At 43.5% G+C, this 172,719-nt stretch carries 142 protein-coding genes and 2 riboswitches (1 of these 144 running past the window's edge); of the genes, 102 read left to right on the top strand and 40 right to left on the bottom strand.

Translation table 11 applies throughout. The annotated features are described in order from the left end of the window. Positions 1-207, top strand: a 207-nt coding sequence (locus AC3WJJ_RS22725; protein ID WP_492544035.1) for a hypothetical protein, incomplete at its 5' end; no start/stop codon positions are given. 127 nt (positions 208-334) lie between these two features. Here AC3WJJ_RS22725 and AC3WJJ_RS22720 read toward each other — a convergent pair. Together AC3WJJ_RS22720 and AC3WJJ_RS22715 are read right to left on the bottom strand one after the other, a co-directional pair. After that, a complete protein-coding gene (locus AC3WJJ_RS22720; protein ID WP_492544033.1) occupies positions 335-1,243 on the bottom strand; it encodes a methyl-accepting chemotaxis protein in 909 nt (302 codons plus the stop codon). A gap of 284 nt (positions 1,244-1,527) precedes the next feature. Continuing rightward, a complete protein-coding gene (locus tag AC3WJJ_RS22715; RefSeq protein WP_492544031.1) occupies positions 1,528-2,916 on the bottom strand; it encodes a sulfatase family protein in 1,389 nt (462 codons plus the stop codon). A gap of 148 nt (positions 2,917-3,064) precedes the next feature. On the opposite strand from AC3WJJ_RS22715, the gene AC3WJJ_RS22710 reads away from it, so the two are divergent. The 9 genes from AC3WJJ_RS22710 (at position 3,065) to AC3WJJ_RS22670 (ending at position 15,795) form a co-directional block, all read left to right on the top strand. Next, positions 3,065-3,946 (top strand): helix-turn-helix domain-containing protein, encoded by an 882-nt coding sequence (locus AC3WJJ_RS22710; RefSeq protein WP_492544029.1) that lies wholly within the window; start codon positions 3,065-3,067, stop codon positions 3,944-3,946. Positions 3,947-3,952: 6 nt separating this feature from the next. Next, positions 3,953-5,746 carry a sensor histidine kinase gene (locus tag AC3WJJ_RS22705; RefSeq protein ID WP_492544027.1) on the top strand — a complete coding sequence of 598 codons (1,794 nt, stop codon included), beginning with the start codon at positions 3,953-3,955 and terminating at the stop codon, positions 5,744-5,746. Positions 5,747-5,757: 11 nt separating this feature from the next. Further along, a complete protein-coding gene (locus tag AC3WJJ_RS22700; RefSeq protein ID WP_492544025.1) occupies positions 5,758-7,362 on the top strand; it encodes a response regulator in 1,605 nt (534 codons plus the stop codon). 282 nt (positions 7,363-7,644) lie between these two features. Continuing rightward, on the top strand, positions 7,645-9,003 hold the full coding sequence (locus AC3WJJ_RS22695; protein ID WP_492544023.1) for an ABC transporter substrate-binding protein: 1,359 nt from the start codon (positions 7,645-7,647) through the stop codon (positions 9,001-9,003). Between the two features lie 73 nt (positions 9,004-9,076). Further along, positions 9,077-10,006 carry a carbohydrate ABC transporter permease gene (locus tag AC3WJJ_RS22690; protein ID WP_492544021.1) on the top strand — a complete coding sequence of 310 codons (930 nt, stop codon included), beginning with the start codon at positions 9,077-9,079 and terminating at the stop codon, positions 10,004-10,006. Then, positions 9,991-10,812: a carbohydrate ABC transporter permease gene (locus AC3WJJ_RS22685; protein WP_492544019.1), complete on the top strand. Its 822-nt coding sequence runs from the start codon at positions 9,991-9,993 to the stop codon at positions 10,810-10,812. Before AC3WJJ_RS22690 ends, AC3WJJ_RS22685 begins: the two co-directional genes overlap by 16 nt. A gap of 186 nt (positions 10,813-10,998) precedes the next feature. Beyond that, entirely contained in the window at positions 10,999-11,967 is a 969-nt protein-coding gene (locus tag AC3WJJ_RS22680; protein WP_492544017.1) for a peptidyl-prolyl cis-trans isomerase, read from the top strand. After that, positions 11,957-13,903 carry a carbohydrate binding domain-containing protein gene (locus AC3WJJ_RS22675; protein ID WP_492544015.1) on the top strand — a complete coding sequence of 649 codons (1,947 nt, stop codon included), beginning with the start codon at positions 11,957-11,959 and terminating at the stop codon, positions 13,901-13,903. Before AC3WJJ_RS22680 ends, AC3WJJ_RS22675 begins: the two co-directional genes overlap by 11 nt. 230 nt (positions 13,904-14,133) lie before the next feature. Next, on the top strand, positions 14,134-15,795 hold the full coding sequence (locus tag AC3WJJ_RS22670; protein WP_492544013.1) for a type 2 periplasmic-binding domain-containing protein: 1,662 nt from the start codon (positions 14,134-14,136) through the stop codon (positions 15,793-15,795). 53 nt (positions 15,796-15,848) lie between these two features. Here the strand turns inward: AC3WJJ_RS22670 and AC3WJJ_RS22665 are convergent, their stop codons facing one another. Both AC3WJJ_RS22665 and AC3WJJ_RS22660 read right to left on the bottom strand, forming a co-directional pair. Beyond that, entirely contained in the window at positions 15,849-17,486 is a 1,638-nt protein-coding gene (locus AC3WJJ_RS22665; RefSeq protein WP_492544011.1) for a response regulator transcription factor, read from the bottom strand. Continuing rightward, positions 17,483-19,228, bottom strand: a complete 1,746-nt coding sequence (locus tag AC3WJJ_RS22660; protein WP_492544009.1) for a sensor histidine kinase — start codon at positions 19,226-19,228, stop codon at positions 17,483-17,485. Before AC3WJJ_RS22660 ends, AC3WJJ_RS22665 begins: the two co-directional genes overlap by 4 nt. A 156-nt stretch (positions 19,229-19,384) precedes the next feature. Between AC3WJJ_RS22660 and AC3WJJ_RS22655 the strand changes: the two genes are divergently transcribed. From AC3WJJ_RS22655 to AC3WJJ_RS22635, 5 genes are all read left to right on the top strand, one after another. Further along, on the top strand, positions 19,385-20,359 hold the full coding sequence (locus tag AC3WJJ_RS22655; protein ID WP_492544007.1) for an ABC transporter permease: 975 nt from the start codon (positions 19,385-19,387) through the stop codon (positions 20,357-20,359). Between the two features lie 17 nt (positions 20,360-20,376). Further along, the gene (locus tag AC3WJJ_RS22650; protein ID WP_492544005.1) at positions 20,377-21,255 is read left to right on the top strand and encodes a carbohydrate ABC transporter permease; all 879 of its coding nucleotides are present in this window, start codon (positions 20,377-20,379) and stop codon (positions 21,253-21,255) included. 14 nt (positions 21,256-21,269) lie between these two features. Further along, on the top strand, positions 21,270-23,237 hold the full coding sequence (locus AC3WJJ_RS22645; RefSeq protein ID WP_492544003.1) for a beta-galactosidase: 1,968 nt from the start codon (positions 21,270-21,272) through the stop codon (positions 23,235-23,237). A gap of 197 nt (positions 23,238-23,434) precedes the next feature. Further along, positions 23,435-24,172, top strand: coding sequence for a tRNA pseudouridine(38-40) synthase TruA (gene truA / locus AC3WJJ_RS22640; protein ID WP_492544001.1), 738 nt, complete (start codon positions 23,435-23,437; stop codon positions 24,170-24,172). Positions 24,173-24,371: 199 nt separating this feature from the next. Further along, a complete protein-coding gene (locus AC3WJJ_RS22635) occupies positions 24,372-24,578 on the top strand; it encodes a hypothetical protein (RefSeq protein WP_492543999.1) in 207 nt (68 codons plus the stop codon). 2 nt (positions 24,579-24,580) lie between these two features. Here the strand turns inward: AC3WJJ_RS22635 and AC3WJJ_RS22630 are convergent, their stop codons facing one another. The 5 genes from AC3WJJ_RS22630 to AC3WJJ_RS22610 form a co-directional block, all read right to left on the bottom strand. Then, positions 24,581-26,137 (bottom strand): response regulator transcription factor, encoded by a 1,557-nt coding sequence (locus AC3WJJ_RS22630; protein WP_492543997.1) that lies wholly within the window; start codon positions 26,135-26,137, stop codon positions 24,581-24,583. Continuing rightward, positions 26,134-27,810 (bottom strand): sensor histidine kinase, encoded by a 1,677-nt coding sequence (locus AC3WJJ_RS22625; protein WP_492543995.1) that lies wholly within the window; start codon positions 27,808-27,810, stop codon positions 26,134-26,136. The genes AC3WJJ_RS22630 and AC3WJJ_RS22625 overlap by 4 nt, the downstream gene beginning before the upstream one ends. Positions 27,811-27,999: 189 nt before the next feature. Beyond that, a complete protein-coding gene (locus AC3WJJ_RS22620; RefSeq protein WP_422659907.1) occupies positions 28,000-28,887 on the bottom strand; it encodes a carbohydrate ABC transporter permease in 888 nt (295 codons plus the stop codon). Between the two features lie 18 nt (positions 28,888-28,905). Next, complete coding sequence (locus AC3WJJ_RS22615) at positions 28,906-29,844, bottom strand: ABC transporter permease (RefSeq protein ID WP_422659908.1); 939 nt, start codon at positions 29,842-29,844, stop codon at positions 28,906-28,908. A 40-nt stretch (positions 29,845-29,884) separates the two neighbouring features. After that, the gene (locus tag AC3WJJ_RS22610) at positions 29,885-31,408 is read right to left on the bottom strand and encodes an ABC transporter substrate-binding protein (protein WP_492543992.1); all 1,524 of its coding nucleotides are present in this window, start codon (positions 31,406-31,408) and stop codon (positions 29,885-29,887) included. A gap of 206 nt (positions 31,409-31,614) precedes the next feature. Here AC3WJJ_RS22610 and AC3WJJ_RS22605 point away from each other — a divergent pair, with 206 nt between their 5' ends. Next, positions 31,615-32,370: a sugar phosphate isomerase/epimerase family protein gene (locus AC3WJJ_RS22605; RefSeq protein ID WP_492543990.1), complete on the top strand. Its 756-nt coding sequence runs from the start codon at positions 31,615-31,617 to the stop codon at positions 32,368-32,370. 55 nt (positions 32,371-32,425) lie between these two features. Here AC3WJJ_RS22605 and AC3WJJ_RS22600 read toward each other — a convergent pair whose 3' ends face one another. After that, positions 32,426-33,271, bottom strand: a complete 846-nt coding sequence (locus AC3WJJ_RS22600) for a LysR family transcriptional regulator (RefSeq protein ID WP_492543988.1) — start codon at positions 33,269-33,271, stop codon at positions 32,426-32,428. A gap of 128 nt (positions 33,272-33,399) precedes the next feature. Between AC3WJJ_RS22600 and AC3WJJ_RS22595 the strand changes: the two genes are divergently transcribed. Beyond that, the gene (locus AC3WJJ_RS22595; RefSeq protein WP_492543986.1) at positions 33,400-34,140 is read left to right on the top strand and encodes an SDR family NAD(P)-dependent oxidoreductase; all 741 of its coding nucleotides are present in this window, start codon (positions 33,400-33,402) and stop codon (positions 34,138-34,140) included. 61 nt (positions 34,141-34,201) lie between these two features. Here AC3WJJ_RS22595 and AC3WJJ_RS22590 read toward each other — a convergent pair whose 3' ends face one another. Together AC3WJJ_RS22590 and AC3WJJ_RS22585 are read right to left on the bottom strand one after the other, a co-directional pair. Next, on the bottom strand, positions 34,202-35,020 hold the full coding sequence (locus AC3WJJ_RS22590; protein ID WP_492543984.1) for a WYL domain-containing protein: 819 nt from the start codon (positions 35,018-35,020) through the stop codon (positions 34,202-34,204). After that, the gene (locus tag AC3WJJ_RS22585) at positions 35,007-36,317 is read right to left on the bottom strand and encodes a helix-turn-helix transcriptional regulator (protein ID WP_492543982.1); all 1,311 of its coding nucleotides are present in this window, start codon (positions 36,315-36,317) and stop codon (positions 35,007-35,009) included. Before AC3WJJ_RS22585 ends, AC3WJJ_RS22590 begins: the two co-directional genes overlap by 14 nt. Before the next feature lie 199 nt (positions 36,318-36,516). On the opposite strand from AC3WJJ_RS22585, the gene AC3WJJ_RS22580 reads away from it, so the two are divergent. The 3 genes from AC3WJJ_RS22580 to AC3WJJ_RS22570 all read left to right on the top strand — a co-directional run bounded on the left by AC3WJJ_RS22580 (position 36,517) and on the right by AC3WJJ_RS22570 (position 40,271). Continuing rightward, entirely contained in the window at positions 36,517-37,308 is a 792-nt protein-coding gene (locus AC3WJJ_RS22580; RefSeq protein ID WP_492544062.1) for a nucleotidyltransferase domain-containing protein, read from the top strand. A 27-nt stretch (positions 37,309-37,335) separates the two neighbouring features. After that, positions 37,336-38,562: an RtcB family protein gene (locus AC3WJJ_RS22575; RefSeq protein ID WP_492543980.1), complete on the top strand. Its 1,227-nt coding sequence runs from the start codon at positions 37,336-37,338 to the stop codon at positions 38,560-38,562. A 218-nt stretch (positions 38,563-38,780) separates the two neighbouring features. Beyond that, entirely contained in the window at positions 38,781-40,271 is a 1,491-nt protein-coding gene (locus AC3WJJ_RS22570; RefSeq protein WP_492543978.1) for a glycoside hydrolase family 5 protein, read from the top strand. A 90-nt stretch (positions 40,272-40,361) separates the two neighbouring features. On the opposite strand, the gene AC3WJJ_RS22565 is transcribed toward AC3WJJ_RS22570, so the two are convergent. Then, positions 40,362-41,342, bottom strand: coding sequence for an Ldh family oxidoreductase (locus AC3WJJ_RS22565; protein WP_492543976.1), 981 nt, complete (start codon positions 41,340-41,342; stop codon positions 40,362-40,364). 361 nt (positions 41,343-41,703) lie between these two features. Here AC3WJJ_RS22565 and AC3WJJ_RS22560 point away from each other — a divergent pair, with 361 nt between their 5' ends. The 5 genes from AC3WJJ_RS22560 (at position 41,704) to AC3WJJ_RS22540 (ending at position 51,340) form a co-directional block, all read left to right on the top strand. Further along, positions 41,704-44,688 (top strand): sialidase domain-containing protein, encoded by a 2,985-nt coding sequence (locus AC3WJJ_RS22560; RefSeq protein WP_492543973.1) that lies wholly within the window; start codon positions 41,704-41,706, stop codon positions 44,686-44,688. A 30-nt stretch (positions 44,689-44,718) separates the two neighbouring features. Beyond that, entirely contained in the window at positions 44,719-47,883 is a 3,165-nt protein-coding gene (locus tag AC3WJJ_RS22555) for a GDSL-type esterase/lipase family protein (RefSeq protein WP_492543971.1), read from the top strand. Positions 47,884-48,085: 202 nt separating this feature from the next. Then, entirely contained in the window at positions 48,086-48,406 is a 321-nt protein-coding gene (locus AC3WJJ_RS22550) for a hypothetical protein (protein ID WP_492543969.1), read from the top strand. A gap of 235 nt (positions 48,407-48,641) precedes the next feature. Then, positions 48,642-50,036 (top strand): DEAD/DEAH box helicase, encoded by a 1,395-nt coding sequence (locus tag AC3WJJ_RS22545; RefSeq protein WP_492543967.1) that lies wholly within the window; start codon positions 48,642-48,644, stop codon positions 50,034-50,036. A gap of 185 nt (positions 50,037-50,221) precedes the next feature. Then, positions 50,222-51,340: an SGNH/GDSL hydrolase family protein gene (locus tag AC3WJJ_RS22540; protein WP_492543965.1), complete on the top strand. Its 1,119-nt coding sequence runs from the start codon at positions 50,222-50,224 to the stop codon at positions 51,338-51,340. A 66-nt stretch (positions 51,341-51,406) separates the two neighbouring features. Here AC3WJJ_RS22540 and AC3WJJ_RS22535 read toward each other — a convergent pair whose 3' ends face one another. Both AC3WJJ_RS22535 and AC3WJJ_RS22530 read right to left on the bottom strand, forming a co-directional pair. Continuing rightward, a complete protein-coding gene (locus tag AC3WJJ_RS22535; RefSeq protein ID WP_492543963.1) occupies positions 51,407-52,384 on the bottom strand; it encodes an aldo/keto reductase in 978 nt (325 codons plus the stop codon). A 179-nt stretch (positions 52,385-52,563) separates the two neighbouring features. Next, positions 52,564-54,282: a DUF4127 family protein gene (locus AC3WJJ_RS22530; RefSeq protein WP_492543961.1), complete on the bottom strand. Its 1,719-nt coding sequence runs from the start codon at positions 54,280-54,282 to the stop codon at positions 52,564-52,566. Between the two features lie 330 nt (positions 54,283-54,612). Between AC3WJJ_RS22530 and AC3WJJ_RS22525 the strand changes: the two genes are divergently transcribed. From AC3WJJ_RS22525 to thiE, 6 genes are all read left to right on the top strand, one after another. Next, a complete protein-coding gene (locus AC3WJJ_RS22525; RefSeq protein WP_492543959.1) occupies positions 54,613-54,969 on the top strand; it encodes a sigma factor-like helix-turn-helix DNA-binding protein in 357 nt (118 codons plus the stop codon). Then, a complete protein-coding gene (locus tag AC3WJJ_RS22520) occupies positions 54,921-55,139 on the top strand; it encodes a helix-turn-helix domain-containing protein (RefSeq protein WP_492543957.1) in 219 nt (72 codons plus the stop codon). Before AC3WJJ_RS22525 ends, AC3WJJ_RS22520 begins: the two co-directional genes overlap by 49 nt. Before the next feature lie 63 nt (positions 55,140-55,202). Continuing rightward, positions 55,203-55,306, top strand: a riboswitch (TPP riboswitch). 140 nt (positions 55,307-55,446) lie between these two features. After that, positions 55,447-56,142 carry a thiaminase II gene (tenA, locus tag AC3WJJ_RS22515; protein WP_492543955.1) on the top strand — a complete coding sequence of 232 codons (696 nt, stop codon included), beginning with the start codon at positions 55,447-55,449 and terminating at the stop codon, positions 56,140-56,142. 43 nt (positions 56,143-56,185) lie between these two features. Next, the gene (gene thiM, locus AC3WJJ_RS22510; protein ID WP_492543953.1) at positions 56,186-57,022 is read left to right on the top strand and encodes a hydroxyethylthiazole kinase; all 837 of its coding nucleotides are present in this window, start codon (positions 56,186-56,188) and stop codon (positions 57,020-57,022) included. Beyond that, a complete protein-coding gene (gene thiD, locus AC3WJJ_RS22505; RefSeq protein ID WP_492543951.1) occupies positions 57,019-57,846 on the top strand; it encodes a bifunctional hydroxymethylpyrimidine kinase/phosphomethylpyrimidine kinase in 828 nt (275 codons plus the stop codon). Before thiM ends, thiD begins: the two co-directional genes overlap by 4 nt. Next, entirely contained in the window at positions 57,843-58,511 is a 669-nt protein-coding gene (thiE, locus tag AC3WJJ_RS22500) for a thiamine phosphate synthase (RefSeq protein ID WP_492543949.1), read from the top strand. The genes thiD and thiE overlap by 4 nt, the downstream gene beginning before the upstream one ends. Positions 58,512-58,613: 102 nt before the next feature. On the opposite strand, the gene AC3WJJ_RS22495 is transcribed toward thiE, so the two are convergent. Continuing rightward, positions 58,614-59,063 (bottom strand): hypothetical protein, encoded by a 450-nt coding sequence (locus AC3WJJ_RS22495; protein ID WP_492543947.1) that lies wholly within the window; start codon positions 59,061-59,063, stop codon positions 58,614-58,616. Positions 59,064-59,159: 96 nt separating this feature from the next. Here AC3WJJ_RS22495 and AC3WJJ_RS22490 point away from each other — a divergent pair, with 96 nt between their 5' ends. From AC3WJJ_RS22490 to AC3WJJ_RS22475, 4 genes are all read left to right on the top strand, one after another. Beyond that, positions 59,160-60,611, top strand: a complete 1,452-nt coding sequence (locus AC3WJJ_RS22490; protein ID WP_492543945.1) for a DASH family cryptochrome — start codon at positions 59,160-59,162, stop codon at positions 60,609-60,611. Between the two features lie 138 nt (positions 60,612-60,749). Next, complete coding sequence (locus tag AC3WJJ_RS22485) at positions 60,750-62,114, top strand: helix-turn-helix domain-containing protein (RefSeq protein WP_492543943.1); 1,365 nt, start codon at positions 60,750-60,752, stop codon at positions 62,112-62,114. Continuing rightward, on the top strand, positions 62,111-62,242 hold the full coding sequence (locus tag AC3WJJ_RS22480; RefSeq protein ID WP_492543941.1) for a hypothetical protein: 132 nt from the start codon (positions 62,111-62,113) through the stop codon (positions 62,240-62,242). The genes AC3WJJ_RS22485 and AC3WJJ_RS22480 overlap by 4 nt, the downstream gene beginning before the upstream one ends. Positions 62,243-62,424: 182 nt before the next feature. Next, entirely contained in the window at positions 62,425-62,670 is a 246-nt protein-coding gene (locus AC3WJJ_RS22475) for a Spo0E family sporulation regulatory protein-aspartic acid phosphatase (RefSeq protein WP_422659931.1), read from the top strand. Between the two features lie 163 nt (positions 62,671-62,833). Here the strand turns inward: AC3WJJ_RS22475 and AC3WJJ_RS22470 are convergent, their stop codons facing one another. Together AC3WJJ_RS22470 and AC3WJJ_RS22465 are read right to left on the bottom strand one after the other, a co-directional pair. Continuing rightward, entirely contained in the window at positions 62,834-63,112 is a 279-nt protein-coding gene (locus AC3WJJ_RS22470; protein WP_492543939.1) for a hypothetical protein, read from the bottom strand. A 181-nt stretch (positions 63,113-63,293) separates the two neighbouring features. Beyond that, a complete protein-coding gene (locus AC3WJJ_RS22465) occupies positions 63,294-64,094 on the bottom strand; it encodes a protein-glutamine gamma-glutamyltransferase (RefSeq protein ID WP_492543937.1) in 801 nt (266 codons plus the stop codon). Between the two features lie 162 nt (positions 64,095-64,256). Here AC3WJJ_RS22465 and AC3WJJ_RS22460 point away from each other — a divergent pair, with 162 nt between their 5' ends. The 5 genes from AC3WJJ_RS22460 to AC3WJJ_RS22440 all read left to right on the top strand — a co-directional run bounded on the left by AC3WJJ_RS22460 (position 64,257) and on the right by AC3WJJ_RS22440 (position 66,439). After that, the gene (locus AC3WJJ_RS22460; RefSeq protein WP_492543935.1) at positions 64,257-64,610 is read left to right on the top strand and encodes a hypothetical protein; all 354 of its coding nucleotides are present in this window, start codon (positions 64,257-64,259) and stop codon (positions 64,608-64,610) included. A 210-nt stretch (positions 64,611-64,820) separates the two neighbouring features. Beyond that, on the top strand, positions 64,821-65,288 hold the full coding sequence (locus AC3WJJ_RS22455; protein WP_492543933.1) for a HEAT repeat domain-containing protein: 468 nt from the start codon (positions 64,821-64,823) through the stop codon (positions 65,286-65,288). Between the two features lie 19 nt (positions 65,289-65,307). Then, on the top strand, positions 65,308-65,487 hold the full coding sequence (locus AC3WJJ_RS22450; RefSeq protein ID WP_492543931.1) for a DUF3934 family protein: 180 nt from the start codon (positions 65,308-65,310) through the stop codon (positions 65,485-65,487). 133 nt (positions 65,488-65,620) lie between these two features. Next, positions 65,621-65,908 (top strand): hypothetical protein, encoded by a 288-nt coding sequence (locus tag AC3WJJ_RS22445; RefSeq protein WP_422661379.1) that lies wholly within the window; start codon positions 65,621-65,623, stop codon positions 65,906-65,908. A 93-nt stretch (positions 65,909-66,001) separates the two neighbouring features. After that, positions 66,002-66,439, top strand: coding sequence for a GNAT family N-acetyltransferase (locus AC3WJJ_RS22440; protein WP_492543929.1), 438 nt, complete (start codon positions 66,002-66,004; stop codon positions 66,437-66,439). Positions 66,440-66,608: 169 nt separating this feature from the next. Here AC3WJJ_RS22440 and AC3WJJ_RS22435 read toward each other — a convergent pair whose 3' ends face one another. The 3 genes from AC3WJJ_RS22435 to AC3WJJ_RS22425 all read right to left on the bottom strand — a co-directional run bounded on the left by AC3WJJ_RS22435 (position 66,609) and on the right by AC3WJJ_RS22425 (position 69,345). After that, complete coding sequence (locus tag AC3WJJ_RS22435) at positions 66,609-67,823, bottom strand: Bcr/CflA family multidrug efflux MFS transporter (protein ID WP_492544060.1); 1,215 nt, start codon at positions 67,821-67,823, stop codon at positions 66,609-66,611. 266 nt (positions 67,824-68,089) lie between these two features. Next, positions 68,090-68,845, bottom strand: coding sequence for a YheC/YheD family protein (locus AC3WJJ_RS22430; protein ID WP_492543927.1), 756 nt, complete (start codon positions 68,843-68,845; stop codon positions 68,090-68,092). Between the two features lie 107 nt (positions 68,846-68,952). Continuing rightward, complete coding sequence (locus tag AC3WJJ_RS22425) at positions 68,953-69,345, bottom strand: hypothetical protein (RefSeq protein WP_492543925.1); 393 nt, start codon at positions 69,343-69,345, stop codon at positions 68,953-68,955. 199 nt (positions 69,346-69,544) lie between these two features. Here AC3WJJ_RS22425 and AC3WJJ_RS22420 point away from each other — a divergent pair, with 199 nt between their 5' ends. The 8 genes from AC3WJJ_RS22420 (at position 69,545) to htpG (ending at position 79,435) form a co-directional block, all read left to right on the top strand. Further along, positions 69,545-70,897, top strand: coding sequence for an MATE family efflux transporter (locus AC3WJJ_RS22420; RefSeq protein ID WP_492543923.1), 1,353 nt, complete (start codon positions 69,545-69,547; stop codon positions 70,895-70,897). Between the two features lie 274 nt (positions 70,898-71,171). Beyond that, positions 71,172-72,206: a BMP family protein gene (locus tag AC3WJJ_RS22415; protein WP_492543921.1), complete on the top strand. Its 1,035-nt coding sequence runs from the start codon at positions 71,172-71,174 to the stop codon at positions 72,204-72,206. 74 nt (positions 72,207-72,280) lie between these two features. Beyond that, on the top strand, positions 72,281-73,774 hold the full coding sequence (locus tag AC3WJJ_RS22410; RefSeq protein WP_492543919.1) for an ABC transporter ATP-binding protein: 1,494 nt from the start codon (positions 72,281-72,283) through the stop codon (positions 73,772-73,774). After that, a complete protein-coding gene (locus AC3WJJ_RS22405; RefSeq protein ID WP_492543917.1) occupies positions 73,774-74,823 on the top strand; it encodes an ABC transporter permease in 1,050 nt (349 codons plus the stop codon). The genes AC3WJJ_RS22410 and AC3WJJ_RS22405 overlap by 1 nt, the downstream gene beginning before the upstream one ends. After that, on the top strand, positions 74,824-75,747 hold the full coding sequence (locus tag AC3WJJ_RS22400; protein ID WP_422659944.1) for an ABC transporter permease: 924 nt from the start codon (positions 74,824-74,826) through the stop codon (positions 75,745-75,747). A 24-nt stretch (positions 75,748-75,771) separates the two neighbouring features. Then, positions 75,772-76,446: a sulfite oxidase-like oxidoreductase gene (locus AC3WJJ_RS22395; protein WP_492543914.1), complete on the top strand. Its 675-nt coding sequence runs from the start codon at positions 75,772-75,774 to the stop codon at positions 76,444-76,446. 1 nt (position 76,447) lies between these two features. Further along, positions 76,448-77,173 carry a nucleoside phosphorylase gene (locus tag AC3WJJ_RS22390; protein ID WP_422659946.1) on the top strand — a complete coding sequence of 242 codons (726 nt, stop codon included), beginning with the start codon at positions 76,448-76,450 and terminating at the stop codon, positions 77,171-77,173. 381 nt (positions 77,174-77,554) lie between these two features. Beyond that, a complete protein-coding gene (gene htpG / locus AC3WJJ_RS22385; protein ID WP_492543912.1) occupies positions 77,555-79,435 on the top strand; it encodes a molecular chaperone HtpG in 1,881 nt (626 codons plus the stop codon). A 92-nt stretch (positions 79,436-79,527) separates the two neighbouring features. Here the strand turns inward: htpG and AC3WJJ_RS22380 are convergent, their stop codons facing one another. Further along, positions 79,528-80,148, bottom strand: coding sequence for a DUF3298 and DUF4163 domain-containing protein (locus tag AC3WJJ_RS22380; RefSeq protein ID WP_492543910.1), 621 nt, complete (start codon positions 80,146-80,148; stop codon positions 79,528-79,530). 156 nt (positions 80,149-80,304) lie between these two features. Between AC3WJJ_RS22380 and AC3WJJ_RS22375 the strand changes: the two genes are divergently transcribed. After that, positions 80,305-81,798 (top strand): arylsulfatase, encoded by a 1,494-nt coding sequence (locus AC3WJJ_RS22375; protein ID WP_492543908.1) that lies wholly within the window; start codon positions 80,305-80,307, stop codon positions 81,796-81,798. Between the two features lie 76 nt (positions 81,799-81,874). Then, positions 81,875-82,771 (top strand): putative RNA methyltransferase, encoded by an 897-nt coding sequence (locus AC3WJJ_RS22370; RefSeq protein WP_492543906.1) that lies wholly within the window; start codon positions 81,875-81,877, stop codon positions 82,769-82,771. A 150-nt stretch (positions 82,772-82,921) separates the two neighbouring features. Here the strand turns inward: AC3WJJ_RS22370 and AC3WJJ_RS22365 are convergent, their stop codons facing one another. Beyond that, the gene (locus tag AC3WJJ_RS22365) at positions 82,922-83,869 is read right to left on the bottom strand and encodes a helix-turn-helix transcriptional regulator (RefSeq protein WP_492543904.1); all 948 of its coding nucleotides are present in this window, start codon (positions 83,867-83,869) and stop codon (positions 82,922-82,924) included. Between the two features lie 145 nt (positions 83,870-84,014). Between AC3WJJ_RS22365 and AC3WJJ_RS22360 the strand changes: the two genes are divergently transcribed. The 8 genes from AC3WJJ_RS22360 (at position 84,015) to AC3WJJ_RS22325 (ending at position 89,181) form a co-directional block, all read left to right on the top strand. Beyond that, positions 84,015-84,500: a DinB family protein gene (locus AC3WJJ_RS22360; protein ID WP_492543902.1), complete on the top strand. Its 486-nt coding sequence runs from the start codon at positions 84,015-84,017 to the stop codon at positions 84,498-84,500. Positions 84,501-84,514: 14 nt separating this feature from the next. Beyond that, the gene (locus AC3WJJ_RS22355; protein WP_492543900.1) at positions 84,515-84,874 is read left to right on the top strand and encodes a hypothetical protein; all 360 of its coding nucleotides are present in this window, start codon (positions 84,515-84,517) and stop codon (positions 84,872-84,874) included. A 37-nt stretch (positions 84,875-84,911) separates the two neighbouring features. Next, complete coding sequence (locus tag AC3WJJ_RS22350; protein ID WP_492543898.1) at positions 84,912-85,601, top strand: methyltransferase domain-containing protein; 690 nt, start codon at positions 84,912-84,914, stop codon at positions 85,599-85,601. A gap of 117 nt (positions 85,602-85,718) precedes the next feature. Then, entirely contained in the window at positions 85,719-86,228 is a 510-nt protein-coding gene (locus tag AC3WJJ_RS22345) for a DUF1572 family protein (protein WP_492543896.1), read from the top strand. Between the two features lie 293 nt (positions 86,229-86,521). Beyond that, positions 86,522-86,863 (top strand): GNAT family N-acetyltransferase, encoded by a 342-nt coding sequence (locus tag AC3WJJ_RS22340; RefSeq protein ID WP_492543894.1) that lies wholly within the window; start codon positions 86,522-86,524, stop codon positions 86,861-86,863. Positions 86,864-87,196: 333 nt separating this feature from the next. Continuing rightward, a complete protein-coding gene (locus tag AC3WJJ_RS22335) occupies positions 87,197-88,132 on the top strand; it encodes a S66 peptidase family protein (protein ID WP_492543892.1) in 936 nt (311 codons plus the stop codon). 107 nt (positions 88,133-88,239) lie between these two features. Then, a complete protein-coding gene (locus AC3WJJ_RS22330) occupies positions 88,240-88,497 on the top strand; it encodes a HEAT repeat domain-containing protein (RefSeq protein ID WP_492543890.1) in 258 nt (85 codons plus the stop codon). A gap of 114 nt (positions 88,498-88,611) precedes the next feature. Beyond that, positions 88,612-89,181 carry a hypothetical protein gene (locus AC3WJJ_RS22325; protein WP_492543888.1) on the top strand — a complete coding sequence of 190 codons (570 nt, stop codon included), beginning with the start codon at positions 88,612-88,614 and terminating at the stop codon, positions 89,179-89,181. A 151-nt stretch (positions 89,182-89,332) separates the two neighbouring features. Here AC3WJJ_RS22325 and AC3WJJ_RS22320 read toward each other — a convergent pair whose 3' ends face one another. Beyond that, positions 89,333-90,520: a peptidase M56 gene (locus AC3WJJ_RS22320; protein ID WP_492543886.1), complete on the bottom strand. Its 1,188-nt coding sequence runs from the start codon at positions 90,518-90,520 to the stop codon at positions 89,333-89,335. A gap of 440 nt (positions 90,521-90,960) precedes the next feature. Between AC3WJJ_RS22320 and AC3WJJ_RS22315 the strand changes: the two genes are divergently transcribed. From AC3WJJ_RS22315 to AC3WJJ_RS22305, 3 genes are all read left to right on the top strand, one after another. Further along, positions 90,961-91,296: a hypothetical protein gene (locus tag AC3WJJ_RS22315; RefSeq protein ID WP_492543884.1), complete on the top strand. Its 336-nt coding sequence runs from the start codon at positions 90,961-90,963 to the stop codon at positions 91,294-91,296. A gap of 62 nt (positions 91,297-91,358) precedes the next feature. Next, positions 91,359-91,847, top strand: coding sequence for a YfbM family protein (locus tag AC3WJJ_RS22310; RefSeq protein ID WP_492543882.1), 489 nt, complete (start codon positions 91,359-91,361; stop codon positions 91,845-91,847). Positions 91,848-91,992: 145 nt separating this feature from the next. Continuing rightward, a complete protein-coding gene (locus AC3WJJ_RS22305) occupies positions 91,993-92,217 on the top strand; it encodes a DUF3953 domain-containing protein (RefSeq protein ID WP_492544058.1) in 225 nt (74 codons plus the stop codon). A 92-nt stretch (positions 92,218-92,309) separates the two neighbouring features. On the opposite strand, the gene AC3WJJ_RS22300 is transcribed toward AC3WJJ_RS22305, so the two are convergent. Next, positions 92,310-94,103 (bottom strand): cache domain-containing sensor histidine kinase, encoded by a 1,794-nt coding sequence (locus tag AC3WJJ_RS22300; protein WP_492543880.1) that lies wholly within the window; start codon positions 94,101-94,103, stop codon positions 92,310-92,312. Then, entirely contained in the window at positions 94,100-95,533 is a 1,434-nt protein-coding gene (locus AC3WJJ_RS22295) for a response regulator transcription factor (protein WP_492543878.1), read from the bottom strand. Before AC3WJJ_RS22295 ends, AC3WJJ_RS22300 begins: the two co-directional genes overlap by 4 nt. 326 nt (positions 95,534-95,859) lie before the next feature. Between AC3WJJ_RS22295 and AC3WJJ_RS22290 the strand changes: the two genes are divergently transcribed. The 7 genes from AC3WJJ_RS22290 (at position 95,860) to AC3WJJ_RS22260 (ending at position 106,061) form a co-directional block, all read left to right on the top strand. Further along, positions 95,860-96,807 carry an ABC transporter permease gene (locus AC3WJJ_RS22290; protein ID WP_492543876.1) on the top strand — a complete coding sequence of 316 codons (948 nt, stop codon included), beginning with the start codon at positions 95,860-95,862 and terminating at the stop codon, positions 96,805-96,807. Positions 96,808-96,830: 23 nt separating this feature from the next. Further along, a complete protein-coding gene (locus AC3WJJ_RS22285; RefSeq protein WP_492543874.1) occupies positions 96,831-97,724 on the top strand; it encodes a carbohydrate ABC transporter permease in 894 nt (297 codons plus the stop codon). Positions 97,725-97,772: 48 nt separating this feature from the next. Further along, positions 97,773-99,404: an extracellular solute-binding protein gene (locus AC3WJJ_RS22280; protein WP_492543872.1), complete on the top strand. Its 1,632-nt coding sequence runs from the start codon at positions 97,773-97,775 to the stop codon at positions 99,402-99,404. A 136-nt stretch (positions 99,405-99,540) separates the two neighbouring features. Next, the gene (locus tag AC3WJJ_RS22275; protein WP_492543870.1) at positions 99,541-101,550 is read left to right on the top strand and encodes a galactose-binding domain-containing protein; all 2,010 of its coding nucleotides are present in this window, start codon (positions 99,541-99,543) and stop codon (positions 101,548-101,550) included. 18 nt (positions 101,551-101,568) lie between these two features. Beyond that, complete coding sequence (locus tag AC3WJJ_RS22270) at positions 101,569-102,633, top strand: peptidylprolyl isomerase (protein ID WP_492543867.1); 1,065 nt, start codon at positions 101,569-101,571, stop codon at positions 102,631-102,633. Positions 102,634-102,946: 313 nt separating this feature from the next. Beyond that, positions 102,947-105,502: a beta-mannosidase gene (locus tag AC3WJJ_RS22265; protein ID WP_492543865.1), complete on the top strand. Its 2,556-nt coding sequence runs from the start codon at positions 102,947-102,949 to the stop codon at positions 105,500-105,502. Positions 105,503-105,617: 115 nt separating this feature from the next. After that, entirely contained in the window at positions 105,618-106,061 is a 444-nt protein-coding gene (locus AC3WJJ_RS22260; RefSeq protein ID WP_492543863.1) for an OsmC family protein, read from the top strand. A gap of 96 nt (positions 106,062-106,157) precedes the next feature. Here AC3WJJ_RS22260 and AC3WJJ_RS22255 read toward each other — a convergent pair whose 3' ends face one another. Genes AC3WJJ_RS22255 through AC3WJJ_RS22245 form a run of 3 tightly spaced genes read right to left on the bottom strand, consistent with a single transcriptional unit; the run spans position 106,158 to position 111,003 of the window. Then, complete coding sequence (locus AC3WJJ_RS22255; protein WP_492543861.1) at positions 106,158-107,981, bottom strand: ABC transporter substrate-binding protein; 1,824 nt, start codon at positions 107,979-107,981, stop codon at positions 106,158-106,160. 57 nt (positions 107,982-108,038) lie between these two features. Further along, complete coding sequence (locus AC3WJJ_RS22250) at positions 108,039-109,547, bottom strand: ABC transporter permease (RefSeq protein WP_492543859.1); 1,509 nt, start codon at positions 109,545-109,547, stop codon at positions 108,039-108,041. A gap of 13 nt (positions 109,548-109,560) precedes the next feature. Continuing rightward, complete coding sequence (locus tag AC3WJJ_RS22245) at positions 109,561-111,003, bottom strand: ABC transporter permease (protein ID WP_492543857.1); 1,443 nt, start codon at positions 111,001-111,003, stop codon at positions 109,561-109,563. Between the two features lie 144 nt (positions 111,004-111,147). Between AC3WJJ_RS22245 and AC3WJJ_RS22240 the strand changes: the two genes are divergently transcribed. The 17 genes from AC3WJJ_RS22240 (at position 111,148) to AC3WJJ_RS22160 (ending at position 131,099) form a co-directional block, all read left to right on the top strand. Beyond that, positions 111,148-112,896, top strand: coding sequence for an ABC transporter ATP-binding protein (locus AC3WJJ_RS22240; protein WP_492543855.1), 1,749 nt, complete (start codon positions 111,148-111,150; stop codon positions 112,894-112,896). A gap of 219 nt (positions 112,897-113,115) precedes the next feature. Further along, positions 113,116-113,751, top strand: a complete 636-nt coding sequence (locus AC3WJJ_RS22235; protein WP_492543853.1) for an SGNH/GDSL hydrolase family protein — start codon at positions 113,116-113,118, stop codon at positions 113,749-113,751. Positions 113,752-113,932: 181 nt separating this feature from the next. Continuing rightward, the gene (locus AC3WJJ_RS22230) at positions 113,933-115,039 is read left to right on the top strand and encodes a sugar ABC transporter substrate-binding protein (RefSeq protein WP_492543851.1); all 1,107 of its coding nucleotides are present in this window, start codon (positions 113,933-113,935) and stop codon (positions 115,037-115,039) included. Between the two features lie 134 nt (positions 115,040-115,173). Then, entirely contained in the window at positions 115,174-116,664 is a 1,491-nt protein-coding gene (locus AC3WJJ_RS22225; RefSeq protein WP_492544056.1) for a sugar ABC transporter ATP-binding protein, read from the top strand. After that, entirely contained in the window at positions 116,661-117,653 is a 993-nt protein-coding gene (locus AC3WJJ_RS22220) for an ABC transporter permease (RefSeq protein WP_492543849.1), read from the top strand. The genes AC3WJJ_RS22225 and AC3WJJ_RS22220 overlap by 4 nt, the downstream gene beginning before the upstream one ends. Before the next feature lie 245 nt (positions 117,654-117,898). Next, positions 117,899-118,354: an acyl-CoA thioesterase gene (locus AC3WJJ_RS22215; protein WP_492543847.1), complete on the top strand. Its 456-nt coding sequence runs from the start codon at positions 117,899-117,901 to the stop codon at positions 118,352-118,354. 49 nt (positions 118,355-118,403) lie between these two features. Next, positions 118,404-119,399, top strand: a complete 996-nt coding sequence (locus tag AC3WJJ_RS22210) for a Gfo/Idh/MocA family protein (RefSeq protein WP_422661383.1) — start codon at positions 118,404-118,406, stop codon at positions 119,397-119,399. Between the two features lie 260 nt (positions 119,400-119,659). Then, positions 119,660-120,736 carry a Delta(5) desaturase DesA gene (desA, locus tag AC3WJJ_RS22205; protein WP_422659998.1) on the top strand — a complete coding sequence of 359 codons (1,077 nt, stop codon included), beginning with the start codon at positions 119,660-119,662 and terminating at the stop codon, positions 120,734-120,736. Positions 120,737-120,799: 63 nt separating this feature from the next. Then, the gene (locus AC3WJJ_RS22200; protein ID WP_492543844.1) at positions 120,800-121,936 is read left to right on the top strand and encodes a sensor histidine kinase; all 1,137 of its coding nucleotides are present in this window, start codon (positions 120,800-120,802) and stop codon (positions 121,934-121,936) included. Continuing rightward, positions 121,933-122,532 (top strand): response regulator, encoded by a 600-nt coding sequence (locus AC3WJJ_RS22195; protein ID WP_492543842.1) that lies wholly within the window; start codon positions 121,933-121,935, stop codon positions 122,530-122,532. The genes AC3WJJ_RS22200 and AC3WJJ_RS22195 overlap by 4 nt, the downstream gene beginning before the upstream one ends. Before the next feature lie 327 nt (positions 122,533-122,859). After that, on the top strand, positions 122,860-124,077 hold the full coding sequence (locus AC3WJJ_RS22190) for a cation:proton antiporter (RefSeq protein ID WP_492543840.1): 1,218 nt from the start codon (positions 122,860-122,862) through the stop codon (positions 124,075-124,077). A gap of 92 nt (positions 124,078-124,169) precedes the next feature. Next, positions 124,170-124,658 (top strand): cation:proton antiporter regulatory subunit, encoded by a 489-nt coding sequence (locus AC3WJJ_RS22185; protein ID WP_422660002.1) that lies wholly within the window; start codon positions 124,170-124,172, stop codon positions 124,656-124,658. A 252-nt stretch (positions 124,659-124,910) separates the two neighbouring features. After that, on the top strand, positions 124,911-126,101 hold the full coding sequence (locus tag AC3WJJ_RS22180; RefSeq protein WP_492543837.1) for an acyltransferase: 1,191 nt from the start codon (positions 124,911-124,913) through the stop codon (positions 126,099-126,101). A 33-nt stretch (positions 126,102-126,134) separates the two neighbouring features. Further along, positions 126,135-126,827, top strand: coding sequence for a response regulator transcription factor (locus AC3WJJ_RS22175; protein ID WP_492543835.1), 693 nt, complete (start codon positions 126,135-126,137; stop codon positions 126,825-126,827). 24 nt (positions 126,828-126,851) lie between these two features. Next, positions 126,852-128,075, top strand: coding sequence for a sensor histidine kinase (locus AC3WJJ_RS22170; protein ID WP_492543833.1), 1,224 nt, complete (start codon positions 126,852-126,854; stop codon positions 128,073-128,075). 41 nt (positions 128,076-128,116) lie between these two features. Beyond that, complete coding sequence (locus AC3WJJ_RS22165) at positions 128,117-128,713, top strand: stalk domain-containing protein (RefSeq protein WP_492543831.1); 597 nt, start codon at positions 128,117-128,119, stop codon at positions 128,711-128,713. Between the two features lie 115 nt (positions 128,714-128,828). Further along, positions 128,829-131,099 carry an outer membrane protein assembly factor BamB family protein gene (locus AC3WJJ_RS22160; RefSeq protein ID WP_492543829.1) on the top strand — a complete coding sequence of 757 codons (2,271 nt, stop codon included), beginning with the start codon at positions 128,829-128,831 and terminating at the stop codon, positions 131,097-131,099. 70 nt (positions 131,100-131,169) lie between these two features. Here AC3WJJ_RS22160 and chrA read toward each other — a convergent pair whose 3' ends face one another. Continuing rightward, positions 131,170-131,709 (bottom strand): chromate efflux transporter ChrA, encoded by a 540-nt coding sequence (gene chrA, locus AC3WJJ_RS22155; RefSeq protein WP_422660008.1) that lies wholly within the window; start codon positions 131,707-131,709, stop codon positions 131,170-131,172. Further along, a complete protein-coding gene (gene chrB / locus AC3WJJ_RS22150; protein WP_422660009.1) occupies positions 131,709-132,302 on the bottom strand; it encodes a chromate efflux transporter ChrB in 594 nt (197 codons plus the stop codon). The genes chrA and chrB overlap by 1 nt, the downstream gene beginning before the upstream one ends. 367 nt (positions 132,303-132,669) lie before the next feature. On the opposite strand from chrB, the gene AC3WJJ_RS22145 reads away from it, so the two are divergent. Further along, positions 132,670-136,407, top strand: coding sequence for a family 10 glycosylhydrolase (locus AC3WJJ_RS22145; protein ID WP_492543826.1), 3,738 nt, complete (start codon positions 132,670-132,672; stop codon positions 136,405-136,407). A gap of 213 nt (positions 136,408-136,620) precedes the next feature. Next, the gene (locus AC3WJJ_RS22140; protein ID WP_492543824.1) at positions 136,621-137,262 is read left to right on the top strand and encodes a TVP38/TMEM64 family protein; all 642 of its coding nucleotides are present in this window, start codon (positions 136,621-136,623) and stop codon (positions 137,260-137,262) included. A 71-nt stretch (positions 137,263-137,333) separates the two neighbouring features. Here the strand turns inward: AC3WJJ_RS22140 and AC3WJJ_RS22135 are convergent, their stop codons facing one another. Further along, positions 137,334-139,019, bottom strand: a complete 1,686-nt coding sequence (locus AC3WJJ_RS22135; RefSeq protein WP_492543822.1) for a PH domain-containing protein — start codon at positions 139,017-139,019, stop codon at positions 137,334-137,336. After that, the gene (locus AC3WJJ_RS22130) at positions 139,012-139,497 is read right to left on the bottom strand and encodes a PH domain-containing protein (RefSeq protein ID WP_492543820.1); all 486 of its coding nucleotides are present in this window, start codon (positions 139,495-139,497) and stop codon (positions 139,012-139,014) included. Before AC3WJJ_RS22130 ends, AC3WJJ_RS22135 begins: the two co-directional genes overlap by 8 nt. Before the next feature lie 180 nt (positions 139,498-139,677). On the opposite strand from AC3WJJ_RS22130, the gene AC3WJJ_RS22125 reads away from it, so the two are divergent. Together AC3WJJ_RS22125 and AC3WJJ_RS22120 are read left to right on the top strand one after the other, a co-directional pair. Then, positions 139,678-140,619: a helix-turn-helix transcriptional regulator gene (locus AC3WJJ_RS22125; RefSeq protein ID WP_492543818.1), complete on the top strand. Its 942-nt coding sequence runs from the start codon at positions 139,678-139,680 to the stop codon at positions 140,617-140,619. 65 nt (positions 140,620-140,684) lie between these two features. Beyond that, entirely contained in the window at positions 140,685-141,167 is a 483-nt protein-coding gene (locus AC3WJJ_RS22120) for a GyrI-like domain-containing protein (RefSeq protein WP_492543816.1), read from the top strand. Positions 141,168-141,241: 74 nt separating this feature from the next. On the opposite strand, the gene AC3WJJ_RS22115 is transcribed toward AC3WJJ_RS22120, so the two are convergent. After that, a complete protein-coding gene (locus AC3WJJ_RS22115; RefSeq protein ID WP_492543814.1) occupies positions 141,242-142,147 on the bottom strand; it encodes a TIGR01777 family oxidoreductase in 906 nt (301 codons plus the stop codon). A 427-nt stretch (positions 142,148-142,574) separates the two neighbouring features. On the opposite strand from AC3WJJ_RS22115, the gene AC3WJJ_RS22110 reads away from it, so the two are divergent. Beyond that, on the top strand, positions 142,575-148,736 hold the full coding sequence (locus tag AC3WJJ_RS22110; protein WP_492543812.1) for a phosphodiester glycosidase family protein: 6,162 nt from the start codon (positions 142,575-142,577) through the stop codon (positions 148,734-148,736). A gap of 91 nt (positions 148,737-148,827) precedes the next feature. Here the strand turns inward: AC3WJJ_RS22110 and AC3WJJ_RS22105 are convergent, their stop codons facing one another. Beyond that, the gene (locus AC3WJJ_RS22105) at positions 148,828-152,685 is read right to left on the bottom strand and encodes a stalk domain-containing protein (protein ID WP_492543810.1); all 3,858 of its coding nucleotides are present in this window, start codon (positions 152,683-152,685) and stop codon (positions 148,828-148,830) included. A 242-nt stretch (positions 152,686-152,927) separates the two neighbouring features. On the opposite strand from AC3WJJ_RS22105, the gene AC3WJJ_RS22100 reads away from it, so the two are divergent. After that, complete coding sequence (locus AC3WJJ_RS22100) at positions 152,928-153,518, top strand: YdeI/OmpD-associated family protein (RefSeq protein ID WP_492543808.1); 591 nt, start codon at positions 152,928-152,930, stop codon at positions 153,516-153,518. Between the two features lie 118 nt (positions 153,519-153,636). Next, a complete protein-coding gene (locus tag AC3WJJ_RS22095; protein WP_422660020.1) occupies positions 153,637-153,963 on the top strand; it encodes a thioredoxin family protein in 327 nt (108 codons plus the stop codon). Positions 153,964-154,102: 139 nt separating this feature from the next. Here AC3WJJ_RS22095 and AC3WJJ_RS22090 read toward each other — a convergent pair whose 3' ends face one another. Further along, positions 154,103-154,675, bottom strand: a complete 573-nt coding sequence (locus AC3WJJ_RS22090) for a DUF4352 domain-containing protein (RefSeq protein ID WP_492543806.1) — start codon at positions 154,673-154,675, stop codon at positions 154,103-154,105. A 159-nt stretch (positions 154,676-154,834) separates the two neighbouring features. On the opposite strand from AC3WJJ_RS22090, the gene AC3WJJ_RS22085 reads away from it, so the two are divergent. Next, positions 154,835-155,410, top strand: coding sequence for a CPBP family intramembrane glutamic endopeptidase (locus AC3WJJ_RS22085; RefSeq protein ID WP_492543804.1), 576 nt, complete (start codon positions 154,835-154,837; stop codon positions 155,408-155,410). Positions 155,411-155,573: 163 nt separating this feature from the next. Here the strand turns inward: AC3WJJ_RS22085 and AC3WJJ_RS22080 are convergent, their stop codons facing one another. Together AC3WJJ_RS22080 and AC3WJJ_RS22075 are read right to left on the bottom strand one after the other, a co-directional pair. Beyond that, positions 155,574-157,205 carry an MDR family MFS transporter gene (locus tag AC3WJJ_RS22080; RefSeq protein WP_492543802.1) on the bottom strand — a complete coding sequence of 544 codons (1,632 nt, stop codon included), beginning with the start codon at positions 157,203-157,205 and terminating at the stop codon, positions 155,574-155,576. After that, the gene (locus AC3WJJ_RS22075) at positions 157,205-157,651 is read right to left on the bottom strand and encodes a MarR family winged helix-turn-helix transcriptional regulator (protein WP_492543800.1); all 447 of its coding nucleotides are present in this window, start codon (positions 157,649-157,651) and stop codon (positions 157,205-157,207) included. Before AC3WJJ_RS22075 ends, AC3WJJ_RS22080 begins: the two co-directional genes overlap by 1 nt. A 261-nt stretch (positions 157,652-157,912) precedes the next feature. Between AC3WJJ_RS22075 and AC3WJJ_RS22070 the strand changes: the two genes are divergently transcribed. The 7 genes from AC3WJJ_RS22070 to AC3WJJ_RS22040 all read left to right on the top strand — a co-directional run bounded on the left by AC3WJJ_RS22070 (position 157,913) and on the right by AC3WJJ_RS22040 (position 168,405). Next, positions 157,913-160,153: a helix-turn-helix domain-containing protein gene (locus tag AC3WJJ_RS22070; protein ID WP_492543798.1), complete on the top strand. Its 2,241-nt coding sequence runs from the start codon at positions 157,913-157,915 to the stop codon at positions 160,151-160,153. A gap of 270 nt (positions 160,154-160,423) precedes the next feature. Next, positions 160,424-161,350, top strand: a complete 927-nt coding sequence (locus AC3WJJ_RS22065) for an ABC transporter permease (RefSeq protein WP_422661384.1) — start codon at positions 160,424-160,426, stop codon at positions 161,348-161,350. A gap of 6 nt (positions 161,351-161,356) precedes the next feature. Further along, complete coding sequence (locus AC3WJJ_RS22060; protein WP_492543796.1) at positions 161,357-162,256, top strand: carbohydrate ABC transporter permease; 900 nt, start codon at positions 161,357-161,359, stop codon at positions 162,254-162,256. Positions 162,257-162,379: 123 nt separating this feature from the next. Beyond that, positions 162,380-163,981, top strand: a complete 1,602-nt coding sequence (locus AC3WJJ_RS22055) for an ABC transporter substrate-binding protein (RefSeq protein ID WP_492544053.1) — start codon at positions 162,380-162,382, stop codon at positions 163,979-163,981. 43 nt (positions 163,982-164,024) lie between these two features. Further along, positions 164,025-165,440: an alpha-L-fucosidase gene (locus AC3WJJ_RS22050; RefSeq protein ID WP_492543794.1), complete on the top strand. Its 1,416-nt coding sequence runs from the start codon at positions 164,025-164,027 to the stop codon at positions 165,438-165,440. A gap of 315 nt (positions 165,441-165,755) precedes the next feature. After that, positions 165,756-165,915, top strand: a riboswitch (FMN riboswitch). Positions 165,916-166,044: 129 nt separating this feature from the next. Continuing rightward, on the top strand, positions 166,045-167,028 hold the full coding sequence (locus AC3WJJ_RS22045) for a DMT family transporter (RefSeq protein ID WP_492543792.1): 984 nt from the start codon (positions 166,045-166,047) through the stop codon (positions 167,026-167,028). A gap of 171 nt (positions 167,029-167,199) precedes the next feature. Next, positions 167,200-168,405 carry a GGDEF domain-containing protein gene (locus AC3WJJ_RS22040; protein WP_492543790.1) on the top strand — a complete coding sequence of 402 codons (1,206 nt, stop codon included), beginning with the start codon at positions 167,200-167,202 and terminating at the stop codon, positions 168,403-168,405. A gap of 421 nt (positions 168,406-168,826) precedes the next feature. Here the strand turns inward: AC3WJJ_RS22040 and AC3WJJ_RS22035 are convergent, their stop codons facing one another. Then, positions 168,827-169,120, bottom strand: a complete 294-nt coding sequence (locus tag AC3WJJ_RS22035; RefSeq protein WP_492543788.1) for a hypothetical protein — start codon at positions 169,118-169,120, stop codon at positions 168,827-168,829. A 167-nt stretch (positions 169,121-169,287) separates the two neighbouring features. After that, positions 169,288-169,833, bottom strand: a complete 546-nt coding sequence (locus tag AC3WJJ_RS22030; protein ID WP_492543786.1) for a YobA family protein — start codon at positions 169,831-169,833, stop codon at positions 169,288-169,290. Positions 169,834-170,066: 233 nt separating this feature from the next. Between AC3WJJ_RS22030 and AC3WJJ_RS22025 the strand changes: the two genes are divergently transcribed. Together AC3WJJ_RS22025 and AC3WJJ_RS22020 are read left to right on the top strand one after the other, a co-directional pair. Continuing rightward, positions 170,067-171,425: an FAD-dependent oxidoreductase gene (locus tag AC3WJJ_RS22025; protein WP_492543784.1), complete on the top strand. Its 1,359-nt coding sequence runs from the start codon at positions 170,067-170,069 to the stop codon at positions 171,423-171,425. 36 nt (positions 171,426-171,461) lie between these two features. After that, positions 171,462-172,719, top strand: the 5' portion of a protein-coding gene (locus AC3WJJ_RS22020) for a citrate transporter (RefSeq protein ID WP_492543782.1). 35 nt of this gene lie beyond the right edge of the window; only the first 1,258 of its 1,293 coding nucleotides appear in the window; the start codon lies at positions 171,462-171,464; the stop codon falls past the right edge of the window.

Below are 172,719 nucleotides of genomic sequence, written 5' to 3'. Positions count from 1 at the left end.
CTGGAATCGATTCGGGATGGAAATACCAGCAATCCTCATCTCCAGTACATTAATGCACCGCTCATGAATCAATGGAATTTAGAAGGATTTAATTCAATAGCGTATGACAGCTACGGGAATTCATTTTCCTTAAGAGACGGAGACATCGTGTTCTATCATGCAGATCGATCAAGCCGAGATGACTTTAGTGCGCAAGTTCCTCATTAATCTAGCGGATTGCAAAAATACAACCCCCTCCAAATGGAGGGGGTTGTATTTTATAGTCTGAGGGCTCTCTACTCCTCGAAATTTAGTATTCTGACCCAAATACAAGCGCTATTTATCGGACAGCTATTTATACCATCTGACTCAAAATCTTAGCCTGAACATCTAGTTTGCTAACAGCCTCTCCAATTCCTGCAAACTCAGCGACGGCTTGCTGTATTTGAGCTTGACTGCTCGCAATAGCTTCCTGAGAAGTTGTCGTTCCCTCACTGACTCGACCCACGTACTTGGAAATTCCCTCAACCGTCTCTTGAATCTCCTGAGCCGCCTCTTGTACACTTTTGGCTAACTTTCGCACTTCGGTTGCTACCACATTAAATCCACGTCCATGTTCTCCAGCATGAGCCGCTTCTATTGCCGCATTCAAAGCAAGTAGATTCGTCTGGGATGCGAAATCTCGAATCATCTTCACGATTCGGTGAACGGCAATCGTCTGCTGCTGTAAGTCATGAAGATCATTCAGGTTATTCTCGTTACCATTCATGAGCAAATCTATGGTTGTGGCTACTTGTTGGTTACGGGTAATGCCTTCCTCCGTACGTAAGAGTAAATCCTCGGCCATGCTTTTTAATTCTTCTATGACTTGGGTTGTACTGGTCTCTCGCTTGGTGATATCTGTTGCTACCTTAAGTACAGCAATCACTTGTCCATCTTCATCACGAATCGGCATGTATGTAGCTTCTAGACTTATAAGCAGTCCGTTTTTAGTGACACGCGTGATTTTCTCTTGAAATTTTTTGCCTTGTCTGAGACTTTCCCAAAGCTCCGTATATTCCGAACTGTTCATAAAGTCCGGTGTGCAGAATTGTCTATGATGTATTCCCGGTAACTCCGATGTTGAATAGCCCATCACTTGAGCAAAATTATCGTTTGCCCATAATACTTCTCCCTGCAGATTAAATTCAATCATAGCAAGTGACTGCTCTAGTGCGGCGAGTACGGATTGTTCATTTAGCACTTGTGTAGAGTACGTTCCCAAGAACATAGCTCCCTTCCCTAAAGCCAAAATAGAAAACAAATGAAGATATTTTAAAAATAAGACTTTTTTACTATTCACAGCAGGTAAGATTATACTATATATGCAATTTTGACGAAAGAGAAAGAAGCAACAATTTTGTGCGAAATAGTGTGCATTATTTGTGAAGTATTTGAGAATTTCAGCTGTGTGAACAACATGAAAAATCCCCTTCGTGTAAACGTTAGTGGCTGGATACACTCGTTTACACGAAGGGGATCTGGTTCAATATCTGATTAAACTATCGTTCAACTATTCATGGATGATGATTCGGGCTGTAACTTTAATCTTAGTTCCTCGATCGACACTCTTCGCTGTCCCGCAGCTCTTGGTTCTGCAGAATGAATGATCGGGGCTTCTTCGCCAGCTTCTATCATTCGAATGATGAGTCTATTTTTTAAATCATCGGCAACAGTCCGGTAAGATTCGATCCCTGTGAGGTTGGTTAGTTCATAAGGATCTGCTTCCAAATCATATAACAAAGCTTCTACATATTCCTTTGAGCCGGGCACATCCCATCCGCTGAGATCAGGCGCAGTTACAGCATATTTCCAGCGTTTGGTTCGAATGGCTCTGCCCACTTGAGATTCACTGATCTGAATAAAGGCTTCGTCCTGCCAATCCGAGTTATCTCTTCGAACAAGCGGCATGATCGAGTGACCTTGCATCTGTGAAGGGACATCGATACCTGCAGCAGCCAATAAAGTTGGAGGGAAGTCAATTAGACTTACCATTTCACGGATTTGCCCGCCTTGCATGAATCCAGGTCCATATAACGCGGCTGGCACCCGGATTGAACTATCGTGTGCAGAGCGCTTATATTCTCCGTTTCGAGTCTTGAAATGATTCCCGTGGTCTGATGTGAAGAGAATAATTGTATTATCCGATAACTTCAAACTTTTTAAGGCATCTAATAGTCGTCCTAAGGCTTCGTCCAGGCGTTTCACCATTCCGTAATAGCCGCCTAGATGCTGTGGAGAGGATCCACCGAGCGCCTTTAAATCCGGTGGAGTCCAGCGATCCGTGTAAAGATCCTCGTAGCCGTCAGGAGCCGGATAATTATCCGTATGGTTCTGATGGTGAGGCTCCAGATACGATAAGAACAAGAAGAAAGGCTGATCCTGATGGCCATCTATATAGCGAATTGCCGCATCCGTCTGTGCATCTACGCGGTATCCAGGTAGCTTTACTTCGTTACAATCATTATCGTACAGTACCGTGCTGTAGGCATCCGAAGATAGCTCTAACAGATTTGCCGCGAGCCAGTAATCATAACCACCACGTTCTTCTACTGGTACGGGCTCCTGTTCTGCTAAGTGCCACTTGCCGATATATCCTGTATCGTATCCAGCGTCCTTAAAGTAATGGGCCATCGTGCGACTGTCTTCTGGAAGGGGAATCCCGTTCCGATAGCAGCCGGTAGCTGTTGCATACATGCCCGTTTGAAGACAGGAGCGTGCGGGGCCACATACGGGCTGACAGGTAAAGGTGTTATACAGATGCGTTCCTTCTCGGGCAATACGGTCAAAATGTGGTGTTAATCCTAAAGGGTTTCCGTGAACCCCTGTCGTATCCATGCGCTGCTGATCGGTGAAAAAAACAATGACATTTGGTTTTTCTTGATTGTGATGAGACATGTCTTCACTCCCTATGTATATTAAATTTCGAAGACTTTTAATGATCTTTTATATAATATAAAGAAATGTAAGTGCTTTTTTTAGTAATGAATCACAGATAAAATGTAAAAAAACGAAGATCATAGCTAACGGAAGGTGACTGGAGTCTATGAGTGATTACCAGATTTATCGTGCGGCAACTGGAGATTCTGATATATCATTACATTTTGTATTTGACTGGCATAGAGACGAGTCATGGAATTTCAACGAATATTGTATTCCCGTAACGACGATCTGGTATGTCCTTGCAGGGAGTCGAAAAGTATTTCTATCAGGAGAAGAGTATCTCGTGGAACCTGGTAATATTGTAATCCTGCCCTCGAATGAGAAAGTGACAACTCAACATATTGATGAAGAGCAAGGTTCCATCCGATATTTATCTATGGGTATCCAATCGATCATTGGAGGGGTAGAATGCCACCAGTTGTTCGGTATTCCTGCTGTCTTCTCCGTATCAGAAAGTCCCAAGGCAGGTGAGTTTAAGACCACTTGGCTCGAATTGGTTCAACAATTCTACCGTTTAGGTGAACAGGGACTTGAATTATCGGCCAGTAACACGGAGCTTGCGCTTTCTACTGAAGCGAAGACGAAGCAGTGGGTAGCTTTAATGATTCATCTCGCTCAGCCATTCATGAAGACACCGACACCGGTCTCGGACAAACGAGTACGAGAAGTTTGTACTTATATCCGAGAGCACTACGAAAGCTCATTAAGCTCAGAGGAGATAGCATCTGCTGTCTGTTTAAGTGAAGGGCACATGAGGGCCTTATTTCGCCGCTATATGCGCATGTCACCCCATCAGTATCTCTTGGAGGTTCGGATGGAAAAGGCGAAGGAGCTTCTGGGGACATCGATGCTTGCTCTTAATGAAATTGCAGAACGGGTGGGATTCGAGGATGTTAGCTATTTCATTCATACGTTCCGTAAGCGAGAGGGCATGACACCGGCCGTTTATCGAAGATTACTTTATCCTTGGAGAGAGAAGGGCTAGTGCTCAATGATCAAGAAGAGTATAAAAAATAAAATCGTATTATCATTCCTATTGGTTTTGATTCTTCCAACAACCATCATAAGCATTATGTCATACCGGATTTCTGTCAATTTGCTAGAGGAAAAGGTCAGTGATTCCTTCTTATCCAATCTGACCTTCATCGGTGACAATATCGAAAAGGAGCTTGAACAATGGGAGCAAATCTCTAAATTCATTAATGTGAACCCCGTAATTCGAAATGTCCTGATGACTTCCTATGATAATGATCTTGATTTCTACTATGATATGAAACGTGTAGAGCAGCAGCTCGATACATACTCCATTAATACAAATATATTCGCTTATGTTTCTTCACTTGTCGTAATCGGTAATAATGGCCGAAATCTTCTATACGGTGAGGATGCGACAAGCTTGGATATCGATCGGATTAAAGAGCAGCAATGGTTCAGTGAAGTGAACAGTCTGAATGGACAGGTGATGTGGCTTGGTATTCATAAGAATATTGCTAACTACAGGACTCAAAATGAAAGCGTTGTCGCGCTAGGTCGAGCGATTGTAGGGGAGAAGAACAATAAGACACTTGGAACTTTGTATTTAACATTTAAAGAATCTTATTTTACTGGACTGCTCAAGAATATCGAATTGTTGGACGGTGGCAGGCTGTACATTGTGGATAATCGAGATCATATTGTATTTGATTCCGAGACACTGCTGTTAAATGAGTCGTTTGGCGGAATGGATGAGATTAGAGCTCAGGAGGACAAAGGGTACTTCCTTACGGAGGGAACGAACCAAGAGCAGCTTCTGCTTGCACATGTTCCGATCACAAAATATGACTGGCGAGTGGTTGAAACGGTTCCTTATGCTTCTTTAACCAAAGGAACGGATGGGATTTTCCGCAATACCATTGGTGTTTTTCTGATCTCATTTATTTTAACATCAGTAATCTGGTTCTTTGTATCCTCCCATATTGTACGTCCTATACGGACGCTAACGAATTCGATGAAGAAGGTACAAGAAGGGGATTTGACGGTCCGGGTAGATATTGAGCGGCCTGACGAGGTAGGTGTCATGAACAAACACTTTAATTTCATGATTAAGCGAATTCAGGAATTGTTTCAATCCAATTTGGAGGAACAGGAGAAGAAGAAGAATGCGGAGTATAAAGCGCTTCAGGCGCAGATTAATCCTCACTTCTTGTACAATACGCTCAATACGATAAGATGGATGGCCATCATACAAAAGTCTGACAATATAAGAGATGTGGTCGAGGTGCTAGGTAGACTGCTGAAGAATACGATCAAACATGATGGGCCTTTTGTTACGGTAGAAGAGGAATTATCCAACCTGCGAGATTATGTATATATCCAAAAAATACGGTATAACCATAACTTCGAAGTAACCTATGATGTTGATCCTGAAGTCTTATCCATGCCCTGTGTGAAGTTCATTTTACAGCCTCTAGTTGAGAATGCGATATTTCATGGCATTGAACCGAGGGAAGAATCAGGCGGAGAGATTAAAGTTTCGATGAAGTGTCATGAGGATCAGCTCTTTATCCGGGTGTGGGATAACGGAGTGGGGATGTCGAATGAAGAACGGGAGGAACTCATAAGTCGCGTGAGCAATCCTGCACAACATGGCGGCATTGGCGTGTCCAATGTGATGGAAAGATTGAAGTTAACGTATGGTGAAGATAGTGCTTTTTATATCAGGAGCGAGAAAAATGAATTTACGGAGATCGAGATGATCATACCGGCTGCTACTTCGAATGTAGAGTCTGCATCTAAGATCGGGTGAGGGGGAGAGCCATGTACAAGGTAATGATCGTGGATGATGAGATGCTGGCTAGAGTAGGCATAAAATCGCTTATTCGCTGGGAAGAGAACGGATTTACGATAGCCGGTGAGGCTGAGAATGGAAGAAAAGCTTATGAATGGTTAATGGATAACCCAGTAGATATTGTGATTACAGATATAAAAATGCCGATCATGAATGGAATTGAGTTAATCTCGAAGGTACGGGAATATCATCCTGAAATCAAATTTTTAGTTCTCAGCTCCTTTGATGATTTTGAATATGTTCGAGAAGCTTTGAAGAATGGGGCCGAAGACTATTTTATCAAATTGCAGATGAATCCTGAGGAGCTTCTAGGTCAGTTGAAGAAAATAGCAGAGAAGCTGGATCTTGAACAAGATCAGAAGAAGTTAGAAGCGGGGCACGGCCGAATAAGAGCCAAGGAACTTAGCCTTTTGAGAGAGAATTTCTTCAAAGACCTCGTATATGGCTGGATTCATACGGAATCGGAATATATTCAGAGAATGAGAGAAGCAGAGCTTACGCTACCGGATGGATTCAAGGTCTCGCTCATGTTCCAGACCGACGGGATGGAAATTTACGAGAGATACGGGGAAGATGAGATTCATCTTCTGAACTATGCAATTCTTAATATTTTGAATGAGATTTCATCCGATCATAAATATGGATTTCCGTTGTCCATTCATCCTAAAGAGTTCCTGTTATTATACTTTGCTCCCCCGAGTATGGAAGCTGAGGAAGTACTTGAACAGGCGTATCATTTGGCTGCTACGATTAAAGAAGCTTTGAAAAAATACCTGAACTTCTCTGTATGTATAGCCATCAGCGAGCCAGTGACCGCATTTCATGAGATCAAATTAAGTTATAGACAGGCTCTTGAGGCGCTCAACTTCCGTTATTCCTATGCCGGAGGCACGACTATTGTATATCGAGAGATTAAATCTTTAAGTGGCACGTTAGAGTCAGCAGACATAGCCAAAGAAATACGGAACCTTGAACTTTCTCTGGATCGACGTGAAGATAACAACGTTCTCAAATCTATTGAAAATATAAAGCAGTTATTAAGCCATCTGAATGGCCTTTCTCTAAATAGCCTCAAGGTGTACTGTGCCCCGATTCCTTTTCTGCTGGCTTCCAGATGGGGAGAGGATGCTTCTGTATGGATGGACGGACATCTAAAGCGGATGGAGAACTGGCGTGTGAAGACCGATATTATTAAGTGGCTTGAAACCATTCAGGAGGAGTGGAATGAAGGAACAGGAACCTCTTCAGATAATTCACGCACGATTCATTCAGCGATGAGATTCATCCAGAAGAATTATTCGAATAGTGTCACACTTGAATCCGTAGCGGAGTATTTGAATCTGTCACCGTCCTATTTGAGCAACCTGTTCAAGAAAGAAACCGGACAAAATTTCATAGATTATCTAACCCAGATTCGTATCGAACAATCAAAGATTCTACTGCGAACAACGGAATTAAAGATATATGAGGTGGGTCACCGGGTGGGATATGAGAATGAGCATTATTTTAGCAGGGTCTTCAAAAAGGTTGTAGGATGCTCGCCTATTCATTATAAATCAGATACTTCGTTATAAAAGAGCCGGGCTTGGCTTGGGCGAATGATATATGTGCACCCCCTAGAATGACATCGGGAGCTTTTAGGGAATCCCGATGTCATTCTAGGGGGCATTTTTATTGTTCAAGCAATTAAGTGCATGATTTCATTAAAAAGTGCATCTTCTTGCAGACGTAGGAACCAATAAAGAAATCCGAAGTCCAAATAAAAGATATCAGATCATTAACATGTGCATGTAAACGAAAGATAAGCAGATCTATAATTTGGGAAGAGTCCTATTATGACATACGGAGGGGTTATTGTGGCACAAAAGACAAAGAGACATACGAGTATTCTTCTACTCGCATTCATGCTGCTCATGACAGCTTGTGGAAACGCTTCAGAATCACCGTCAGGTTCAGCGGATACAACATCTGAAGATGGAAACGCAGCGAAGAAGGACAGAGTTGTTACGGTGTATGAGGATGCCAAGCGAGCGGAAAGTGAAGAGATTAAGAAGAAAAATGCAGATTTCACAGCAGAAACAGGCATTAAGATCGAGATGAATGTTGTTCCGGGTGATGGAATCGAGGTCTATAAAAAAATTGATGTCGATATGATTTCTGGTGAAAAGACAGACGTTATCCGTCTCTCCAATCCGATTCTTATCGATAAGTATGGATCGAATGGATGGTTATATCCTTTGGATGAATTTATGACCAAAGAAAGCTATGACGCCGCTAAGGTCTATGGCGATTATCTACCTAAATTCGTAGATGGCAAAACCTATGTATTCCCGGACCAAGCGGGAAAATGGGCTGTGTATTACAACAAGAAAATTTTTGATGAAGCAGGCGTGCCTTACCCATCCGGGGATTGGACGTGGGACGAATATATCGATACTGCCAAAAAATTAACCAATCCGGAAAAAGGAATCTACGGTTCCTACATGCTGGATTACGACAACTACATGTACATGCTGGCAAGACAGTATAACGTCAGTGGTTATAAGGAAGATGGAACTTCGAACTATGATGATCCTGCATTCAAGAATGCGCTCCAGTTCTTTGGAGATCTAGGAACGGTTCATAAAATTCAGCCAAGCTGGCTTGAGTTTAAATCTAAGAAGCTGTCATGGGACGGTTTCATGTCCGGTGATTATGGTATGCACTTTATCGGAACATGGTACACGAACCAGTTCAAAGATAAAACAACCTATCCGAGAGATTGGGAAGTGGGGATCACCCAAATTCCAGTACCTGCAGATGGTAACGGCAGTAACAACTTTGGTATTGTAGCGGGTTATGGCATTAACAAGAATGCTGAGCATCCGGAAGAAGCATATACCTATGTGAAGTGGATGGCTGAGAACAGTTATAAATATAACGGTAATCTGCCAGCTCGTTCTGATTTGAGCGATGATGATATTAAACAATTGTTCCAAAAGACTTCCGATGATCTGAATGGTGAGATTACAGTGGAAGAATTAGATAAAGCACTTGTTTCGAACAACCTTGGGTTTGTGGATGAGAAGATTACGGGTCCTGGTTCGACAGAGTACAGTAATATTATCCTCCAAGAAGCTGAACTGTATCTGGTCGGGCAAAAATCATTAGAGGATACGGTAAAGTCGATTAAAACACGCGCTGACCAAGCGATCAAGGATGCCGGCGGAGAGTAGCAAGCATAATTGAGAAGGATTCCTTTGGTCAACAGCCACGGGAGTCCTTCATTCTTCCTAAGGAGCCATTCATATGAAAAGTAACGTTAAGACAGACAAGCCTAGTATTTTCTACAGAATCTCTCAGTTAGGGTATCGCGAGAAAGGAACAGCGCTAATCTTCGTTCTTCCTTTTATTATTGGATTTATTATATTTAATGTGATTCCTATGGTATATTCCGTCGTCATCAGTCTGATGGACTTCAACACCTTTAAACCACTGAGCATGATTAAATTTATTGGTATCGATAACTACACGAGGCTGTTCAACGATCCGATTGCTCTAAATGCATTTGTAAAGAGCTTTATCTATACCGTGTTCTATGTCCCAGGGCTTATCATTCTATCTTTTGTGATGGCAACACTATTGAATAAGACATTTGCTTTGCGTGGGCTTACTCGGACATTGATTCTGATGCCATACGTAGCGAATGTTGTGGCTGTATCTATTGTATGGTCGATTCTGTTAGATCCATTCGGAGGGCCTATTAATCAGATTATTGAAAAGCTAGGTGGTACTCCACCGATGTGGCTCAGTGGTGTCAAGACAGCTCTCCCAACCATTGCGGGTATCAATGTATGGCAAAGCCTTGCCTTCCAGACAATTGTCTTTCTAGCCGCTCTGCAAGGTGTTAACAAAGAACTATACGAGGCAGCGGATATAGATGGTGCTAGCCGGTTTAGAAGACTCTGGTCCATTACGCTTCCTGCCATTTCACCTACAACCTTCTTCCTGGTCATTACGAGCATTATTGGTTCCTTTCAAAACTATGCGTCTGTCCGTATGCTGACGAACGGAGGTCCGGGCACTTCCTCACGGGTTATCTCGCTGAACATTTATGAAGAAGCCTTTACCTTGAACCATTACAGTTATGCATCCGCGCAAGCGATGATCCTATTCGCCATTGTGCTTGTCATCACGATTATTCAATGGAAAGGACAGAAGCGATGGGTACATTATTAAGAAAAAGTTTATATAACCTATTCATGCTGATTATTGGCATCATTATGGTTGTCCCTTTTGTATTTATGATCTCAGCTTCATTAAAAGCACCGGCGGATGTGTTTGTGAACCCGATGCAGATTATACCGGATAAGATATTCACCTTGAATTATGAAACGATATTCAATCACAAGTATTACTTTCAGTGGTATTGGAATTCATTCAGTACCGTTGTGTTAACCGTTATTTTTAGAGGGTTCTTCGTAACGATGGCTGCTTATGCTTTTGCTAGACTTTCATTTCCCGGTAAGAATATTCTGTTCTTGTTCCTTTTAAGTGCGATGATGATTCCACATGATACGACGATCGTGGCCAAATTCATGCTGTACAAGTACATGGGGCTTATAAATACACACTGGGTTATTATTCTTCCAGCGGCATTTGATGTGTTTTTCATCTTCCTGCTTCGTCAATTTTTCATGGGGATTCCTAAAGATCTTACCGAATCATCACTGATTGATGGTGCATCACATTTCGGCATCTATTTCAAAATCATCCTGCCGCTTGCGGTGCCTGCGTTAATTACGATGGGACTCTTTACGTTTATCTGGACTTGGAACGATTTCATTACACCGTTTATATTTATCAATGATATTGATAAGCAGCTAGTTACGGTAGGTTTGGAATATTTCCAGCTGGAGGCAGGTAAGAACTACGCATTACAGATGGCTGGAGCGTGTCTGATCGTTGTTGTTCCAATCATTATATTCGCTGTTCTACAGAAGTACTTTGTTCAAGGTATAGCCATGTCAGGCATAAAGGGTTAATGGTTCCATACCCAATAGGGATTCTTGATAACTGCTTTCTAAGCACAGTTCAAGAGTCCCTTGTTCATAAAAAAGTTAACAATGAGGCTTGTATCTTAAGATTCGGGCATGTTCCCAAGTTACGTAATGGGATACTCTGAAATAGTCAAAATGTAAGCGCTTAACTTAAATTTTGAGGTGATGTCCATGAAGAAAATTATATTGCTACTAGGTTCCGTCACATTTCTTGGAATGATCCTATTATTTCTATGGAGTACGCCAGATAAGACGGAAGTAGCCCAAATGAAGTCTCAGGATGAACCAGCTACTCTGAATCGTATTCCTGTGGCGAAAGAGGAAATGCACCTAATCATGCAGTTATCTGGAAGGGCTCCAGCGGGAGAAACTGATTTTGAGCATAACAAAGAGGCAATGGATCGTTTGCTTGAGGTTAAGGTAGCACAGCAGCTTGCTGTGAAATATGGCATTTTGAAGGATAGCTCATTTTCAGCGTTTCTAGAGGAGTTTGACTTAGAGAACCAGAGAAGAGCGAAGGCCCTTACGAACAAGGAAGTCATCTATGGCCCAAGGCAATACTCGCAGCTAACTTATTATGATTACCGTCACGCGAATATGATCAATTCTCTCAAAAGCAAATGGTCCGAGCAAGAATTGGACATCAGCGATGACAAGCTCATGGATTATTATGAACAGAACCGCGATAGATTCGGTAAAAAGCACGATACGATTAAGCTTTATAAAATCATACAGCCAAAGGGAATATCGGGAGCTGAGCAAAGGATACACCAGATCGAGCAGGGATTAAAGGCAGGACAAGATTTTATGAAGCTCTATCATCAGTTGGAAGAAGAGGGATTCACAGAGATCGAAACGATCAATGAGGAGAATTACAGAGAAGTATCTAAGTATCGTAGTGGCTTCTATCACCTTGTAACCAATCTATCGCCAGGCGAAGTAAGTGAGGTTCTAGAGGATGAGAAGCAATATTTCGTGGTCATGATTGCGGATAAGCACGCAGAGGGATTCAAGAACTTTGAGGAGATTCGGGAGGAGGTGATTCGGCACTATACCGATGATTACTTTCAATCTTTTCTAAAGCAGCAGATGGCATTGTCAGAAGTGAAGATTAAAGGAGTGAATGTTAATGATAACTAAGTTTATGCGAAGCTTCGGGATGACCGTAATTGTATTTATCGTGGGGGCTGTGTTCTACGCCGCTGCAGTATCAGCCGCTACATATTATGTGGATTCCGCAGATGGTAATGACTCTAATACGGGTACAGGGACAAGCGCAGCGTGGAAAACACTCGATAAAGTAAATGCGGTAACCTTTCAGCCAGGGGACCAAATACTTCTGAAGCGTGGTGGCAGCTGGACCGGAACGCTATGGCCCAAAGGCAGTGGAACGAGTAGTGCTCCAATTGTCATCGATCAATACGGAACGGGAAATTCACCACTTATTAACGGTAACGGGAATGAGGCAGCCGTATACTTATATAATCAGCAATACTGGGAAATTAAGAATCTAGAAATTACGAACAGTAATGGTTCGAGCTCGCGCCGTAACGGTATTTATATCGTAAATCAGGATGCGGGAACACTAAATCATATCCATCTTATTGGCAATAACGTACACGATGTATTCGGCAATAACGTTAAAGATGGCAACGGAAGTTCAGGAATTAAGGTGCGTACCATTGCAGGCTCCGTGAAGTCGAACTATCAGGATATCCTGATTGATGGCAATACCGTTGGACCTCGGGTAGACCGGACAGGGATCGATATAAATTCCGATTACTGGTGCAGAACAGGCAGTGGCTGCGCGGGAACGAACAACTGGTATCCTAGTACGAATGTGAAGATATCGAACAATTATGTCACAGACGTAGGTGGAGATGGCATCGTACCGATGGCAACCCAAGGGGCTGTTGTCGAATATAACACCGTCAATGGTTTTAACATGAGATCAGGGACTGTGAACGCAGGTATCTGGGCATGGAATGCAGACAATACGATCATTCAATATAACGAGGCTTTCAATGGAAATACAACACAGGACGGTCAAGGATTCGATATTGATTATGGTCAGACCGGCACGATTGTTCAATACAATTACAGCCACGATAATGACGGCGGATTTATCCTGATCTGCCAGCCAGGTGGTGCGACGAATGATGGCGGTATTGTAAGATACAACATCAGCCAAAATGATAAAGCCCGGGTATTTCAGTTGGCAGGACCTACAACGAATACACAGGTATACAACAACACGATCTATCTACCAACGGGTAGCTCGACAATGCCAATCTATGTGAATAGCTGGGGCGGATATACCAAGTCGATATCTTTTACGAATAACATATGGATGCTTCAAGGTGCTGGCAGCTGGCAAGGGCTGTCTAACATCGCTAATCTTCAGTTCGATCACAACACCATTTACGGAGTTCACACGACGGGCGAACCATCCGATGCAAACAAATTGACAAGCAATCCTATGCTTGCTAGTGCAGGTAGCGGCAGCATTGGCAGATCCTCCGTTGATGGTTATAAGCTGGTGACGGGATCTCCGGCAATCGGTTCAGGAAAAGTCATTTCGAATAACGGAGGTAAAGATTACTGGGGTAACGCAGTTTCCTCTTCCTCAGCTCCGAACCGAGGTGCCTATAATGGACCGGGCGTTACGGCCCCTTCGAATCTGATGATTAATGGTGGGTTTGAATCTGGAGTTCTGATGCCATGGAGTAATTGGAACACTGCCAGTGTAGTGAGTGGTAATGCTAGAAGTGGATCCTACGCTGTTCAGTTGGCCGGAGGACCTGGATCTGCGGAGCAAATCGTAAACTTGGAACCGAATACGACTTACACGCTCACCGGTTATGCGAAGACAACGAATAGCAGTCAACCTGTTCGTATTGGTGTGAAGAACTATGGAGGTGCAGAGAAGTATTCGGTCATCACAACCACGGATTATTCCGAAGGTAGTCTTACATTTACAACTGGTGCAAGCAATACGACCGCAACGGTCTATGTTTACAAACCTTCAGGTAGTGCTAATGCCTATGGGGATGATATGACACTGACTAAGAATTAGATGAAGGTGGTTGGCTTTTCCTGATCATCAGAAGCAGGCTAGACCTTGGGGGAAATCCCTAACGTGCCTGCTTCTTTCCTTTTATTTTGTGATTTACTTTTGTGCACGAGAGAGCTGCTCAACTAGTTCTTTTTCATTCATAGATGTTGATTATCGGGCATATACGCTCTAACCTACCGAACAATATACTAAAGATATCGAAAGGCTATAACTTGAGGGGGGAAGAATAAGTGAAGATTAGAAAGAAATTAAAAGGGTCATTATTACTATTGCTTATGGTTAGCTTTATTGCAGGTTGTTCAGGAGGGAACAAGGCAGATGGTGGTGCTGATCAAGGGACGGCTGCCGGAGAGCAGGTAGAGACAGGACCGGTTACCATTACAACAGCTAGACCTGTAGGCAGTGACGTAATCTTTGTAAATGGAGAAGATATTACGAACAATGTCCATAATAAATGGGCAAAGGAGAAGCTGGGAATTGATTTCAAAGATATATGGACGACGGCAGACAATAATGCTTACCATACAAAGTTAAGGCTTGCTCTTTCAACTGGAGAAGATCTGCCAGACCTATTCATCGTTCAGGATCGCTCACTCGTAGCTGATTTTATCGCATCCGGTAAAGTGATGGAAATATCAGAAGCATTTGATCAATATGCATCCGAACGTCTAAAGAAGTTATACACTGAATTCGAACAGTCTCTGAATCAGCTAAAGACAGAGGATGGCTTGTACGGTGTGCCTATCTTCTCAGCGGGGGATGGAACGAACCCCGTATTATGGGTTAGACAAGATTGGCTTGATGCCCTGAATCTTGAGGCACCAAAGACGATTGAGGAATTTGAGAAGGTCATGGATGCCTTTACAAATGGTGATCCGGACAAGAATGGTAAGAAGGATACGATTGGGTTTTCATTTTCCGCTCGTGAGGGATTCTCCAACTGGATGTCCGATACAAGCTTTATATTCGGCGCATATACAGGCAATTCCATACCTAATACATGGGCTGAAATCGATGGGAAGTTAAAGTTCGGTTCTGTTCTTCCTGAGATGAAGCAAGGTCTTGGCAAGCTGAAAGAATGGGCGCAGAAAGGTTATATCGATCCGGAGGCTCCCATTCTTGATCCGATTAAAGCTACAGAAAGTTTCATTCAGGGCAGATCCGGCATGATCGCTGCACCAAGCTGGGCAGAAGGCTGGCCTTTAGCCGATCTATATGGTACGAATCCAGATGCTAAGATTAATGTATATGCTCTGCCAACAGGACCAGACGGACAATCAGCTAGATTTATGAATACGCTTAATGAGAACAGAGTCATGCTGTTCAACAAGGATTTCAAACATATGGATCGTTTCTTTGAATATTTCGATAAAATTTATGATTATGCATATGAGACAGGCGATTTTAAATACGGATTCTTTGAAGGCTACGATTATGCATTAGTGGACGGACAACCTGTTTATGAGGGTAAGAAGTTCCCAACGCCAGTAGAAAGTAAAGGTACGCCGAGTAAATACACCTTGTTCTGGAACGCGCCACAGATTCCGTTAAAGGATTCTCAAACAGCGTACGACCTCTTCAATGGTAAAGAACCAACCACTGAGGGTGAAAAAAGGGCTATGACGCAAAATGAAGTTACCATGAAGGCAGGCGCGATAAACTACGAATTAAAGGCATCCAACACACCGGATAAATTCCTAGGAGCACCGACCAAGACCATGCGTAGCAAAGGTGGAAGTTTAGACAAGATGCTTCTGGAAACTTATGCGAAGATTATCTTTACAGATGAGCCTCTCGACAGCTTTGATAAACTCGTAACGGATTGGTATGCAAAAGGTGGACAGGAGATTGAGAACGAAGTCAACGAATGGTATCAAAGTGTAAGTAAATAATCGAAATCCCCCTTCGTATGTCTATGAAAGACTTTGAAGGGGGATTTTTGTGATTACTTATTGTCAGGTGAAACTTCCATAAGCTGCTTATCTCTGAATTCTTGGGGAGTAAGTAGATACTGTTCTTTGAACAGACTGATAAAGTATTGAGGTTTATGATAGCCAATCTCTTTGGATATTTCGAATATTTTCTTGTTGGTTTGCGTTAAGAGGTATACGGCCTTCTCAAGACGGATCTTGGTAATATAAGCAGACAACGTCATCCCCATCTCTTTCTTATACAGCCTAGACAGGTACACAGGGTGTAGATAAATATGATCTGCGATGGTCTTTAAGGTGACGTCTTCGTTCAGATGCTGCTCAATGAAACGATGAACTTGCATGATGATATGGGAATGTTTTTTCGAGTTAGGCTCATCAAAGCTCTTCTTGAATTGTTCGATTAAGGATAATACCCAGTTCTTCAATTGAGAAGCGGTCTTGAAATAATAACCGTTTCGGAGGTATTCCGGCTGATCAACGAGATCCATTAATCGCAGACCTTGCTTATGAGAGATATAAGAAAGAGCGCTACATAAGTAATAATACAATTCTAATAAATGGTCCTGCGTTCGGTAGATATCCGATTCCAGTTCCTGAAAGATAAAATTCAGTCTGTCCCTAGCCTCATCCCATTGCCCGGACTCCATTAGATTCTGAATAGATGGGGGTTGATAGAGACGACTAAGGGGTCTGTATTCTGCACCTTTAATAGAATTGTCCATGTACTGCAGTTCAGCGGTATGACTTCCGATATGTTTCCAGAAGTATCGTAAAGCCTGGTGATATTCCTGATCTAATGGTTTAGGGAATTGAAAGGATTGACTAATGAGCAGGGATACAGACCGATTGAGATATAGCTTAATCTGCTGCTGCAGGGTTAGTAATTTGTCACGGAACTGATCTTCGTTCACCCAGTAACTCTCTTCAAGAAGGATAATCGTGTAATCATGGGGATCTCTACAGCTCCAAAAGCTTGGCTCTGTAAGTCCAGTATTGAATATCTCTTCTGCTATATTCGCTAGAGAATATGACAATAACTGAGTGTCTTCGATGGAGTCCGAAGTAGCCGAATCTTTAGCCTCCAATCGAAGAATCGCTAATCTCACGTGAGAGTTAGAAAGCTCCTTCATGTGAAGCGCGGCCATTCGGTCGGATACAGAGCCAACGGTGTAACGGCTACCCAGAAGAAGGTCAAGAAGCAGCTTCTCTTTTGCTGACTGCATATCGGTCTTATTCTGTTGCTGTGCCTCTTCTTGAACGAGATCCGTACTTTGTGGGCGTTGCCGCCCTTTAAGTGCCTTGTCGATACACTCGTTTATTTCTTCAGGAGAGGCGGGTTTAAGCAGATAGTCAAATGCACCGTGACTTAGTGCCTGCTTGGCATAGTCAAATTCGGCATAACCGGATAAGAGAATAACGATGATATTGGGTGTTTGAGAGCGGACCTGTGCCAGTAGCTCAAGGCCACTCTTTTCGGGCATACGAATATCCGTAATGATGATATCTATTGCATGTTCTCCAACATAAATTAATGCTTCGTCCACGGAGTTAGCACAGTATATTTGCTGAATGTCGAAGCGATCAATTTCAATATGATCGCTCAGGTAGTCTAATACAAATGCCTCATCATCCACAATTAACATATTCATGGTAAGTGTCTATCCTCCTTGGATGTCCAGTGCACAGTAACCTTCAAGCCGCCAAGTTCAGATCGCTCTATCTGAACACCTGAAGTATTGCCGTAGCGATGTTGCAGTCTCTGATGAATATTCCAAAGACCAAATCCCGATCCATTTCCACTACTGTTCTGTTTGTTAGTAATTTTTGTTGAGAGTTGCTTCATTTCCTCTGGCTGCAGGCCATATCCGTCATCTTCAACTGTGAAACAGTACATGTCGTCCACGACTTGTCCGCATATTCGAATCTGCCCAGCCCCGATCTTGCTATCGATTCCGTGAACAATACTATTCTCAACAATGGGTTGCAGAAATAGTGGGGGAACCAATAATGGTTTCATGGATTCTTCGATATCCATGGTATAGATGATTTTTGGATTTCGGAGACTTTGAACAGATAAATAGCTCTTAATCCATTTGAGCTCTTCTTCCAGTGAGATTTCATGCTGAACATTATTTTTCGTAATAAATCGGTAATATTCAGCTAGATTCTTAGCCATTTGTATAACAGCATCCGGATCTTTCTTAGCCATACTTACAATGTAGAAGAGACAGTTGTACAGAAAGTGTGGATTAATCTGGGATTGCAGCTGCTTGTATACCGCTTCACGGGATAGAAGCTTCTCTTCGTACACGTCTTCGATCAAGGTCTGAATTCGGTCTGCCATCTCGTTAAATCGTTCGAATAAGTAATCATACTCATTGTTTAGTTTGAGGTGGACTCGGCTTTCATAGGCCCCTTGTCCGAGGGCCTCAATCTTTCGAATGAGGTAGCTGAAAGGTTTCATGATATTGCGATAGAGCATAAGAAGCATTAACACACCCGATACACAAAGGAATGCAAGACTGAACCGAGTGAGGGTTTTTGTTTGGTTAAGCGGTTTCAAGAAGTCGTCTAACGGAATGTAATGAACGAGCTCCCAATTCAGTACAGAGCTGGATACCGACTGAATTAAGTAGTGTTCTTGATTGATTTTTACCGTCTGATGATTTAGCTTTCCTGTTGAAAATGTGTTGGTCGCATATAGGTCACGGATCTGCTGGAGCAGCGGTTCATTTACTTCTCCCAGGGTTATCGGGGAAAAGTTCGGATTATAGAAGAATGCCTTTCCGTTACCGGCAGCTTCCACACCATTTAACACATTCTGTAGAAAGGGTTCGCCGAGTGCGGTCTCAACCGTAAAATTCACTTCGCTGAGGTTCTGCGTCTTTAAGAATGGAGCAACTAGAATATATCGAAGCTCGAAGCCATTCTCTTGGCTAATGAACCAGTTGAACTTAGGCAGCTTAGGCCATTGATCTTCATCATAGGTTCGAACGGTTCTGTTATCTGTGGAGGTAAGCACTTGATTAAGCTGTGGCCAATAAACATACACGCTGCTATGAACGATATTGGCGTAGCTCTGGGTTAATAGCTTCTCTTCAATATTTTTTCGTAGGAGTAGGCTGTTTAGGTAAGGTGAAAAGTCCTTGGAGGTACCATAGCTTTTAATACTGCTGTCATTCGAGAGAAGCACAGTTAAGATCTCAAGCTGTTTAAGATCTTGTTCCATCTCATCTACAGCATGTGAAAGCTGATTTAAGGATGTATTCTGTAGGTTCTGTTGTAACACGTTCTCGCTTACCCGCTCGGTGATCGCAAAGAGTAAACTGATTGCAAGTAGGATGGATATAAAGGACAGGAGCAAGATTCGAAACAGCTTATACTTTACCATGACTGGCACCTCAAGTGATGTAGGTATTTAAAAAGTTCTGAGTGAGGACATAGAAGTTAAGATCCGGACATAGGAAGATTATCCCTGCGTAGGTACAATTATTATAACACAGAACACATCCTACACGGTTCGACATTTGAAGGGAGAAAGAGAGATATGTCCAATTTGAATGGAGAGAATAGTCAAGCAGGCTTGAACATTCAACTTCCCAAGAAATATCCTAAGCGTTCGAATTTGAAGAGGAATTTGAAGAAAACACTGCCGCTGCATCTCTTGATATTACCAGCCCTTGTGCTTACTATTCTGTTTCAATATGTGCCCATGTTCGGACTTGTTATTGCTTTTCAGGATTATAAGCCGTGGCTCGGATTCTTTGGATCTGAATGGGTAGGCTTATCGCATTTTCGCGAACTTTTCCTATTCGATGATACCGTAAGTGTGATATGGAACACCTTTATTATTGCGGTACTGAAAATATCCATTGGAATGGTCTTTCCCATTGTGTTTGCCCTATTACTCAATGAAGTTCGAAATATGGGACTCAAACGCTCGATTCAGACCCTTGTCTATCTGCCGCACTTTCTATCTTGGGTTATCCTCGGCGGGATCCTCATCGATATTCTGTCAATCAACGGCGGATTGATCAATCAGATTCTACAGTACTTCGGGATTCAGCCTATATTCTTCCTTGGGGATGGTAACTGGTTCCGGTTTACGCTCGTGATCAGTGATATATGGAAAGAGTTCGGCTTTAGTGCCATCGTCTACCTTGCAGCCATTGCCGGGATCAATCCTTCTATTTATGAGGCAGCTGAGGTTGATGGTGCTTCAAGGCTGAAGCAGGTACTGAATGTTACCCTGCCTGGCATGCTTCCCATCATCGTGGTCATCGGAACACTGCAGCTAGGAAACATCCTGAATGCCGGATTTGACCAAGTGTTTAACCTATACAATCCGCTGGTCTATGGAAAAGGAGACATTATCGACACGTTTGTATATCGTAACGCTTTACTAGAAGGTAATTTCAGCTTCGCGACCGCAATTGGATTGTTTAAATCCGTCATTAGCTTTGCTTTGGTGGTTTATTCCTATCGGTTAGCTTACAAATATGCCAATTACCGAATCTGGTAGGAGAAGGAGAGAGCGATATGTACTATAAAAGTAAGGGCTACCGAATTTTTAGCGTAATGAATTCAACATTTCTCATTATCTTGGCGTTACTATGTATTTTTCCGATGATTCATATCTTGGCTGTTTCTTTTAGCGGACGAGGAGCGGCTAACGCCAATATTGTGGGATTATGGCCTATAGATTTCACACTGGAGTCTTATGATAAGACACTTAATAATATTAATTTTGTTCGTTCATTCTTTGTATCCATTCTGCGTACCGTACTCGGAACAGCTATAGGTATGAGCTTGATTATTGCTGCGGGATATGCTCTTTCTAAGGAATATCATTATTTTAAAAGTCGGAACTACTACATCTGGATCTTTGTATTCACGATGATGTTTAACGGCGGCTTGGTACCTACATATCTATTAATATCTAACCTTAATCTTGTGAATACGATCTGGGCTTTGGTGCTTCCTGGAGCCGTGGGCGTATACAATATGATCCTTATGATGAATTTCTTCAAAGCTATTCCAAAAGAACTTGAAGAAGCCGCTTATCTGGATGGAGCCGGTATTTTCTCAACATTATGGCGTGTGTATCTACCTGTATCTATGCCTGCGATCGCTACGATTGGATTATTCACGCTCGTGTGGCAGTGGAACTCTTGGTTTGATGGTCTTATCTATCTGACAGATTCGAAAAAATACCCGATGGCTACTTATTTGCAGACGGTAGTGGTTCAGCAGGACTTTAGCAAGATTAGCTTAGATCCAAGAGACTTAGAGAACTTGTCTCAACGGACCGTGAAAGCGGCACAGATCTTTATTGCGGCATTCCCGATTTTGGCGGTGTATCCATTTCTGCAAAAGTATTTTGTGAAAGGTATCGTATTAGGAGCAGTTAAGGAGTAAGGAGGGGAACTATAATGAAAAAGGTGATTGAAGTTGATCGGTTTGTTCCTGTGACCGGTAAGATATCTGCGGTGAAGCAAATGGATCTGTACCACGTTCAGGCAGGAAAAGATGGCGGAGTGCTTCGCTTAGAAACGCCAGAAATAGAGTGGGCAGATTATAAATACCTGCAATTCGATCTGTATCATGAATCTCATGATGTCTTGGTTGTTGTTGTGAACTTTGAAGAAGCAGAACAGAATGGGAGCTGCAAGCAGATTGAAGTTCATGTGGGATCATTGCCTTATGTGAAGACAAGGATATGCTTGCCATTAGCCGTTGTGAATGGACAGAAGCTCTTTCTGAAGCGGTTCCCGGGAATGATGCAATGCGTTCTAAGAGGCGATGATTCGATAGATCAAGCGAAGATTCAGGCAATATCATTATCAAGTATTCCTTCGGTGAACGACAGAGAATGGAGTATGGGCAGCATCTATTTGAGTCAAGAACCGCTTGAGCAGATGCTTGAACACCTTCCTTATATTGATTCGATGGGACAATGCCAGCTTAAGAACTGGCCTGAGAAAATGCAGTCTGAACAAGAAATGATCTCTCTTCTACAGAAGGAACGAAATGATATGCCCCCATTCTATGAGAACGGATATGGAGGGTGGAAGAGTCTTCAGTTCGAATCCACGGGATTCTTCCGCACGCAGGTTGATAAGAAGAGATGGTGGCTCGTTGATCCCGATGGGTATGCATTATTTAGCGTGGGTATGGATTGTGTCCGCCCTCATAGTGAAACTTCTTATGAACAAGTGAGTCATCTATTCCCGAAACAGCTAGAGGCAAGTGGCGTATTTCAAGACGCTGTTTCGAATCAGGGGTATGATTTTGCGGTTGCCAATTTAATAAAGGCATTCGGTGCAGCATGGAAAGAAGAATGGTCAGCGCTTACGAAGCACAGGCTTATCGATTGGGGATTTAATACGATTGGAAACTGGTCAGACCCTGAATTTATGAAGGATGCTCAAATGCCGTTTGTGTATCCGATGGACAATTATCCTTCAACAGAGCATGTAGTATACCGTGATTTCCCAGATGTATTCTGCGAAACGTATGAACAGCGTGCAGAGATATTTGCTGAACAGCTCCTGACACTGTGTGATAATCGTTATATGGTCGGTTATTTTATGCGGAATGAACCACACTGGGCATTCGTTGACGATCTATGTCTTAGTGAAATGCTGTTAAAGAATTCTGCCCCGCTGAAAAGCAAGCAGCATATGATAGCATGGCTTCGGGATCGTTACGGAAGTATCGATGAATTGAACAAGGCATGGGGGAGCGAGTACAACAGCTTTGATCAAATTCTCATGACCGCTTATGATGTTCTACGCAAACCGGAGGTTCGGGAAGTCCTGCAACAGTTTGATCGGATCATGATTCGTCGTTATGTTGAAATTCCAGCATTAGCATGCAGGAAGGCAGCTCCGAACCATTTGAATCTAGGGATGAGGTATGCATTCATTTCTAGACCAGAGATCCTCGAAGGCTGTGAATATTTCGATGTCTTCTCCTTAAATGCCTATCAATTAAAACCGGATGAAGAGCTGGTTCAGTTGATATCTGATCAATTGAACATGCCGGTGATGATTGGCGAGTTCCATTTTGGCGCGACCGATGTAGGAATGCTTGCGAGTGGCATCCGTGCTTTCTCTACCCAAGAGGAGCGGGGACAAGCTTATCGCTATTATGTCGAACAGGCCGCAGCCAACCCGAATATCATTGGGGTTCATTATTTTCAGTGGAATGATCAGCCGGTTCTTGGCCGATTCGATGGAGAGAACTATCAGATCGGGGTAGTGGATGTTTGCCAGCAGCCATATTGGCCTTTTGTGTCGCACATGATAAAAGCACATGATAACATCTACAACGTCAGAAGTGGTATGCAGGCACCATATTCAGATGTACCAAGGGAGATACCGAAAACAGGGTTCTAACTTTCAGGAAACGATACCCCTGACATTCGCATCATGCGGATGTCAGGTTTTTTTGTTCCTATCAACCATTCGGATCTCTGGTAAATCAACAGCAATATCGGTATACTGTTCATGCATCCGTGAAGACTCTATTGATGTGATCATCATAGGATGAATAAGAATCCTTGCGTTGCGATAAAGGAAAAGGGAGTACAATCATGAACAATTATAAATTGACGATTCAATATGATGGTGGGCGTTATAAAGGGTGGCAGCGGCTAGGAGATAGTGAGAATACCGTTCAAGGGAAAATTGAGAATGCCATTTCCGTCATGATCGGTGGGGAAGTTGAAATCATAGGTTCGAGCAGAACCGATGCGGGGGTTCATGCGTTAGCGCAGGTGGCGAATTTCAAGATCAGTGATCAGCTGCCTGAATCAAAAATTATGAATTTCTTGAATCACTATTTACCTCCGGACATTAGCATTACAGAAGTTGTACAGGTGGATGATCGTTTTCATGTCAGATACAACGCCAAGGATAAAACCTATATTTATAAGATCTGGAATGAAGCATACAGCCATCCCTTCATGCGTAAGTACAGTATGCATGTTGCGAAAAAGCTGGATATTGAACTTATGAAACAGGCAGCTCAGCATTTTATCGGTGAACATGATTTCACAGCGTATTCCAATGCGAAGTCGAAGAAGAAAGATTCGGTACGTACCATCAACGCACTAGATATCGAAGAGAAGGACGGTTTTATCCAGTTCCGAGTAAACGGTAATGGCTTTCTGTATAATATGGTTCGGAAAATAGTGGGTACGTTGATTGATGTAGGACTAGGCGACAAGAAACCAGAAGCCATCCCTGCGATTATAGAATCGAAGGAGCGTTCACAAACGGGTGGCATGGCTGATGCATGTGGGCTTTATTTAGAGAAAATCCAGTTTTAGAGATAGCGTACTCATGATAAAAGGAGTTGTCTCCTAAGAAGATTTCTTACTTAGGAAGAACTCCTTATTTTTTTGCCTAATTCGACATTTAGGCAAGTCGCAAGCGATTTTTTGTGTGCTTCTCGTTCTCTTCTAGTAGAGAAATTTTCCGGCTGGAAAAGGGCGATTGCTTAGAGATGTATAAAAAATATGGTGGAATATGCACGAAGCAGCGGAGGGGACGAAGCGTTTCCGGACAAGCGGCAGCGGTCGCCTAAAAGCTTTTCAAAGAAAAGCTCACATCGGAAGCATAGCCTTTGTGTTCCAATTTCTTCAATTGATAAGACCAGTTCAAGGAAATTGGAACACAACAGCGATGGGAGGAATGATTCGTATGCGTAGCGTTCTATGCTATATGTTCTCTTAGGATTACGCTTGCTGTCGATACTCAATTGGAGTCAGGCCACAGTGCTTTTTGAACACTTGAGAGAAGTAAGAGAAGTTCGAATACCCCACCTTGGATGCGATGATGTGAACAGGTATATGTGTGCTCGTTAGAAGCGACTTCGAAATTTCCATCTTTCGTGAGACGATAAAGTCATTCAGAGATATCCCCATCTCTTTCTTAAATAAACGGGATAAATATTCCGGATTGAGATAGATGGCTTCGGCGACTTCCGCCCGACTGAAATTCTTCTCGATATTCTGATTGATATACTCAATGGCCCGCTCAATCGGTGATTGGGTGCTGTGTGTCCCCATCGCATGCTCCTGGACATAATCCAGTGTGAAATTGACCAGTTCGATCATCTTGTCGAGCGAGGTATAAGCCTGAATATAATCAGCGTAGGGGTATTGCTCGAAGAAGATTTCATTCACCTCTAGCTTCATCTGGTTAGCTGCTGTCAAAAAGATTTGGATGAAATCCTGATGAAATCGAGCTAGAAATTCAGCAGACATGATCCCAAGCTGCTTCTGCTGGAGAAGGTAGCTATTAATCTGATCGCGAACGGTTTTACTGCTACCATGACAGATGAGCATGGACCAGTTCTGCATGTCCGGAAACGAGAAGGAGCTGTCTTTTATCTCCTTTAGATGCTGCATCGTAAAGACCTTGCTATATAAAGCAACATTCTGCTGACGCATATGGCAAAGGGCCTTGTAGTGCAGCTTAAGTTTATCGGGATGTCCGATATCGGAGATGTAGCAGGCGACAGAATAGCCTAACTCATTCTGAATCATATCTATAAATTGAGTGAATAGTTCTGTAATAGGGACGTCGAATAGGCCCTCGACATACAGAAGAGCTAGATAGTTCACTCGATCCAACTGCACGAATAATAAGTTAAGGTGGTAAGGCTCAATGAGCTTTGTCAGTACATGTCTCAGTTCGTACTTAACCGGCTCCTTGTTCGAGCTCGTCCGTTGGATCAAGATGGAACAGAACTGCGCATGGGGAGAAACGGAAAAATTAACATTGCTTAAATCTCGGAGCAGCTGCTGTGGTTGCTTACCTGGATCAAGCATGAAGCTACGGACGCAGTTTTCCAGTAGAAACTCTTCATTTTGTCGCCAATAAGCGCCATATTCATAGATTTGCTGTCTTTGAGTATTGGCATGAATTTTATGAATTGCACGCTCAATCGAAGCTTGTATGTCCTCATATCTAGCAGGTTGAAGAATATAATCGAAGCAGCCTAATTGAATGGCTTCTTGCGCATATTCGAATTCAGAATAAGAAGACAGGAAGATACATTCGGTGGCAGGATACTGAGCTTTTACCCACTTAAACAATTCCAGTCCATTCTCCAGCGGCATTTCGATGTCACACAGCATGATATGTATTTGATTCGTATGTAGTATAGCTCTTGCTTCGTCAGGGCCATAGGTGGGGTATACATGATCTACATGCAGTTCCTGCCAGTTCACGCCTGCAATCACACCTTGTACTACATCGTATTGATCATCCACGACTAGAACGTTCATTCCATTTCCTCCCTGTCCCTTACTCTTGAATTAATTGGTAGAATGATCTCGGAAACGGCTCCCTTATCGTTATTGAAAAAGGCAAGCATCGCTCGTTCTCCATACAGCAAGGATAAACGGTGACGTACGTTGCTAATTCCAATATGTATATCTGTATAGAAGCTACTTTCTCCGTAATTAAGCTCATGCAGAATTGAATCCATAAATCCATCGCCGTTATCTTGGATGGTAATGTCCGCATAATCGCCATCATCGCTCTGTAGCAGAATGACCTTGATCTCAATGTGAAGCTGTTCATTCGGTTTCATCGCATACTTCACACTGTTCTCAACGAAGGCCTGAATGGATAGGGGCGGTATAATGAAATCCTCAAGTGCACTATCGATACTGCATTCACATTTCGGAGGAATATGATGGCCAATTTGCTGAATGCGTATGTAGTTTAGAACATGTTCGACTTCTTGATGAAGAGATACAAGTTGTAAGTTATCCTTGAAATTGTAGCGAAGGTGACTGGATATCGCTAGAATCATATGCTGTATTCGCTCATAGCTTTGCTGTTGTGCCATCCCATACAAGCTCTTCAAGCAGTTAAGGAAGAAGTGGGGGCGAATTTGCAATTGCAAATGCTGAAGTTCTGCTTTTTGCCGCTCAATCTCATGTTCGTAAGCGACAATCTTTAATTGATTGATCTGATTATTCATATCGTTAAAGGTAGAATCTACTTGTTTGAACTCTTCAATATAATATTCTTCTTTCAGCTCCTGGGAAGAACCTTTACCGATACTCGTCATTAGACGATGCCAAGGTGAGAGGAGTGAACGATTGAAGAAGAATAAACTGATTGTGACAAGCATGATGGTGAATAAGGATAAAGTGAATAATAAAGCGAGACCACCTTTGAATACACTAGGCTTCGGAACGGCGAAGAACAATTGCACATCCGTGTTTGGTATGGGTTGTCCAACAAGGATGAAATTCTCGTTGTTTTGCTTCAGGCGGATCTGGTGATCTGCAATAAACTGTTTGTTCGTTAGAGGCATATCTTGATTATTAGCGTAAATGACCTCGGTCCCTTTTTGGACAAGATCCATCGAATGGATCTGATCAAAATCCACCATGACAGCCGCGTATGTACCATTTTTTCCGAGCAGTCTGAACAGATAGGCTTTCCCTTCAACTTCGTATGATAACCAACCATTATAGTAGTGATTCTCGTAAGCAAAGGTTAAGGTTCGCATATGCTGCCGGATCGCTTCTTTAACTTCATAGCTGTAGCCATTACTGAATATGTCACGATACGTGTCATTGACCGCACTATAGATGAAGAAGGCATTAGCTATCTCATAAGAGTTCAGCGCCGTATTGAATTGGGTCATGATCTCATGAGACGCTACATGTGCCTTGATAGAGCTAACAGGACTATTTAGGGTGAGATAGTTGTAATCGCTTACGGCAACGTTAGATAAGAATTTATCAACGGCATCTAGATCCGTTTGCATATTTTTAGCGTACAGGGCAAAAGATTGCTCGTTTGATTCGACAAATTTTGCATTGAAGGCATAATAAGAATAGAAGTTAAACACAAGTAGCATCCCGATTAAAGGGAATGTGATTAGTAATAACGCACGAAATACATTCATCTTAAATGAAGCACTGTACTTTCTTATCATCTGTCGTCACCTTAACCCAAAATTTGTTTAAATCATATTATAGCATGAGGACTACTGAACTAGGTTGAAGAATTTTATCACTTCACATTAATGAAGATTTTGATTCGAAAAAAAGGACAATAGGCAGGCAAGGAAATAAATCCTTGCTGCACTGTTTGTCCTTTTTTTAGTGTGAGAACTACCGAAGGCTTAGCCTTTGACCGCTCCTACGGTTATTCCTTTTACAAAATATCGTTGGAAGAAAGGATATACGACCATGATCGGTAAAGCACCGACCACGGCGATAGCCATCTTAATCCCTACGCTTGGCATGGTAGCGGCAATCTCACTCGCATTACTACCAGCACCACCGCTTGCTAGGAAGCGTACATCCTGCAGCATCGTATTCAGCATGTTCTGAACGCTGAATAAGCTCTGATCCGTTAGGTAATACAGACCGTTTCTCCAATCGTTCCAGTAGTTGAGTCCGATGAGGAGAGATAGCGTAGCAACCATCGGGAGGGACATGGGGAGAACGATGCGGAAGAGAATACGAAATTCTCCTGCCCCATCCATTCTTCCGGCTTCAATGACCTCATCGGGTATGGTTGTCGCAAAGTAAGTACGCATCATAATTACATAGAAGGCATTGAGCAATAGTGCAGGGATGATCAAAGCCCAGATCGTATTATCGATGTTTAAATAGCGGGTCCACATGATGTAGGTAGGTACTAGTCCGCCGTTAAATAGCATCGTAAAAAAGACGAAGAAAGCGAATTTCCCACGATGAGGCAAGTCTCTTCTTGAAAGAGGGTATGCCAGCAATATTGTGAGCAGCAAGCTACTAACGGTACCGACAACCGTTACGATAACGGTGATGCTGTAAGCTCGCAGTATAGTATCGATTTTTTGGAACATGTACGCATAGCTTTCCAAACTGAATTTTTCAGGGAACAAAGAGTACCCGTTACGAATCAGGATGCTTTCATCTGTAAAGGAAGAAACGACTAGCAGTACAAACGGAAACAAGCAGAATAGCATCAACAAAAACATGAAGATATTCGCTATGACCTGAAAGGCTCTACCATTATCAACCATTTTCGATTCTCCTTTGCGTCAGAATAGCGCGTTCTCTTTGCTGTATTTAATAACGAGTCGATTCGCGATATAGACGAGTGTAAAGCCGACCAGGGATTGATACACACCCGCGGCAGAAGACATGCCGACATCGTTCAATTTGATCAAACCACGATAAACATACGTGTCGATCGTATTCGTAACATCATACAATGGACCGGAATCCATAGGAACTTGGTAGAACAGGCCGAAGTCGGAGTAGAAGATCGTACCGATCGCAAGCAGCACGAGCGTAATCATCGTCGGCTTTAGCGCTGGTAAGGTGATATGTACGATCTGTTTCCAGCGGTTGGCCCCATCAATAACAGCAGCTTCGTAGTAACCGCGATCGATGCCGACGACCGTCGCATAGTAGATAATACAACTGTATCCAACGGTCTTCCATAGATGCACTATGGTTAGAATATAAGGCCAATATTTCGGTTGTGTATACCAAGAGATACCTTCTAGACCGAGAGGCTCTAGAATGGAGTGATTCACAAATCCAGACTCGGAGCTGAATAGAGCGAATACGAGATAACTCACGACGACCATCGAAATCAGGTAGGGGAGCAGGATAATGGTCTGATAGCTCTTTTTCCAGAACTTCGAGCGAATTTCATTCAAGATAATAGCGATCGCAACGGCAATCAAAGTGCCGAGGATAATAAACGCAAGGTTATATCCTAAGGTGTTCCGTGTAATGATCCATGCTTCTTTTGTCTTGAAGAGGTATTCGAAATTGCTCAAGCCTGCGAATGGACTGTCGATAATGCCCTTATTCCAGTTAATATGTTTAAACGCGATGATGATACCAGCCATTGGAATATAGTTATTGATAAGCAGGTAAATGAGGCCGGGAATCATCATGATGTACATGGGAATAAAACGTTTATGTTTGTTCTTAAATCCAGCTCTTTTTACCTTAGGTGCTGCCATGATTGCCATTCTCCTTTCAGCTTATAGTGGAGATGCTGCGTTACTTGTTTTTAGCAGCCCACTGATCAAGCTGGGATTGCTTCTCAGCAATAATGTCATCAATACCAGCATCTTTCAGTTCCTTCTGGAAGATTGGCAATGTTGTTTCAGGGTCAAGTACACCAGCCATCAAGGCGTCATGGTATTTAGCAACGACGTTAGAAGTCGCTGTAACCTGATTCCGTACACGGCTTGAATCAAAGGTGAATCCATATGCCGCAGAGCGAGTTGCTGTATTGTTAAAGTCCTTCTGAATTTCCCAGTAATCTGCTGGGTTACCGTTCCATACGTGACCGATGGTTTGGTTCGGCCAGATCCAACCACCACCAGGAGGATATCCGCTATTTGTAGCATCTAAACCTTCTGGGTAATCGATAATGGATTGTCCATTTGCAGCCTCACCAACAGCTACATAGTGCTTATCTTTAATACCATAAATTAAGAGGTTCATAATATCAGGATCTGTATACATCAGATTAAGTAATTTCATAGCGGCTTCTGGGTTTTTCGTACCATTGCTGATTGCCCAAGTCGCCATCTGTACATCAGAAGTCGTTGTATAAGCAGGAACGATTTCTGATACAACAATCTCTGTAGCGTAGTTTCTTGTTTCTTGAACATCGAATCCAGGCTTCAAGTTGGCGAATCCACCAAATGCGCTGCCTGCTTTCATCATCGTGCCGGTATTTTCGGTGTTATTAATTGCATCTTTCATGATTAGACCGGAGTTATACCATTTATTCGTGCGTGTAATAAACTCTTTGTAGAAGTCTGTTTCATACAAATTGACAACCTTAAGTTCCTTACCGTAGTCCATCAATACGCCGAGGTTCGTCATGTCGTCACCGAGTGGATCCCAGCCCCAGTTACGAACCAGCTCGCCATTTGGTGGTACAACAGGAATAACGCCAGGTTCATTCTCGTGGATAATGGTGAGAGCTTCCTCCAACTGATCCAGTGTCTTAATGTTGGCATAATCGATGTTGTATTTATCAGCCAAGTCTTTTCTCATCTCAAAACCGTAGGCCTTAGCAAGGTCACGACCTGTTGTAATCCCGTAGATGTCATCACCTACACGTCCGCTTTCAATGTACTGTGGCCCGATCTCCTTCACGAGATCTTGACCGTACTTCTCTAGCAAATCGTCAAGTGGAAGGATTTGACCGTTGTTAGCAACGGTAGCCAGTGGCGTCATATATATAGGTAGCAGATCCACGCCTTTACCAGATGACAACATCATTGTCGTCTGCTGTACATAGTTTCCGTAAGAAATGTATGTAAGGTCCATCTCAATATTTAGCTTTTCTCTTGTGATTTCGTTAACGGCATTAACGATCTCAGCCGTATCCGCCTTGTTCGAGGCCATCATGACCACGTTCAGTTTCACAAGTTCTTTCTCTTTCAGATCTCCAGTAGCAGCTTCTCCCGTGGTGCCAGTGTTCGGATCGGTATCTTTGCTTCCACAAGCCGTAAGGATGGAAAGCGCCATTACCATGACTAGTAGGCATGATAGCATTCGTTTCATTTTTCGATAACACCCTTCCCCAAATTAGAATCTTGTTTTATATCTTAGCAAACTAGCTGAATGCATATCTGTAAAAATAATGTCGTAAATATATTGAAAAAATGACTTGTTGTCTTGGAATGAACATCGGATCCTGAGCGTCGTGCTATGATGGTGCTGAAAATTATGCCATGAACATAACATTGGAAAAGAGGCGAAAAGAAGGCATGACAAATTTGAAGGTAGCATTACAACTATATACTCTGCGCGATTATGATCAGGAAGATTTCGCTGCAAAGCTCAGCAAAGTAAGCGAAGCTGGCTATGACGGTGTTGAATTTGCGGGGTTCGCTGATATTCCAGCTGAAGAGATGAAGGCAATGCTGCAGAAGGCCGACCTGAAAGCAATGGGAAGCCATACACCTATGGATGAACTGCTAGGGAATCTGGATGAGGTGATTGCTTACAATACAGTGATTGGTTCCTCCTATATCGTGATCCCTTACTATAAGATCGAATCGATGGAAGACGTACATAGTTTAATCGCGATCGTGAAGGAGATCGGACCAAAGATCAAAGCTGCTGGAATGGACCTTCTGTATCATAACCATTACCATGAGTTCGTGAATGAGTTTGGTGACAAGCCAATCTTAGAGATGCTGCGAGAAGCAACAACAGAAGAAGAATTCAACTTTGAAATCGATATGTTCTGGACAACGCATGCGGATCGTGAGCCTGTCGAGGTTATGAATAGTTTCGGTTCGCGCTGCAAGACGGTTCACGTGAAGGATATGATAAACAAAGCAGACAAAGAGATGACAGAAGTAGGAACGGGCCTGCTTGATCTAAGAGGTATTATCAAGACGGCGAAATCTTCGGGGTATGCGTGGGTTGTTGTGGAACAGGATAGGATCAAGATGGATGGCTATGAGAGTGTTAAACTTTCGCTGGGCAATGTGAAAGCTATGATGGCAAGCGTATAAATTTTTTAACGTATAATTGAATACACCCCTTAGCATAGAGCTAGGGGGTGCATTTTTATGTTCTCTGTAAAAAATGAATAAACTTTTTTAAACCTTGTGGTTGTTGTTTTCTTTGCTTAATTATGAAATCTATCTTGATCGTTTCAGACAATTCTTCATATTGAATGGATTGCATTTCTTTTCGATTGTAAGCCACGTCTGCTGGTATGATACTGATGCCTAGTCCATCTTGAACTGCTTGTAAAATGGATTCAAGCGAATCAAACTCCATAATAGCCGGATCATGTAATTCATTTTCCTTAGAATAATCCAGTATTTTAATTCTGTAGATACAATTAGGATCGCTGTTAACAATCAACGTTTGATCATGTTGCTTATTATTAAGTTGAACATCTTTAGGTGAAATAAGTATGATTTTCTCGAAATAACTATAAATAATTTCGAACTGTGAGTAATTATAAGTTCCATTTATAAAAACGCCATCAACTTCTCCGTAGAAAAGCATTTCTTGTAGTTTTTGCTTATCACTCGTCCGTACTTTTACATCAATGTGTTTATGTTCTCTTAAAAAAGAAGAAAACAGCTGAGGGATTTTAACTGCAGAAATGGTTTGAGAGGCACCTATTATTAATGAGTCTCTCCATTTATTAGGGTTAAGTACTGACTTTGCTTCATCCATTAAAAGTATGATTTGATTTGTATACTCCAGTAAGACGGTTCCTTCCTCTGTTAATGATACCCCTCTATTGTTACGCGTAAATATTCGGACACCTAATTCATCTTCCAAACTTTTAATTCGCTGACTGACATTTGGTTGTACATAACCTAATTTCTCAGCAGCTTTAGATACCGATTGTAGCTCTGCAACATGTTTAAAAATCCACAAATCATGACTTTCCAAGAAGAACAGTCCTCTCCTGGATATCATTTAAAATGATACCGCCCTTATTATTAAGAATTATACTCTTCAGAGGCTTAAAAATATAATGGAGCATATAAAATCAAAACCAAGTGAGGGATGAAATTAGAATGAGATTACGAGATAAAGTTGTCATAATAACCGGCGGAGGCACTGGAGTGGGGAGAGCAACAGCTTTGAGACTAGATGCTGAAGGTGCGAAGGTTGTTGTTAATTATAGTCGATCTGAACAAGAAGCTGATGAGGTTGTCAACGCGATTACACAGAACGGCGGAACAGCAATCGCTTATAAAGCGAATGTAGCGATAGAAAAAGAGGTTAATGATTTAGTATCCTATACTGTTAAGTCTTTTGGGACGGTGGATGGTTTAGTAAACAATGCGAGTATTACAGCTCAGATCCCCATGGACGACTTAGACGCCGTAACAGATGAAGTATGGGATTCCCTGTTCAGTGTTAATGTGAAAGGGATGTTTCATTGCGTAAAATCAGTTGTCCCTTATATGAAGAAGCAACAATTGGGCGTCATTGTTAATGTGGGCAGTGTGGCAGGAATGACGGGAATAGGATCATCTATACCATATGCAGCAACAAAATCAGCCATTCACACGATGACAAGGTCATTAGCTATCGCACTAGCACCTTATATTAGAGTGAATAGTATATCTCCTGGTGCCGTTGATACCAGGTGGTGGTCAGGTAATGAAGAGAAGATGTATCAACTTGCGGGAAACTTACCGCTTAAGAGAATTTCAACACCAGACGATATTGCGGATGGTATTCTTTTTCAACTGACTCAAGAATCCATCACGGGCCAAGTCTTCACGATTGATAATGGTCAAACCCTTTAAGTATATAGAAACACCCCCTCTTATTTGATTACTCAAGGGGGCGTTTGTTGAGCAGCTACTCCTATGAATGAGAGCCGATTGACGTACTTTCGTAACGTTCCAGTGCCTTTGAGGAAGATTCGAGCATCCTTCTCTTCAAGTAGTCACCCTGGGTGATCCGCACACGCTTCCCAAGAAAGCGGATTTTGGAGAGGAGATACTCTGATTCGTCACTAAGCAAGGTAATTCTCACACTATACAGATCATTCTCCGCATCGTAATCTACGTTTTTCTCGAAGCTAGAGAGAGCGTAAAGAATTCTAGACAGCTCCCGGTTGTAATTTCGGACCACTTCAATGACAATTTCGATCTGACGCGATTCGAGTTGCCGATTTATCTTCCGAACTATTTCATCGGCTTGGGATGGGAGGATGCTCTCTTCCGATACAGAAATAATGGTGTGAAGACGGGACCTCATGAAGTTGTGTTGTTGTAAATGGTACCAGAGCAAATACCATTCTCGTTTGACCATCGAGTATTCCAGTTTATAAGGGAAACCCGATTGTTCCGAATGTATGCGTCCGTTCTTGATCCCGTAGGTTAAACAAATTCCGTTCTTATTCATGATCATACGGGATAAAGGACGTAGAAGCGGATGATATACTTGCTTCTCCAAACTCCGAGCTTTTTCAATTAAATGATCGGAGGTATCCATCACTTCATCTGGCTCCAGAATTGAGTTTAATTTGGTTAAAGTATCCGCTGTGAAAGCAACAGTTGCTGCCGGATGATTCAACATGGTCTTAAGCCAAGATCTTTCGTGTGAGCTAATCATGAACGTTCCCGAATCCTCTAGACGGGAGACGATCTGGTAGTTAAAAATCTTCTCAAACAGATTCATAGTAGGACTGAATCTCCTTCCATTCAGCAATCATGTCATGGCGGAGCGATGCGGGGGCAAGCACCTCACAGCTGGAACCGAAGCTCCTTAGCCATGGCTTGATCTCGGTTGTTCCATTCACGATGATTTCATAGATGAAGCATTCATCGTCTTCATGAACGATCTTTCCCCATTGCCCTTGCAGTCGAACCCGTTCTTTGATGAAGTTGGATTGCGTATGTTCTGGATTGTAGAACCGGACCCGTACGGTTACCGGCCTGCCGGTATCAATCAGCCAGCTATATTGGATTTTCTCCTCAAGCTCATTTTTCTTCCATTTAAAAAATACTTCCGTTACTTCCTCATCCTCTTCGATCTGGGTGATTCCTTCCATACGGAATTTTCGGATTCCCTCTCTACTATACGAGAGTAAATACCATCGTCCGTACTGATGATCGTAGATGACCTTGAGCGGCAGCGTTTTTTCTAATTTCCCCTTCGTTTCTCGTTCAAACAATGGATTCGTATTCATAGAGGCATAGCTCTTCTCCGACTTAGGTGAGAAATACAGGAAGCGGACTTTACGGCGATGCCGGATAGCGTGCAGGAGCGTGAACAAATGCGATTCATCCAGTATCCGTGAGTAATAATGGTACTTATATAAGAAGGGCTCGGTAACGAACTTCTCAGGATGGTCCCGAAATAAATGCTTCTTAAGTCCATCACGCAGTAGATAGCCTTGAACAGAAGGAACCTGCGTGTTCGCCATCACATCGATAAAATGGTATAGATCAAGTAGCTCCTGCTCCGACAATTGCTGGACCAAGTCGTTCTGAATGCGGTACCGATAAGGACGAGTCCCGGGTTCCTTCTTGATGACACCAACCTCCTCCAGATATTTAAGATCTGAGCGAATCGTTTTCTCATCAGGGAGGGGCAGGTCTTGTTCAATTCCACCACAGCAAATCTCCATAAGCTCCATCGCAGTCAAGGGCTGTTCATTCATGGCTCCTAGAAGCAATGACAAGCGCTGACTTTCGGATTCTTTGACGGATTTGGCACGATATAAAAATAACAGCATCGGATCGCTGGAGTCATAGTAGTTGAATCGAAGCGTCTCGGCAAATTCCTTGCTCTGTTCCTGAGGTAACTGTTGGTACATCGAGTTCACGATTCCTTTAAGCCGCCTGATGGTTTTATCGAAGGTGTGGACGGAGATACCCAATCGCTCCGCATATTGTTGTCTGTTGAATGCACCACTTGTGAGTACAAGCATGCGCAGGAATTGGATCTCTTTATCAAAGCTCTCTTTGGCCATCACAATTCACCGTCCCCATAAAACGTTTGTTATCATTGTAACAGGGGAGAGATATGGGTGAAACGGAAACATTTTCCCGTGTCGTCATACTTACGCCATGTTCGTGCGACCATAAATAAGCGATTATAGAATTACGAAGCTTGCACCGCTGAAGTGATTGGCAAGTATAGACATAATAATGAAGGTGAGGTTGACGCTCATGTACGATACCCAGCAACAGATCATCGAAGAATTGAACGCTATTGAAAGGGAAGAACAGGTCCGAATCCTATACGCTTGTGAATCGGGTAGCCGCGCATGGGGATTCCCATCCAAAGACAGTGATTATGATGTGAGATTTATATATATTAGACCGCTAGATTGGTATCTATCGATTGATGAAAAGCGGGATGTCATTGAACGGCCGATCAGCAACATGCTTGATATCAACGGATGGGATTTGAAAAAAGCATTGAAACTGTTTCGCAAATCAAATCCACCACTGCACGAGTGGTTGCAATCCCCGATTCAGTATATGGAGAACTATTCGGTAGCAGAGCGCATCCGTCATATCTCACCGCTCAGTTTTTCGCCTAAATCATGTATGTATCACTATTTGCACATGGCAAAGGGGAATTATCGTGATTATCTTCAGGGAGAGCAAGTAAAGATCAAAAAGTATTTCTATGTGCTTCGTCCGATTCTGGCCTGCGAATGGATCGAGAAATACAATAGTATGCCGCCGATTGACTTTCAGACTCTTCTCAGTGCCTTAGTACCTGAGGGCAGTGAGCTCAAGGGAGTTATTATGGAACTGTTAGTCCGCAAAATAGCAGGTGATGAACTGGATTATGAACCAAGAATCAATCCGATCAATGAATTTTTAGAGACGAAAATAACTTATTATGAACAGATCGCACATGGCTTACGGGATGCTGATGGAAGACTGAATGATCAACTTGATGAGTTATTCCGTACAGCATTGAAGGAAGTATGGGGTTCAGAGAAATAAACACATGAATTACAGGAGTTGAAACGAATGGCTTATCAAAATATAGACGGTGTACGTGTCTGGGGTAAACCCGACGAAGGTGCACTTGTCCAAGCGAGAATGTGCACACAGACAGGAAATGTCGTTCAAACGCTGCTGATGGCGGATCATCACAAAGGATATAGTCAGCCGATCGGTGGTGTCGTTGTTTATGACGGGCAAATCTCTCCATCAGGTGTAGGTTACGATATTGCTTGCGGGAATAAAGCGGTGCGGACATTGCTGCATGTGGATGACGTAAAACCTAGAATAGGTAAACTAATGGACGAAATTGCACGCAAAATTTCCTTCGGGGTGGGACGCGTCAATAATCAAAAGGTCGACCATGATCTGTTTGATGATCCGGACTGGGATGTATATAAAGCCGTTGGCGGGCAGGAGCACGATAAATTAAAGGCGCTTGCTCGTGATCAGCTAGGGACTGTTGGCAGTGGTAATCATTATGTTGATCTGTTCGAAGAAGTAGGGACAGGGAGAGTGTGGATTGGGAATCATTTCGGAAGCAGGGGATTCGGACATAAGACGGCAAGCGGGTTCATGAATCTGATGGCTGGAAGAGCGTTTCTTGCGAATGCCCCTGGTGAGAAGATGGATCAGCCTCCCCTATTGCTGGACCTGAGTAGTGATCTCGGCGATATGTACTATCGTGCGATGAAACTGGCGGGAAGGTATGCATATGCCGGACGGGATTATGTGATGGAGGAAGTCTTATCGATCCTAGGAACCGAAGCGGACTTTGAAGTACACAACCATCATAACTATGCTTGGAAAGAGATGCATAACGGGAAGGAAGTTATAGTTGTCCGAAAAGGAGCAACCCCGTCTACACCAGGGCAGTTAGGTTTTATCGGTGGTAGTATGGGTGACATCTCTGTCATCGTTGAGGGTAAGGATACGGCTGAGAACCTGGAGGCTTACTACAGTACGGTTCACGGGGCTGGGCGTATCATGAGCCGGACGCAGGCTGCAGGCAAAATGAATTGGAAGACTCGCGCCCGTAGCGGCGGGCAGATTTCCAGAGCGCAGATGCTTGAGGCTATACGGGATTTTGGCGTTGAGCTACGGGGTGCAGGAACGGACGAGAGTCCGTTCGTGTATCGGAAGCTGCAAGAAGTGCTGGATGCTCACGAGGAGACTATCGACGTCAAGCATGTTCTAAAACCAATAGGAGTATGTATGGCGGGCGCGGATGAGTTTGATCCGTATAAGGATTGATACCGAATGAACTCCGAGTAAGGGATAGAGTCATCAGATTGATATCTGAGCTCTATCCCTTATTGCTGTTCTTCATGCAGGAAAGATCCCTCCATGTAGAGAACTTTTCTTCTTAGACGTAGCAATCCTACACAACATCATTAGAACATAGAAGACAACTAACTTTTGCTGGGGATTGGTCATGAAACGCATTCGTAGACAAAAGGAGAGCTGGGGTCATGAAGAAGCTGAGCATTGACGGTCAACGGATTGTGAACGAGGATGGCTCGCATGTCATCTTAAGTGGAGTAAATCTTGTATGCAAAAGTAAAGCGCTCGGCTATGTTGAACCGTGTGATGAAAGTCTGTTTGAGTGGTTTCAGCAGCAGGGCTTTAATGTCATTCGCTTAGGTCTGATCTGGGATGGGGTGGAACCAGAGCCAGGTCATTATGATGATGCCTACTTGGGTAGAATCAAACAGCAGGTTCGATGGGCAGCGCAGCACCAAATCTACGTTTATCTAGATATGCATCAGGATCTCTATAGTCAGCAATTTGGGGATGGCGCACCAGAATGGGCTACGCTAACCGATGATCTGCCACATGTGACAGGTGATATGTGGAGTGATGCTTATCTCTCAAGCCCTGCTGTGAATCGTGCGTTAGATCATTTTTGGCAGAATACGCCTGCTGTAGATGGGATTGGTTTACAGGATCATTATGCAGCGATGTGGAAGCATGTGGCTTCCTATTTCGCAGATTGCCCCAATATCATTGGATATGACATGATGAATGAGCCTTACCCAGGAAGTAGCGGACAGCAAGTGTTCGGAGCCATGATCGCTGCGTATGCTCAGAACGTCATGGGAATGAATGAAGTGGATATGGATCAGCTGGCTGCACTGTGGTTTGGTGAGGAGAAGAAACAGGAGATTCTGCATGGTATGGCGGCTATGGACATCTATCGTGTGTTGATGGAACATGCACAGGAAACTGCGCAAGCGTTCGACAGGGAGGTTATTACGCCATTCTTCAATATAATTGCGGAATCGATTCGCACAGTGGACCCGGATGGCTTCTTGATGCTGGAAACGAATTATTTTACGAATATGGGCGTGGAGTCTGGACTTGAACTTGTACAGAATTCCGATGGAACGATCGCGCATCATCAGGTATACACTCCTCATGGCTATGATCTCGTTGTAGATACGGATCACTACGAAATTTATAACCAGGAGCGTGTGGACTTCATCTTTGCGACCCACCGCAAGGTGCAGAATCGTCTAAATGTACCGGTGCTAATCGGCGAGTGGGGGGCTTTTAACGGGAATCCGGCCACTTATGAATTAACGAAGGCTGTAAACACGATTTTTGAACAATATTTATGGAGTAACACGTTCTGGTGCTGGTTTGAAGGCTTTCAGAACACTCCCTTCGCCAAGGCACTTAGACGTGGATTCCCGCACACGACGGGCGGTGTGCTCTCCGGTTATCAGTATGACTACGATACGGAGACGATAAAAGTCGAGTATATATCCAGTGGAGGAGAGACGCTGATCTATCATCCACTTGCAGCATTAATTCGTGCTGAGGATGTAAGGGTTCAAGGTGCTAGGGCAGTATGCCAAATTGAGCTGCGACCGTACCCGAATTCGGAGAGTGGCTTAATTATGGTCAGAACTGAGAAGGGTGAAAGGATTATTACCGTTGTAGCCGGCTCATCTCGATGAAGAGCCGGCGATACAATGTATTGAATTAGTGATAAACGAAGGGATAGGATTCGGAGACATTCCGAGTTCTATCCCTTTTGCTTGGTTAACTTAAAATGGAGATTCTACGTCAAACTCAGTGGCTACATCAGTTAGAATGGCCTGATGCTCTACGCTGATTGGAATGCCGCTAGTGAGCCAATCTCGTTCACGTTCAGATTCTAGTACGCCAGGAAGTGTGGCTCTGTCATAACCAGGCATGGGCTGCATTTCACTTGTGATCTTCATATATGTATCCATCTCGTGTTTGAAATGGTCTGGTTGTATAAACCGGCCAATATCCAGTGCGATAATTAGCGAGCCTTGATTAGCGCCAACATATTCTTTTCCCTCGTCGTTTCTCTTAAGCGGAATGCCTGCTAAGAATCCACCGAGAGCCTGGCACATAAAGCCGAGTCCCATGTTGCGGAATACAAGGCCGGGTGCGAGCTTAAACAACTGGTCCACATGGGGGGCTTCTGGGAAAATGTCTAGCGTCGCGCCGAAATCGAGTACCATAGGTACCTCACTGCCGGACGGAACTGCAAAGGACATAGGCGAGCCGCCAGCGGCTTTCATAATGGAGTCCTCTGCTTTCAAATCCAGCTGATGTCCCGAAGTCACATATCCAATGAGCCCTTGTTCCGCAAGCATACGTGAATAAATACCGGCTGCACCAATGTGACCATGATTTCGTGTGACAGCTGCAGCGATACCTTGGTGGCGGCAGCGTTCTACAATCTCCTGAACGGCACGATGTACTGCAAAATATCCAAGTCCACCATCTCCATCGACGACAATGGTTGCAGGCGCTTCATTTACGGTACGGACTTGTGGATTCGGGTGAATCAAGCCGTCCCGCATAATACGGGCGTAAGTTGCGATCTGCACAGAACCGTGGCTGAATACGCCCCGAAGATCGTTCATAACGAGCATATCTGCTAGAAACTCAGATCGTTCATGAGACATGCCGGCCTTCTGGGCAATCGATGTGATTAGTTCACGGAGCTTTTCAGGTAAGATGCGAATACCGTCTTTGGGTTCCACGTTCATCTTCGAGTCCCTCCCCAACCATGATTTGCACTAGCTAAAATAGTTACAACATCATATCATTCTTCAGTTGCTTATCTAATTCCTCTCTATGTATTACCCACATCTTGCAAAAGAGGTAAAAATACGCACCCGGAAGTAAAAGTAGGAGGATAGTATATGTTGTAAACAGCTTATAAGATATAACCGTCCCATAAAAATAAAGCGCTTTCTTTTGGGGTGGTGTAGAAATATACGGCTTGGATTAACCGATAAAAGGAGAGTGAGAAGCTGACGGGTATCCCTCATACAGCAGCAAGATGCATCTGGAAACGTATGTGTTTGATTTTTCAAATTTGAAAGTGAAAAAAAGGAGGTTCATATGATGTTTAAGAAGAGTTCTTTTCTATTACTAGCCATTTCAATCGTGCTTACTACGCTGCCGTTTCAATTTGGAATGAGTCCAAATGTTGTCGAAGCATCTGAATCCTCGGGTCTTGTATTTAGGTCAGACAATCAGAGGATCTCAGCCAGCTACTATACGAACTTAAACGATAGAATCAATGCGTTGAAGGGGCTGGATGAAGGGACGATCATTGTTCGATTCAGGTATACCGGAAACTCCCCAATCATGTCATTATTTTCGCTTAGCAACAAGACGTTGCCGGATAGTCATTTTCATCTCTACGTTTCTCCTACTGCGATTGGGAGTGAGAACCGATATACGGATGCCAGTTTGAATAAAGTTAATACGCATGTCAAAAGCGACTCTATTCATATAAAAGCGGGTGAAGTACACACAGTTGCCATGGTGATGAGCAAGGCGGAGGGGTACAAATATTATGTAGATGGTACCTTGGTTAAGCAGGACACCTCTTCACCAAGAGTATTTCTGAATACGATTCAAAACCCGAACAGTGCTCAGTTGGGTCGGACCGAGAGATCCGCCGGCGGTAATACCTATCCATTTACCGGAGATATTGATTTCGCAGAAGTGTATAACGTACCGCTTGACCATCAGACGCTCATCCATACGACGGGACAAACAACTGCAGAACCGATTATCAACCCAATGCCGGCAGGCGCTGAAATCACAACCCCACAATCTATTTTCTATTCCGGGTTTATGAACTCGAACAATTATCGCATTCCGGCATTGTTGTATACCAAGAGTGGTACGCTGATCGCCGGGATTGACCGAAGAGTTCCAAATGGCGGTGATTCTCCCAACAATATTGATGCGGTCATCCGCAGAAGCTTTGACCAAGGCAGTACTTGGGAGAATAACGGCATTGTCATTAATGATTACCCGGATTCCGCCTCAAACATTGATCTGGAGTTGTTGCAGGATCAGAGTACAGGCCGGGTATTTGCGCTCGTAGATGCGTTCCCGCATGGCGCAGGTCTCATGGGAGGATTCGGTAATAATGCTTATAAAGGGACTGGATTCAAGACCATAAACGGTAAGAAATATATGTTCTTGAAGGACAGCTCAGGTAATGAGTACACCATTCGAGAGAATGGGAAGGTGTATAATGCTGCGGGTGTATTGACCGCTTATACGGTTGACATGAAACGCAATCTATATCAGAACGGGGTGAAGGTAAATAATATTTTCAGTGCAACCTCACCACTGAAGCCGTATAAGACAGCATATCTTGAACTTTATTACAGTGATAATGAGGGAGCAACATGGACGGGCCCGATTGATCTGAATGATGATGTGAAGGAAGAGTGGATGATTTTTCTTGGAACAGGTCCGGGAAATGGCATCCAGATGACGCAGGGTGAACATGCTGGAAGACTTGTATTTCCAGTGTATTTCCTGAATGACAATAACAAGCAGGCAAGTGCCGTTATCTATAGTGATGATCAGGGTGAAACCTGGCATCGCGGTGAGTCACCCAATGAAGGACGGGATGTTGGAGGCGGCAATGTGATTTATGAGAAGAACTTTACGAGTTCTTCCCATGAGATTACAGAATCCCAAGTAGTGGAGATGCCAGATGGGCAGCTGAAGCTATTCATGAGAAACTACTCCGGTTATGCGCAAATTGCTACGAGCTTTGATGGGGGACAGACTTGGGATGCTGCGGTTGTCACAGACCAAGCTCTGGTTGCAGCATACTGTCAGATGACGGCGATTCGGTATAACGGACAGATTGACGGGAAAGAGGCTGTTATTTTTGCAAGTCCGGCTAATTCCTCAAGCCGGATTAACGGTACAGTCAAAGTCGGTCTGATTGAGCCGGATGGAATGTATGCCAATGGCAGAACGAAGTATCGATTGGATTGGAAATATTCACAGCTTGTGAAGGAAGGTTACTATGCGTATTCCAGTCTAGCTAACCTTTCGAATGGAAACATCGGTCTATTTTATGAAGGTACGGCAAACACAGATATGAGCTTCACTAGATTTAATGTCGATTATCTGAAGTGGCAGAGAAATGGGGCTACCCCATCCCCAGTGCTTGAATCCATTACGCTCGATACACCTCAGCCATCTAACTATGCTACGGGGGACCCGGTGCGTATCAAGGCTATATTTGATCATTATGTGATGCTTATGGGAACCAAAAGTCTTGTGGGGTCGATTGGTGGTGTCAATATGACGTTCCCGTTAATCAGCCAAAACAGTGAAGGGACGGAATTCATATTTGAAGGTGCGTTTCCAGATTTACCTCAAGGAACACATGACTTAACGGCAGGGTTTGATGCAAGTTCATCAATTTATAATGTGTACGGTAATCTTTTGAACTCGGGAGTTACTGTGTCAGGTACATTATCCAATACGGCTGTATTCGCGCAGCCTGTTGTTACGACTTCTTTAAATCAGGTCTTTAATGGAACGAGTGATTATGTGGATCTAACAAGCGAATTACCTGCTGTAAAGGATTTGTCGCAAGGAACGATCTACGCTCAGTTCAAATTAACGGATAGCGGTAATGCAAGGTCAATCGTGAGTCTGTCCAATGCCTCCGAGGATGCTTCGAACCTAACCATTGCCATCAATAGCGGGAAGTTGCATGTTGAAGCGAGGGAATCGGCCGCTTATACTTCGAGTCGGACCTATATGCTGAACTATACCAGCCCAAGCGGAGTAACGTACAACGATGGCAATTGGCATAAGGTGGCCGTGAGTGTAGATGGTACATCGACGGTGATTTATGTGGACGGGCAGAAAATCGCAGAAACGACGGGTTTTCATTTTGCCAGTGCCGTTCCGGGCTTAAATACCTTTCTTATTGGAGCGAATCGTGATTTCAAGGCCTCTCCAGAATGGTACTTCAAGGGTGATCTAGGGAAGGTCGAGGTGTATGATACCAAATTGAATGAAACCATCCTGAGCCAGATGACATCGATCCATTAATTCATTCGAATGTATATGAGGAGGCCGACAATGATAAAAAAAGTTCTGGCTATGCTTCTCGTAATGATCTTGCTACTGCTTATGATTCCTGTGGGAAACCTGATGAGTAAACCTGTGTCTGCTGCATCTGTTGCTTCTGACCCTAGTTTAATATTCCGGTCCGAGAATCAAACGATAAATACCGGTTATTACACGAATCTGAATGAACATTTGAATGCACTCAAAGTTTTGGAAGAAGGAACGATTGTGGTGAAATTTAAGTACACGGGGTCCACAATCATGTCCTTATTCTCACTCAGTAATAATAACGAGTCGGATGGGCATTTCCATCTGTATATAACGCCTACAGTGATCGGTAGCGAGAATCGTTATTCCAAGCCTGGTGAACCGAAGGTGAATACACATGTGAAGACTGGTGCGGTGAAGCTCACGGAGAATGAAGTTCATACCGTTGCGATGGTGGTGGATAAAGCTAAAGGATATAAGTTTTTTCTAGATGGAGAATTGGTGAAGAGTGATACGACTTCTGCGAGGAAGTTCATGAACAATATCTACGCACCAAACAGTGTGAAGCTTGGGATCACGGAGAGAGCTACGGGAGGGAATCAATATCCTTTTACAGGGGACATTCATTATGCAGAGGTGTACAGCGCCCCATTAAGTGATCAGACACTGATGGAAATGACCAAGAAAGCGAAGCCTGTTGTTACCAAAGCCGTTAATCGCTCTTTTAATGGAACGAATGATTATGTTGACATCTCAAGTGAGCTTTCTAAAGTAAAGAGCTTGCAGAAAGGGACCTTCTACGCAAAATTCAAGATGACGGATGGAGGCAATGCGAAAGCACTACTTAGCCTTTCTGACTCTACGGTAGATGCCTCGAACCTGGCGATAGCAATTAACAGCGGCAGAATCAATGTCAGTGCCAGAGTATCGAGCGAATATACTTCGAATGGTTCATTTATTATGAATTACACGAGTCCTGCAGGCGTTCTGTATAATGACGGTCAGTGGCATCAACTAGCGGTAACCGTTGATCAATCATCTACGGTGATCTATATGGATGGTCAGAAAATAGGAACAACGAATGGATTCCCATTCGCAAGCGCCATTCCGAATCTGAATACGTTTCTGATCGGTGCAAATCGTGATTTCAAAGCTTCCCCGGAATGGTATTATAAAGGGGATATTGAAACCGTCACTGTGTACGACGGGAGACTTGATGATGTGGAGATGAAAGCATTGACAGCACCTATAGATGTGACAAGTAGGGACCTGAACCAGATTAAGGCGTACTTGAATACCACTAGTCAGCCAGCTACATTTCTATTTACTGGGGATGACATTACCTTTTCTGCTGGTCAAGCCGGTGGATACCGGAATTTCATGCAGCATTTTGAAGAGCGGATCAGGTGGGAGTTAGCCAGTTCTGCCATCCAACGCAATAACTTTGTGTTCAACACAGGTATGAAAGGGCTTACCTCATCCGAACTCATTGCTAATTTTAGTAGACTTGTGACAAAGCTTCAGCCAAAGACTGTTTTTGTCATGCTCGGTAAGGGAGATGCGGAAGCGAATATACCTGTTGCTGATTTTAAGGCGAATTTAAGGACGATTGTGGCTAACATCAGGGGTATAGGGGCTGTGCCTGTACTTCAGACTGGGATTTATCCTACTGATGCAGCCTATAGAACGAAGCTTGCCCCGTATGTAGAAATGGTTAAAGCTGTAGCTTCCGAAGATCATGTCATACTCTCGAATCATTACGATACTTGGAAGACATATAGTAATCTTAATTCCTTGGTGGATGCAGAAGGTAAGCTGCCGAATCAGCTTGGACACTTGACGCTAGCCAAAGAGCTGATGACATTGTTCAGTGTTGGCGGAAGCGGGAATACATGGAGTCTGAATGGCTTCTCTGACGTGAAAGAGCAGGTTGCTCCAACTATAGCCCAGGATATTTCGTATACGCTCAACGGTGGTGTTCTGAACATTAATCTGGTTAGAACGCTTGCTTGCATTCCAGATGTGGAGGAAGCGCAGATTACGCTGAAATCGGGTACAGAGACGTACACGAAACAGACGATAAACTTGACTGACTCGTTCAGTATGGGCAATCTAGTTGATGGTCAGTCATATGTTCTTACGGTGAAGGCTAGAGCTGAAGGAGAAACGAAGTATGCGAATCTGAATCCAGCATACCTTCAAGGACCTGCACCGGAACCAAGCCCAATTCCGGCTGAACTGACTTCTCTCATTCAAGGCGATCAACCGATAACTTGGCTGTTCAGTGGAGATAGCATTACCCATGGAGCATTGCATTTGAAAGGGTACAAGTCATTTGCAGAGTTGTTTGGGGAACGGGTAAGAGGTGAACTCTCGACACAATATCCGGCAAGAGCCAAGGATCTGGTTCTGAACACGGGGGTATCTAGTGCAACGACTCGTGATCTAGTCACGAATTTCGATCGGTGGGTTACCGTCAATGATCCGGATGTTGTGTTTCTGGCTTTTGGCATGAATGACAGCAGTAACCGGCTTGTGCCGATCGCAGAATATGAATCGAATCTTCGAAGCGCAGTAGATAAGATACGTCTAATGGGCGCAGTGCCGATTCTAGAGACGATCAACACGATTCAACCGGGGGATGCGGGGCGTCTCACCAATCTCCCAGCTTATGTACAAGTTGTTAGAGATATTGCGGCTGACAAGAATGTACTGCTTGTCGATCACTACAAATATTGGACGGAGGCTGAGCAAGCCGAAAGTCATATCAAAAATATCTGGTTGAATGATAGCATTCACCCGAATTACATGGGTTCTACACATATGGCAGCTACTATTTTTCAAGCAATTGGTATTTATGACCCAAACAGCTATATCTCCAGCTTGCGTTATAAAGCTCAGGAGACCATAGGGACTTTAAATGTAAATCCTACGATTACCAAGGGCACGAATGCGATGACGATTAATATCCAGCCTATCGTGACGGCAGCGGGCGGGGCCGACTCCGTTGAGTCCATTACTGTAACCTTTACTCGGGGGCAGGAGGATATGATCACTACTGAAACGCGTAAATTGAACACGGCTCTAGTCATCAATGGTCTGTCGGGAACGGATGGATACATGATCCAAGTAAAAGTAAAGGTTAAAGGTCAGAACAGAGTGCTGAACTTGAACCCGATTACGTCTTAAATCGTATGTTTTCAAAGAAGCTGTCTTGAGTAGTTACATCTACGAAGGGCAGCTTTTTTGATATATCTCTATACTTTATTTGATTAATTAAGCCTATAAACGGTTTAACTATTTGGAGTGATGTTATATAGCATTTATATAGGATGCTTAATTATAAATCATTACTTAATGCAACATGATAGATATAGAAGGAGGGGCTTAAATGGCACTAGGAATTTTACTCATTGTATTTATCGTGATAGCTGTTGTGAGTTTGTTCAGCATTGCAGCGCTATTTATGGTGAAAGATCGTAAAGTGAATAATATGGTGTTTGGTTTTACAGTGATACTTGGGCTTGTAATTAGCTATATGGCGGTGACTGCGCTACCAACGAATTATACCGTACCAAGAGTCTTCTCTGCATCTATGGGGGTGCTCGCGATCATCGGAGTCATATTGAAATTAATGAATAAGACGCTGGCTGCCAAATTAGTAGTTACGGTATCGGTACTCATGGGGCTGACACAGTTGTTCTTTTTCTGATCCGTAATTATGATTTATGGGTGTTAAATCGTGAAATTTATATTGGAAAATCTATTGAAAAAAAGTGTGGAATTGCAGAAAACAAGGAGGCGGAGAAAAATTCCGCTTCTTTTTTAGTACCGATCTGTGGTATCTTAGATGCTCATGACGTAAAGGAACGGCTTGTGGAGACTCCTGTGTGAGATGCCCAAAGTTACGTGATTAGAATATATGTGTTTATAATTAAGGAGACCTCATGACATTTAATGAATTGAATATTACACCTGCTATTTTGAAAGCTTTAGATAAGGAAAACTACACTACACCAACTCCAATCCAAGCCCAAGCGATCCCTGCGATATTATCCGGAAGAGACTTTCTAGGCTGCGCGCAGACAGGTACAGGGAAGACAGCTGCGTTTGCGATTCCGACCATCCAGCTATTAAACGAACAGCCACCTAAACCAGGAATGGGACGCCGTATCCGTTCATTGATATTATCACCAACAAGAGAACTTGCTCTGCAAATTTTTGATAACGTCAAGGCGTACAGTCAATTTACGAAGCTGCGTGCTACAGCTATTCTTGGCGGGGTATCTCAGAAAACGCAGGAGCGTTCACTTCAGCAGGGTGCGGACATTGTCATTGCAACACCAGGCAGACTCCTAGATTTGGTGAACCAAAGACGCATTGATCTGCAGTATGTTGAGATTTTAGTTTTGGATGAAGCTGACCGTATGCTGGATATGGGATTCATTCATGATGTGAAACGAATTATTGCGAAGATGCCGAACAAGAAACAAACATTATTTTTCTCAGCAACGATGCCTAATGAGATCACCCAATTGGTGAAATCGTTACTGGTAGATCCGGTAAAAGTAGAAATAACACCAGTTTCTTCTACAGCGGAACGGATTAAGCAGGAAGTTTATCTTCTAGAGACGGGACATAAGCAGAAGCAGTTGAATGAGATCCTTAAGGACAAATCAATTGTGTCGGCATTAGTCTTCACTCGTACGAAGCGCGGTGCTGACCGAGTTGTGCGTGATTTGACGAAAGTAAATGTATCGGCTCAAGCCATCCACGGAGATAAATCACAGATCAGCCGGCAAAATGCATTAAAGAACTTCAAGAGCGGTGAGACACGCGTGCTCGTGGCAACAGATATTGCTGCTCGAGGTATTGATATTGACGAGTTATCTCATGTGATTAACTTTAACCTGCCGAACATTCCTGAGACGTACGTTCACCGGATTGGACGTACTGGCCGTGCAGGTTTAAGCGGAACTGCAATTTCTTTCTGTGAAGTGGATGAGCTTCCATTCCTTAAGGATATTGAGAAATTAATCGGCAAAACGATTCCTGAGGTTAAAGATCATGACTATCCGATGCCGAGTTCCGCAAGGTTCTCCAAGAGCAAGGGATCATCGAAACCAGGGGCAGCTTCTAAGCCGAAGAAAGCTTCAGGTTGGAAGCCGAAAATGGATACAGCTCGTAAGCCGAAAAGTGACGCGGGTAGTAAACCAAAGACTGATGCAGGGCGGCCATCGAAATCAGAGACAGGACGTAAGCCTAAAGAATATACGGCGCGGAAGCCCAAGTTCGATGGAGGCAGACAGGGAAGTAAAGCGAGTAAGGCAAGCAGAGCATAGGACTGGGCACTAGTAACTTCATGCCTATGAATTAATGAATATAAAAATAGAAGGGATAGAGTTCCAGAGGTATTTGGGAGCTCTATCCCTTTTTGTATGTTATGAATCTTTGGTTTACAAATGCTGGATATGACATTAGACTAGGTGTGCCAAACCATAACCATTCTGTCTGGAGGCGATATGTAATGGAGAAGCAAGGCCGGGAGGTTATATCTCCCCATCACTTGGATCAGAACATGAAGATTGAGCGCGGAACAACGGATGGATTGACATGGTATTCCCCGCTGGAGAAGCCGTTCCGTATATCTGGATTCGCTTGGATTGAAGAGGAACGTATTTACCGTAGACTTCCTGTATCACCGGATTATCCTATAACGACTGCAGTTGATAATTTAGCGAATTGTACGTCAGGTGGACAGATCCATTTTCGCACCAATTCCAGAAGTATATCCGTGCGGGTTCGACTCGCTGCAGGGTCAAGCATGTATCATATGCCGGCGACAGGTGAATGTGGAATGGATGCGTACTTCGGAGGACCGGGCCATTGGTTGTATGCAGGGACGGCAAGTTTTGGATCAGGGCAACCGGAATATGAAAGCCGGCTTTTTCTAAATGATAGTAACGAAGAGCGTTCCTTTATGCTGAATATGCCGCTGTATAAGGGTGTGAAGGAAATATGGATCGGTCTTGAACCGGAGGCAGACGTCTTGGCACCTGAGGCATATGATTCGGATCGTAAAATTATTTTTTACGGTACCTCCATTACACAAGGTGGATGCGCTGCGCGTCCCGGCATGTCTTATACGAATATCTTGAGCCGCAGAATCCATCAGGAGTTTATCAATCTTGGTTTCTCTGGGAATGGAAAAGGGGAACCCGAACTTGCACATTTGATCACACAGATCGATAATCCAGCTTGTTTCGTCATTGATTATGAATCCAACAGCGGTGGCACGGAACCTTACCGTAAGACGCTGCCGGAATTTATCCATATCCTTCGTGAAGCTTATCCTGATGTTCCGATCATTCTCATCTCTAGATTCCCGTATGCGTCGGAATCGTATAAGCCGGAGGTTCTTCAGGGAAGAGTGGAGCGTAGAGAGTTCCAAGCCCAGTTGGTCCAGAAACTAAGAGAAGCTGGAGATCACAGGCTGACCTTCGTGGATGGCGCTAGTTTACTCAGCAGCCGAACGGATGAGGCAACGGTTGATGGCGTGCATCCAACAGATTTTGGATTTATGCAGATGGCGGATAATCTAGAGCCAGTGTTAAGACAGGTTCTTGCGGGTGTAGCTACTTCTTAATATATAAAAAGATGACTTCTGACTAAGGATGCAGAAGTCATCTTTTTGTATGGTGAGGCGATGGCATTAACTCAGCCGATAGCTGGCAAACGGCTTACCATGAATAAAGGATTCGCTAACGGCGTCTAGCTGCTTACTGAGATCTTGATCGATCTGAATTTCGAGACTTTTGATATTATCCGCAAGCTGCTCGGTGCGTGTAGCTCCCACAATCACGGTGGACACAGCTGGGCGATCCATAAGCCAGGACAGAGAGAGGGCGCTTGGTGTGTAGCCGTATTCTTCTGCAAGCTTACTTACCCGTTGTCCAAGCTGAATGTTCTTGTCCTCAAGGAATCGGTTGAAATTTGGATCGGTGTCTGCTCTGGAACCGGAAGGTGCTGTGCCCGCGCTGTTGTTATATTTTCCGGTCAGAATTCCGCCTGCGAGTGGAAAATATGGAATGATGCCTACACCTTGATCTAAGCAGAGGGGAACAAGCTCAAGCTCTGGTGTTCGGTCTGCTAAGGAATAGCTGGTCTGTATGGAAGTATATCGAACATAATCTTTGAGATCGCTGATTCCGAGTGCCTTCATAATCTCCCATGCAGCATAGTTGGATGCACCGATATACCGTACTTTTCCGGAAGTAACCATATCATCCAGTGTCCGAAGTGTTTCTTCCAGTGGTGTATTCGGATCAAATGTATGAATTTGATACAGATCTACGTAATCTGTCTTCAGTCGTCGTAGGCTGTTGTCCAGTTCCTGCATTAGATGATAACGGGAAGAACCGCGCTCATTCGCTCCTGCTCCCGTAGGGAGTCCGGCCTTCGTTGCTAGCACGGCTTCGTGGCGTCTTCCCTTCAGTGCTTCTCCGATGATCCGCTCCGATTCTGTATTGGCATAAATATTGGCCGTATCAATGAAATTCACGCCGTGATCGAGCGCAAAATGAAGAATATGGGTAGAGGCTTCCTGATCGGCTCTTTTGCCAAAAGCATTCGTTCCGAGTCCCAATTGGGAGACTTGAAGGCCACTGTGTCCAAGACGACGATATTGCATATAATCCGCTCCTTTTCATAGATGGTAATGACTATGGATCTAGTCTTTAAGATGAGGTTCACTGGTTCATATTGTACTCCCTCTACATAACAAAAGAAATCGCTCCTTAAATCAGGGCGATTTCTTTTGTGTAAGGTTCAGCAGCGATCATAGAAATGATTCGTACTACTCGCTGCACTTTAAGACAATGTAACTTTAGGATTCAGGGTGATCTCAAAAGCTCTATCCCAAATGTAGCTTGGATTTTCATAGGATAAAGCTGCACTTTCATACTCAGCATAAGACCATTTTGCTTTCTTGATTTGACGGATGTTATGAGATGATGTGCATTGGCTAATCTGAAAAGCATTCTTGGCTGCCAAGGTGTTCGTATGCGTCTGCATCCGTTCCCTCAACAGAGTAACCACATGAGCATAGTCGCTCTCCGAATTAAACAAAAGAAAATTACCGTCTGCATAAGGGATGTTCGTATACAGTGCATTGGCCCTCGAGTACTGCCGAATCTCGCCAATCGTCAGCGTCTTGTAGTAGTAGTCTTTCAAGAAACGTTTGAACAACAGTGATCCATGCGCATCTACAGCTTTATTTAGTGCAGGCGCTTTTTTCTCTGTGATGAGAAATGCATATCTGGCTTGTGCCATCCCTAGGGCAATACCGATCTTGTTCCCGGCTGTATTCCATCCACTATACCCGAGAATCTGTCCTGTATATGAACTTTCGAGCAGTGCTTCGGTGACGACTGCATTCGCCGCACCTCCACCTACGAAATCAATGACGACCGTGGGCATCTGATTCAATCCATTAACTTCAATTCGGCTTACCGCGTTCGGTACTTCGTCCTTATCTGTAATCGCAATAATCTCCACATCAACTTTTACTTCCGGGGAGTCCTCGACGAGCTGACCGCCTATGATATCAACATGATGCTGAATATTCTGGTGTACACTCATGTACTCATATGGGTTGATAATTGTAGATCCATCTCGTCCAAAATAAAGCACGGAATATTTCGGTTTCTCATCTACACGTAACAGTTCGTGCGCCATTCTGGCCATGAGTGAATGCCCTAAACCATCCGCGTCTGGCAGTATAATCGCACGTTCAGGACTTTGACCATTCTCGCCGCCAAAAGATTCTGTGATCATTCCTTCTACATAATCGATTTCATTCGCTTGAACACCTTGGGTGGAAGAGTCGTCCACACCGATGGCCAGGAAGTCAATATAATCGAACTGTGCTAATCGATCCAGAATGTACACATTCGATTTGAATTTGTGTCTGCGAGCATCATAGTAATGCTCTTTATTAAAAGTGACCGTTTCCTCATAAGGAGTTCCATCAGGTTTCGTATCATAACCTTCTAAAATTTCACTGAGCTCATCTACGCTCTTCCTCGGTTGTTTCATGAAACTGCGGGATTCATCGTAAGCATTCTGGAACACATTCTCTACATACGTTGTGGTAGCGAGCCTCATAATGGTGTCAAGCACATACATGGGTTTGCGAGGATGAGCCTTTTTTACCAGTCGAATGGTATCCAGTAAGTGGGTTGTTGCAGGATCATAGTCTGGGTAGGCTGAACCGCCGTTGGTACGCAATCTTCTACTCCCAATTAGTCCTCCATACGCGAGCATATCTGCAGAGATAATAAAGCCATCAACCTCTGCTGCATGATCGAGAATGAACTTGCGAATGTTGGTTGTGTTACCGAATGTAGGCGAAGATGTGCTCAGGAGTGTGTTGTCTGAAGCGGTCTTCTGAGAATCCATTCGGTTCTTGATATCCTCCAAGCATGGCGTAATCACTTCAATGCCAGCGGATCTTCCTTGAACAATCACATCATCTAGGTTTACCGGTCGATCATCTAAAGGTACATACAGAACTTTTTTCATATTCATATCCATACAACTCCCTCATTTATAGTATGAAAGGCCGTATACAAAAGGGAAGTGAAGAATCGAGATGAACCTCTTCCCAAGTTCATCTCGTTTCTTTATTGTTAGGTGCCTTCACCTATATAGGTAATTGTTACATAAGAAATACAACCACTAGAATTATTTTTTTGAAAAATAATCATTTTCTATATAGAACATCTTTCAAATGACCTTAGAAAATTCATAAAATCAACATTACAAACACCATAAAAAGTGGTATTGTATAGAATAAACAGAACAAGTGTTCTTATATTTTGGTGTTGATTGTCTATCTTTGCAACTTAACAGAATGGAGTGGATGAAGAATTGAATACAGGTCAGACGGCTTTTGAGCGAGTTCAGGGAGAGGTCCACCGGATTGGCTGGAGGATTCAATATCGCGCTAAGACGTTGAAGAAACGGGAGTGTACCTTCTATGATCTTGAACGCATGTATACGAAAGTGAACTTTACAGATCAAGCTGAGAACAGAATGTTGGTTGAACAGCTGATAAATACACTTCCCCCTCAAGGCAAGATCATTATTTATAAACTGTACATACAGGATCAGACGGAATCCGAAGTAGCACGCGAGCTGAATATAAGTCAACAGGCGGTGAACCGATGGAAACGAAGAATGATCAACCAGTTATCACAGACCGTGAGTTTCTAGCATTGCTAGAAGCAGCGCAGGACAATGATCCAGATGCGATGATACAGCTTATCGATTTATTTAAGGAGGATATTGTGAGAGCCAGTCAATTTATCCAACTACCGAAAGAGGATGCCGTAGCAGAAATTGTAATGGAGCTATTGGCGTATATTAAAGAGGGGGAGGAATAGATTAGGAGTTTGTTCGTTTGACATCTATCCCAATCCTGTGTACAGTAATTGACAATAGAATAGAAAGTCCACTAGGGGAGCCGTTGGCGGCTGAGACAAGAGAGTATCTTGGACCCTTTGAACCTGATCTAGTTCATACTAGCGTAGGAAAGTGGAGTCGGTCATATCATTATTGCCTTATCCTTATGCAATGATTGAAATAGATGAAGCCGCTCCAGCTTTCGGGGCGGCTTTTTTTGGCGTCTACTGAAAGTGGTTACTCTTACGGGACTTTCTGCTCTTCAAAAAAATTGGAGGTGGAAGACTTATGAGTTTCACACAAGAGCTCCGTCAACAGGCGGACGGTATTTTTCAGGCCATATTTGAACATCCCTTTGTGAGAGGAATAGCAGAAGGTAAGCTAACGAAGGAACAGCTGGTTCATTATATCAAACAGGATTATGAGTATTTGAATGCATACATGCGGATTTATGGGATTGCCATTTCTAAGTGCACGACAAGAGAAGAGATTGCTGTATTCAATGAACAGATATCATTTATTCTACATAGCGAGGTACATCCACATCAGAATTTTTGTCATGAAGCAGGGGTTAGGTATGAGGATATGCAGGGGTATCCGCTGGCTCCGTCAGCACATCATTATATACGCCATATGTTGACCGTGGCTCACGAAGGAAGTCTGGGTGAGATTATGGCGGTGCTGCTACCTTGTCCTTGGACGTATCTTGAGATTGGGCAAAAGCTGATGAAGGAAGTTAATCCAGATGAGTCTCACCCGTTCTATGAATGGATCACATTCTATGGCAACCGTGCGGATGGTGCGACCATTAAATTCTGCAATGAACTCGATGCTTGGGCCTTGGAGGCCACGGCTGCTGAGCGTTCACGCATGACCGAGCATTTCATGCTTAGCTGTCAGCTAGAGTATTTGTTCTGGGATATGGCTTACCGTCAGGAAGAGTGGCCGGTTCAGATGCAGGCGATCTGTTCTGTGAATTCTTAGTGTATTCCATCATCATAACGACAAAGTGAGGCTGATGAGTGTGATGTTAGATAAAGAGGTTTCCGAGTTACTAGGGAAGGTGCAGCAGCATAAACCGCTTGTACATAATATGACGAATGTGGTGGTGACTAATTTTACGGCAAATGGTCTTTATGCGTTAGGTGCATCCCCTGTTATGGCGTATTCACCCGATGAGGTTGCCGATATGGCAAAAATTGCAGGGGCGCTAGTGCTGAACATTGGAACATTGTCTCGTGAATTGGTGGATGCCATGATTATCGCGGGACGTTCAGCGAATGCGCATGGAGTTCCGGTCCTGTTGGACCCTGTAGGTGCCGGAGCTACAACGTTTCGAACGGAGTCAGCGCTGCGTATTTTGAAGGAGGTTCAGATTTCGCTTGTACGGGGAAATGCGGCCGAAGTTGCTCATCTTGTCGGCGAATCGCGGGAGATTAAAGGCGTGGATGGCGGTGGCAGTGCGGGTGAAAGTCATGTGAGTCTAGCCATTCGAGCAGCACAGGAGTTGAAGACAACGGTTGTCATTACGGGAGAAGAGGATGTCATCACGGATGGTACGACCGTACGGGTTATAAGTGGTGGACATGAGCTGCTTACAAAAGTAACCGGAGCGGGTTGTCTATTAACTTCTGTATTAGGGGCTTTTGCAGCCATAGAGCCGAATCTTATGTTATCAGGCGCAGCAGGTCTTGCCTTCTATGGAGCTGCTGCTGCTCGCGCGGCAGAACTCACCTCGGATGTTGGACCAGGTAGCTTTCAAGTTGCTTTTCTAGATGAATTAGCGAAGCTGCATGCCGGTTCCCTGTCAGGATTTTCCGAGATCCGAGAAGTAGAGGTAGCTGGAACAGGTGATAAACGATGAGTCATACGATGATTCCAAGAGCGCTAACGATTGCAGGCTCAGATAGCGGTGGCGGGGCTGGTATTCAGGCGGATCTCAAGACATTTCAAGAGCTTGATGTATTCGGGATGTCTGCCATTACTGCGGTAACGGTACAGAACACCTTGGGTGTTCATGGGGTTTATCCACTTCCTCCGGAAGCGGTGGCGGAGCAGATTGACGCAGTGGGACTAGATCTTGGCGTGAATGCAATCAAGACAGGAATGCTGTTTAGCCCGCCTCTCATCCGCGCAGTGGCCGAGCAAATTCGGAAGTTCGGATGGGAGCATGTCGTCGTCGACCCGGTGATGATTGCCAAAGGTGGGGCAGAGCTGCTTCGGGCAGAAGCGGTTCAGGCGCTGAAGGAGGAACTGCTTCCCTTGGCATTCATTGTTACCCCGAATATTCCGGAAGCCGAAGTGCTAGCGGGGATGAAAATACGTTCGATGCAGGATCGCCGTGAAGCGGCGCAACGTATTCGTGATCTAGGAGCGAAGCTTGTGGTGATTAAGGGGGGCCATGCTGCGGATGAAGAAGATAAGGTCATTGATCTTATCTATGATGGGACCCTGTTCACGGAGCTAAAGGCCAAGCGGGTACACACGGTTCATACGCATGGAACAGGATGCACCTTCTCGGCAGCTATTACCGCAGGATTAGCAAAGGGCATGTCTCCTGTGGAAGCTATTACGAGGGGTAGAGCGTTCATTCAAGCAGCGATCGAGGATGGGCTGAATATTGGGCAGGGGCATGGTCCAACGAATCATTTTGCCTATCGACGTCGGCATCAGGAGGTGCCCTCATGAATGGAAGAATTTCGCCTTCCACGATGCGCGAATCCCTTCGGATGTACTTGGTGATGGGAAGTGTGAACTGCCTGTCAGATCCAGAGCAGGTATTAATAGAGGCGCTAGTTGGTGGCGTGAGTATATTCCAGTTCCGTGAAAAAGGTGAGGGTGCGCTGTGCGGTGAACAGAGGTTAGCCCTCGCCCGTAAGCTTCAAGCATGTTGCCGCCAAGCGGGTGTGCCGTTCATCGTGAACGATGATGTGGAGCTAGCGCTTGCACTGGGTGCAGATGGCGTTCATATCGGTCAAGATGACGATTCAGCAGATTCTGTTCGAGAGCGAATCGGGAACCGAATTCTAGGTGTGTCTGCTCATACTGTGGAAGAGGCCAAGTTAGCCATTCTTCAAGGTGCCGATTATCTCGGTGTGGGACCGATCTATCCAACACAGTCAAAAGATGACGCGAAGGAAGTACAAGGTCCGGAGATTGTACGCAAGCTGCGTGCAGCTGGTATAGAACTTCCGATCGTTGGAATCGGTGGGATTACTGAAGCGCGTGTAGGAGAAGTTATCGACGCAGGCGCGGATGGTGTGGCCGTTATATCTGCGATAACGCATGCGAAAAGGGTGCGTGCTGCGGTGGAGGGAATGAGAAGGAAGCTCGTTTCTTCTTCGTTACAGTAACAGAGTGCCAGTGAAAATAATGAACAATACAAGTTCACCTGAGGCTGATATAGCATCAGGTGAACTTTTTTATTTGAATCGAATCATTTTAATATGCTTCGTTTATTTAGATGCCTTCTGAGATAATCCAAAAAGCAGATAACCTAAGATTATGCCATACAACAGATGACCAATTAACCAGATGAGTAGGGAGATTGGATCGTAAAGGGATGGTGTCCGTTCGGACAGAGAGGTTGTTAAATATAACATCAATCCGATAACAGTGCATGATAGGGAGACCAAGCTTATATTTTTACGCCAAGAGAAGTTTCTGTGTCTAAGAAAGATAACAAATACGCCACTAAGAAGAACAGAAATGATCAGGTGAAGTAAAAACTCTACGAATTCGGATAATGTCAGCTGATTAAGTAAGGGGATGTAATCAACATTCAGAAGCAGTGTATAAACTTTTAACGAAGTGATACTTTGTATGAATTTCAGGAACAATCCTAATAAAATGCCTGCTACTAAACCTGACCAGATGATACGGAGAAGGTTATTATCCTGACGCATTGCAAATCATGCCTCCTTTTACCACATTATTGTATAATGATTGTATAATTTATGTGAAGTCTTATTTTTGTATTATACAAGAGGTGATCCATTACGATGAAATGCTCACTGGTCTGGTTCCGTCGAGATCTACGTGTTCACGACCACGGCCCATTATTAAGCGCAGCGGCTTCAGGATTTCCTGTTGTAGGTGTGTATTGTTTCGATCCGCGTGAATATGGAATGAACGAGTTTGGCTTTTCGAAGACCGGGATACACCGCGCACAATTCTTAATCGAAAGTGTAGCAGAGCTGCGTCGCAATATGAATAAGCTGGGCTTTAAGCTCATCGTGAGGATGGGTAAACCAGAGGTAATTATCTCTCAGTTGATATCCAATTTAGAAATTAAAGCGATTCATTACCATATAGAACTGGGGAGTGAGGAAACCACCGTAGAGCAGCTTGTTAGATCGGTGAATACGGGCTGCACATTTCACGGTTATTACGGTCATAGTCTTATTCATCCAGAGGACCTGCCATTTACTGTGGAACGTCTTCCCGACCTCTACACTCCGTTTCAGAAGCAGATTCTGCAATCAGAACCCGCTTATATTCGAAAGCTACTACCACTACCCATGAAGGGGAGTGCGTTCGTCGACGTGGAGGAAGGTCGTATTCCCACTGAGGCTGAGCTAGGTTTATCTGCGATTCCAACGAATAAATCACTAGCTTCGGGTATATCGCTTATCCGTGGAGGATCTGCAGAAGGTCGCAAACGGCTTCGGTATTATTTCTATGAAGAGAACTTTCTACAACAATATCAAGATACAAGAAACGGATTGCTTGAGCGAGATGATTCCTCCAAACTCTCACCATACCTTGCGCTTGGATGCCTGTCTCCTCGGTATGTATACTGGAGCCTGAAGGATTATGAGGCAGAGCGTGGCGTTCATTCGTCTACGAAAATGTTTAAGTCAGAATTGCTGTGGCGGGATTTCTTTTGGTATGTTCATATGAAAAACGGTAACCGTATTTTTGCTCAAAGTGGATTAAGCGGCACCCCGTTTCATGGAACGACGGACTCTAATCTACTTCAGGCATGGATGAAGGGGGAAACAGGCTATCCAATAGTGGATGCGAATATGCGCGAACTCCGGGCTACCGGCTGGATGTCTAATCGAGGTAGACAGATCACGTCAAGCTTCCTAGCGAAAAATCTGGGAGTCGACTGGCGTATGGGGGCAGCTTGGTTTGAGTCTTGTCTACTAGACTATGATGTTTCTGTTAATTACGGAAACTGGTGTTACACATCTGGAGTGGGGAATGATTCGAGGCCTTACCGGCTATTTAATGTTACTAAGCAAGGGAAGGAATATGACTCAAACGGGAAGTATGCGAAACATTGGATTCCAGAACTTAAGAGCGTTCCTTCTGAGCGTATTTATGATATTCCTACCTTTTCATTATTCGAGCAATTAGAGTACGGACTCATGTTAGGAGAGCATTATCCATATCCGATCATCGATTGGTCAGAGTCTGTTCAGAGATATAGACAAAGGATGAATTAAGTATGGTGATATTTGGATTTAATTGTAGAATTAAGACTGACTAACATATATAATAATTAAAAAGACGATTACTTTATTAAACTTTTATACTAAAATTTGTATTTAAGGGCATGAATGTCTTTCTGGAGGTTGTTTGATTTGATACATACAACCACGATTCGATCAGAGTTGGAGAGTTACCTGAGAAAGAGTGGGTTAACGATTAACCAATTTGCAGATAAGTCGAAGGTTAACTCAGGGACGATAAGTACTATTCTCAAGGGAACAAGACCTATTGCAATGAAGCAGTTAGATCTCATTGTCTCTGCTATGGGGCTTCCTGAAGGAAGTTTTTATGGTCTGTATATGAATGATTGTTTTGATCAATCACCCAATTGGCGGAGGCTGAGGCCGTTCTTATCTCGTTGCGCGGAATTGGACAAGCTCGAATATATTCAGAAGGTTGTTCGGCTAATGATGGACAATCTCTCATATATCCCGGCGCTTTTTGATACGGCTGAAGAATTGTTCAATCAAGGCATGCAGGCAGCGGCGGCTGTGATCTATGAGAGTGTCGCTGAGAGTGAGAAGTATCAACATTCGGAGCGCCTGGCTCTGTGTCATTATCGATTGTTCTGTATCTCGTTGGGTCAAGATCAGGAGAGAAACCTTCAAGCTGCTACTAAATTCGAGGGTTTTGTTGAACGATTAGATGAAGTAGATCAGCTGGATGCCCTTAAAGATTTGGCTAATACATATCTCTCTCTTAGACAATGGAGCAAGGTCGATGAATTGGCTGAATTGATGGGAAGAAAGGCTATGATCCAATACAAATATAGATATGAAACGTCCAAGAGGTATGACCATCCTAAAGAACCTAAGCGTCCTTTGTTCCTGTACATTGTATATTCGTATTTGCTTCGTTCTGCGGTCTGTGATGAACTTGGAGATTATGAACAAGCCCTACGATATGTCGCACTGTACTCTGATATGAGCTGGGTGAAGGAAGATTCTGAAGAAGCACAGCGTATCATTGAGCAGTATCAATTATGGGCTGTTGCCAACACCTACCTGTATCAAGTCATGATGGGTAAGTCTGAGGTCATTCCGGAGTATGTAGCATTTATAGAGTCGAAAGAAAGTGAGATTATTCATGCCTTGACGAAGATACTCCAAGCTTCGAATCGCTATGATTTTAATATAGATGATATTTTACACCAATTTGAATCGCAAATTTCCTGCTACATCGATCGTAAGGGGATGGCCATCGGTACGTATACCCATCAAGTCGAAGCAGATCGGTATACGAGTTTCTTGACGGAGCTTTCATCTTACTATTTGAGCAGAGGAAAACATGAGTCTGGTATTCAATGTGTACTGGATGGCTTGGCATCAGCGACAGAGATTCATAATAATGATGCGATTCTGAAGTATGTAAGATTGTTTGAACTTTTTCGACATGCAGCATCCCAAGAAGCACAACATAGATATCATATTTTAATTAGCGAGGTGAAAGGAAAATGAAAAGAAAAATCGCTGTGTTGTTGACTACGCTTAGTATTGTTATGTTGCTTGCTGTTCCGGTAAGTGCTGAGCAGACGCTTCCTTCTAAGCCGTCTTTCCTCTGTACTCATGGTGCAGGAGGCTGTTAAGTCCAGCGCGTAAGAAGTGGCTTCATCATGGGAAATTGCTCGTGGCCTGCTGAATCTAGCAGGCTTTTTTGTTGTTGTCATAAATTCAGAGTTTCGTTAGCCGATTTGGAGTAATGCAATACTATTAAAAATCTATATTTTTTCATTATATCCTAAAATATTACATAAGGAGGTGGCTAGCTATGATCCGTGTGGAAGTATTGCTGGAGAGAATAGAGGAGTCAAGGCAACTTTTATATCAATTAGGTAGTGAGTATGGATTACAACATCCCAAAGTTCTAAGGCAATCTATGGATCTTGATGAGTTGCTAAATCGATATAACAATATTAAATATGGAAAATATGCGAAGCCAGCTACTCAAACGATTAGTTTTCATGAGACGTGTAATGTGAATCAGGGAATGCCTGAGTTTATTCAAGATTATTAATAAATAATTGATATAGCATAATAGTACATAAATTATTTTGTTCTCTCAGTCGAATGGAAGCAAGACAACGAAGAGAGGTAATCGGTGTGTATATAAGAAGAGTGTCAGCATCGTGCTGACACTCTTCTTTCGTCAAGGGGGAGGATGTTTTTCTGTGCTCGTCTTACTCTGGCTTTTCTTGTCCCGGATCAGCTTGGATCGTCTCGTCTGCACCAGGGAAATCCCTTTTAATACCCATATGTAATTGACGATTCTCATAATCAAAACGATTGGGTGGCCGCTGGTCTTTGCGCCAAGGCGTGCTTTTACCTAACGATTCACTTCGCAAATCGGCTCCATACGGTCCTTCAGGAAATTCTTCGGGTACAAGATCGTTGCGCTGGGATTCAACAGTAGATAAGTCGGTGTATTGCTCTTGTTCTTCCTTCTCAAAGGGATTCATAAGTGACCTCCTAACAATAGTTAAAACACGAGTCTAGTGTTCCCCAGTTGCCGGATAACATACGAAAAATCAAAGCCCAGAAAATGATACACCACACAAAAAAAGCCTACTCCAATCCAAAATAAGGAGGAATAAGCTATTTTCTATTTTACTCATTTAGGCTGAAAAGTCTTAGATGGCCTTAGACAGGGAACGCATCATAAAACCGAAGGCTGTACGTGCGAGAGCCTATTCTTGCGGTAGGACGGGGTGTGAGTTGGCGCAAATGTTCGAAGTCGAGCTGATCCACCTGCTCAGAGAAGAATGCAGATGTTGTGCTGCCAGGCTTTCTTCTTCTATTTAAGGCACTTATCATTTCACTTGCATTCTTGATTCCAATGCCATGTCCGAAGTACTTATCATCCGAGAGCATAATGGCATTCTCACCTCGCCACTGCGGGGTATTAGGGTTAAAGTCAGGATTTTCAAAGTATACAACATCACCCGGATAAGCCTCATTCTTATTCTGTATGATACGGATGCGTAAGTCGCTGTCATACTGCCAATCATACAAGAGTAAGTCTTGGAAATAGGCATTAAAGGTATCTTTACCAAGTGTGTCGAGTGCAGCCTTATACAGGGTTACAACCATCGCTGTAGCACATTCGAAACCGTATAATGGGCCATTCTCAAAAATATCATTAATCGCATCTGAACTTAGCACGCCAGGTTTTTGATGCAGCGCTCCGTCCGCTGTTCGATACCAGAATTGCTCATTCGCATGAGAATTTCGGAAGGTAGCAAATGCAGCATCACTGTCATCGAGCGCTTTAGCGGCTTTCACAATATTACTTCTCATCTTCAGCTCAAACGACAATGCCTCGGGAGAAGTGTAACGATAGATAACCGGGCTTTCTTTCTTTTTTTGAAAAATGGATTTTTCGAGTTCTGACATGTTGGACATATCGACTTGCCCTACATCATAATTCATGATCTCGATCATAATGTCCCTCCATGAATCGTAGTAATATGGATAGGTTATTGTACGGTTCTACCAGACACTTTGTGTAAGGCTTTGGGCAATAAAACAATAAAAAATACAGCGAATAATCCATTATCCTAAATACACTTTCCTAAGCATACATTTGATATGAAGAGGAGGGTGATGAATATGGATAAGAAGCTTAGGCGTTATTATGGACTCAAACAGAAGCAAAAAGAGATAGAGCAGGAATTAGCGGAATTACGCAGTGAAATTATTAGTCATTGTAAAGAAAATGAAGTTTATGAGCTGGAGCAAGGTGGCTATAAGGCAAAGCTTGTGCTCCAAGAGCGGAAGGAATTCGATGATCATAAGCTGTATGCAGCGCTTCCGGATCCTGTGGTGTGGCGTATGCTCTCTAAGGCGGATAACTCCAAAATATCCAGTCTGGTCACACTGGGTGTTATATCTGGAGAAAAAATAAAAGGTACATATTCCATAAAGGAGGTAACATTGCTGCAGGTGGATAAGAAGTGAAAATAAGATTCAATAGATCATCCACCGGTGACGGTGAGATGATCATTTTTATGTACTGCGTACTACCATGTTCATCTCATGTCGAATTAAGGATCTTCCTAGCCTAATAATGTATATTTCATCATATTTGTATGAATAATCGAGGATAGAGGATATAATGAAAGTCCGAGCTATATTTTAAGTGAGTTGCAGGGTTTATTGAAGAAGGGAATGAATGATTTGACTACAGAAAATATGAATCATGAAATGAATGAAGAGATCGTTACTTATCAGGAGCTGAAAGCAGCAGCTAACCGGACGGCAGATTGGCGCGAGCGACTGAGAGCGGTTGAAGCCTTGGGTAAGATCGACAATCCACAAGCGATTGATGTGCTGAAGCATCGGATGACGAACGATCCGGTATATAAAGTTCAGGAGGCTGCTTATCAACAGCTGAAGGATTTGGATGAGGATGTACAGAAGCCTGTAAGAAGACAAGAGGAATTAGTGAAGGGCTTAACGAAAATGCTGGTTCGAATTAAGAAGAGCCTGCCGGATGGCCACAGTTATGAAGAATTCAAAGAGAAGCTGAAGAAGATGAGAATCGATGTGTACGATACGTATGAAGGTGACAAGGGCGAAGAGTTCGACAAGTGGCTGGAAGAGAAATGGGCTTCACTTCGGACAAGCAAGATATAAATAATAACGGAGTGATAATTTGAGTAAAGCTAAAGGTAAGGGTGGAACAGGCCGGGGAACGGGGAAAAAAGGCTGGAATCGCTGGCAAGCTAGTGCCAACAGATCCAAAAGCGCCCCAAAACCATATAAGAGCAAGAATACGAAGAACCAGGATTCAACGGATCAACCTAAGATGGATACAGATCGATTGGATATTTAGTCAACGGGTTACGTATAAATTATAGATGGGCTGATTCCTATTTTCTGATACACTTGACGTAGACAGGAGTGTAAGGGTAGGCTGGAATCGATAAAATAGATTTAGGAGTGGTAATTTGAGGAAACAAAAACCGATGTCATTTGACGAATTGTTGGCAGATTTACAAGGACAGAAAGCAGCTCAGAACGATCCGAATCATGTATCATTGAACGATCTTTTTAATGAGTCGTTTATGCGTAAACATTCTAATTTCACAAGTTTCAGTGCCTTTGTTGAGAAGGGGAACTTTCAAGTAGAGACACAGGCAGATGTCGATAATATTCCGGATGAGCTGTTCGATCGTCACGTTGCGAGAGAAACTGATTTTGCGGATTGGAAATCGATGCTGGATACAGCGACCAAGGAACTTGCAGATAAATAATTGGATATAGCTATTAAAAGACACGGGATGGTTTGCATTCGTGTCTTTTTGCGTTATGTAACCATTTTTTCTACGAAAGGAAATAGTTTGGGTATGAACATTCGTTTATTTACAGCACCCGATAGTGATAGGGTTGTGGAGATTTGGCTTCAAGGTTCTTTACAGACGCATGATTTTATTGATGCGAGTTACTGGGATGCTCAGAAAGTAAACATGAAGAGTCTATATCTTCCTTCTTCAAGAACACTTCTGCTTACGAAGAAGGATGATGATAGCATAGTTGGGTTTATATCATTGGTGGAGGATTACATAGCAGCTTTATTTATTGACGTTCATCAACAGAGTCGTGGGCTTGGAAAAATGCTGCTGGACCATGTTAAGAAGGAACATAACTTTCTACATTTAAAAGTTTACCGGAAGAATGAAAGTGCTGTAAATTTTTATCAGAAGAATGGCTTTAGGATTACGGGAGAGAGTGAAGATCCAGCAACCTCGGAACAGGAATATGTAATGGAGTGGACACAGGCTTAATCGGACTATCCAACATGTGGTGAGTGATATGTTAATGACACTAGCCGCTGCTGCTCTATTTATCGTGATTGCTATCATATTCGGAGTGATCGTGTATAACATTAGATATTAAAAATAAACAGGACGACCAAGTGAATCTTGGTCGTCCTGTTTATTTTTATTAGATTAATTAAGAAATGGCACTTGCCTTCGCAATACTCTTACGCACAAGCAGGAGATAACATAGCACAGCTCCCAGATCAGCACCGAATATAACAATGCCCATCGGCACAGCGGTCCCGCTACCCATGATACCAACGAGTGGCATAACCAATGCCCCTAAAATGTAGGACAACAATCCAAGAAGTGCAGAAGCGCTCCCCGCTGCATGTCCATAATTCTGAAGGGCCATCGAAGCGCCGGCTGTACCGACGATACCTACACAGGAAACAACGATAAACAGAGTCGGAAGAATAAGAATCAGTCCTGCTCCGCTCACAACAGCTATCAGTAATGTAGAGCCACCGATGGTTGCTAGAGCTATACCAGAGACGAACAGGTTCCGCTCACTAACTCGTCCTGCTAGTCGTCCTGTAATTTGGCCTGCAATGATAATACCGATCCCATTGACTGCAAAGATCAGGCCGAAGGTCTGAGGTGATACACCGAAAATATCTTGAAGCACGAACGGCGAACCGGAGATATAAGCGAACATACCAGCCGATACAAAGCCTTGGCACAGAGCAAGTCCGATAAATGTTCGATCACGAAGCAAAGCCCCGAACGTGGAGAGTGTATTCATGATTCCGCCTTTGGAACGCTTATCTACGCCGAGCGTCTCAGGAAGCCAGAAGAGTACAGCTAGAAGCATCAAGACACCGATTCCGGTGAGTACGATGAATACTCCGCGCCAAGAGGTGAACTGTAACAGTTGTCCTCCGATGATCGGAGAGAGAATGGGCGCTGCACCGTTAACCAGCATAAGCATGGAGAAGAACTTGGTCAGTTCAGAGCCGGAATACATATCTCTGACTACGGCTCTGGAGATGACAATTCCTGCTGAGCCTGCGATTCCTTGAACGAATCGTAGAGCAATTAACATCTCAATAGAGGTGCTAAACGCGCATAGCAGGGAAGCAACTCCATACACAACCATACCAATAATTAATGGAAGGCGTCTTCCGCGTACATCACTAAGTGGACCTGCGAACAGTTGCCCAACAGCTAGACCAATAAGGCAGGAGGTCAGACTAAGCTGTGTCAGGGACGTTGACGTATGCATGGTCTTAGCCAATTCTGGTAGGGAAGGCAAGTACATGTCGAGTGACAGAGGTCCAAATGCTGACAAAGCCCCCAGTATAAGAATCATCCAGATCCGGCTTATGCTTGGTTTGGTCTGAACCATCGTTTCTTTATGGTTTCCCGTATTTAATCTGTGTCTTACTTCACTCATAATCGTTACAAACCTATCCTTTCTCTATTTGAATCTTCTTGGAACACATCTATACAGATTAGCACAAATCTAAAGGTTGATGTATGAAAAAAATGAAAAGTGCATTCTCTAAAGAATGTTTGATCCATATATGAAACGGATTATTTGGGTGAACGAAAGGTAGGATGATATAAGAAAGACACCGGATATAAATATCCGATGCCTTTCTTATATTCGGTCTATTTTGTTCTACCATATTGCTTAGCATACGATAGGATCCGGTTGTATAACGTTTTATCCTTCAGGTTCTTTACGGGATAAAATTGAGGGCGGGTATTCACTTCTAGTATCCAAGGTCTTCGATTGTTATCCAGAGCAACATCCAAGCCTAGTTCCCTGAATCCTCTGTAATTGCGATCAAAATTGTGTCCTACGGATACGCCAAGCTGTTTCAGCCGAGTCTCCATACTCCGAATCGCCTCGTTATTATACCCTGCGCCAGCGAGTGTTTTATGAAAATATCCGACGGACCCGCCTTGATTGTAATTGGTTGCTACCTTATTCGGATTTCCGACTTTGGTAAACAGACCGGGACTTACCCAGTTGCCTTTGTTTGTTTTGTGGACCATGACACGAATATCAAATGGTTTGCCGTTCGTTTTGGCTAATTTGATTCCCTTTTGCAGCAGGAATTTTTTTGTTCCCGCGAATCGTTTCAGTTCAGTATAAAGCTTCTCTTGTGTCGAGTAAGTTTTTTTGACGGTATTGTGCTGTGTCTGATAGCCTCCGTCCTTCTTTGTGATCCGAACGATATTTACCCCGCCGGAACCGTTTGTAGGTTTGAAGTAAACCGTGGAATAGGAGGAGAGCATAGAAGATAGATTATTTTTACTGAAAGTCATTGTAGTAGGTACATAAGATCTGATATGAGAGTCCTTTAATAGCCACTGCGTTTTCTTCCACTTACTTTTGATCGTGCTGCTTTTATAGGTCATGGCGAAAGAGCCCCACCTCTCTTTTTTGCTAGCATATGAAAAGCTACGGAGGCTAGTCACTGCTTATACCCATGAGAGGGAGGCCCTTCTTTTAAATGTGATATAAATTAACTGCGTGAAGAGAACAATTTTTTATCGAAAAACAAAATAATGATAAATAAAGTTACGGCAACGAGTAAAATACATGCCGGAATAATGAAGGAAAGCAGTGTCGCTGTATTTTCCATTTTGTAATACAGCAGCATACCGAACGGCATAAGCCCGCCGCCAATTAGACTTGTCCAGACATGTAGCTTGGCGGTTTTTTTCATACTAATATCTTTAAATACATAATAGAACATACCGTAAGCAAATAAAGTGAGCCAGCCAACAACGAGGATATGAGCGTGTGCAGGTGTTAGTGAATAATCTTGTCGTCCGGCCATATCCGCACCAATCAAAGCTCCGATCAGTGAATAGATGGCGGCAATGCGAATTAACCATTTGCTATAATGGATCATTTTCCACCTTTCCCCTCCAAAAAATATATTTGAAAGATATCATTTTACATTAGAAATGTGAATGGAATATGAACAGCATGTGACAAATTCAATCTCTAAAGCTATATAAAAATATACAATAGATGTACTGATTATTTAGAAGAGTTAGTATATATTGGTTAAAGTAACAGAACTCATAAAAAAAGAAGGTATCTCTATCGTGAAATTATTTGTACGTGAGAAGCAGTTTTACAAGAGTTTCTTCTGGTTGACCTTAATCATCGGACTGCAGAACATTATCTCTCTCGGTGTGAACTTATCGGACAATGTCATGCTAGGGGGCTACAGTGAACCTGCGCTTTCGGGCGTTGCTCTCGCTAATCAGATTCAGTTTCTGCTCCATATGCTCGTGATGGGCGCTGGTGAAGGACTCGTGATTATGGCCTCGAGATATTGGGGGGCGAAGGACATATTGTCCATTCGAAGGGTTGCAAGTATCGGAATGCGTATTGCAGTGGTGTTAAGTGTGGTACTGTGGGCGATTGTATTCTTCTTTCCCCATGGAGTTCTTTCTATTTTTACAAGCGGGGAAAGTGTCATTGACGAGGGTGTTAAGTATTTGCAGATCATCTGCTTCTCGTACATCTTTTTCGCTGTAACGAATATTCTTCTGGCCTCGCTGCGCAGTGTGGAAACGGTGAAGATCGGATTTATCGTGTCTTTATCTACACTCATCATTAACGTAGCGCTGAACTATGTGCTCATTTATGGTCATTTAGGTTTTCCGGAGTTAGGCGTAAGAGGTTCCGCTATCGCAACACTACTAGCCAGGATGATTGAAACGGTCATCGTTATCATCTACATCAAGCGTTATGATCGCAAAATATTACTGAAGCTAAAGGATTTCTTCCAGCTCGATCTGAGCTTGTTCAAACAGTATATTAAGGTTGGTTCACCGATCTTATTGTCCAATACGATCTGGGGACTCGCTATGGGAGCGCAGACAGCTATTCTTGGGCATATGGGGGAAGCAGCTATTGCGGCTAACAGCATAGCCACAACGATATTCCAGCTCGTCACGGTTGTAATTTATGCGTCAGCTAGTGCCACAGCGGTTCTTATTGGGAAGACGATCGGGGAAGGATTCTCAGATAAGATCAAAGCATATGCCAAGACACTGCAGATCCTTTATCTACTTCTTGGCTTAGGTACGGGGCTTATCCTATTTATTCTTAAAGACTATGTGCTTGGTTTCTACACCATATCGGGTGAAGCGAAGGCACTTGCGCTGCAATTTATGACAATCCTTTCGATTACGGTGGTGGGTACGGCTTATCAGATGCCAGCTCTCACAGGGATTGTACGCAGTGGTGGAGATACGAAGTTTGTACTGTATAACGACTTTATCTTTATGTGGCTTATCGTTCTCCCCTCTTCATTCCTATGTGCGTTCGTGTTTGATTTATCTCCTATCGTAACGTTCATATGCCTAAAGTCAGACCAGATTCTTAAATGCTTTGTAGCCATCGTGAAGGTGAACCGATATCGGTGGATACGTTCATTCGAATCTTAAGTATAGAAAAATGAGTCGTAAGAAGCACCGAAAGGTGCTTTTCTTTTTGCCTGTTTAACAGGTGAAATCTTTGGAAATCTAGTGAATCACGAACATTAAGTTATTTTTTTAGCGGTAATGTACTGCGAAAACTAGAAAAATGCTTATTTTTATGTCATAAAATGTCATAAAACGACACGATTCGCTAAAATTACTTTGACATATTTCATTTTATCTAATAGGATAATAGTATCACTAGCAAGACAAGCACATTTGAGGGGGATAAGAGCACGATATGAAAAAGACATGGTCAATTTTACTAACGATGGTGCTGTTCGTTGGATTGTTAGCAGGTTGCGGGAGCGATGAAGGTAAATCCGAGAGCGATGCATCAGCTAAGGGCGATTCTAAAGAGAAAAAACGTATCGCGCTTGTTATTCCTGAGAAAATCGGAGTTAACCCTTTCTTCGCATTGATGGATAAGGGATTGAAGAAAGCGGGAGAAGAGTTCGGCGTAGAAGTGAAGACGATCGAATCAACGGACCCGGCTTCCATCGAGCAAAACCTACGTACCGCGGTTGCAGAGAAATATGATCTGATTATTACAGCAACTTTCCAAATGGAAGATGCACTGAATAAAGTGGCAGCTGAGAATCCAGACGTGCCATTCGCTATTGTAGATACTGTAGTTGATTTGCCTAATGTTCGCAGTGTTGTATTCCGTGAGCATGAAGCGGCTTACCTGCTTGGAGCAGCAGCGGGCTTGTCTACGAAAACAGGTAAGGTTGGTAATGTTGTAGCTGCTGATATTCCAATTATGCACAAATATACAACAGGCTTTGAAGAAGGTGCGAAATCGGTTCGCCCTGATATTGAAATCTTCGTTAACTATGTAGGCAGCTTTGCTGATCCAGCGAAAGCGAAGGAATTCGCACTTTTGCAGAACTCAAAGGGTGCTGACTTTATCGCAGGTTTGTCTGCGGTAGGCGACCTTGGTGTTTTTGAAGCAGCGAAAGAAAAAGGCTTCTTCACATCAGGACAAGATACGGATAACACTGGTGTTGATCCAGAGCACGTTGTTCTTGCTCAGCTTAAAGGTGCTGATACCGTTACTTACGAAACAGTTAAAGACTTTGTTGAAGGCAAATATTCTTATGAGGTTCTTGACTATGGTTTGAAAGAAGGCGGCGTAGGTCTTACTTATGTCACTCATGAGAGCGAAACTCCGCTAAATGACTTCATTGGACAAGAGAATGTAGACAAGTTAAAAAAGATTGCTGACGATATTATTGCAGGTAAGATTAAGGTTACGAATGCTCTAGAACAATAACTAGTTCTCACTTCGACCGGCTGTCTATGGCAGTCGGTCTTTCATTAAACTCGTGAAAGGACGACAGAACATAAATGCTACTCCAAATGGACCGTATTACCAAGAAGTATGGTGAATTTAGCGCAAACCGGGGCATTGATTTTTCACTGGAAGCAGGAGAGGTTCACGCGATTGTTGGGGAGAATGGTGCCGGAAAAACAACGCTCATGCGGATACTGTACGGAATGGAACAACCAACATCCGGTACGATAAAGCTGAACGGTAAGGAAGTATCCTTTTCCAGTCCATTAGACGCGATTCATAACGGTATCGGTATGGTACACCAACACTTTATGCTCTTTCCTTCTTTTACGATTGCTGAGAATATTGTGATCGGTAACGAACCTGGCTCTGCTATAAAGTTTGATCGTAAACAGGCTGCTCAAATCGTGGAGGATCTCTGCAATCAATACGGAATGAAGGTTGATCCCCATGCGATTACAGGGACAAGTGCTCCAGGTGTTCAGCAGCGTGTTGAAATTTTGAAAGTATTGTTCCAAGGGGCACAAGTCATTATTCTAGATGAACCTACGGGTGTGCTTACACCGATCGAGGTGCAGGAGTTACTGCAGGCTATTAAACTGCTGTCGAAGCAAGGCAAGAGCTTTATCCTCATTAGTCATAAGCTTAATGAAGTACTTGATGTCGCTGATCGTATTACAGTGCTTCGAGATGGAGCTGTGTCCGGGACGGTGATGAAGGGGGAGACAGATGCGAATGAATTGTCTCGTCTAATGGTTGGCCGTGAGCTTGCCGAGCTGAAGAAGAATCCTTCGGTCCCGGGAGATAGCGTACTTGAAGTATCTGATGTCACTGTAAAAGGTACGAAGGGCAAGCACGTATTAGATGGAATTAACCTGAAGGTGAAAGCCGGTGAGGTTGTCGGTGTTGCTGGTATTTCCGGTAATGGTCAATCCGAGCTGCTCCAAGTCATTTCGGGTCTGGCTCAGCCAGATGAGGGTCGAATTGCTGTCTCAGGAACTGATGTAACAGGCATGTCTACCCACAAGATCCGTGAGCAAGGGCTTGCGCATATCCCCGAGGATCGTTATGTATGGGGTGCGAACCGTGAAGCTACGGTCATGGATACAGGGCTTATGGGACATCAGCGTCGTTTTCAGAAGGGCGGTTTCCTTAAACTTAAAGAGATTCGTGAACTCGTATCTGGCTGGGTAAATAAGTTCTCTATTAAGACGGGATCGCTCGAAACGACCACGCAGTATTTATCCGGAGGCAACCTACAGAAGCTGATTGTTGCAAGAGAGCTCGAGCACGGGACACCGTTCCTGATCGCTGCAGAGCCAACACGAGGTGTGGATATCGGAGCGATGGAGACGATCCACACCGAACTGCTGAAGAGACGTGATGCAGGTACGGGAATCCTGCTTGTATCGTCAGAGCTAACGGAAATATTGAAATTATCGGATCGAATTATTGTGATGTATGAAGGACGGATTGCCGGCGAACTTACGGCGCAGGAAGCGACGGAAGAAAAGCTTGGTCTGCTTATGGCAGGAGGAACAGTGTAATGAACAAAATGATGAAATATATACTTCCGCTCATCCAGCCGCTGATTGCCGTATTGGTTGGACTCCTTGCAGGTGCTATTGCGATTCTTATCGCAGGGGGAGACATTCTGGAGACGTATGTGGAGATGTGGAATGGCGCATTTGGCGGCATGTACTTCTTTACGAATACATTATCGCGCGCGACCCCGATTATTCTGGTCGGCTTAGGCGCTGCCTTTGCGTTTCGTGCCGGATTCTTTAACCTCGGCTCACCAGGACAGATGATATTCGGGGCGTTAGCAGCTGCACTTGTTGGACTATATTTACCAGGACCAGGATGGCTCGTCTGTATCTGTGCTTTGCTTGCAGGTACGATTGCCGGTGGCTTCTGGTCGGTCATGGCCGGATATTTTGATGCAAAATTTGCAGTGAACTTGCTAATCTCAACACTACTTCTGAACTATGTAGCTGATTTATTCGCTGGTTATTTGGTTGCGTATCCACTTAAGGATACATCGGGTTCAGCAGCGATGGCACAATCAGCCATGATTGATAAGGGAGTATGGCTACCTAAGTTGATCAGTGGAATGCCGCTTCATTTAGGGTTTGTGCTTGCGGTCATTTCGGCGGTTGTGATGTATGTCATGCTGAAGAGATCGGTTGTTGGTTATGAGATTCGTATGCTTGGAGGTAATCCTCTATTTGCTTTATATGGTGGGATCAAGCGAGGATCCATGATGATTGGTGCGATGTTTGTTAGTGGTGGACTGGCTGGTCTTGGCGGTGCTGTTGAAATTCTGGGGTCACAGTATCGATATATCGATGGCGCTTTAACGACAGCCGACTATGCTTGGACAGGGATTATGGCTGCACTGTTAGCTGGATCTAATCCGATTGGGACATTCGTAGCGGCACTGTTCTTGGCTGCACTGCAGACGGGTGGAATGGGTGTTGAACGTAATACAGAGGTTCCACTTGAGGTGGGAGCTATTATCCAAGCTGTGTTAATCCTGTTTATATCCGCGAAGTTCACATACAGCTTCCTGAAGCGTAGAAAGGGGAACAAGTAAGTGGAACAGCTGTTTGATCTTGCTCTACTAAATACAGCCCTTCGAGTGCTTACTCCGATTTTACTTGCAGCGCTTGGGGGAGCCTTGTGCGCGCGGGTAGGATTGTTCAATGTAGGTCTAGAGGGATTTATGTTGCTCGGTGCTTTTGCATCGGTTGTTGGTAACTACTATTTCGGCAATGTGTTGTATGCGATTTTGTTTGCGATCGTTATTGTATCTATTTTCTCCCTTATATTCGCATATTTAACGATTAACCTAAGGGCAAATGTGATCGTTGTTGGTATTGCGATGAATGCGTTGGCAGCGGGGTTAACGACTTTTTGTTTAAGAGCGATTTTTAATGTAAAGGGTGCATTTTACGACAATACAATGGTCGGTCTTCCGAAATGGGAAATTCCACTGATTAAGGATATACCTGTACTAGGTCCGATCTTCTCTGGTCATACACCTCTGGTATACTTATCTTTCGTCATTGCAGGACTCATGTGGTATTATTTCTACCGAACGAAGAATGGTTTCCGGTTTCTGGCTGCAGGTGAGAATCCACTTGCGGCAAGTAGTATTGGAATTCGGGTCCCCCGGTATCAGTATGGTGCCGTGTTAGTCAGCGGGGTATTGTGTGCATTAGCAGGTGCTCAGATTTCGTTAGGACAGTTAACTATGTTTACAGAAGGCATGACAGCGGGACGTGGATTTATTGCGCTCGTGGCCACGATGCTTGGACAATCTGGACCACTAGGCGTAACGGCAGCTAGCTTGTTGTTTGGATTCATGGAAGCTGTGAGCATTCGTTTTCAAGGCTTGGCACTCCCTTCGCATTTCACGGCTATGCTTCCGTATGTTGTAACGATTGTGGCTATGTTCTTCTTCAAAGATAAGAGCTTCCTTAAGGATGCTCAGAAGCAAGGTACAAGCTCTAGATAACACAACAAGAAGGAGATGAGCTCGGTGCATAAAAAAGCAGAACGGTTAAAAAAAATGAAGCCGATGCCTGTTTCGAATCTTACGGATGAGCAGCGAGCCAAGCTGCCACCAGGACAAGCATTAACGGAGAAATTCCCTATTCTTCATGAAGGTGAAGTTCCTCATTACGACATGTCAGCGTGGACACTTGAGGTGTTTGGTGAGGTGGAAGAAAGACGTGTATTCACTTATGAAGAGTTAATGTCCCTACCGACCGTAACGGTCGATTGTGATATCCACTGTGTGACACGCTGGTCGAAGTTTGATACACACTGGGAAGGGATTCTGTTTCGGGATTTCCTGAAGTTGTTAAAGGTAAAGCCGGAGGCGAAGTATGTTATGTTCCATGCTGATCCGGATTACGATACGAATGTGCCGATCGAGGATCTTCTCAAGGATGATGTATTGATGGCATATCGTTTTAATGGTGAGCCGCTTACAGAGAAGCATGGATGGCCACTGCGGACGGTTGTGCCGCATCGTTATTTCTGGAAGAGCGCCAAATGGCTGCGTAAGATTGAATTTATGAAAGAAGACCGTCCGGGCTTCTGGGAACGTAATGGTTTTCATAACGAAGCAGATCCTTTTGAAGAACAGCGGTTTAGTGGTGAAGCACTTCCGATACCGGAAGATGAATGGACACGTAAGGAGTATGATTAATATGTTAATGCCAATATTGCAAGTGAACTCGGAAGATATACCTGAATTTGTAGTGGTCTGTGGTGACCCGAATCGTGCAGAGATTATCTCACGTAAGCTGGAAGGTGCACGTGAGCTGGCGTTCAGCCGTGAATATCGCACATTCGTGGGAACGTATGAAGGCGTTGAGCTAGCCGTAACAAGTCATGGCGTAGGTTCACCAGGAGCAGCGGTCTGCTTCGAGGAACTCATTCGCGCGGGTGCGAAGACGCTGATTCGGGTTGGAACAGCAGGTTCATATCATGCTGATATCCCTGCAGGCAGTCTTGTCGTAAGTACAGCGGCGGTAAGAACCGATGGACTGACCAAGCAACTCGTACCAGACGGTTTCCCGGCGGTAGCTGACAGCGAAGTTGCTGAAGCATTGTATGATTCAGCCCTCTCTTTGGGTGAAGGTGTCGTGCGCAAGGGAATTACCGTGACACTGGATGTGTTCTTCAATGGTGTGGAAGAATTCCCACATCAGAAGTATAAAGCAGCGGGTGCTCTCGGCGTGGAGATGGAGATTTCCGCACTTTACGTTGTTGCTGCTCTGCGCGGTGTTCGTGCGGGTGCTATTGTTGCGATGGATGGATTCGCGGATGCCGACCTCGCAGCAGAATATGATCCGAATACGAATGTGGTTGCAGATGCTGTCGAACGTGAGATTAACGCTGCGCTGAAGGCAGTTGTAGCACTGGCAGATTAGAATGAATTTATATGGAATAGCGATTCTCTATCGGTGATTTGGCGAGGGGGATCGCTTTTTTTATTTTTTAACTATCGTAAAAAATTGTTTGAAATTTATGTGAGCACGAAGCAGCGGAGCGGACGAATCGATTCCGGAAAAGTGAAACGGTCGCCTTTGCCTTTGGATTTCGACTACTTCGAGTTTATTCAGGAAATCCAAAGGCAACAGCGATTGTAGGAACGATACGTACGTGTAGCGGTTTTCAAGAGCTATAGATTATCAACAAACACCCCCAAACATATTGACATTAAAAAATAGAACGTGTTAAATAAAAGAAGTGTTGGCACTCTCGACAGGGGAGTGCTAAAAGTAAATCAATGTTTGAAGGGAGATTCATCCATGGCTAAAAAAGAGTTTAAAGCAGAATCGAAACGATTGCTTGAAATGATGATCAACTCCATTTATACGCAGCGAGAGATTTTTCTCAGAGAGCTGATTTCTAACGCAAGTGACGCGATCGACAAAATTTATTACAGAGCACTTACAGACGATAATCTCGTATTTAATAAAGAAGACTATTACATCAAGGTGACCACTGACAAGGCGAACCGTACACTAACGATTACTGATTCAGGGATCGGGATGACGCAGGAAGATCTGGAGAACAACCTAGGGGTTATTGCGAAGAGTGGTTCCCTTGCCTTCAAGAGTGAGAATGAAGCGAAGGATGGGCATAACATTATCGGTCAGTTCGGTGTCGGCTTCTACTCTGCCTTTATGGTAGCGGATGTCGTAACCGTAACAAGTAAAGCGCTGGGTAGCGACCAAGCGTTCAAGTGGGAGTCCACGGGAACGGAAGGCTACACGATCGAGCCGTGTGAGAAGGATTCGGTAGGTACGGAAATCGTGCTGAAGATTAAAGAGAATACCGAAGACGATCAGTATGATGAATACCTTGAGGAGTACCGCCTCAAATCGATCATTAAGAAATATTCAGATTTCATTCGTTACCCTATTAAGATGGATATCAAGGGTCAGCGTCCTAAAGAAGGTACGGAGAATGAATTTGAGGAATATGTGGAAGAACAAACGGTTAATAGCATGGTTCCGATCTGGCGCAAAAATAAGGACGAGCTGACAGACGAGGATTACAACAATTTCTATACGGAGAAACGCTACGGATTTGATAAGCCGCTGAAACATATCCATATCAAAGCGGATGGCGCAGTTGTATACAATGCGATCTTGTTCATTCCAGAGAATACGCCGTTTGACTATTACACGAAGGAATTTGAAAAAGGTCTTGAACTGTACTCTAATGGTGTACTCATCATGGACAAATGCGGAGACCTTCTTCCGGATTACTTCAGCTTCGTGAAGGGCATGGTAGATTCCGAGGATCTGTCACTAAACATTTCCCGTGAGATGCTACAGCATGACCGTCAGCTCACGATGATTGCGAAGAACATTAAGAGCAAGATTAAGAGCGCGCTTCAAAGCTTGTTGAAAGATGAAAGAGAGAAGTATGAGCAGTTCTACAATGCGTTTGGTAGACAGCTTAAGTTCGGTGTGTACAACGATTACGGAACACACAAGGACGTTCTGCAAGACCTGCTGATGTTCTACTCTTCCACCGAGAAGAAGCTGGTTACGCTGGATGAGTATGTATCGAGAATGCCTGAAGATCAGAAGTATATCTACTATGCAGCTGGTGAATCGATCGATCGCATTGAGAAGCTTCCACAGACGGAGATGGTAGCGGATAAAGGATATGAAATTCTATACTTCACGGATGACGTGGATGAGTTCGCAATCAAAATGCTGATGACTTATAAAGAGAAAGAGTTTAAGTCTGTATCTAGCGGCGACCTTGGTATTGAGCCAGATGCAGAGGATAAGCCATCGGAAGCAGAAGAAGGCGAGAACAAGGAATTGTTCGAGTCGATGAGCGGAATTTTGGGTGGCAAAGTTAAGAGTGTTCGCGCATCGAAGCGTCTGAAATCCCATCCAGTGTGCCTCACAGCTGAAGGTGATTTAACGATTGAGATGGAGAAAATCTTGAAAGCTATGCCGAATGGTCAGGATGTTAAAGCAGACAAGGTGCTGGAGATCAACATCAACCACGAGGTGTTCAAGTCTCTGAAAGATGCTCATAAGGGCGATCAAGAGAAGCTAGCGCTTTACACGAACCTTCTGTACAATCAAGCATTGTTGATTGAAGGCCTGACAATCTCTGATCCGGTAGAGTTTACGAACGATATTTGCAAAATTATGGTGTAAATAAAAGCCAGAATGAAGCCTGACTCACATCACTAAACAATAACCCGCAGCAATGGATCAAATTCCAAAGCTGCGGGTTATTTGTTATTTATTCAAGCCATATCCGCTGACAGCGTCATGAGTGGTCCATCCTCTGTTGCGACGCTTTGAAGGAAATACACCGAGATGGGAAACATCGGGAACCCCACGTATCCGGGAGTAATCGCATACAGTGGATAAAAGATAACCAGCGACTTGTCAGCCAGATAATAGTCCTGGTTAGGCTGTACAGTTACGCTTCCTTCGAGCGTAGGAATATTGCGTTCTTTAATCTGCCGATTCACTTCGGCACTCAGAACAGCTAAGTAATTGGAACCCGGACGGAACAGATCTGAAAGACGATAGGATTGCCCCGTTTGTGTAGAGAAGGTCAGACCTTTAGCTACAGTATAACCGTGAGCCATGGGGACCGAGTATGTGTAATTACTAAGCATCAGACTTAACAGACCACGTTCGTTCGTTTTGATCTCAAAATGCCCGATGGTTTCCGGATTCCTTCCGGTCTGTACCCCTTGCTGAATACGCTGCATTTCTTGAATTTGCGCAGTAATCGCTCTGTTGATCTTTGCTTCGGCTTGCTGGTTAGCGAGCCCTGTTACTTGCGGGTATTGAATAACAATACCGGGAGCCTTGTAGGTCTGTGTCCGGATTTCAACCGGCGCATAATAGGCCATGTATCTTCGCCCCATTTCACATCAGATACAATAGCCTATTCAGGTACCTTAGATTGGGTTCGACGATTTAGCGGAAGTGAGAACGATAAGTTAGTTTCAAAATCTCCTACAGGAATTAACGGAAACACAGAGAAGTTAATCATAACAACTAAAGTCATGAAAAGAGGGATTGGATTGAAACAACAAGAAAGACCGAATCTGCTGCTGATTACGGTTGACCAAATGCGTGCAGATTGCTTAAGTGCAGCCGGGCATCCCATTGTAGAGACACCGAACCTGGATAGATTAGCGAACAGTGGAGTCTATTTCAAAAATGCTTATTCCGCTACCCCAAGCTGTTTACCAGCACGAGCCTCCATCTTTACCGGAATGAGCCAGCAATCCCATGGACGAGTAGGGTACATGGATCAGGTGCCTTGGAAATACCCTCATACACTTCCTGGGGAACTCGCGGCAGCGGGATACCATACCCAATGCATAGGTAAAATGCATGTATATCCTACCCGTAATTTATGCGGATTTCATAATGTAGTGCTGCATGATGGCTACATGCATTACAACCGTGACAAGAGTCGTGTGAAGGCATCGGAGCACTTCGATCAATGTGACGACTACTTGCACTGGCTGCGAAGCCAGGCTGGGGCGGATCAGGATCTGATCGATCACGGATTGGACTGTAATGCATCTACCGTCGCAAGACCATGGCATATGGAGGAGAAATATCATCCGACCAATTGGGCCGTGAGTGAGTCGATCGATTTTCTACGTCGTCGTGATCCATCCAAGCCATTTTTCCTATGGTCTTCTTTCGTTAGGCCGCATCCGCCTTTTGATCCGCCACAAGTCTACTTTGATATGTATAAGGATCTGGATATACCGCTTCCTCCTGTCGGAGATTGGGTGGATGAAGTGGCTGCAATGAATGGGGACACAAGCCCCGAGACTGCCTTCGGCAAGTTAAAGGGAAGACGTCTACAGCGAGCATTGGCTGCTTATTATGCATTAATTACACATCTCGATGATCAGATCGGAAGGCTCATGAATGCTCTATTCGAGCAAGGTGTGCTGAACAATACCATTATTTTATTTACCTCAGATCACGGGGAGATGATGGGGGATCATCATTTATTCCGAAAATCGCTGCCGTATGAAGGAAGTGCTAAGGTTCCATTCATGGTCTACGACCCCGGAAACCATCTATCTTTGAAACGAGGTAAGCAAGTGGATCAAGTGGTTGAAATGCGAGATATTATGCCGACCCTTCTTGAGGCTGCTGGTGTACCCATTCCGGATTCTGTTAATGGCTCTAGCGTATTACCTTTGTGTAGGGGGGAAGAGACGCAGTGGAGAGAATATCTCCATGGCGAACATTCTTTAGGTAATCTCTCTAATCAATACATCACGGACGGACAAATGAAGTACATATGGTTCACACAGTCCGGCCGCGAACAATTGTTTAATCTGACGGATGATCCGCAGGAATTGACGGATTTGGCACCATCTCCATCGATGTCAGCTGAACTTGCGAAGTGGAGAGATATCCTCGTTCAGGAGCTGAATGGAAGAGAAGAAGGATATTCAGATGGGACAGCATTAATAACGGGACGTAAGCCGCTAGCCTGCCTGAGTCATCTCTTGAACCAGTCGTAAAAGAAATGGACGTTATGGTATGATAGCCGATAGCGGATAATCCGTAACATTTCCAACTTGAGGAGTGGATTTACTTATGACCAAAAGTGGGAAGCTGTTAGCGAGTGCCCGGCTTATGGAACAGAATGAAGCGTTATTTAGATGTCCGGTATGTCATGGTGAAATCAAGGTAGACGATGGGAAAAGCCTACTCTGCACGAACGCCCATCGATTTGATCTAGCGAAGCAGGGCTATGTTAATATGCTGACGACGCCATCCAAGACCAAATACGATAAACGAATGTTCGATGGCCGAAAAATGATGAATGAGGCTGCTTTTTTTGAACCCATGCTAGCTCGGTTAAGTGAGATCATAGGGCAGTCGCTAGAGCCTGCCGAGGATAAAAGAATATTCCTTCTGGACGCCGGAAGTGGAGAAGGCTCACATCTAATGACCTTGCAAGAGATGGTAAGCCGCCAGATTCAAGTGGATGTACTGGGAGTCGGGATCGATATTTCCAAAGAAGGCGTCTTAATGGCCGCGAAGAATGATAGTTCTAATCTATGGTGTGTTGCCGATCTGGCTAAGTGTCCGTTTGCAGACAAGTCATTTAACGTGATTCTGAATATACTCTCGCCTTCTAATTATTCGGAATTTGATAGACTACTTGCAGATGACGGTGTATTAATAAAGGTTATTCCAGACAGTGAGTATTTAAAAGAATTACGTTCGGTATTCTATGAACAGGATGACCGTCGTGAGTATTCGAATGAACAGACGATCCAATTGTTTGATCGTAGTTTTGAATTGCTGGATCAAGAGCGGATTCGCTATTCCGTTCCATTGAATCCCGTCGAGCTTGAACATCTGGTGTATATGACTCCGTTGTCTTGGAGCGCAGCGGAAGAGCAGGTTCAGCAGGTTCTGGATCATAATCTTCATGAAATCACCTGTGACTTTACGATCTTGGTTGGACGGAAGAAGAACAAGTAAGTTTTCGTAGATTCCTCGTAATCCGTATGATTTTGCAAAATAAAAAGAAATCGCCCTTATTCGATGGTTGTGCTAATCACATCCATGCTGCTCTAAGGGCGATTTCTTTATTTGGATTAGACGAATGGGATTTGGCCTTACGATTATGATTCATTCATATTTGGCCATAATCTTAGATAACATGTCTTTCATACGGTGAATCAGTTCCGGCGGTTCTTCAACCGTTGCCTCTGTCCCCAGTCCAATGAAGAATTTCGCGAAGTATTGAATCTCTGTGCTCGGAATGTTGTGTTCAATTCTTCCTGTGCCATCTGGGCGCAATTGTATCTTAGGCACCGGGCGAAGTTCATTCTCACAGCGCTGTACACCTTCCCGTCCAAGCTCTACAACGAGGGGGATATACGAGGGTCTTTCCTTCGTTAATGACTCCCAATTGCCAAGGTCAATATGCCGATGATCCAGTGGTGTTATGCCGCTTGTGTCATATTCGGCGGACTGAATTCGGTCACAGCGGAACAGACGAAAGTCCTCTCTTATGAAGCAGTAAGCGGGACAGTACCAGAAGCCGTTGCTGGCATAAATGCCGACAGGCTGTATTTTACGCTCGGAATAACCTTGTTTGGATTCATACTGAATCGTAAGGATTCGCTGTTCTACGGCTGCTTCTAGCAGTATGGTTAAATAGAGCGCTTTTTGCTGACGGATAGGTATAGAGATATCTACACGATTCTTAATCTGATCGATCCGATCGCGAACATCGCCAGGCATATAATAGTAAAATTTGCTCAGGGCTGAAGAAGATTCCTCATCAAACGGCATGAATAGGTAGTGGCGCAGGGCATGACTGGCAAAAAACATCGCAACTGCCTCATCCTCGCTGAATGCGATCGGAGGGAGGATACGTTCATTTAGCACCTGATAGCCGCCATGCGGCCCGACTTCTGAATAGAGGGGAACCCCTAGCTCACTTAGTTCTTGTAGATCTCTTAGTATGGTTCTCGGGGATACCTCGAATTGGTTAGCAAGTTCCTTGACCGTAAACTTCCGCATTCGATTGACGGTCATCATCAGTTCCATAAGTCTTTTGGATTTAGACATGCCCGTTCACCCCTAGAATCAATTATTTTTCTTGCTCTTCACTTCGATTTTCATAATGATGACAATAGTTGTCACTATTATAGACTAGAATAAGGAATAAGCCCAGAAAAAGGGATAAAAAATTGAAAATAATGGAGTGAATGGTATGAGCGCTGTGAATGAAGTAAAGCATTTGTTGTTTGAGGAATTAGAGCATATTGTAAAAACTTCATCGAACCTAATCCGCAAAATATCTCCCGAACACTTTGAGTACAAGCCTGCGGAGAACATGAGGACACTAAAAGAACTTGTCCAGCATCTCGTCTCTGTACCGAGTGTAGATCTACTCATTCTTCAGGAGAAGAGTGAGCCGGACATCCGCGCGCTTGAAGGGGAAATCAACGCAGATACAGACCATGAAGCACTCGCCCGCTGGATGACATCTGGTATGGAAGATGTAAAGCGTTATATGGAGGAACTCCCAGAAGAGCAATTTTTACATAAGGCGACCAAGCCCTTTTATCTGGAATACGGTTCAGTTCAAGCCAAGTGGTTGATTGAAATCGTGACTCATGCTCAGCATCACCGAGCACAAATGTTCACGTACATAAAGATGCTGGGCTATGAAGTAAATATGTTTGATCTGTATTAGAGAGGTGTTGAATTTTGACGGGTTACTCTCGCATTGAACCGACAGGCGTAACTTTTGATTACCCAAATGTTGATTTAGACAGTAAATTAGTTACAGCAAGAGTGCTATTCCAAGATGAATTGATAATGGAAGTTGTTATTGATGTTAAGCATGACACAGTACAACAAAAGGGAAGTATTGAAGAAATAGCACATTTAACAACATACAATGGAATCAACAGAATGACAGAAGATATGTATATTAATAGTCTAAAGCGTACGGCTAAGTTCTTCGTAGATAATAAGATTTCAGACCCGAAGTCATATTATGATGAGTTAGAAAATCAATATTCCATAAATAAAACCATTTATAAATTAGCGAGTGTTGATAGATAATCTTGTACAAACAAAAATTAGGAGAGGTTGATCATTGATGGCTACGCATGAACAAATTTATCAAAATCAAACGGATACATATGAATTCATGGTGAGTAAACAACCCGATCTATCTGGGGTTATTAATGAGATACGTCCATTTAAGGATTTGAATATCCTTGATCTAGGGGCAGGGTCTGGTAGATTATCCAGTGTTCTTGCAAAAGATGCAATGTCACTGATATGCACAGATATTTCTTCTTCGATGCTGGAATTATTAGAAAATAAGTTAACAAAACAAGGAGTGTCTCAGAATTGGACTACTGTTGTGGCAGATCACAGAAGCCTCCCTATTGCCGATGAATCAATTGACTTGGTGGTTTCTGGTTGGAGTATAAGTTATATAACCAATACAGGGAATGAGAAATGGGATGAAAATCTGAAACTTGTTATGTCAGAACTTAATCGTGTTTTAAAGCCAAATGGTACGATAATCATTTTTGAGACTATGGGTACTGGGACGGAAACCCCAGATCCGCCTGAATTTTTAACGAAGTATTATAAGTCTCTTGAAGAGGATTATGGCTTCCATCACAAATGGATACGCATGGATTATAAATTTAAAAATGTAGAAGAAGCAAGAAAATGCACAGAGTTTTTCTTTGGAGAAGAGTTAGTAGAGAAGATTATTGAAAATCAATGGTCAACTATACCAGAATGTGCAGGGATTTGGTGGAAGGATTTATAAGGTGCTTTTTAAGACGGGCAGGATAGCGTGGTACTGGTAATGTTATCTGACCATTGTGTCGGGAGGATTTTGTTTGGTAGCATTAAACAGATGTAAATTTTACTAGGAGGGCATTGGATGGAAGTCGCCGTAGAACTTATTGAAAGCATGTTAGTTAAGTTCAGATCAGAGAAGAAATGGACTCTTCAAGCGATTGAACAGTTGTCTGAAGATGATATTACTTTTTCCCCGACACCAGAAAGTAATAGCATCGCTAACTTAGTTGCTCATATTAGAGGTGCGGTACACTCACGAATTGAAACCATTTTTCTAGATATTCCTGACTCAAGAGATAGAGATAAGGAATTTGAAAAAGGGCTAAAGATGTCTAAGGAACAAGCGATAACAAATACCAGAGTCTCTTTTGATATTCTTATACAATATCTTGAACATCTCAAGTCCAATCCTGAGTTACTCATGTCACAACCCTTTCTTAATCGGCCCCCCCTTACATACAGTCAAGTGAATAACGAGACGACTGCTTTGAATCTTATAATGGCAATGTTTAGAGAGGTTCATTTTCATACAGGACAAATTATATATGCTGCAAAAATAAGAAAAGGGCAGCTTGTTTGGAATTACGATTAAAAAAGCACATGGTGGATTACGTTTAACAACGGGACACAATAGTGAAACCATGAAATAGAGGCAGCTGGTCAAACGATCAGTTGCCTTTTTCATTGACCTAACGGGTTTAAAGACCCCCATAGTTTAACTAAACCTTCCCGACTACCGGTCATTAAACTTCCAGTTGTTTCAATGAATTTATCAGTTCAAAGTTTAGCCCTCACTCATCATCTACTTCTTATAAAACTTTCTTTATGATCTTTAACATATTGCTCAAAGGTGATGGGTTTATGAGTTAGGATTTTTTTTAGGTCATGAGTTATTTTTTTTGCGTTACCAAACTTGGTCATTGTGTACAGCATCGTCATCACATTTGCTGTCCTGACTATATTGATTATTACATGAATGAGTTCTTCCTATTACGCAATTATCGAGGAAAGGGCGTTGGAGAAGAAGCGGTGCGGCAGATTATTAATAAGATGCCAGGTCATTGGGAAGTGCAAACCAATCCTACTGAACGCAATGAACGTGCGAAACATTTCTGGCGCAGGACACTTAACGCATGCACGAACGGGAATTACTCCGAAGAACTTGGTTATCATTCTGAAGATGGAGAAAAGCTAGTTTTTCGATTTAGCACTGGTTCTAGTGAATAATTAGAGAGGGTTAATATCCTGTTCAGCTAATGTGTAGGATATTTCATCCTTGTTTACCTGCAAGGCGACAGCTATTATTAACATAATATTGATAAATTAGGGAGGGAGATAAGAATGTTCAATCTGGTCTTGAATCAATCCTATCATCATAAGAAGCGTTAACACATTCCTATAACTTGGGATGGGTTAACGCTTTTTGCGCTAACTATCCTGTAAGATACAACGCGCAGGACTAAGCCTCCAGCGCGTTTTTTTGATTAGGTAATTGAATTCCATTATCCGTAGGATGACGAGAGCATCCTAACCATGAATGAGAACCGAGGAGGGTATTCCATGATTGCAGATAAACTGAATTATGGTGATGAAATAAGAGTAATTGCACCTTCAAGAAGCCTAAGTATTATTTGGCAAGAGGTGTATGATAATGCTCTAGAATTTCTCACGAATCAGGGGTTTGAAATTTCGTTTTCAAAAAATTGTCGTGAGCTCGATGAATCTGATTCTTCGAGTATTGAATCTCGTATTGAAGACTTACATGACGCGTTTCTTGATAAAAATGTTAAAGCGATACTAACTTGTATCGGCGGATTTAATGTGAACCAGATTTTAGAATATATAGATTATTCATTAATACAAAGGAATCCCAAAATATTATGTGGTTTCTCTGATATTACTGCTTTGTTGAATTCGACTTATGCTAAGACAGGATTAATTACTTATCATGGACCACATTTCTCATCCTTTGGATTTAACAAAGAAATGGAGTACACCAATGCATACTTTGAAAAATGCCTTTTACAGAATGAAACTTATATAATTGAACCATCTAAACTGGCACACGAATACTTTGTAATCCAAGAAGGCTTCGCTCAGGGAGAAATTGTTGGAGGTAATCTTTGTACTTTAAATCTTTTGCAAGGAACAGAATTCATGCCAGACCTCAGGAATAAGATAGTATTCCTTGAGGATGACAACCTTGTAGGCGACTATTTCAGATATGAATTCGAAAGGAATCTCCAGTCACTCATTCAAACATCAGGTTTTGAAGGTGTAAAGGGTATTGTACTAGGGCGCTTTGAGGATTGTTGCAAAATGAACATAGACGTCATTAGAAGAATGGTTTCAACGAAAAGTCAGTTGAAGAACATTCCAATCATTTCGAATGTAGATTTCGGTCATGAGTTTCCGTTTGCCACTTTTCCTATTGGTGGAGTTGTAAACATTAAAGCCAATGCATCCAAAGTAACCTTGGAAGTGATAGAACATTGAGCTAGGTGGTTGTCGATGAATAATGCAATTCTGAATCTTGAAAATGAAATGAAATCTTTTAAGAAATGGGCAGATGGAGTATCTGTTACTTACGAATACTCTACATATTGGCAAGAGATAACGAGTGTGAAAATGTAATACAGACACTAATTGAACATCCAAGAGTATTAAAATGCCTAGCCCCTAAAGCCTTGATGAATGGAGATTATGAAGCACGATGGCAGGTAGCCTACGCTTTTGGAGAAATTGCTGATCCAGATAACAATTTAGATGAGCTTTTAAGAATGTTTTTACAAGACAAGCACGAATATGTTCGAAGGAGAGCTTCGTTGGCGCTAGAGAAAAGAATACTTATGGACTTATAAACGGTTTCCTATTTTCATCTGGATGGATATGATAGCGTACGGGGGATTAGCGGTTGTGATGAATCCGTTATATTGAGGAGTGATAATTTGAGGCAAGCAAGATTTGTTTTGTTCATGCTAGTAATAATCTCCTTAGTGTCGGCATGCAGCAGTGGCAACACAGTTAAGACCATAAGGTCCGAAACTCCCGTGAAAGCCCTTGAAAAAGTCCAAGTGAATAAATCTTCTAATCATGATATAAACACGAGTCCTGTTGAGGAATACGTTGAAAAGTTCTCTTATCTTAAACAGCTATCTTTAGAGAAACAGGAGGCTTTTACTCGCTTTAAATCGGATAGGAACTTGCAAGACCTTTACAACTTCACCCCTGAGGACATGGTGCTGGTTTATCTTTACTGTCTTTCAATAGGCGATCCAGACTTGATATATAAGATTACTTATAATGGCGGTCAACTTCCTGACCAAGATAAATTTCGGGAAGATTATTTCGAGAATACAATGAATGATGATTCCGAAACAGCATTACATTACAGATATTATGATTCTTTAAAAGTGGATGAGAGTACGGCTGAGGAGAATAAGGTAACTGTACTTATTACGATTAGTTTAGAAACAATGACCCATTCCATGGCTTTAGGTCTACAGAAAGAAGATCAAGTATGGAAATTGGATATCTACCACTAATGAATAGTAATAATGAAACTTATTTGATGTATGGGAGCATAAAGATTGCGAGTTACTCTTCTAAGAATATGAAGCCCCTCCCGAATTGATCGAGAGGGGCTTGCCTCTATTTAATCTGCTCCCCAAAATATACTCTTCCTCTTCTATACTTCTACCGCAAGGGAGCTGAGATTATTTCTTTCAAGCTGTCTTCCTGTTCCTGGTCCATGCCAGAGAAAACAGCGGTATAATAAATATCATCTTGCTTCCATAAATAAATAGGCCATTTTCTTTTTTTATCGGGCATTACATAGATATGTTTCTGGTCTTCATAAGCCGAAATTTCGACGCCATCTATCTCAAGCTTCCGTGTGAACGATAGCTTGGAGGCATCGAAAAGGGGTTCCTTACTCTGATAAAGCGATAAATAATTGCTTACACCATACATTGAGGAATCACGCGTTGGGCTGTATACTGTCCACAGCGTGTCCGTTACTTGTCTGAATCCATAGTCAGTATTCTGATCGTCAGCTTTAAGTAGAATGGAATAATCCAGATTAAGTTTAGACAGTTTAGTTGGGATTCTTACCTTTAGGCCAAGAATATTCTTGGCTGCAAGCAGATCCTTTTCATCATAAAGAACATATGAATTTCCATCTCCATCGTAGCGGATATGCTGCACTTGCTGTGGAAGTACAAAGGATTGGATCATTTTGGTGAGATCTTCTTGGGATAAATGAGCGTTGAAATAATTGATTGCGTACCATACACTGTCATCCTGCCAGTAAAAGCTTTTGCTTGTTTCTGGTTTTTTCTTTAGGGTTTTCTTATCCGTGAATAGAGTACCTTCGGTATTGCCAATCATTACGGCTTTCTGTTGGTATTTCGGGGTCTCTTTAGCATTGTGGTAGGGATAGTTAGCCCCCCATAGTTGATTGTGCTCCAATAAATTACCCTGGCCCTTGGAAGCGATCATTTCTATTCTTTGTTCATGATCCGTGCCAAAATTAGCTACAAAACTAATGGATGCTACATCAATAAGATCAGTCCGGTCGGCATTGGAGAAATTTATAGAATAAGTTATATTCTCAAGCTGATAACCTTCAGGAAGATAGTCAGGTACTTTAAAGTCATACTTCGGAAAATCGAGTGCCCGATCAAGGCTACTAAACAAGCTAAATGTATTATCGTACACAGGGGACAACTGCCGATTAGGGCTGGCAGCTTGGTCAGTTGTGTCCAGCTCGGCACTCTTTCCGTCATCGGATGCCATGTTGAGAAAGATGGCACCCAAGGCAACAATCAAGAGAACTGCAGCGGCAGTTAGCTTGTACGAACTTTTCTTAAACGTATGGATCATCATGGTTCTCCGTTTCACTTCATATTTGTTGTCTCTATACTCACCATTATACAAACAAACGCAACCATTTATAAACATAATCGTATCATATTGTAAATTAAATGCGTTGAGGTGAAATATGAAAACCTTTGATTATTTAAGGAGAGCCTATTATAGGCTTAGTTATTATTATCAGAAATTTCAATTTATTGTGATGTCTTGTGTCGTTGCTGGAATCGTTGATTATTTCTTCATTTATGAGATTTTCGTTTCATTATCAGCATTCGTTCCTATGTTTATGTTAGAATTTGCTCCAATCCTAATTATCATTTTATCTATTATTATAATTCGAGGAATTGTTAAGTTAGTAAAGAAGATGAGAGAAAACAAACACTTACTATTTTTATTCTAACAAGAAAGTTTCGTATAACAACCATTAACAAAGAGGGAGGCGGTGTGGAATGGAATTTAGTTTTGGGAACGCTGCTATTGTTCTACCGCCTTTACATATTACGATCATCGCAATTATTATCATTTTCTTATTAGTAAGGTGGAGCAAGCAATTAGAAACGAGACGTTTTACCGTTTTTATTTACTTTTTGATCAGTACATCGATTATGCCCGTTTTTTCCTACGGTACAATGGAAGGTGTCTTTCAGCTATTTATTCCCATAGGATTTATGGCGGTTTTCCCTTATTTGTATCGCAGCGAAAGATATCATTCTTCTAAAATGAAAGCGAGTGTTTTAGGATTTTTTATAGCCTTGTATCAGCTGTTTCTTCAATATTTCGGGTAGTTTGATATGTCACGAGATACTGCAGTAAGGTTACGATTAATAATGGAAGGAAGGATGCTAACATGGGAATGCGTGGATATTATGTAGCGATGAATGACAATCTGGTGAAGCAGATTGAAGCAGGAGAAGTTTCACTTAAGAGTCTAACCATAGGCGATTATCCGGGACTGAACATTGATCGTACCTGGGAGGCGATTCACTATTTGCTTTGTGGAATGATCTCTGATGGAGAGCCTCCTCTTGGCCTTGTGGTTCCACTAAAGTCAGACAAAGGCATCGATTTTGGCTCGTTTGGAGCATTCATTTTAACTGCCGAGCAAGTTGCAGAAGCATCTCAAGCTATGTCTGAGCTAGATGAGGCGCAGCTACGCTCGCGGTATGATTTCCCTGCCATGGTCAGGGAGGAAGTATATCCTCTTGATCCGGATACAGTTTCAGACGAGGATGCGGATGCATTCTTCTCCTATATGCTGGAGTACTTTCATGAAATAAGACGTTTCTACAGCCAAGCTGTAGCACAGAGCCAAGGTCTCATCTTTTATATTGCTTAGGAGGAAGCCGATATGGGTGAAAGACGTTGGGGCATTGTGAAATGGTATAAAGCCTAGACGATTCCCAGCGTAGAACAGCTAAGAATGTACAGATTCTGGAGGACTAACAGTACCGTGACGCTGAGGAGGAAGATTAACGTTGTTCATGATACTGCGAGTAATATTTTCTACAGTCACCATAGCAGTAGGGCTTTATGGGCTTATAACGGATAATTTTGAGTATCAACCCGTTATGATGCTATCTATGGGTTTAACTATATTTGTGATGGGATTAGATGAATTTAAGCAAAATAACAAGCACAAAGGCTGGTTCTTGATGATCTTCTTTGCATTCATACTATTCGTATCTATCCAAAGTTTTATATTGTAGTTAAGCATCTTAGCTAATGGAATACATATAGCACCCAGTAGTCTGTAATATACAAAGGATGCCGGAGATTCATTCCGGCATCCTTTGTATCGTTAAACTACTCTATCCACATGAAATTCAGACTTTACCGAAGGGAAGGAGAGGGTGACCTCGGTCCCTCTACCTTGCTCACTTCGTAGGCTTAATCCATAGGGATCGCCGTATTTCACATGAATTCGGTGATGGACATTTGCGACACCAATATGTTCTTTCAGTACCTTGTCTTTATCTCCAGAATCCAGCATGTTGTGCAGCTCCTCCAGACGAGCGGGGGCTATGCCACTGCCGTTATCCGATATGGTGACCGTGAGTACACCTTGGTCGTCCTGCTGTACATGAATGCTCACGATTCCGCCTGTCGCTAACGTCTCAAGTCCATGCGTCAGCGCATTTTCAACAACGGGTTGAATGATCATCTTCGGAATACGAAGCTGCATAAGTTCTTCCGGACAATGTTGTTTATACGTAAACCGATCAGAGAACCTTAACTGATGAATTCGGATGTAGGCCTCGACAATGTGCAGCTCGTCGCCAAGACTCACCTCGTCTCCTCCCTTGATGCTGTATCTAAGCATTCGGCTTAAAGCCCCAGCCATTTCATAGGTTTCCTTACTCCCCTGCGCAATGGCGATTCCCTTGATGGTATCCAGCGTGTTGCTTAGAAAATGAGGGTTAATCTGACTCTGTAGAAATGCGTATTGCAGACGCTGCTTCTCAAGCTCTGATTGATACAGCTCTGTATCCGATTGTATCAATTGATTCGTTAAATTATTGATCCGCTGGAGCATGGTATTGAACTCACTTGAGATCATCTCAATCTCCGCGTAGCCTTCCAATCGGACCTTGGATTGCAGGATATTAAGATTTCCGATTTTCAATTGCTTCATGAAAGTCATGAGCTTGGAAAGCGGTTTTAATATGTTCATCATTAAGATGCTGTATGGGATGGAGATGAGTAGCAACATAATAAAGACTAAGGCAAAGCTTTTCGTTTTTAAAGGCTGGAGTCCTTTCATTAAGATACTGATCGGTGTTGCCGTTACAATCTTTCCCTCAATCTCGGGTAGCACATGGGACTGAAGAATATATCGTTTTCCTGCGCTTGTCTTAATAACGGACTGATCTTGGTCTTTCTCAATGTGTAGACTGTTAATCTGCTCAATAAGATCCTTATCCTGACTGCTGTTCGAGAACACGAGATGATTATTCTCAAATAGATAGAAGTTCGTCCCAGCTAGTCTTGGGTATTTCTCGATCTCCTTATTAATGGAATGCGAATCCAGACTAATCATCATATAGCCGGCATTCTCTCCGTATGTAGCTTTATTGCCCAGTGAAAAAATATTCATGCTGAATAGGAACTTATCCCGATCGTTGTAATGACTAGCGGTTCGAAAGCCCGCATAATGAACGGCCCCACCTTGCTCAGGTCTGCTCGCTAGATTATAGATATCAGGGATACTTCCCTTTAATGATATGAGCTTTCCTGCATTGTTTACGATGGAGATGTCCAATATATCAGGATTCGTATTCTTAAAAACATCCATGAGACTATCTATTTTCTTGGATATTTCATAGATTTTCAGATTGTCGCTTTCCGCAAGGAAATTCTGAACGGTTGCGTCATAACCAAGGTTCACCATGAGCTTGGATACCTCTGCGTAGTTCGAAGAGACGCGCTCCTTCATAATCTCTATAAGCTCTTTGTTATATTGAGTATTCTGATCAATGATCAACTCGCTCATCTGTTTATATACATTCCATACAATAATAGGCACCATGGCGATGACGATGAGCCCGATAATCATCACTTGGATGCGGATCGATAGTTTTTTGAACCACTTCATTTCGTATGCTCTCGGTACTGGGTAGGGGTCTGCCCTTGGATTCGCTTGAAGATTCTTGTGAAATAGAAGTAATCATGGATGCCACATTTCTCACCGATTTGCTTAATGGGCAGATCCGTCTCCGTCAGTAGTTTGCAAGCGTATTGAATCCGAAGTCGAGATATATATTCGATAAAATTATCTCCCACTTCTTTTTTGAATAAATGACATAGATAATTGGGGCTCAGATAAAATTTCTCCGATAAAGATTGGATCGAAATTTCGGTTGTGAAGTGATCATGGATAAACTCTAATATCTTCTTGATCGTTTTATGGGAAACCTCTGTCACCATAGAGGGAGGTTCCTCGGACAGGTATTCTAGTGTATGCTCTACCAAATAGTCGATCATTCTGTCAGCGTCTCCATAGTGATAGGAGAGCTGTTCATAACCCTCGAATACTTTGGCAGAACTCGTTGCACCCTCTCGGTAGAATAAAGTCATGAGTGCGGTGAATATCAGATAGGCATCTTTGATGCTAAATTGTCCGTTATGAAATTGACTTCTAGCTGTGTTCATACAAGTCATAAACTGAATTCTGTCTTTCTTGACCAAAGATTCCGAGAGATTACGCAGCATTTCTTCAATCAGCGGATTCAGATGCGGGGGAGCATGGAATACGCCAGATTTGCCCGTTGTGAACATTCCGTAAGATGCAAGTGAGGCAGCCTCAAGGGATGAGCTAAGCTCAGTAAGGTCAGAGAGGGGATAGCCTATTCCGATACTATGTACTGATGCATCATAGCGAGATAATATATCCGCTATAAAAGCCTTCGATGCATCCTCATATACTAAGCAGCCTAATCGCCTAGAGCTCATCTGAAAACTTAAATGCTGTATCTCCCCAGAAATCACAGGCAATTTACTGCTTTGAATGACAATAGGTTGCAAGTTCACTTGACCATTCGGTTCCATTCCATGTGTCCGCAGAATCTTTCTGACCATCTCCGTTTCGTTAGCACAGATGGATTCGTACAACTCTGGGGAAGAACTTGGGTGGATAGTTGAACGCTTGCGGTCTGCTAATGTGGATGACAGTTTCTTCAGCGTGCTGTGGATTTCTTCGATCTCAAACGGCTTGAGACAATAACCAAACGTACCATAGTTTAACGCTTTTTGAGCATATGCGAATTCAGCGTGTGCGCTGAGAACAACAAATAACGTATCTGGAGACATCTCCCGTCCCATCTTAATTAATTCAAGTCCATTCATCAGGGGCATCTTAATATCGGTCAAGACGACATCTGGATGAAGCTCTTGGATCAGTCTTAAGGCCTCTTGCCCATTCTCCGCACTGCCGACAACCTCAAAACCGAATCGCTCCCAATCTACTCCTACTTTAATGCCCTCTACGATCCATTTCTCGTCATCAACCACTATAGCTTTGTACATATGGACCTCCTATGTCGCACTGAAAGCGTATTCACTTTATATCGAAAGGATACAATACTTTTCGGTTTCGGTAAACGGTAGAAGCGTAGTTTGAATATGTACAATTTTACGATGTTTATATACAAAACTATGATATAACGCGAAAAGTAACAATCTTAATTAATTCCAAATAGAACCCGAATTATGTCTATATGCGTCAGAACAGAAGCTTTATATAATGACTACATGAACTCGACATGAGCCGTTAGGATATTCCGATGAATGTAAACGCATTCAGCAAGGCGGCGCACGATCTTGAAAATACAACAGTAAGGCGGCGAGAGTGGATGAAAACAGAGAGAAGATCGGAGGGGCGCAGCTCTAAAGGCGCTTTATGGAGTACGGTTCGTCAATATAAGTATCACTATTTAATGTTGCTTCCTGTCGTTATATGGTACTTGGTGTTTAGTTATTTACCGATGTATGGGGTTACACTTGCGTTGAAAACATTCGATTTCAGCAAAGGGATTCTTGGAAGCCCTTGGATTGGATTTGATCATTTCAAAGCGCTAGTGGATGATATGGAATTCTGGAATGCTTTTCAAAATACAGTGATCATCAGTCTTGCGAAGTTGGTTATTCATTTTCCGCTTCCTATTATTCTCGCCATTATTATGAATGAGTTCTCCCGGAACAAGGCGAGAAAGTTCTTTCAGACATTGTTTACGTTTCCTCACTTTATCTCATGGGTTGTTCTCGCGGGTATCTTGACCAATATCCTCAGTAATGATGGGGTATACAATCAGATTCTTGCACTGTTCGGCATGGATGCATCCTCTCCGATGGTCAATGAGAACGAATTCCGGCCTATGCTTTATATAAGCCATGTGTGGAAAGAGATTGGATGGGACTCAATCATTTATATGGCAGCGCTTGCGGGGATCAATCCAGATTTGTATGAAGCTGCTGAGATTGATGGGGCAAGTCGTTTCCAGCGCCTAAGATACATCGCTTGGCCAGGTATTAAGAGCACGGTAGCTATTCTATTCGTACTGACCGTTGGGGGACTGATGAGTCTTGGAGGTAGCTTTGATCAAATCTTCAACTTGTATAGTTCACCGGTATATTCCGTAGCGGATACCATCGATACCTATATTTATCGAACGACATTTACAGTCGGTGCAGATTTTGGTTATATGACCGCGGTCGGACTTCTGAAGTCAGTGATCAACCTCGTGCTTCTGGTAATCGCGAACATCACGGTGAAGAAGATGGGAGAACAAGGATTGTATTAACCTGAAAGGAGCTGACAAGCGACATGGAACAGACCGTAACGAAGAAGAAAATGAGTACCTTCGATTTAGTAACCTATATCGTTCTCGGGATACTCGCAATCATTACTTTTTACCCTTTTTATAATGTTCTTATAATATCGATTGCTAAGTTTGATGTGATAAGTAAGAGCGACTTGTACTGGCTACCACTATCTTTTGACCTTACAGCTTATAAGGTAGTTCTGGCGGATTCGAAATTCTGGAATGCATTCGTAGTTTCAATTCTAGTGACCGTAGGCGGAGTGATCTTTAGTATGATTATCTCTGTGGCAGGCGCGTATGCTCTCTCCAAAAAAGGAATGCCAGGTAGAAATCTTGCCTTAACGCTCATCCTGTTCACGATGTTCTTTAACGGAGGATTGATTCCATTCTATCTGATCGTTAAAGAAGTGGGACTCATCAATAACATTCTTGTTATGATCATTCCAGCAGGTATTAATACGATGTACCTGATTATTATGAAGAACTATTTCAGCACGATTCCAGATGGACTTGAAGAGTCCGCTAAGCTGGATGGAGCGAATGATATGTATATTTTGCTCAAAATCATTATTCCGATCTCCATGCCGTTCATGGCAACCTTTGGACTGTTCTACGCCGTTGAACGATGGAATGAATGGTGGCATGCCCTGATCTTTATCAGTGATGCGGACAAGGCTCCACTACAGATCTATCTCAGAAATGTTCTGATTACGGCTAGCTCATCACTCAATAGTATGGCGATGACGATGGCAGAGCAGAAAAATCTGTCCAAGGTATACACGCCGAGTCTGCAAATGGCAAGTATCGTGATCTCCTGTTTGCCAATCATGCTTGTGTATCCATTCCTGCAGAAGCACTTCGCCAAGGGAATCCTTGTCGGATCCATGAAAGAATAACACTTTCACATACAGACATCTGCTATACAAAAAAAGGGAGGGTTTTATATGCAAAAGCTACGCAAATTCAGCATGCTCACCATCGTCCTTGTGATGATGGCCAGCTTGTTCGCTGGATGCGGTACAAAGGAAGTAGCAAATGAAGGCAACAATAGCGATGGGGGAACGAGCACAACGACTTCTAGCGATGATCCGTTCAAGGATCACCTTGAAATTTCGCTAGCCTATTGGGATATCGATAATGTTGCCGCTAAGTTTGAACAAGATAAAATTTTTCAGGATCTGATGAAGAAATTCAACGTCACACTGAAGCCTGTAAACGTGACATGGGATGACTATGTACAGAAATATCAAATGTGGGCTGCTTCTGGTCAGCTTCCAGATATCTTTGCGACAGACGCAATTGGAACGCAGTACTATAGAAACTGGGTAAACCAGGGGATAGTTAAAGCTCTTCCAGAAGATATGACCGCTTACCCGAACTTGGCTAAGTATTTTGAAACGCCTGATATTAAAGGACTTAGTGAAGACGGTAAGTTCTATAACGTACCTAGACGTATGTTCCCTACGGTTCAATGGAGTGTACTTGACCGTCCTGTATTGTACAGATGGGACCTTGCTCAACAAGCGGGTATTACGAAAGAGCCTGAAACATGGGATGAGTTTAAAGCCATGCTGCAAGCTATCGTAGACAAAGACCCAGAAGGCAAGAAAGTAACCGGTCTGACTTCTTCAACGACTAAAATGTTAGGTGGATTCTTCTGGTTGTATGGAAACGCAGCAGCGACAAGCGATGGCAGCGGCAGCGATTTCAAATGGATTAAAGAAGATGGTCAATTCGTTCCAGCAGTATTCAGCAAGAACTCACTACCTGCTCTTCAAAATATGAGAGAAATGTTTGATAACAAGCTAGTAGACCCGGATATCGCTTTGACGAAGCCAGACACAGCTTATGATAAATTTGTATCTGGTAAATCAGCAGCACTATTGATGGGTGGCGGATTCACAGGTATTGATCAGAACGTCTATGAGAAACGTTGGAAGACAGCATATCCAGATGTAGATTTCACTGAGAATGTAAAAGTACTAAAACCATTAAAAGGTCTAGATGGTGAACGTTATCACCCTGTATTTAAGACGTATTGGTCAGAAAGCTACTTTAATGCGAAGATGGACGACAAGAAGATGGACCGGATCATGAGAATTTATGATTATGTTCTTTCCCAAGAAGGTCTTGATTTGCTCACATACGGTATCGAAGGTGAAGATTATAAGGTAGAAGGAGATAAGAAGGTTCCTCTTCACGAAGAGAATCTTAACGAGAAATATCCAGCTAAGAGCCTCTTGCTAAATCTGGTTACTTATAATACTTCTGCTGCTTATGATATGGATAGCCCAACGATCGCGAACAAAAAGATTAGACAAGAAGCAGTTGATTTTATTAACTGGAGTATGGAAAACTCAAAAGTGGCAGATTATGATATTCGTTTGACTTACATGTCTACACCAAGTAAGGACAAGTTCAGTGTTCTTGATCATGACGATCTCTTAAAAGTGATGCTGAGCAAAGAGCCGGTTGATCAAGTATGGAACGATATTGTGAATAATTACAAATCCAAAGGGCTCGATAAAATGATTGAAGAGGTCAATTCCAAGGCAAAAGAGTCCGGAATTGAATAGAGCATAAACATGAGAAATTAGGTTTCACCGTAAAAGCGTCTCTTCCGATTAACAGGAAATGTTCAGGTATTAGGTTAAGAACAGATTCTATTAAGTAGAGGCGCTTTTGCGTATTAAATATATAGGAGGCAGATGCATGAATCGAAAAGGAGTTAGGAAGGTCATTATGTTGGTGGTGGTCATGTTATGTATGGTCACGGTAGGAGCATTCTCGGAAAAGGCTTCAAGTGTGCTTGCAAATGATAGCGCTTACTATGTAGACTCAGTAAGTGGGAATGATGCAAATGATGGTTTAAGTCCAACCACTGCTTGGAAGACCCTAACGAAGGTGAACAGCACAACGTTTATGCCGGGAGATAGCATTCTATTTAAAGCAGGTGGCGTGTGGAGCGGAGAACTTTGGCCAAAGGGATCAGGAGCGAGCGGCAAACCGATCAAGATCGATATGTATGGAACGGGGAACAAGCCGGCGTTTACAGGCAGTGCTACCTCCAAGCAAACCTTACATCTGTTCAATCAGGAGTATTGGGAGATTAGTAACCTCGACATCTCGGCGAACTATACAGATTCTTTTACAAGAAGAGGGATCTACGTTCATGCGGAGGACTACGGAACAGTGAATCATCTGTATTTCCGGAACTTGGTCATTCATGATGTATGGCCTAATATCCCGCATACGAACAATAATACAGCGAAAGATACGGGTGGCATGTTCTTTCAAATTACGGGGAGCAGCACGATCACCAAATTTAATGATATTCTCATTGAGAACTCAACCATACGCGATCTTGACCGAGAAGGCATTACGCTGACATGGACATCATGGTCTAACCGGACCGGGGAGACTGGAGGAGCTGGTCCATGGACTGGAAGCACCAATGTTGTCATCCGCAATAATTATTTCAGTAACATCGGCGGTGATGGTATTGTAGCGCAAGGGGTTCAGTCTCCATTAATTGAATACAACACGATAGACGGATTCAACCTCAGAAACAACAATATTAGTTACAATGCAGGAATGTGGGCATATTCGGCGGATGATGCTGTCTTCCAATATAACGAGGCGTATAACGGCAAAGATACAAGAGACGGTATGGCATGGGATGCGGATGCCCGGACGAACCGGACGATTTTTCAATACAACTACAGCCATGACAACGAAGGGGGAGCTATGCTCTTTATCAGTTATGGTACGGAATACTCTAGAGACGCTATTTACCGATACAACATAAGTCAGAACGATAAGAACTACTTAATCACAGCAACGAATCCAATTAATGCGAGTGTATATAACAATGTGTTCTATACTCGGAGTGGTCTGAAAGCTAACGTATTTAATACGAATAGCGGAACGGCATCCTTTAAGAATAATATTTTCTACAACCAAGGAACGACATCTACTAGCGGCTGGGGAGCGAATTACACTTACAATAATAATATTTTCTACGGCAATTATGCTTCTACGCCAAATGACCCGAACAAGATTACAGCAGATCCTCAGTTCGTGAACCCGGGAACAGGACAGATTGGAAGAAACACACTGGCAGGGTATCAGTTGAAGAACACATCCCCTGCTCTCAATAGTGGTGTCAGCATTCCAAATAACGGTGGCAAGGATTTCTGGGGCAATTCCCTTTATTATGGAAATCCGGATCGTGGTGTGTACGAACATCAGGCCAATGTTAGTGTTCCATCGAACTTAGCGCTAGGCAAATCCGTTACTTCGGGTAGCTTCGTGAATAATCCTGCTTATGCAACAGATGGTTCTGCCAACAACAAGGAGCTGTATGCAGGACTGGATTCCGGTTTACAGTGGTTGAAAATAGACCTTGGCGCTTCCTATCTCGTGGATCGGGTAAAGTTGTGGCATTACTTCGATGGCAGACAATATAAAGATGTTATTGTTCAATTGTCTAATACCGCTGATTTCTCCACCGGGGTAACCACGGTATTTAATAACGACGCTAATAACAGCGCCGGACAGGGAGTAGGCACGGATGCAGAGTATGCTGAGACAGCAGCGGGTAAAGAGATCACCTTTAGTCCTGTACAAGCCAGATACGTTAGATTCTGGTCTGCTGGAAGCAACGTGAACATCTGGAACCACTATGTGGAGGCTGAAGTGTATGGTACAAACTCACCGTAAGGGGAGGGTTACGAAAGGATGCTTCTTAAACATAAATACATGTTGACCGTTATTATTGGATTGGTTAGCCTTTGTTTCGCCGCTGGGGGTTACTGGATCATGAAAAGCGATCTAAATGCTGACCAGTATGTGTTAAAGATTAATGGTGCTGATGTATCCGTGCGGGAATTTGAAGCGGCCATGTCATTTGAAAGAGTGGGCGTCATTCATGAATTCCAAACCAAATATGAAGTAGAATATGATCAAGAATTTTGGGACAAAAGTTTTGATGGATCCACTCCAATGGAGCTGCTTCGGGAGAGAGCCTTGGAGCGGTGTGTTTCGATCAAATTGCAGCAAGTAGCTGCTGTTGAAACAGGAGTCATAGCTGAATCCGATATTTCATACGAAGGGTTTCTTCAACTGCTGAAGAAGGAGAACGAACGTAGGAAGCAGGCAGTGGAACATGGTGAAGTGATTTATGGTCCGCAAAGCTATGGCGAAGAAGAGTTTTTTCAATATTCATTTAATAACATGGTCATACGCCTTAAGGAGAATTTGGCGAAGAGCGAGCTCGACCTTTCCCCGCATCAAGTGTTTACATTCTATAGTGAACAAAAGAATTCACTCTACAAAAAACCACTGTATATCCGAACAAAGAAGCTGGTGGTAAACAATACAACACAGGTTAAAGAGAAAGCTTGGAACATTGCGAAGCAGGTCAAACTTGAGGCCGAACGTTCACACTCGTTAGATCAAGCCGCCGACCGTAATAAAGAGATGGTCGAACTTTCAGAACAGGTATTTGACGAAACGACGGAACGGGGAGATCATAAATATGCGACTGAATTGTTAGAAGCGGCTAGAGAACTATCCCCTGGAGAGATTAGCAATGTCATAACGATTGAAGGTGGATTCGCTGTGTTGCAAGGATTAGAACGCAGAGATGAAGGTTTCTATCCGGTAGCTGAGGTACAAGAGGATATTATGAATCGGTTACTTGATAATCAGTATAAGATCTGGTTGAAGAAACAGAGAGAGTCAGCAGAAGTTGAAATAAACCATAAGCAATACAACAAGACTCGTGTGGATCAAAGTGTATAATTTTGTAGGGGAAAACAAACAGAGCTATCCCGCAAAGATCTTAGATCTTTTGGGAAAGCTCTGTTTTTCTTTAATTTGTGCAACTAACACCTGTTTTATAATTTTGTTATTGAAAACACAATATTATTATGATAATTTTATTGAGTCGTTATTATTTTGTTAGTGTTCTATTTATTATTTATTGGTAATAGATTTCTCAGAGTTGTCTTCGTGAATGATAGATATTCATCGTCAGGATAAATGAAAAGGCTTTCCTGGAGGGTGTATATCTTCTTGATCTGGTACAGCTCTAATAAACCTCAAGGAGACGAATATGAAACCACAACTTTTAGGTAACTGGACATTTAAAGCTTGTGATGAACAAGAATGGCTACCTGCTAAAGTACCTGGATGTGTACATACGGATTTACTTCGGAACGGTATTATTGCTGATCCATTCTATGGAACGAATGAGCACGATCTGCAGTGGATTGATAAGAAGGATTGGGAGTATGAATCGAGCTTTGACATTTCAGAGGAACAGCTGGCAGCATCTCATCTAGAGCTTGTGTTTGATGGACTTGATACATATGCCGATGTATACGTTAACGGAAAAGTCGTTCTGTCCGCAGACAATATGTTTCGCTCTTGGCGGGTTGATATCAAGGAGCGGGTAACTGCAGGTAAGAATCAGATCCGGGTTCTGTTCCGTTCCCCAATTCAGGAAGATCTGCCGAAGCTAGAGAAACTCGGGTATGCGCTTCCGGCATCGAATGATCAATCCGAAGTAGGTGGCATGGGAGATAAGCGAGTTAGTATTTTTGCACGTAAAGCTCCTTACCATTATGGCTGGGACTGGGGACCGCGTTTTGTAACGAGTGGCATCTGGCGTGAATGCCGGATTGAGGCTTGGTCGGAAGTGGAAATTCGTAATCTGTTTATTCGTCAGGACGAAGTGAATGAATCTGTTGCACGAGTTACAGCTGTTGTGACTGTTGAAGCAGATGATGAACTGAATGGTAACCTCGTCGTTACGGCGGCCGGGCAAGAGTGGAAGTCGGAGCTTAAGCTGGATAGCGGAACTAATATAGCTCAGCTTGAAATGGAAATACAGAATCCACAGTTGTGGTGGAGTAGAGGACTTGGAGATCCGAATTTATATGATTTTCGAGCAGAGATTCGAAGTGGAGATCGCGTTGTAGCGGATGCTGAGGTTCGCACGGGACTACGGAGTGTAAAGCTTATTCAGAAGGCAGATCAAGCTGGAACTTCATTCTACATCGAACTCAACGGAACGCCTGTATTCGCTAAGGGTGCGAATCATATTCCTAATGATAGTTTCCTGACGGAAGTGACTGAAGAGCGTTATCGCCATGAGATAGCATCCGCGGCCGAATCCAACATGAACATGCTTCGTGTATGGGGTGGCGGTATTTACGAAGAGAAAATATTTTATGATCTGTGTGATGAATACGGGTTGATGGTGTGGCAGGACTTTATGTTTGCTTGCAGCATGTATCCAGGTGATGAAGCTTTCCTTGAGAGCGTTCGTCTGGAAGCGGAGGAGAACATCACTCGTCTGCGAAATCACCCAAGCATTGTTCTCTGGTGCGGGAACAATGAGATCGACTCTGCATGGGCCCATTATGACGAAAAAGCAGGCTGGGGATGGAAGAAAGATTATAGCCACGAGATTCGTGAAAAGATATGGGCTGATTATGAGGCTATTTTTCACCGGGTTTTGCCGGAAGCCGTTAGTCTTTGTGCACCTGGAGCAGAGTACTGGCCATCTTCTCCGATCGTCTCTCTCAGCAGAGATAAGAATCAGCATTCGAATCCAAGCACAACGAGTGGAGATATTCACTACTGGGGAGTATGGCATAATACCGAACCGTTTGATAACTATAACGTCTATGTTGGTCGCTTCATGAGTGAATATGGGTTCCAGTCGTTCCCTGAACCGAGAACGGTAAGAACGTATGCTGAGGAGACCGATATGGAGTTGGAATCCAAAGTCATGCTGGCGCATCAGAAGAATGGAGCAGGTAATCGTCTAATTAAGAATTATATGGACCAGTATATGAATGAACCGAAGGACTTCCCATCGTTTCTCTATATGAGCCAAATGCTACAGGCCGAAGCGATGAAGACTGCAATAGAGGCTCATCGTCGTAACAAGCCTTATTGTATGGGAACGCTGTATTGGCAGATGAATGATTGCTGGCCTGTTGCTTCTTGGGCAGGAATGGACTACTTGGGTCGCTGGAAGGCAATGCAGTATGTTGCCAAGCGGAGTCTTCGAGATGTATGTCTTGCGATCGAACAAAAGGATGACACGTTGTCAGTTCACTTGATATCCGATATATCTGAGTCGGTGACAGGGGAGTTACACTTAGCGCTTTATAACTTCGATGGAGAAGAGCTTCAGGGGCTTTCCCTACCTGTGCATGCTGATCCACAAGCAGCACTCGTTGTATACCAAGTACAAGTGGATGAGCTGCTGGGTTCGCACGATCCGTCTTCAGTTGTGTTATGCGCTGAATTGAAGCTTGGAGCAGAACTCGTGGATCATAAAGAACATTATTTTGTAAACGATAAGGAACTACAGTTGCAACAAGCAGATATCAAGGTAACAGAAGTGGCAGGAAGCGGTGGAACATCCTTTAAGGTAGAGAGTAGTCGATTTGCTCGTTATGTGTGGCTGTCGGCAGAAGTTGAGGGAATATTCAGTGACAACTTCTTCGATCTCATTCCAGGTAAAGCGAAGATCGTATCTTTTAGTGCCCGTCATTCTGGTGGTGACACAGCATTTATTCCAGCATCTCCAGGGGATGTGTTGGTATTCTCCATGGCAGATTGCATTACTGCAGAATCTGTAGCCGTACAGTAAATGTATGGAATTGGTTTCAGGCATTGTTAAGCAATAGAACGAGCCCTCCAAGGATGATCCTGATCCTTTGGAGGGCTACATTCACACATTAAAAATTCATGAGAAGAGGGATTGTATGCCGGTAGAAACTTTTAGAGCGATAGCACATCTGCAACAGGGAATGGTTGTTAAAGCGAAATCAAGAAGTTTTGAGATTACAATTGATGAGCCAAAATCTTTAGGCGGGACGGACGAAGGCATGAATCCGGTGGAGTTGGTGTTATGTGCTCTAGGAGCCTGCCAGTCCATTGTGGCACGCGTCTATTCTCGGAAATTTGATGTCAATCTGGAAGACTTCTGGGTTGAGGTTGAGGGAGAACTCGATACGGATGGATTTATGAATAAATCGGATGTCCGTCGTGGATATTCCGATATCAGATATAATATACATATAAAGACGGATGCGCCAAAAGAACGAGTTGAAGAGTTTGTGGCATTCATCGAACGTACCTGCCCGGTAGGAGATACGATTGAAAATCCTGTGAAGCTGAAGTTGAATGAAATTATTATCGAATCTTAAAATAGCGGACACTTTGTTCATGAAGATGTCTTATCTATAGAGAAGAGGCCTCGTACAGTTCATGGACTGTACGAGGCCTCTTTTAATAGCTAATTATTATTTAGAAGCTTGATATTTAGTCAAGTATTCTTTAACTTTTGCTGGGTCTGCCTGTAGTTCGTTACCGGTCTTAACCAGTGGGCTAACAGTGGAGAAGGCTTTAATCTTATTGCCGCCATAGAAAGCGAGAATCTCGTCCTGATTGATGGAGTACAGAACTGCTTTTCTCAAGTCTTCGCTCTTCGCCACATCGCGGTTCTTGGTATTGAAGAGTAGGTATGAAACGGCGTTGCTCTCAATAGATTGCAGCTTCAGCTTGCTGTCGCCTTTAATGACATCATACTTGGTTTCTGGAACGCCGTAGTATAGATGAATCTCGTTACTGCGCAAAGCAGACAGCGTGCTGTCAGCATCTTTAATGAAGCGAACTTTCACTTGGTTGATCTTAGGCTCGTTCTCAGTGCCCTTCATGTAACCAGGGTTCTTGTAGAAAATAGCTTCATAGTCGTTCTTGTAAGACAGAATGTACGGACCGCTTGCAAACAATGTGTTGTTGTATTTGTCACCTTCAGTTACCGTATTCTGGTCACCGTAAGGAACGTCTTTGTTTACATCAAATTTAGCTACATCATAAGTGTTAATGCTCTCAACCTGTTTCTTGGATACAATACCGGCAGACTGATGAGCCAGGTAATTCAGTACTTGTGGGAAAGGCTCTGTTGTTGTCAATTTGATGACCTGATATTTTCCGTCTTTCGTGCTAGCTTGGTTTTTGTCTGTCACGAGGGCAGAAATTTTGCTATCCAGACCTTTTTCCAGCGATTGTCTTACGGTTTCATCGCTTCCAGCTACCTTAACGCCATCTAATGCGCTCAGATCTTTAACAACTTCAACGTCTTTGATGTGCTCGTGCAAAGTATAAGTCCGGTGATCTGGAACGGAATCTTTATCCTTAGCACGGTTCAAAGAGAATACAACGTCATCTGCACCAACGCGCTCGCCGGAATCTACGGCAAGTTTGTCTTTAATTTGAGCGAAATTGATGTCATCTCTAAGAATGAAGTAATACTCGGAGTTCCCTTCAGCAATGCTGTGGTTGTAGGACAGAGAACCCTCGGAAGTGATCTTGTCATCATCCGTTAGGTTAATCAGACGAACGTTCATGTTCGTGTTAATGATGTTGATCGATCCATCGTTACCTTTGATCGGATCAAGGGATGTCAGCGTAGAAGACGATTGAGCTAGAATCAAAGGTTCTTTATCACGCTTTGATTGGTCTTTGAAATCAACAGCTTCCCAAGGAAGGGAGCGGGATTTAGACAAGCGAACGGAGTTCTCATCCAAAATATCTTTGTTGATGGCTTGGCTTTTCAGTGAAATGTACAGTGGCGCAATATAAGCCTTGTCGGTTACTAGACGCTGTTCGAGCTGTTTGTAAGTTTCTTTGGCGTCCTCAGGCGACTGTGTAGCAGCCTGGTCGATCAATTTATCAACTTCCTCATCGGAAAGCTTGCTGTAGTCTCCACCCGTCTTGAACACGGAACGAACCGCGTAGTCGGGGTTACCCGTTACAGTTGTCCAGCCAGAGAGGGAAATATCATAGTTTCCAGCATCTTCTTGAGCTTTGAAGCTACCGTAGTCAGGCTGCAAGTTGAGTTTCACATTGAAGCCGTTTTTGGTAAGTTGGTCACGGATGATGTTCACATCCGATTCATTAGAACTCATACCGAGAAGTTCGATAGTTACAGCTGATGGATTTGCTGGTTGTTCACCAGCGGTGTCAGTCGGTTTTGAAGCAGCCTCGTCTTTGGTTTTGACGGTGCAACCGCTAATTACCATAACCAGCGTAAGCAGCAGTAGCAAGATCGATCTTTTTTTCATGATGCGTGTTCCCCCTGATCATTTTATGTTGTGAAAATGTAGTACACATATTGACGACTAATCCATCTTGGGATCAAGTGCATCCCGTAATCCATCCCCTAGGAAGTTGAAGGACAGTACCAGCGCAATAATGGCAAGTCCCGGATAAATGGCAAGGTATGAGTTCGTTTCGAGATAGGTACTTCCAATCTTCAGAATATTTCCCCATTCTGGAATATGAGGCTCAACCCCAAGGCCCAGATAGCTCAAGCTGCTGGTGGAAATAACAGCTCCGCCAATAGTTAAGGTAGATTTGACGATCATCGGAGCAAGTGAGTTAGGAACAATATGTTTAAAAATAATGGATAAGTTACTGGATCCGAATGCTCTTGCAGCATCCACATATTCAAAGGTAGATACGAGTAGTACATTGGCTCTCATCGTTCTAGCATAGGTTGGAATTGCTCCAACGCTCAGCGCTAGTATCAGGTTTACTGTATTCGCTCCGAATGCAGCGATAATAGCGATTGCGAGGAGAATACCTGGAATAGCATATAGCACATCTAATAGACGCATGATGATATTGTCGGTATGACGACCATAGTATCCCGAAATCGCGCCGAGTATTCCCCCAATGACGAGTGGAATAACGGTCGACATGAAGCCAACGATAAGGGAAATACGAGCACCAAACACAATTCTAGAGAATAAATCTCTACCGAAATTATCCGTCCCAAGCGGATACTCAAGACTTGGTGGCTGTAAAATGGCCGAGTAATTGTTGTCTACGGCAAATCCATAATCAAACGTAAGCAGACTGCACACGGATACAGAGAACAAGAAAATAATGAAGAAGAGTCCTAGCATCGCTGTTGTGTTACTCGTAATACGCACCCATACATCTGACCATCGGGTAACCGAGGGGTTCCCGTGCTTTCGAATCTTGGATAGGAGATTGATACCGAGCACCAAGGCAAATACATTCCCCGTAGCCACGGTAAGGATGAGTGGCAGTGCCAGCCAGATCAGCTTTGGATGTGCGGTATGTCGATCAACGTATTTAGCAACAAGTAGCAGTGCGATGAGTTGGAAGATAGCGACAACGATCAGAATCGCCATTCCAATCAGGAATGTATCCGCGACATAAGGCTTAAACATGTTAATCGCAGAGAGCACAATGACGAACAACTGTGTTAACAGCATATATACCGCAATCGTATATTCCGGATTCTTCTGCTTCTTAATGAGGTTGAACGCAAACGTTACGATAAATATGTTTCCGGTGAGAATACTAAAGAGTTGTACATAGCCGAGAGCTCGGATAGAGTTCCGAATATGTCCGTGTCGTAGAAGATCCTTCCGAATCAAGATGGTAATGACAACTTGTAATATTGAAAATAAAGCATAAGCGGCAAAAGCGGCGAAAACATATGGCTTAAGCGTCTTTTCAGCGAAATCATAGCTGTTCAGTAGCAAGATCACGGTTAAAGTCAGGGAGACAACGCCTGTGAAGCTAGCCTGGCTATACTCTTGCGATGATTTCAGATGGTGCTGAGTTTGGTGCTTATTAAGTAGATTCTTGATCATGAGTACACCTGCTTTAGTATTGTTTCATCTTGGATCGTATTCTAGGATCAAAGAATGCGTATAAAATATCAATGATGACGTTCACGAGCGAGATGGTGATTGCCGTATAGACGACACCGCCCATAATGGCTGGAATATCGGGAATGAACTGTTTATCAACGATATAACTCCCGATACCACTGATATTGAATACCTTCTCGGTTACCGCAGATCCGCCGAGCATGCCGCCGAATTGAAGACCAATGACTGTTATGATCGGAATAAGAGCATTACGAACCGCGTGTTTGTGCAGGATTTGACGCTTGTTCAGACCCTTCGCTCTGGCTGTAATAATATAATCTTCATTAATAACCTCTAATGTAGAGGAACGAGTCATTCTTGCTACAGCCGCTGTCAGCCCTGTACCTAGAACGATGACCGGCATAATAATTGAAAGCCAGTTCTCCGGATTGAATGTAGCAGGTAGCCATTGCAGTTTAATTGAGAAATTAAGTATAAATATAAGTCCTTGCCAAAAGTTCGGAATCGACAAGCCGAGCAGGGCAATAAACATAAATGTATAGTCAAAGAATGAGTTTCGCTTCGTAGCCGAGATGATACCAATCGGAATAGCGATCATGAGTGCAAAAATAAGTGAGATGACCGTTAAGGTCAGTGTAATCGGGAACTTTCTTGCAATCGAGGATGTGATTTCTTCATTTCCGGCAAAAGATTTACCTAGATCGAAGGTCGCAATCCCCTTGATGTTGTTCCACAATTGGGTCAAATAAGGCTGATCCAGTCCATGCAGGTGATTAAAGGCTGCAATCTGCTCTTTCGTAGCCGTTTCCCCCAGAATGTTCGCAGCTGGATTAAATGGAGATAAGTGCAGAATGGTGAAGACCAGAACCGCTACACCGAAAATGACAAATATACTCATAACAATACGTTCTACTATATATTTCAGATAAGGTCTGCTATATAAAAAGATTAGGATATACATCAGTAATCCGGGTATTACGGATATAGCTAAGAAAATCGGGTTCTGAATGAGAGCGGCGAATGTGTCCGCGTAGGTAAGACGGTTTCGACCTTCAAGAAGAAGTTCTCTTCGGGTCTGTTCGTCGACAGCACTTTGGAACTGTGCCTTTGTCATCGCTTCAGCTTCTCGCCTCAGCTTATCTTCGCTTACATTCTGCTTAAAGAACGCATGCTTTCGAAGCAGCTGCTCTTTATTGTCTGCCAGCAATTGATCTCGGTAACCTGACGCTAGCAGGCGATCTTCAATCTTTGTCCGGAGCGTAGAGTAAGCATCCTTCTTACTCTGAACCATATAAATAAGGAACACCACCAGATTCACAGGCGCCCCCAATAATAGAAGAAAATATTTATATGAAGGATTCAGAAGGATCTTTCTGTAAGTCGTGCTAATTGTGTTAGCTAACCGGTTCGTGCCGGCTGCTTCTGTCCCCCCCATAAGATGTCGTGCCTCCTTCTTTTGAAATTGCATTATTCCGAGTGATATAGTATATTTTATTTTAGCATATTTTAAAAGTCAATAGATTAAGAGGTTAACTCTATTAATGATATTTTATATATAGGATAAGGCAGGCGAAGTTAAATGGAACCGATACTACAAGTGAAAAACCTGAGCGTATCCTTTCAATCCCGCGATTCGGAGTTTCATGCAGTTCGTGGAGTCAGCTTTGAACTGAATAAAGGAGAAACACTAGGAATTGTAGGTGAATCCGGTAGCGGTAAGAGTGTTACAGCACGTTCAATTATGAAGCTGCTTCCTTCACCACCTTCTTTTATGAAGGAAGGAGAGATTACTTTCCTAGGAGAGAATCTCGCGGATAAGACCGAGAAGGAAATGGAAAGTATCCGTGGACGTGACATGGGAATGATCTTTCAAGATCCGATGACCTCTCTAAACCCGACAATTAAAATCGGAGAACAAATATCCGAAAGTCTGATCAAGCACCAGAAGCTTTCACAGAAGGAAGCTAAGCAGCAAGCTATAGAGATGCTGAAGCTTGTTGGAATTCCGAACAGTGAAGCTCGTTACAATCAATATCCACATGAGTTCTCAGGTGGTATGCGTCAACGGGTCATGATCGGAATCGCTCTCGCCTGCAGGCCTTCCCTGCTTATTGCGGACGAGCCTACAACGGCGCTTGATGTCACCATTCAGGCTCAAATCCTGAACCTCATGAAGAACATGCAAGAGCGGTTCGGTACATCCATCATCCTGATTACACATGATTTAGGCGTTGTTGCAGGTATGTGTGATCGCGTTGCCGTAATGAAGGATGGAGTTATTGTAGAGACAGGGACGACCGAGGAGATCTTCGAGAATCCTCAGCATCCCTACACCCTTAAGCTCCTGAATGCTTTGCCTCGTCTGGATGAGAAGAAGAAGCCCAAACAAGCACCACTTATTCTAACGGGAGCCGATCTCGAGCGTCCACTACTCGAAGTAAGATCGCTAAAGCAATATTTTGATATGGGTAAAGGAAAAGTCTTAAAGGCTGTTAATGATATTAGCTTTCATATAAATGCTGGTGAAACACTAGGTGTTGTCGGCGAGTCGGGCTGTGGTAAATCGACAACGGGAAGAGCCATCCTCAGACTTCATCAACCAACAGGTGGCGATGTGTTGTATCAAGGCATGGCCGTGAATCGTCTCACCACCTCTGAGATGAAGACAATGAGACGCTACATGCAAATGATCTTCCAGGATCCCTATGCTTCATTAAATCCTCGACTAAAGGTGCTTGATATTATCGGTGAAGCGCTTGATGTGCATAAGTTGTCAGGAAGTAAACAGGAACGCCGGAAGCGGGTGGAAGAGCTGCTGGACATGGTTGGACTGGATCCTGCCTTTGCACTACGGTACCCACATGAATTCTCCGGTGGACAGCGTCAGCGTATTGGTATTGCTCGAGCGCTTGCAGTCGAACCGAAGTTCATCGTCTGTGACGAACCATTATCCGCGCTGGATGTCTCGATACAATCACAGATTGTGAAGCTCTTGGAAGAGCTTCAGCATCGCCTGGGCCTGACATATCTATTCATTGCGCATGATCTTTCCATGGTGAAACACATTAGTGATCGTGTAGCTGTTATGTATATGGGAAAAATTGTTGAGCTGGCGGAGAGTGAAGAACTGTACTCCAACCCGCAGCATGAGTATACGAAATCATTACTATCTGCCATTCCGGTTCCCGATCCGAAGGTGGAATCGAAGAAGAAGAGAGTCTTGATGGAAGAACGCACCGGTGAAGACAAGTATAACTTAGAGCATTCGGAGCTGGTCGAAGTGTCGAAAGGACACTGGGTTGCTCAGCCTATCAGCACTTCTGCATAAATTCATCTTATTATAAAAGAAGTTTTTCTACTAGATCCAATTGGTGTCTGGTAGAGAGACTTCTTTTTTATATGATGATTCAAATAGAAATATAAAAGTGAGAATCACTTCGTATTTGATATCTGTGCGATTCCAAAGAAAATATTGACAAATATTTTCGTGGTGATTACATAGTTAATGATGAGGAACCCATTAAGAGCATTCTTAGGAGGATATGGAATGAATCGATTGCGTAAAGATGATATTGTGCTTTTTCAAGGAGACAGCATTACTGACGCGGGAAGAGATCGCAGCAATCCGAATGATCTGGGTACAGGGTATCCATTGATGACAGCAGGCCTCATCGGCATGAGTCATCCTGAGATGAATATCAAATTTGTGAACCGGGGCATTAGTGGTCATCGCGTGAAAGATTTACAGGAACGATGGCAGGAAGATTGTCTCGATCTGAAACCAACTTGGGTATCCGTCTATATTGGAATTAATGATTGCTGGCGACGTTATGATGCTCAGGATCCGACAAGTGTGGAGCAATTTAAGACAGGATACCGAGATTTACTGAAGCAGACGAAGGAAACCCTTGATGCGAATCTGATCCTACTTGAGCCATTTGTACTGCCTTATCCGGAGGACCGTAAGGCTTGGCGTGAGGATCTGGACCCGAAGATTCATGCTGTAAGAGAGCTTGCTACGGAGTTTAATGCTTTGCTCGTTCCACTGGATGGTCTGTTTGCTGCTGCGGCAGCGCGCCGTGAGCCTGCTTACTGGGCACCTGACGGTGTGCACCCTTCACCTGCAGGTCATGCGCTTATCGCTCGTGCATGGATGGAAACGATGGGAATTGTCTTGAAATAATCTATTCAAATAAAAAAATATTCTGACATATCGTCAACATGTTGTAATATGAAATGAAATGGAAATACCAGTAATTCTACAGAACTCTTCATTTTTCAGCAAGAAATGTATTGACTCACCTAATTAAATCCGATAGGATTACTTGTAATATAACGACATACATATTTTAGGGGGAAGAGAAATGAAGGGGAGTAAATCGTGGTACAAGCTAACTAGCTTGCTGTTATCTGTTGTTATTTTGACAGCGGGATGTGCACAGTCTGGTAAAGAGAGCGGAAGTACACCGAAGCCGGATAACCTCCCGGCTGGAATTGCTGAGAAGGACGAAATTAAATTGATGGCTATCCGTAAAATCGGTGGCGATGATCATACAGCGCAATTTTTAGCGGGAGCGAAGCAAGAAGGTGAAGCCTTAGGATTCAAGGTGGATACTTTCTCTGCTAATAATGATAGTGCTAAATTCCATGATGCTATCGCTCAAGCTACAAATAACGGGTATGACGGTGTTATCCTGTCGCACGGTGATGATCCGGCTACAGTAGAAGATGTGAAGAAGCTGACAGAGAAGGGGATACCGGTTGTTGCTTACGACTCTGTTCCTGAGCTTGCAGATATTAAAGGCGTAACCCTTACTTCTCAAGATGACGAGGCGTTAGCGAAATATGCTCTCGACAAGTTAATTGAGGAGCAAGGCGCGGAGGCGAATATCGTATACCTGTGGGTAGACGGTTTCCCACCGATGATTCGTCGTAACAAAGTGTATCAAGAGACATTGAAGAACAACCCAGGTATTAAAGAGATTGAACGTTTCGGCGTAGCTAGCGCAGACACTTCCGTAGAAACGCAGAATGCAGTAGCTGCTATGCTGACGAAGCATCCAAAGGGAGAAATCGATGCCATTTATGCAAGCTGGGATGCTTTTGCTATCGGTGCAGCTAGAGCTTTGATCGAAGCGGGGCGGACTGAGATCAAAATTTATGGTATCGATGTATCGAATTCTGATCTTGAAATTATGCAGAAGGACGGAAGTCCTTGGGTTGCTACTGCTGCAGTAGATCCGAAGATGATCGGTGCAGTTAACGTTAGACTTTTGGCGAAGAAAATCGCAGGTGAGGAAACGCCTGCTACACACAATCTGGAAGCGACACTTATTGATCGCGCAAGCCTTGAGAAATCCAGCGAAGCTGTGAATATGGTCAATCTCAGCAATATTATTCCGGGCTGGGGCACAAGTGCTGACTTTGAAGAGGATTGGATGAAAGCCTTGAAGCAAGCGAACGGTAAATAATATGCCGCAGGCGCTCTTATCGTCCTAAGATAAGGGCGTCCTATTTTTTTGAAAGGGAAGGTGGTCTTCACTTGGAACATTCAAATTCAGCATTTACATCCGTGACGGCAGACCACGCCGCTCCATTGCTTCGTATGAACCAGATTTCGATCGCTTTCCCAGGTGTGAGAGCTTTAACTGACGTTGATTTTGAACTGAAGAAGGGTAGCGCTCATGCATTGATCGGTGCGAATGGAGCAGGAAAGTCAACGCTAATGAAGATCCTTGCAGGTACATATGACCATTATGAGGGTCAGATATGGCTGGAAGCTGAGATGGTTAAGATCGCTTCACCTAAGGATGCTAAAGATCTTGGTATTCAAGTGGTGTATCAAGAAGTGGACACAGCACTCATTCACAACTTGACGGTGGCCGAGAACATTATGCTAGATCTTATGGTTCATAATATGGGCAAGCGTCATGTGATTCAGTGGAAGGCGCTTCATCAGGAGGCGCAAGCCATTCTGGATCGGATGAACATTCGCATCTCTACACGTAAGCTCGTTCAAGAGTTGACACTTGCAGAGAAGCAGATGGTACTTATCGCTAGATCAATATCGAAGCAGTGCCGCATCCTTGTGTTGGACGAGCCGACAGCGCCTCTAAGCCACAGTGAAACAGAGCAGCTATTCACTATTGTACGAAAGCTGAAGTCTGATGGCGTCGGGGTTATATTCATATCTCATCGGCTTCCGGAACTGTACGAGATTTGTGATGAAATTACGATCCTTCGTGATGGTAAGCGGGTCGCTAGCGATAGCATTATCCATATCAACCAGACTCAGGTAGTAGAACATATGTTGGATGCTAAGATGGAGCAGCAGTTCCCTTTTAAGAAGAGTAAGATTGGGGAGACCTTGTTCGAAGCGCGTAGCATCCATGACCGAGGCAAGGTTCACGATGTGAATTTACATATTCGACAAGGTGAAATTGTTGGCCTTGCAGGTCTAGTTGGCGCAGGGAAGACGGAACTGTGCCGCGCCTTATTCGGTGCCTCGAAGACCTCTTCAGGGGATCTGAGCTTTCGAGGGAAGAAACTTCGGATTACGTCTCCGCATGATGCTGTTCGGGAAGGAATAGTGCTCGTTCCAGAGGAACGACGCCGTGAAGGTATATTTGTTGAAGAATCGGTTGCAGTTAATTTGACGGCAGCCATGTTGTCTCGTTTCTGTAGATGGGGATGGTGGCTCAGTCCAGCTAAAGAAAAGAATACTTCTGCTATGATCATCGATAACTTGGGTATCAAAACTCCTGATGAGCGGACGAAGGTAAGCAGCTTGTCTGGAGGGAATCAGCAGAAGATCGCTATTGGTAAATGGCTGCTGGTTGATGCAGATGTATACATTTTTGATGAGCCAACTAAGGGCGTGGACGTCGGAGCTAAGCGGGATATTTTCGAACTGGTGGAGGAGCTGGCGCAGCGGGGCAAGTGCGTGTTATATGCGTCGAGCGAATTGTCCGAAATTGTTGGTATTTCTGATCGCGTTTATGTCATGTATGACGGCAGCATCATTAAGGAATTACAGACACGGGACAGTAATGAAGAGGAGATACTGTTGTACTGCACAGGAGGCGGATTGACATGAACACAGCAAGAGCGATGCAGGAGAAGACGACGCGTAGTGCGTTCGATTTTCTATATAAATACGGGACGATCATTACGGTCGTGGTGTTGATTGCGGTATTCGGTATCTTAAATGATAATTTCTTGAGTAGTAACAATATTATTAATATTTTACGTTCGATCTCCATCGTAACAATCATTGCGGTCGGTCTTACGGTATCACTGGCCGTTGGCGGGTTCGATCTATCCGTTGGTTCCACAGCCTCACTTGCTAATGCATTGGTGATCTCAATGTTCGTCTGGCATGGACATAATATTGGTATTGGCTTGATCGTTACGCTCGTGTTCTGTCTAGCTGTGGGACTTGTGAATGCATTTCTGGTCATCAATTTCAAAATCCAGGATATGCTTATGACACTGGCGACGATGTTTGTTTTCCAGGGCGTTGCCCTTACGTATACCCGGGGGGCGACTGTCTCTCAGAACATGATTATGCCGAGTGGTGAGTTTGCAGAAGGTAAAATCCCGGCGGTATTTGAGAAGCTTGGACAGGTTCCTTGGATTATTATTATCATGTTGGTTGTGGTAATCCTTGTTCACTTGTTCCTTACATATACGAAGCATGGGCGCTATATGTATATGATTGGCGGGAATCGTGAAGCAGCTGAATTATCAGGTATTGCAGTTAGCAAGTACCGACTTGCGGCATATGTGATTTCAGCACTTTTTGCAGCGGTTGGTGGTATTATTCTGGGCGCGCGCGTTATGAATGCTGAGGTGAACGCAGGCGGTCCTTACCTGATGGATGCTGTTGCAGCAGCCTTTATCGGATACTCGGTGCTTGGTGCTGGGAAGCCGAATGCGCTTGGAACCTTTGTTGGAGCTGTATTGATTGGGATTTTGCAGAATGGCCTTATCATGTTGTCCGTTCCGTATTATGCAATGGATATTGTAAAAGGCTCTGTCCTTGCGCTGGCCCTGGCGATTACTTATTATAAGAAAAAGTTTTAAATTCCATCTAAGAAGCAGATGAAAGTCCTCTAAGACTTTGTCTGCTTTTTTTATACTCAAATTGCTAACGAAATACATATTCTAGAAGGAAAATGAGGATACCTATCGAATCATAGGAAATAGAAGGAATGGGTCGATTTATGGCGAGGAATAGCGAATCCGCAATTCATGTCGTTGTTGACGAGAAGAACTTATATTCTTTATTCTTGTAGGAGTGCTTTACACACCGCGAAAGGGGATTCAACATGAAAAAGGAAACTTTTATACAACCAGATCCTCAGAGTTGGTTGGATTCATTCCATTTCTCCATTCCGATCAAAATTCGCTATTGTGAGACGGATATGCTGGGTCATGTGAATAATGTAAGTTATTTTATGTATTTCGAACAAGGACGAATTGAATACTTCGAGAATCTGGGTTTAACGGATGAGCTTTTTAGTGAGGAACAGGTTTCTGTAGTCGCAGATTTGGAGTGTCAGTATTTGGCGCAGATGTATTTAAAGGATCCACTTGTTCTGCATGTGAAGGTAGCTAAGATTGGCCGATCCTCGATGGATGTGCAATACGCCATCGTGGTGAACAATCAGTTGAAGGCTGCGGGGCGCGGGACCATCGTGCTCATGGATACGAAGAGCGGGAAGAGTACGCCGATTCCGGATGAAGCACGTAAGAAGATTTCATCTTTTGAAGGCTGGGAATAATCCAGACGGCGAGGCGCCTGCATATTACAGGAAGGAAGGCGAAGAAATCATGAAAGTACGCTTTGGAATTATCGGTACCAATTGGATTACAGAACGTTTCATACAGGCGGCCATGGAGACTGAGCAATTCGTTCTAACGGCGGTTTATTCTCGTTCTGAAGAGAAGGGAACAGCGTTTGCTTCGAAATATGATGATCCACCAATTGTATTTACCGATCTGCAGCAGATGGCATCATGTGATGAGGTGGACGCCGTTTACATTGCAAGTCCGAACTCATTCCATGCAGAGCAAGCCATTCTGTGTATGAATCATGGGAAGCACGTATTGTGTGAAAAACCGATTGCATCGAATGTTGTTGAAGTGAAAAGAATGATCTCTGCTGCACGAGAGAATGATGTCCTTCTTATGGAAGCACTTAAATCAACACTAATGCCGAACTTCAAAGCGATCAAAGACAATCTGTATAAGCTAGGCTTAGTACGTCGATATTTTGCAAGTTATTGTCAGTATTCATCACGTTATGACGCTTATAAACAGGGCACGATTCTCAACGCCTTTAATCCTGAATTCTCTAACGGATCACTTATGGATCTAGGGGTCTATTGTATTTACCCGATGGTGACATTGTTCGGTAAGCCGGATTCAGTTCAAGCTGTTGGGGTGATGCTATCCTCCGGGGTGGATGGAGAGGGAAGCATGCTGCTTAAATATCCGATGATGGATGCCGTGATCAGTCACTCGAAGATCAGTCATTCTTATGTTCCAGCTGAAATTCAAGGTGAGAATGGGACGATGGTTATTGATAAGATTAATCAACCTTATGATGTGAAGATTTACTATAGGGATGGAACGATTGAGGACATCACTCAAACTCAAACCCATGAATCGATGTATTATGAAGTTCAGGAGTTTATTGAGCTGCTGCAGACGGGTAAGAGAGATAGTGCAATTAATTCATTAGAGAACTCCATCATTACGGCAGAGATTGCTGAAGAAGCAAGACGGCAGATCGGTCTTCGTTATCCTGCGGATGATAAAATATGATCTCCCTCAGGTACATACTCATAACCGATAACAACGACTATGGTGCAACTCAAGCTGCAGGAAGCTTGGGTTTTTCTTTTTGTTATATAGGATAAAATACAAGGTTTTCCTTTGTTGCTATATGACATTTGTCATACTCTGTACTTGACGTTTATGACTACAGCGTATGACACCATGGACTTATAATGAAGTTAGATTCGTGCCTATTAGGCATAGGCATCAACGCATATTCATGTGTCATATCGAGGAGGAAACCTGCAATGGCCCAGTCCAACAACCTGTCCAGCTTGAAGAAAAATGTTGCCCCTTATGAGAAAATTGAGACAAAATCGAGTATCCGGCAGCTGTTGAATACGTTAATACCGCTCGCATTGCTCTGGTATGCTGCGTATTTAAGCTTATCGGTATCTTATTGGTTGACGATTCCTATTGCGATTGTTACATCCGGATTTGTGATTCGGACATTTATTATATTTCATGATTGTTGTCATCAGTCCTTCTTTAAGAGTCGCAGGGCGAATGCGATTATTGGTCACATTACGGGTGTAATTACACTTGTACCTTATCAAAAATGGAAAATCAGTCATTCGATCCACCACGCGACGAGTAGTAATCTGGATAAACGTGGAACAGGTGATATGTGGATTCTCACGGTCGAAGAGTATCAAGCCGCTTCAATCTGGACGCGATTGGCATATCGATTCTATAGAAACCCGCTTGTAACGTTTGGACTGGGTCCGATTTTTATATTTCTAATCAATTATCGTTTTAACCGGAGAGGCGCGAAGCGCAAAGAGAAGATCAGTACCTATATCACGAACGTATCTCTGGTGGCATTGTACGCGCTACTTAGCTGGGCGATTGGTTGGCAGGCTTTTGTTCTGGTTCAGGCTCCAATCTTCTTCTTCTCTGGTGTGATGGGGATTTGGTTGTTCTATGTACAGCATCAGTTTGAAGATACGTATTTTGAACATGATGAAGAGTGGTCTTATATCAATGCCGCTGTAGATGGAAGTTCGTATTATAAGCTCCCTAAGTTATTGCAATGGATTACGGGTAACATTGGTTTTCATCATGTACATCACTTGAGTCCGAAAGTTCCGAATTATAATCTTGAGAAAGCTCATAATGCAACTCCACCGCTTCAAAAGGCAACAACGATCACGATTCGTACCAGCCTGAAGGCGTTGAACTTTCGTTTATGGGATGAAGCGAACAAGTCGTTTATCAGCTTTAAGGATATGAAGCGTCTGAAGCATATGAAACAAAAACCGGATTCAGCGACACCTGTTGCGGAGGCTATGCACATACCTAAACCGGGTCTTCAAGGAAAGTAACGATTAGTTAGGAACGTTTATGATAGAATACAGGTAACAAAGATGAACAGAGGTGGACGGCCCATGCAGAAATGGCATCAGATTTTTCAGAGAAATACGGGATTAAATCCGTATGTATGGGTCGTCTTTTATATTCTTCCGTTCTACTTTATCTTTCGATCCTCATCGACTTATCAGGTCGTTATTGGAATCATTATGATTCTGGTCTTCTTCGTTTGTTATGTGCTCTCCTTCGTATCGAAGGGATGGCTGGTTTATTTCTGGACGAGTGTTCAAATATTAATATCAATTACGATGTCTTTAGTATTTGGATATGTATATTTCTCGCTTTTTCTAGCGTTTTTTATCGGGAATATTAAAAGCCGAGTTGGATTTTTCACATTGTACTCCATTCATTTAATAACGACGGTCATTACGATTAATTACGGTTTCATATCCAAGACACCGTGGTTTATTACTCAGCTTCCTTTCGTGATGCTCAGTGTGGTCGCTGTTATCCTGTTGCCCGTAACGACATACAACCGTAATAAGAATGATAAACTTCAGGGACAGCTTGAGGATGCGAATAAAAAAATATCAGAGCTGGTGAAGTTAGAGGAACGGCAACGTATTGCTCGTGATCTTCACGATACTTTGGGACAGAAGCTGTCCCTCATCGGCTTGAAGAGTGATCTCGCGAGCAAGCTGATTACGAGTAATCCTGCTAAAGCTCAAGCTGAGATCGATGATGTAAGGCAGACGGCCAGAACAGCACTGAAAGAAGTGCGGGAGATGGTCACTCAAATGCGAGGTACACGATTAGAGGATGAAATATTCCGGATTACTCAGATTTTAAAGGCTGCTCAGATTGAATTTACACTAGAAGGAAACCCTGAGCTTAGCAATGTTTCTCTAATGAACGAGAATGTACTAAGTATGTGCCTGAAGGAAGCGGTCAATAACATTGTGAAGCATAGCAGTGCGACCTCCTGCTCCATCACCATTGAACCTAGCCGAAGCGGTCTTATTGTAACGGTCAAAGACAACGGAGTGGGTATACCGAATGAATCAGCGTACACCCGTGGTAACGGTCTTAGAGGAATGTGGGAACGACTTGATTTCGTGAATGGAAGTATGGAGCTGAGGTCAGATCAGGGAACGATTCTAGTGATAAAAGTGCCGAATGTACTTAAGCAACTGGAGGAGGAGACAGGGGTATGATATCAGTAGTCATAGCGGAAGATCAACGAATGCTGCTTGGAGCACTGGCCTCCCTGCTCGATCTGGAGGAAGACATGCAGGTGGTGGGTACGGCGAACAATGGCGAGGACGCTGTAAAGCTTGTGCATTCCCACAAACCGGACGTATGCATTATGGATATCGAAATGCCGATCAAAAGTGGGTTGGAAGCTGCAGAAGAACTCAGGGGGCTCGGCTGCAAGATCATGATTCTTACAACATTTGCGCGGCCAGGGTACTTTGAACGGGCTCTGAAGGCGGGAGCGCACGGTTACTTATTGAAAGATAGTCCAAGTGAGGAACTAGCCACTTCCATTCGTAGTATTATGGCTGGACGCCGAATTTATGCGCCAGAGCTTGTGGATGAAGCATACGGTGAGGAGAATCCTTTAACTGAGCGGGAAAAGGCGGTCCTAAACCTCATTGCTGATGGTAAGAATACGAAGGAAATTGCGAGTGAGCTTTTTATAACCACAGGCACGGTTCGAAATTACATATCTGTGATTTTAGATAAGCTTGGGGTTAGTAACCGAATTGAGGCAATTACGCGGTTCAAAGAAAAAGGATGGTTTCGGTAACCGATTGATCATATCTGCATTAAAGCACCTGGGTTGGATAACTTAAGGTGTTTTTTTATGCATAAAATGAATAATTATACATTAAATTGTATGCGGAAGAGAGATCAGTCTTAGGAGAGTAAAATTAAAGGTGTTTGGACAACCTATTATGTAAATTGTTAAATATAAGAAAAATATAGGTTTTTTGAAGGTGTTTTATTTTTATTTATAATAATTTTAAATAAATAAATGCTGATTGCTCTGTATTTGTATGCATTTATGCATTTTTTATGTATAATATATATTGATTGCCTATAAGTCATCATTAAGGAGGAGGACGAACGTTGTATGGACCATATGATATTTGAAGTTGGTACGGCCCTCATGTTAATTGCCCTTGCTTCTGTTCTAGCAGGTAAGTTGAAATTCTCAATTATTCCATTTCTTATTGTCCTTGGAATGTTGGTGGGCCCTCATGCCCCGACGATTGGAATCTTTGACTTTAAGTTTATTGAAAGTCAAAGTATTATCGATTTTCTAGGAAGAATTGGGGTGCTGTTCTTACTATTCTATCTGGGACTTGAGTTCTCAGTTCAGAAGTTAATCAAGTCAGGTAAGAACATTGTATTCGGCGGTACGGTTTATGTCGTGCTTAATTTCGCTCTTGGAGTAGGGTACGGATTCTTATTCGGCCTACCGTTATATGAAACTTTAATCATCGCGGGAATGTTATCCGTTTCATCGAGTGCGATTGTGGCAAAAGTTTTGGTTGATCTCAGACGTACGGGTAACTCGGAAACCGAGCTTATTCTAGGTATGATCTTATTTGATGATATTTTTCTAGCTGTATTCTTGTCAGTAATGTCGGGACTACTGCTCGGAGGAGCCACTTCCGTAGGAGCAACAATTGTATCTGTATCTATTTCCATTGGGTACATGCTATTGTTCTTCTTAATTGCAAGAAAAGGTACGCCGATTTTGAATAAGCTTCTTAATATCGCGTCTAGTGAAATTTTCATCATTGTTGTATTTGCTTCCTTATTCTTCATTGCTGGGTTCTCTGAGACGCTGCATGTTGCAGAAGCTATTGGTGCATTATTGTTCGGACTTGCTCTTTCAGAGACGGAACATAGCAAAAAAATCGAGCATCTCGTTGTACCTTTTCGAGATTTCTTCGGTGCCATATTCTTCTTCAGCTTCGGGCTGAGTATAGATCCGTTGGCACTCGGAGATGCACTGTGGATGGCACTTGGAGCAATAGCCTTGACGATCATCTGTAACTTTGTAGCAGGAATGATAGCGGGTCGAAATGCCGGATTATCTCATAAAGCTTCAGCTAATATTGGATTGACTATTATGGCTAGAGGGGAATTTACGATTATCGTAGCAAATTTAGGGATCGCTGGAGGCTTGGCTCCTATTCTGAAGCCATTCTCTGCCCTGTATGTTTTGGTTCTGGCTATACTCGGTCCACTACTAACCAAAGAATCAAAACACATATACAAAGTGCTGAACAAAGTGTTTAAATGGAGCGAACCTAAAATTAAAGTTAAAGAAAAAGGCTAATAAGTGATACGATGCTACTAAAGTATGTTATCTTCATGTTAGGAGTTTAGATGAAGGCACAGAATATGCTGTTGAACGGGAGGATTCAAAGAATGAGTATGATCAGAGAATCCGATCTGCCTGGGATCGGGAAGAAGTTTCAAGTAAATACGAGATCCGGTGACAAGCTGGTGATTGTTATACATGATGATGGTCGTAGAGAATTGTATCATTTTGAAGATGATGATCCAGATGAAAGCATCTCCATGGTTTCATTGGAAGATGATGAGGCACGTCAGATCGCAGGAATTATCGGTGGAATGACTTACAAGCCAAAGGCACTTGAGACGATTGAGGTATCCCTCGATGATCTGATCATCGAATGGTTCCGAATCGAGCCACATTACCCAACCGTTGATAAGACGATTGAAGAGTTGCAGATTCGTCAGCGTACGGGAGCTAATGTGCTGGCGATTGTGAAGAAGAATGATCAGAAGATTAATCCTGGACCGGATGCACGCTTAACTGCGGGCTCCACACTGGTCATCGCTGGTGAGCGTAAGCAGATCAAGCAGTTGAAAGAGCTGTTGGAACAAGGTTAATGTAGCCTTTTATACTACAAATAAGCCCGTCCATTTATGGACGGGCTTATTTGTAGTTTCGTTATTTTAACGTGAATATACTTCGCCCTGTTTGTTCGTTATAATCTTGGAAGATAATAAGTAAAGCATGCTAATTCTTAAGAGAATGTTAAGAACTTAGGAAGGATGGCGTTAAGAACTCTCCTGTATATTAGGTAACGATCGATTCACTTCGAAGCGGTCATTCATCTAAATCATACAGGAGGTTAAGCCATGCTGAACAAATCGACGATCCAGAAGAAGCGCGAGAATCTTCCTGAATTGCAGTTGGTGCGTGCATTCGCTATTCTTGGTGTGTTATCTGTTCACTCTACTTCTTATGCAGCAACGGCTATGGTGGAGTCGAATTATTTCTTCTTATACAATTTCATGAACATCTTTATGAAGTATGGGACACCAACGTTCATTTTCTTAAGCAGCTTCGTATTGTTCTATAACTATTATGAACGGCCATTGTCTAAAGAATTGATTGGTGGGTTCTACAAGAAAAGATTGTTGTATATCATTATTCCTTATACGGTATTTTCGATCTTTTATTTTACTTTGCTTCATGTTCTCTATTATCCCGACCGTTCATTACAGGACACAATCCTAAGTTTTATTAGTAAGCTATTGACCGGGAAAGCTTATACTCATCTCTATTTCGTATTTATTAGTATTCAATTTTATTTGTTGTTTCCAATCATTTTATGGATATTCAAAAAAGTTCCACAACTGACCAAATGGGCCATGCCGATCGGTCTTGCAGTGCAGTGGGCTTTTATCCTGCTGAACAAGTATTACTTGCAAGTGCCCAACAAGGGAAGCTGGTCACTTTCATACATGGCTTATTTCATGCTAGGTGCCTGTATCGGCATATATTATCCGAAGCTTAAAGACTGGTTTGTCATGAGCCGGGCCCATGCAACTTCAGCTCGAATGGCTGGCTGGATCGTATTATGGATCAGTTGGGCGACAGCTGGACTTGCTCACGTATACATTTATTACAATAGTCGTTTATACGGAACGCAATATAATTCAACACTATATGAGTTTCTGTGGAATGTGCACACGTACTTGGGAACAATCGTATTATTACAGTTAGCTTTTGTTGTATACCGTAAAGCACCTCGAAAGCTGTCGGGTATGTTTGAGAAATTAGGTGCTCTTTCATTTGGAGTGTACCTGATTCATCCATTTTTCTTGCTTGTATATAGGCAATTTCCCCCACAGACCGGAAGCTCGATCATTACACATATGTGGTACGCTGGCGGATTCCTGACAGCTTTGTTCTGTTCCTGTATTGTCGTAGCATTAACAGTACAATACGTTCCATTTTCCTGGATCCTCTTCGGTAACATTTCAAGCAGGAAGAAAGCTAAACCATATATGGAAAAGACATCAGTCGCCGTGAATAAACATTAATTGGGGCGTTTGATCTTAATCAGAGGAGGAGCCATGGCTGAAGTAACGATACTTATGGTAGATGATGAGACTGAAATTATTAAATTAATGGATATTTACGTGAAAAATGAAGGTTATACGCTGCTTAAAGCATCTAATGGCCTGGAAGCACTAGAAATCTTGAAGAATCATAAGGTAGATCTCATTATCCTGGATGTCATGATGCCGAAGATGGATGGAATTCAGGCGTGTATGAAAATTCGGGAGGAGAATAATACACCTATCATTATGTTATCTGCCAAAAGCCAAGAGATTGATAAGATCGCTGGTCTCAGTATCGGAGCGGATGATTATGTAACAAAGCCTTTCAGCCCGCTGGAGTTAATCGCACGTATTAAATCACAACTTCGGAGGTATAATCAGCTCGGTACAAAGACGACTCAGAACGAAAATGAGATCCAAATCAATGATCTAATCATAAATGTAGCATCTCACAGGGTTACCGTAGGCGGTCAAGAAGTGAAGTTAACACCAAGGGAATTCGCTCTGCTTCATACGCTGGCGTTCAATCGAGGTCTGGTGCTCAGCATGGACAAGCTTTATGTTGAAGTATGGAATGAGCCGTTTATGGAATCGAAGAATACGGTTATGGTTCATATAAGGAAACTGAGGGAAAAGATTGAAAAGGACCCGCAGCGACCGGAATATATTAAAACGGTATGGGGAATTGGCTACAAAATAGAGTAAAACCTATAGCAGAGGTGAAGGATCATGAGAACGAAATTACTCCATACGATTCGCTGGAAGCTTATCCTTCTGCTATTGTCCAGCATGGGTACGACCGCTGTATCGCTACTTATCTGTTATGCGGTGGGTACACTTCTTGTGGATGTTAGACCGATTAATCTGCCTATCCGGTGGATCATTCATCATATCGGGTCCGCTCCGGTGATGATCACTGTAGGCATCGTTGTATTTTTTGTGAGCTTCTTCATGATCAGTAAGACTTTCGTACGTCAACTGAATGAGATCAATACAGGCATGAAGGAGATATCCAATGGCAGATTTGATCACCATATTAATGTGACGTCCAGTGATGAGATTGGTGAAGTTGCGGAAAGCATCAATCAGATGACAGCGCAGCTGAGTCAGTATCTAGAAGAGATAACACAAGGTTTGCGTGAGATTGCGAATGGAAACTTTGATACGACCATACCGGTTCGACCGGGCAGTAAGCTAGGGGAAGTGGCAGACAGTATTAATCAGATGAGCAGACAGTTGAGTCACTCCATTCAAGAAGAGCGTAATGCTGAGAAGACGAAGAACGACCTCATCACGGGAGTATCACACGATCTACGGACGCCGCTAACTTCTATTCTTGGGTTTCTGGAGGTCATAGAGGAAGACCGATATCAAGATGAGGTCGAGTTAAGATATTATGTGAACATTGCCTATGAGAAATCCCTTGCTTTGAAAAAGTTGATCGATGATCTGTTTGAATATACTCGTATCAATAACGGTCTCCCTTTAGAAATGGGAGAGCTTGATATGGTCGATTTTATCGGACAGCTATCCGAAGAATTCGTACCTAGCTTTGAAAAGGCTGGAATGGAATGTGTCATGACGGCTGCTGAAAGACCCCTTAAAATTATGGCCGATGGGGATCAGCTCGTTCGAGCATATGAGAACCTGATGACGAATGCCCTGAGGTACGGGAGATCAGGAAAGATAGTGGATATCGTAGTTCGTAAAGATCGTGATCAGGTTGTTGTGAGCTTTACCAATTACGGTGATCCCATACCGGAGAGGGATTTACCTTTCATCTTTGATCGATTCTATCGTGTGGAGAGTTCGCGTTCAAAAGAGACGGGGGGAACCGGGCTCGGACTAGCGATTACGAAGAGCATCATTGAGACGCAAGGCGGCGAAATTTCCGTGCGTAGTAATCGTCAGAAGACGACCTTTGAGACGCGTTTTAACATATATAGAACCTAGGTATTGAATAGACAGCGGCAAGAGCGGAAGGGGATGAAAATGTGGGAGAACAATATGCACCTTCCAGCAATAATAAAGCTTATATGTTTCTGATTGTGCCTATTATTGCCTTGAATCTCTGGGGTGGTTTGTATGCCGTCAGTGCAGCGACAAGTGAGATGAGTGTTCAGTTTGATCTGAGTAACGATACAGCTCTCTCTACGCAAGATACTACAACGATTGGATCTGCACTCGAACCTCCGGTTCCAAGTACTGCCCATCAACTTATTGTATCTACCTCTTCAACTACATTTACCTATGACGGTCAGTCGGTTGAAGCAGTCCAGCCCGTGGTATACAAGAAAGGCTACTATTATGTACCGGTTGTTACGATGGCTAAGTTGGTTGGATTGGATCCATCCTATGATTCTAATACCAAGGAAACGATTGTGTCAGACAACAGTGCGATGGTGCGCTTTAAATCAGGGAGCAGAATGTATACTGCAAATGACTCATCTAACATGATGGAAGCTCCTGCAATAACCCATCAAGGAAGTACGATGATTACGATCGGCAGTTGGGCTTGTCTTACGGGCAGTACCGTGGTTAAAGAGGGAAAATCCTTTTCACTGACGTGGAATAGGCCATCTGTTAAGTAAGACTTCGTTAGTACAACGGAGTCTTTTTTTTTCGAATTAGTCCATCTCAACAGAACTATTGCTCCGATTCAGACGTTAAATCTATATGTAGCTTATTTCCGGAAGGGTGAATCGATTGAGCAGACAAAGCTCTTTTCACAAATTGCTGATGTATGGATGTATGACGGCAGTTAGTTTATCTCTCTTATTGAGTTCAGTCGCTGACGCCAATAATGTAGCGAGTTCTGAGGCTCGTTTAACAGGAATATACAAGGTAGGCGATAAGGTTACTTTAAAGATTAATACGGTATATTTTTCAGACCAACTCACCAAGAACAGCGACTTACATCATCTTAAAACGGAATATTACGGCACACAGGGTGAGTCGTTTCAAATAGATGCTCTATCAGGTGAAATGGTTCGAATGAAGGACTCCTCTCGAGGAATCTTATGGATTCCTTCATGGTATTTGACAAAAGAATCTGCTTCCGCCAAAGTGATTGCACCCAAGACGGTAAGCATGAAATCGAAGAGGAATATATTCCTGGCACCTGAGGGTGCCCTGAAGTGGTCCGAAGCGGGTCTTCAGAACAAGATGGTTGCGGTCATGCAGTGGAAAGATTGGTATGGAGTTCTTGTAGGGCCGGACGATTGGTATAGGGATGATATGATGATTTACCGTCCGGCACTGTTCTGGGTGAAGGCTAAGGATGTTGAAGCCGAGAAGACACTTCCAGATGGGGTATGGAATAAGGATTTAGATGTTTCAAGTGACCTGATAAGGGAACTTACATCATACAAGCTTAGAGCCGGAGATTCTTCATCCTCTGTTCAGAAGCTGCTCGGCACTCCTAAGGTGAAAGAAACGTCAAGCAATTTACAGATGGAAGATAACGGGCCAATGCAGTTAGGAGAGTCCTGGAGGTATGAGAGGGCGGATGCGCAGTTCATCGTTACCTTTGGCAAGTCAGGGAAGCTGGAACATACGCAGTGGATCTTACCGTCTATTCATTCATATCGAGAGAAATATAGTGCCGGAGATGATTATTTTTCTACTTATAATTTCGTTACACAACCCTTGACCAGTACACTAGCATTCGATCCGGTATGGAGAAACCAAGGCGACCTTAACTTTACTTATCTGCTTGGTGGTAATGAGGATATTCTTCTGCTCCGAGGGGATGACGGCGGGTTCAGTGGTATGCATCATAACTCTTCACTCTATGCTCTAGAGCGATCATCCGGCAAGAAGCTATGGCAGCAAAATGCAGGGTTCGGATGGTTCACTTCTCACTTGGATCTAGATAAACAACATGTCACGATGTATTCGGCTTATAACCCGGATAAGAAGGAGTATGAAGACCGAGTAAGACATATCCGTCTGTCAGATGGGAAGATGATGTGGGAGATGAAACTGAAGCGAACGAATGGTACATACAGAATGTCAGCAGCGAATAAGTCGATCATTATAGAAGATTCACCATCTTCGCTTGAATCCAGAAAGGGTGGAGTGATCGTACTAGATAGCGAAACGGGTAAGATTCGATGGAAGAAGACGTTAGCAAGAGACGTTCGAATTTTGAACCAAGGGATGGAAGATCCTTATGTGCTTATTCAGGAGGGGAAAACGCTTAGAGGATATGATCCGTTGACAGGGAAAATGGCATGGACATTTAAGGTGAAGGGTATTCAGTTAGAGGATCCAGCTATGAATTCATACTTCACAGGAGGGGCACGTCAGAATCCATTAGGGGAGGCAGATAACAACAAGAGATGGACTCTTCTTGGCGAAGAATGGGTGCTGTTAAATACGAATAACGGTAAGTCAGAGGCTGTATACTCAGCTAAATCTTCTGAACAGTTTGAAGTGTTAAATGATTCGAGGTATCTTCTCATACGACGTGGTATTGGGGGCGCTGAATATAGTTCTGCTCAACGATACGAGAGTGCACTCTATGATGCGGTGAAAGAACGCGAGGTTTGGAGGATTCAAGGAAGAGCAACGAAGGCCGTATTGGAGGACGATACGATCTATTTGGCTATCGATGGCACTCCCACTGCGATGGATAAAGAGACGGGTAAAGTGCTCTGGAAGATGAAGATGACTTCAAATAGGAAAGAGGATTTGTCGCATTTAGTCATCAGTAGCTTCGCTGTATTGGATCAATACTTGCTTCTTGAATATGGCTCTGACCTTGTCGTCTTGGGTAAAGAGGATGGGAGTCTGCTCGGGCGATTGCATAATGTACGCGCCGGTAGCGCCGAACTTCGTGAGCAGCAGGCGAGAAACGGTGCTTTAAATGAGTTCCAAAAAGAGATTTATGTTGGGACGGCGAATGGAGGATTTGTACGTTATGATGCAGAGGCGTTGGAAGAATGGATGGAACAGATCGAGCAGGGGAAGTAAGTAGCTAGACTTCTGAATAAAGAGAAGCTGCCGAGCATTCGGCAGCTTTTTTTCGTACATCAAGTGTAATTTACATCATGCCTGATAAGACGACAGCACCATATACAAATGCCGCAAGGATGACGAGTGCAGGGTGGATTTTACGAATGTTCATGGCCCAGAAGGCCACGGCTGCAATGGCCAGCGTCTGAATCGTACCTACAGAATCCATGGAGCTTTTACCCATCTGCCAAGTCAGTGTCAGCATCATGATCGCGATCACAGGCTGTACGAGCAATGTCATACCTTTGACGACCATAGATGTCCGGTATTTCTGAAGCAGCTTCAACAGCAAGATGAGAGCAACAGCAGATGGCACAACTGTTGCGGTAAGTGCTGACACCAATCCAATCCAGCCGGATACACCATATCCAACAAAGGCAGCGATCTTCGTTGCGATGGGTCCAGGCAGTGCATTAGCTAAGGCAAGCATATTGGAGAAATCCATATCACTGAGCCAAGCGCGGCGTGTAACCACTTCTTCATACATGAGCGGGATCGACGCAGGGCCTCCTCCGTATCCAAGGACATTTGCGACAAAAAAACTAATGAAAAGTTCAATCCATTCCATTATTCAGCTCCCTCCTTGTCCCGACGTTCCTTCTTTAATTTCGCCACAACTTTAAAATGCACGGCTCCATAGGCAAGGAAGAGGATAATGACAAGTGCAGGGTGAACTTCAATCATTTCGAGTAGGAGAAATGCTAGCAGGAAAAAACCAACGCCAGCATATTTACCCAGTCCTTTCACCGCTTTTTCACCGAATTCATAAGCCATCGTACCAAGCATAACAGCAATAACTGGAGTAACCCCGGCGATCATACCTGCGATGATCTTGGAGCTGCTCAAATATTGAACTGCGGATAGCAGGAAGATCATCGCGATACAAGTCGGAAGAATGTGGGCTAATATAGCAACGATGGCACCAAGACTCTTTTTTTGCTGATAACCAAGATAGGCGGCCATTTTAGTTGCAATCGGACCCGGAAGCGCATTAGCAAGGGCGAGGACCTCTCCGAATTCGTCGTTACTTAACCATTGGTATCGGATCACCGCTTCGTGACGAATCAGAGGGATAACGGAGGGACCTCCCCCATAACCAAGAATTCCGGTTCTGAACATGGCGAATGTAAGATCTAAATATGTATTTCCTTTTTTATTCAAGATAAGGATCCTTTCTTAAGTGAGATCTTGCGTATAACAGTATGTGTCTATAAATATATAGTGGTTATCTAGAGTTTTCAATGAATGTGGTGCAAGCATCTTTTATTCATATCTCCTTATGTATTCCTTTTTATCCCTATCCTACGAGATTGAAGTTGAAATACCTGCATAAAAAAACAAAATAAAATTTTAAAAAACTATTGAAAATTGAAATAAAATTTCAATATGATAAGTATACATCTAGTAATCAGCTTCTTGAGATTCACAAAAACCTAAATGGAGGTGAGAGAATCTTCTTTATTTCGTCAGGTCAAGAAGGTCCTGCAATAAGGTAGTCTCATTTATTTTATAGGGAGTGAATTTGTGAATGATTCGTAATCGGGAAGCTCGGCGACGTAGAACGCTATTTTGCTGGATGATGGTCTTGGTTATGACGGTGGGTATGCCGCTGTCAAGCTTCGGTAGTATAATCCCTAAAGTTTCAGCAGAGTCTCTGGCTGAAGTTAGGGCGGATGTCCCGACCGATTCCTCTACGGAAAATGTTGAAGGAGGTAACAACTCTGGTTCATCGGTGGAGGATTCCACAGATGGCTTAACAGAGATTCATCCTGACATAATGGATCTGACAGAGGTTTCGAGTGATTTGCAAGCAGTGAATCCTTCGTCCTTAATCGTTGAGGAGTTCGAGAATCTTAATGATCTGCAAGTCTCTGTAGCTCGGGCTACAGCTGAGCTGGGTCTTGTAGACAGACCTGTAACGATTCCTTATGGATATCATGCTGTTAAGCTCACTTATGATTTTAGGAATTTCCCCAAGGACACTTCCGCAGCATATCTTAACTTTAAAGATCGAGATGGATCTGTAGGGAGAACAATTCCTGGGAGCCCGAAGAGCTTGGGATTGTGGGTTTATGGAGATGGGGGAAATCACTGGTTGAGAGGTGTGGTCCTGGGGGCTGATGGTAAAAAAGAAACGGTGGATTTCACATCATCAACAGGACTGAGCTGGAAGGGCTGGAAATACATCACGGTTAATATTCCTTCAACTTTATCTGCCCCTGTAAAGCTATCACAAATTTATGTGGCAGAAACGAAGGAAACGAACAAGAACAGTGGAGCGCTCTATTTTGACCGGTTGACTGCCCTCTACAGTAACTCTAAAGTGTATACGCTGGACATCACTGGACTAACCCCGATGAAGACGGGGGAATCTCAGCGTCCTGTAATATATGAGACTTCTGCGAATATGACAGAACCTGCACAGGTTATGGGTGGAGTGCAACTTACAAGTAACAATGAAAGCGTTATCAGTGTGACAGGGACTACATATGATACCTTACAGGCTTTAGCTCCAGGTGAGGCTATCATTACAGCGCAATATGATGATGCACCACCTGCAACATTTAACTTAAAGGTAACGGATGAAGAGATAGCACCTCAGCAGCTGCTCTTATCAGGACCTGAAGATCTAGAAACCAGTGTTGCTGGAAAAATAAAGGCACATGCCGTATATAGCGAATATGATCACCCACTTCCACTTGCAGATGGAATGACGTTCAATAGCAGTCATCCTGATATCGTCAGTGTGAGTGATGATGGATTGCTTACGGCCATATCGCCAGGATCGGCTATGATCACAGTGATTTATAAAGGGGTTTCCGCTGAGCATACGATCACGATAAAGAAGCCGGTGCCTGTTCTACAAAGTGTTGAATTACGCGGTATATCGGGCATAAGCGTGGGAGACTCTTTTGAAACGATCACCATAGGGTTATATTCCTGGCTGGAAGATCCCGTAGAGCTGACGGAAGATGTGAAGTATGCCAGCAGCAACCCAGAAGTAGCATCCATAGATGAGAATGGAAAGGTGATCGGGTTGAAGGTTGGAGGCACAAGATTAACGGCGACACACGGCGGTAAAACAGGCTCCCTCTATGTTACCGTGAGCCAGCCAGTAGCCATGCCAAAATCAGAGATGAGAGCAGCATGGATTGCTACGGTGGAGAACATCGATTGGCCTGTTAAGGGAGCGAACCCGGCAGCACAGAAGCAGCAGTATATTGATCTGCTGGATCAGCTGCAGTCTGTAGGCATGAATGCTGTTATTATGCAGGTTAAACCAACAGCTGACGCCTTTTATCCTTCAGAGTACGGTCCATGGTCGGAGTGGTTAACAGGTACGCAGGGGAAGGACCCTGGATACAATCCACTTGAGTTTCTGATTGAGGAAACCCATAAGCGGAATATGGAATTCCATGCTTGGTTTAACCCTTATCGTATCAGTATGCAGAGCGATATTAACAAGCTGACCGAGAATCATCCAGCAAGACAGCATCCGGACTGGGTAGAGTCTTATGGTGGCAAGCTGCTCTTTAATCCTGGAATTCCGGCTGCACAGCAGTTTATTCTGGATAGCGTGATGGAAGTGGTGAAGAATTATGATATTGATGCCGTTCATTTCGACGATTACTTCTATCCATATCCAGCAACGGGAGTAGACTTCCCAGATCAGGATACCTACCTAGAGTATGGATCAGGTTTCACGAACAAGTCCGATTGGCGTAGAAATAATGTGAACCAGTTCGTAAAAACTGTGAGTGAAGCAATCAAAGCAGAGAAAAGTTATGTGAAATTTGGCATCAGTCCATTTGGCATTTGGAAGAATAAAAGTGTGAGCGCACCTGATGGGTCAGAAACGAATGGACTCAGCAGCTATGAAGCTATCTATGCAGATTCAAAGAAGTGGGTGGATGAAGAGTGGATTGATTATATTACCCCTCAAATTTATTGGTATAGAGGTTATTCCCCAGCAGCTTACGATAAGCTCATCGAGTGGTGGAGTCATGTTACGGCTGGTAAGAATGTTCAACTGTATAGCGGTCAGGCTGTTTATCGGATTAATACCGTGGACAGCTGGCTCGATCCAGAGGAAATGCCGAGCCAAGTTAAATACAACCGGAGCTTTGAAGAGGTTGCTGGAAGTATGTACTTCAGTGCGAAGTGGTTTGCAGACAATCCGCTGAATTTCTCAGATCGTCTTCGTCATGATTTGTATCGTACGCAGGCCTTGGTCCCGACCATGCCATGGCTTGATGATATAGCACCAGCGGCTCCAGCTGGTTTGGCAGCTGTGAACGGACAACATGGTGTTAAGCTGAGCTGGGCTTCCAAAGGCGATGAAACATATTATGTTATTTACCGTTTTGACGGTGAGAAGTCTTTTGATCTCCAGAATCCAGAGCACATACTGACGACATTCCGCAAACCGAACAGTGCGGCAGTTCAAAGTTACGTTGATCTAACCGCGGTTGAGAATAAGACATACACTTATGTTGTTACCGCCGTAGACCGGCTGCATAACGAAAGTGGTGCAAGTGAATCCGCAACGATTCTCTTCAAAAAAGGTATTGTCCCACCTACAGACCCAGGTCCACCAGTATCACCAGGTACGCCTGGGGCACCTGTAGTGCCACCGGTAACACCACCTGTGGTGACGCCGCCGGTAACTCCTACACCTCCCGTAAAGCCACCAGTGAATCCGCCCGCACCGCCGATGTTTAAAGATCTAAAGCAAGTAGCTTCTTGGGCGAAGGAAGCGATTGAAGGCTTAGCGGCTATTGGGATTGTGAAGGGTGTGGGGAATGACAACTTCCAGCCGATGAAGCCGGTAACGCGTGCCGAATTTGCCGCTATGCTAGTCCGGGCTTTTAAATTAACAGGAGGAAGTGTGCCTGCATCAATGAAGGATGTTACAGCATCTGATTGGTATTATGACACCGTGGCTGCAGCGCTAAAGGCAGGATTAGCCCAAGGGATGAGTAGCCGCAAGTTTGAGCCGAATCGTCCGATTACACGTGAAGAAATGGCAGTGATGAGTGCTAACGCTTTGAAACTAGTGAACATGAATATGCCAGACAACTTAGAGGCTGCCCTCTCGAAGTTCAAAGACAAGGAGAAGATCGCTTCGTACGCGAAGTCTGCAGTTGCACTGCTCACGAAAGAAGGCATTATTAATGGAACTGGTGCAGATCTTTTTACTCCCAAAGGGATCGCTAATCGTGCGCAAGCAGCGACGATCATATGGAATCTGTTGAGTGTTAAATAATACTTGGAATTATAAGTAGGTATAAGAGGTGCCCGGGGATATTTCTCCGGGGGCCTTTTTTTATCATTCCATTCACCTTCGTAAACTTCCCGAGTAAGATCTTTTCAAAGTTGTTTCGATTATTGGTGAATGAAGTGGTAGAATCGGAGAGGAGGATAAGGCATACGATCCTTCAACCATCATAATGCCTAACGACTACTAGAGGAGTGCTATATGTACAAGAAGCTAGGGCTGATGCTGCTGTATGCAGGATTTGGTTATCTTATTTATGTTTATGGAATGGACATGCTAGGTTGGGTTGAGGCTTCAAATTCCATTCCGCTCGTTATCCTGATCGCCATTACGGTGGCTTTATTTCCTGTTTTTCCGTATCCATTAGTTGGCGGCATGATTGGTGCGGCGTTCGGACCACTCCTTGGTGGAGTCATAACTTGGATCGGATCTACAGCCGCTTCCATTATAATGTTCTTGTTCGTACGTTACGGTTATCAGGAGTGGGGGAATCGATTTCTTCACCAGCAGAACCGTCTTGGACAAGTGACCGCTTTATTTGAGAGTAATGCATTTCTAACGATCCTCTTTTCAAGATTCATTCCGTTTATTCCCTCTTTCGTAATCAATGTGTATTCGGCACTAAGCCGAGTTTCATTCTTATCATACATACTGGCCTCTGCACTTGGCAAAATCCCTGCGATGCTCCTCTACGCTGTCGTGGGTGATCATCTCATGACTGAGCCGCGCAATATTGTATTGACGACGGGTGTCTATGGCGTATTTATAAGCCTAACGTTGTTGATCTATCGTTACTGGAAAAGAAAACAGCTATTGCAGCAAGCTGCTTTAGATACAGCCTAACCATACAGAACGCATTAAAAAGGTGAACAGTCCAAAGACATGTTCACCTTTCTTGTTATTCCGGATTTGGATTACTTAGGAATCTCCTCTGTTGTGCTGATTGTATTCGAGCTTGTTCCTTTCGAGCGGCGATACCAGTTCCATATACGTTCTACGGCAGACTGCTCTAAACAGAACATTTTTCCGTCATACTGGCTTGAGATCAGGTTTACCTCAAAGGAGAGCAGATTCTTCCGTCTTTGCATTCTAGTACCAGATACCTTAAGACTAATAACTTGTGGGCGCCGGATATATTTGGTGGTACGTGAGATCCTACGGTTCCGAATAGTTAACTGCTTACCCTGAAGATGAATACCTGCGTCCTTATGTGTCAGAATTGCCCATAAGAGCGAGACGGGAACCAGGAGTAGCGACCACAACCCTGGCGTTTTAAAATACCAGATACACGCTGCCGATACAGCGATACTAATGAGTGCCTCTAGTCGCATGTACAACCATAGTGATCTAGGCGGAGGTGGAGTATCCACCGTATCCGCACTGTATTGAGGAACGATTCGTTCAAGTAATGCTCCAACTTCTTTCATTGGAATCATAGGGTGCAGCATTAAACTTTTCTCCGATTCGGAAGTCAGGACATGAAGTTTAACCTCACTGAAACCGAAGGGTTGACGCAGGAGCCCTTCTTTCACAGAGACAGCTTGAACTCGCTGCGGAGAGAAAAACATCTGCTTGCGGTCAAGCAGACCGCACGTCACAGCAATCTGTTTGCCAACACGCTCTACTGTAAATCCAGCATATTTAATCGTATAGAGTACCGCTGATAACAACCACGCCAGAATGAGTGCGAGCGCGATGACCGTAATCCATCCCCCAGCAAGAATATGATCGGCCTCCTGAAAGAGTCTCGAATAGAGCTTGTCGGGCAGAATATCGTCGGCTAAAGAGAATACACCAGCAATAAAAGCAAGGGCAAGCGATATATTGAGTGACGTGAGTGCTGCAAGCATGAGGCGGACTGCAGAGAGTTGCAATAGTACCGTGCGCTCTTCGGGTACGCTAGATGCCTCCGTCGTAGTTACGGTTAGCGGAGTGTCATTGGCTTCATTTGTAAGGTATCTTTCACGAGTCTGCAGGGAACCCTGTGTCTTTTCAACATTGGTTAAGTGCTCGAATTTTTCATTATGGCTTCTCAAGTTGGTTCGGTCTGAAGACACGCACTCTTCAGTTTCTGAATGTTGCTTCGCTGTATCCATGCTGCCCACGTTACGGGGTTCGGTCTGCTCTGATAGAGCCGACCCAGCTGCTGTACGTTCCCTAAGCCAGCGCTGTAGCCGCTCTGCTTCCGCACCAGAAACGGCTGGTAGCTTACCCCCGTCATCCGATTTACCTGGCGTATCTATCTTGACTTGGGTCAATCCAAGAATACGCTGCACGAGTGGTTGCTCCATGTTCATGGAGTGTATTCGCCCAGTGTATATCGAAAGTTCTTCTCGAAAAAAAACACCACGACGGATAACAATCTTATGATCCTCTAGCACGTACACGAACCGTCTCCATTGCAGCCACCCGTAACCAATCAGTAATAATATGGCTGCGGTTATTCCTGTAATTATCCAGTACCATGTCGTACGCTCTAGAGATCCATTGAATAGATTAAAGCCAAAGATGATGATGGCTGGGATGAGCCCCCTGATCGTACTTACGAGAGGGAACAGGATGTACAGCCTATGCTGATGTAACTCTTCTCGTTCATTCATCGTACTCCACCACTTTCGCTAGCTCGCCAATCTGCTGTTTTAGTTGCTCCGCTTCATCTGATGCAAGTGCCATGATGATATGTGTTTTAGCAGCCGTTACGACTTTCACCTCAGCAAGACCATATTTCCGAAGTAGCGGGCCTCTTTCTAACTCGACATGCTGGACACGTGTCATCGGAACAACGATGTCAGATAACCATATGAAGCCTGAGCGAATCTCTAACTCCTCTTCGGACACTTTAAAGCCGAACGTTCTATAGGAAAGTTCGGGTAAGATCCAAGTGAACCAGACCAACGTGACTAGAAACAAGCCTATCCCAATCCAGCCTGGGATAAGGGTCCAATCGTTTATAATGGCTATCACGATATAAGTGATGTCAATTGCAAGTAATATGGCACTGAACGCAAGACCCGTAAATCTTGAAGCCTTAACTGAATCCGTATGACATCGGCGCATGGAAGCAAGCCGTTCGTTCATTTCGTACTCCCCCTTATGTAATTAAGAAAAACGTGCGATTCTATATATTTTATCATGAATGGATACGTAACGATGAAAGAGAATAACCAGGTGTCCTTAACATCTTTCGTAAGTGTTTAGCTATAGTTAAGATATATAATTAAAGTGACTAGTGAAGAACGGAAGGACATGATGTTGTTTATGAAAATAGATCGTTTGCTAGCGATTACGGTACTTCTACTGAATCGTGGACGGGTTAGCGCGAAGGAATTATCAGAACGATTTGAGGTTTCTAGCAAAACCATTTATCGGGATATGGATGTCTTAAGTCAAGCCGGGATTCCCGTAGTAGCTTATCAGGGAATCTCTGGCGGTTTTGAGATTATGGAACAGTTTATGATCGATAGATACTGGCTTTCGATCGAGGAGATGGGGGCGTTAGTTACAGCAGTGAAAGGGATCAACCTAGCCCTTGAGGATAAGGAGACAGACGGGTTACTTCAGAAAGTGAATAGCCTATTACAGAAAGCGCAGCGTGGTTCCATGCGTGATAAGCGTGAAGAGCAATTGATTATGGATATGAATCCTTGGGGACAACGAAGCGGGATTAAAGATGTAATGAAGCTTCTAAGAAAAGCGATTGAGGATAGAAGACGCGTGGAGATCGAATATATATCTTCGGCTGGGACAAGCCTGTGTAGAATCATAGAGCCTGTATCCCTAATCCTCAAGAGCTCCATTTGGTATGTGCAGGCATACTGTACAATGCGTAAAGATTTCAGAGTGTTTCGCTTATCTCGTATTCAACATGCGGAGCTGACGCAAGAGACATTTGATCCCGTAACAGTCCCCGTGCTTGACCATTATCAGTGGGATGTATCTTGGTCTGAAACTTCCGAGGTAGCTCTCATCCTTACGTTTGATCTTGCAGCAAGGCAGCGGATCGCAGATATGTTTCACCCAGATGAGGTGAAGATGTTACCGGACGGTTCTTTTCAGATTGAGGTCATGATGAAGCCGGATGAGTGGTTTTATGGTATGATCCTAAGCTTCGGAGGTCTAGTAAAGGTTGAGAGTCCAGACGATGTGGCTCAGGAAGTTGTACGCCGGGCTGAGCAAATTATGGGACGTTATAGGAACTGAGACAGACAGGTGTCCACTTTTCAAAGGTAGACTAGAAACATAACCAGACGAAAAGAGGATGACATATGAATATCGAACGTGTTAGCAGACCAGCGGTACAGATTCGTGGGATCGCAGAAAGAACATCCAACCGGGCAGAAATGGGACCAGAAGGGAAGATTTCAGGCTTATGGGAACGTTTTTTTCAGCTTGGAGTATTGCAGCAGCCTGGACTGAAGTCTGAGTACATCTACGGTCTGTATACGGAATATGAGAGTGATGTGAATGGGGAATATACCGTCTTGCTCGGATGTGAGACGAATGGGGAAAATACATTTAATAGTCTGGAGAACATGAAGACGGTGCATATTCCTGCCTCAGACTACCTTGTATTTACTAGTCAGCGGGGAGCTTTCGAGTCTGTCGTGCCGGAATTATGGAAGCAGATCTGGTCGTACTTCCACGATAGCTCCGAAAGTAGAACATACACAGGAGACTTCGAACTATACGATGTAGCTGGGTTCGATCCATCGAATGCTATGGTCAAGGTTTATATGGCCGTAAAATAATAAGAGTGGAATAAAGAAAGGAGCTGTTTCGAAAAGTAGATTGATCTACAGGAAACTCGCTCCTTTTTCTATATTTAGTGAGTATTATTCTTAAGTTCAGACAATGCATTGTGCAGCTCAGCATATTGAAACTTGAATCCATGCTCTAACGCCTTAGCTGGGATGATTCGCTGTCCTTTCAGTAGAATGAGTGAGAGTTCACCGAGCACACTCTGAAGAAGAAAGGCCGGAACAGGGAACCAGTGAGGACGATGATAGACTTTAGCAACGGTGCGACCGAATTGATCATTCGTAACCGGATGCGGTGAAGCTGCATTAACAGGGCCACTTATGTCAGGATGTTGGATACAGAAATCGATAAGACTTACGATATCGTCAATGTGAATCCAAGACAGCCACTGCTGACCGCTGCCTATTTTGCCGCCGATTCCTAGTTTATAGGGGAGAAGCATTTTTGGAAAAGCCCCACCCTCATTGCCCAGCACTACACTGATCCGCAGTTTAACAACGCGCTCCACATCAATACGATCCGCTGCTTCCTCCCACTGCGAGACGACCTCGGACGGAAAGTCCATTACTCTTGAAGGACTCTGCTCATCAAAAGTTAGATCCTCTGATGTTCCGTAAATGGCCATGGCTGACGCTTGAATAACGACGGAAGGTTTCTGATTAAGCGTATGCATGAGATCGGCCACGGCAGATACGGTCTTTTGCCTAGAATTGCGAATGCTTTCTTTACCTTTGACAGTCCAACGCTGACTAAGCGAAGCACCTGCTAGGTTGACAAGTGCATCTAATCCTTCGAAAACTTGGGGACTCGACTTCATATCATCCCAAGTTACATATTGAACAGATTTATTCTTTGCAGGGCTATCAGGCTGCTTACGAGTGACAATCATGACATGATGGCCATCAGCCACCCAACGCTTGCACAACGCTTGACCGATAAATCCGGTACCGCCACAAATGGCAATCTTCATAAGAAATCTCCTTTACGATTCATCCATATATGAACATCATAGAGCATGGTCTAGTGTAGATCAAACGGAGGTGAGCTTACAGCGTTACTTCTTATTCTTTAACATGTACACTACTTCTTTAACCATGAGTTGTAGGCGATGTTACATATCTTTAGATCTAGCTGAGGGTATTCGACAAGCTTTTTAAGGAATCAGGTTCAAAGGTCATAGAGAAAGGGCTGTAGTCCTGAAAAATCTAAGTTATAACTGGTCAATTTGATGCTTTATTCGAGGATTAAGGTTCGATATAGTACCTTGTGTAAGCGCTTTATTTTTATTCGGGAGGTCGAACGTTTCAATTAACAAAAGATTAACATATTCGGGGGGTGGAGTTTACAACGTATCGATATACTGTCCGGAAGGGTGACTGGTCATGGAGGCCACCCGCATGAGAATTCGTTTTTTAACTAGAAATGGAGGTCATGATGGAATGGCAGGAAGCAAGCGAAAATCAGTGATATCTTCTTTACTTAGTGGTGTGATGTTATTGTCTCTTATGATACCTGGAGAGCGTGTGATGGCAGAGCAAGTGACTTCAGACACCGGAGTGATTCTAGATCAGCAGAAGATGGAGATTGGACCGGGAGCGACGTACACATGGAAGAACATGAAGCTGGATCGGGGATTGGAAAAGCTTCATTATGTTGAGTTTAACCCGAAAGAACAAGTGCTCGAACTTCAGCCAGGAAAGACGGACGGGAAAATTTATGGTATGCAGGGAGTATCCCAGATGGCATCGGATGCCGATCAAGAAGGCAATCGGATCATCGCAGCGATCAACGGGGACTTTTACGATATGTCCAATGGCTTACCGCTCGGTCTGTTCATGGGCGATGGAGAACTATTGAATAACCCTCCAAATGATTGGCTTGCCTTTGGTATGAGAGCAGATGGTTCAACGATATATGGCCCAAGTCCGAAGCTAACCCGAACAATAAACATCGGTGGAAAAGAGAGTAGCCTTACCGCAATCAACCGATTGCGTAGTAGTGATGCCTTGGTTCTCTACACCCCTTCATTTCACACTTCAACCGTAACCAATGCTCTTGGGGATGAAGTTGTGCTTGAGATATTGTCAGGCGAGGTCAAAAGTGGACAAACCTTGGAATTGAAAGTACACGAGATACATAAGGACAAGGGCAATACTCCAATTACAGAGGGTAAGGTTATCTTATCTGCATCCGGCAAACATCGCGAGATTTTAGCGGGGCTTAAAGTTGGTGATGAAATTAAGGTATCTTTAGAGCTTGAAGCGGAGTGGAAGGACGTTAAAATGGCCATCGGCGGGCAATCCCGGTTAATTGCGAATGGGGAAATTGTTCCTAGCGGTGATCCGGCAGTATATCCACGTACAGCGATTGGTACAAAAGCGGATGGCTCTATAATTATGCTTGTCATCGATGGACGTCAACCTGGCTTCAGTGAAGGCGTGACTTTGACTGAACTTAGTCAGATTATGAAGGAGATGGGAGCTGTCGACGCTCTTAATCTGGATGGTGGCGGCTCTGCGACTTTTGTTGCGAGAATGCCAGGGGAGACCGCACGTAAAGTGATGAATTCCCCGTCTGATGGTGGGGAGAGAAGGACGGCCAATGGTATTTTGCTAGTCAACAAAGCGCCTGAGGGGACAGCGGACAAGCTAGTAGTGAAGCCGCCAATGGAGCGGGTGCTTGCAGGGTCTACAGTGGTATTTAAGGCGGGGGCAGTAGATAGTAATATGCATCCAGCACGCTTATCGGGTAACGTCGAGTGGAGTATTACACCAGATCTGGGTACGTTCGACGGAACGGGCGTATTCTCAGCTGGTTCAGGTGCAGGCATAGCGGAAGTGAAGGCTGTATCTGGCAGTTTGAGTGGAACGGGAACGATAGAAGTTGTGAATGAACTGACGGAATTAAGTTTTGGTGATACGGTCAAAAGCTTTGCTCCGGGACAATCTGAAACGCTGGAAGTTACAGCTTTACGTAGCGGTCAGATTATCCAAGCTGATAACAATCAGTTGGAATGGCGAACGGAGGGAGATATCGGTACGATCGATGACCGTGGTACATTCACAGCAGTGAATGAGACGGAGAAGAATGGAAAGATCATTGTAAGCTACAAAGGCATTGAAGCGTCTGTAGACGTAAACATTGGTCTTGCTCCAGTAATTCTAGAGGATTTTGAGAATGGCCTGGATGCTTACCAAGAAATTGCAGGTGCACAATACAACTCCGTTAGAGTGAGTATTGAGAATGACGAAGATCTGGTTCGTTTCGGTAATAACTCATTGAAGCTTGAGTATGATTTTACTGGAAAGCCAGGAACCTCGGGAGCTTATCTGCAGACTAAGAGCGCGGCGAATAACATTGTCATTCCAGGTTATCCCGAGAAAATAAGCATGTGGGTGTATGGGGATGGGAAGAAGCACTGGCTGCGTGCGCAAATGCGTGATAGTAAGGGGGCGATTCCTCTTAATTTTGTTGATGAGAGTACGGGTGTAGACTTTGAAGGATGGAAGTACTTAGAGGCAGACGTTCCTAAAGGGCGCGTTATGCCACTGACGATGGACATGCCTGTGCGATATATGGAGACTTCGGCAGCGAAGAAGGACGCGGGTGTTCTCTATGTGGACCAGATCCGTGCACTATATGGTCCGAATCAGGATGATATGAATCCACCTGTGCTTAAGGAGTTATCACCTGTAGATGAAACAACGATTCCCAGCAACCAACCCAGAATTTCAGTAATAGCAGAAGATGCTGATTACGATCCCATTAAGCACCCAGGCACAACATTGATCGATCCAGACAAGATCCGATTCTATCTGGATGGGAAGCTGGTGGAGCATACACTGTACCCACCTAAAGGAGAAATTCACTACACACCCTTAACACCGTTAGCAGATGGTGTTCATCAGGTGAAGGTTTCCGTTAAGGACCTTTCTGGCAATCAGACGATCAAAGTCTGGACCTTTAGCGTAGACACTGGCTCTTCTAAGGTTGTATATAGCACACCGAAGGATATTTATGCGGGTGGTACGTACACGTTAGATTTGTCGGCTGTAAAACCATCGGATATCCGCAGCGGGGAGATTGAATTCGCTTATGATCCAGCTAAGCTGGAGAATCTAGAGCTTGTTCGTGGCGAGAAGTTGAGTGAAACTCAGCTACAGGCTGAAATTGACAGTCAAGCAGGCCGTGTGATTTTGAAGCTAAATGATATCCATACAGCTGGTTTGACGGACAAGGACTCGATTGGACAAATTCAATACCGTGTGAAAAAAGATGCAGTAGGAACGCATACGTTTGAATTCACGTCTGGATCGATCTCTTTTGTCAGCACAGGGGATATCTCTTATCCGTTCTTTGGGCTTCCTCAGACCTCGGAAATCCGAACGCATTTGTCGCTAGAGTGGAATGAAGAGGGCCAAGTTGAAGGCTATGAAACGATCTTTCAAGTTAAGGATGAGAGTGGAGCACCGCTCGAAGGAGCAGAAATAACGGCAGACGGTCAGCTCATTGGTGTAACGAATTCGGATGGAATCCTGAAAGACAATACACTTACCTCGGCAGTAAAGACGTACAAATTGCAGGCTGTAAAAGGAACGTTCTACAGTCCTATCGTACCCTTTACGGTATCGAAGCTGTTCGGAACGAAGACACCCTACAATATTAATGTAAGTATGGGTGAGGAGCCAACGAAGTCCAGAGGTTTTACGTGGCACACGAACCCGGGGGTAGATCAGTCGGTGGTTGAGCTGGTAGAGGCATCTGAATTCACAGACTTTAATGGACCGAACGTGACACGTATCCAGGGTGAGAATAGTCTTTATCAAACGCTGGATATCGGTACGATTCGGGTGCATAAAGCAATGGCAATTGGACTTAAGCCGGGAACGGATTATATTTACCGTGTAGGTGACGGACATGAGCATTATAGCGTTCAAGGGACGTTCAAGACCGCAGAGGTTGAAGGGGATCATACGAAGTTTTTGTATTTTGCAGATTCGCAAGGGAGTACAGAAGCTGACTTTAAGCTCTGGGGTAATACGGTCCGCAAAGCGATAGGCGAACACCCGGATTCTGAGTTTATCTACCAGGCAGGAGATATGGTGGATAAGGGGTTTAACGAGAATCAATGGAATTTATGGTTCAGGGAAGCGCAGGATGCATTCTTAAATACGACACTCATTGGAGCTATCGGTAATCATGAAGTCATGGGGACTAAAGGGAACAGTGATTTCCTAGCACACTTTAATCAGCCTGGTAATGGTGTGCCGAGTCTACAAGGAACGAACTTCTCATTCGACTACAAGGATGCTCATTTCATCGTTCTAAACAGCGAGTACCAGTATGAGGAGCAGAAGGATTGGTTAGAGCAAGACCTGGCCAAGACAACGAAAAAGTGGAAGATTGCGATGTTCCACCGCGGGCCTTACGGAAGTATTTACGATACGGTGGAAGTAAGAAATCTGTGGGCACCTGTGTTAGAGAAGTACAATGTCGATCTTGTCTTAAATGGGCATGATCATATGTATTTACGGACTCATCCCATGAAAGACAAGCAGGTTTCAATAGATGGTCAAGGGACAACCTATGTGATTGCAGGATCATCAGGCTCCAAGTTCTATTCCCTGACCCCAAGAGATTGGCAGAAGGTCATAGATGAAGAACAAACGCAGATGTATGCTTCCGTTGAAATGATGGGTGATGAATTGAGAATGGTAACGAAGACTGTAAGTGGACGGGTGGTAGATGAATTTACTTTATCCAAAAATACCGTTCAGCCCGAATCCATTGAAATTGAGCAGCAGGATGTTATCCTAGCTCTCGGTGAGAGCAAGGAATTAACCGCGGTGGTTAAGCCAGATCATGCAGCGGATAAAACAGTCACATGGTCGGTATACAGTTCTGACCCTGAAGAAGTGGTTACCATCTCTGCAGAAGGAATGGTTACGGCCAAAGGACTTGGTACCGCTGTTGTCCGGGCTACGAGTAATGCAGTACCGGAGCTGTATGCAGAGACTACGATCACAGTAGATCGAGTTCCAGAGGGAGAGATCGAATCTCTGGAGCTGCAAGGTAAGTCTTCTCTTAAAGTAGGAGAGACGAATCAGACCATGACAGAGGCCGTATATGAAGATGGTACTCGTATAAGGCTGCTAGAAGGTGTTGTGTATGATAGCAGCGCACAGAGTATTGCATCCATTGACGATGCAGGATTGATAAGAGCGCTGTCAGAAGGTACAACGGTGATATCTGCAACTTATGGGGAGTTTAGCGCCAGTTATGATCTGACCGTCTTACCTTCGGGAACACCGGGTCCAGATCCAGGGGATGGCGGAGGAAATACAGGCGGAGAGATTCCCGGAAGCGGCGGTGGTGGGGGAACAACGTCTCCAGTCCAGCCGCCAACTGTACCTGTTCCGCCTCCTCAGGCTACGGGCAAGATTACAGTAAGTTCTTCTGAACTTGCAGCTATGATAGCCAAAGGTGAAGTGGTGCTTACCACGAAAGAGTCATTGGAAGAGGTGTTATTGCCAGGTAACGCTGCATCACTGTTAAAGGCAATACCAGTAACGGTGAATGCAGGGAACGTGTCCCTTGCTATTCCAGCAGAGGTGCTTCGTGCACTGAGTGAGCTAATTCCCGCTGATCAGCGAGAGGGAAGCACAATTAGGCTTAGCGCGAAGAGAATAACGGGTGAAGATGCGCTTCGCTTGATAGCAGAAGCAGCAGATAAATCAGGTGCTGTGATTGGTGCAGCAAGTGATCTATTATCCTTTAGCTTAAGTATTACGACAAAGGACGGTAAGACCACCGAGCTTTCAACGTTCTCCAAACCGATTACCATTCATCTCCCTGTGAAGGGTATTGTGGACCGAAAATTGATCGGAATCTATTCTATTGCAGCTGATGGAGGTCTGGAATTCGTTGGTGGTACATGGAATGGAGCGAAGCTTACCGCGGAAATTCACCATTTCAGCACGTATGCTGCACTTCAATTCAATAAGAAATTTACAGATGTACCAGAAGGACATTGGGCTTCTCACGTTATTCAAGAGCTGTCAGCTAAGCAATTCATTAAAGGGATCAACGATCATCAATTTGCGCCAGCCAAGGCAGTAACTAGAGCTGAGTTCACGGCTATGCTCGTTCGTGTGCTAGGTCTTCAGCTAGAAGGAAATTCACACTTTGAAGATGTGGCTTCTGATGCATGGTATGCAGGAGCCGTAGCTGCTGCAGCGAAGGCGGGGATCGCTAACGGTGTAAGCTCAAAGGAGTTTTCTCCTAACGCTGTGATTAAACGCCAAGAAATGGCCGCTATGGCTGTAAGAGCTTATCAATCTGTAGCGGTACAGCAAAGACTGCTAGGGAAGGAAATTCAATTTAAGGATGTAAAGGGCTCACCGATCTGGGTTCAAGAAGCTGTTCAATCGGCATACGTCCTCGGTCTAGTGAAGGGAATCTCGGATGATACATTCAAACCGAAAGGGATAACCACACGGGCGGAAAGTGCCCAAGTTATCTATAACCTGCTGAAGAAACTACCCGGTTATGTGATGTAAGTTAAATCGATGAAAACAGCCTCCACCCAGTGAGTTATGGGGTGGAGGCTGTTTGGTATTAGTTATTAATTGAGGTAGGACTAGGTTCGCATTATTTCTTAGCTTTGGATGCTACCAAAATAAGTCCTTTGGATGGATTGGAAACAGCGATGATCTCAGTTGATTTATCATCCTTTACAACAAGACTGAGCACAACCGCTTTATATTCTTTACCAGCTTGAATGTCCGCTCCGTTCCCATCTTTGCTTGGAATCTCGAAGGTGTACTTCTTAATCGTATCAGCTTCGTTTCCTGTTCCAGCAGTACCGCCGTTATCTGATTGAGATGAATTGACGTCAGTCATTTTCAGCAGGGTCTTGGAAGAAGTGGCTTTCTTCAAGTTAAAGCTTCCGGCGCTGTCAGCTGGAAGAAACACAACCTGATAAGAAGTGATTTCACTATCCTTCGATGCTGCTTTAAAGCTTACGTTTAGGTTGTTCGTATTCTTCACTGGCTCTACGTTTACATTGCTTGCCGCAGATTCGTCAGGCTGGGGAAGTTTAAGTTCGCCTGATGGAGCTGACAATGCATGTTTAGCTGAGCTTGATTTATTGACGGCAAGAACATATGCCTTATAAGTTGTATCTTTGCTTAATGGTGCATTGTTAATATCTTTTTCCAACAGTGCGTAAAATTCTTTACTAGTACTATCAGGCGTAACTTTTACGAAGTTGGTGACAGCCTCCAAATTGTCAGTTGGGGAGGAGTCAGGTACAAGCATTACTTTATATACTTCTACATTCTTCGAGTTCGGTCCTGGAGAGAATGTAACCTCGAACCCGTAATCATTCGATGTCGTCTTCACGATCGTTGGAGCTGATATTTCAGGTCCTTCGAGTGTGATAACTGCGGATGGAGAAGACAGTGTATTGTTGCTGGCATTGCCGTCTTTGCTCACCGAGACAACGAATACTTTATAAGGCTGGTTGTTAACAATTGCTCCACCGTTGCTGTCAGTCGTACTAGATTGCAAGCTAGTACGGATGTTTGAACCCGTTTTATTTACAGTTGTAAATCCTGAATTACCAGGTGTAAATCCTTCAGAAGCTGATTCTTTAACTACATACACTTGATACTGAAGGATCTTATCCTCATTCGCAGCTTTATTAAAGGATACGAATAAGTCTCGACCGTCACCATTGTCACCGTTATCTTCTGCTGTTACATTCGTAACGGCATCTACCTTTGTATTGGCTGTTAGGGTAATCACATCTGATGCATTGGAAATAGCACTTTTTCCAGCAAAATTGCCTTTACCAATGGCTAAGACGAATACACGGTAGGCAGTACCATCTTTAATATCGTCACCGTCTGTATCTTTTGCATTCGGTGCGAGTGCCTTCGTAATCGTTCCACTACGGCTGATCTCCGATGTGTAATGATTTCTTACGGCATTTGCAGCCGTTAGATCAAAGCCACTTGCTTTATCTTTCTTAACCACAAGAATGCGATATTCACTAATGTTGTTGTAATCTGAGGAGCTATCGAACTTCACCTGCAAATCACTGCCGTTATTATTATCGCTTATATCTTTAGCCTCTACAGCTGTTGCAGGATTCAGTGTAAGAGTTTTGCCCAATGTAATGGCTGAGGAGTAGTAAGAAAGTGCGTTGCTATTGGAATAGTTTCCGCTGCCTACTGACATGATGAACACGCGGTAGCTGATTCCCTCACGGATATACTCTCCATCCGTATCTCTACTTCCAGACCCTAGGATTTGACTAATATTACTTCCCGTCTTATAGATCTGCGTATAGTATGAGTTGTTGTTAGCTGTATTCAAGGTGAAATTACTTGCTTTGCTATCCTTCACCACGAATGCTCGGTAACTACCGATGTTGTACTCATCAGAAGCTTTCGTGAAGGATACTCTCAAGTCACGGCCATCGCCATAGTCACTCACATCGCTTGCTGCTACATTCGTTACGGCAGTTACATAACGATTGTTACTAAGTGTGATGGTTGAGGAGGAGGATGACAGTGCGTTGTTGCTGGAATTGTTATTACCTTGCGACACAATGAACACACGGTAGCTGACACCATTACGGATATAATCCCCGTCCGTATCACGGCTCGAAGAGTTCAGATTCTGAGTGATGTTGTATCCCGTCTTATTAATTTGAGTGTAATAATAGCTGGACAACGAATTGGCATCGTTCAGGTCAAAATAATTCGCCTTGCTTGTTTTGACCACAAATGCGCGGTAATGACTAATATTATATTCATCGGATGCACGCGTGAACGAAACTTGCAAGTCACGGCCATCGTTGTAATCACTCACATCGCTGACATAAAGATTCGAGATCGATCCAACATATGAGTTGTTATTGTACAAAATAATGTCGCTCGAAGGTGACGATAGTTTGTTGTTACCTGAGTTGTTACCTGTAGCAACAGACATGACGAATACACGATAGTAAACACCGCTTCGAATAGCCGCTCCATCTACATCTCTGGCTCCAGAGGATAGGGTCTGGATGATGTTATTTCCAGTCTTGTTCACCTGTGTGTAGTTATAGCTGGATACATTGTTAGCTCGAGTTAGATTGAAATTCTGATAATCACTCGATTTTACGACGAAAATCCGATACGATCCAATACCAGATTCGTCAGACAACTTAGTAAAGCTTACTCGTAGATCTCGACCATCGCCATAATCATTCACATCTGTTACTTGTGTAATGACTGGAGCGGTGGTAGAACCTGTCGCAAGCGTAATCGATGAGGATGCAGTCGAGAGTTTGCTCGCTACGGAATTCTCATTGCTGCTTACGGACAGCACATAAAGGGTGTAAGGTATTCCATTCCGAATATATTCGCCTGAAGAATCACGCGAAGAGGAATTTAGTACCGTTGTAAGTGTTGTACTGCTACTGCTGGTCTTGTTTACAGTCGTATAGTTCTGGCTTGCTACAGCTTTAGCTGCTGCAAGATCAAATTTGCTAATATCTTTGGTTTTTACAGCAATGACGCGATAATTTGAGATATTACTTTCTGTCTTTGCACGTGTAAAGCTTACGGAAAGGTCACGTCCGTCATTATAGTCGTTGACATCGGTTCCCTTCACATTGGTTGCTGCGTCAACAGCGTTTGTATTAGCAAGCGTGAGTGCTGGTGAAGGTGAGGATAGTGCTACATCACCATTTACCTTGCCGACACTTAATACGTAAGCTACGTAAGATTGATTGTCGCGGATATATTCTCCATCTACATCACGTGAAGCAGAGTTCAGTGTAATGGAAGGATCTGATCCGTTCGGGAAAATTACCGCATAATTATAGTTTGAGACCATTTGTGCTGATGATAGGTTGAAGCTGCCTGATTTAGATGCTTTAACGACCATAATCCGGTACTGAGAAGCACGGGATTCATTCGATGATTTAGAGAAATTAACTTGAAGATCCCTACCATCTCCGTAATTCGCCACATCTCTTAAGGTTACATAAGAGGCAGGATTTAGACTGTCTGGAACAGAAACACCACCAGATGTCGTAATGGAAACTGTCTTGGTCTTGGAATTCCAGCCAACCTTTTCTCCTAAGGATTCACTGACGAAGCGCACGGGTACCATTGTCGTACCTCTCAAATTCTTAGCTGGAACGTCAAGATTAACACTTTGTCTGTTAATGGTTGCTGTCTTAGAGTTGATCTTCAATACGATCGTTGTTCCGTCCTTAACTGCAGTAACGGTCTGAGCTTTCTGGTTCCAAGTCACCTTGGCGTCCAGTGCCTCGAAGATGGCCCTCATAGGTAGCATGACGCGGCCTTGGATCATAACCGGTGCCTGACTTGTTGCGAGTCTTACCCCATCGATTAAGATGGTGAAATTTACTGCCGCCTGTGCCTGTGACTGGAACAGCAATGGGATGATGAGTAGTCCTGCTAGCAAAGCAGTCCAAAACTTCCTCACGCGATTGACCTCCTTCAAATGATTGTTATTATTTTCCTCAACTATATGACGCTGTGGGCTAGGGTAAAGTTTCAGCTATTCGGCAGGCTAAGGAAAATTTTGTTGTCATGGATTCTATTTTAACGTGATAAGGGATAGAAATCCTTGAATTTATAGAAATAAAAGGATTAAAATGGTAATCATTATTAAAAGCACGCGATAGATAATACAGCATTTCTTATAGGAAAGGGGTTGAAGAGAGGTTGAACACAAAAGAAGGAAGTGCGGAGTGGCCACTTCTGTTATGTCATAATCAGGATGACTGGGAAGCGTGGCTTGCACAGAACCACCATTGTTCAAGTGGGGTCAAGCTGCAAATAGCGAAGAAGAATTCAACACTTCAAACCGTGAGTTATGCTGAAGCACTGGATAGCGCTTTATGCTACGGATGGATTGATAGCCGTAAAGAATCACTCGACGGAGATAGCTGGGTTCAGCGGTTTGGACCGCGAGGGAAGAATAGCATCTGGTCACAGGTGAACAAGGAAAAGGTTCAGAGGTTGATCGAGGAAGGAAGGATGAAGCCGTCTGGACTTCAGGCTATTGAAACGGCCAAGATCAATGGGCGCTGGGAAGCGGCTTACGCGCCACAGAGCCGGGCTACGGTACCCGCTGAGATGGAAGCAGCGTTCGCAGAGCATCCGCGTGCCAAAGAATTTTATGACACCTTAAATAATCAGAACAAATTCGCGATTCATTTTCGTATACAGAATGCGAAGAAGGCTGAGACCCGTGCAAGAAAGGTCAAGGAGTTAATACGTATGTTGGAAAATGGAGAGAAGATACATCCGTAACGCCTAAGGTTTTTATCCCTTTTGCAAACCAAGTCATAAACGGCTAGAATAACTATGAAATGGTGTGTTGTGATAAAGATCATATCGTTATTTTCGAATGATAAGGGGATAGAGAACAATGGAAAGAATTCAAACGGAGAAACAATACGAGGATTTAATCAACCGAGACGGATTGACCGTCATCAAATACGATGCCACTTGGTGTCCAGATTGCAGAACGCTGGAAAAATTCCTGCCAGATATCATGGCAAAGCACCCAGATAAGGAGTTTTATGCGCTGGATGTGGAACAGCTTGAGGAGATTACAAGCAAGAACGAAGTGCGTGGTATTCCGAGCTTGCTGGTTTATAAGAATGGAGAGAAGCTAGCACACCTTCATAGCAAATTTGCGAAGACACCTAAAGAAATTTCAGAGTATTTGGAGACATTGGAATCTAAGAAATAAGAGTATTTGTGGGTTAGCCACCTTTAGTATTTAGAATGCATAAAAGCACCGGTTTTCTTCCATTGGTAAGATGGATAGATCCGGTGCTTTTTATGAAGTATCCCCACTATTTGTTAGCTAGTTAAAATATTAAAGTTCTTTATTTTGCATCCAATTCCCAAATCGCAGATTCGCCATCGATGGATGCCATTGACTCATAATGCAACTCCCATGCACCTTGCTGTTTTGGTGTATCGAAATAAACTTCACCCTTCATTTTCTTGCCAGCAGGAATGTCCCCGGATAAGGCCATATCATCTTCAGGCAATGCCTGTTCTAGTTCAAAACCATCTGTATCAAACAACTTGAATTCTGTTGAGTCAACAAAAACACTTTCTTTATTTGTATTCTCGACGATAACACTGATCTTTACAGCATGATCTTCCTTCAGAGGCTGATACGGATTGATTTTGCCATCATATTTCATTATATCAACTACTGTTATCTTTACTCCATCAACGTTTAAGGTTTCTCCGGCTTTAGCCTTAGTAGCTTCTTCCTTCTCAGCTGGAGTATCGTTTGATTCGTCCGAATTTGCCTTAGCAGCATTTTCATCAAGTTTTTGCTGGACTTCTGGACTAGCGTCTTCTTTAGTCACAGTTTGTTCAGCACATGCAACCAATAGAGTCATTGATAATAATGCTGTTCCCAATACCTTTACGACTTTAAACATGTCTTCGTGTTCCCCCTAAGATGCTGTAATTATAATAGGTATATATACCCATGTAGATAATATATCATATATTTCACTTAATAGAATACATTTGGTGTTTAAGTAATATATTCCAATAAAATTAATAGACACATTAGTCATAGAAATGGAAGGAAGAGCATGACAACAAGAAGAAAAGTAATCACCATGGTACTAATGATTGTACTTGGATGTATCACGATGGCTTATGTGGATGCAGTAATCAGGCCAGATTATGCTTTGAAATCAGTAATCAAGATTGTTTTATTTCTAACGTTGCCCCTTGGGTTTTGTCTGATCCATCGAGACATATCATTCCGGTCATTATTCAAGATTGAGCGAAAAGGGATCGCATTCTCTGTACTACTCGGCGTTAGCGTATTTGTGGTTATTCTGGGCAGTTACTTCTTGCTCGGACCATATTTTGATCTATCTCAGATAACGGAATCATTAGAGAGCAACACTGGGGTAAATGCGGGGAATTTTATAATTGTCGCTATTTATATTTCCATCGTTAACTCCTTGCTTGAGGAATTCTTCTTTCGTGGCTTTGCATTCTTAACACTGAAGAAGCTGACTGGGCGTAAGTTTGCTTACATATTCAGCGCGGGGGCATTTGCGGTGTATCATATCGCGATGATGACGAACTGGTTTACCATTCCTTTATTCCTGTTGTTAATCATTAGTTTGTTTGTGGCAGGCCTATTATTCAACTAGCTGAATGAACGAAGCGGAAATATTTATACATCGTGGATGGTCCATATGTGTGCTAATTTAGCAATTAATACGATCGGATTTATTCTTTTTGGACTGATATGAAACAAAGAGCGCTCTGCAAGGTGGAATCTTTGCAGGAACGCTCTTTGTTCTGATGTTTCATTTAGTTCGAAATGGAACTTCCTTCCACGGTTGTCTCCTGCTTTTTTTGGGCCATGCCTTTTCCAGAACGCAGTGGAATTTCTTTGAGAAACAGTGCGATTAAGAATGCAACGGATGCTACAATAGCACCGGTCAAGAAAGTCGTCGTGATAGCGTAGCTTAGAGCTTCTCGTATGATATCAAGCATTTTCGTAAATGCCGACTGCAATTCTGGTGATAAACTGTTTAGGGTAGCCTCGATCTTTGGTTGATCCAAAAGATTTTGCGGGTTTTGAAAAAGAGCAAGCTTCTCAGCTAATTCCGGGTTCATTGCTGCATTCGTCTGATTCCCTAAATTTGAAGATAACTCGGTCATTTTTTTTGTAATACTAGCACTCATCAAGCTTCCCATAATAGCGATTCCTATCGTTCCCCCAAGATTTCGGAATAAGGTCGAGGTTGCGGTAGCAACTCCAATCTGCTGAGGTGCTACGGCATTCTGAACGGTAAGTGAGAATACGGGCATGGCTACGCCAATTCCGAGTCCAAGGATGATCATATATATGATGAGTATGTAGATTGGTGTGGAAGGGACCATGAAATACATCAAGACCATAGCGATGGTCATGACCATTAGGCCGATGATCGCCATATTTTTATATTTACCGGTTTTGGACATCAGTTGTCCGGATAAAGAGGTTGTGATGAGCATGGCAATAGACATCGGCATCGCTACATACCCCGCCATGGTTGGTGAAATTCCCTTCACCCCTTGAACGAAGAAAGGGACATAGATGATTGCTCCCATCATGGCAGCATTCAAGAAGAAGCTCACCAGGTTGGATACGGTAAACACACTATTTTTGAACAAGCCGAGGGGAAGGACTGGGCTCTTTACTTTGGTCTGGATAGCGATAAAAATGATCAATGAGACGATCGTTGCAGCGAACAGCCCGAGGATTTGCCACGAACCCCAAGCATATTTCTCAGGTCCGTCACCTGCCCAAGAAAAGGCGAGCAGCATAGGAACAATCGTGAGCGTTAAGAAGAGGGAACCCCAGTAATCCACGGATTCTCCTTGGCGTCTTGGAACCTTCGGGAAATTGACCCAGATTAATATAAAGGCGATGACCCCAAGAGGGAGGAAAATCCAAAATACCCAGCGCCAGTCTAGATGATCGACGATATAGCCTCCCATCAGTGGTCCAGCTACACTGGATAAGCCGAATACCGCACTCATGACACCCGTCCATTTGGCACGCTCTCTGGGTTCATAGAGGTCTCCGATTGCGGTGAACACCGTGGACATGATAATACCTGCGCCGGCACCTTGAATTGCCCGATATGTTATTAATTCAAAAATATCGGTTGAAAACCCGGATAAGATGGCACCTATCGTAAATAACCCGATACCGGACAAGATAAATGGCTTTCGGCCATAAATATCGGAGAGCTTACCGACAAGGACCGATGCCACCGTCGAAGTAAGCAGATAGATCGTAATAGCCCATGAATAATAGTCCATACCTCCGAGCTTGGCGATAATACGAGGCATGGCAATTCCGATGATCGTCTGATTAATGGCAGCGAAGAATAAAGATGTAATAATAGCGATCATGATTGTCATTTTTCGCTTATCCGATAAATGCACCATTAATGTTCCACCTCTTTCTCTGTGTCGATATTCCGTAAGACCTGCTCATAGATGCGGATCAAATGATGTATATCTTCTTCGGAGATCCCTTTAAAAAAATGTTCCATAATACTCTTCGTCTCGACCCTGAATTGTCTTAGTAGCTCCCTTCCTTGATCCGTAATTTCCAGATAGACCACCCTACGATCATCTGCATCTCTTGTTCGAACTGCATAACCACTGGATATTAACTTATCGGAAAGACTTGTGATTGCACCAGGCGTAATGTCCATACGTGCTGCCAGCGTAGATGCCTTTTGCGGGCCACCGTACTCAAGCTTCCATAAAATCGTAGCCTGTGATCCAGACACAAGACGGTCCATACGCTTATGCCATTCAGCCGATACTTTCCGCTGGAAATCAAGATATAACTCTTCAAATGCTGTTAAGCTGCTTGAAGTAGGCACGATATTACACCTCCAATTATTTAAAATTATTATACCTTTTAAAATGTTTACCCCCTAAAGTAATTACGAGTATAAATCCTACAAGTTCGTGAAGTCAATTTCTTTTCTAGAAAAATATAGGCGAATATATACATATACGTGGAGCGCGTACTATAATATACCAATCAGTCATAAAATCTGAACTCATTTATGAATGCGTTTACATATGGTTTTGTTTCACCTTTAAGTATTTCATGTACAGATATTTATATAGGAGGAGCAATGAAGAAAAAATCATGGTTTTATCGACAGTTGTTAATGTATATGCCTGCCTTCTTCATCGTCGTGTCTTTTATATTCTTTGTGTTCTTTCAAATGCTTAGTGAGCAGAGCCGGAAAGAAGCGACCAAAGCCAATGAGACATTATTGTTGCAAGCGATAAGTTCTATAGATTCTTCTATGAAGACCATTGAACAGATGCTTCTGAGCGATATGTTAAACAATCCGGATCTTTCAGTTTTTTTTAACGACGGAAAGCAAAGCGATTATTATTTAAACGTTAAAGTGGTAAAGTTCATGAAGAACTTTAAGATCTCCTATCCCTTGGTGGATTCTATGTACCTTGTCAGATTGAATGATCAATTTATTCTTAGTAACTCAACGAATGCTAATCTGCTAGATTACCCTGATTATGAGTTTATTAAGCCTTATCTGACAGGATCGTTCTATGAGACGAAATGGACAGGCGTTCGTAATTTTCAGGAGTTTTCGTTTAAGGAACAGGAACAGGTTATATCACTTGTGTTGAAAGCTCCTTATATTCAGAGTGGTGAAGGGTTCGTTATTGTTAACATAAAGACCGATTCACTGAATACGATGATCGAGAACATGTATAGTCAAGAAGTTAGTTATATTGATATTTTGGATGTAGAAGGTAAGCCTATTCTCCCTGAGAGTCATATAGATTCTTCATATAAAAAATTGATCTCATCCGCAACCTCTCCTCTAACGGGCTGGAGCTATGAAAGTGGTCTAGTCAATGGGGGATGGGTGAATTTAGCCAATCAATTGTTTAATGTCTGGTTTATTGTAGGTTTGCTGATGATGGGGGCAGGAGTTTGGTGGATTGTCTTTGTTGCTCGGCGTAATTATCGTCCTATTGAACAGATTGTATCCCAAATCCAGAAGTTCTCACAGGATAAGACTAGTGTCTTATTGCAGGAAAAACGGCAGGATGAGTTTACCTTTATACAATCTGCCCTTAGCAGCATGTTAGAGCAGTCGAACTCATATCAACAGCAATATCGAGAAGATCTGTTATTACGAAAAACTTATTTATTTCAACAACTCTTAGAGGGGCAATATCCTGCAAATCTTGGTCAATGGGAAACACAGCGTGAAACCATTCAATTAAATGACTTAAGTAAGCCTCAGAGTGTGTGCGTAATTGAGATCGATAAATTTAACCAGTTTGTCAGCCAGTATACACAGCAAGATCAATACTTAATGAAATTTGCACTGAAGAGTGTCATTCAGGAAACGGCACAGAAGCATGGAACTGTCGTATGGGCAGAGTGGATTTCGAGCTCGAAGCTAGGGCTGCTTGTACAAATTAATGATTTACACAATGCTGAAGAAGAATTATTAAATGTACTGGAGAACTCCCGAGTGTGGGTCGAGGAACATTTAAAACTGACGATCACTGTTGGCGTCGGAGGAACGGCTGAGTTATTTACATCTATCCCGGAATCTTACTACCAAGCGGTGCAAACGTTGAAGTACAAAATGATTATGGGTGAGAATAAAATCATTTTTTATACTTCGATCAGAACAGAAGAGCAAGGGAAGTCATTTGATTATTTTCAGCGGATCCAAGCGATGGCTCAGTCTTTCCGTTTAGTACGGGAGGATTGGCGGGAGCAGTACAAGAGCATTCTTGAAAATATAGAGCAGGATATGTTAAATCAAGATCACATCATTAGCTTGACGGACTATATGATTTATTCTCTAGGGCGCGAGATGAATAAGATGGCTAAGGAGTTTCAGGAGCACTGGAGCCTAGTTGGCGAGCCAGCTTTAAATGAAGCTTTAACGAATTCTGAAACGCTAGAACAAATGGAGAATCAAGTCGAACAGGTGCTTGAACAAATTTTCGATAAGCTCTTATTACTGCAAGAGAATCGAAATCATTCCGAAATCATTCGAAGTGTTCGAGCTTATATGGAGAAGGAATCTACGAATCAGAATTTGTCTCTGGACCTTCTAAGTGAACAGTTCCAGATGAATTCCAAAACACTCAGCAAACTGTTTAAGGAAGAGACCGGTCAGAAGTTCGTTGATTATTTAATTGAGCTTCGTATCAATCATGCAAGGCATCTACTCGAAGACACACATCACTCGATACAAGAAATTGCCGAAGAGGTTGGGTACACGAATGCGATATCATTTGGCCGTATGTTCAAAAAAGTAGTGAGTGTGTCTCCAGGTGAGTACCGTGAACAAGTCAGTAAGAAGAATGCCTAATATGATTGGAACGCTCCTGGTGTCTATTAGACGCCGGGGGCGTTTCTTTTTAGCAATTACCGAATATAGTTGGTCCGGAGAAAAAAGTTTATCGTAGTACCGACGCGAGAAAAGACCTGTTATCAAGGGTTTTGCGGAAAATGGTTGTGCCGAGATTCTTGTTTATTGCTGCAAGCCCGCCTGCCTTTTAACATGAGATTAACAGAAAGGGCAAAGGAGAGTGGCTTGATGGCTAGTATAAGCAGTAAACCCGTTCCGAAGCGGGAACTCATGATGCATCCGAACAAACGAGGTAAGCATGCACTACAGCAAATGAAAAGGCACTGGCAATTTTATTTGCTGGTCGCTTTACCGCTTCTCTACCTTATTATTTTTAAATACATTCCTATGTTCGGTGTCGTGATTGCCTTTAAGGACTATAACCTTGTTGAAGGAATCCTGGGGAGTCCGTGGGCAGGATTTAAGTACTTTGAGCAGTTGTTAGATGCGCCATACTTTTGGGATTATTTCCGGAATACACTACTCATTTCACTATATGGGCTGCTGATCGGATTTCCTGCTCCTATTATATTGGCACTTGCTCTTAACGAAATTCGAAACGGGATATTCAAAAAGTCAGTTCAGATGGTGACATATGCACCGTACTTCATCTCAACCGTTATTATTGTTTCTATTCTGATCGTAAACCTCTCTCCAAACGTAGGACTTCTGAGCAATATCTACAGAGCTTTAGGACTGGAGCCAGTCGATTTCCTCGGTAGGTCGGAGCTGTTTAAGTCGATCTATGTATGGTCGGACGTGTGGCAGAATATGGGCTATGGGGCGATTATCTACATTGCTGCGTTATCTGGTGTGAATCCGGAATTGTATGAGGCGGCAAAAGTAGACGGAGCGACAAGGTTCCAGAAAATTTGGAATATTGATATTCCGAGCTTGATTCCAGTTATCGTGATCATGCTGATCTTAAGCCTTGGGCAAATCATGAGCCTGGGATTTGAGAAGATTTATTTGATGCAAAATCCGCTCAATCAAAACACATCGGAAGTCATTTCGACCTATGTATATAAAGTCGGTCTGCTCGGAGCGAACTTTAGTTTCTCGACGGCTATCGGATTGTTTAATTCCGTAATCAACTTTACGCTGCTCATTATCGTGAACTTCGTAGCGAAAAAAATATCTTCCAATAGTTTGTGGTAGGAGGCGATGACCTTGGATGGTACCAGTATAAAAGAATCGGTAACAGATCGTATATTTATAGGTTTGGTATATCTATTTTTGGCAGTAGTCTTCATTATTATTTTGTTCCCGCTCTTACATATTGTGAGCGCTTCATTTAGTTCACCGGCAGCAGTTACGTCCGGTAAAGTATGGTTATGGCCGGTTGATTTTACGCTTATTGGTTATAAGGCTGTATTTCAGAACTCGGACATTTGGGTTGGATTTGGGAACTCCCTTTTTTATACCGTGTTTGGTACTTTGCTAAACGTTTCATTCACCATTATGCTGGCGTACCCGCTAGCACGAAGAACATTTTATGGTCGTAACATCATGATGTTGCTCCTTGTATTTACGATGTTTTTCGATGGCGGATTGATTCCGAATTACCTGCTCGTGAAGTCGCTTGGCATTTTGGATACAAGATGGGCGATGATCCTGCCAGGAGCATTTGCCGTGTTCCAAGTCATTATAGCGAGAACGTTCTTTCAATCGCTTCCCGATGAACTTCATGAAGCTGCGCAAATTGATGGATGCAGTGATATAAAGTTCTTTCTGCAGATGGTTATTCCTTTATCCAAGCCGATCATCGCCGTATTGTTCCTAATGTACGCGGTCGGTCACTGGAATGCCTATTTCAATGCTTTAATTTATTTAAAAGACAGTCATATGTTCCCGCTGCAGATATTCCTGCGGAATCTACTTATTCTGAACTCGGAGAATTCCGATATGTACAAGGATGTTAACAATGTTTTGATGCAGCAGGGGTTGAAGGATCTATTGAAATACTCATTGATTGTTGTATCCAGCGCTCCTGTACTTATAATCTACCCGTTTGTTCAGAAGCACTTTGTTAAAGGGGTTATGATCGGGTCTTTGAAAGGATAAAAGGTTCACCTGTAAGGGAGGTGATGTTCAGCAATCGGTTTATGAATAAAGCTATATCGAGAAGTATTTAAATATAAGGAGGTTGTTCAATTGAAAACAAAACTGCTCAAAGTAATGAGTCTTATGTTGGTTCTTACCATGGTATTATCAGCGTGTGGTGGTTCTAAAGGTAAAGACGATAGCTCCGCAGATGCTCCTCAAGATCCGAATAAGCCAGTTGAACTGAGTGTGTTTGCTCCACAAACCGTCGGTATTGAGAATTTGGATGTGAACAAATTTTCGAAACATTTGGAAGAAACGCTGAACATTAAATTCAACTGGAGTACTTCCCCAGATGCTGCTTTTAACGATAAAAAGTTATTGCTGTTAGCAAGTGGAGATTACCCGGCAGTCATTCTGAGTGCGGGAATGTCGAAGGCGGATCAGGTGAAGTATGGTCAGCAAGGTGCGTTTATACCATTGAATGACTTAATCGATCAGTATGCACCAAATATTAAAAAAGCGATGACAGATTTACCCTATTTAAAAGCAGGAATGGTTGCTCCGGATGGCAATATCTATGCACTTCCAAAAATCAATGAATGTCTACACTGTACATACTATCAAAGACTATGGATTAATACAGAATGGCTTGAAGAGCTGAACTTGGATATGCCAACAACGACTGAAGAATTTTATCAAGTGATGAAGGCTTTCAAAGAGAAAGACCCGAATGGGAATGGTAAAGCAGATGAGGTTCCTTTCACAACCTCCAATAATGATTGGGGTGGCGGTGTAGATTTGTTCTTAATGAATGCCTTTATCTACAATGATGGAACCGGTTTAATGATCAAGGATGGCAAGGTCATCTATGCGCCTATGCAACCGGAATGGAAGGAAGGCGTGAAGTATTTACGTAAGTTATTCGAAGAAGGTTTGATGGATAAAGCCGCATTCACGCAAAACGTTGATGCTGTTAAACAACTAGCCAACAAGCCTGATGTTGTAGTAGGCAGTGTAGGTACTGCGAATATTGGAGGTATGTTTGAAGTTAATGATGAGAACAACACACGTCACAAAGCTTACGATGTTGTTCCACCACTTAAAGGGCCAGAGGGTGTTCAATTAGCAGGTTATACGGTCGGAGCTGGTGCTGGACAATTTGTTATTACGAATAAAGCGACCAAGGAAGAACAAATTGCTGCCATTCGTCTAGCTGATTATCTCTTCTCCGAAGAAGGAACGGTTCATACAACATGGGGCTTTGAAGGAGAAGGTTATAAAAAAGCGGAAAGCGGCGAGCTTGACTATAACGGAAATCCTGCGAAGTATGATGTTGTTACGTCAGAGCAGTCTGCAAGTGGACAAACACCGCTGGCAAATACGTGGTGGCAATTAGGAACGATGCAGATGCTCAACTCCATCCGTGAATCATTCGTAGCTCCAGCAGATCCACTCGGTAAAGGTGCGATTGATTACCGTCTATGGCTGGCTGCGAAAAAGTATGAGCCATTTGCGAAACCGGAAATTGCGTATCCGACCGATGTATTTATTGATCCAGCGGATGCGTTAATCGTTACACAAATGTCGAAGACATTATCTGATTATGTGGCATCGAATCTTGCGCAATTTGTAACCGGTAACAAGGATATCGATAAGGATTGGGAGAATTACGTAAATGGATTTAAAGGAATGCAGCTGGATGCTTACCTGGCAGCTTATCAGAAAGCGCTGCCAACCAAATAGTAACTGTATTCCTTCTACCCTAGAGTGACGGAGGAGATATGACATGGTTGATTTGATTCAATACGCTGCACAAGTGAAGCCTTCAGAAAGACAGGTGGCTGTGCAGGAAATGGAGTTCTATTCATTCATTCACTTTACGATCAACACGTACACGGATAAAGAGTGGGGGCATGGCGATGAAGATCCAGCTATCTTTAACCCTGTAGAATTTGATGCGGATCAGTGGGTTGACTCATGCCGGGATGCTGGAATGAAGGGACTTATTCTTACTTGTAAGCACCATGACGGATTTTGTTTATGGCCGAGCCAGTATACCGAGCACTCCGTGAAGAACAGCCCTTGGAAGAATGGACAGGGCGATATCGTTCAGGAAGTTGCGGATGCCTGCCGCAAAGGTGGTATTAAGTTCGGTGTCTATTTATCCCCATGGGATCGTCATGAACAGACTTATGGTGATTCTCCTAAATACAATGAGTACTTTATGAACCAGTTAAGAGAGTTGTTAACGAACTACGGAGATATTTTCTGTGTATGGTTCGACGGTGCTTGTGGTGAAGGCCCGAATGGGAAAAGACAAGTGTATGACTGGGACGCTTATTATTCTCTTATTCGAGAGTTACAACCAAATGCGGTTATCAATGTGTGTGGACCGGATATTCGGTGGTGTGGAAATGAAGCGGGCGTATGCCGTGAGTCAGAGTGGAGTGTCGTGCCTGTATCTCTCCGCTCGAATGAGAGCATTCAGGAGAAATCTCAACAAGTGGATGATGGCGAATTTGCTAAACGATATGATTCCACCGATCGCGATCTGGGAAGTAGAGAGATCATTCGTCATGAGCGCGAACTGGTCTGGTATCCAGCTGAAGTAAATACGTCCATTCGCCCAGGTTGGTTCTATCATGCTTCGGAAGATGATAAAGTTAAATCACTTGAAGAACTGCTTCATGTGTATTATGGTTCAGTCGGCGGAAACGCCACTTTCCTGCTGAATTTACCACCGGATAAACGGGGGCTTATTCATGAGAATGATCGTGCTCGGCTGCGTGAGCTGGGAGATTACATTCGTAACACGTTCAGAACAAATCTGGCTGAGGGTGCTACTGCCCAGGCTTCACAGACGATGGATGGACATGATGTGAACTGTATTTTTGATGGCAATCCTGACAGCTATTGGTGTCCAGAGGAAGGGACGGAGCAGGTTACTATTGAAGTGGATCTGCATGCAGAGATCGAATTCAACCATGTTGTTCTGCAAGAACATCGTTATAGTCAACGAATCGAGAAATTCGAGCTGGAGTATGAACAGGACGGCGAATGGAAGCCGCTCTGGAGCGGTACGGTTGTTGGTTATAAGCGTATATGCCGATTCGACAATGTAACTTCACGGTTTATTCGATTGAAGATTACGGAGTCCAGATGGTGCCCGACGATTTCAGCTTTTGAAGTGTATCGAGGCTAAATACAGCGCTTGAGAATACGATAGGGATATCCTAAGAAAGATCTATGATCTTTAAAGGATGTCCCTTTTGTGTGAAGGCCGAATGTGGTAAAAAGTACTCGTTGAAAATTATGTAGTAACTAATGTATATTTGCTGTATAATTCTCAGTGAGGTTATATTCTGAGAAATTAACATCATTTTCTGTAAAAAAATTGTATTTACATGAAACTATTCGTGTTATAATTTCATTGTGATTTTTTTATCAGCTTATTGTCTTAATTTTTAGTATTATGGATTTAGGTTATTCGAGAAATACAAAATAAAAATAAATGAATATGGATCTTCGGGGTAAGGTGAAATTCCTAACCGGCGGTGATGGTTCGTTCTCTCGTGAATGAACTCCAGCCCGCGACTCGCTATTTTGAAGTTTAAGGTAGCGACTGACTTGGTGAGAATCCAAGGCCGACGGTAAAGTCCGGATGGGAGAAGATCAAACGTAGGTTTGCTGTGGAATTTTTAGTTCTACAGTAGGCTTATTTGGTCAGCCCCCGTATGTTCGACATTTGTCGATAACGGGGGCTTTCTGCTGGTAAGACTCCGTATTCAAGGATAGGAGACAGCATTATGGAAAACATCAACACAGGTTTGAAGGTACAGTCCAAACGCAAGGGTAAAGCTAGCAGTAATCCGAAATACGGTTTTTGGTTAGTTGTACTGGGAGCAGCACTATGGGGAGTTGATCCCTTATTTCGGGTCATACTTCTGAATAATTTAACCTCGTCGCAGATCGTTCTTCTAGAACATGTTATCATCTCGTTAATTGCAATTCCGGTCATTTGGAAGAACCGTCAGGAACTTAAACAAGTTGGCTGGCGCCAGGTTGGTGCATTGCTCTTTATATCATGGGGTGGATCAGGGATTGCAACGATACTGTTCACGATGGGTCTCTCGAGCGGGAACTTGAACGCAGTTCTTCTTCTGCAAAAGCTCCAACCGTTATTCGCCATTCTTCTAGCAAGTCTGCTGCTTAAAGAAAAGCTACCTCGTCATTTTGGATATCTGATGCTTATCGCATTGTCAGGAACATATTTGCTCACATTCGGATTTGCAATTCCGATTGGACATTGGAGCGACTTTATTCAGATGGGAAGCCTTTTGTCACTCGGCGCTGCAGCTCTTTGGGGTGGATCTACTGTCATGGGTCGATTGATGGTTGGTCAAATGAAGGTGGAGACGGTAACGTCACTGCGTTTTGTATTAGCACTTCCTCTTCTTGGGTTGATTACGTTGAATGAAGGTGCAGGCTGGAATTTGCCAGAGTTCGGAACATCTGCTTTTGCTCTAGTATCCCTGAATCTAATCGGTCAAGCGCTTCTACCAGGACTGCTCAGCTTGCTTGTTTATTATAAAGGTCTTACTACAACAAAAGCTTCTGTTGCTACGCTCGCGGAACTTAGCTTTCCAACGGCCGGGGTATTGATTAACTGGGTTGTCTTTAACGAGGTCGTGACCTCTGCCCAAATTCTTGGATTTTTGATGATCTGGATCGTATTGTTTATCATCTCCAGACAATCGGATTCTGTCGCTAAGGCGGGGACGCTGGGTTAAGTGTTCCGAATATGTTAGATATAAATATATTGAAAAACTGCCGGGTATACCGGCAGTTTTTTTGTACTATTCCGCTAAACATTTAGACTATTATGGTAAAAAAAGAGGATTTACACATTAAAAGGTCGAAATAAGTCGAAAAAGAATATTGAGATGGTGAGAATTTAAAAGATGAATGTAGAGCTGGATATGCGGACCGCTTTTGTATTTCTTGTTGTTGGGCATGTATTCACGGTCATTCTAATAACAGCTTATAGACATGGACAGAATAAAGATCGTGCGGTAAATGCGTTTTATGGAGCAAAATGTTTGCAAGCAACCGGTTGGGGGCTAGCCATGTTTCGGGGAGGAATTCCCGATCTATTCACGGTGTCTCTGGCTAATGCGGTTTTATTCCTAGGAGCTGCTCTTGAAGCCATTGCGCTGTTAAGAGTCATGAATGTCTTTCACCGAAACACACGTCGCTTTTATATAGGGTTAACATTTTCTTGTATTCTTTTATTTCATATTATCATCGTGCTAGCCAATACAGAAACGAACCGAATTGCTATGGGATCTTTAGGCATGTCACTCCTGCTGATCCTACCTGCCATTCGTATGGTCTGCCGAAAGAAAGGCTCTACACTGATGAGAGTGACTGGGTTGATGTATAGCTTGGTGGCTACAGGTTCGCTGATCCGAGCGATTATTGCATGGATTCCTGGTATAAACGTAACGTTCTTTGAACCAAGCATCTATCAGACATTATCCTTTTTATCATTATTCTTGTTGATGTTTGTAGGGAATACAGGTTTTGTCCTCTTATCCAAAGAGAAGGGGGATCGGGAACTTCATAAGCTAGCGAGTTATGATGACCTGACAGGAGTGTGGAATCGCAGAACGTTTATCCTCGAAGCGAAGGAATCGATCGCGGATTGCAGGAAAAAAGGTCAACCGGTTTCTTTTCTGCTCATGGACATTGATCACTTCAAGTCCATTAATGATACCTACGGCCATGATATAGGAGATATGGTGCTACAAGAGTATGCCGCTAAAGTGAAAGGGGCTCTGACACCTGGAGATTTGCTAGGCAGATATGGGGGAGATGAGTTTGCCGTTGTCCTTCCCGGTGCGGATGAGAAACAATCAGGGGAGGTGGCAGAAGCGATTCGTCTTTCGATATTACAATGTTCGGGTAAGTTACCGATTTCCTTTACGTTAAGTATTGGTATGGTTACCGTAACGGCAGCTCAAATGCTGCCACTGGATAAACTCTATAAACTGAGTGATGAAGCTTTGTATAAAGCTAAGCATGAGGGGCGAAATCGGGCGTCACGAAGCAATATGGGGGTTATCGCGGGGGATGAAGAGCCGCAAGGTAGTGCGAAGGTGGTGTAGGACAGCGGCCTAGCGGACTAATGGGCCAACGGACTAACTGACTAACGGACAGAGAGGCCGTTATTTTTGTGAATATGACTAATATTAATCGTTAGCGGACAGAGAATCCGCTATTAGCTCTGAACCTATTAAATCAGAGCCTTTCTGTAAGAATAGCGGAATCTGAGTCCACATAGCTCACAAAAAGGATGTTTTCTAACAAATAGCGGATTTCCTGTCCGCTAGCTATTATCAAGCTGAAGAATCGAGCTTCGTCACTTATTATGCTGCTAAGGTGATAACCGTTCATTAATCATTACATCTTAGAGAAGGTGAAAAGGAACAATCCGAGGTCATTTAAACGGGTACCCATACACTGGACACTTTAAGAAAAGTGTTTAGCGTATGGGTATCTTTTTGCGTTGCATTTGGATACTTACCTCTATTCGATCCGTTTGATTTCATCTGGCGAAACCAAATATTTATAGATGGTCTCCATCTGTGGTCCTTCTCCGTCAACAGGCTCACAATTTTGTGTGACCGTAAAGGTATAGCCTTGATCATTTTGTTCTGCTTTTGCAATTAAATTGAAAGATTCGAGGTCATTAGCACATGGAGGAATAAGGTCGTATAATCTAGCTTCCGCCGTACCTAGAGTGAATGCTTGCTCTGAAGTACATCCATTCAATATAAGGGAAGTCATCAACACCAACATATAAACAATGAAATGATTCATGATTCATCCCCTTCATCTAGAGTGAATAATAGGTGTTGAACGTTTCGCATTGCATGGCCTAAATCAGTTTTTGAATCATAGGATGAATATAGAGTCATTCAATGGGTGCCTTTGAAGCTGTAAACAAGATGGATGATCCTTTGGACCGAGCCTATGTTTGAGAGGTTTTACTTATCATCAATTCGAACCACCCATTCATCGTCCCCTTGTTTAATTGTAATCCTCCATTGATCAGATGTTTCGTCGTAGGTTGCAGCTTTAATAACAAGAACTCCCGGGAGATCTGTTCTGGGGTCTTCTATCGCTCTGCGTATGGCTTCGGCCTCGTTTATGTTAGCTTCAGTTGGTTTTGGAGCAGACAGTATGCGTAATTTCTCAGCGGTTGATTGACCGGGATACGACTCCTTGACCATACTAAACCAGACCTGAACCTTCTGACCAATGGCAACGTCCTTCTGGTCATAAGAGAACCAAATAGCATTATAAAATTCCTCGACCCCGCCTGTAGCGCCGTAATTCTTCGGCACATTGTCAACTACAAGAATGCCTCCATCTCTTTGATCCACAACATATCCTTCCATTCCTGGCGCTGTATCTTCCGTCGTTGGCGGAACAGAGTCAGTCCCTGATCCTGATTTCGATGTGCTTGAGCTACATCCGAATAGCGACAGGCTCAAGAATATACTAATTACAGTAAGTAATACTGTCCGCATCGTCTACCTCCTTGCAAAATGAAATGATTTATAGTTATTGACGTTTCCTTTTTCCAGAATGTTGCTAATCAAAAAAACGCATAAATAGGGCGTTGATTCTTCGGTAAATTACTTTCTAAATTTCCGGATATTTAGAAAAAAATTTCCTGAAAGCATTTACATATTTGATGTGCTTTGGTAATCTAAGGTCAAGAAATCACTATAATCATGACCCAAAAGGAGTGAAGACGCAGATGGAGGGTATGCCGAAGTATGACGTTATCGTAATGGGTGGAGGCATTTCCGGGGCGATGGCCGCGGTTGCGGCAGCAAGCTCAGGAGCGAGAACACTGATTGTGGAGTCCCACGGATTTTTGGGAGGGACGCTTACAGCAAATGGTGTAGGGCCGATGATGACCTTTCATGCTGGCGAGAAGCTTGCTATTCAGGGATTTACAGATCAACTCATTGAGCGGTTGAAGAAATTAGGGAAATCGCCGGGACATATTTTTGATACCGTCGGTTTTACATATTCAGTGACACCGTTTGATGCCGAGGCGATGAAGCATGAGCTTGAGCTCATGGTGACAGAAAGCGGTGGAGAGATTCTATACCACACGATGCTCGCGGGTGTGAAGACAGAGAATGGGCGAATCGTAAGTATAACGGTGTGCAACAAGTCAGGGCTCAGTGAGATTAAAGGTTCTGTATTTATTGATGGCACGGGTGACGGTGATCTGTCTGTCTTAGCTGGAGCAGAGTTTACGAAGGGAAGAGAAACTGACGGGGCCATGCAGCCCATGACCTTGAAGATGAAAATGTACAACGTGGACATTCCGAAGGTGAAACAATATATCCATGCACATCCCGAGGATTTCCCACTCTATGACGGGGATACATCCATCATCGAGAAATCCCCGCGCCTTTCGGTTGGCGGATTCGACAGTTTGTTTAAGGAAGCAAAGGCCAAGGGTGAGATTTCGATTCCACGTGAGAACATTCTGTTCTTCGAGACCAATAATCCGGGTGAGGTCATCTTGAACACGACTCGTATCTTGGGGCATGATGCAACGGATGCAATGAGTCTGAGTCGAGCTGAAATGGTTGGTCGCAAACAATGCCGTGAGCTAGAGTTATTCGTACGAAAATATATTCCAGGTTTTGAACATGCAGTTGTAGAATCAACAGGGCCTAATATTGGAGTAAGGGGCTCTAGACAAATCAAAGGATTGTATACGCTTACAGCGGAGGACTTGCTTGAGCAGCGTCTGTTCGAGGATGCGATTGCGCATTCAGGATACCCCATTGACATTCATAGTCCGGATGGAGAAGGGACTAAGCATCAGAAGCTGGAGTGGGGTGGCATGTATAGCATTCCGTACTCCTGCATGATTACAAATTCGGTTAGGAATCTCATTGTGATTGGACGATGTATATCAGCGACATTTGAAGCGCAAGCGGCTATGCGTACAACACCGACAACAGGCGCAATTGGGCACGCGGGAGGTGTTGCGGCTGCAATAGCTGCGAAAGGGGGAATCGACGTCCAGGATATCAATATCAAGGAAGTACAGCATCTACTTAAAGAGCAGGGCGCTTATCTGGAAGTGTAAAAATTAGTAGTAACCATTGTGAGAGGGGAAATTAAAGTGACAACTTTAATGTGGTTTCAAGCCATCGGTATTTTACTCGTCTTCCTGATCTTTGTTGGATTAATGATGACTCGGAAGCTTCCAACGATTCTAGCTTTGCCTTTAATGGCTGTATTATTTGCAATTATTGCAGGTGTTCCTTGGATGTCCAGTGATCCTGAAACAGCGACCATCGCCAAGACCATTCTGTCAGCTGGCTCTATGAGGTTGTCTGGTGCTATTGCTGGTCTTGTGTTCGGTGCTTGGTTCGGGCAGATTCTAAATAAAGTTGGAATTACGAAATCGATCATACGAAAAGCGGCCGAATTGGCTGGTGACAAACCGGTGCTGATCGCTGTCTTATTCTTTGTTACAGCGTCGATTATTTTCTCCGCAGCCGGCGGACTTGGTATGGTCATCCTCGTAGGTACGATTGTCATTCCGATTATGCTTACCGCAGGAATTTCTCAATTCGTGGCTTCCATCGTTGTCGTCTCAGCGGTTGGTGTAGGCGCACTATTCAACGTCTCTAACTGGGCTGTATATGTGGACGTTCTTGGTCTTTCTGTTGCGGAAATTGCGGATTATACACTCGTAGCTGCTCTGCCGCTGATTGCCTTATCGCTTGCGATGATTATTTTCTATATCAAAAAAGACGGCAGAGGCCGTAAAGCATGGGCGATGCCTAATGCCACCGGGACGGATGGGAAGAAGGTTCCTGCCATAGCACTCATCAGTCCTCTCGTACCGGTTATTCTCGTTTTTGCTTTTAAACTGGATATTGTACCAGCCGTTGTGATCGGCGCCTTGGTTACAGTTCTGCTAACACTGCCAAAACGTCCGATACATGTACTTTCCAGTGCCCTGATTGAAGGGATTCAGGATATCGCGGGGGCGATGGCACTAATGATCGGTATCGGTATTCTCCTGAATTCCGTTATGGCGCCACAGGTGTCGTCACTGATCTCACCGCTGATTGAAGCGGTTCTGCCAACAAATCCGCTGATGTATATCATCTTCTTTACGCTATTGTCACCACTTGCTATTTATCGTGGACCTCTGAACGTATGGGGGCTTGGAAGTGGTATTGCTGCATTGTTCGTCACGGCGGGGATGACCCCGGTCGCTGCAATGCTAGCGCTTCGTGTTGTAAGTAACGTGCAAGCCGTATCGGATCCAACGAACTCACATAACGTATGGGTTGCCGATTTTACGAAGAGTGATATTAACGAAATTTTGAAGAAGACATTGCCTTGGATGATGGTTTCTGTACTTA

The organism is Paenibacillus sp. FW507-14B1B, from assembly GCF_058781425.1.
Note: the sequence above shows the minus strand (reverse complement) of the source record. Positions and strands in the feature narration are given on the sequence as shown.

What these genes read in the sequence shown, in the direction of transcription:
- AC3WJJ_RS22715 (WP_492544031.1), bottom strand. Translation starts at nt 2,916, where the DNA reads ATGTCTCATCACAATCAAGAAAAACCAAATGTCATTGTTTTTTTCACC.
- AC3WJJ_RS22710 (WP_492544029.1), top strand. Translation starts at nt 3,065, where the DNA reads ATGAGTGATTACCAGATTTATCGTGCGGCAACTGGAGATTCTGATATA.
- AC3WJJ_RS22705 (WP_492544027.1), top strand. Translation starts at nt 3,953, where the DNA reads ATGATCAAGAAGAGTATAAAAAATAAAATCGTATTATCATTCCTATTG.
- AC3WJJ_RS22700 (WP_492544025.1), top strand. Translation starts at nt 5,758, where the DNA reads ATGTACAAGGTAATGATCGTGGATGATGAGATGCTGGCTAGAGTAGGC.
- AC3WJJ_RS22690 (WP_492544021.1), top strand. Translation starts at nt 9,077, where the DNA reads ATGAAAAGTAACGTTAAGACAGACAAGCCTAGTATTTTCTACAGAATC.
- AC3WJJ_RS22685 (WP_492544019.1), top strand. Translation starts at nt 9,991, where the DNA reads ATGGGTACATTATTAAGAAAAAGTTTATATAACCTATTCATGCTGATT.
- AC3WJJ_RS22680 (WP_492544017.1), top strand. Translation starts at nt 10,999, where the DNA reads ATGAAGAAAATTATATTGCTACTAGGTTCCGTCACATTTCTTGGAATG.
- AC3WJJ_RS22675 (WP_492544015.1), top strand. Translation starts at nt 11,957, where the DNA reads ATGATAACTAAGTTTATGCGAAGCTTCGGGATGACCGTAATTGTATTT.
- AC3WJJ_RS22665 (WP_492544011.1), bottom strand. Translation starts at nt 17,486, where the DNA reads ATGAATATGTTAATTGTGGATGATGAGGCATTTGTATTAGACTACCTG.
- AC3WJJ_RS22660 (WP_492544009.1), bottom strand. Translation starts at nt 19,228, where the DNA reads ATGGTAAAGTATAAGCTGTTTCGAATCTTGCTCCTGTCCTTTATATCC.
- AC3WJJ_RS22655 (WP_492544007.1), top strand. Translation starts at nt 19,385, where the DNA reads ATGTCCAATTTGAATGGAGAGAATAGTCAAGCAGGCTTGAACATTCAA.
- AC3WJJ_RS22650 (WP_492544005.1), top strand. Translation starts at nt 20,377, where the DNA reads ATGTACTATAAAAGTAAGGGCTACCGAATTTTTAGCGTAATGAATTCA.
- AC3WJJ_RS22645 (WP_492544003.1), top strand. Translation starts at nt 21,270, where the DNA reads ATGAAAAAGGTGATTGAAGTTGATCGGTTTGTTCCTGTGACCGGTAAG.
- truA (WP_492544001.1), top strand. Translation starts at nt 23,435, where the DNA reads ATGAACAATTATAAATTGACGATTCAATATGATGGTGGGCGTTATAAA.
- AC3WJJ_RS22635 (WP_492543999.1), top strand. Translation starts at nt 24,372, where the DNA reads ATGCACGAAGCAGCGGAGGGGACGAAGCGTTTCCGGACAAGCGGCAGC.
- AC3WJJ_RS22630 (WP_492543997.1), bottom strand. Translation starts at nt 26,137, where the DNA reads ATGAACGTTCTAGTCGTGGATGATCAATACGATGTAGTACAAGGTGTG.
- AC3WJJ_RS22625 (WP_492543995.1), bottom strand. Translation starts at nt 27,810, where the DNA reads ATGATAAGAAAGTACAGTGCTTCATTTAAGATGAATGTATTTCGTGCG.
- AC3WJJ_RS22620 (WP_422659907.1), bottom strand. Translation starts at nt 28,887, where the DNA reads ATGGTTGATAATGGTAGAGCCTTTCAGGTCATAGCGAATATCTTCATG.
- AC3WJJ_RS22615 (WP_422659908.1), bottom strand. Translation starts at nt 29,844, where the DNA reads ATGGCAGCACCTAAGGTAAAAAGAGCTGGATTTAAGAACAAACATAAA.
- AC3WJJ_RS22610 (WP_492543992.1), bottom strand. Translation starts at nt 31,408, where the DNA reads ATGAAACGAATGCTATCATGCCTACTAGTCATGGTAATGGCGCTTTCC.
- AC3WJJ_RS22605 (WP_492543990.1), top strand. Translation starts at nt 31,615, where the DNA reads ATGACAAATTTGAAGGTAGCATTACAACTATATACTCTGCGCGATTAT.
- AC3WJJ_RS22595 (WP_492543986.1), top strand. Translation starts at nt 33,400, where the DNA reads ATGAGATTACGAGATAAAGTTGTCATAATAACCGGCGGAGGCACTGGA.
- AC3WJJ_RS22590 (WP_492543984.1), bottom strand. Translation starts at nt 35,020, where the DNA reads ATGAATCTGTTTGAGAAGATTTTTAACTACCAGATCGTCTCCCGTCTA.
- AC3WJJ_RS22585 (WP_492543982.1), bottom strand. Translation starts at nt 36,317, where the DNA reads ATGGCCAAAGAGAGCTTTGATAAAGAGATCCAATTCCTGCGCATGCTT.
- AC3WJJ_RS22580 (WP_492544062.1), top strand. Translation starts at nt 36,517, where the DNA reads ATGTACGATACCCAGCAACAGATCATCGAAGAATTGAACGCTATTGAA.
- AC3WJJ_RS22575 (WP_492543980.1), top strand. Translation starts at nt 37,336, where the DNA reads ATGGCTTATCAAAATATAGACGGTGTACGTGTCTGGGGTAAACCCGAC.
- AC3WJJ_RS22570 (WP_492543978.1), top strand. Translation starts at nt 38,781, where the DNA reads ATGAAGAAGCTGAGCATTGACGGTCAACGGATTGTGAACGAGGATGGC.
- AC3WJJ_RS22565 (WP_492543976.1), bottom strand. Translation starts at nt 41,342, where the DNA reads ATGAACGTGGAACCCAAAGACGGTATTCGCATCTTACCTGAAAAGCTC.
- AC3WJJ_RS22560 (WP_492543973.1), top strand. Translation starts at nt 41,704, where the DNA reads ATGTTTAAGAAGAGTTCTTTTCTATTACTAGCCATTTCAATCGTGCTT.
- AC3WJJ_RS22555 (WP_492543971.1), top strand. Translation starts at nt 44,719, where the DNA reads ATGATAAAAAAAGTTCTGGCTATGCTTCTCGTAATGATCTTGCTACTG.
- AC3WJJ_RS22550 (WP_492543969.1), top strand. Translation starts at nt 48,086, where the DNA reads ATGGCACTAGGAATTTTACTCATTGTATTTATCGTGATAGCTGTTGTG.
- AC3WJJ_RS22545 (WP_492543967.1), top strand. Translation starts at nt 48,642, where the DNA reads ATGACATTTAATGAATTGAATATTACACCTGCTATTTTGAAAGCTTTA.
- AC3WJJ_RS22540 (WP_492543965.1), top strand. Translation starts at nt 50,222, where the DNA reads ATGGAGAAGCAAGGCCGGGAGGTTATATCTCCCCATCACTTGGATCAG.
- AC3WJJ_RS22535 (WP_492543963.1), bottom strand. Translation starts at nt 52,384, where the DNA reads ATGCAATATCGTCGTCTTGGACACAGTGGCCTTCAAGTCTCCCAATTG.
- AC3WJJ_RS22530 (WP_492543961.1), bottom strand. Translation starts at nt 54,282, where the DNA reads ATGAATATGAAAAAAGTTCTGTATGTACCTTTAGATGATCGACCGGTA.
- AC3WJJ_RS22520 (WP_492543957.1), top strand. Translation starts at nt 54,921, where the DNA reads ATGGAAACGAAGAATGATCAACCAGTTATCACAGACCGTGAGTTTCTA.
- tenA (WP_492543955.1), top strand. Translation starts at nt 55,447, where the DNA reads ATGAGTTTCACACAAGAGCTCCGTCAACAGGCGGACGGTATTTTTCAG.
- thiM (WP_492543953.1), top strand. Translation starts at nt 56,186, where the DNA reads ATGTTAGATAAAGAGGTTTCCGAGTTACTAGGGAAGGTGCAGCAGCAT.
- thiD (WP_492543951.1), top strand. Translation starts at nt 57,019, where the DNA reads ATGAGTCATACGATGATTCCAAGAGCGCTAACGATTGCAGGCTCAGAT.
- thiE (WP_492543949.1), top strand. Translation starts at nt 57,843, where the DNA reads ATGAATGGAAGAATTTCGCCTTCCACGATGCGCGAATCCCTTCGGATG.
- AC3WJJ_RS22495 (WP_492543947.1), bottom strand. Translation starts at nt 59,063, where the DNA reads ATGCGTCAGGATAATAACCTTCTCCGTATCATCTGGTCAGGTTTAGTA.
- AC3WJJ_RS22490 (WP_492543945.1), top strand. Translation starts at nt 59,160, where the DNA reads ATGAAATGCTCACTGGTCTGGTTCCGTCGAGATCTACGTGTTCACGAC.
- AC3WJJ_RS22480 (WP_492543941.1), top strand. Translation starts at nt 62,111, where the DNA reads ATGAAAAGAAAAATCGCTGTGTTGTTGACTACGCTTAGTATTGTTATG.
- AC3WJJ_RS22475 (WP_422659931.1), top strand. Translation starts at nt 62,425, where the DNA reads ATGATCCGTGTGGAAGTATTGCTGGAGAGAATAGAGGAGTCAAGGCAA.
- AC3WJJ_RS22470 (WP_492543939.1), bottom strand. Translation starts at nt 63,112, where the DNA reads ATGAATCCCTTTGAGAAGGAAGAACAAGAGCAATACACCGACTTATCT.
- AC3WJJ_RS22465 (WP_492543937.1), bottom strand. Translation starts at nt 64,094, where the DNA reads ATGATCGAGATCATGAATTATGATGTAGGGCAAGTCGATATGTCCAAC.
- AC3WJJ_RS22460 (WP_492543935.1), top strand. Translation starts at nt 64,257, where the DNA reads ATGAATATGGATAAGAAGCTTAGGCGTTATTATGGACTCAAACAGAAG.
- AC3WJJ_RS22455 (WP_492543933.1), top strand. Translation starts at nt 64,821, where the DNA reads ATGAATGATTTGACTACAGAAAATATGAATCATGAAATGAATGAAGAG.
- AC3WJJ_RS22445 (WP_422661379.1), top strand. Translation starts at nt 65,621, where the DNA reads ATGTCATTTGACGAATTGTTGGCAGATTTACAAGGACAGAAAGCAGCT.
- AC3WJJ_RS22440 (WP_492543929.1), top strand. Translation starts at nt 66,002, where the DNA reads ATGAACATTCGTTTATTTACAGCACCCGATAGTGATAGGGTTGTGGAG.
- AC3WJJ_RS22435 (WP_492544060.1), bottom strand. Translation starts at nt 67,823, where the DNA reads ATGGTTCAGACCAAACCAAGCATAAGCCGGATCTGGATGATTCTTATA.
- AC3WJJ_RS22430 (WP_492543927.1), bottom strand. Translation starts at nt 68,845, where the DNA reads ATGACCTATAAAAGCAGCACGATCAAAAGTAAGTGGAAGAAAACGCAG.
- AC3WJJ_RS22425 (WP_492543925.1), bottom strand. Translation starts at nt 69,345, where the DNA reads ATGATCCATTATAGCAAATGGTTAATTCGCATTGCCGCCATCTATTCA.
- AC3WJJ_RS22415 (WP_492543921.1), top strand. Translation starts at nt 71,172, where the DNA reads ATGAAAAAGACATGGTCAATTTTACTAACGATGGTGCTGTTCGTTGGA.
- AC3WJJ_RS22410 (WP_492543919.1), top strand. Translation starts at nt 72,281, where the DNA reads ATGCTACTCCAAATGGACCGTATTACCAAGAAGTATGGTGAATTTAGC.
- AC3WJJ_RS22405 (WP_492543917.1), top strand. Translation starts at nt 73,774, where the DNA reads ATGAACAAAATGATGAAATATATACTTCCGCTCATCCAGCCGCTGATT.
- AC3WJJ_RS22390 (WP_422659946.1), top strand. Translation starts at nt 76,448, where the DNA reads ATGTTAATGCCAATATTGCAAGTGAACTCGGAAGATATACCTGAATTT.
- htpG (WP_492543912.1), top strand. Translation starts at nt 77,555, where the DNA reads ATGGCTAAAAAAGAGTTTAAAGCAGAATCGAAACGATTGCTTGAAATG.
- AC3WJJ_RS22380 (WP_492543910.1), bottom strand. Translation starts at nt 80,148, where the DNA reads ATGGCCTATTATGCGCCGGTTGAAATCCGGACACAGACCTACAAGGCT.
- AC3WJJ_RS22375 (WP_492543908.1), top strand. Translation starts at nt 80,305, where the DNA reads ATGAAAAGAGGGATTGGATTGAAACAACAAGAAAGACCGAATCTGCTG.
- AC3WJJ_RS22370 (WP_492543906.1), top strand. Translation starts at nt 81,875, where the DNA reads ATGACCAAAAGTGGGAAGCTGTTAGCGAGTGCCCGGCTTATGGAACAG.
- AC3WJJ_RS22365 (WP_492543904.1), bottom strand. Translation starts at nt 83,869, where the DNA reads ATGTCTAAATCCAAAAGACTTATGGAACTGATGATGACCGTCAATCGA.
- AC3WJJ_RS22360 (WP_492543902.1), top strand. Translation starts at nt 84,015, where the DNA reads ATGAGCGCTGTGAATGAAGTAAAGCATTTGTTGTTTGAGGAATTAGAG.
- AC3WJJ_RS22350 (WP_492543898.1), top strand. Translation starts at nt 84,912, where the DNA reads ATGGCTACGCATGAACAAATTTATCAAAATCAAACGGATACATATGAA.
- AC3WJJ_RS22345 (WP_492543896.1), top strand. Translation starts at nt 85,719, where the DNA reads ATGGAAGTCGCCGTAGAACTTATTGAAAGCATGTTAGTTAAGTTCAGA.
- AC3WJJ_RS22340 (WP_492543894.1), top strand. Translation starts at nt 86,522, where the DNA reads ATGAGTTATTTTTTTTGCGTTACCAAACTTGGTCATTGTGTACAGCAT.
- AC3WJJ_RS22335 (WP_492543892.1), top strand. Translation starts at nt 87,197, where the DNA reads ATGATTGCAGATAAACTGAATTATGGTGATGAAATAAGAGTAATTGCA.
- AC3WJJ_RS22325 (WP_492543888.1), top strand. Translation starts at nt 88,612, where the DNA reads ATGCTAGTAATAATCTCCTTAGTGTCGGCATGCAGCAGTGGCAACACA.
- AC3WJJ_RS22320 (WP_492543886.1), bottom strand. Translation starts at nt 90,520, where the DNA reads ATGATCCATACGTTTAAGAAAAGTTCGTACAAGCTAACTGCCGCTGCA.
- AC3WJJ_RS22315 (WP_492543884.1), top strand. Translation starts at nt 90,961, where the DNA reads ATGGAATTTAGTTTTGGGAACGCTGCTATTGTTCTACCGCCTTTACAT.
- AC3WJJ_RS22310 (WP_492543882.1), top strand. Translation starts at nt 91,359, where the DNA reads ATGGGAATGCGTGGATATTATGTAGCGATGAATGACAATCTGGTGAAG.
- AC3WJJ_RS22305 (WP_492544058.1), top strand. Translation starts at nt 91,993, where the DNA reads ATGATACTGCGAGTAATATTTTCTACAGTCACCATAGCAGTAGGGCTT.
- AC3WJJ_RS22300 (WP_492543880.1), bottom strand. Translation starts at nt 94,103, where the DNA reads ATGAAGTGGTTCAAAAAACTATCGATCCGCATCCAAGTGATGATTATC.
- AC3WJJ_RS22295 (WP_492543878.1), bottom strand. Translation starts at nt 95,533, where the DNA reads ATGTACAAAGCTATAGTGGTTGATGACGAGAAATGGATCGTAGAGGGC.
- AC3WJJ_RS22290 (WP_492543876.1), top strand. Translation starts at nt 95,860, where the DNA reads ATGAAAACAGAGAGAAGATCGGAGGGGCGCAGCTCTAAAGGCGCTTTA.
- AC3WJJ_RS22285 (WP_492543874.1), top strand. Translation starts at nt 96,831, where the DNA reads ATGGAACAGACCGTAACGAAGAAGAAAATGAGTACCTTCGATTTAGTA.
- AC3WJJ_RS22280 (WP_492543872.1), top strand. Translation starts at nt 97,773, where the DNA reads ATGCAAAAGCTACGCAAATTCAGCATGCTCACCATCGTCCTTGTGATG.
- AC3WJJ_RS22275 (WP_492543870.1), top strand. Translation starts at nt 99,541, where the DNA reads ATGAATCGAAAAGGAGTTAGGAAGGTCATTATGTTGGTGGTGGTCATG.
- AC3WJJ_RS22270 (WP_492543867.1), top strand. Translation starts at nt 101,569, where the DNA reads ATGCTTCTTAAACATAAATACATGTTGACCGTTATTATTGGATTGGTT.
- AC3WJJ_RS22265 (WP_492543865.1), top strand. Translation starts at nt 102,947, where the DNA reads ATGAAACCACAACTTTTAGGTAACTGGACATTTAAAGCTTGTGATGAA.
- AC3WJJ_RS22260 (WP_492543863.1), top strand. Translation starts at nt 105,618, where the DNA reads ATGCCGGTAGAAACTTTTAGAGCGATAGCACATCTGCAACAGGGAATG.
- AC3WJJ_RS22255 (WP_492543861.1), bottom strand. Translation starts at nt 107,981, where the DNA reads ATGAAAAAAAGATCGATCTTGCTACTGCTGCTTACGCTGGTTATGGTA.
- AC3WJJ_RS22250 (WP_492543859.1), bottom strand. Translation starts at nt 109,547, where the DNA reads ATGATCAAGAATCTACTTAATAAGCACCAAACTCAGCACCATCTGAAA.
- AC3WJJ_RS22245 (WP_492543857.1), bottom strand. Translation starts at nt 111,003, where the DNA reads ATGGGGGGGACAGAAGCAGCCGGCACGAACCGGTTAGCTAACACAATT.
- AC3WJJ_RS22240 (WP_492543855.1), top strand. Translation starts at nt 111,148, where the DNA reads ATGGAACCGATACTACAAGTGAAAAACCTGAGCGTATCCTTTCAATCC.
- AC3WJJ_RS22235 (WP_492543853.1), top strand. Translation starts at nt 113,116, where the DNA reads ATGAATCGATTGCGTAAAGATGATATTGTGCTTTTTCAAGGAGACAGC.
- AC3WJJ_RS22230 (WP_492543851.1), top strand. Translation starts at nt 113,933, where the DNA reads ATGAAGGGGAGTAAATCGTGGTACAAGCTAACTAGCTTGCTGTTATCT.
- AC3WJJ_RS22225 (WP_492544056.1), top strand. Translation starts at nt 115,174, where the DNA reads ATGAACCAGATTTCGATCGCTTTCCCAGGTGTGAGAGCTTTAACTGAC.
- AC3WJJ_RS22220 (WP_492543849.1), top strand. Translation starts at nt 116,661, where the DNA reads ATGAACACAGCAAGAGCGATGCAGGAGAAGACGACGCGTAGTGCGTTC.
- AC3WJJ_RS22215 (WP_492543847.1), top strand. Translation starts at nt 117,899, where the DNA reads ATGAAAAAGGAAACTTTTATACAACCAGATCCTCAGAGTTGGTTGGAT.
- AC3WJJ_RS22210 (WP_422661383.1), top strand. Translation starts at nt 118,404, where the DNA reads ATGAAAGTACGCTTTGGAATTATCGGTACCAATTGGATTACAGAACGT.
- desA (WP_422659998.1), top strand. Translation starts at nt 119,660, where the DNA reads ATGGCCCAGTCCAACAACCTGTCCAGCTTGAAGAAAAATGTTGCCCCT.
- AC3WJJ_RS22200 (WP_492543844.1), top strand. Translation starts at nt 120,800, where the DNA reads ATGCAGAAATGGCATCAGATTTTTCAGAGAAATACGGGATTAAATCCG.
- AC3WJJ_RS22195 (WP_492543842.1), top strand. Translation starts at nt 121,933, where the DNA reads ATGATATCAGTAGTCATAGCGGAAGATCAACGAATGCTGCTTGGAGCA.
- AC3WJJ_RS22190 (WP_492543840.1), top strand. Translation starts at nt 122,860, where the DNA reads ATGGACCATATGATATTTGAAGTTGGTACGGCCCTCATGTTAATTGCC.
- AC3WJJ_RS22185 (WP_422660002.1), top strand. Translation starts at nt 124,170, where the DNA reads ATGAGTATGATCAGAGAATCCGATCTGCCTGGGATCGGGAAGAAGTTT.
- AC3WJJ_RS22180 (WP_492543837.1), top strand. Translation starts at nt 124,911, where the DNA reads ATGCTGAACAAATCGACGATCCAGAAGAAGCGCGAGAATCTTCCTGAA.
- AC3WJJ_RS22175 (WP_492543835.1), top strand. Translation starts at nt 126,135, where the DNA reads ATGGCTGAAGTAACGATACTTATGGTAGATGATGAGACTGAAATTATT.
- AC3WJJ_RS22170 (WP_492543833.1), top strand. Translation starts at nt 126,852, where the DNA reads ATGAGAACGAAATTACTCCATACGATTCGCTGGAAGCTTATCCTTCTG.
- chrA (WP_422660008.1), bottom strand. Translation starts at nt 131,709, where the DNA reads ATGGAATGGATTGAACTTTTCATTAGTTTTTTTGTCGCAAATGTCCTT.
- AC3WJJ_RS22145 (WP_492543826.1), top strand. Translation starts at nt 132,670, where the DNA reads ATGATTCGTAATCGGGAAGCTCGGCGACGTAGAACGCTATTTTGCTGG.
- AC3WJJ_RS22140 (WP_492543824.1), top strand. Translation starts at nt 136,621, where the DNA reads ATGTACAAGAAGCTAGGGCTGATGCTGCTGTATGCAGGATTTGGTTAT.
- AC3WJJ_RS22135 (WP_492543822.1), bottom strand. Translation starts at nt 139,019, where the DNA reads ATGAATGAACGAGAAGAGTTACATCAGCATAGGCTGTACATCCTGTTC.
- AC3WJJ_RS22130 (WP_492543820.1), bottom strand. Translation starts at nt 139,497, where the DNA reads ATGAACGAACGGCTTGCTTCCATGCGCCGATGTCATACGGATTCAGTT.
- AC3WJJ_RS22125 (WP_492543818.1), top strand. Translation starts at nt 139,678, where the DNA reads ATGAAAATAGATCGTTTGCTAGCGATTACGGTACTTCTACTGAATCGT.
- AC3WJJ_RS22120 (WP_492543816.1), top strand. Translation starts at nt 140,685, where the DNA reads ATGAATATCGAACGTGTTAGCAGACCAGCGGTACAGATTCGTGGGATC.
- AC3WJJ_RS22115 (WP_492543814.1), bottom strand. Translation starts at nt 142,147, where the DNA reads ATGAAGATTGCCATTTGTGGCGGTACCGGATTTATCGGTCAAGCGTTG.
- AC3WJJ_RS22110 (WP_492543812.1), top strand. Translation starts at nt 142,575, where the DNA reads ATGAGAATTCGTTTTTTAACTAGAAATGGAGGTCATGATGGAATGGCA.
- AC3WJJ_RS22095 (WP_422660020.1), top strand. Translation starts at nt 153,637, where the DNA reads ATGGAAAGAATTCAAACGGAGAAACAATACGAGGATTTAATCAACCGA.
- AC3WJJ_RS22090 (WP_492543806.1), bottom strand. Translation starts at nt 154,675, where the DNA reads ATGTTTAAAGTCGTAAAGGTATTGGGAACAGCATTATTATCAATGACT.
- AC3WJJ_RS22085 (WP_492543804.1), top strand. Translation starts at nt 154,835, where the DNA reads ATGACAACAAGAAGAAAAGTAATCACCATGGTACTAATGATTGTACTT.
- AC3WJJ_RS22080 (WP_492543802.1), bottom strand. Translation starts at nt 157,205, where the DNA reads ATGGTGCATTTATCGGATAAGCGAAAAATGACAATCATGATCGCTATT.
- AC3WJJ_RS22070 (WP_492543798.1), top strand. Translation starts at nt 157,913, where the DNA reads ATGAAGAAAAAATCATGGTTTTATCGACAGTTGTTAATGTATATGCCT.
- AC3WJJ_RS22065 (WP_422661384.1), top strand. Translation starts at nt 160,424, where the DNA reads ATGATGCATCCGAACAAACGAGGTAAGCATGCACTACAGCAAATGAAA.
- AC3WJJ_RS22060 (WP_492543796.1), top strand. Translation starts at nt 161,357, where the DNA reads ATGACCTTGGATGGTACCAGTATAAAAGAATCGGTAACAGATCGTATA.
- AC3WJJ_RS22055 (WP_492544053.1), top strand. Translation starts at nt 162,380, where the DNA reads ATGTTGGTTCTTACCATGGTATTATCAGCGTGTGGTGGTTCTAAAGGT.
- AC3WJJ_RS22050 (WP_492543794.1), top strand. Translation starts at nt 164,025, where the DNA reads ATGGTTGATTTGATTCAATACGCTGCACAAGTGAAGCCTTCAGAAAGA.
- AC3WJJ_RS22045 (WP_492543792.1), top strand. Translation starts at nt 166,045, where the DNA reads ATGGAAAACATCAACACAGGTTTGAAGGTACAGTCCAAACGCAAGGGT.
- AC3WJJ_RS22040 (WP_492543790.1), top strand. Translation starts at nt 167,200, where the DNA reads ATGAATGTAGAGCTGGATATGCGGACCGCTTTTGTATTTCTTGTTGTT.
- AC3WJJ_RS22035 (WP_492543788.1), bottom strand. Translation starts at nt 169,120, where the DNA reads ATGAATCATTTCATTGTTTATATGTTGGTGTTGATGACTTCCCTTATA.
- AC3WJJ_RS22030 (WP_492543786.1), bottom strand. Translation starts at nt 169,833, where the DNA reads ATGCGGACAGTATTACTTACTGTAATTAGTATATTCTTGAGCCTGTCG.
- AC3WJJ_RS22025 (WP_492543784.1), top strand. Translation starts at nt 170,067, where the DNA reads ATGGAGGGTATGCCGAAGTATGACGTTATCGTAATGGGTGGAGGCATT.